At 27.1% G+C, this 172,476-nt stretch carries 147 protein-coding genes, 6 tRNA genes and 4 pseudogenes; 110 read left to right on the forward strand and 47 right to left on the reverse strand.

The annotated features are described in order from the left end of the window. Nucleotides 1-197 precede the first annotated feature (197 nt). Entirely contained in the window at nucleotides 198-617 is a 420-nt protein-coding gene (locus T324_RS0101450; protein ID WP_028328659.1) for a DUF2513 domain-containing protein, read from the forward strand. 7 nt (nucleotides 618-624) lie between these two features. On the opposite strand, the gene T324_RS0101455 is transcribed toward T324_RS0101450, so the two are convergent. Beyond that, nucleotides 625-1,644, reverse strand: a complete 1,020-nt coding sequence (locus tag T324_RS0101455) for a DUF2806 domain-containing protein (RefSeq protein ID WP_028328660.1) — start codon at nucleotides 1,642-1,644, stop codon at nucleotides 625-627. 146 nt (nucleotides 1,645-1,790) lie between these two features. On the opposite strand from T324_RS0101455, the pseudogene T324_RS18925 reads away from it, so the two are divergent. From T324_RS18925 to T324_RS16445, 17 genes and pseudogenes are all read left to right on the forward strand, one after another. Then, nucleotides 1,791-2,413 (forward strand): annotated as a pseudogene (locus T324_RS18925) (glycoside hydrolase family 19 protein). Continuing rightward, complete coding sequence (locus T324_RS0101465) at nucleotides 2,406-3,239, forward strand: hypothetical protein (RefSeq protein ID WP_028328661.1); 834 nt, start codon at nucleotides 2,406-2,408, stop codon at nucleotides 3,237-3,239. Before T324_RS18925 ends, T324_RS0101465 begins: the two are co-directional and overlap by 8 nt. A 111-nt stretch (nucleotides 3,240-3,350) precedes the next feature. After that, nucleotides 3,351-3,626 (forward strand): hypothetical protein, encoded by a 276-nt coding sequence (locus tag T324_RS0101475; protein ID WP_028328662.1) that lies wholly within the window; start codon nucleotides 3,351-3,353, stop codon nucleotides 3,624-3,626. A gap of 121 nt (nucleotides 3,627-3,747) precedes the next feature. Beyond that, complete coding sequence (locus tag T324_RS0101480; protein WP_239649034.1) at nucleotides 3,748-4,002, forward strand: hypothetical protein; 255 nt, start codon at nucleotides 3,748-3,750, stop codon at nucleotides 4,000-4,002. A 7-nt stretch (nucleotides 4,003-4,009) separates the two neighbouring features. Further along, nucleotides 4,010-4,252 carry a hypothetical protein gene (locus T324_RS16425; protein ID WP_028328664.1) on the forward strand — a complete coding sequence of 81 codons (243 nt, stop codon included), beginning with the start codon at nucleotides 4,010-4,012 and terminating at the stop codon, nucleotides 4,250-4,252. After that, complete coding sequence (locus T324_RS18675) at nucleotides 4,242-4,415, forward strand: DUF3486 family protein (RefSeq protein ID WP_245580743.1); 174 nt, start codon at nucleotides 4,242-4,244, stop codon at nucleotides 4,413-4,415. The genes T324_RS16425 and T324_RS18675 overlap by 11 nt, the downstream gene beginning before the upstream one ends. Before the next feature lie 7 nt (nucleotides 4,416-4,422). Then, nucleotides 4,423-4,716, forward strand: coding sequence for a DUF3486 family protein (locus T324_RS18680; RefSeq protein WP_245580742.1), 294 nt, complete (start codon nucleotides 4,423-4,425; stop codon nucleotides 4,714-4,716). A gap of 101 nt (nucleotides 4,717-4,817) precedes the next feature. Next, nucleotides 4,818-6,284, forward strand: a complete 1,467-nt coding sequence (locus T324_RS0101495; RefSeq protein ID WP_028328665.1) for a terminase large subunit domain-containing protein — start codon at nucleotides 4,818-4,820, stop codon at nucleotides 6,282-6,284. A 124-nt stretch (nucleotides 6,285-6,408) separates the two neighbouring features. Further along, nucleotides 6,409-8,397 (forward strand): phage tail tape measure protein, encoded by a 1,989-nt coding sequence (locus T324_RS0101500; RefSeq protein ID WP_028328666.1) that lies wholly within the window; start codon nucleotides 6,409-6,411, stop codon nucleotides 8,395-8,397. 40 nt (nucleotides 8,398-8,437) lie between these two features. Further along, nucleotides 8,438-9,751, forward strand: coding sequence for a methyl-accepting chemotaxis protein (locus T324_RS0101505; protein WP_028328667.1), 1,314 nt, complete (start codon nucleotides 8,438-8,440; stop codon nucleotides 9,749-9,751). A 17-nt stretch (nucleotides 9,752-9,768) separates the two neighbouring features. Further along, a complete protein-coding gene (locus tag T324_RS0101510) occupies nucleotides 9,769-10,779 on the forward strand; it encodes a hypothetical protein (protein WP_028328668.1) in 1,011 nt (336 codons plus the stop codon). A 3-nt stretch (nucleotides 10,780-10,782) separates the two neighbouring features. After that, a complete protein-coding gene (locus T324_RS0101515) occupies nucleotides 10,783-11,349 on the forward strand; it encodes a hypothetical protein (RefSeq protein ID WP_028328669.1) in 567 nt (188 codons plus the stop codon). Nucleotide 11,350: 1 nt separating this feature from the next. Then, nucleotides 11,351-11,674 carry a phage GP46 family protein gene (locus T324_RS0101520; RefSeq protein ID WP_028328670.1) on the forward strand — a complete coding sequence of 108 codons (324 nt, stop codon included), beginning with the start codon at nucleotides 11,351-11,353 and terminating at the stop codon, nucleotides 11,672-11,674. Beyond that, a complete protein-coding gene (locus T324_RS0101525; protein WP_028328671.1) occupies nucleotides 11,667-12,713 on the forward strand; it encodes a baseplate J/gp47 family protein in 1,047 nt (348 codons plus the stop codon). Before T324_RS0101520 ends, T324_RS0101525 begins: the two co-directional genes overlap by 8 nt. Then, on the forward strand, nucleotides 12,704-13,270 hold the full coding sequence (locus T324_RS16435) for a hypothetical protein (protein ID WP_038374941.1): 567 nt from the start codon (nucleotides 12,704-12,706) through the stop codon (nucleotides 13,268-13,270). The genes T324_RS0101525 and T324_RS16435 overlap by 10 nt, the downstream gene beginning before the upstream one ends. A 14-nt stretch (nucleotides 13,271-13,284) precedes the next feature. Further along, nucleotides 13,285-14,724: a hypothetical protein gene (locus tag T324_RS17615; RefSeq protein WP_051436760.1), complete on the forward strand. Its 1,440-nt coding sequence runs from the start codon at nucleotides 13,285-13,287 to the stop codon at nucleotides 14,722-14,724. Between the two features lie 467 nt (nucleotides 14,725-15,191). Then, the gene (locus T324_RS16445) at nucleotides 15,192-15,788 is read left to right on the forward strand and encodes a DUF4145 domain-containing protein (protein WP_051436761.1); all 597 of its coding nucleotides are present in this window, start codon (nucleotides 15,192-15,194) and stop codon (nucleotides 15,786-15,788) included. Nucleotides 15,789-15,810: 22 nt separating this feature from the next. Here the strand turns inward: T324_RS16445 and T324_RS16450 are convergent, their stop codons facing one another. Then, complete coding sequence (locus tag T324_RS16450) at nucleotides 15,811-16,044, reverse strand: hypothetical protein (RefSeq protein WP_245580604.1); 234 nt, start codon at nucleotides 16,042-16,044, stop codon at nucleotides 15,811-15,813. A 228-nt stretch (nucleotides 16,045-16,272) separates the two neighbouring features. On the opposite strand from T324_RS16450, the gene T324_RS0101550 reads away from it, so the two are divergent. From T324_RS0101550 to T324_RS18685, 6 genes are all read left to right on the forward strand, one after another. Next, nucleotides 16,273-16,977, forward strand: a complete 705-nt coding sequence (locus T324_RS0101550) for a hypothetical protein (protein ID WP_028328673.1) — start codon at nucleotides 16,273-16,275, stop codon at nucleotides 16,975-16,977. Nucleotides 16,978-17,063: 86 nt separating this feature from the next. Beyond that, on the forward strand, nucleotides 17,064-18,227 hold the full coding sequence (locus T324_RS0101555) for a hypothetical protein (RefSeq protein ID WP_028328674.1): 1,164 nt from the start codon (nucleotides 17,064-17,066) through the stop codon (nucleotides 18,225-18,227). A gap of 680 nt (nucleotides 18,228-18,907) precedes the next feature. Next, the gene (locus tag T324_RS0101565; protein WP_028328676.1) at nucleotides 18,908-19,267 is read left to right on the forward strand and encodes a Smr/MutS family protein; all 360 of its coding nucleotides are present in this window, start codon (nucleotides 18,908-18,910) and stop codon (nucleotides 19,265-19,267) included. Between the two features lie 37 nt (nucleotides 19,268-19,304). Beyond that, nucleotides 19,305-20,012: a helix-turn-helix domain-containing protein gene (locus T324_RS0101570; RefSeq protein ID WP_028328677.1), complete on the forward strand. Its 708-nt coding sequence runs from the start codon at nucleotides 19,305-19,307 to the stop codon at nucleotides 20,010-20,012. Nucleotides 20,013-20,136: 124 nt separating this feature from the next. Then, the gene (locus T324_RS17840) at nucleotides 20,137-20,832 is read left to right on the forward strand and encodes a MerR family transcriptional regulator (RefSeq protein WP_245580605.1); all 696 of its coding nucleotides are present in this window, start codon (nucleotides 20,137-20,139) and stop codon (nucleotides 20,830-20,832) included. A 14-nt stretch (nucleotides 20,833-20,846) separates the two neighbouring features. Then, nucleotides 20,847-20,975 carry a hypothetical protein gene (locus T324_RS18685; RefSeq protein WP_281171789.1) on the forward strand — a complete coding sequence of 43 codons (129 nt, stop codon included), beginning with the start codon at nucleotides 20,847-20,849 and terminating at the stop codon, nucleotides 20,973-20,975. A 207-nt stretch (nucleotides 20,976-21,182) separates the two neighbouring features. On the opposite strand, the gene T324_RS0101585 is transcribed toward T324_RS18685, so the two are convergent. Then, on the reverse strand, nucleotides 21,183-21,683 hold the full coding sequence (locus T324_RS0101585; RefSeq protein WP_028328679.1) for a type 1 glutamine amidotransferase domain-containing protein: 501 nt from the start codon (nucleotides 21,681-21,683) through the stop codon (nucleotides 21,183-21,185). 141 nt (nucleotides 21,684-21,824) lie between these two features. Between T324_RS0101585 and T324_RS0101590 the strand changes: the two genes are divergently transcribed. Beyond that, nucleotides 21,825-22,202, forward strand: coding sequence for a hypothetical protein (locus T324_RS0101590; protein ID WP_028328680.1), 378 nt, complete (start codon nucleotides 21,825-21,827; stop codon nucleotides 22,200-22,202). A 23-nt stretch (nucleotides 22,203-22,225) separates the two neighbouring features. Here T324_RS0101590 and T324_RS0101595 read toward each other — a convergent pair whose 3' ends face one another. Both T324_RS0101595 and T324_RS0101600 read right to left on the reverse strand, forming a co-directional pair. Beyond that, entirely contained in the window at nucleotides 22,226-23,026 is an 801-nt protein-coding gene (locus T324_RS0101595; protein WP_028328681.1) for a hypothetical protein, read from the reverse strand. 127 nt (nucleotides 23,027-23,153) lie between these two features. Next, nucleotides 23,154-24,335 (reverse strand): AGE family epimerase/isomerase, encoded by a 1,182-nt coding sequence (locus tag T324_RS0101600; RefSeq protein WP_028328682.1) that lies wholly within the window; start codon nucleotides 24,333-24,335, stop codon nucleotides 23,154-23,156. A 158-nt stretch (nucleotides 24,336-24,493) separates the two neighbouring features. Here T324_RS0101600 and T324_RS0101605 point away from each other — a divergent pair, with 158 nt between their 5' ends. The 4 genes from T324_RS0101605 (at nucleotide 24,494) to T324_RS0101620 (ending at nucleotide 26,773) form a co-directional block, all read left to right on the forward strand. Beyond that, nucleotides 24,494-25,351, forward strand: a complete 858-nt coding sequence (locus tag T324_RS0101605) for a DUF438 domain-containing protein (RefSeq protein ID WP_028328683.1) — start codon at nucleotides 24,494-24,496, stop codon at nucleotides 25,349-25,351. A 144-nt stretch (nucleotides 25,352-25,495) separates the two neighbouring features. Next, nucleotides 25,496-25,879: a DUF1232 domain-containing protein gene (locus T324_RS0101610; protein WP_028328684.1), complete on the forward strand. Its 384-nt coding sequence runs from the start codon at nucleotides 25,496-25,498 to the stop codon at nucleotides 25,877-25,879. 9 nt (nucleotides 25,880-25,888) lie between these two features. Continuing rightward, the gene (locus T324_RS0101615) at nucleotides 25,889-26,296 is read left to right on the forward strand and encodes an A1S_2505 family phage non-structural protein (RefSeq protein WP_028328685.1); all 408 of its coding nucleotides are present in this window, start codon (nucleotides 25,889-25,891) and stop codon (nucleotides 26,294-26,296) included. 75 nt (nucleotides 26,297-26,371) lie between these two features. Then, nucleotides 26,372-26,773, forward strand: coding sequence for a hypothetical protein (locus T324_RS0101620; protein ID WP_028328686.1), 402 nt, complete (start codon nucleotides 26,372-26,374; stop codon nucleotides 26,771-26,773). A 906-nt stretch (nucleotides 26,774-27,679) separates the two neighbouring features. Here the strand turns inward: T324_RS0101620 and T324_RS0101630 are convergent. Both T324_RS0101630 and T324_RS0101635 read right to left on the reverse strand, forming a co-directional pair. Continuing rightward, nucleotides 27,680-28,477 carry a flagellar hook assembly protein FlgD gene (locus T324_RS0101630; protein WP_028328687.1) on the reverse strand — a complete coding sequence of 266 codons (798 nt, stop codon included), beginning with the start codon at nucleotides 28,475-28,477 and terminating at the stop codon, nucleotides 27,680-27,682. 17 nt (nucleotides 28,478-28,494) lie between these two features. Beyond that, nucleotides 28,495-30,054 (reverse strand): flagellar hook-length control protein FliK, encoded by a 1,560-nt coding sequence (locus T324_RS0101635; RefSeq protein ID WP_028328688.1) that lies wholly within the window; start codon nucleotides 30,052-30,054, stop codon nucleotides 28,495-28,497. Nucleotides 30,055-30,421: 367 nt separating this feature from the next. Between T324_RS0101635 and T324_RS0101640 the strand changes: the two genes are divergently transcribed. Together T324_RS0101640 and T324_RS0101645 are read left to right on the forward strand one after the other, a co-directional pair. After that, a tRNA-Gly gene (locus T324_RS0101640) sits at nucleotides 30,422-30,493 on the forward strand. Nucleotides 30,494-30,588: 95 nt separating this feature from the next. After that, nucleotides 30,589-32,385 carry a methyl-accepting chemotaxis protein gene (locus tag T324_RS0101645; protein WP_028328689.1) on the forward strand — a complete coding sequence of 599 codons (1,797 nt, stop codon included), beginning with the start codon at nucleotides 30,589-30,591 and terminating at the stop codon, nucleotides 32,383-32,385. Between the two features lie 48 nt (nucleotides 32,386-32,433). On the opposite strand, the gene T324_RS0101650 is transcribed toward T324_RS0101645, so the two are convergent. After that, nucleotides 32,434-32,961, reverse strand: coding sequence for a hypothetical protein (locus tag T324_RS0101650; protein WP_028328690.1), 528 nt, complete (start codon nucleotides 32,959-32,961; stop codon nucleotides 32,434-32,436). After that, nucleotides 32,958-33,974 carry an AAA family ATPase gene (locus T324_RS0101655; protein WP_028328691.1) on the reverse strand — a complete coding sequence of 339 codons (1,017 nt, stop codon included), beginning with the start codon at nucleotides 33,972-33,974 and terminating at the stop codon, nucleotides 32,958-32,960. The genes T324_RS0101650 and T324_RS0101655 overlap by 4 nt, the downstream gene beginning before the upstream one ends. Nucleotides 33,975-34,324: 350 nt before the next feature. On the opposite strand from T324_RS0101655, the gene T324_RS0101660 reads away from it, so the two are divergent. Together T324_RS0101660 and T324_RS0101665 are read left to right on the forward strand one after the other, a co-directional pair. Continuing rightward, on the forward strand, nucleotides 34,325-35,131 hold the full coding sequence (locus tag T324_RS0101660) for a M55 family metallopeptidase (protein ID WP_028328692.1): 807 nt from the start codon (nucleotides 34,325-34,327) through the stop codon (nucleotides 35,129-35,131). A 103-nt stretch (nucleotides 35,132-35,234) separates the two neighbouring features. Continuing rightward, complete coding sequence (locus T324_RS0101665) at nucleotides 35,235-35,735, forward strand: NUDIX hydrolase (protein ID WP_028328693.1); 501 nt, start codon at nucleotides 35,235-35,237, stop codon at nucleotides 35,733-35,735. On the opposite strand, the gene T324_RS0101670 is transcribed toward T324_RS0101665, so the two are convergent. Next, nucleotides 35,727-36,314, reverse strand: a complete 588-nt coding sequence (locus T324_RS0101670; protein WP_051436762.1) for a LysE family transporter — start codon at nucleotides 36,312-36,314, stop codon at nucleotides 35,727-35,729. The genes T324_RS0101665 and T324_RS0101670 overlap by 9 nt on opposite strands. Before the next feature lie 109 nt (nucleotides 36,315-36,423). Here T324_RS0101670 and T324_RS0101675 point away from each other — a divergent pair, with 109 nt between their 5' ends. From T324_RS0101675 to T324_RS0101685, 3 genes are all read left to right on the forward strand, one after another. Continuing rightward, nucleotides 36,424-37,323: a LysR family transcriptional regulator gene (locus tag T324_RS0101675; protein WP_028328695.1), complete on the forward strand. Its 900-nt coding sequence runs from the start codon at nucleotides 36,424-36,426 to the stop codon at nucleotides 37,321-37,323. Between the two features lie 63 nt (nucleotides 37,324-37,386). After that, nucleotides 37,387-39,675: an RNA ligase gene (locus T324_RS0101680; protein ID WP_028328696.1), complete on the forward strand. Its 2,289-nt coding sequence runs from the start codon at nucleotides 37,387-37,389 to the stop codon at nucleotides 39,673-39,675. Nucleotides 39,676-40,023: 348 nt separating this feature from the next. Beyond that, the gene (locus T324_RS0101685; protein ID WP_028328697.1) at nucleotides 40,024-40,980 is read left to right on the forward strand and encodes a D-2-hydroxyacid dehydrogenase; all 957 of its coding nucleotides are present in this window, start codon (nucleotides 40,024-40,026) and stop codon (nucleotides 40,978-40,980) included. 492 nt (nucleotides 40,981-41,472) lie between these two features. Here the strand turns inward: T324_RS0101685 and T324_RS17625 are convergent, their stop codons facing one another. Continuing rightward, on the reverse strand, nucleotides 41,473-42,480 hold the full coding sequence (locus T324_RS17625; RefSeq protein ID WP_051436763.1) for an FkbM family methyltransferase: 1,008 nt from the start codon (nucleotides 42,478-42,480) through the stop codon (nucleotides 41,473-41,475). Between the two features lie 579 nt (nucleotides 42,481-43,059). Continuing rightward, nucleotides 43,060-44,439 (reverse strand): MATE family efflux transporter, encoded by a 1,380-nt coding sequence (locus tag T324_RS0101695; protein ID WP_028328698.1) that lies wholly within the window; start codon nucleotides 44,437-44,439, stop codon nucleotides 43,060-43,062. A gap of 361 nt (nucleotides 44,440-44,800) precedes the next feature. On the opposite strand from T324_RS0101695, the gene T324_RS0101700 reads away from it, so the two are divergent. Continuing rightward, a complete protein-coding gene (locus T324_RS0101700; protein ID WP_028328699.1) occupies nucleotides 44,801-47,281 on the forward strand; it encodes a DUF5682 family protein in 2,481 nt (826 codons plus the stop codon). 50 nt (nucleotides 47,282-47,331) lie between these two features. Continuing rightward, the gene (locus tag T324_RS0101705; protein WP_028328700.1) at nucleotides 47,332-48,501 is read left to right on the forward strand and encodes a tetratricopeptide repeat protein; all 1,170 of its coding nucleotides are present in this window, start codon (nucleotides 47,332-47,334) and stop codon (nucleotides 48,499-48,501) included. A gap of 69 nt (nucleotides 48,502-48,570) precedes the next feature. Here T324_RS0101705 and T324_RS0101710 read toward each other — a convergent pair whose 3' ends face one another. Then, entirely contained in the window at nucleotides 48,571-48,984 is a 414-nt protein-coding gene (locus tag T324_RS0101710) for a PepSY-like domain-containing protein (protein WP_028328701.1), read from the reverse strand. A 90-nt stretch (nucleotides 48,985-49,074) separates the two neighbouring features. Continuing rightward, nucleotides 49,075-50,178, reverse strand: coding sequence for a hypothetical protein (locus T324_RS0101715; RefSeq protein ID WP_028328702.1), 1,104 nt, complete (start codon nucleotides 50,176-50,178; stop codon nucleotides 49,075-49,077). 645 nt (nucleotides 50,179-50,823) lie between these two features. Here T324_RS0101715 and T324_RS0101720 point away from each other — a divergent pair. The 7 genes from T324_RS0101720 (at nucleotide 50,824) to T324_RS18690 (ending at nucleotide 59,571) form a co-directional block, all read left to right on the forward strand. Beyond that, nucleotides 50,824-51,855 carry a 2-oxoacid:acceptor oxidoreductase family protein gene (locus T324_RS0101720; protein WP_028328703.1) on the forward strand — a complete coding sequence of 344 codons (1,032 nt, stop codon included), beginning with the start codon at nucleotides 50,824-50,826 and terminating at the stop codon, nucleotides 51,853-51,855. A 13-nt stretch (nucleotides 51,856-51,868) separates the two neighbouring features. Then, nucleotides 51,869-54,133 (forward strand): thiamine pyrophosphate-dependent enzyme, encoded by a 2,265-nt coding sequence (locus T324_RS0101725; protein ID WP_028328704.1) that lies wholly within the window; start codon nucleotides 51,869-51,871, stop codon nucleotides 54,131-54,133. Between the two features lie 367 nt (nucleotides 54,134-54,500). Continuing rightward, the gene (locus T324_RS0101730; RefSeq protein ID WP_028328705.1) at nucleotides 54,501-55,136 is read left to right on the forward strand and encodes an NAD(P)-dependent oxidoreductase; all 636 of its coding nucleotides are present in this window, start codon (nucleotides 54,501-54,503) and stop codon (nucleotides 55,134-55,136) included. Nucleotides 55,137-55,471: 335 nt separating this feature from the next. Then, nucleotides 55,472-56,698: a peptidase T gene (gene pepT / locus T324_RS0101735; protein ID WP_028328706.1), complete on the forward strand. Its 1,227-nt coding sequence runs from the start codon at nucleotides 55,472-55,474 to the stop codon at nucleotides 56,696-56,698. Nucleotides 56,699-57,073: 375 nt separating this feature from the next. Next, entirely contained in the window at nucleotides 57,074-58,480 is a 1,407-nt protein-coding gene (locus tag T324_RS0101740) for an L-cystine transporter (RefSeq protein WP_028328707.1), read from the forward strand. Between the two features lie 542 nt (nucleotides 58,481-59,022). After that, on the forward strand, nucleotides 59,023-59,427 hold the full coding sequence (locus T324_RS18365) for a hypothetical protein (protein WP_245580606.1): 405 nt from the start codon (nucleotides 59,023-59,025) through the stop codon (nucleotides 59,425-59,427). A gap of 18 nt (nucleotides 59,428-59,445) precedes the next feature. After that, nucleotides 59,446-59,571, forward strand: coding sequence for a hypothetical protein (locus tag T324_RS18690; protein WP_281171790.1), 126 nt, complete (start codon nucleotides 59,446-59,448; stop codon nucleotides 59,569-59,571). Between the two features lie 526 nt (nucleotides 59,572-60,097). Here T324_RS18690 and T324_RS18930 read toward each other — a convergent pair. From T324_RS18930 to T324_RS0101770, 5 genes and pseudogenes are all read right to left on the reverse strand, one after another. Then, nucleotides 60,098-60,154 (reverse strand): annotated as a pseudogene (locus T324_RS18930) (hypothetical protein); the annotation flags it as partial. A gap of 292 nt (nucleotides 60,155-60,446) precedes the next feature. Next, nucleotides 60,447-61,628 carry a cell surface protein gene (locus T324_RS0101755; RefSeq protein ID WP_051436764.1) on the reverse strand — a complete coding sequence of 394 codons (1,182 nt, stop codon included), beginning with the start codon at nucleotides 61,626-61,628 and terminating at the stop codon, nucleotides 60,447-60,449. Nucleotides 61,629-62,476: 848 nt separating this feature from the next. Then, nucleotides 62,477-64,327 carry a tRNA uridine-5-carboxymethylaminomethyl(34) synthesis enzyme MnmG gene (mnmG, locus tag T324_RS0101760; protein ID WP_028328709.1) on the reverse strand — a complete coding sequence of 617 codons (1,851 nt, stop codon included), beginning with the start codon at nucleotides 64,325-64,327 and terminating at the stop codon, nucleotides 62,477-62,479. A 364-nt stretch (nucleotides 64,328-64,691) separates the two neighbouring features. Continuing rightward, nucleotides 64,692-65,465, reverse strand: a complete 774-nt coding sequence (locus T324_RS0101765) for a transporter substrate-binding domain-containing protein (RefSeq protein ID WP_028328710.1) — start codon at nucleotides 65,463-65,465, stop codon at nucleotides 64,692-64,694. Between the two features lie 263 nt (nucleotides 65,466-65,728). Then, nucleotides 65,729-67,672 carry a fructose-bisphosphatase class III gene (locus T324_RS0101770; RefSeq protein WP_028328711.1) on the reverse strand — a complete coding sequence of 648 codons (1,944 nt, stop codon included), beginning with the start codon at nucleotides 67,670-67,672 and terminating at the stop codon, nucleotides 65,729-65,731. Between the two features lie 165 nt (nucleotides 67,673-67,837). Between T324_RS0101770 and T324_RS0101775 the strand changes: the two genes are divergently transcribed. The 5 genes from T324_RS0101775 to T324_RS0101800 all read left to right on the forward strand — a co-directional run bounded on the left by T324_RS0101775 (nucleotide 67,838) and on the right by T324_RS0101800 (nucleotide 70,081). After that, a tRNA-Pro gene (locus T324_RS0101775) sits at nucleotides 67,838-67,911 on the forward strand. 3 nt (nucleotides 67,912-67,914) lie between these two features. Beyond that, nucleotides 67,915-67,988 (forward strand) — tRNA-Arg (locus tag T324_RS0101780). A gap of 30 nt (nucleotides 67,989-68,018) precedes the next feature. Then, nucleotides 68,019-68,094: transfer RNA gene (locus tag T324_RS0101785), tRNA-His, on the forward strand. A 644-nt stretch (nucleotides 68,095-68,738) separates the two neighbouring features. Continuing rightward, nucleotides 68,739-68,812, forward strand: a tRNA-Arg gene (locus T324_RS0101795). A gap of 93 nt (nucleotides 68,813-68,905) precedes the next feature. Further along, entirely contained in the window at nucleotides 68,906-70,081 is a 1,176-nt protein-coding gene (locus T324_RS0101800; RefSeq protein WP_028328712.1) for a tetratricopeptide repeat protein, read from the forward strand. Here the strand turns inward: T324_RS0101800 and T324_RS0101805 are convergent, their stop codons facing one another. Beyond that, the gene (locus T324_RS0101805) at nucleotides 70,082-71,305 is read right to left on the reverse strand and encodes an AAA family ATPase (protein ID WP_028328713.1); all 1,224 of its coding nucleotides are present in this window, start codon (nucleotides 71,303-71,305) and stop codon (nucleotides 70,082-70,084) included. A gap of 118 nt (nucleotides 71,306-71,423) precedes the next feature. Between T324_RS0101805 and T324_RS0101810 the strand changes: the two genes are divergently transcribed. Both T324_RS0101810 and T324_RS16465 read left to right on the forward strand, forming a co-directional pair. After that, nucleotides 71,424-72,566: a VWA domain-containing protein gene (locus T324_RS0101810; RefSeq protein ID WP_028328714.1), complete on the forward strand. Its 1,143-nt coding sequence runs from the start codon at nucleotides 71,424-71,426 to the stop codon at nucleotides 72,564-72,566. 42 nt (nucleotides 72,567-72,608) lie between these two features. Then, nucleotides 72,609-73,247: a tetratricopeptide repeat protein gene (locus tag T324_RS16465; RefSeq protein ID WP_051436765.1), complete on the forward strand. Its 639-nt coding sequence runs from the start codon at nucleotides 72,609-72,611 to the stop codon at nucleotides 73,245-73,247. 4 nt (nucleotides 73,248-73,251) lie between these two features. Here the strand turns inward: T324_RS16465 and hisC are convergent, their stop codons facing one another. Then, a complete protein-coding gene (gene hisC, locus T324_RS0101820) occupies nucleotides 73,252-74,313 on the reverse strand; it encodes a histidinol-phosphate transaminase (RefSeq protein ID WP_028328715.1) in 1,062 nt (353 codons plus the stop codon). Nucleotides 74,314-74,517: 204 nt separating this feature from the next. Here hisC and T324_RS0101825 point away from each other — a divergent pair, with 204 nt between their 5' ends. The 7 genes and pseudogenes from T324_RS0101825 to metX all read left to right on the forward strand — a co-directional run bounded on the left by T324_RS0101825 (nucleotide 74,518) and on the right by metX (nucleotide 87,984). Then, a complete protein-coding gene (locus T324_RS0101825) occupies nucleotides 74,518-76,362 on the forward strand; it encodes a methyl-accepting chemotaxis protein (RefSeq protein WP_028328716.1) in 1,845 nt (614 codons plus the stop codon). A 339-nt stretch (nucleotides 76,363-76,701) separates the two neighbouring features. Beyond that, nucleotides 76,702-78,532: pseudogene (locus T324_RS16470) on the forward strand (methyl-accepting chemotaxis protein). A gap of 210 nt (nucleotides 78,533-78,742) precedes the next feature. Continuing rightward, entirely contained in the window at nucleotides 78,743-80,656 is a 1,914-nt protein-coding gene (gene flgK / locus T324_RS0101835; RefSeq protein WP_028328717.1) for a flagellar hook-associated protein FlgK, read from the forward strand. A 266-nt stretch (nucleotides 80,657-80,922) separates the two neighbouring features. Continuing rightward, a complete protein-coding gene (locus T324_RS0101840) occupies nucleotides 80,923-83,754 on the forward strand; it encodes a methyl-accepting chemotaxis protein (protein ID WP_028328718.1) in 2,832 nt (943 codons plus the stop codon). 120 nt (nucleotides 83,755-83,874) lie between these two features. Beyond that, on the forward strand, nucleotides 83,875-85,254 hold the full coding sequence (gene creD, locus T324_RS0101845; protein WP_028328719.1) for a cell envelope integrity protein CreD: 1,380 nt from the start codon (nucleotides 83,875-83,877) through the stop codon (nucleotides 85,252-85,254). A 265-nt stretch (nucleotides 85,255-85,519) separates the two neighbouring features. Next, on the forward strand, nucleotides 85,520-86,815 hold the full coding sequence (locus T324_RS0101850) for an O-acetylhomoserine aminocarboxypropyltransferase/cysteine synthase family protein (protein WP_028328720.1): 1,296 nt from the start codon (nucleotides 85,520-85,522) through the stop codon (nucleotides 86,813-86,815). A 65-nt stretch (nucleotides 86,816-86,880) separates the two neighbouring features. Next, nucleotides 86,881-87,984: a homoserine O-acetyltransferase MetX gene (gene metX / locus T324_RS0101855; RefSeq protein ID WP_051436766.1), complete on the forward strand. Its 1,104-nt coding sequence runs from the start codon at nucleotides 86,881-86,883 to the stop codon at nucleotides 87,982-87,984. Between the two features lie 8 nt (nucleotides 87,985-87,992). Here metX and yidC read toward each other — a convergent pair whose 3' ends face one another. Then, a complete protein-coding gene (gene yidC, locus T324_RS0101860) occupies nucleotides 87,993-90,701 on the reverse strand; it encodes a membrane protein insertase YidC (RefSeq protein ID WP_028328722.1) in 2,709 nt (902 codons plus the stop codon). Between the two features lie 144 nt (nucleotides 90,702-90,845). Here yidC and T324_RS0101865 point away from each other — a divergent pair, with 144 nt between their 5' ends. Next, a complete protein-coding gene (locus T324_RS0101865) occupies nucleotides 90,846-91,514 on the forward strand; it encodes a hypothetical protein (RefSeq protein ID WP_028328723.1) in 669 nt (222 codons plus the stop codon). A 27-nt stretch (nucleotides 91,515-91,541) separates the two neighbouring features. Further along, the gene (gene rsmD, locus T324_RS0101870; RefSeq protein WP_028328724.1) at nucleotides 91,542-92,105 is read left to right on the forward strand and encodes a 16S rRNA (guanine(966)-N(2))-methyltransferase RsmD; all 564 of its coding nucleotides are present in this window, start codon (nucleotides 91,542-91,544) and stop codon (nucleotides 92,103-92,105) included. 9 nt (nucleotides 92,106-92,114) lie between these two features. Here rsmD and T324_RS0101875 read toward each other — a convergent pair whose 3' ends face one another. The 4 genes from T324_RS0101875 to T324_RS16475 all read right to left on the reverse strand — a co-directional run bounded on the left by T324_RS0101875 (nucleotide 92,115) and on the right by T324_RS16475 (nucleotide 95,816). Then, nucleotides 92,115-92,789, reverse strand: a complete 675-nt coding sequence (locus T324_RS0101875) for an SAM-dependent methyltransferase (protein ID WP_028328725.1) — start codon at nucleotides 92,787-92,789, stop codon at nucleotides 92,115-92,117. 13 nt (nucleotides 92,790-92,802) lie between these two features. Then, nucleotides 92,803-93,834, reverse strand: a complete 1,032-nt coding sequence (locus tag T324_RS0101880) for an N-acetylmuramoyl-L-alanine amidase (RefSeq protein ID WP_425387416.1) — start codon at nucleotides 93,832-93,834, stop codon at nucleotides 92,803-92,805. Between the two features lie 4 nt (nucleotides 93,835-93,838). Continuing rightward, nucleotides 93,839-95,167 carry a CHAT domain-containing protein gene (locus T324_RS0101885; protein WP_028328727.1) on the reverse strand — a complete coding sequence of 443 codons (1,329 nt, stop codon included), beginning with the start codon at nucleotides 95,165-95,167 and terminating at the stop codon, nucleotides 93,839-93,841. An 85-nt stretch (nucleotides 95,168-95,252) separates the two neighbouring features. Beyond that, nucleotides 95,253-95,816, reverse strand: coding sequence for a hypothetical protein (locus tag T324_RS16475; RefSeq protein ID WP_038374931.1), 564 nt, complete (start codon nucleotides 95,814-95,816; stop codon nucleotides 95,253-95,255). A 473-nt stretch (nucleotides 95,817-96,289) separates the two neighbouring features. Between T324_RS16475 and rseP the strand changes: the two genes are divergently transcribed. Continuing rightward, a complete protein-coding gene (rseP, locus tag T324_RS0101900) occupies nucleotides 96,290-97,654 on the forward strand; it encodes an RIP metalloprotease RseP (RefSeq protein WP_028328728.1) in 1,365 nt (454 codons plus the stop codon). 79 nt (nucleotides 97,655-97,733) lie between these two features. Here rseP and T324_RS0101905 read toward each other — a convergent pair whose 3' ends face one another. Genes T324_RS0101905 through T324_RS0101920 form a run of 4 tightly spaced genes read right to left on the reverse strand, consistent with a single transcriptional unit; the run spans nucleotide 97,734 to nucleotide 100,553 of the window. Next, the gene (locus T324_RS0101905) at nucleotides 97,734-98,588 is read right to left on the reverse strand and encodes a protein phosphatase 2C domain-containing protein (RefSeq protein ID WP_028328729.1); all 855 of its coding nucleotides are present in this window, start codon (nucleotides 98,586-98,588) and stop codon (nucleotides 97,734-97,736) included. Further along, nucleotides 98,578-98,931 (reverse strand): protein phosphatase 2C domain-containing protein, encoded by a 354-nt coding sequence (locus T324_RS18695; RefSeq protein ID WP_028328730.1) that lies wholly within the window; start codon nucleotides 98,929-98,931, stop codon nucleotides 98,578-98,580. Before T324_RS18695 ends, T324_RS0101905 begins: the two co-directional genes overlap by 11 nt. Nucleotides 98,932-98,957: 26 nt before the next feature. Continuing rightward, complete coding sequence (locus T324_RS0101915; protein ID WP_051436767.1) at nucleotides 98,958-99,641, reverse strand: vWA domain-containing protein; 684 nt, start codon at nucleotides 99,639-99,641, stop codon at nucleotides 98,958-98,960. Nucleotides 99,642-99,689: 48 nt separating this feature from the next. Continuing rightward, the gene (locus tag T324_RS0101920; protein WP_028328732.1) at nucleotides 99,690-100,553 is read right to left on the reverse strand and encodes a protein kinase domain-containing protein; all 864 of its coding nucleotides are present in this window, start codon (nucleotides 100,551-100,553) and stop codon (nucleotides 99,690-99,692) included. Between the two features lie 336 nt (nucleotides 100,554-100,889). On the opposite strand from T324_RS0101920, the gene T324_RS0101925 reads away from it, so the two are divergent. The 3 genes from T324_RS0101925 to T324_RS0101935 are packed head-to-tail and all read left to right on the forward strand — an operon-like array spanning nucleotide 100,890 to nucleotide 104,563. Next, on the forward strand, nucleotides 100,890-103,301 hold the full coding sequence (locus T324_RS0101925; protein ID WP_028328733.1) for a TIGR03960 family B12-binding radical SAM protein: 2,412 nt from the start codon (nucleotides 100,890-100,892) through the stop codon (nucleotides 103,299-103,301). Between the two features lie 11 nt (nucleotides 103,302-103,312). Beyond that, nucleotides 103,313-103,609 carry a DUF2314 domain-containing protein gene (locus T324_RS0101930; protein ID WP_028328734.1) on the forward strand — a complete coding sequence of 99 codons (297 nt, stop codon included), beginning with the start codon at nucleotides 103,313-103,315 and terminating at the stop codon, nucleotides 103,607-103,609. 21 nt (nucleotides 103,610-103,630) lie between these two features. Beyond that, on the forward strand, nucleotides 103,631-104,563 hold the full coding sequence (locus tag T324_RS0101935) for a DUF7638 domain-containing protein (RefSeq protein ID WP_028328735.1): 933 nt from the start codon (nucleotides 103,631-103,633) through the stop codon (nucleotides 104,561-104,563). A 54-nt stretch (nucleotides 104,564-104,617) separates the two neighbouring features. Here T324_RS0101935 and T324_RS0101940 read toward each other — a convergent pair whose 3' ends face one another. Further along, nucleotides 104,618-106,459: a methyl-accepting chemotaxis protein gene (locus tag T324_RS0101940; RefSeq protein WP_028328736.1), complete on the reverse strand. Its 1,842-nt coding sequence runs from the start codon at nucleotides 106,457-106,459 to the stop codon at nucleotides 104,618-104,620. Nucleotides 106,460-107,007: 548 nt separating this feature from the next. Between T324_RS0101940 and T324_RS0101950 the strand changes: the two genes are divergently transcribed. From T324_RS0101950 to T324_RS0101960, 3 genes are read left to right on the forward strand one after another with little or no spacing between them, the layout of a single operon-like run. Continuing rightward, nucleotides 107,008-108,465: a type I restriction-modification system subunit M gene (locus T324_RS0101950; protein ID WP_028328737.1), complete on the forward strand. Its 1,458-nt coding sequence runs from the start codon at nucleotides 107,008-107,010 to the stop codon at nucleotides 108,463-108,465. A 49-nt stretch (nucleotides 108,466-108,514) separates the two neighbouring features. Further along, the gene (locus T324_RS0101955) at nucleotides 108,515-110,041 is read left to right on the forward strand and encodes a PIN domain-containing protein (RefSeq protein ID WP_028328738.1); all 1,527 of its coding nucleotides are present in this window, start codon (nucleotides 108,515-108,517) and stop codon (nucleotides 110,039-110,041) included. Next, nucleotides 110,019-110,387 carry an ASCH domain-containing protein gene (locus tag T324_RS0101960; protein ID WP_028328739.1) on the forward strand — a complete coding sequence of 123 codons (369 nt, stop codon included), beginning with the start codon at nucleotides 110,019-110,021 and terminating at the stop codon, nucleotides 110,385-110,387. The genes T324_RS0101955 and T324_RS0101960 overlap by 23 nt, the downstream gene beginning before the upstream one ends. Nucleotides 110,388-110,495: 108 nt before the next feature. Here the strand turns inward: T324_RS0101960 and T324_RS0101965 are convergent, their stop codons facing one another. Next, nucleotides 110,496-112,445: a methyl-accepting chemotaxis protein gene (locus tag T324_RS0101965; RefSeq protein WP_028328740.1), complete on the reverse strand. Its 1,950-nt coding sequence runs from the start codon at nucleotides 112,443-112,445 to the stop codon at nucleotides 110,496-110,498. Between the two features lie 166 nt (nucleotides 112,446-112,611). Here T324_RS0101965 and ruvB point away from each other — a divergent pair, with 166 nt between their 5' ends. The 3 genes from ruvB to lon all read left to right on the forward strand — a co-directional run bounded on the left by ruvB (nucleotide 112,612) and on the right by lon (nucleotide 117,926). Next, the gene (ruvB, locus tag T324_RS0101970) at nucleotides 112,612-113,658 is read left to right on the forward strand and encodes a Holliday junction branch migration DNA helicase RuvB (protein WP_028328741.1); all 1,047 of its coding nucleotides are present in this window, start codon (nucleotides 112,612-112,614) and stop codon (nucleotides 113,656-113,658) included. 8 nt (nucleotides 113,659-113,666) lie between these two features. Then, the gene (locus tag T324_RS0101975) at nucleotides 113,667-114,848 is read left to right on the forward strand and encodes a M23 family metallopeptidase (protein WP_038374933.1); all 1,182 of its coding nucleotides are present in this window, start codon (nucleotides 113,667-113,669) and stop codon (nucleotides 114,846-114,848) included. Nucleotides 114,849-115,421: 573 nt separating this feature from the next. Beyond that, nucleotides 115,422-117,926: an endopeptidase La gene (gene lon / locus T324_RS0101980; protein WP_028328743.1), complete on the forward strand. Its 2,505-nt coding sequence runs from the start codon at nucleotides 115,422-115,424 to the stop codon at nucleotides 117,924-117,926. 55 nt (nucleotides 117,927-117,981) lie between these two features. Here the strand turns inward: lon and dnaX are convergent, their stop codons facing one another. The 3 genes from dnaX to T324_RS0102000 form a co-directional block, all read right to left on the reverse strand. Next, nucleotides 117,982-119,538, reverse strand: a complete 1,557-nt coding sequence (gene dnaX / locus T324_RS0101990) for a DNA polymerase III subunit gamma/tau (RefSeq protein WP_028328744.1) — start codon at nucleotides 119,536-119,538, stop codon at nucleotides 117,982-117,984. Between the two features lie 68 nt (nucleotides 119,539-119,606). Beyond that, the gene (locus T324_RS0101995) at nucleotides 119,607-120,200 is read right to left on the reverse strand and encodes a DUF1349 domain-containing protein (RefSeq protein ID WP_028328745.1); all 594 of its coding nucleotides are present in this window, start codon (nucleotides 120,198-120,200) and stop codon (nucleotides 119,607-119,609) included. 32 nt (nucleotides 120,201-120,232) lie between these two features. Next, on the reverse strand, nucleotides 120,233-121,090 hold the full coding sequence (locus tag T324_RS0102000; RefSeq protein ID WP_038374935.1) for an aldo/keto reductase: 858 nt from the start codon (nucleotides 121,088-121,090) through the stop codon (nucleotides 120,233-120,235). Between the two features lie 149 nt (nucleotides 121,091-121,239). Here T324_RS0102000 and murA point away from each other — a divergent pair, with 149 nt between their 5' ends. The 6 genes from murA (at nucleotide 121,240) to T324_RS0102030 (ending at nucleotide 130,054) form a co-directional block, all read left to right on the forward strand. Then, nucleotides 121,240-122,517, forward strand: a complete 1,278-nt coding sequence (gene murA / locus T324_RS0102005; protein ID WP_028328747.1) for a UDP-N-acetylglucosamine 1-carboxyvinyltransferase — start codon at nucleotides 121,240-121,242, stop codon at nucleotides 122,515-122,517. A gap of 44 nt (nucleotides 122,518-122,561) precedes the next feature. Next, nucleotides 122,562-123,410, forward strand: a complete 849-nt coding sequence (gene flgF / locus T324_RS0102010; RefSeq protein ID WP_028328748.1) for a flagellar basal-body rod protein FlgF — start codon at nucleotides 122,562-122,564, stop codon at nucleotides 123,408-123,410. A 108-nt stretch (nucleotides 123,411-123,518) separates the two neighbouring features. Next, complete coding sequence (locus T324_RS0102015; RefSeq protein ID WP_028328749.1) at nucleotides 123,519-126,398, forward strand: methyl-accepting chemotaxis protein; 2,880 nt, start codon at nucleotides 123,519-123,521, stop codon at nucleotides 126,396-126,398. A gap of 193 nt (nucleotides 126,399-126,591) precedes the next feature. Next, on the forward strand, nucleotides 126,592-127,695 hold the full coding sequence (gene alr / locus T324_RS0102020) for an alanine racemase (RefSeq protein WP_028328750.1): 1,104 nt from the start codon (nucleotides 126,592-126,594) through the stop codon (nucleotides 127,693-127,695). A gap of 26 nt (nucleotides 127,696-127,721) precedes the next feature. Beyond that, nucleotides 127,722-129,095 (forward strand): alanine/glycine:cation symporter family protein, encoded by a 1,374-nt coding sequence (locus T324_RS0102025; RefSeq protein ID WP_028328751.1) that lies wholly within the window; start codon nucleotides 127,722-127,724, stop codon nucleotides 129,093-129,095. A gap of 302 nt (nucleotides 129,096-129,397) precedes the next feature. Continuing rightward, nucleotides 129,398-130,054, forward strand: coding sequence for a flavin reductase (locus T324_RS0102030; protein ID WP_028328752.1), 657 nt, complete (start codon nucleotides 129,398-129,400; stop codon nucleotides 130,052-130,054). Nucleotides 130,055-130,233: 179 nt separating this feature from the next. Here the strand turns inward: T324_RS0102030 and T324_RS0102040 are convergent, their stop codons facing one another. Further along, on the reverse strand, nucleotides 130,234-131,850 hold the full coding sequence (locus tag T324_RS0102040; protein ID WP_028328753.1) for a hypothetical protein: 1,617 nt from the start codon (nucleotides 131,848-131,850) through the stop codon (nucleotides 130,234-130,236). Between the two features lie 156 nt (nucleotides 131,851-132,006). Next, nucleotides 132,007-133,347, reverse strand: a complete 1,341-nt coding sequence (locus tag T324_RS0102045; RefSeq protein ID WP_028328754.1) for a CoA-disulfide reductase — start codon at nucleotides 133,345-133,347, stop codon at nucleotides 132,007-132,009. 236 nt (nucleotides 133,348-133,583) lie between these two features. Here T324_RS0102045 and T324_RS0102050 point away from each other — a divergent pair, with 236 nt between their 5' ends. Continuing rightward, nucleotides 133,584-134,573 carry a tetratricopeptide repeat protein gene (locus tag T324_RS0102050; RefSeq protein ID WP_028328755.1) on the forward strand — a complete coding sequence of 330 codons (990 nt, stop codon included), beginning with the start codon at nucleotides 133,584-133,586 and terminating at the stop codon, nucleotides 134,571-134,573. Between the two features lie 5 nt (nucleotides 134,574-134,578). Here the strand turns inward: T324_RS0102050 and T324_RS0102055 are convergent, their stop codons facing one another. From T324_RS0102055 to T324_RS0102080, 6 genes are all read right to left on the reverse strand, one after another. Then, complete coding sequence (locus T324_RS0102055) at nucleotides 134,579-135,040, reverse strand: PepSY-like domain-containing protein (RefSeq protein WP_038374937.1); 462 nt, start codon at nucleotides 135,038-135,040, stop codon at nucleotides 134,579-134,581. A 44-nt stretch (nucleotides 135,041-135,084) separates the two neighbouring features. Then, complete coding sequence (locus tag T324_RS0102060; protein ID WP_051436768.1) at nucleotides 135,085-135,519, reverse strand: PepSY-like domain-containing protein; 435 nt, start codon at nucleotides 135,517-135,519, stop codon at nucleotides 135,085-135,087. Nucleotides 135,520-135,615: 96 nt separating this feature from the next. Beyond that, the gene (locus T324_RS18700) at nucleotides 135,616-135,744 is read right to left on the reverse strand and encodes a hypothetical protein (RefSeq protein WP_281171791.1); all 129 of its coding nucleotides are present in this window, start codon (nucleotides 135,742-135,744) and stop codon (nucleotides 135,616-135,618) included. Nucleotides 135,745-135,951: 207 nt separating this feature from the next. Beyond that, on the reverse strand, nucleotides 135,952-136,215 hold the full coding sequence (rpsT, locus tag T324_RS0102070; protein WP_028328758.1) for a 30S ribosomal protein S20: 264 nt from the start codon (nucleotides 136,213-136,215) through the stop codon (nucleotides 135,952-135,954). A gap of 31 nt (nucleotides 136,216-136,246) precedes the next feature. After that, a tRNA-Asp gene (locus tag T324_RS0102075) sits at nucleotides 136,247-136,321 on the reverse strand. Nucleotides 136,322-136,397: 76 nt separating this feature from the next. Continuing rightward, nucleotides 136,398-136,784, reverse strand: a complete 387-nt coding sequence (locus T324_RS0102080) for a hypothetical protein (protein ID WP_028328759.1) — start codon at nucleotides 136,782-136,784, stop codon at nucleotides 136,398-136,400. 160 nt (nucleotides 136,785-136,944) lie between these two features. On the opposite strand from T324_RS0102080, the gene T324_RS0102085 reads away from it, so the two are divergent. The 6 genes from T324_RS0102085 to T324_RS0102110 all read left to right on the forward strand — a co-directional run bounded on the left by T324_RS0102085 (nucleotide 136,945) and on the right by T324_RS0102110 (nucleotide 145,086). Next, complete coding sequence (locus T324_RS0102085; RefSeq protein WP_028328760.1) at nucleotides 136,945-138,054, forward strand: ATP-binding protein; 1,110 nt, start codon at nucleotides 136,945-136,947, stop codon at nucleotides 138,052-138,054. A gap of 89 nt (nucleotides 138,055-138,143) precedes the next feature. Continuing rightward, on the forward strand, nucleotides 138,144-139,058 hold the full coding sequence (locus tag T324_RS0102090; protein ID WP_028328761.1) for an Rpn family recombination-promoting nuclease/putative transposase: 915 nt from the start codon (nucleotides 138,144-138,146) through the stop codon (nucleotides 139,056-139,058). Between the two features lie 635 nt (nucleotides 139,059-139,693). After that, on the forward strand, nucleotides 139,694-140,872 hold the full coding sequence (locus tag T324_RS0102095) for a cell surface protein (RefSeq protein WP_028328762.1): 1,179 nt from the start codon (nucleotides 139,694-139,696) through the stop codon (nucleotides 140,870-140,872). A 206-nt stretch (nucleotides 140,873-141,078) separates the two neighbouring features. After that, complete coding sequence (locus T324_RS0102100) at nucleotides 141,079-142,272, forward strand: cell surface protein (protein ID WP_028328763.1); 1,194 nt, start codon at nucleotides 141,079-141,081, stop codon at nucleotides 142,270-142,272. A gap of 449 nt (nucleotides 142,273-142,721) precedes the next feature. Then, complete coding sequence (locus tag T324_RS0102105; RefSeq protein WP_028328764.1) at nucleotides 142,722-143,840, forward strand: cell surface protein; 1,119 nt, start codon at nucleotides 142,722-142,724, stop codon at nucleotides 143,838-143,840. A 166-nt stretch (nucleotides 143,841-144,006) separates the two neighbouring features. Next, nucleotides 144,007-145,086 carry a cell surface protein gene (locus tag T324_RS0102110; RefSeq protein ID WP_028328765.1) on the forward strand — a complete coding sequence of 360 codons (1,080 nt, stop codon included), beginning with the start codon at nucleotides 144,007-144,009 and terminating at the stop codon, nucleotides 145,084-145,086. On the opposite strand, the gene T324_RS0102115 is transcribed toward T324_RS0102110, so the two are convergent. Next, the gene (locus T324_RS0102115) at nucleotides 145,087-145,350 is read right to left on the reverse strand and encodes a hypothetical protein (protein ID WP_028328766.1); all 264 of its coding nucleotides are present in this window, start codon (nucleotides 145,348-145,350) and stop codon (nucleotides 145,087-145,089) included. Nucleotides 145,351-145,572: 222 nt separating this feature from the next. Between T324_RS0102115 and T324_RS0102120 the strand changes: the two genes are divergently transcribed. The 7 genes from T324_RS0102120 to T324_RS0102150 are packed head-to-tail and all read left to right on the forward strand — an operon-like array spanning nucleotide 145,573 to nucleotide 152,427. Next, nucleotides 145,573-146,070, forward strand: a complete 498-nt coding sequence (locus tag T324_RS0102120; RefSeq protein ID WP_028328767.1) for a rubrerythrin family protein — start codon at nucleotides 145,573-145,575, stop codon at nucleotides 146,068-146,070. Between the two features lie 41 nt (nucleotides 146,071-146,111). Continuing rightward, a complete protein-coding gene (locus T324_RS0102125) occupies nucleotides 146,112-146,855 on the forward strand; it encodes an MIP/aquaporin family protein (RefSeq protein WP_028328768.1) in 744 nt (247 codons plus the stop codon). 24 nt (nucleotides 146,856-146,879) lie between these two features. Continuing rightward, nucleotides 146,880-148,364: a glycerol kinase GlpK gene (gene glpK, locus T324_RS0102130; protein WP_028328769.1), complete on the forward strand. Its 1,485-nt coding sequence runs from the start codon at nucleotides 146,880-146,882 to the stop codon at nucleotides 148,362-148,364. 18 nt (nucleotides 148,365-148,382) lie between these two features. After that, nucleotides 148,383-149,822 carry an NAD(P)/FAD-dependent oxidoreductase gene (locus T324_RS0102135; protein ID WP_028328770.1) on the forward strand — a complete coding sequence of 480 codons (1,440 nt, stop codon included), beginning with the start codon at nucleotides 148,383-148,385 and terminating at the stop codon, nucleotides 149,820-149,822. A gap of 60 nt (nucleotides 149,823-149,882) precedes the next feature. Further along, on the forward strand, nucleotides 149,883-151,157 hold the full coding sequence (locus T324_RS0102140) for an NAD(P)/FAD-dependent oxidoreductase (protein WP_028328771.1): 1,275 nt from the start codon (nucleotides 149,883-149,885) through the stop codon (nucleotides 151,155-151,157). Continuing rightward, nucleotides 151,157-152,029: an arginase family protein gene (locus tag T324_RS0102145; protein WP_028328772.1), complete on the forward strand. Its 873-nt coding sequence runs from the start codon at nucleotides 151,157-151,159 to the stop codon at nucleotides 152,027-152,029. Before T324_RS0102140 ends, T324_RS0102145 begins: the two co-directional genes overlap by 1 nt. Before the next feature lie 38 nt (nucleotides 152,030-152,067). Then, a complete protein-coding gene (locus tag T324_RS0102150; protein WP_028328773.1) occupies nucleotides 152,068-152,427 on the forward strand; it encodes a DUF1667 domain-containing protein in 360 nt (119 codons plus the stop codon). Nucleotides 152,428-152,431: 4 nt separating this feature from the next. Here the strand turns inward: T324_RS0102150 and T324_RS0102155 are convergent, their stop codons facing one another. Continuing rightward, on the reverse strand, nucleotides 152,432-153,634 hold the full coding sequence (locus T324_RS0102155) for an MFS transporter (RefSeq protein WP_028328774.1): 1,203 nt from the start codon (nucleotides 153,632-153,634) through the stop codon (nucleotides 152,432-152,434). A gap of 232 nt (nucleotides 153,635-153,866) precedes the next feature. Between T324_RS0102155 and recJ the strand changes: the two genes are divergently transcribed. Beyond that, the gene (recJ, locus tag T324_RS0102160) at nucleotides 153,867-156,032 is read left to right on the forward strand and encodes a single-stranded-DNA-specific exonuclease RecJ (RefSeq protein ID WP_028328775.1); all 2,166 of its coding nucleotides are present in this window, start codon (nucleotides 153,867-153,869) and stop codon (nucleotides 156,030-156,032) included. A 24-nt stretch (nucleotides 156,033-156,056) separates the two neighbouring features. Here recJ and T324_RS0102165 read toward each other — a convergent pair whose 3' ends face one another. Continuing rightward, nucleotides 156,057-156,530, reverse strand: a complete 474-nt coding sequence (locus T324_RS0102165; RefSeq protein WP_028328776.1) for a rubrerythrin family protein — start codon at nucleotides 156,528-156,530, stop codon at nucleotides 156,057-156,059. Nucleotides 156,531-156,808: 278 nt separating this feature from the next. On the opposite strand from T324_RS0102165, the gene T324_RS0102170 reads away from it, so the two are divergent. After that, the gene (locus tag T324_RS0102170; RefSeq protein ID WP_028328659.1) at nucleotides 156,809-157,228 is read left to right on the forward strand and encodes a DUF2513 domain-containing protein; all 420 of its coding nucleotides are present in this window, start codon (nucleotides 156,809-156,811) and stop codon (nucleotides 157,226-157,228) included. Between the two features lie 7 nt (nucleotides 157,229-157,235). Here T324_RS0102170 and T324_RS0102175 read toward each other — a convergent pair whose 3' ends face one another. Further along, nucleotides 157,236-158,255 carry a DUF2806 domain-containing protein gene (locus tag T324_RS0102175; protein WP_028328660.1) on the reverse strand — a complete coding sequence of 340 codons (1,020 nt, stop codon included), beginning with the start codon at nucleotides 158,253-158,255 and terminating at the stop codon, nucleotides 157,236-157,238. 146 nt (nucleotides 158,256-158,401) lie between these two features. On the opposite strand from T324_RS0102175, the pseudogene T324_RS18935 reads away from it, so the two are divergent. The 17 genes and pseudogenes from T324_RS18935 (at nucleotide 158,402) to T324_RS16505 (ending at nucleotide 172,399) form a co-directional block, all read left to right on the forward strand. After that, nucleotides 158,402-159,024 (forward strand): annotated as a pseudogene (locus T324_RS18935) (glycoside hydrolase family 19 protein). Continuing rightward, nucleotides 159,017-159,850, forward strand: coding sequence for a hypothetical protein (locus T324_RS0102185; protein ID WP_028328661.1), 834 nt, complete (start codon nucleotides 159,017-159,019; stop codon nucleotides 159,848-159,850). The pseudogene T324_RS18935 and the gene T324_RS0102185 overlap by 8 nt, the downstream one beginning before the upstream one ends. A gap of 111 nt (nucleotides 159,851-159,961) precedes the next feature. Next, nucleotides 159,962-160,237 (forward strand): hypothetical protein, encoded by a 276-nt coding sequence (locus T324_RS0102195; protein ID WP_028328662.1) that lies wholly within the window; start codon nucleotides 159,962-159,964, stop codon nucleotides 160,235-160,237. A 121-nt stretch (nucleotides 160,238-160,358) separates the two neighbouring features. Then, a complete protein-coding gene (locus T324_RS0102200) occupies nucleotides 160,359-160,613 on the forward strand; it encodes a hypothetical protein (RefSeq protein WP_239649034.1) in 255 nt (84 codons plus the stop codon). Between the two features lie 7 nt (nucleotides 160,614-160,620). After that, on the forward strand, nucleotides 160,621-160,863 hold the full coding sequence (locus T324_RS16485) for a hypothetical protein (protein WP_028328664.1): 243 nt from the start codon (nucleotides 160,621-160,623) through the stop codon (nucleotides 160,861-160,863). Next, complete coding sequence (locus T324_RS18705) at nucleotides 160,853-161,026, forward strand: DUF3486 family protein (RefSeq protein ID WP_245580743.1); 174 nt, start codon at nucleotides 160,853-160,855, stop codon at nucleotides 161,024-161,026. The genes T324_RS16485 and T324_RS18705 overlap by 11 nt, the downstream gene beginning before the upstream one ends. A gap of 7 nt (nucleotides 161,027-161,033) precedes the next feature. Further along, nucleotides 161,034-161,327 carry a DUF3486 family protein gene (locus T324_RS18710; RefSeq protein ID WP_245580742.1) on the forward strand — a complete coding sequence of 98 codons (294 nt, stop codon included), beginning with the start codon at nucleotides 161,034-161,036 and terminating at the stop codon, nucleotides 161,325-161,327. A gap of 101 nt (nucleotides 161,328-161,428) precedes the next feature. Next, nucleotides 161,429-162,895 (forward strand): terminase large subunit domain-containing protein, encoded by a 1,467-nt coding sequence (locus T324_RS0102215; protein WP_028328665.1) that lies wholly within the window; start codon nucleotides 161,429-161,431, stop codon nucleotides 162,893-162,895. 124 nt (nucleotides 162,896-163,019) lie between these two features. Beyond that, nucleotides 163,020-165,008: a phage tail tape measure protein gene (locus T324_RS0102220; protein WP_028328666.1), complete on the forward strand. Its 1,989-nt coding sequence runs from the start codon at nucleotides 163,020-163,022 to the stop codon at nucleotides 165,006-165,008. A 40-nt stretch (nucleotides 165,009-165,048) separates the two neighbouring features. Continuing rightward, nucleotides 165,049-166,362: a methyl-accepting chemotaxis protein gene (locus T324_RS0102225; protein WP_028328667.1), complete on the forward strand. Its 1,314-nt coding sequence runs from the start codon at nucleotides 165,049-165,051 to the stop codon at nucleotides 166,360-166,362. A gap of 17 nt (nucleotides 166,363-166,379) precedes the next feature. Then, nucleotides 166,380-167,390, forward strand: a complete 1,011-nt coding sequence (locus T324_RS0102230) for a hypothetical protein (RefSeq protein WP_028328668.1) — start codon at nucleotides 166,380-166,382, stop codon at nucleotides 167,388-167,390. A 3-nt stretch (nucleotides 167,391-167,393) separates the two neighbouring features. Next, a complete protein-coding gene (locus T324_RS0102235) occupies nucleotides 167,394-167,960 on the forward strand; it encodes a hypothetical protein (RefSeq protein WP_028328669.1) in 567 nt (188 codons plus the stop codon). Nucleotide 167,961: 1 nt separating this feature from the next. Then, entirely contained in the window at nucleotides 167,962-168,285 is a 324-nt protein-coding gene (locus T324_RS0102240; protein WP_028328670.1) for a phage GP46 family protein, read from the forward strand. Beyond that, a complete protein-coding gene (locus tag T324_RS0102245; protein ID WP_028328671.1) occupies nucleotides 168,278-169,324 on the forward strand; it encodes a baseplate J/gp47 family protein in 1,047 nt (348 codons plus the stop codon). The genes T324_RS0102240 and T324_RS0102245 overlap by 8 nt, the downstream gene beginning before the upstream one ends. Further along, a complete protein-coding gene (locus T324_RS16495) occupies nucleotides 169,315-169,881 on the forward strand; it encodes a hypothetical protein (RefSeq protein ID WP_038374941.1) in 567 nt (188 codons plus the stop codon). Before T324_RS0102245 ends, T324_RS16495 begins: the two co-directional genes overlap by 10 nt. Nucleotides 169,882-169,895: 14 nt before the next feature. Then, nucleotides 169,896-171,335 (forward strand): hypothetical protein, encoded by a 1,440-nt coding sequence (locus T324_RS17630; protein WP_051436760.1) that lies wholly within the window; start codon nucleotides 169,896-169,898, stop codon nucleotides 171,333-171,335. A 467-nt stretch (nucleotides 171,336-171,802) separates the two neighbouring features. Continuing rightward, nucleotides 171,803-172,399: a DUF4145 domain-containing protein gene (locus tag T324_RS16505; protein WP_051436761.1), complete on the forward strand. Its 597-nt coding sequence runs from the start codon at nucleotides 171,803-171,805 to the stop codon at nucleotides 172,397-172,399. Nucleotides 172,400-172,476 lie beyond the last annotated feature (77 nt).

Raw genomic sequence — 172,476 nt, forward strand, 5'->3', positions numbered from 1 at the left:
TTGATAAATACAAGCAATAGACCATCACACAACAGCGAATAAGCGGGATTTAACGGGATAAAGCGGTATTTAGTGAAATGTAAAAAGAAAAAGAACCAACACATTATGCAATTAATTTAATAATTTTTATATATAAAACGATGAAAAAAACTCATTTTAATATATAATTTAATCACAAAACACTAGGAAATTATATAATGAAAATAAACTACGAATTAATTAGAAATATACTTGAAGTTATGGAAGAACATAAAAATCATGAAATACTTGGAAAAGAACTATTAGATAAATTAAACATCAAAGTACCAGAAGATGATAATAATGAAGAAGAAATTTTATTATATGATAATTTAGTAGGACATATTAAAATTTTATTTGATAATGAATGTATAGATAATGATTTCAATAATAAGGAAAATAAATATGGATTTACTTATTTGTTATCTACTAACTTTCCATTAATTAATGGAGCTTATAGAATTACAGCAAAAGGATATGATTTTCTAAGCGGTTTAAAAGAAGATAAAGTATTTTCTAAAATAAAAGATTTTTCAATTAATGTAGCTATAGAAGCTGCCAAACAATTATTAGTAAAACTAGCTTTAGGAAATTTATAAACAACAACTATATATCATTAATTAAATTTTCATTTTCATCTATAGTATAAATTATATCATTCTTAAAATCTATATACTTAATTCTTTTCACTTCATATTCACAACTATTTTTAAAATTCTCTTTTATTGACTTAATATTATCAATAAAAAAGTCATCATTACTACATTTATCGTCTATTAATTCTAATATTTCTTTTCCAGATTCAGAAAGTTTAAATACATTTACATTCATAAGGTTTATAATCAATATATTAGTATTTTTATTTTTATTTTTTGATAATTTAAATAAATAATTGTTATTAGATATAACTATTTCACTACTTATTGTTAAATTTAAGTCATTAAGACTACTTATAACACCCGAATCCATAAGTTTAGTTATGTCTGAAAGAGAAATACCATATTTTTGTAATAAAGTTAAATTTTTAAATATATATTTTTCTCTTTCTTTGCCATAAAATAATAATTTAGCAACTTTAGTAAATAATTCTGCTTCATCAGTAGTCATATTTTTTAATGTTTCTAAAGTTCTATATGAAAAACTACCAGGCTGTTTTATCTCTCCTGCTAATAATTTAGCCCATAAATCCTGAATATCTTCATTGCTTATATCTTGAACAATATTAAAATATCTAGTAAACCAATCCTTATCCACAGGTTTATCAGAAACATCCTCTTCATCTTTTAATATATCATAAGTTTTAGAAATAACATTTTGAATATTAGAAGTTCTTGATAATTCCTGATTTACTAATCTTGCTTTTGTGTTTTCTAATAATATATTAGCATTACTTATTTCTGTTCCATTATTATGATTTATATTAAGATTTGAATTTTTAGTTATAAATTCTAATATTTTTTCTATTTCATATATTTTGTCATCTGTTTCTAATTTTCTTTTATAAGATTCAGCATCAGCAATTCTTTTTATATGATACGGCTCATATATTTTCCAACCAAAACCTCTTAATAAATCAATAAGTTTTTCTATAGCTTTACCAACTCCAGCTATATCATTGATATCCATAATAACCCCTTATAAAGCACTATGTATAAATGATAAATCTTTAATATTTTTTGTCAATATATATAAAAAATCTAAAAATCTTTAGTCTATAAAAGTTCATTAAAAATCTATAATCTGAATATAATTAAATGAAGGCAGGTATATAAATGCTTACAAAAGATATTCTTAAAAAATCAGGAATAAATCAAAAATGGTATGAAGTATTAAGTAAAAGTTTTGATAAATATCATATATGCAAATCTGATAACAAAGAAGAAAATATAAATGAATTAGCTATGTTTTTGGCACAATGCGGACATGAAAGCATTAATTTCACAAAATTAGAAGAAAATCTAAATTATTCAGCAAATACATTATTAAAAATATTTCCAAAATATTTTAAGGATATTAATGAAGCCAGAGAAGTTGTAAGCAAGGGTAAAGAAGCTATAGAAACAGAATATACGGAGGAAGACTAGGAAACGGTAAAAATGAAGGATACAAATATAGAGGCAGAGGCATTATACAGCTTACAGGAAAAAATAATTATAAAAAATACGGAGAAAAATTAGGGATTAATTTGGTTGATAATCCAGATTTAGCATCATCAGAATTAATAGCATCAAATATAGCATGCTGCTATTGGATAGAAAGAGGTTTACAGCCATTTGCAAGAAAAGGCGATGTAAAAACAGTAACAAAAATGATAAATGGAGGCTATAACGGACTAGAGGACAGAGAAAAAAGATTCAAAAATATACTAAAAATATTAGAGGCTGTTAATGACTGATATACTGACCGCTTTTTCTATAATAATAGCTTGTATAACTATACTTATAATAGGCAATTGGGTAAGAGAACTTATTATAAATAATAAGCAGGCTAAAGTAAAAGCCAATCTTAAAATTGGAGAATTAGAGTTTGGAAATGATAAAATTATCTCAGAAAAACCTATAGAAAAACAAAATAATTTAGTTTCTAATGCTTTTAAATCTCCAAAAGAGCTTGATGTATTAGGAGCTAAAAATAACAGTGAAATATTAGCTTATTATCACGGAGATAATGAAAATGGAAATAGGTTTCAATATGACAATAATATTACTTCTTTGACAGTCTATAAAGAATACAGCAATATTATAAGTCAAAGTACATTGAAAGTTCAGAGTAAAATAATTAGTTATATAGCCAGAAATCATATACTTAATAAAGATAAATCTGAGTTTGAAGAGTATGTAAAAGAAAAAAGAATAGAAATTATAAATATATATAATACAGCTTTATCCAAAAGCGACATTGAAAGTATAAGAAGATTAGGATTAGAAAATATTTGCAATTTTTATTATATGATTATTTTAGATAATCTAAAAGAGATTTATAAATCAATATATAATAATCATAAAGTACAATATGATAAACGTAATAATTTTCTGAGAAATCTTAAAAATCTTCCTGCCAAAGATAGGTTAAAAAGCTATGATGTTTTTATCAATAATAATTTTACGGAAACAACAATAAAAGATAGTGAAATAGTTTTGGAAAGTTTAGAATATTTACAAAAATTTTTACTAGGAATATTTCACGACAGTATAAAATATAATGGAATTAGACAAAAATAAAAAACTTGAATGCCTGCTGAAGCAATTCAGCAGGAGGTTATAATGAAAGTTTTTTATTTTAGCAATAATAAAATATTTCACGACAGTATAAAATATAATGGAGTTAGATAAATGAGTTTTATAGACAAGCATAATGCAAATAAGAAATTATTAATTTATACAAGTATAGTCAGTTTTATTTTAGGCTGTATTTGGGTATTTGTTAATTTAATTTGGAGAGGCAGGACAGTAACTAAAGAAGAGGCAATAGCAGTTGTAATAATTCTTCTTGGGCTTAATGCTGTTAGTTTTGGAAGCGACTTGAGAGGATTTTTAAAAATATTAAAAGGAGGAAATGAAAAAGAAAAAAGATTAGAAGAAGTAAATACAATAAAAGATAATAAATAAAATGACAATAATAATCAGTATAATAATTAATTTTTTAAAGACAAAACTATTAAGTTTTTTGAAATCAAAATATTTTATATATTTTTTGATTGCAGGTATTTTACTTGGATATATAAGTTTTTTGAATTGTACAATAAAAATAAAAGACAACAAAATCAAATCTTTAGAAAAAGAAATATATACAACAAAATTAAATATTTCAAATATTATACTAGAGAAAGAAATGATTTTTGATAATGAAAGAAAAATAATGCTTGAAAGTTTCAGCAATAGTAATGAAGCTATAGAAAATATAAAAGAAAGTTATCTTAAAAGCGATGAAATAAAGGCATTAAATACTATTATAAATGATTATTATAAAAATATAAAAAATTAAGGAATATATGAAAATAAAATATTTAATTTTAATACTTATATTTTTAGTAAGCTGTACTGCTAAATATATAACCATACCATTATCACAGACGCCTAGTTTTTATGAGCCTAATAATAATATAAATACAAGTAAAGAACTTATTAAAGAATATCAAAAAAGTATTATAAAAATATCAGAATGGCAAATTTGGTATAATGTACAAACAGGAAGTAATTACTATAAAATAAGAGGCAGTAATAATGGCACCTAAAAGCAACATAGATAAACTTGATAAAAAAACAAAAGAAGAAATTATAGAACTTTTGCAAGACAGTACGGTAAGATATATTGATATTGCTAATATTATCAATGAGAAATTGGGAAAAAAAGCAGTGTCAAAATCTGGTATATCAAGATATAAGAAAAAGATTTGATAATTTATTGGATAAGAAAAAAGAAATAGAGGCAATAGCTTCAGCTTGGAAAGATAAAACAGGCGATGAATTAGGCAATATTTTAGGCAAGCAGACTATGGAAGAAATAAGAATGCTTATCTATGATTTTGTAGGTTCATTGCAGGAAATACAAAACAGCGAGGTAGCAAATATGGATATAAAAGAAATAGAGAAAATGTCTAACTCTATAGAAAAGGCAACAAAAGGAATAATCAATCTTGAAAATGCTATATCGAAAAATAATCAGCATACAGAAGAGATAAAAAATAAAGCCCTTTAAGAGGCACAAATTAAAGCCATTAATAATGCTAATTCTGCAGGAATATCTCAGGAAACAGTTAATACAATATTCAGAGATGTATTTAATATTAATAATTAAAAATGAATAACAAATTAAAAAATAAAAAGATACTTTTACCCTATCAGGAAAAATGGCTTATTAATCAGGATAAAGTAAAAGTTTGGGAGAAATCAAGAAGAATAGGAGCTTCTTATGTTGAAGCTTTAAATTGTGTATTAAAAGCATCATTATCAAAAAAAGAAAATGGTATGAGCTGTTATTATATATCTTATGCAAAAGATATGACACAGCAATTTATTAAAGATGCTGCTTTTTGGGCTAAATTACTTAATATAGCATGTGAAGATTTTGGAGAAACAGTTATAAAAGATGAAAACAAAGATATAACAATTTATAAAATAAGATTTGAATCAGGTTTTGAGATATGGGGGCTTCCTTCTGTACCTCGTTCTATAAGAAGTAAACAAGGTCATATAGTTATTGATGAAGCAGCATTCTGCGATGATTTAAAAGAATTATTAAAAGCAGCATTAGCTATGCTTATGTGGGGAGGAAGCGTTTTAATACTTTCTACTCATAACGGAGAAGATAATCAATTTAATTTGCTTGTAAAAGATATTGAATCTGGAAGGAAAGATTATTATTTACAAACAACTGATATTGATGAGGCATTAAAAGACGGTCTTTATAAAAAAATATGTGAAATATCTAAAGAAGAATACAGTAAAAGTAAAGAACAAGAATGGCTAAAATCTATAATTAAAGATTATGGAGAGGCTTATGAAGAAGAACTTTACTGCATACCTTCAAAAAATGGAGATAAATATTTTAATAGAGCATTATTAGAAACTGTAGCTGATGAAAAAATAGAAGTGTTTAGATTCTATGAAAAAGATGATTTTACTTTCAAAACAGAAAATGAAAGATATGCAAAAATGTTGGAATATTTCAATATTGTTAAGCATTTATTTACAAATATAAAAGATGAAGTAGTTTTAGGAGAAGATTTTGCAAGGAGCGGAGATTTAACAGTTTTATGGTTTGAAAAAATAAAACTTAGTAAAAATAAAATAAAAACTCTATGTGTTATAGAATTAAGAAATATTCCATTCAGTAATCAGGAACAATTTATTTTACTATGCATAAATGAACTTGGAAGAAAGTTTTTAGGAGCTGCTTTCGATGCTAGAGGCAATGGACAAATGATAGCGGAGAATCTTTCATTAGCATATAGAGGTTTAATTTTAGAAGTAATGATAACTAGAAAATGGTATGCAGAAAATATGCCTAAGCTAAAAAGTGCAGTTGAAGATAAAACTACAAATATTCCAAAAGATAATTTTATTATAGATGATTTTTTGCAGGCTGAAGTTTGGCAAGGAATACCTCTTATAAGAGAAAGGACAGGCATAAGAGGAAATAAAAGACATGGCGACAGCTTAATAGCTAAAGTTATGGCAATATATGCTATTAATGAATTAGAGTTAAATATATACCAAAAGATAACTTATGAACCTGTAAAAACTCAAAATTGTTGGAGAACATAAAAGGAGGTGAGCCGAGCCTTCACGGTAAAGAGTGAAACGAATTACCGTGCTATTATTTAGGCGACCAATGTAGGCACCCTTGCGGGTGGGCGAACATTGCCTTCGGCACGCAGGAGCGGCAACAATGAGTAATATAACAGCTGGCGTTTTAATAAAATTAAAAGATCAATTCTCTTCTGGTATTGATAAGGCTTCCAATAAAGTTAATTCTTTTCAGAGTAAAATGCAGGGAGCTTTTTCAAAAATAGATGGGATATTAAACTCTACAGCAAGTAATTTAGCTACTTTAGGAGTTTCTATAGGCGTAGGTGCTACAATTAATAAAATGATAGCATTTGAAGATAGGATAAATAAAATCGGAACTATAGCAAGAAGAAATGCTAAAGATGTAGAAACAGCAGAAAAACAATTAAATGGTTTAAGCGAAGCTATATATAAAGCAGCTATGCAGCCAGATATTAAAGTAGATGCAAATGAAATTATTGATGCTATGGACATTATAATGACTAAAACAGGCAATATGGATTTTGCTAAAGAAAATATAGAAAATATTGGAAGAGCTATGAGAGCATTTGGGGCTTCTGGTTCTGATATAGGCTCAATGATGTCTGAGTTTTCTAAATTGAATTATTCTGCTGAAGAAACTGCAAAACTAATGGATGAGCTTTATTATCAAGGAAATCAGGGTGCTTTTACGGCTTCAGAGTTTGCTAAATTTGGACCAGCTATAATAGCAGCTTATTCAAGTATTGGAACAGCTTCAGAAGATTTGAAAAATGCCAATGCTGTTATGCAGGTATTAACTGCAGGTACAGGGGATGCATCAGCTTCTGTTACTGTTCTTGAAAGTATTATGAGTGATTTAACTAATCCAGAAATACAAGAAAAATTACAAAATCTAGGAAATATTATAGGAGCAGACTTTTCTGTTAGAGATAGTGAGGGAAATTTTAAAGATTTGCATGAAATAATTATGAAAATAGTAAATGCAAAAGATAAAATGGGCGGTAATTTTGATATGCTATCAGATGTTTTTGGATCGGATTTATCAAGAGAAGCCATAAAGCATTTTGATAATTATGATGAGATATTGGAAAAAGTTTTAGATGTTTCTAATGCTCAGGGACAAGTAAATGCATCTGCAATGGAAAATGCACAAAGTTTGGCAGCTAATATACAAAACTTGCAGACAGCTTTTGATTCTTTTGCCAATAAAAATGTAGCACCATATTTAGAAAAAGTTACAGGAATATTAAATGATTTTGCTAAAAATCCTGAAAGATTTGATGCCGTATTCAAAGTTATAGCAGCTGGATTTGGAATATTTATGACAGCAAAATTGGTATCAGGGGTTGCTAATACAATTAGTTCAATAAACAGTTTGAAAAATATGGCAAAAGGCAATATATCATCTACGCTGCAAGCGGACAGTCGTCATATACAAGGAACAGGAACTCCTATTCCTGTTTTTGTTACAAATATGGGACAGTTTTTTTCAAATGGAAATAATTCTAACACATTCAATGTAGGTCAATCATCTTCAAATATACCAAATATCAATAATGGAAAAATGACTTGGAAAAGTTTAGGAAAAACAGCAGGTGCTATGGGTGCTGCTGTTACTGCTATACCAATGGCTATAAGCGGATTTATGGCTGCTAATGATCCTTCACTTTCAAAAAAAGAACAAAATAAAATGAAAGGTGAGGCTGTTGGAGGAGCCGTTGGAAGTATTGCGGGTACAGCTATAGGAACTAGTGCTGGAGCTGCTACTTCCGCTGCTATAGGTTCAGTTGTTCCTGGACTTGGCACAGCTATAGGGGCTTTAGTAGGTGCTGGTGTTGGTATTGCGGGAGGATATTTAGGAAGCAAACTTGGCGGAAAAATTGGAGAAAGTTTGACTAAAGAAGATACTTTAGAAAAAACTATTACTGCTAATAATATACAAAATAACAATGCTCAGGTTGAAATGAAAGGAGCTGCTAATATTGGAGTAGATATAAAATTGACAGATGAAAGAACTTATTATAAAGCTACTCCATACAATAATAACATACCAAATATAAATATACAAACAGGAAATATTGAAGAAATAAGAAATTATTCTTCTTAAATAACTAAAACATAAAAAATCCACTGTTAATAGGATAAAAATGGGTAATAGTAGTAATTTTCAATATCCTAGCTCTTCATCTTGGAGAGAGGCTTATGATATACAAAGCCTTGTAAAATATGAAGCTCCTAATATGGAAGCTGTTTATTTCTTATATGATAATATAAATATTTCAGGCGGACAGTCTTTAGATAATTCAAGTTATCCTAATTTTGGGTATTGGAGTAATACTTCAATTAATGAATCTGTTAATAAAATAAGAGTATCTGGCTTTTTAAGAGATGAAGAATATTTAAATAAAAAAATAGATTTAATAAATGCTTTTAAGATAAAAACAGATGATGAAAATCCAGCTTTTATTTTTTTACCTCTTTATCCCAGATTAAAAGTAACTTTAGAAAACTGGTCTATAGATGAAAAAGCAAATGAAAATGGTCAATGTAAAATAGAACTTAATTTTAATCTATGTGCTGATAGAAAAAATGATGAAAATTATAATTTTCTTAATATAGAAGATGCTAAAAACAATGTTCAGGAAATAGCTAATAAAAATCTTGAAAAGAAATTAGAGAATAATTTTAATTATGATACTTTTTTATCAGGTATAAATAATGTATCAAGTAAACTTTCAAATGTTATTGGAATGATACAAGGAAAAGCAGATTATATTAATGATATGGCAAGGGCTATAAATACAATATCTTCTACAATCGCTCAAGGAATTAGAACTCCTTCAGTTTTCGCTGATGCTTTACAGAATGTTGTATCTTCAATAGTTAATGGAATAATAGATATAAAACAGTCTGTAAATGAAACTGCTGAAAGCTCAAAATCATTCGCCGCAGGCGGCACGCAAGGTGGGCAGACGCCACAGTCGTCAATTAACAGCATACTTCCAATAGAAAATGCAAAAAATAATGAAAAAAAAGTTTTACTTCAGTTTCTTAATTTTTATAATTATGATACTACAAAAGATACAATTTCTTTTAATGAAATGAATACTGCAAAAGAAAGTGATAATTTTATTAAAATAATTGCAGTTACTGCTGTTGCTAGTATTATAATTCAAATAGATGATAGTAAGGAAAAAATAAAAAATTATTTAGAACTATATGACAAATTAAATGATTCTATAAATAAAGATGATTATGAACTTAATAATGCTTTAATAGACTTAAAAATATCTGTTATAGAAGAATTGAAAATAAAAGAATTAAAGAAATTAAGAAAAATTAAGTTCAATAAGAATATGACATTATTAAATGCAGAGCATTTTTTGAACTCATACAATTTGAGAGATTTTAATTTTATAGAAGATAGTTTTGTACTTCCTAAAGAAATATTTTATGTTTAAATAGGAGTATTATTAAAATGCATATTAAAGTTTATGCTGGAAAAAGCAAGAGATTAATTAATTATAATTCAATTATTATAAAAAAGAGTATTGATGAAATATGTAATACTGCTGATATAGTATGTCCTTTAAGCGAATTAAAAAAAGTAGAAAAGCATGACAGGATAATAATAAAGGCTCTTATGTGGAATAATGAGGAGAGAAATGTAACAACTACTTTAGTTGATGATATTAGTGCAGTATTAAATAATAATCAAAAGCAGATGACTATACATTCACGTTCTTATGCAAGAGATATAATAGATTCTACAGATTCAGGAAGAATTGAAGGCGGTACATTAGTAGAGGTAGTAAGAAAAATAGCACAAAAATATAATTCTAATATAGTAGTATCACATTACCCTACAAACAAAGATAATTCACCTCCTATAGCATCTTTTACATGGGAAAATGAAAGTGTTTGGCAGAAACTGCTTACTATAGCAGAAAATAATGGCTATGCAATAGCTTCAAATCAAGCGTCTAATCTATATGTATGGGCTAGAAATACATATTTGGCAAATAATGCAAATCATAAAATCATAGAAGGAAAAAATATAAAATCAGCATCTTTAAATAAGAGAGGATATGAGCAGTTTAATTGCTATAGAATAAAAGGAAATTATGGAATAGGAGAAAAGTTTGATTATAAATGCGATACAAAAAGGGTATTTACACTATTTTTTACAGATGAAAATATATCTCAAAAAGAACTTTTAAATAGAGCTGAATCAGAATTAAAAAGAAGAAAATCAGATGAATTAAATATTAATATGTATGGTTGGGGATTATCATATGAGGAAATAGAAAATAAAAAAATAAAAAATAATGATAAGATAGAAGTATTTTATGAGCCTAAGCAAAAAATAAAAGTTAATATTCCTTCTTTTGGAATAGATGACTATAAAGTAATTAAAAGTGTTGAGCTTGTTCTTAATAATGAAGAGTTTTCATCTAATATAATTTTAGTAGATGAAGGAGCTGTATAAAATATGTCTTTGCCTAATCTTATTTCATCTATATCTTCTAAAATAGCAAATATGATAACTATTTCAAAATTTATAAAAAGAAATAATGATGATACTATTCAAGTAAAATCTTCTTATGATAAAACAATAGAAAAAAAAGAATTATTTCCTTATGGATTTATTGCAAAAGCTAAAGAAGGAGAAGTAATTATTTTATCTAAAGGCGGTAATTTTGACAGCTCTCAAATATTGCCTATTTTATCTAGTGATAAAGCTCCTGAAATTAAAGAAGGAGATACATGTATATATAATGAAAAAATATCAATAATTATAAATGAGGATATGATAAAAATAGGAGGAGATGATTTCGGCGGACTTATAAAAATAGAAGAATTAAAAAAAGAATTGGAAAAAAATAATCAAATACTTCAAGCTATATTAAATATATGTTTAGGAGCTCCTATACCAGAAGCTGGAAATGGAGCAAACTCTGCTTTTCAGCTTGCTTTAAGTACTGCTTTAGCTGGAAAGACAATTGCTAATTTTAGTAGTATAGAAAATACAAAAATAGTGCATGGAGCCAATAATTGAAATGTTAGAAATAGATCTAAACAAATATAATAATATAGAATATCTTGTTTCTATGAGCATTTATTCAAATAAAAATAAATGGTGGGCAGACAATGATTTTGGCAGCGATTTATTTGCAAAAAAAAATAAATTAAGCAAAGAAACTCAAAATGAAGTAAAAAGAATAATAACTGATTCTCTTGAATGGATAGTTGAAGACGGACTTGCAAAAGATATAGAAGTTGATACTGAAATAGAAAATAAAAGCAGATTAAATTATTCTGTTTTAGTCAGAAAGCCTGATAATAATACAGAAATTATAAAAGGAGTGTGGGATAATGAATGAATCTTTAGAGCAATTAAAATTAAAAATATTAAATCAATATTACAGTGAATTAAATCCTCTTGAAAATACTCCTAAATATAATTTAGTAAAAGTAATAGCAAATGTAGAAGCTGGTATTCAATATTCCCTTTTAGGTGATATAGAGTTTTTAAAAAAACAAATATTTCCTGATACAGCAGAAAAGGATTTTTTAAGAGCTCATTGGGCTGACAGAGTACCGCCTCTATATGCTGAGGTGGCGAGCGGAAGTATTTTGGTAAAAGGTATTGCTGGTGTTTCAATTCCTTCAGGCTCAGTATTTAGATCTGAACAAGGTAATAATTATTTTATGACAAAAACGTACATCATAGCAGAAAATGGAAGTGTAGAAATAGAAGTTCAGGCTGAAAATGCAGGTACCAGCTACAATTTAAAATCAGAATCTAAATTAAAATTAGCTTCTAATTTAATAGCAAATGTAGAAAGTGAAGCTGTTGTTCAAAGAGATATAGCAGGAGGAACAGATGGAGAAACAGATGAGGCTTATTTAATTAGAGTATTAAATTATATAAAAGGAAACAGTAATGGAGGAAATGGAGATTTTGCTGATGAAGCATTGAACTCATCATCAGAAGTAAGCAAAGCATTTGAGTTTAGAAATTTTAATGTATTTGGTGCTTTGCTTGTAGTTGTAATAGGAGGAAATGCAGATACTGGCTTTATGAAAGTATCAAACATAGATAAAGTTCAAGAGCATATAGAAAAAAAATATCCATATACAATATTTACAGTAAAAACTCCAGAAATTATAACTGTAAATATAACTATAGAATTAAAAAGAGAAGAAGATACTGTAGGAATTAGAGAAATGATTACATCTACTATTAAAGAATATTTTAATAAAAGAGTAAAGCCTGATATGGAAATAAAAGAAGCATTAATCAAAAATCTTATAGTTGATGATATTAATGTTACAGAAGCTAATGTTGAAATAGAAGGAGGAGATAAATACTATAATCAATTAGAATATGCTGTTTTAGGAACTATAACATGGAACTAAATATTAAAGATGAAAAAACTTATTTTGAAGCTGTAAAAAGTCTTTATCCTGAAGGGGTATTTTTTGAAAGTCAGTTTGAAAATGAAAACTCTGATATGTCTAAATTAGCAAAACTTCAGGCTGATATGATAAAAAAAATAAAATTAGAATTAAAGAAATTATGGCTTGAAGCCAGGCTTGAAACTTGTACAGAAGATACGATAGAAGATTATGAAAGAATACACTCTAAGGAAATAAGAAATGGTTTAAGTTTAGAAAAAAGAAAATTACTTATTTTGCAAAATGATTTGCTTGTTTCTCAAAACCCAAAAGATACTATTAACAATCTTATAAAAAATGATTATCAAACAGAAATATTAAATATTAATGCTAATCATAAAATATCTGTATTCGGACATGCATCTTTTGGTCATACAAGACTTTATAATTATAGAGCATTTTGTTCAGTAATAATAAAATTAAAAAAGATAGAAGATTCAAATAAAAAAATAGAATTAGAAGAGTTTTTAATAAATTTATTTGATGCAAATAAAATAATATTTTTTGATTATGTATAAAGGAGTTAATTTTTATGTCATTATATCCTAAAGACCAAGAAATCACAGTTTTTGGAGAAAATATAAAATATCCGAATATGGGAGAAGATGGAAAGTTTACAAATGGAAGTTTTTCTGACCCTAAAATTAAGCCTTCTTTTATTCCAGCTGAAACTATAAACCTTATTTTGGATAATTTGGAAAATGTTATAAAAGAAGCTGGTATTGAAAGTAATAATCAAGATACAAATCAATTGATAAATGCTGTAAAAAAACTTGCTGGAGATAATGTCAGTAAATTTAAATATAAATTAGAAGAATTTGATACTGGTAAAATTTGGATAGATGACAGAATTATATACGGCAGAGTATTTGTAATAGAAAATTTAAATACTCAGCATTTTCCTATAGAGATTCATACATTTGATGATATAGATAAAATGATAGACTATAAAATAATAGGTGTTTATAATTATGATGTTGTAAAACAGCTATTCAAAGATTATTTAATAGGTAAAGATAAAATGCCTGCTATTTTAGCTTTATATATAGAAAACAACATTTTATATTTTCATTGTTTAACAAATCCAGATCTAATTATAAATAATAATGACAATAAATTAGAAATATATATAGAATATATAAAAAATAATAAAACTTTACTTATTATAAATCCATTATCTTTAGATTTATATGAAGATATAGACAGGATATCAGAATTGCAGGTAAATACAGATGCTGAAACTTTTGAAGCTAGAATAGAAAATCAAGAAATAGCTTCATTAATTATAGAAGAAAATAAATTAAGAGTTGTACAAAAAAAGATAGGAAGTTCAAATATAATAATAGAAGCTCATGCATCTGGAAGAGAAAAAGCAAGCGTAACTATACCAATACAGATAAAAGAAAGACCAATTACAACTTTAACTTTATCATCTCAAAGCGGTGAAGTTAAGCAAGATGAAACTATTTCAATTACTGCTGATACTAATGCTGATAGTATAGAAGCTCAAATAAATAATTCTAATGCTCAAATAAGTGTATCTGGAAAAACTATTAATATTATTGGTAAAAATGTAGGTTCTTCAATTATTACAGTAAAAGCACAGATACCAAACTCTTTGGAAGTTAGTAAAAATTATAATTTAAATATTTTAGAAAATATATATTATAATTCGTTAATATATGGCAAAATAACTTCAAATTCAGCGTCATGGGGATACAATATATTAACAATTAATTGGACAAATAATAATTGGGATTGGAATTCTGGAAGAAATAATGTAGTAATTAAAACATATAATAGTAATAATCTTTTACAAACTATAAAATGTAATTATTATATTAGCTATTTTTCTCCAAATGTACAAAGTTCTAATGCATATTTTAAAAAAGATGGCGAAAAATTATTAGCATATCAATCAAGACTTAATAATGTCGAATCTATTACTGATATAGTAATATTTTCAGCATAATAAGTACTAATAGCCACTATTTTTATGGCTAGTTTTTTTGAATACCTTTTATTTTGGGATAGCATTTTGTTTTGGGCATTATTTAGTATCGTAATATATACTTTTTTATAATTAGCTCCGTTTTCTAATTTGTATAAATCTTCTAAAACGTTGCCTTGAATAGTTTGAGGTTTATACACAGTTTTATAAACCTCTAAAAATTTCTTATTTCTTACTTCCAATGATAAGTGAGGTGTTTTATTTTCTATAATCTCTTCTTCTTTAATATATTTAATATCTGGAGCTAAAATTATATTAGAACAGCTTAAAATAAAAATAACAATAATAATAAAAATGATTTAATATACATATATGCTTATATTAGCATGATGTAAATTCAAGTCAAGGCAAAAAGGCTATATTTAACTTGATTTAAAAAATATTTATTTATTATAAATAATGTTAATAATAAAATGGAGCTATTTTTTATGGAAAACTATACAAATCTAAAATGGCAATCAATAGATGAATATAAATCTATAAGTTTTATATGTTGGAATTGTGGAGAAAATATTGCATCAGAAAAAGCATATGGAGCAACATATTATTCTACAGGTTACAAAAAAAATTTTTATATAGGATTAGTTTATATATGTCATAAATGTAATGCTCCAAACATATTTAATAGAGATGGAGATCCTATAATAAAACCTCCTTATGGTAAGAATATTGATAAATTACCAAATGAAATAAGAGAAGCGTATAATGAAGCTAGAAAATGTATGCAAGTTGGAGCATATACTGCTGCTAGTATGATTTTAAGAAAAATATTAATGAATGTAGCTGTTTCTGAAGGAAAAGAAGAAGGTGATACATTCAAAAATTATATAGATTATTTAGACAATGAAGGTATCATACATAAAAAACAAAAAGGTCTTATAAATAAAGTTAGAGAAATAGGAAATGAAGCTAATCATGAGATTAAATCTGTATCTGAAGAAGATGCTCAATATATATTTAAATTAATTGAGCATCTATTGTTAAATAATTATGAATTTATAGATAATGATAACTCCCCAAATTAAGCTCATATTTAATATTATGCAATTAATTTAATAAATATATTCGTTGGTTTTTGACTCGTTTTTTGTTGGGGTTATCATCTTTTGCCTTTCTTATCTTTTTTGCTAAACTTTTCTTATATTTTCTGCTTGATTTGTTTATATATTCTTTTAAATCATTATAGTTAATATTTAAAGTTCTGCTTAAATGCTCAAATGTAGGATTTTCTTTTTTTATTAGATTATAAATAGAATCTTCCAGCTTTTTTGTATATTTCATTATGCCGCCTATTTGATAAAAAATAATTTATAATATAATCAAAAAGTATAAGTAATTATAAGCATTTTATTGATGTCTTACACAGGTAATGAAATGAATTATAAAAAATATAGTTTATAATATAAAGACTATATTTTTTATTTGATATACTGTTATACATTTAAAGCTGTAATAGAGTTTACAGGCATAAATATAAAATAATTTTTATTAGCAATAATAGGAGCATTTATGAAAAGTATCAATATAGAAAAAAGAGAATATAAAATATTAACAGATAAATTTTCTTCTTACACAGATAAGGATAAACGTATAGAAAATAAATACATTCTAAATTCATTAAAGGATATTATAGAAAATAAAGAGAGTAAAAAGATTTATATTAAATCAAAAGCATCAGGACATCAATTAAAGAAAAGAAAAAATAAACCTTATAATGTTAATGAGGTTAATATAAGCTATAAATCAAAAAATATTTTTATTTATGATATTGAATGCTACTCAGTAAAAGAAATTGATATAACAGGCATTATAAAAAATTATAGAAATGATATATTATTTTTTGAGATAGGCGTATTTTTAGATTTGTTTGAATTTTTGTACAATATAAGCACACATAAAAGTATGATGAAAATTTTTTATGAATATAAAGATAATGATGATAATATATTTTATATGCATTATAAATTTGATTTAACTAAGAAAATAAAAAAAATACAAAATTATTATGATAAATCTATTTTGCCTGCATACAGAATTAATAGTAAATCAAACAATAAAATAAAGCTGGTTTATTCTTTGGAGCATTTGGATATTTTAAAAAAAATAGATCAGTTTGAAAGTTTAAAACTAGATGTAAAGCAGATAGAGGATATATTTTTTAATTTAAAAAGTACATATACTTACGGAGAATATGAGAAAGAAGAAAAATTATAGAAAAAAGAATAAGGCTTATAGAAGAACTTGTAGAATCTTATGAATCATCAGAATTGGAAAATAATATACGTAGGATTTTATATTCATTGGATGATAGGAATGTAAATATAGGAGATATCATAGAGCTGATACTTTCATATCCTAAAAAAAGCAGAATATCAGTAAATGAAGATAAAACTTTTTATTATTTGATTTTTAAAATTAAGTATTTATTTTTTGAAGATAGAGATACTTTTTTTAGTAAAATAACTTCTCCTTTTGCAGGCGATAAGAGCGAGGATTATGAAATTATATTAAGGCTTTATTTAGATAAATATAAAGAGATGAAAGATAGAAATAAAGAATCATTGGATAAAGAATATAATGATGAACATTGTCAAATATACGGATATGATAATTTAAATCATGATGATTATTTAATAAATGAAGAGAAGCTAAGTGAAATAAATATATTGAACAGAGGATATTGCTTTAATAAATTATTTTTAAGTTTAGATTTTTATGAAACAAGAAGCTATAGAGTGGATTTTTCAAATATTTATAAGCTTAGAAATAAATATTATGAATATATGGATTTGCTTTTTTATTTACTAGATTTAAGAATAGATCATAATATAAAAATTGTTTATGGTAATGAAGAAGTTATTAATGATATAATTTCTTCTTTAGAAGATATTAATGCTGTTCAGAAAATAGCTGAGAGATTTCATTTTTTAGATTATTTTAATACAGATAAATATCATAATTATAGTAAGACAATAATGAATAGAATAAACAGAATAAAAATAAACTTTGCTTTTAAATATATAGAAGAGATAAAAGAACATATTAATAATGAAAATAGAAAGTATAGAGAATATGATGAAGCATTTAATTATATAATAGATTTTATAGAGTTTACTAAAGATATTCAGGCGAAAAAAAAGTATATTAAAGAAGGCGAATATACAGAAGAAGAATATTACAGGTATTATAATGATGAGTATAAAAACTATAATAGAAACGAAGCAGAAATTTTTGAAGCTGATGATAATGATTTGAAGATTATAGAAAATGTTAAAAAAGATTTTTTAAAAGAAGGCATATATTTTGGAGATTATTTTTCTGGATATTTTGATGAAATAGGATATGAGGAGAGAAAAAAAATAGAAGAAGATTATAAAAAATATAGAGCAATATTTTTTGAGAACAATTATAAAATAATATACAAAAAGCTAAAGCAGATGGAATTGGGAGAAAAAATTATATAAACTTGACAGCATATAAGAACAGAAATGATATAATAAATGAAAAAGAGGATTATTTTATTTATCGATATTTTTTAAATTATATGAATTATATATATCAGAAGAAATATTATATTGATTTTTTTAAGGTGAACAAAATAGATTTGAAGAAAATATATATAGAGAAAACAAATATTTTTGAAGAGTATGATGATGATTATGAATCTGTTCCTTTTTGGTTGGATAATTAAATAATATACTAAAATTTAATTTTTATTTCATGCCATAAAAATTCTAAGTTCAAATTTTCAGTAATATATTAGTCTAATCCTATAAGTTTTATTGTATATTCGGCATTATATATATAAATATAACATAAGGTATATATGAGGGTATTTATAAAAAATAAAAAATACATAAATTAATTTTTTTCTATGTTTGTTAGAATATCTTAATTGACTTTAAGAATTATAAAATTTTTTATGATATCCTACAAAGGTTATCAAGTGTATTTTTATGTATATTTGCTATCATATATATAAAGGGCTTACTGGAGGGATATATGAGTTATAATATATGGTTCATTATAATAAAAGAAAGGCTTATTCCAATATAGATTAATATCAGTATTTTATAACCTATTATAAAGATTAAAGTCAAATTAATATATTAATATACAGTGAAATTTTTGCTGGAGGAATATTATGCCTAAAATAAAATTAGATTACTTGAATTTAGGAGGTATTATGAAAAAAGATAGAATGATTAAGCGTAAAATATACCGTGATAACGGAAATTATGTTATAGATTTGCATAACTTTACAGTAAGTGAAGCAATAGATTTTATTGATCATACAATACTTCATTATTACTATATAAATAATATTAACTCTCCGTTAGAAATAATATATGGAAGAGGACTTCATAATGGAATAGGTCATTCAGTATTAAGGGATCATGTTATAAATAGAATTTATGAATTGAAAAAGAAAGGTCATGTTCTTAAATGGAAGCAGAATAAATGCAAAAAAGGCGGAGCTATAATTGTATATGTGAATGTATGATTAGATGGATTATATAAATATTTTTAAGGAGAAAAAAATGGCTAGAAGAAATAAAGATAATGAAGTATATGACAACAGCAAAAGAGATGTTAATGAAAAAGACATTATTTATTATATAGCAGGAAAAGAATATATACTTCCAAGCAAGTCAAAAGCTGATAAAAATTCATTTTTGCAAATAGGAGATTTCTTTAATGAATTGATAAGGGATAAAATAATAAATGATGGAGATATAGATTTAAAAATTTTGAGAAAATGGGATGAGAAGGAGATACTTCCAGCATACAGAAAGGCTAAGGGTGCTATTAGAACAGAAACAAGATTTTACAGCAGAGATCATATACAGATGATTAAAGAAATACTAAGACTTAAAAAGATAGGCTTTGATATATCGGATATAGAGAGAGTTCTATTTTTTAATGAAAGAGAAGATGTTGTTCTTTTGGAGAAATCTATAAAAAATAAAGAAGATTTTTCCAAAATGAAAAAGACTATAAATAACATGGAGGATATGGAAACTAAATTAATAACCCCTTCAATAGAAACAGTAATGCATATTATTAATTTGGATAAATACAAAACAAATGGTAAATGCGGTAAATTAAAAAAAGAACATGCTTTTGTTATTGCTTTTGTAGATATAGTTAAAAAGGCTTGTTCTTCTTATGACGGATGTTCTTTTAATAAATCTTACTTTAAGGAGGAGATGATTAATATAATAGATAAGTATAAGAAATTGCTTTAATACTATTATACATGTATTAGGGGATATATATATATATAAATGTCTATGATTTTTATTTTTATACTATGTACAAAAAACTTAATATTATTTATATATAATATATGTTTTTTGTACGGGTATGAAAATGAAAAATGATAATAAAATAAATATTAATAATAATAATGCTGAATATTTTATAAATAAAGTAAGGCATACATTAACTTCAAGAGATGATATTAATAAAAATGATTTAATGTCTATAGGTGAGTTTATAGATTTTCTTAAATGCGAAGGTATAGAAGATGTTACATTAAAGAATATGAGGGACTGGGATAATAAGGGTATACTTCCTGCATATAGAGTTCCTCAGGGAAAATCAAGGGAGGATGTTAGATATTATACTAATGAGCATTTAAATATAGTGAAGGAGATATTGTATTTAAAGTCAATAGGTTTGGAAGTGCCAGATATTTATAAAATAATATTTGAAAATGAAGATATTGATATTATATTTTTGTATAAATCTGTAAAAAATTTGGAGGATTTTAAAAAAATGAAAGATATTATAAAAAATATTGATGAGATGGAAAAGGAATTAATAGTACCTATAATAAAAAATATAAAAAATGAGTTTATAAAAAATAATGATAAAATTGATGAAAGCTATATAAAGAAACTCATATTCAATTATAAAAATGCAGATTTAGACAAAGAAGATATTACTATGCTTTCTTTTATACTAATGCTTTTAAGTGCTTTTTCATCATACAATGAAGAAGATAATTCTTTTGATAAAGCAAAATTTTCTGATTTTATGCTTGATATATTAAGCAAATATTAATTAAGGAGTAAAGTATGAGTAAAAAACCTAATCATGAAGCAGATATTTCAAATGCTAATAAAGGCACATCTGGAACGAATAAAACATACGATAAGAATCAAGGCAATAGAGGAAAACAATTAAACCCTAACCAAAAAAAATAACCTAATACCTAATTTTTTTCTCCTAGTGGATTTATATATTCATTAGGAGTTTTTATTGTATACACTTTTATTTTTCATTAAAAACAGATTAGATAGGTATTAATAATTTTTTATGATAATTAATTAGAAATAATATAAACAGCAAAACTTTAAATTATACTCTTAAACTTTATTTAAGAGCATAATTTATTCACATTATAAAATATTTTATTTTAATTTTTTTATTAATTCTTTAGCAAAATAAGGCAAATCATTAGGACATCTTGAAGTAATAATATTTCCGCATACTACTACAGGTTCATTTTTATAATTTGCTTTGGCATTGATTAAATCATCTTTTATAGATATATAGCATGTAGCCTCTTTTCCTTCTAATACATTTGCAGATATTAAAGTTTGCTGTCCATGACATATTGCAGCTATAGGAAGATTATTATCAACAAAATATTTTATGATTTTTTTTACATCTTCATTTCCTCTTATAGCCTCAGGTGCTCTTCCTCCTGGTATTATAAGAGCTTTATAATTTTCAGGATTAACCTCTGAAAAATCTAATTTAGCCTCAACTTCAAAAAAATATTCCCCAGATATAGTTCCTTTTTTTAAAGCAGCAATATCAACTTCTATACCTTCTTCTATAAGTCTGAAATAAGGGTAAAATAATTCTGAATCTTCAAAGAAATTATCGCTAAGTATTAATGCTTTCATTTTTTATACTCCTTAAAATTTTATGTGCAAATATAATATTATATTATAATAATTTTTCAATTATAAATTTATCAACATACTTGTTATAAATAATAATTACTATATAATAAAAGTTATAATTATATAAGAGGTTAAAGTATTATGAGTAAAAAAATAACAATAATTCTATCAATTTTATTTTCTTTTTTTGTATTAAGCTGCGGCAATTCCAGCGATGCTTATACATCTGCAAGCCAAAAAACTAAGGAGGTAAATCCAAGCAAAGGAATTACTAATTATATAGGGGATTGGAATGCTTCATTTGCTAATAATAACAGTTTTGATATTAATATAAAATCAGAATCCGATATGATGTATAATAATTTAAAAGTTTCATCTGTAGAAGATTTAGGAAATGACAAATATAAAATGAATATAGAATCTGATAAGCCTTTTTCCGTTTCTATAAAATTTCAATCCGATACAGAAGGAACTATTGAAGATGATTCTCATGGTATAGGAACCATATTAAAAAAATAATATATTAATAATTAGAGATTTTTTTAATTGTTCTCTTCTTCATTATTATCTTCTTCTTCATCTTCTTCAAGCTGGGCACTATTAACAAAATCTCTATTTAAAAAGAATAAAGCTATTATTATTTTGAAATAAGTGTCAAATATATATAAAGATATTGAAGAGATAAAATAGTATAACAAACCTTCTTTTGTGTCTATAGGAGCAGAAGGGAAAGTTATTAAGAAAACTGTTTTGAATATGAATATAAAAGATATTATAAAGAAAGCTTTGAAGAAATTAGATTTGATTAATTTATAAGAATATTTTAAAGCATCTATTCCCCAAGTATGCCTAAGAGCACAAATATTTTGAACGAACATAAATAATACTATTAATATTATTCCAGGTATTATAAAGAATGTTAATCCCATAAATACTATAATGGCAAATATAAATAAAGTAACTAATGTAGGAATGAGAAGTGTAAAACTTTTTAAAATAGCCCAAGAAGCTGTTTTTCTTTTTCTATAAATTAATCCTTCTACAAGAAGCGATATGGCTATAATAGATATAGTATCTAAAATAAGAGATAAAATAGTATTTATATAAAAACCTATATTAACTTCATTTTTAAACCAATTTATTAATTGTGCTAAAGTGGATATTTTTTCCGGGTCAAATATAGTAGGAGGAAAATATACCGTAGTTAATATTAAAGGCATACCGCATATAAATCCTACTATAATAAAGTTAATAAAATTTACTCTGAACATAGAAAAAGAAATCGTAAATAAATCTAATGTTTCTAAATCATTCTTTTCAAGCTTCCTTCTTAATGAAAACATAAAATTCCTTTGAATATAGTCGATTTTTATTTTAACCTATAGCAGTTAAAATTACAAATTAAAATTTTAAGCAAAAAAGCTGAACTTTTTAAATAAAGTTCAGCTTTATTTATTATATTTTTATTTTTTATTTTGCATTAATAGCGTCAATTATTTCTACACATTTCATATACATTCTAGGAATATGGAAAGGTCCTTTATACATATTTCCTTTTAAGTCAGTTGATATTGTTCCATCTCTGTGAAGATATCCGAACCATTCACCGTATTCTGTATCAATGAATTTTTTAGTATACTCTTTAACCATATCATGCTTTTCTAAATATTTATCATCTTTAGTGAAATAGTAGCAGTATAAAGCAGCAATAGCAGCTTCAGTTTGAGGCCACCAGAATTTCATGTCATGGTGATATTCGCTTTTAGCTTTTCCAAGTACATCCATATATTGAATAATACCGCCGTACTCTTTATCCCAACCCCATTCCCACATCCAGTCAAATATTTTAATACCTAGGGCTTTTAATTTTTCATCATGATTTCTTTCTATAGCTTCTCTTAATATGAACCAAGAAGATTCTATAGCATGACCAGGATTTAATAATCTTCCTTCAAAGTGATCTTGCAAAGTACCGTCAGGATTGCATTGTTCAAGTACTGCTTTTTTCTCTTCATATAAAAATAACTGTATATTAGAAAGAAGATTATCAATGTATTTATTATAATAATCTTTATTTTCCGGATCAGCTTTTCTTAATTCCTGAACAGTTGCAAGCATTATCATAGGAGGGCCGAAAGCTATAGTAGGTCTGTTTACTGCATCAAATTTTGGTACTAAAAGTCCTTCTTTTTGATAGCGGTCTATATTATCAAGTATTTCTCTAGCCTTTTTAACATAGCTTTTATCTCCGCTAGCTCTTGAGTATGCAGCCATAGCAACTAAACAAAATGTTTCTGAAAAGTAATATCTTAATCTTTTTATTATAGGCTTTCCGTCTTCTGTAACTCTGAAATACATTCTTCCGTCACCTGCTTTATCAAAACAATATTTTTCTAAAAAGTCTATTCCTAATTTAGCAGCTTCTAAATACTCTGGTTTTTTCTCAAAATCAGCATAAAGAGTAGACAATACCCAAGCAAATCTTCCTTGAAACCATACGGATTTATCTGTTTCTATAAGCGTGCCTTTTCTATCTAATGCAGTGTAATATCCGCCATGTTTTTTATCAAGTCCGTTTTTAAGCCAAAATGGTATAATATTTTCTTTTAACATCTGAAGATATTCATTTTTTACTTCATTTAAATTACTCATATTAAAATTCCTTAATATTTTATTAATATACTATCTTCATATTAACAGATTGATATTATAAAAGCAATAATAAAAAAAAATTTATGTTGTTTTATTTGACTATTTTTTAGAAAGCATATAAAATATGTTAGAATAATCAAACAAATAAAGGAAGTTATATGATATCTTTTGAATTAATTGATATAAATGATACAGTATACAATATATGCAGCAGATACCCAAAACTTAAAGAAGCTTTATATGAATTAGGTTTTAATAATATAAAAAATCCAATAATGTTTAATACAGCAGCAAAGGTAATCACTTTAAAAGGAGCTCTTAAATTTAAGAAAATTAATTTTAATAAATTAAAACATAAATTTAATGAGTATGGTTTTGATTTAAAAAAATATAGCATTTCAAATTCAGATGAAAGAAATGATATATTAAAATCTCTTATAGTAAAGCTGCATAATGGAGGGGATATTGATTTAATAAAAAGAGAGTTTGAAGGTAAATTGATTAAGGTATCAGCTGAAGAAGTTCATAATGCCATGCATGAATTGGTTAATGATGGTATGAGTATTGATGAGGCTAAGCATTTTTTCTATATTAGAACATTGATTTTAAAAGATGCTATGGATAATTCTAATATTGAATATGATTATGAAGCTGTAGTATTATTTAAAAATGAAAACAGATATATAGAAGATTTATTGAATAATAAAATTTTATCTTCTGAACTTTATGATAAACTTCATGAACATTATTCTAAGAAAGAGAGCCTATTTTTTACAGCTTTAAAAAAATATGGAAATGATGAGCCTTCAAAAGTTATGTCCAAAGTAGATAGAGATATTTTAAATGAATTAAATTTAATAATCAAAAACAATGATTTTGAAGGTATGAAAGATTTCAAAAATAATATTTATGATATGATATTTAAAGAAGAAAATATTTTGCTTCCTCTTTGTGCTTCTGTGTTTTCAAAAGAAGATTTTGATAATATAGCTGAATATTATAAAGCAAATAATTAATTACCCTAAAATATAATTTTTTAGAATAGTTAGTATTTATAATAATATTAACTATTCTTTTTTTATGAATAATGTCTTTAATTAATTAATTGACTAAAAAGATATATGCTATATAATTTGCTTATAATAAACAGAGATTAATTTATGAAATATGATAAAAATAAAGAAGATTATACAGAAATAGAAGAAGACGATGTAGAGATACTTGGAGAAGATGGAGTATATAGAAAATATAAAGTTTATAAAGATTATCAGAGAAAAAAAGAAAAGAAGTTTATATATTGGGTACCTTTTATTTTAGCAGTTATTTATACTTTATCTCCTATTGATTTAATTCCAGATAGAATACCTATAGGAAAATTAGATGATATATTACTTCTAGGTATAACATTTTATTATGCTTTAAAAAGGGCAAATTTTTCTTACAATCCTATAATCAATGTAATTATTAGAAATATAATATTATCTATAAGTATTACAGGATTTGTTATGATGATTATAATATACTTTTTGGCAGTATTTTTATAAGGGGGAATTATGAACAAAATATCATCAAATAATATAAGTAAATTAGAAGATAATGAAATATTTGTATTTGGAAGCAATACTCAAGGAGCACATGGAGGCGGGGCTGCTAGGGCTGCTATGAATTGGGGAGCTGTTTATGGTCAGGCATTCGGACTTCAGGGTAAAACATTTGCCATACCTACAGTTGATTATACAAAAAGTGGTAAAATGGCAGTATCAGAAATAAAAAAATATGTTGATAAGTTTTTAGCTTTCACTTTGGAACATAAAGAATTAAAATTTTTAGTAACGGAAATAGGATGCGGTATAGCGGGCTTTAAAATAGAAGAAATGGCAGAACTTTTTAGAGAGGCTTTAAAAGATGAATATGATAATGTTTATTTGCCTCAGAGATTTGCAGATTATTTAAAAAAATAATTTTTATAAAAAAGTAATCTTTTTTTTTCATAATTTGCTTATATTTTAATATATACAAAACATAAGGAATAAAAAATGAAAACAAAAATATTTTTATTATTAACTTTTTTGATATTAGCAGTTTCATGCTCTAAAAATAGTACTTTAGACCCTTCCGGAATTACAATTGCCAATTATGAAGGAACATATACAGGAAAAGGAAAATTGAAGTCAGCTTCTTCAACTGAAGAAAAAGATATTACTGTAATAGTAAATAAAGATGCTACAGTAGTATTTAAAGCGGATGCTAATCATTTTACTTTTAATAATATTACAAAGATAGATGATAAAAATTATAGTTCTATGAAAATGGAAAGCGGTTCTTTATTGATATTCTCTTTAATATTTGACGGAAATGGTAATTTGAATATCTCTTTACTTATGCAAAGTACATCTGAAGAATATACAGCTGATAAATTGACAAAGACAGCTTCTTAATATACAAGAAAAATTTTTTATTGTAATAACTTCTGAAAAAGCCCTTGTTTAGATGACATAGGGCTTTTATTTTTTATTAATAGGGCTGCTTCCTCATAGTTTAAATCTTTTATCATATACTAATTTTAATAGTTAATCTAATTTTCGTATAAAATCGTCCCCTAAGTCAATTTGTATTTTGACAATGGGGAATGAGTTTAAAAACTATATATAAAATAAGGAGTATAAAATGAAAAACAATAATTGTTTTCGTCCCCTTTCAGCTCCGTACCGGAGTGCTTCGCAGGGAATGAGTTTAAAAACGATCCAGAAATTTTTCAAATTCAAAAAAAATTATGGTATGGTTTTCGTCCCCTTTCGGGGAATGAGTTTAAAAACAAGGACATACTATTTTATGGTTTGAAAGATTTGGTCCCGACTGTTTTCGTCCCCCACAAGCGCAGCGCAGTGCCTACTTGGTCACGGGGAATGAGTTTAAAAACAAGCTTATATAATAATAAAGAAGTACTAATACGTTTATCTAGATAGTTTTCGTCCCCTCACGGGGAATGAGTTTAAAAACCCGTAATTTTTTCTTAAATTTTTTGTAAAAATTTAGTAACATTTCTTTACGATACGGGGTTTTTAAACGGGTTTCTTCCTATATATGTTTTTAAACTCATTATGTAATTATCTAATATGATTGTAAAATTATATTTACTTACACATAGATATGTAATTATCAAGCCCTTTTCTATATAATTTACAAAAATTTTACTTTTATGTGTAAATAGGGATGTCAAAGAGCTTTTACTAAAAGTATAGTATATTTTACATAATTTTGCAAATAATATATTAAAAAAAGCTCATAGAAGATAATTCCATGAGCTTTTATTTATCAACAATTTTATTTCTTTTATAAAATGATTATCTCTTTACTGGTTTATTTCCATTTTCTTTAGAGTTCATTAATGCTTCTTCTGCTTTCATCATGCCTACAGTTTTTTCTGTTTTATTCAAATTAGCATTATCAACTTCAGAAACCTTACTTTGAGTAGCTGTATTAATTTCTGATTCATAAGCAGCCTTCAATTCACCGAATTCATTATTAGAATTATCTCCATTTTCATCTTCAGCAGAAGGTCTTGTTATTATTCTAGCTTTATCTGCCAAAGAAGATTCAAACATTTTAGCAGCTTCATCTTCACTTTGTGCCTCTCTTACTTGAGAAACAGCAGCAGCTTCTGAAGCCATTAAATCTCCGTTTGAATGTACTATCATTACATCTTCCGGACGTACTGTTATAAGTCCGTTATCTGTTCTAACAGCAAGTGCAACTCCAGTATCATTTTCCATAACCATTTCTACCGGTCCCAAGAATCTATTTCCTGCCTCATCCATAACTTCTACACTTTTGCCTAACATAGAATATCCTGTTTGGCTGGAATAAAAAGTTTTCATAGATTCCAAGTTTTTATTTACTTCAGTCATTTGCTCAACAGAAGAGAACTGTGCAAGCTGTGCTATCATATCTCTGTTATCCATTGGAGACAATGGGTCTTGGTGACTCATTTGAACTGTAAGAAGTTTCAAAAATGCATCTTTTCCTAAAGAGTTTTGAGTAGGGTCTCTTTGGAAATTATGCTGCAAATTGAAAGCACCAACTTCCTGTTTTAATATTTTTATTTCCTTATCTGACATTTTTAAAGCGTCTGCTGATATCATCTTTTGCTCTCCTTATATTAAATAAGTAAATTCAATTTTCTTTCCGGAACTATGTAATTCTTTATATCGGCATTTACTTCTTCTGCATTATCATTGTTTTCAAAATTAAGTCTAGTTCCGTTATTGTTTAACTCTTCTCCAAACTCTCCATTATTAGGCATATCCTGTCTTAACATTACATCAAAACCTTCTATATTTATACCTATTTCATTTAATGAAGATATAACAGTATCTAAGTTCTTAGTAAATATGTCTTTAACTTCGGCATTATCTACAAATATTTTGCCTACCAAGTTATCGCCGTCCATATTAATTTTTAATCTTACTTTGCCCAAATGCTCTGGGTTTAGAGTCATTAAAACTTCACTTTTTCCATTAGCTAATGCAACCTGTGCTTTTTCAACAAGTTTACCCATTAAATCTTGGAATTTTATTATGCTGTCAGATAGGTTAGGGCTGTTATGTGTTTTAGATACATTATTATAATGATTATATCCTTTTAAATTAGCACCTTCTGCAGAATCCTTCATATTAATGATAGTAAGCTCTGCACCTTTATCATCTGATATAGTATTGTTTACAGAACTTACAGTATTATTTTCTGCATTATCTTTATTGTATCTGTCAGCATATTTATTTTCTGTATTCATATCAATAGATGCTTCAGCCATTTGGGTATTATCATTTTGAATCATTACATCAGCATTATTGATTTCTTCTTTACTGTCATCTTTATTCAAAGCTATTTTTGCTTCTTTATTAAGAGAATCTTTATCTATATCTTTAACTTTTACATCATCTTTTATATCATCAGTGAGTTTTTTATCTTTTTCTTCATCTTTGGCATCTATCATATTTTTTAGATTTTCCAATGATTCTATTAAATCAGCTAATTCTTTTTTATCTTCTTCATCTAATTCTTCAGCATTGATAGATTCTATTTCTTTTTTAATATTTTCAATTTCTTCGTTTTTGATATTTTCTTTTTTGTCTGCTTTATCAGCCTTAGATACTAGATTTTCTCTGCTTATATTTTCTTTTTTATCAACCTTTTTATCTGCATTGGCAATATTAGCATTTTGCAAAGCTGCTTTAGCTTTTTCTTTGGCTTCTGCTAATTTGCTTTTTTTAGAACTATTTTCTTTTACTTCTTTATTTTCTTCTTCATTATTATTGCTTTTATTAACTGCTTCATTTTCTTCAGATGAAGAGGCTTTTTTACTATCTTCTGTATTTTCTGCTTTGCTTTCTTTTACTTCAGAATTTTCTGATTTTTCTTTGATATTATTGTTATCAGAAGATTTTTCAGTATTGATATTATCATTTTCAGAGTATTGCTCTTCTGCTGAAGCAGGCGAATAATTATTATAATCATTGTATTCTTGATAAGAATTTTCTGTATGATTATTAACTACTTTATTTGAAACGCTTGAAGAATAAAGTTCTTCGCTTTGAGTTTTATTTAGCATTTTAGCAAAAGAATCATCATAACTATAATTATTTAAGCTGTAAGTATTGTTATTAGATAAAACATTGTTATCAGCAAAAGATAATAAATTGCCTAATCCGTTTATCATAATTTACTTCCTAATTATTAATTTACTACTATATTAATATTCGGAAGTATAAAAATTTACTTTATCAAAAAACTGTATTATGTTTACAAAAAAATATATGTATTTGATATATTTCTACATAATTATTTGAAAATATTTTATCCTTTTCATCTAGTATAATAAATAACAATATTTAGGGTTTATATTTTTATTTCGATTTATTGGCTTATTTTTCAAAAATGCTTGTTTAACTAAAGGGTGGGAGGGCGGGGTAATATTTAAACTTTACAACACATATAAAACAAAATAGAGTGAAAAAAATTAAATTATTATATTGATTTTTTTTATCGGTATGCTATAATTTTAGCACTTAAAAGTTCTTTTAAATGCGGGCGTCGTATAATGGTTATTACCTCAGACTTCCAATCTGAAGATGACGGTTCGATTCCGTTCGCCCGCTCATTAGTATTTTCTACTTTATTATTTTCAAATATTTTTGGTTTTATTTTTTAGATTGCTTTATTTCATAATTAAATCATGGAGTTTTTCCCTAATATGAAAAATAGTTTGATGTTTAAATTTCTAAGTATATTTTCCGTATTTTTGCTTGCAGCTTTTTTATTATTTTATTTCATATATAAGCCTATATACAAATCCAAATTTTTAAATGAAAAATATTTCCAAACTTTAAACTCAAAGAATGAAGCAGAAGGGTCTATAAGAGAAATAAAAAATACTGTTAATTTAATAGTAAATAACCTTGAAACAAATCCAAGTCTTGAAAATTTTGGTAATTTTATAACTAATATACAAAAAGCAAGTTCAGGATATTTAAATATGTATTTCGGAGATACTGTTCCATATTCACAGGGCGGAATATATATAAATACATTGGAAGAATATCCGCGTACATATAATCAAACAGCAAGACCATGGTATATAGATGCTTTAAAGACAAGCGATATAATGATAAGTGATCCGTATATAGATTTTGCAGTTAACGAATTAACAGTAACTTTCAGTAAGGCGATATATACAAATGGAAAGTTAAAAGGGGTATTTGCAATAGATTTCATTGATATGAACAGAATAATGCAAGAGATAAAAGATACTTTCAAAGAGGAATTCTATATTGTATCGTCAAATGGAATATATATGACGCATGAAAATACCAATTATATATTAAATGAAAATAATAATTTATTTAATGATCCTCTTTTTGCTGGTTTTAAAGGCGATATTGCTTCTCATATAGGAGAGGTTAAAATATCAGGCAATCAATGGTATGCTATTCAAAAAACATCAAATGCACCTTGGTTTTTGGTATTCAAAGGAGATGCTAGAGAAATTAATAATCAGTTTAGAATTTTGATGCTTGTTGTATTTATAATTATGATTCTTATATTATTGATTGAAGGAATACTTGTTTATAAAATAGTTAAACCTTTAAGAAATACTATAAAAATTATAGATCTTATGAAAGAAGGAAATTTTAACAGCGTATTTAATAAAGAAGATTTAGCTTTAAAAGATGAATCAGGACATTTAGTTAATTCTGTTAATGACATGCAAAACAAAATATCTTCAATAGTAGCTGAAATAAAAAATAATATATCTTCAATAAATAATTCAAGCACTCAAATATCAAAAGGTATAGATAATTTATCAGACAGAACATCATCTCAGGCATCTGCTATAGAGGAAGTAAGCAGTGCTATAGAAAATCTATTTTCTTCTATATCTGAAACTTCAAATCATACAAACGGTGTAAGAGATATGAGCAATAAAGTGGCTGAAGCTACAAAAAAAGGTGTAGATGCTGTTACGCAGATTTCAAATAATATGGCTGATATATCTCAGTCAAGCAAGGAAATATCAGATATAATAAAACTTATACAAACTATAGCATTTCAAACTAACATACTAGCTTTAAATGCTGCTGTTGAGGCTGCCCGTGCTGGGGAACAGGGTAAAGGTTTTGCAGTTGTTGCTTCTGAGATAAGGTCTCTTGCTCAAAATGTTAATGATGCTGCCGGAAAGATTACAGACATAATAGAAAACACTGTTTCTAAAATAGAAATCGGGGATGAATCTGTAAGGCATTCTATTGATATGCTTTTGAATATAGAAAATTCTGCAAAAGAGGTATCCGATGTACTTATGGATTTATGCAATTCTGTTTCTCAGGAGGAAGGAAGCGTTAGAGAAATTGCTCTTGCCATTAATGAGTTAAACCGCATAACGCAGGAAAATGCTGATTTAGCAAGCAATAGTGCTGTTTTGGGAAGAGAAGTTGCTAACGGTACAGAAAATGTTTATTCAGAGCTTGAGTATTTTAAATTGATTGTTTAATACTACTATGTTTATAAGGCTTGATATTAATCTTAAAAAGCTCATTATTTACTTTATATATTGAAGTTTATTTTTAGCTGTTTCATAATCTAAAACTTGTACTTCTTTAATATTCCAAAGTTTGCCTAATGGACATATAAGACTTCTTTTTATGATATTTTCTATTTCTTTTACAATATCAGAAATTATCGTCTTATCTTTAGCATTAAATTGTTTGAAAATAATATAAACCCTTAGTTCTATATTTATATTATAATTTTTATTTAGGTTATTTAATGTTTTTATAATATCATTATTTCCATCATACAAAGCTGTTTTTAATAAGGCAGAAGAATGTAAAGCTTTTAGTCTTAAATCATCTTTCAAATTTGATTTATCCATATTGTTTACTTCTTTACACTCTATTAAATCAATATGAGCATCATTACAATAACAAAAATCCATTTCTTTCATACCATTATCATTTTGACTGCATACTTCATAATTTTTTTGATTTTGTATATAGAATTGATTTTTAGAGAGTCTGAAATATGAATTATCTTTAAACTCTATAAGCCATTCTTGATTATTACTCAATTTTTACTCTCCACAAACATATCATAAGCCTCATCAGATATTGAATTATCAGGAAACTCTTTTGATAAATCATAAGCTCCATCTATTTTTGTATAATTATCTTCTTTTAAAAAGAAATATACATTTATAGGATAATTATCTTTTATGGCAATATTGCTAAGCTGATTTAAAACAAATGAATTATGACTAGCCATAAATATTTGCACGCCTTCTTTTGAAATATCAACTAAAAATCTCATAAGCTCACGAATCATTTTAGGATGCAAACTATTTTCAGGCTCATCAATAAATAAAATGCTTTTCTTTGTTAAATTACCTGTATTATGAAGCACTTCAAATATTCCTAACTTTTTTATTCCTTCAGCAGTAATATTGATGTTATAAATATTACCGTCATTTTTATAATAATTAATGGCATTAGTATTTTTATCTATTTGTATATTGCCTTTATAAAAATCATATTTATTTTTGAATACATTTAACAATTCTCTTTCATCAATATTTTTTCTTGCAAGTATTTCATAAATTATATCAGTATAAGAATCATCGAATCCGCTTTCTATATTTTGATTTTTAAGATAAATAACAGCATTCATAATAGATAAAATTTCTTTAGCAGGTATGAATAAAGGTTTATAGTCATAATTGTAATTATTTATAATTTGTTTTGAATTAATAGTTTCACTATTACTATTAACTAAAATGCATGTAAAATCTGTTTTGTCATTATTACTTAATAGATTAAGTCTTACAATTTTTGAATTTCTAAAATCATTATCAAATATATTTTCTGAACCTTTACCATAAATTGTATAAAGGGCTTCATCTATACTTATATCATATGTCTTTCTATCAGTAAGATATTTTAGCTTATGACAATTAGCATACAAAAATTTTAATATAGTAGTTTTTCCTGTATCATTTTCACCTATGAATAAATTTACATTAGCAAAATTATCAAACTTAGCGTTTTGGAATTGTCTGTAATCATGAATTTCAAAATTCTTTATCATAAAATATAACCTAATTATAATATTATGATATTCTATAATATATTTTTATTATTTCAAATATTTACTTCTTTATCATTCATAATTATTCCTAAACACTAAACAGTATATTTTATAGTAAAAATAATTTGTTTTTTTGCAACTTTTTTAACGAAAAAAGTTGATGAAAATAAAAAACTATAATTAGTTTACAAATATTTTATTATGTAAAAATAAAAATGAAACCTTATATAGTTTAATATATTTTCTACAAAGGAAGATATCAAAAACAATAAAAAATATATTGAATTAAATCAAAAATATAATATAGTTTTTAATCATCAAAATAATTTTTAAATATTAAAGGAATTATCATGAAAGTTTTTATTAGTGCGGATATAGAAGGAATTACTACAACTACCCAATGGCCTGATACCGATGCTGGAAGTTTAACTTATAAAGAGCATACTTTACAAATGACTAAAGAAGTTAATGCTGCATGCGAGGGTGCTATTGAAGCTGGTGCTAAAGAAATATTTGTAAAAGATGCCCATGATAGTGCTATGAATATAGATCAAACAGCTTTGCCTGAATGCGTAAAAATACATAGAAGATGGAGCGGAGATCCTTATTCTATGGTAGAAGGTATTGATGAAAGTTTTGATGCTGTAATGTTTATAGGATATCATAATGCAGCTTCTATTGGAAATAATCCGCTTTCGCATACTATGAATACTAGAAATGTTTATGTGAAGCTTAATGAAGTGCTTGCCAGTGAATTTATGTTTTTTAGTTATGCGGCAGCTTATAGAAAAGTACCTACTGTATTTTTATCCGGAGATAAGGGATTATGTGAAATTGCCCAGAATATGCAGCCTAATTATCCGAATTTAATAACTCTTCCGGTTAAAGAGGGTATAGGTTATTCCACTATAAATTATTCTCCTAATTTAATGGTTAAAATGATTAAGGAGAAGACTAAAGAGGCTTTAAGTCAGGATTTTAAAGGTAAAATATTAAAATTGCCTAATCATTTTAAATTAGAGATTTGTTATAAAGAACATGGCTATGCTCACAAGGTGTCGTTTTATCCTAATGCCAAAAAAATTAATGATACTACGGTAATTTTTGAAAATAATGACTATTATGAGATATTAAGAGCCTTGAAATTTATATTATAAAATTTTATAATATAAAAGTCCGATAACTTATGAAAGCCCCCTTAAAAACAGCAGTATTTAAGCGGGCTTTTTTATTCTAATTATTTTTTTATATGGAATTATTATGTCAGAAATTTGGGATATTTATGATAGAAATAAAAATAAAACGGGAAGATTTCATAAAAGAGGAATTCCTCTGAATAAAGATGATTATCATATAATAATACATGCTTGGATAGTTAATAGCAATGATGAAGTTATAATAACAAAAAGGCACAGCAGCAAAAAAATATGCCCTGATATGTGGGAATGCACAGAAGGCTCTATACTTGCTGGAGAAGACAGTATTGACGGAGCTTTAAGAGAACTTAAAGAAGAAATAGGACTGTCATTTAAAAAAGAAGATGCTTTGTTTTTAACTTCTTTTATACTTGAGTTTTCAAATACAATAATAGATTCCTATATGTTTAAAAGAGATGTACAAATAGAAGATTTAATTTTACAGGATAATGAAGTAGGCGAAGCAATGATAGTAAATAGAGAAAAATATTTAAAAATGTGCCGAAACGGAGATATAATTTCTTCTATACAATACTTCTATGATATTTATGATAAACTAAAATAACAATGATACTGCGCACAATACCAAAATAACCGCCATAACAATATTAAATTGATGATAGTATTTTTTTAAAAATCTCTGTAATATACCTCCAGCCAAAGCCCAAGTTAAAATACCAGCCATTCCTATAACGCTTATTACTATGGAATGAACAAGTAAACTTTTAAGACTTTTACTATGAGGAAGTACATAAGCAGTATAAACTGTAATTGCATAAAGTATAATCTTGACATTTACAAATTGAAGCAAAAGCCCTTTCATAAATGACATATTTTTATTTGTATTGTCCAAAGGCTTGCTCATTAAAATATGTACTGCAAGATATACTATATATGCTGCCCCTATATATTTTAATATATTAGCTATAAATGGTACATATTTTGCTAACTCATAACAAAATAATGCACATATAATCATAACAGATAAAAAACCTATTATAATTCCAAAAACTATATTTTTACCATTGCTCCATCCATTTTGACTAATAGAATGCAATGCAATTACATTATTAGGTCCTGGTGTGAAAGCAGTTATTACTGCATAAGGAAGATATGAAATTATAATTGAAAATAACATTTGCATTTATGCTCCTTTTGATTATAATACTTTTATAATACTTTGCTATAATACTTTAGTCAAATTAAAATGTTTAAATATATAATTCAAAATTATTGAATAATAAGGAAATATTATGGATTTAAAATATTTAATTACTTTCCGTACAATCATTGAAGAAGACGGATTTAATAAAGCAGCAGAAAGACTCAATTATACTCAATCTACAATTACTTTTCAAATCGATCAATTAGAGAGAGAGCTTTCAACAAAACTTTTTGAGAGGATAGGAAGAAAAATGGTATTAACAAAATCTGGAAAGCATCTTATACCTTATGTAGATGAAGTTTTATCTTCTGTAAATAAACTTTGCAACTTTGAAAAGGAACTGAGAGATTTTAAGGGAGATTTGTATATCGGTGTTGCAGAAACATTGCTATGCTGGTATATGCCAAGTATTTTAAGAAAAGTTAACAAAAAAGCACCAAATGCAAGACTTTTTATTAAATCTATGAACTGTTATGACATAAGAGATGAGCTCATAAGGGGCAATTTAGATATAGGGGTATTCTATGAAGATGTAAACAGATTGGGAAGCAATATAATAACATACCCTTTAGGAATATATGAACTTGTGCTTGTATCATCTCCTAAATTAAAAAAACAATACCCTGACTTCATAACACCAGATAGAAATATGCCTATTACATTTATTATAAAAGAACCTAATTGCATGTTCAGACGGATATTTGAAAATTATCTTAGACAAAAATCTATAATAATAGATCATGTAATAGAACTTTGGAGTATACCTACTATTAAAAATCTTGTAAAAAATGATGTAGGAATATCTTATCTGCCGAAATTTAGTGTAGAAGATGATTTAAAAAAAGGCAGTTTAGTAGAAATAGAAACAGAATTAAATAATACAACTATATCTGCTGTATGTGCTCATCATAAAAACAAATGCTTAACACCTTTAATGAAGTTGTTTATTGATTTATGTAATGATTATTTTAATAATATTCAAAAATAAAAACTGTATGTTTATAAAAAATATAGTATAATTTATATCATTGTTTTATAATCAAGGATAATTATGAAAGTATTAATAATAACAGTAGGGGCTCAAGGAAGCGGAAAAAGTTATTCTATAAAACAAGCTAATCTTGAACATTATAGTGTAAGTTTTGATAATTTAAGAATATTATATTCAGGACTTTTCCCAGACGGACATAATGGTCTTTCTATATGTGAAAAGGATAATTCATATATTTGGAATAATTTGATATTAAACATACTAGAAAACAGATTTAAATTAGGACAATTCACAATACTTGACAGTACAGGACTTTTTAATCTTAACAGCATTACAGAACTTGCTAAAAAATACGGATACAGAATAACTGCTGTCTTATTTGATAATTTATCATTAAAAGAATGTATTGATAATGTTAGAAAAAGAGAAATAGGAAATAATATTGATGAAGAAGTTATAAAAGACTTTTTTATGCGTATGAAAGATTTTAAATTAAGCGGTGCTAATATTTACAGGGCATCTGATTATAACAGCTCAATTGATGCATTACTTGAAGCAAGCAAATGGGATAGTTTTTATTTAAATGAAACAGAGTTTGAAAAGTATGATAATATAAAAGTTATACCTGATTTGCATGGCGAATATGATGTATTTAAAATATTTTTAGAAAAAGAGAATTATTTTCAGAATAAAAAAACAGCTTATATATTTGTAGGCGATTTAATAGACAGAGGAGCAAAATCTAAAGAATTGATTGATTATTTTCTTAATAATGATATACCAAATAATGTTTATTTTACAGAAGGTAATCATGATGTAAGTTTGAATTTCTTTGCCAATGATATAAAAATTACGAATCAGGAATTTTATCAAACAACATACAAAGAAATAAAAAAAGCATTTTCTGTAAATAAACAATCAGAAGAATATAATTTTGAAGAAAAAATATTAAATGAATTGAATAATTATAAAAAGAAAATAAGAAATTTTTATAAGAAGTTCAGACTTTATTATTTTTTCACTTTTAATGGAAAGAAATTTTTTATTAATCATTCTGGCATAGATAGGATGTATGAGCATATTCCTGCCTCTCTTTTGAATGGCATTGTAACTTACGGATATAAAGAAGATGAAGACGATTATAAATCTTATATAGAAGTTGGAAAACAATTTCAAAAAAATCATCCTGATATTATACAGATATTCGGACATAGAAATGTGTTTCAGGAAGAATTGGAAGATAATTTATGCAAAATTAATGATAATGCTTATTGTATAGAAAACTCTGTTGAATACGGGGAAGATTTGATTATTCTCAATTTAAAAGATTTGTCTATTGAGAGTTATAAGAATAATAAAGAAATAAAAAATTTATTCAATAAAGAAAATGAAGAAAGCGAACTTGTGCGTTATAAACATTATGATACAGTTTATTCTACTAATTTTTCAGATAGGGTATTCTATAAAAGATTATGGAATGAACAGACGATAAAGGCTAGAGGATTGTACAGATACAATGGAACAAATGAAATTGCAGGAAGAAGCTATGATAAATTCTTTAATTATGATGAGGTTAAAGAAACAAAATTAAAAAGTTTGCAGAAAAATATAAAGTTTCCTGTAAGTGTATGCAAAAAATATAATGGGTATTTGTTTTTAGTGTTTTTAGATAAAACAAGAGATGAGTTAATATTTGCAACTAAAAGCTCAATTAATACTAAAATGACTGCTTGGGCAGAGGAATTATTAACGGATGAAAATAAAAAATTTATAAAAGAATACTGCAGAAAAAATAATACTACATTTGTATTTGAATGCATACATTTAAAAGATTCAGCACATCCTATTGTATATGATAAATCATTTTTAATTTTGCTTGATATAATTTATAATGAAGAGAATTTTAGAAAACTCTCTTATGAAGAATTATCAAGTAAGGAAATAACAGAACAATTTAAAGTGAAAGAAAGAATAGAAATATTTGAAAAGCCTAATGATAATATTTCAAAGGATGATTACGATAAGTATGTAGAAAAAATGCTTCATAAATATGTTGATGATTTTTCGATAGACTATGAAGGAGTAGTATTTGAAGATGATGCCGGATTTATGGTAAAGGTAAAATGTCCTTTTTATATTATTAAAAAAGCATTAAGGGCACAATCAATGCGTTTAAATAGATTAAGCCATTTTTTAAATATTCATTATCCTAATCAATATGTTCATTTTGTAGGTAATAAAATATTTAATAGATATAAAAGAGAAAATAAATTAAAAGAATGGAGAAACCTTACAGCTGATGATGTATTAAAAGTATATAATGAAGTTTTAAATGATCTTGTAAATTAATTATTTTAGTTTATAAATGAGTAAGTTTTTTATAATAGAAGTTGGCCGCGTGTAAATAGATTTATTTTGCAATTTTTATTAGCAATAAAAAGCAAGCCTAAGCTATCCCTAAAGGGCACATACGTGCAAATAAATTTATTTATTTGCTGATTATAGCGTAGGCGAACTTAACAATAAACAGTGAGCCGTAGCTAGCAAATAAATTTATTTATTTGCTGATTATAAGCGTAGGCGAACTTAACAATAATAAGTAATATTAGTAAGCTAAAAATTGCGAGTACCAAATATTCGTAAGAATATCTGGGCTTATGAACGAGCAATTTTTGTTAACAATAATAGGAGTAAAGAATGAACAAACCAAAAATAGTAGTACTTGACGGATTTATATTAAATCCCGGAGATATATCTTGGGGTGAAATAGAGAGTATATCCGATTTAAAAGTTTATGACAGAGTTGATTATGACAATGTAAAAGACGTTGCTTATGATGCTTGGGGTATATTAAACAGCAAAGTAAAGTTCGATAAAAAATTAATGCAGTCTCTTCCAAACTTAAAATATATAGGAATGCTTGCAACAGGATATAATATGATAGATATTGAAGCTGCAAAGGAATTAGGTATTACGGTTACTAATGTAAGAGGATATGGTCCTCAGTCTGTAGCACAGCTTGTAATGGCTTTTGTATTATCTTTATCTTTCAGGGTAGTTGAGCATAATAATCAAGTTCATAATGGAGATTGGGTAAAGTGCAAAGATTATTCATTCAGCAGTTATCCTTTAATTGAACTTGAGAATAAAACTATGGGCATATTTGGTTTTGGAGATATAGGAAGAGAAGTTGCTAAAATGGCTATGGGAATGGGTATGAAGGTGTTAGTTTATTCAAGAAGTAAAAAAGAAGGTTTTGAAAATGTTTCAAGCCTAGAAGAACTTTTTGAGAGATCCGATTTTCTTTCTCTCAATGCTCCGCTTAATAAAGAAACAGAAAATATAGTCAATAAAAACTTGCTTTCAAAAATGAAAAAAACCGCATTTTTAATTAATACTTCAAGGGGAGGTGTTATAGTAGAAAAAGATTTAGCGGATGCTTTAAATAATGGAATTATAGCAGGTGCTGGTTTAGATGTGCTTTCAAAAGAGCCTCCAACTGCTGACAATCCTCTTCTTACTGCTAAAAACTGCTACATTACTCCTCATTTTGCGGGAAATACTTTTGAGGCTAGGACTAGGCTTATGCATAAAGTTTATGAGAATATAAAGGCTTTTTTAGATGGAAATCCTACAAATGTTTTAACTAAATAAAGTTTTTACTTATCGATAAAAGTGCTTGTAATAAACAGGCACTTTTTTTATTTAACGTACGGTTAGCTTAATCTTATATGTGATTTAAATTATAATTATTAATCTTATCTATAATAAAAATAAATTCTTCGTGCGGGAATAATAGTTAACAATCTAAAAAACACTAGGACGGGTGCAGAAATATCTATTTAAACATCAAAGAAATTTAAAACAAAAATGATTAATTAAAATTATAAAAAAATAATGGGCGGGGTATGTAAATAAATTTTTAGTACAGATATATAATTGTATATTAATAATCTGATAGATAATCTCTAATTTTATCTCTTATTGATTTTATTGGAATAAGCCATAATATCAAACTAATAACCTTATCAATTTTTCTCTCTAAACAATTTCTATCATATTGATTAAATATAGCTTAAAGTAGATTATTCATATAGTTTCATATTATTTATATACACATTTAAAAAATAATTATTTAAATCATAACTAATAAATTTCTGCTATTAATTTTGTTTCTAATATAAGATTAAAATCATTAGATTTTATTATTTTAAATTTATATCCTAAATTTAAATCTTCTATCATAGGTTTTATATCAAAAAAATCTTCATAATTATGATATATACTTATTATTAAAGTAGGTTTTTGAGTTTTTATTGTATTGATAGAACCTCTTAAAAATGGTTGCTCAAATCCTTCTAAATCAGTTTTTATTAACCCAACTTTAATATTATTTTTTTCTACAAAACTATCCAAAGTTACCATCCCTACTTTTTTTTCATCTGTATTAGAAAACCATTTTAAATTATTACCAGAGCTAACAACATCATTATCAGATATAGAAATCTCTTTGTTTTCATCACCCAAAGCCATGTAAACAGGTATGATATTATTTTTATTATTTAACTTTATATTTTTCTTCATAGATTCAAAATTTGCTAAAAAAGGTTCAAATGAATAAACTTTATCTTCTGTATAATCAGAAAGTATTAAAGCTGTATCCCCTATGAAACCTCCCGCATCAATTATTGCCTTATTTTTTATATAATCAATGTTATTGATATCATTAAGTCCTATTTTATCATAAAAGTTTGCAAATTCAAAAAAACATCTATCTAAAATATATTTATTATCATATATATAGCACTCATCATTAATTTTTATTATTTTACTTTTATGTTTCTTTTGCAAAGATAATATATCTTTTGCTTCATCTGGTAAAAAATATATATTATCCTCTAACATAGAAAAATTAGAAACTATTTTATTAACTACATCTGCACTTTCAGAATCTAAACCATACATTAATTTTTTATATCTATCTAAAAGATTACTATCCTTATTATTTTTTAAATACTTATTCATCTCTGATATAAACCAATAATCTTCTATTGGATAAAGATTTGAAATTTGGGTAAGATATTCTCTAACATCATTTCTAAGCTGTTTAAAAGGTATCCACCATGATATTCTATCTATAGTTTTTAAATCCATATTTTTCACCTAGTTATAAAAAATGCAAAATGTGTAATCCCTATTAAAGAAAATAGGTGAATGTAAAAAGTCTTTTTGAGAATTAGACTTGACTTGACTTGACTTGACTTGACTTGACTTGACTTGACTTGACTTGACTTGACTTGACTTGAGAATTAAGTCCAAATTAATAAAATTGTAAGTTTTCATCTTTAATATTATATTATATTTTTAATATAATGCAAATAAATAAAATAGATATGGTAGTAAAAATGATATTTATTATGAACATTTTTAATTAACATATAATAAAATTAGTTAAACATACATGAATAATAGTTAACAATCTAAAAAACACTAGGACGGGGGCAGAAATATCTATTTAAACATCAAAGAAATTTAAAACAAAAATGATTAATTAAAATTATAAAAGCAGGGTATGTAAATAAGTTTTTGTACTTAAATTACATACCCCGCCATTAAAATATATTGCTTTAAATATAACTTAATAATATTAATTCTATTTTTAATTTAATTGTAAAAAACACTCCCAAAAGCTATAATTAAATAATTGTATTATTAATTATCATTTTTAATTATTTATACAGAAGCTGCTTGATTATTCTCTAAAGCATGTTTCTTTTTCATGGTTTTATAAATATATATGTACATTATACCGGCTAATATTATCGATACTATATCCGCTATAGGCTGTGCCCATATTATACCATTAATACCGAAAAATTTAGTACCTATCACTATAGCCGGAACAAATGCTATACCCTGTCTGCTTAATGAAAGTACTAAAGAAGGCAAAGCTTTTCCTAATGCCTGAAATGTAGACATGAATACAAATTGAAAACCTATTATAGGAGCAACAGAATAACTAGCCATTAAAAACTTAACTCCGTATTCTACAACTTCGTCATTATCTATAAATATTCTTATAGAATGACTTGCAAATAAAAATGCAGAGGATAAAAATATTGAACCTAATATAAAACTTACTAAGCATGAAAGCTTTATTGCCGCATTCATTCTTTTATAATTTTTAGCTGCAAAATTATAACCGATGAAAGGCTGTATACCCTGAGCAAGTCCTATAAATACTAAAATAACAAGCATAAATATTCTTTGAGATACTCCAAGCCCAGCTACTACATTATCATTGTATCCTGAAGCAAAGTTATTTATTAATATATTTGCACAGCTTATAAGCACATTATTTATAAATACTGGAAGTCCTATAGCAAAAACATTTTTTAATATATCATCATGCATAGAAAAATCTTTTAATTTTACAGATAGAAATGTGCTTTTTTTTGCTATATGCCAAATATAGTAAAATGTAGAGCATGCATTTCCTATTATTGTAGCCCAAGCAGCACCTGCAACCCCCATCTTCATATAAAGTATCATTATAGGATCTAATATTATATTGATAACTGTACCCAATATCATTCCTATCATAGCCTCTTTTGAAGATCCTTCTGAACGTACTATCTGTCCCATAGACATTTGGCAAATAACAAAAATAGCTCCGAAAGCAACTATCATTAAATAATCCTTGGCAAATTGGTATGTATTAATACTAGCTCCGGATAATTTAAGTATCTGCTTCATAAATATTAAAAATACAGTCATACATACTAATCCTGTAGCTACGCTTGCAAAAAATGCAAATGAAGAAGTTTGCTTAGCCTTATCATAATTTTTAGCTCCTAAACTTCTTGAAATATATGAAGCTCCTCCTATGCCATATATAGCACCAAAAGCCATAAGCAGTAAATATATTGGCATAGTTAATGAAACTGCCGCAACTTGATTGGGATCATTAGTTTTACCAACAAAAAAAGTGTCAACCATATTATAAAATACATTTACCATCATACCAAAAATAGTTGGAAGTGCTAATGTTATTAATGCCTTATATACAGGATAATTCTCAAATACTTCTATTTTTTTATCACTATCATTCATAATTTAATTTCCATATCGAATTTAATCAAAAGCAATATATTATATTACATATATTTTATATTTCAAGTACATTAAATAAAAGATTAAAAATTATTCGGTATAATTATGCACACATAATTATATATTTTATGTATCCCACCCGCCCCCTTTAGTTAAACAAGCATTTTTGAAAAATAAGCCAAGAAATTGAAATAAAATATATAATTTGGTAAAAATAAAGAAAGGTAAACCCTAAATATTGTTTGCTGTCTTTTTTATTTAAATGTACTCATTGTATTATTTGCATTATAATATTTTGTATTGTACAATTATAAAAATTATATATGTTTTTTTTGTCAGTAAAAGAGTTTATATAAAAGATATGAAAAAAAATAATAAAGATAATAATAATTTTGAATTAGATTTTTCACAAGTTATAGAAGAAAATATAATGTTTTTTCCTATAAGGCACCATTCTCCTGCATGCTCTTATCATTTGAAGAATATAATTGAAGATTTTAAACCTGACGCAATTCTTATAGAAGGTCCAAGTGATTGTAATAATCTAATGAAATATATGGTTGAAGATGATACTAAAGCCCCTTTCTGTATTTATTCAAGTTATATTGATAATGATAATGAAAAATACAGATGCTATTATCCTTTTTTAGATTATTCCCCTGAGTTTGCTGCTATAAAAGATGCTTATAATAGAAATATTCACTGTGCTTTTATTGATATGCCTTATGCATCAATGATAGAAAATGCATATCTTGAAACAGAGGATAAAAATAATAATGAAGAAAATGATAATGAAGACTTGGAAGATGCAAAAAATAATCAGGATATAAAAAGGAAGAAATTAATATCTGTATACGATGATGATGATAATAAATTTAATGTTAATACCTATACAGTTGAACTTACCAAAAAGGCAGGACTTAGAAGTTTTGCGGAACTTTGGGAGAGAGATTTTGAAATAAACGGAATATTAAAGAGCAGTATTGATTTTATTAGAAGTGTCTATGCTCTTGGTTATTATATGCGTTTGATAGAAGATGAGGATTTAGAGACTCGAAACAGAGAATATGTAATGGCTAAAAATATTTATGAGGCATTAGAGAAATATAATAAAGTTTTAGTAATTACAGGAAGTTTTCACACAAAAGGCATAATAGATAAGTTAAAAGATTGTAAAACTATAGATAAAGAATGTAAATCATTAAAAAAGCATATAGTTTCAAATTCAGCTAATTATTTAATACCTTATTCATTTGAAGAAGCAGACAGCCGAAGAGGATACAGGGCAGGTATAGAGTTTCCAGCATTTTATGATTTTGTGTATAAACAATTAGAAAACTCTAAAGATAATTTGAATGAGGCATTTTTGAATGTAGTGCAGTCATTTATTATAAAGGCTGCAGGAATAGACAGACATAATCATAATGTTACAATTCCTGACTGTATAAATGCTTATTATATGGCTGTTAATCTTGCCAAATTAAGAGGAAAAGAATCTGCTGGTGTTTATGAACTTATAGATGCAGCTAAAAGTGCTTTTGTAAAAGGTGAGATATCATTAGCAAATACAAGCAATATTGATTTGATGTTAAAACTTCTTTCGGGTATTTCTAATGGGCAGGTATCTTCTAAAAGTATTATTCCGCCTGTTGTAATTGATTTTAGAAATCTATGCAAAAAGTATAAAATAAAAATTGATAAATCGGAGGAATCAGAGGCTATACTTGAAATTCTAAAAAATAAAGATCATTTTGAAAAAAGTAAATTCTTTCATCAGATGCATTTTTTGAATGTTGATTTTTGTAAATTCATAAGAGGGCCTGATTACGTTAATAAAGTTAATAAAAACTTAGCACGTGAGACTTGGAAATATGAATATAAAACATCAGTTGAAGCATTATTAATAGATAAATCAGTATACGGAGTAACAATAGAGGAATTAGCATCAAATATTATAATAGAAAAACTTAATTCTAATTTAGATGCTAGAGAAGTTTCTAAACTTATGATAGAAGCTAATGTTATGGGGCTTTACGGATTTTTAATAAATAATTATTCAGCAATAGAAAAAATAATATTTAATGACAGTAATTTTATAAGTCTTTGCAGCTGTTTAAATAATTTATCATATTTAGCGAATATGGAAATTATTAATGATAATTTATCGAAAGATAGGGAATCTTTATTTGGTAATTATGATATACTTCCGTTAATAGAAAATATAGCAAAACAGGTATTTGTACTTTCTGTAGTTAATATGGATTCTATGAAAAATTTACAAGAAGAAGAGGCATTAAAAAATTCTCATTATATAAAGAATTTATATTCATTTACTCTAGAACATCCAAACTGGTGCGATGCTGATATATTTAATGATAAAATAGATTCTATGCTTAACAATACTTTTGGAAGCTCACATATATATGCTGTTTGCTTAGCGGTTAAATATAAATCAGGAAGATTTACTATAGAAGAGTTTTCCATCATAATTTCTAATTTTTTAGAGTCATCTTCTGTTGATGTTTTAGCTTATTTTTTAGCTGGTATATTCTTAGTTGCTAGAGATATACTATTTATAAATAATGTTATTATAGACAGTATAGATAATACTGTAAAAAAATTGGATGAGGATAAGTTTATAGAAATTGTACCTAATTTAAGATATGCTTTTACAAATTTAAGTCCTTTAGAAATAGATCGTTTGTCTGAAATTATTGCTTATATGTATGGTACTAAGGTAAGTAATATTATGAATAATGCTGATATTTCTGTTGAAGAAATGCAGAAAGCTATGAAGATAGACGAAAAAGTTTTTCAATTATTGATTGATACTTTAAAATAATAATGATAAAATACGGTATTATTAATATATTTTGATATTTAGGTTTTTTTATGAGTGATAAAGACATTAATAGTTTTTTTAAGGAAGCATACAGTGCTTTCAATTTAAAGGATTATAAATTAGCTATAGAATATTTTACAGAAGTAATTAAACTTGATTCTAATATTTCTGAGGCTTATTATAATAGAGCTACTGCCAAAGCCAATTTGGATGATCATAAAGGTGCTATTGAAGATTATACTTGGGCTATTAATATTAATGACAAGTTTGCAGCTGCCTATTATAACAGAGGTATATTAAATAGAAGTGCAGGTAATGCAGAAGAAGCCATTAAAGATTTTGATAAAGCAATAGAGCTTAATTATAATTTGGAAGAAGTTTATTATGTAAGGGCAAATACAAAGGCAAGTATAGGTGATTATAAAGGTTCTATAGAAGATTATAAAAAAGCTATTGAAGTTTATCCACATTTTGCAGATGCATATTATAATATGGCTTTATCAAAAAATGCTATAGGTGAATATAAGGATGCTATAAGAGATTATGATAAAGCAATAGAGTATAATTTACGTTTTGCTGATGCTTATAATAATAGAGGGAATGTTAAAGAGCGATTAGGAAATTTCAATGAGGCTATAGACGATTATACAAATGCTATACATCTAAACAGAGAATTTGTAGAGGCATATTTTAATAGAGCTAATGCCAGATTTAATGTTAAAGATTATAAAGGTTCTATTGAAGACTTTGATGAAATTATAAAAATTAATCCTAAATATTCCAGAGCATATTATAACAGGGGTCTTGTAGAAATGTCTATGGAGGATTATAAAACAGCAATATCTGATTTTGAAAAGGTTATAGAGTTAGAGCCTAATTTTGCGGATGCTTATTATAATAAAGCTGTGGCTATTAATCATTTAGGAATATATGATGAAGCTATTGAGTTTTATGATAAGGCAATAGATATCAATCCTAATTATTCTGAAAGTTATTGCAATAGAGGAATATCCAAATCCAAAATGGCTTTTATTAGAAATGGTAAGGTTAGTGATGAAGAATATAAAAAATTGGTAGAAGAAGCTGAAAAAGATTTTGATACAGCTTATAAACTTGCTAATGATAATATGAAAGCAATAATAAAAGACGGCCTTATTAAATTATCACATTTGAATATGGAGGCTGCGACTAATTTTTGTAAAAAGAATAATTTTAATTAAATAAAAAAACTCATTATGCTTACTGCATTTTTGCAGCAATTATAATGAGTTTTATTTATTCTATAATAATTATCTTTTAGTTACATTTCCTTCAAAATCTACATAGAACTTTTTTCCGTTCATTAATTCAAATTTATAGTCTTTTTTCCTCTTTTGAACATAAACAATTTTTTTATCATCAAATTCTTTCTTTACAGTATTTTTTATTTTGCTATCTAAATAATCTATAGAAATTGCACTTCCGGAACCGCTTATGGTATTCCATTCTCCTTTGCTGTCTACAAATATTTTTAAACCGCCTTTAAATATTAAAGTATATGAACCTCCCATTTCCATAGCTCTGAAAAGATAATTATCAGGGAAATATTTTTCTGCAAAAGCAACAGCATTACGAGGTAATTCACTTAATGCAATAGAACCTGCAAATAGATAAGCTGAAGTTATAGATAATACTAATATAATGTAAAAAATATTTTTTTTCATAATTTGCTTAACCTCCAAAATTATATTTATTAGGTTTTTATTTATTATATAATCAAACTAAAATAACACAATATAAATTTATTATTGATGTTATAGTTTAACATATCCTGCTATATAATATCTTCCGTCTGTTGCTCCTTGGAAACCCACATTAAATTCTGCAGGCCCCGCTTTGAATTTTCCGAATATAGCATACTCTAAATAAGCCTTAGCCTGTTTATCTTTTATATGAACCATCTCTCTCAAAGCAATATTAAGCATATACCATTCAAATCCCTGTTCCAAACGTACATAATGTGCATCGCCTTCTCTCCAAGTATATTCTGCTATAGCATTAAGCCAAATGGTTTCATTCATCAAAGGAAATCTAAATGTAGCAGAAGCCTGAACTAAAGACTCAAATAAATCTATATGATAATTCTGAGGCCCCATTCTATTTTCATGTTCATATAAAACTCTAAATTCCATATTAGGAATATTAAATCTGAATAAAAATGCCTTAGGAATACTATGTCTGAAATCTCCTTGAGAATAAGCAATTTCATAATGATTTCCTATAAATCCTACTCTTATACCAGGACCATTTAATACCTGAGGTATATAATAATCAGGAGTATCAATATTTGCAGGGTTTAATGTAGTGTCATAATAATGCGGCATAAGCATGAAAGTAGTTGTATTTATGTCGAATGTTGCTCTTCCTCTTGCTGATACTAATATTCTATCAACGAATACGGCCTGTACTCCTCCGTCATAAAGCCCTGCATTTCCTTTTATATATGGATATTTTATATCTGGATTATGAGTATCGAAATAACCAAATGCTGTTATGAAGCCTGTAAACTGTATATAATCATTATGAAATGTTTGACCTAAAGTTGCAAATGTATCTCTTAAATTAAATGTATTAGTATGTGCTGCATATGAAAATGTTGTAGTTAAATGAAATTCTAATGGGTACTTTTGAAAAAATCCTAAATTGGTGTTATCTAAATTAGGTAAAGTTCTTTTATAATCATCTCTAAAATAATCTGGTTTTATATATTGCGGAAGTTCATTGTTTCCTTCTCTTCCTATAAACATATCAAATGCATTAGGAAGCTGAGGCATTATGGCATTTGTATATTTAGATTGCGCATTCAATATGCATTGCATAGATATTGCAAAGAACATTAAAAAAAATATATTTTTCATAATATAATCCTAACTTTTGTTAAAATAAAAAAGAATATCAATCTTTATCTAATAAAGATTAATGTTCTTTTCTATTTATTGAAAGCAAAATTATATTATAAATATAATTAATGTCAATTTTATATTATTCTATTTTAAAGAATGTTGGTTTTGTATTTATTACAATATCATTTTATGAACAAATTGTTTCATCAGATGTAATAAGTTATACCATTTATTTGTAGTATTATTTACATATAATTTTATTGCTTCAAAAAATCTATTATATGGTTATCTATAACATTTTTAATAATAGTATATATAAATACAAAAAATAAATATTGTAATAATATTTACTGTAATTATTTTGTGTATAATAACTTATTGATAAGTTAATTTAATGATTATAATATAAGTATCACATGTCAAATTATTTATAAATATTTTTTAGATATGTAAATTAATATAGTAATTTATATATCTAAAGTATAATTTTTTTATTAAAATATACTTTAATATATTATTAAAATAATGATAAATTAATTTGACTTTTATATTTTTTGTAGTACAATATAGCAACATTGATAGTATATTATGTTTATTAGCATTCTATACTTTAATGTTATTCCCAAAATCTCATTTTAATTAAATAAAGGAGAAAAAATCGTGAAACTCCCAAAAGTCAATGATTTAGGCTTTTTCGAGATACGTCTCGAAAGTATAGGCGGAATGGGTGCTAATAGTGCTGGTAAAATGCTTGCAGAAGTAGGTGTTTTATCACAAGGTTTTTATGGTGCTGCATTCTCTAGTTATGGTTCAGAAAAAAAAGGTTCTCCAGTTAAGTCTTTTGTAAGATTTTCTGAAGAAGAAGTAAGAGTTAACTCTACTGTAGAAGAGCCTCATGTTGTGGCTGTGTTCCATATGAATCTTCTTAAAAACCCTATGACATTAATGGGTGTTAAAGAAGATGCTATAGTTATTTTTAACACTAATAAAACTCCTGATGAAGCAAGAGACTTTGCTAAACTTCATGGTGGTAAAGTAGTTTGTGTTGATGCTATTAAAATTGCTAATGATTTAAAACTTCCTTCACAGGCAGCTAATACTATTATAATGGGTGCTATGGTTAATCAGCTTGATTTCATAGACTCTGCTAAATTTGAAGAGCAAATTAGAAAACAATTCGGCGGAAGAAAAGCTGAATTAGTAGAACCTAATATTGAAGCTTTCAGAAGAGGCGGAAGTGACTCTGTTGTTAAAGAGTTTAAAGATGATGGCAAATATCCTTATATACCTTACAAAAAACCAGAACCTGTTTATGGTAAAAATAACCAATTAACAGGCGGTTATATTAATGCAGCTGGTAACTCTACATTAAAAGATTTACAAGTTACACGTACTGGTAATATTCCAGTATTCAATCCTGCTAATTGTATTGATTGTGCTAACTGTGAAGTTGTTTGTCCAGACCTTTGTATTGTTTGGGAAAAAGGACCAGACAGAAAAGATCCTAATAAAACAGCTATGAACATGATGGGTATCGATTATCAGTATTGTAAAGGCTGCTTAAAATGTGTTAGAGCTTGTCCTAAAGGACCTTATTCAGGCAAATTTGAAAAAGATCAGCAGGCTTTAAGAATAGAAGTAGAAGCAAATTGTGATGTTAGTAAACTCACATATAGTCGTTACAAAAAATAAAAGGAGCGTATAAATGGCTAATAAATATAATCTTGCTGAACAAGAAAACATACTTGAAAGTGGTAATGAATTAGCAGCCATTGCAGCCGCTCAAATCAATTATCACGTTATGGGTTATTACCCAATCACTCCTTCTACTCAAATTGCTGAGTATTTGGATGAAATGAAAGCTAATGGAAGACACACTGTTTGCATGATCCCTGGTGATGGTGAGCATGGTGCTGCTGGTATCTGTTATGGTGCTACTACTGCCGGCGGTAGAGTATTCAATGCTACTTCTGCTAACGGTCTTCTTTTTGCTATGGAACAGTTACCAGTTCAAGCTGGAACAAGATTCCCTATGGTATTAAACGTTGTAAACAGAACTGTTTCTGGTCCATTAGATATTAAATGTGACCAATCTGATATAATGATGGCTCTTAACACTGGTTGGATTATCATTATGGCTCATACAACTCAGATGGTTTATGACTTCAATATCTTTGCTTTGAAGATCGCTGAAAGAGCTAAACTTCCTATCATAGTTTCTTCTGACGGATTCTTCACTTCTCACCAAAAGAAAAAAATTCACTTATTCAAAAATGATAAGGATGTTCAAGACTTCTTAGGTAAATATACTCCTGAAGTTACTTCTGTTGAACCAGGAAAAAATCCTGTTACAATTGGACCTTACATGAATGAAGATGAATTAACAGGAAGTAAATTACAGCTTTCTCAGGCTTTAGAAGATGCTCGTTCTATTATTACTGAAGTATTTGAAGAGTTTGCTTCTCTTTCTGGAAGACAATATCATCCAATAGAAACTCATAAAATGGAAGATGCTGAAGTTGCTTTAATGCTTTGCGGTTCTTCTTATGAAACTGGTACTTTGGCTGTTGATGAAATGAGAAAAGCTAATCCTAATCTTAAAATAGGTGCATTTGCTATTACTCAGATTCGTCCTTTCCCAGAAAAAGAATTACAAAAATTACTTGCTAATGTTAAAGTAGTTGTAGTAGGTGACAGACAGGATACTTACTCTGGTATGGGTGGTAATATGTCTACTGAAATCAGAGCTGCTCTTAAAAATGATCCTAACAACAAATCTGCTGTTATAAGTAGAGTTTATGGTCTTGGCGGTACTGAATTTACTCTTGAAAAAGCTAAAGAATTATTTGAATTAGGCTTAAAAGAATTAGCTTCTGCTGGTTCTGTTGAAAAACATTCTTATTTAGAACAATATATGGGTGATCCTAATGTAACAATGAAACCTATACATGAGCCTCTTACTTTAGAGAGCCAAAAATCAGGTATTACTGTTACTATGAATGAACAAACTCATAAACTTGAAGTTAAAGTTCCACCTCTTAGAGAGTTAACAGGTAAAGCTTATCGTTATGCTCAAGGTCATGGTGCTTGTAACGGTTGTGGTATCTTCTCTGGTATCAATACTTTCATGAAAGGTATAGAAGGAGAGGTTGTTCTTTTAGTACATACTGGTTGTTCTATGGTTGTTACTACAGGTTATCCTTTCAGTTCTTATAGAACTACTTATGTTCACAACTTGTTCCAAAATGGTGCTGCTACACTTTCTGGTATTGTAGAAATGTATCATGAAAGAAAACGCAGAGGTGAAATACAAGGACCAGAAGATCCTACTTTCATAATGGTTACTGGTGACGGTGGACATGATATAGGTATGGGACCTTCTATCGGTGCTGCTATCAGAAATCACAAAATGATTATATTAGAATATGATAATGAAGGATACATGAACACTGGTAACCAATTATCATTCTCTACTCCATTAGGACATAGAACTTCTACTTCTAACGTTGGTAAAGCTGAAGTTGGTAAGCAGTTCAACCACAAAGATGTTGCTCAAATCTTTGCTGGATGTCATGTACCTTATGTAGCTACTGGTTGTGAGGCTTATCCTTTAGATTTAGTTAAAAAGGCTGCTAAAGCTCAATGGTATGCTAATCATCATGGTACTGCTTTTGTTAAGCTTCTTATCACTTGTCCATTAAACTGGAAAACTCCAGATGATATGGGTAAAGATATTATCAAAGCTGCTGTTGATTGCTGCTTCTTCCCATTATATGAAATTGAACATGGTGTAACTACTATCACTAATATGATAGCTGATGATAAAAAACAACCTGTAACTGAATGGTTGAAAATGATGGGTAAAACTAAACACCTTCTTAAACATCAAGATATACTTGATGCATTCCAAAAAGAAGTTGACAGAAGATGGACTCGCTTAAAAGCTATGCATGAAAGTCCTGTTCTATAATTAGTTAAAGCTAATAATTAGAATATAAATAAAAACGGCTGCTTGCTCTTTTGGTAGGCGGCCGTTATTTTTTGAATTCGGAAATTATTATGCTTTAATATCATTTCAATAGCTATAATACTATTTGGTTTTTTCATTTTTATATTTGTTTTAATATTAAATACTATACTAGCTTTTTGTTATATATTATATTGTTTTATTGGTGTTACTTTTTATTTATTTGCAAGAATTTAAATTATAAAATATCTGCTGTTTTTAATAAAAAATAATATCTATATCTCTTAAACAAATCTTCATAAAATAATATTGATTTTTTTATTTTGCTATATTATAATAACGCGAATTATTTGATTATTGAGGTAATAAAATGAAAGTTATTATATTTGGGGCATCTGGTGCTATAGGAAAATTGGCTTTAAAATATGCCTTATTAAAAGGATACGATGTTACTGCTTATGTACGTAATTCAAATAAAATAAATATTCAAAATGATAAACTTCATATAATAGAGGGGGAAATATCTGATTATGATGCTGTGGAAAAAGCAGTAAGAGGTAATGATGCTGTTGTATGGTGTGTGGGCGTTAAGATGAAAAATAAATATCCTGTTATGGAATCTTTAGAAGGGCATAAAATTTTATTGAAGGCTATGAATTCTTGTGGTGTTAAGAGGTTAATTGATTGGGCAACTCCAAGTGTAACATTTCATAAAGATAAAAAGTCGTTTATTACAGTTGTTCCTAGTATTATTGCGGGAATAGCATTGAAACAGTCCAAAAAAGAAATGATTGCTATAGGAGAATTGATAAGACTTTCATCATTAGAGTGGACTTTGGTAAGATTTATAGCTCCTACTAATTCAAACTTTACAGGAAAAATTAAGGTGAGCTTTGGAGATGTAAAAATAAAATTTTCTATTTCAAGAGATGATATAGCATATTTTATGATAGAGCAAATAGAAAGTAAAGAATATATAAATTCAATGCCTATAATTGGAAGTTAAAATTTACAGCTTTATAATATTAGTTTTTCGCATCTTTAATTATGTAATAAAATATTTTTCATAAACTTAACTATATTAAAATACAAATGCAATTTATATTTAATAGTGTTGAATGGTAAATATAGATATAAATAAGTAGCTATTTCTAGTATATATAATAATTTTAGTAAATATTATGATGAATTAATATATCATTCAATATTCAAAGATAAAGAATAAATATTAAGGAGATAGTTGTAGAAAAATAAAATGTTAGATTATATAAATTCAAAAATCATTATTGAATTATTAAATAATTTTGTTAACATATAGACATTGTTTTTAAGGATTTTTATATGAAAGCTTATGAGAGATTTATAAAGTACACATCTTTTAATACTGCTTCAAACAGCAAAAATGAGAATCAAACACCAAGTACAGAAGGACAAAGGGTATTTGCTGAATATTTAGTCAATGAATTAAAAATAATGGGTATTGATAATGCTTATGTTGATGATAAATCTTTTGTATATGCTTCTATACCTGCATCCAAAGGAAAAGAGGATAAGCCTAAATTAGGATTCATTGCTCATTTAGATACTAATGAAGAGGCACCTGGAGAAAATATAAAGACTAATATTATCAAAAATTATGACGGTAAAGACATTGTTTTAAATAAAGAAAAAAATATTATTTTAAGCAGCAGGGAATTTGATAATTTAAATAAATATATAGGCAATGATTTAATAGTAACAGATGGAACAACACTTTTAGGTGCTGATGACAAAGCTGGTATTGCAGAAATTATGACTATGGCTGAAATTTTAATGAATGATAAAAGTATAGAGCATGGAGAAATAAAAATAGCTTTTACTCCAGATGAGGAAATAGGAGAGGGTATTGAATATTTTGATATTGAAAAGTTTAATGTAGATTTTGCTTATACTATAGACGGCGGAGAGATTGGAGAAATAGAGTATGAGAATTTTAATGCTGCTTCTTGTAAAATAACAGTTAATGGTTTTAATGTTCACCCTGGATATTCTAAAAATAAAATGAGGAATGCTATTTTATTTGCAATGGAATTTAACACTATGCTTCCAGCAGAACAAAAACCTCAATATACAGAAAAGTATGAAGGTTTTTATCATTTATCACATATAGAAGGTACTGAAGAAAAATCAGAGCTTCAATATATTATAAGAGATCATGATTTAGAGAAGTTCAATAATAAAAAAGAATTCATAAAAGATATTTGCAGTTTTTTAAATAAGAAATATGGTGACAATACATTTATTTGTGATATAAAAGATAGTTACTTTAATATGAAAGAGAAAATACTTCCTCATATGCATTTAATAGATAATGCTAAAAAGGCTTTTAATGAATGCGGTATAAAAGATAAGATTAAACCTATTAGAGGAGGTACGGATGGGGCTAGATTATCTTTTAGAGGATTGCCTTGTCCGAATTTATCAGCTGGAGGAGAAAATTTTCACAGCAGATTTGAGTACATTCCTATTCAGTCTTTAGAGAAAATGATAGATGTAATATTAAAAATAATTAATATATATTCTAATTAAATTAAAAATCTAATGATAACTTTTTATATTATTCGATAAAAAATAATGAGGTGTGTATTAAGTTTTAAAATTTACTTACATTTGCCCACCCTTTAGACTTTTTAATTTATTCTGTAATTTTTGAATTATTTTTCTTTTTTTATTTCAAACATTCATTTTAGCTGCCCGCCCAAGATTTATTTAAATTTTAGGCGTATACATCCGCACGGATAATGAATATAAAAAATATATACTTAAATAAAAATTATAGTGCAGCTTATATTGAAAATTTAATTTACTGTGCGTTAAAGAGCCTTTATTTATAATACTATCAATTTTTTCAAAACTATATTATATTAGAATGCATTAAAATATTTTAAAGGAAGTTAATAATATATGGGATTTTATGTTGTAATTAATATCATTGTACTTATTGCTTTAATTGCAGTATTGTACGTAATGCAGAAAAAGCACATTAATTTTACTTATAGAGTATTAGGTGCTTTGATTCTAGGTTTGGTTTTAGGCTTCATACTTAGAACAGTTTATGCTGATAATATGGAAATAGTAAATCAAACTATAATTTGGTATAATGTTGTTGGAAATGGTTATGTAAGATTATTGCAGATGCTGGTTATGCCTTTAATATTTGTTTCTATAACTATGGCGCTTCTTAATATAAAAGGTGAAAGCAATGTTGGTAAGATGACTATTATAATTATTGCTGTACTTATGATTACAACTGCAATATCAGCATTGGTTGGATTTTTAATTGCTAAAGGATTTGGTTTAGATGCATCAAAACTTCAGTCTATAGTAGGGGATATATCTCAAGGGGCATCTAATTATGAGGGAAGATTAGAAGAGTTTTCATCAAGACCTGTTCCTCAGCAATTATTAGAAATTATACCTACAAATCCATTTGCTGCTTTAGCAGGTATGGGAGATTCTCCTACACTTTCGGTTGTATTTTTTGCTGCTGTGGTTGGTTCTTGTGCTTTAGGTTTAAGAAAGAAAAAGGCAGATGTTTTTGAGTTTTTTGTAAAAATTATGCAGACTATACATGATGTTGTAATGAAGATAGTTGCTTTTGTTATGAGATTAACTCCTTTTGGTGTATTGGCTTTAATGGCTAAATTTATGGCTTCAAGTGATTTGAATGCATTTGCCCAATTAGGACAATTTTTGATAGCTTCTTATATTGCTATTTTAATAATGCTTATAGTTCATAGTATTATACTTATAATATTTGGCTACAATCCCATAAAATATTATTCAAAAGCATTTGCTACCTTGATATTTGCATTTTCTTCAAGAACAAGTGTAGGAACTTTGCCATTAACTGTATCTACATTAAAGGATAAAATGGGTATATCTGAAGGTGTTTCAAATCTATCTGCTTCGCTTGCTGTTACAATAGGACAGAATGGATGTGCAGGTATTTATCCTGCTATGGTTATAGCTATGATTGCACCTACTTTAGGAATAAATCCTATTGAGCCTGCATTTTTAATAAAGGCTATAGTTATAATTGCTATAGGAAGTTTCGGTATTGCCGGAGTGGGCGGAGGTGCTACTAATGCAGCTTTAATAACTCTCTCTGCTTTAGGTTTTCCTGTGGGATTGGTTGCTGTGCTTCTTGGAATAGAGCCTCTTATTGATATGGGAAGAACTATGCTTAATGTTAATGACGGTATGGTTACCGCTGCCGTTACTGGTAAGATTTGCAAAGAAACAGATATGGATAAATTTAATTCCGACTATATAGACGATTCATCTGATAAAAATAAAGAAAGTATTTAATAAGTTATAATTACTTGCTGTGTAGTTATATTATGCAGCAAGTATATTTAATCTCTTAATAAATAATATTGACAAGCTATCTTTTATAAAATCATAATATTTTTTTATATCTTCAAGCATAAAAAATCCTAATTACTTTTTATAAAATAAACTGAGTTAAGACCTCTTTATGAAGATGATTTTCAATTTGAAGTTATTAAAAATAGAGAGGAGCTAGAAGATCATATATATGATTTAGATGATGATGAAAAAATTAGAATAAGAAATGCTGTAGAAAATGAATTAAGAGATTCTAAAAGCATTATATTTTATACTTCCGAGAGTGCAGGCGATGTTTATTCAAGCACAGAAGATTTTTTAGTTTATTTGCTTAATGAGATATTATATCAAAAATTATTAGCAAATAGTGAAAGAAAAAGATTATCATCGCATTTTATGGAGCTTGAAATAAGTATAAAAAAATGCTTATATTAATTTGGACTAAATAAATTTATTTGCTATACATTTTAAGATAATAATTTTTACGGGGGTTTTTGAAAATTATGAAAAAGGTTTATATTTTATTATTTTTAAGTTTTATTTTTATATCATGTTACAGACCTAATAAGTCATATTTTGATATTGTATCATCTAATAAAGAAAATAATAATATAAAAGTTGTTGTTGAAGCTAAAAAGTCGGGAAGAGAATCTGAGAATATATTTTTAGTTACTCAATTTTTGAATAATGATGATGTTATAGTTAATACTTCTATGTCGCAGATTGGTCCTATGATGTTTGATGCGGGTAAATATGAATTTAATGTTCCATTTCCTACTAATTCATTTACGAAATATACAAACTTTATAGAAGAGATTGAACAGGAAAGAGCTCAGAGGGTTGCTAATAGCGGCGGATTTGGAAGCAGCTTCTTTTACTTATATGATGCTTATGAATTTGATGGATAACAGAAGACCTGTATAATTATGATGATTACGGCAGCAGAAGAACAATTAATAGAGATTACTATGATGATAGATATACAACCAGAAGACGTACAGAAGGCGGTTTATTCAGCGGATTTGGAAACTCTTCTAATAAAACAACTTTAGGTGATAAAATACATCAACTAAAAGACGTACATTATTCAAACAAAGCTCAGGAAGTTCTACAAGAAAAAAATCAACTTTCAGACGCTCTTCAACTAGAAGAAGAAGATAATTAGATTTTAAATCTAATAAGCATTAGGGCGGGTATGCTTTTTTTATTAAGTTAAAAATAAATATGAAGTTATAATTTTTTATTACGGCATAAAATTTTGATGGGCGGGGTATGTAATTAAGTCATCGAGTTTATTTATATTTTTCCATTCCATTATTTTTATTGTTTCAAATTTTTTAAATTTGCAACACATTAAAGAAAATTAAAAATATAGTTTTTTATCAACTTTTCCCATGGCAAAAGTTGCAAAAACATGTATTTATAAATCAAAGCTGTATATTAAATTCATACTTTAGCTAATTTACTAAAATTAAAATAATAAGTTTAAAGTGAAATTTATTTTTAAACAGAAACTTCAGCACCAATACCAGTACTTTTTAAATTTGAGGTATACACAAGCCGCACGTTTAACCAAATTCAAAATATAAGTAAATTAATAGTTATAATTTGTATAATAAATAAAGTACCGTTTGGTGTGCGTTAAAGAGGTTTTAAATCTAATAGGCACGGGCTGGTACGGTTTTACTTATTGAATTTAAAAGAAAAATTTATTTACACTTTCCCACCCATTTTTCTTATTGCTTTTATCAGTCATTTCTGTTTCTAACTTTTTTAATGTTTTGAAATTTATATTTTATAAACCGCATTTAAACAAAAATATATAACAATTTTTAAAATGTTATTTATATAAAATAATAGGGTTCATTTAATTTTAAGAGTAAATGAACCCATATTATTTTTTAATTAATAATTATTGAGCGGTATTTCAATTTAATGAAGGTAAGTACCAAGTTATACCAGTAGTAGTTTCAAATAATACTGGAGATAAGTCAGTATTAGCTAATTTATTATCTCTTCCAGTAACATTACCATTAACATCCATCTCAAAGTACCATTCTAAGTCTTGAACTGGAGTTACATACATTTCAGCATAAGCTCCCCAGTTTAATGCATGAGTTGTTTCTTGACCTTGATCTTTACGTTTAGAAGATGCTACAGCATAACCTAATGAAGGTTCAAAATAGAAAGAAATTATATCGCTTGAAGCTGCTAAAGATAATACAGGTTTAACAAATACGCGGAATGGGCTTACATCATATATATCTGATTGTTTTTGATTAACTCCTACAGCTACACCATCAAGATTATTATATGAATTTGCTACTGTTATGAAGCTTCTTGATAATTCGCCTTTTAGAGCTTGGTTATAATCTATTCTAATAAAAGGATTAACAGTAACGTTTCCTATTTGTGTTCTTAAGAAGTATAATCTTAACTGTAAACCGAATTCTTCAGAAACCACTTTTGAGTTTGTTACATTTTCCCAAGTATTATTTTTGTAAGAAGCATATACTCTGATTTGATTGAAAGCATCTATGCCTGTATAATATCTCAATTCTATATTGTTGAAGCCTACACCTGTATATTTTACACCATCAGAAACTGAACCATTGTTGTAATTACCTTTATCGCTTACAGCAACTTGTATAGGAACTGCTAATCTTAAATTGTTATTTAAGGCATTAAGAACTAATGTAGGAGTATGTACTTGTATAAATCTGTTTATATAAGTGAAGTTGTAACCAACACCAACACCGATCATGTCAGAAGTATAAGCTATACCAGCAGATACTGTAGGGTTGAAAGAACTAGCTTCATTATTTACAGGGCTATTACCACCAGTAGTAGCATTAGCCTGATTATAACTAAAGATATTACCCATCCAGCCATTATCAGCCATAACACCGAAAGTACCCTTGATTGTGCCGTTGCCTAAAACGAAGCCTAATTGATCCATTCTCGCTCTGAATTGATTGCCATGTGTAAGAAAATCAATCCAGTCATCACCGTCTACACCGTACATACCAAATGCTGAAACTGATGTTATTAATAAAGAACCTATTACAGCAGCTAGGAACTTTACTTTTTTGCTAACTTTTTCTATCATAAAGTTATCTCCTAAATATTTTTTATACTATTACTCATTTCTGAGTATCAGCATCAAATAATAGTACCGGACAAGATTGCTTTGTCCGGCATTGAAAAAAGTTTTATTAACTACAAGTATTGTAAAAAAAAAAAAAAAAAAACAATATGAAAATATCATTTTTTGCTGCAAAATATATAAATTTTTACTAATTTTATCTATATCAAAAATCACTGTTTTTATTTAGTGTGTATCTTTATATATATTTAAGGTTATTTTATAATTTTTATATTTAATTACAGCTTGGGTGGGTGTGCTTTTTTTATTGAGTTAAAAATGAATATTAAGTTATAATTTTTATTATGACAGAAAATTTTGATGGGCGGGGTATGTAATTAAATCATTGAGTTTATTTAAGTTTTCCCTCCCATTATTTTTTATTGTTTCAATAAGTTATTTTTGTTTTAAATTTTTTTCTGTTTAAATAGATATTTTTGTACAATCATAGATTTTTTAAATTTGAGGTATAACACATTAAAAATATAGTTTTTTTATCAACTTTTCCCGTGGCAAAAGTTGCAAAAGCACATATTTATAAATTAAATCTAATAATTTGTATTGAATAAAATTTTAATATGCGGGATATGTAATTTAAGTTTTGATTTATTTAGATTTTCCCTCCCATTATTTTTTATTGTTTCAATAAGCCATTTTTGTTTTAAATTTATTTGCTGTTTGAATAGATATTTCAGTACCCACCCTAAATTTTTAAATTTAAAGCTTATATACCGCACGCAGAATTAATTTTTTATATATATGATGTTAATAATTATAATTTGAATTATATATAAAAATGTGTTTACCGTGCGTTATTTCTTTTTATTAGTAAGGGCAAGTATTAGAATATGCACAACTGATTTATCAACTTCCGGTATTCTCAAAGCCTGTGATATATTATAAGGCTTATACTGTTTCAATTTATTAACTGCATCAATTTTTACACTTTTTAAAGTAGAGTAGTCAAAATCTTCAGGTATAAGCATGTTTTCGTATTTTTCTATATCTCTTATTTCATTTAAATATCTTGCAATATATCCTTCATATTTAATAGCGATTTCTGCATTCTCCAAAACATTTTGATTGTAATCACCGTCTATTAAATGCTTTAACATATCAATACCGCATTCCGGACGCTTTATTATAGAAGCTAAGCTCATAGTACGATATTCCTGAGCCTCTTTTGTAAATCCTAAATCTTCTGTTTCTTTTTGTGTGAGTGTGCGTTTATTTAAAAACTCAACAAGTATTTGAGTTTTTTGTTTTTTATCTCTTACCTTATCAAGTCTTTCTTTGCTTGCAAGCCCTATATTATAGGAAAACTCTGTCAATCTTTCATCAGCATTATCTTGCCTTAAAAGCATTCTATGTTCTGCCTGAGAAGTAAACATTCTATGAGGCTCTTTAGTCCCTTTAGTTGTTAAGTCATCGATTAAAACGCCGATATATCCGTCGCTTCTTTTTAATATTAATGGAGATTCTTTTTTTATTTTTAAGCTTGCATTTATTCCAGCCATAAGTCCCTGACATGCAGCTTCTTCGTATCCGCTTGTTCCGTTAATTTGTCCTGCTAGAAATAAGCCTTCTATTTTTTTAGTTTCAAGTGTAGGCTTTAATTCTATAGGGTTCACATAATCATATTCTACCGCATAAGCTGGTTTCAATATTTTTACTTCCTCTAAACCTTTTAATGCCCTTATCATTTTTATTTGTACTTCTTCCGGTAAACTTGAAGAAAATCCGTTTATATAAACTTCATTAGTTCTGTAGCTTTCTCTCTCTAAATGTAATTGATGTCTTGGTTTATCTGCAAATCTTACAACTTTATCTTCTATGCTTGGGCAGTATCTTGGTCCTATGCCTGTTATAACTCCGCTGTACATTGGAGATAAATGTATATTATCCTGAATTATTTTATGAATATTAGCGTCTGTATAAGTTATATAGCAAGGCTCTTGAACTATATCAATTTTTTCATCTAAAAAAGAGAATGGTGTTATTTCATCATCACCTTTTTGCATCTCTAATATATCAAAGTTAATAGAATAATAATCTACTCTTGCCGGTGTTCCTGTTTTTAATCTTCCAACCTCAAGTCCTAAACTTCTTAAACTATCAGATAGTCCTATTGCTGGTAATTCTCCAATCCTTCCCGCCTGTTTTTGATACTTACCTATATGAATGAGTCCATTTAAAAATGTTCCTGTTGTGAGTATAACTGCTTGGCATTCGTACTCTCTGCCTCTTTCTGTTCTGATTCCTTTAAGTACATTATTTTCTACAATTATTTCTGTTACTATATCCTGATGAAGTGATAGATTATTTTGTGCATACAATGTTTTAGCAGCTTCATCTTTATATGCATATTTATCTGCTTGAGCTCTTGGTGCCCATACAGCTTTTCCTTTACTTCTGTTAAGCATTCTAAACTGCATCATAGTTTTATCTATTAATATTCCCATCTCACCGCCAAGTGCATCAATCTCTTTTACAATAGTACCTTTAGCTACTCCTCCTATGGAAGGATTGCATGACATTTGTCCTATGGTATCCAAATTAATAGATATTATTAAAGTTTTCATTCCTAGTCTGGCACATGAAAGCGAAGCCTCTATTCCTGCATGTCCTGCACCTACTACTATTACATCGTATTTATTATTCATATAGTATTATTCTCTTTATTAAGTTAAAAATTTTTTAATACAAAAATGATATAATAAAAATACTATATTGTCAAAGGTAATTTATTATATAAAATTCTAAATAGGGTAGAATATATAATTTAAGTAAAAAAATTAATCACATATACCGCACGGTTAGTAAAATTTAAAATATAAAATAGTTTTGAATTATAATGTTAATAATAAATTAAACTTTGCTTACCGTGCGTTAAATAGAGTTTAAATTTAAATAACACTTGGGTGGGTGTTAACAATTCTAATAATGCTATAAAGATAATTAATATTAAAATTCAAAAAATTGTAATAAAGCCTAAAGGGTGGGCAAGTGTAAGTAAAATTTTAAATATTATAAATGCTTATCAGTTAATTGTTGATAAACACCATTAGTCATTATTTCTTGAAGTCCACTGTTAATTTTATCCAATAAGATATGATCTCCTTTTCTTACAGCTATAGCATAGCCTATTTCAGGATATTCTATAGTTTGAACTATTTTTAAATCTTTATCATATTGAATATAATTAATGCAAGTAAGTTTATCAATCATAATAGCATCTATTTTATCTCTTTTTAAAGAAAGCAAAGCACTGCCTGCTATATCAAATCTTTTTACATTATAAATATCTTCGGATTTTGATATTATAATATCTGAAACAGTATCTCTTATCACTCCAACAGTTTTTCCTATTAAATCATTAGTTGTTTTTATATTTGTATTTTGTTTATTTACTACGAAACTTTGACCGGCAGATAAATAGCTATCCGAAAAAGTTACAAGTTTTTTTCTTTCTTCTGTTATACCCATAGCTGCTATAATAATATCTATATTATTTTTGTGAAGCTCTGGAATAAGTTTAGAAAATCGCATAGGAACAAATTGTATTTCAAAATCTGATGCTTCAGCTATTTCATTCATTAAATCGTAATCGAATCCGCCAATATTATCATTACTTGAATTCTGTATAGGATAATCATAAGTATATATACCCACTCTTAGTGTTTCATTAGAATAGTTATTAGTTTGTATTTCATCTTCTTCTAAGTCATTTGTATTGGAATAATTACCACAGGCGGTAAAAATTATAAAAGTGAACAATATAAAAACAATAATTTTTTTCATTTCTATAAAATATGTTTTTTAATGTATGTAAAAATAATATATGTATCTAAGAAAAAGTCAAGCAATTATTTTTTATAATTATATCTCTATAAACTTTAAATACTTCAAAAATCAATAGTAAATTTATTTTTTATATTTTTTGTTTGCCATGCAGTTATAGTATTACTTAAAAGTTCATTATATTTAAAATATTTTTAACGTGTGTTTGACTATAATAAAAAGCTGACATCATAAATTATGATATCAGCTTTAATTTTTTATTATTAATTAATTTTTTCTTTAACAATACCGCTTCTGTATGCTTCCAGAAGTTCTAACAAATCATTTATACGTTTATATAATTCTTTTCCTGTATCTGTTTCTCCAACAGTAATTCTTTTTATAAAACGTTCTACTATTATAGATCTAGGCTGTAATTTAAATCCTGATTCTACAACTTCAGCAAAAGGTCTGTGTTCTGCTATTACCATTCTGTTAGAATTAGATATTAAAGTGTAGCCTCCTATTCCTGTGTTCTTATGGTATGCTTTAGATAATCCTCCGTCTATAACAAGAAGTATTCCTCCTCCTTTTATAGGACTTTCTCCTTTATGAGTTTTTACAGGAACATGTCCATTAACTATATGAGAAGTTTCTATATCCAAATCGAATTCTTTCAATATTTTTTGGCAGTATTCCTTACTGTCTATATGATAATAGTATGGATTATAAAGTTCTTTATGAGTTTCTTTATCTTCTATAAAATATCTCTCAAATGTGGTCATTTTGTTTTTGCCAAATAGAGGCGATTTAGGACCTGACCATAAATACCAGCAGTAATCTAATGCATTTAATTGTTCTTCGCTTCCAACCTCGCAGTAGAATGCTTTGCGTACTTTATCTTCTACTTGTTTGATGTATCTTTTTCCTGATAAGTACTGACCATCAATATAAACATCATCAAAAGATCCATCTTCTCTAGTAGGTATGCACCCATGATAAAGAAGATTGCCATTAAATATTCTATATATTCCGCCTTTAGCATATATGTAATTAGTATGCCTTTGAAGAGTAGGGCTGTTTATAAATGAAAATGCCAATGTTTGTATTAATGTATTTTCTCCTTCTGTAAGTTCAAAAGGATTATTCTTATCTATTGTAGGGAAATTTTTATCTCTAAGTTCGTAAGTTTTTCCTTCTATTGTAATAGTGCCTGCATCATAATCTATTTTATCAAGCAGTATTCTTTCGTCCATTCCATAATTAGGATGTCTTTTTATAAGCTGGCATTCTAATTTGAATTGTATAATAGATATGGCTTTATGCATTTTAGCAGCTAAATCTTTATCAACCTCATCATATATGTTTTTATCTAATGTATTAGGCTTAAATACTTCGCAAGGATCATCTTTATAAACATCATTTGCAAAAGATGATAATGATCTTAAATTAATACCATAACTATATTCAAGCAAGTCGAAATTATTATATCTTACAGCCAAACGAACAGCATTAGCTACGCATATTAAACTTCCTTTAGCTGCACCAAGCCAATGTATATCATGATTTCCCCAAGCTATATCAACCTCATTGAAAGTCATAATACTTTCCATAACTTTATCAGGATGAGGTCCTCTGTCATAAATATCTCCCACTATATGGAGCCTATCTACACTGCATTGACGTATAAGCTGACAAAGAGCTATTATAAACTTATCTGCAGCTGATATTTCTATAATAGAGTTTATAATAGAGAAGTAGTAATTTTCTTTATTTTCTTCAGCATCAGTTTGCAGTAATTCATCTAATATATATGCAAAGTTTTGAGGCATTTTTTTTCTAATTTTTGATCTAGTATATTTGCTTGTTACAAGTTTGCATATTCTAATAAGCCTGTATATTGTGATTCTGCACCAATCATCAAAATCTTCCATATTAGCTTTATTATTTATAGTATTTTTAGTATCTACGATTAATATTTGAAGCTCAACTCTGTCATGTTCAGGTATTGTATTTTTAAATAATGTTTCAATTTTATCCTTGATAACCCCAGAAGAAGTTCCTAGCAAATATTCAAACCCTTCAGATTCTCCATGTATATCGCTTAAGAAATATTCAGTACCTTTAGGAAGTTTGGAAATAGCTTTAAGATTAATAATTTCTACGGAAGCATCATCTATTGTAGGGTATTTTTTGGATAATAATTCTAAATAATCTTTATCTCTCATGATTTAACCCCCAAATATAATTGATACTAACAATTATATACAAAAAAATTGGTTAATCTATATAAATTGTAAAATATTCTCAAATTAATTTATAAAAAAATCATAATTAAAGATATTGACAAAAAAAATAATTAGTATATAATTGTTTTAACTTGAAAACGATTGCGGGATGTAGCGCAATTGGTTAGCGTACCTGCTTTGGGAGCAGGGGGTTGTGAGTTCGAGTCTCACCATCCCGATACGCGCTAGTAGCTCAATTGGATAGAGCAACTGCCTTCTAAGCAGTAGGTTACAGGTTCGATTCCTGTCTGGCGCACATATATTTTGATTTTATTCCAAAATACATGGCGAATGTAGCTCAGTTGGTTAGAGCGCCAGATTGTGGATCTGGATGTCGCGGGTTCAAGTCCCGTCTTTCGCCCATATTCTAAAACACATTAAATATTAATTAGATAGTTTCTTAAATAAAAAAATATACATTTTTTTACACTTTAGATAATTTAAATAATTTTATTAATTAAATTACAAATATTTTTTTCAAAGCTGTTTCAATGCTATATTTAATGATGCAAATATAAACTATAGTAACTGGTACCAAAAATTAAATATATAAGTTGTATTTGACTTTAGTATAATATATCAATTATTTATATGTTTAGTTTTGAAAATTTTGTATAAAATATTTTGGTATATGTAGTTACAATAGCAATTAATTTTCAGTATCTTATAGTTTTTGCATTTGAAATGACTGAGTTTTTAAAGTATATATTAATTAAGTTTATGTAATTTTTTTATTTAAGAAATTAGGAGTAGTTAAAATTGCTTCTGTTAGAATATACATGTTAAGCAATAAAAATAATTTTATAAATACTACTATATGGTTTAGTTTTAATACAGGATTTCAATTAAGATTAATATTTTCATTTTTATTTAATTAAGGTTTGTGATAAAAAATATATGCTGTTATGCCTTTAAAAGCAGAATATTTTTGTATTTGCGATTTTACAGTCGATTTTAAATTATGTTTAATTCATTGCCGATAATTATTGCAGTATAATTATTGAATGCGTCTGTGGCTCAATTGGATAGAGCAGCGGATTTCGGTTCCGTCGGTTGGGGGTTCAAGTCCTCTCAGACGCGTATACTATATAAAATTGATTGATATTTAAAACAAATATGTTAAAATGTAATACATATATTTTTTTCTATGAGAAATAAGGTACTTTAGATTATATGGAAGAAAAAAATTTTAGAAAATTGAATTTTATAGTATTAATATTATTCCCAATAATTCTGCTTATATTTTCAATAACATATAATATATATAATATTGGTACAACTAATAAAATCAAAAGTGAATTAGAAAGCTTCACAAATTCTCTTTCTCTAAGATTAGAAAGTAAATATATGGATATGATGAGTTTGTATTTTAAAGATGAACTAAATAATTATACAATAGCAAATGAATTTACAAATTTAGTTAAAGAACAGGTAAGATTGGGAGTCACCCCTCATTTTAATTCTCTTAAATTTTCTATAGATTACACAATTAAAAAAAGTATAAGAAATACAACATATTCCATATTATTCATAGCAGTTTTAATGTTTATATTAACTTTAGTACTAAATTTCACTAATAATAGTTTTAGCTCAGCATCTGCCAATACTCAAAAAGCAATTAAACAGGATAATGCCTCTGATTCAAAAGAAAAGTCTAAGTCAATAAATAATGTAGTAGATAACTCATATACTGATAATATAAAAGCTGAAATAGAGGATATGTATAAAAATCTTGTTAATGAAATAAAAAATTCAAGAGATGAAAAAGCTTTAGAAATATTGGAAAAAATGTTTCAAATTGACGATAGAAATTATTTAGCTTTAAATGGTGCTGGCATATTGCATACAAAAATGTATAGCCGTGATAATAAGGAAGAGCAATTTAAAAAAGCAGATCAATATTTTGAATATGCCTTATCATTATTCGGCAATAATGATAATATACAAAATAATAAAGGTATTCTATATTCTATAAGATATGAAATAAAAAAAATGGAAGATGATTATGAAAAGGGATTAATGATGTTTAATGATATATTGTCTTCTAATTATTTAGATTCGGAGTTATTAAATAATAGAGCAACTTTGTATTCTGTTAAATATAAGATAAAAGGTGATGATAATTTATTTCAAAAGGCTTTAAAAGATTATAATGATTTAATAGAAATGGATTTTAATAATATATATGCTCTAAATAATAGAAGTGCTCTTTTTTTCAATAAATATAAATATTCAGGCGATAAAAAATATTTTGATAAATCTATTGAGGATTGCAATACAGCATTTAAAATTAATTTTTCTGAATCATTATATGATAATACAGGAACTCTATATATTTATAAATTCTAATTAATTATGTTTGATGCTTTTAGGAATTTCTATATTTTTTCGTTTTATTCCTAAATTATTTTTTCTATATTCAAATTCAAGATCATTCATATTTAATGCTCTGTTATATTTTTTTATCTCATCAGTACTGTATAATATACTCATATTATTTTCTTTATTTATAAAAAAATAATTATGAAGCTGCATATCATCCATACTCATCAAAGTTATGTCATGTGTGGAAAGTATTAATTGAGAAGTTTCCTTTTCAATATCATCAAATGCATAGTTTTTAAATAAACTTACAGTAAATTTTAATAATTCAGATTGAATTGCATTGAATTCATCCAATATTGATAATGTACCATTCATAATAGAATATAATATATATATAAGATTAATAGCATATACTTTATTTCCTTCCGATTCTACTTCATCAAAATCATTGCTGTAAGTATCATGTTTAGAAAGCAATTTTTTATTGTCAAAAACAAATGAAAAATCATTATTATTTTCAGCATCAACAATATTTAAATCATCAATATCCGCCATATTAAGAAGTTTTTTATATGTACCCCAAACTTTATGTTCATTGAAATAGTTAAAAGCGTGCATTATAGCGTATGATGAAAAATCAGCCTCATTTGTAAAAGGAAATAGAAAACAAAGATTTGTAAACAATGATATATAATAGTTAGATTCTTCTCTATATTTGTCTATTTTGTTATTGATATGATTATTTTGAATATCATTAAAAAAGCTTAATACTGTATTTTTATCTGGTATGCTGTCGCTGTATTTGAATATGCCGTTTACTATATTAGATTTAAGTCTTTCAAATATTATATCATTATCTTTAATTAAAATTTCTGAATATATTGTTTTATTTTCATTATCTAATATTAATTCATATTTACATAAACTATACTCATCATAAGAATAGAATTCTATATAGAATCTGCTTTTTTTATATTTCCCATAAATCATATTAGGATCTAATAATCTGTTTATGCTGTCATTACTTGATGATATATATCCATTATTAGCATAGAATATGTATTTTAGAGCATTTATCAAATTACTTTTTCCGCATCCATTATGACCATATAGAAAACATACTTTAGATATATATTCATTATTTATTTTTTTTATATACGGATTATTATTTGTTTCGGGTACTCTAAAATTAATTGATGCTTCATTATAAAATGATCTATAATTTGATAAGCTAAATTTTAACAGCATATTGGTTTAAATCTCTTTTCAAATGTTTTCTACTACAAATTAATATAACAAAATATTTTATAATATGTAAATTATTAATTATATTGATTTTTTGGTATTTTATTTATATTATATAGTAATGGATAATAATAATATAGATTATAAAAGTTTAAATAGATGGCGTTTAATACTCGGAAGTTTCGCTGAAGATAATATAGAGCTTAACAGTAAATACTTTGAGATGGATAATGCATTGAGTTTTTTGTATGATAGAGAATATAGTGAAGAATCGGGGTATGCTGATTTTGAAAATAATGATAAATCCAATGGCGGTAAGGAAAAAAGTTCATTAACTGTTCCTATTTGGGTTGCAAAGGTAAAAAAATTATTTCCTAAAAATACTGTTGAAATCATGCAAAATCAGGCATTGGAAAAATATAATATGACTGAAATGCTTACTGATGAGAATATTTTAAAAGAGATGGAGCCTAGTATGGAGCTTTTAAAAAATATTCTCACTTTTAAAGATATGATGAATGGTAATGTAAAAAAATTAGCCTATGATATTGTGAGAAAAGTTGTAGATGATTTGAAAAAAAAGCTTGAAAGTGATATTAAAAAAGTATTCTATGGTAAAAAACTTCCAAACTCTACAACTTCAAATAAAATATTTAAAAACCTTGATGTTAAAAAGACTATAAGAAATAATTTGAAAAACTACAATATTGAAGATAAAACTATATTTGTAGATAAATTGTATTTTAATCAAAATATAAAAAAATATAATCCTTGGCATATAATAATCCTCATAGATGAAAGCGGATCTATGATGGATTCTGTCATATATTCATCGATAATGGCATCTATATTTGCTAATCTTCCATATTTATCTATAAAACTTGTTATATTTGACACTTCAATAGTTGATTTAAGCGATTATGTAAAAGACCCTATAGATGTATTATTTAAAGTTCAATTGGGCGGAGGTACAGATATAGTTAAGGCTTTAGAATATGCCAAAAAGATAACAACAATACCTGAAAAAACTATTGTTCTTCTTATAAGTGATTTATATGATAGTAATGATTACAAATATATGTATAAAAGTGCAAAAGATATAATTGAAGCTAGATCAAAACTTTTTGTTCTGCCTGCTTTAGATTACAATGCTGATGCTTCTTATGATAAAAATGCAGCGAAGCAATTAGCAAGGATTGGTGCTAAGGTTGCAGCTATTACTCCTAATGAACTTTCCAAATGGATTAGCAATGTTATATCTTAAATGTCTTATATATGATATAATAAAATGAATTAGGACAATTTTATGGAAAATTATTCAAACAATGATAGCTCATTTGAAAAATATTATGAAGATGGTATTAATTGTTATAAGAGTAAACAATATGAAGAGGCTTTGGAAACATTTAACAAAGCTGTAAAATTAAACCCTAATCATGCAAAAATCTATTTATATATGGGGGTTTCAAGATTGTTACTTGATAGAAAAGAAGAAGCCATATTAGATTTTAGTAAAGCTATAGAATTAGACCCTGGATATGCAAAATTCTATTTTTACAGAGGGGTTTGCGAGATGATATTAAAGATGAAAGAAGAAACTATGTCTGATTTTGATAAAGCTATAGAATTAGATTCAAATTATGCAAAGGCATATTTTTATAGAGGTATTTTTAAGTCATCATTGAATATGAGAGAAGAAGCTATATCAGATTTTACTAAAGCTATAGAGATTGACTCAAATTATGCTGAAGTATATTATCATAGAGGATTTTCTAAACTTAAATTGGATAAAAAAGATGAGAGTATAGAAGATTTCAATAAAATTCTTGAGTTAAATCCTGACGATGCTTTTGCTTATTTTATAAGAGGAAATATTAAAAAAAATCTCAATCAAAATGATGAAGCCGAAAAGGATTTTGAGAAATATGAAGAATTAAAAAAATAAATATTTATTTTCCTATTATCTTTTTTATTATCTTTATAAATGTATTCATTTCATCATCGGTTCCTATACTTACTCTTATATAATTATCTATTAATTTAGATTTAAAATATCTTACCAATATTCCATTTTCTCTTAATTTTAAATAAATATCTTCGGCAAACATTTTTTTATATGATATGAATAAGAAATTTGATTTTGAATCAAGTACATCAAATTCCAACTCTTTTAATTGTTTTTTTATTCTTTCTCTTGTGTTAATAATCTTAGAAACAGTATCTTCAAAATATTTTTTATCTTTTATTGATTCAATTCCTGCTAGTATTGAGAGACGATTTATAGTGTATGAATTAAAAGAATATTTTATATTTTTAAGTCCCTGTATAAGATTTTCATTTCCTATTGCAAAACCCAAACGCATTCCCGCTAAACATCTTGATTTTGAAAAAGTTTGCACAACTAATAAATTATCATATTTACTTGTAAGTTTAGCTGCACTTTCTCCGCCAAAATCTATATAAGCTTCATCAATTATTATTATATTATCTTTATTATTTTTAACTATATCTTCTATCTGAGAAATAGTTAAAAGTATACCTGTTGGGGCATTAGGGTTTGCTATAAATATTCCTGAGTCTAAATTTTTATAATCATCTATGTTTATGGTAAAATCATCTTTTAAAGGTATTTTTATCTCATCTAAATCAAAAAGACTTGAATATACGGAGTAGAAACTGTATGTTATATTAGGATAGTATACTTTATCTCCTTTATTAAAAAAAGCCATAAAAGAAAAAGCGAGTATTTCATCAGAACCATTTCCTATAAATATATTATTTTCATGAATATTATAAAATTCAGCAATTTCTTTTTTTAAATCGCTTACGCTTGGATCTGGATATAATCTCAAATCATCGAAACTGCTTTCTGTTATTATTTTTTTTACATTTGGTGATGGAGGATATGGAGATTCATTTGTATTTAATTTGACATATTTCTTATCTTTAGGCTGCTCTCCTGGAGTATATGGTTCTATTGAATTTGCTTTATTACTTAAAAATTTGCTCATAAAGTAATTAAATCCTCTTAAAAATTTTATTAGTAATAAATTATATACTATTATTAAATATAAATAAAGATTTTAATTATTAAAAATTATTAGAAATAATAATAAATTTATTATAAATTTAGTTTGACTTTGAAAATTTAATTGTTATATTAACACTATATTTTCACATTTCTATTAAAAATAATTTTATAGAGGTTTTTCACAATGAAAAAAATGCACAGTTTATCTTTTAAAGTGCCTGTAATAATAAGTTCAATTATTTTTATCACAATAGTTACATTGGCTTCTATTTCTATTTGGTCATCCTCAAGAGCTATAAGAAAAGCAGCATTGGAAGGTTTTTCTGCTACAGTTTCAGGTTATTCATCTATGATAGATATGATGCTTCATGAGCAGAAATTAGCAATAGCAACTTATGCCCAATCAGGTACATTAGCTAATGGGATATTAAGAATAGACGATCCTGCAGTACAAAATGAAGCTTTAAATAGATTAAAGGCTTTTGCTTCAGTAAATACTTATGCTATAAACATAGGATTAGCAGATATGGATGGAAATGTTTTACTTGATAGTGCAAATCCTAAACTTGTAGGAGCATCTATAGCAGAAATTCATAAAAACTTATTTGAGTTTATGAAGGCTAATAATTATAATTTTTCTTTTGATAATGCTACAAGCATATCATCTACAACAGGAGGACAGGCTTTATTGCTTTGCGGAGGAGTAAAAAATTCTCAAGGTAATTTTGTAGGTTTGGTTTATATAAACTTGGATTTAGGAAAAGTAAATAAAGACTTTATAGGAAATTTAAATATTAATGGGCGTATAACAGTTGCTAATAGAAATGGAAACGTTATATTATCATCAGATAGTGAACGTATAGGGGGAACTTTACCCGATGTTTATAGTATAATCAAAACAACAGATGAAGGAATAATAGAATCATATAATTATCAAGGAGATGATGGCAAACGTTCAGCTGCTTATAAAAATGTGTCTTTAATGCCTTGGACTGTTATATTTGCAAAATCAGATAGTGAAATATATAAAGAAATAAAATATACAATATTACGTACTGTTATAATAGGACCTCTTTTTATAATATTATGTACTATAATAATAGCTATGTATATAAAAACTATCACTAGACCTTTAGATGAATTAGTTTTAATATCAAAAGAAATTTCCAATGGTGATTTAACATCCGTTCATAGAAATATTAAGCGTAAAGATGAATTAGGAATATTGGCAAATTCTTTCTTTGATATGAGAGACAGGCTTTCAGATATCATTATTAAAGTACGAACTTCCGCAGATGAAATAAGAATGAATGCCGAAGAACTTTCAAAAGGAAGTATAGATTTGTCACGCCGTACAGAATCTCAGGCTGCAAGTTTGGAGGAAACAGCTTCTTCAATGGAAGAGATGGCTTCTACAATAAAATCATCTACAAATCAGTCAGTAGAAGGAAATAAAATGATGATAGATTCCAGAGAGTCTATTCAAAATGCCGGAGATATAATTTTAGAAACTACCAAAAATATAGAAGAAGTTTATGATGCAAGTACAAAGATTAAAGACATTACAAAAATAATAGAAGATATTGCTTTTCAAACGAATATACTTGCTTTGAATGCAGCAGTAGAGGCAGCTCGTGCAGGCGATATGGGTAAAGGTTTTGCTGTCGTAGCTTCTGAGGTTAGAAACTTAGCTCAAACAACTCAAACATCAGTTAAGGATATTACTACTTTAGTTGATAATGCTTATGATAAAATTAATAAAGCTACAGAATCTGCTAGAGAGTCTCAGGAAATATTTGATGATTTGCAGGTAAAAATAGAAAATACAGCTAGAATAATGCAAGATATAAGTTCAACTGCAGTAGAACAGCAGGCAGGAGTTGATCAGGTTAATAAAGCGGTTGCTGATATGGATACTGTAACTCAGCAGAATGCTGCTTTAGTAGAGGAAGCGTCAGCATCATCTACAGCTTTATTAAATCAGGCAGTGGAACTTGTAAATGCTATGAGCTTCTTTAAAGTTAAATAATTTATATATTTTTTGATTATATAAAAAGGATATTTCTTAATTGAAGTATCCTTTTTTATTTAAATAATTTCAGTTAATTATATATGCAATTATCAATAAGCATAAAAAACGGGTTATAAAACAAATATATTAATTTAATAATATATATTTATTAATGTTGATATACATTTTATTTTTTATCTTTTTTAGCTAAATGATGTATTTTTTATTATAAATATTAAATTTATTTCAATTTTTTTAAAAAAAGTATAATTTTTTTTATTTTGATATTTAAATTATTTTAATTAAATGTATATTAAAATTTCAATATGTAAATAAAATTTAGTTAAGGTTATTATTATGAAGAAAATAAACAGTTTATCTTTTAAAGTTCCTTTTATTATAAGTATGATTATTTTTGCTACAGTTGGGATATTAGGTACTCTTTCTGTATTATCATCTACAAGAGCAGTTAAAAGATCTTCATTAAATGGTTTTAAGTCTACGGTTTCTGGGTACGCTTCTATGATAGATATGGTATTGCATGAATAGCTATTAGCAATCAATACATATGCCAAATCATCAACAGTGTTTAATATTCTTTTAGATACAAATGATGAGGCAGCAAAAATTAGAAGTATAAACAGATTAAAAGATTTTGCTTCTGTAAATAGATATGCTATTAATATGGGCTTGTCAGATGTCAATGGTATAATAATAGTTGATAGCGATAAACCAGAGCTTGAAGGCACATCTATATCCGATATGGATCCTGAATTATTTTCAAGATTAAAATCAAATAATTATAATAGTACTTATGGTAATACTACATCAATAGAGACACAATCTATTCTTTATATGTAAAGGTTTATTTAATTCAGCAGGGACATTAATAGGTATCGTTTATATAAATATAGATTTAGGAAAAGTTAATAGTGATTTTATTTCCAATATTGCTTTTGATGGAGATATAACGATAGCAAACAATGAAGGTATCATAATGTTATCGTCTGATATAAATAGAATAGGTACATCTTTGCCAAATGTTTATGATATAACTAAAACGACATCAGAAGGTGTTATAGAATCTTATACTTATGGCGGAAGTAAAGCAAAACGTTCAGCAGCTTATAAAAATATTAATATAATGCCTTGGTCTGTTATATTTGCAAATTATAATAGCCATATATATAAAGATATAGTAGGTATAATTTTTAGAACATCTACAATAGGTCCTTTTTTTATAATATTGGCTAGTATTATTGTTGCTATGTATATAAAAAGTATAACAAAACCTTTAAATGATTTGGTATTAATTGCAAGTGAAATATCCAATGGAAATTTAAGTTCTCAATACAGAAATATTAATAGAAAAGATGAATTGGGTGTGCTTTCAAATTCATTTTTTAATATGAAAAATAAGTTATCAGAAATTATTATTAAAGTACGAACTTCCGCAGATGAAATAAGAATGAATGCCGAAGAACTTTCAAAAGGAAGTATAGATTTGTCACGCCGTACAGAATCCCAAGCAGCAAGTTTGGAAGAAACAGCTTCTTCAATGGAAGAGATGGCTTCTACAATAAAATCATCTACAGATCAGTCTGTAGAAGGAAATAAAATGATGATAGATTCTAGAGAGTCAATTCAAAATGCCGGAGATATAATTTTAGAAACTACCAAAAATATAGAAGAAGTTTATGATGCAAGTACAAAGATTAAAGATATTACAAAAATAATAGAAGATATTGCTTTCCAAACAAATATACTTGCTTTGAATGCGGCAGTAGAGGCAGCAAGAGCAGGTGATATGGGTAAGGGTTTTGCTGTTGTAGCTTCTGAGGTTAGAAACTTAGCCCAAACAACTCAAACATCAGTTAAGGATATTACTACTTTAGTTGATAATGCCTATGATAAAATTAATAAAGCTACAGAATCAGCTAGAGAGTCTCAGGAAATATTTAATGATTTGCAGGTGAAAATAGAGAATACAGCTAGAATAATGCAGGATATAAGTTCAACTGCAGTAGAACAGCAGGCAGGAGTTGAACAGGTTAATAGAGCTGTTTCTAATATGGATACTGTAACTCAGCAGAATGCAGCTTTGGTTGCTGAGGTATCTTCATCTTCTAATTCATTACTTAATCAGGCAGTAGAACTTGTTGAGGCTATGAAATTTTTTAAAGTATAAAAAATAAAATAATTAAATAGGCTGTCTTTTAAAAAGGCAGCCTATTATTTTTTTAAATTCAAAATAACTATTAACTTCAAATAAGTTTTTATATTTTTATTTAATTATGTTACCTAACGTTACAATAATAATAAAAAAATCTAATAATTTTTTTTATAAATACGATAATTATAATAATTAGAAGTAAACTATTTTTTAAGGAGCATAATAATGTCAACAAGCTCATTTTTTGGTATAGAATTAGGAAAAAGATCTCTTCAAAACTTTAAAACAGCTTTGGAGGTTACAGGTCATAATATAAATAATGTTTCAACTAAAGGATACAGCAGACAGCGTGTTGTAATGCGTACTTTTGATAAGCCTTTGGAAGCACCAAGTTTAAATAGAGCAGAAAGAGCAGGACAAATAGGTCAGGGTGCTGAAATAACTACTATTGAAAGAATAAGAGATGAGTTTATAGACGCTAAAATTATGGCTGAACTTGGAACAGATGGTTATTGGAAAACTAAATCTGATTATCTTAAACAATTAGAGTCTATTTATAATGAGCCTGGCAATTCAAATTTAAGAAGCGATTTGGATGCTTTCTGGGATGCTTGGCAGGAAATGGCTACTAATCCTACCGAAAGAGGAACAAGAATGGTTTTGGTAGAGAGAGCTGATAGAATAAATAATTCATTAAATCAGATGTTTGGTCAAATGAACGGAATGCGCAATAACTTGAATAATCTTGTTGAAAATAAAGTAAATAGAATAAATAATATTGCAAGTTCCATAAAGGATTTGAATACTGAAATAGTTAAACAGCAAGCATTGGGACAAAGCCCTAATGATTTATTGGATAGAAGAGATTTATTAGTAGATGAACTTTCTTCTCTTGCTAATGTTGATATAAAATCAATAGACCCTGATGAAACTATGATCTATATAGGCGGAAGAGCTTTAATTCAAGGTAATGTTGTTAGTGAATTAAGCATAGAGAGAAATATCAACAATGAAGGAATGTATGATATTTATTGGAAAAAAGATCATGTTCAGGTTCAATTTGAGGGCGGAGAATTAAAAGCTTTAGTAGAACTTAGAGATGTTGATACTGTTGATGCTATTAATGATTTAGATACTTTTGCTATGAATTTAGCAGACAGTGTAAACGAAGTACATAGAAGCGGTTTCGGACTTAATCAGGAAACAGGTGTTGATTTCTTTACTATGACAAAGGCTACTCCTTCTGTGATAGGTAATTATGATATTAATAATGACGGACAGGAAGATTCTACTATAATGTTTAAAGTAAGCGGTATTAATTCAGTAGAAGCTACAGACAGTGTGGGAAGCAGCGGAACTTTAATATTTGGAAATAGAACTAGAGAAGGTGCTGATGTTGCTATTGATTATACTGCTCAAATGAAAGTAGGTGATTTAATAGATAAAATTAACTCAAGCCAAGCTAATGTATCAGCTTATTTAGATGATAATAACAGACTTGTACTTAAAGCTAGAGGTTTTGATGATTATATGAAGCCTTCATATTTCATTAAGCATATAGAAGATTCAGGGGATTTCTTAGTAGGTATTACAGGAGTTCTTAATCAATCAGGTGCAGCAGGTGCTTATAATTGGCAGACTACAGATCAGGTTAATCAGCTTGCTGGTGATTTTAGAAACTTTACTACTACTCCTTACAGACATCCTTCAGCAGCAATTGCAGTTAATGATATTATCAGAAATGATGTAAATTACATAGCAGCTTCAAAAGGTATAGATACTACAGGTAATGGATTTAATGATAAATGGAATGGAATAGGAGATGGTTCTAATGCATTAGCTATTGCCAACTTAAAAAATAAAGAAATAATGGTAGACAGTAAATCTACATTTAATGATTTTTATACAGGAAGTATAGCAAGAATAGCATCAAGAACAGAAACAGCTAATGCCGAAACAGAAAAACAAACAGTTGTTATGGAATATCTTGAAAAATTAAGACAGTCTGTATCAGGTGTTAACTTAGATGAAGAAGTAGCACAGATGGCTATGTATCAGCATGGTTATAATGCTTCTGCTAGAGTTGTTAGCGTAATGGATCAATTACTTGATGTTGTAATAAACAGAATGGGTGTGTAAGTTTATATAAATTTTTTGTGCGGCGGTATCTATTATTAGATATCGCCTTTTTTGTAATTGTAATATAGTTTAATTTTTTTATTAAAAAATAAATGATGAAAAAGTATATATTATGTAAATATTGTTTAATATATTATTAAAATAATGATACTTTTTTTATAATATCTATTTACAGTTATTGTTTTTAAGTATATATTATTATAGAACAAATTTTTTAAAAAATACGCTTATAATGCCGATACTAAAGTTCATAGGAGCATTTTGCAATGGGTATAAAAATTCGTATAATTTTAATGATAGTTGGTGTAATGGCTCTAGTAGCATTAAGCACAAACTTTCTAAGTAATACTTTAAATACAGAAACTTTTTTTACTATCACAGAAAGAAGTCTTGATAATAAATTTAGGCTTATAGAAAAAGAGTTTGAGTACAATATTGTATCAGCAAGGGAAGAAATTTTAAAAATATCATCTTCTATTTCTATAGGTTATAATAATATTAGAAATGCCGATTCTGAGTATATTAATAACTATTTTAAAGATTTCCTTTCAGCATCGATAAGCGAATCTCAGCTTTATTTTAATAGAGTAATTGATATATTAATTCATCCTTCTGCTATAACTAATGCTAATGCTGCCTATACTATGTATAGATATTCAACTATTGATAATCAATATTCTTATATAAATATTGATACAAATGAAACTATATATAATTATTTAATGACTAATTATAATGTTGAAAGCAGAAGAATATTGTCACATAGGTTATTAAATCCATTCATTAATAATGAGAATAATAATATAAAATTGAATATCCCTTCTACTATATCTGATATAAATAATAATAGAATAATAGGTATAGCAAATGTTGGCATAATATTTAATTATTCTATTGATTATATAAAAGATATTTTTAATATAGAAGGCTCTGAACTTTTAGTTATAGATAAATCTAATTTAACTATAATTAATTCTAAAAATGGAGAATTAAATAATGTAAAATTAGATATATTATACCCAGATTATTATGATGTTTTAAATGCTAATTTAGCTGCTGGTAATGTAAAAGTTGAAGATATTACGATAAATGGAGTGGTTTATAAATCATATATATCAACTATATCTAATATTATTAACGTTGTAATGCTTATACCTGAATCTTATTATAGTTCTCAAATTAATGGTATGAATAATTCTATATTCTATACTATAATCATAGCATTTTTGATGGCAATAGTAGCTATTATATTCTTTATAAAAATGTTATTTAGCTCTATTACGAAAATATCTGATGCTATAGGAGATTCTGTAAATAATAAAGATTTAACTATTAATATACCGGAAATTTCAGGAAGTGATGAAATAGGAGAGATGACAAAGTGGGTAGTACTTTTAAATAATTCTCTTCAATCTGTACTTTCAAGTGTTAAAAGAACCATTTTAACTTCTAAAAAACAAAGTGATACTTTATCTGAAAAATTAGGTGAAAATTTAGAAGTAATATATGGAATCAACAGTAGTATCGAAACTATTAGAAATAATGTAAATGATGAATTAAATCAAGTAGAAATTGTAGAAAGCAACAATCAAAATATGCAGGAATATATATCTTCAAATACAAGCAATATTGATGAGATAGAAAAAGATACTAGAGAGCTTCAAAATAAAATTATAGAAGAAGGTGAAAGTATTGAACAAATAGCTACTGCAGTAGAAGAGATGAGCAAAACTATTGAAAATATAGATTCTATTATTTCTAAAGCAAGTAATAAAGCTAAAGATTTATCAGCTGCTTCTATTAAAAGTAAAGAAAAAATGCAGGCTACATCTATGGCTACAGGGGATTTAAGAAATGCTTTAGGATTCATTTCTAATTTCGTAAGTTCTATTAGAAATATAGCACATCAAACAAACCTCTTGGCTATGAATGCTGCTATTGAGGCTGCTCATGCTGGTAAATATAGTTCCGGTTTTGCTGTTGTTGCTGAAGAGATACGTAAATTATCAGAAGTATCCAATGAACAGGCGGATAATGCTAATAAAGTTCTTCAAAATATAGAAGATAAAATTATAACTACAACAAATGATTTAACAGAATCAACAGAACAATTTGATATACTTACTAAAGATGTTCAAGAAGTTACTGAGATTATGGGAACTGTTCATTTATCTTCTATTGAACAATTAAAGGCTATAAATGAGATAGTAAATTCTATTACTAATATATCTCAGTCTAGCGAACATATTAAGACACAGTATATTGATGTTGCTGATAAACTTACAACTATAAAAGAAAATCTTGAGTCTTTGAATAATATATCTATTAATGCTTCTAAAACTATGAATAAACTTAAAAATATATCTGAGTCTATTCATAATAGTGTAGAAAATATTTCTGAAAGCTCTAATAATCTTTCAGCTTCTGCAAATACAATGAATAAATTTGCTTCTGATAATAATAGATTGTTATCAGAACTTGAATTTGAAATATCAAAATATAAGATTAAAGATGTTAAAGGTAAAAAAGATGTTATAACTCAAAAAGTAAGAGGTATTACTTTAATTATATTAAAAGAGTTTGTTAAAACTAAATTTGGTGAGGAAGGATATCAAAAATGGCTTTCATCAATGGAGCCTTCATCTGCTTTAATATTTAAAAATGATATATCAAGTAAAGAATGGTATCCGTATATGACTTCTTTCCATAAAACATATAAATTGCTATGCGACTTGTTCTATGCCGGAACTAATACAGGTATTAAAGAGGTATCAGAATATCACTTCGGACAAATAGTACCGAAATATGTAAGACCTTTATTATTCTTAGTTCCTAAACATATAGCATTAACTTATGCTGCAGAACATATATTTCCTAACTTGTTCTCGCCTGCCAAAATAGAGCTTATTAAGGCTAGAAAAAAGTTGTTAGTTGTGCATCTTACTAATTTTAATGAGAACCCTGAAGTGATTGAGCTTGCAGTACTTGCTTGGGCTAGTCTTTTACTTGAGTCTATTACTCATATTAGGGCTACTATGGAAATAAGTAAATCTACTAAAGATGGTGAGATTTATACGGAATTTGTACTTAAATGGTAATATGAATTATTAAGGAGTTTGATTTATTGTCAAGCTCCTTTTTATTTAGTCAAAAAATTATATTTTACATTTTTATATATTTTTATATTTTATTTATATATACAAATTAAGAGGTTTATGATGATTAAAAATATTAATGAGATTACAAAAACTTTAGGATTTAAAATACTTATAATAGTGATATTAGGGCTTTTGCTTTTAATTCCTATGGCATTTATAAACAGTGTTGTAAGAGATAGGATTAACTATCAAAGGGAAGCTGTATCTTCTATAATAGAGCCTGTAGGAGATAGTGCTAATATACAAGGTATAGTTGTTGCCATACCATATTTAACTAGGGTTATTGATAGCGAAACTAAAGAAATAAGCTATGTAAGAAAATATATTTTTTATATGCCTAATGAATATAATATTACTGGGGATGTTGAAGTTTCTAGTTTAAGCAGAGGTATATTTAAAGCTCCTATTTTCAATTCTAAATTAAATATCACAGGAAGATTTGATAAATATAATGCGGAAATATATAATTTAGATGAAAATAATAATACTATACTTTATGATGAGGCTATGGTTATATTAGGTATAGGAAACAAAAAGAATCTTATGAAACTTCCTAATATATTGGTTAATGAAAATGAAGAGCTTAAATATTATGAGAAAAATATTAATATATCTTTGAATATGTTTAATAATAAGTTTTTATATACTATTTCAAGAGATAATATATTGAATGGATTTAATTTTAATATTACAATGGATATTCAAGGCGGAAATTCTCTTATTATCACTCCTTTAGCTTCTGAAAATACTTTTAAAATATCTTCAAAATGGAAAGATCCTAGTTTTACAGGTGGATTTTTACCTACAAAAAGAGAAGTTAATAATGATGGATTCAATGCCGAGTGGCAAATAGCTAGTTTTAATACGGCATTCACTAAATATTGGACTAGCGAAGAAAATGCCAATAGAGCAAGTAGTACAGACAATAATCAATTTTGGACTGAGGAGCAAAATGTTAATAGATCAAATAATAATGTTTTAATATCTTTTTTACTTCTTAATGATAATTATCAAAAAACATCAAGAAGTGTAAAGTATGCTATATTATTTATATTCATTCCGTTTTTTCTACTATTTTTATGCGAGGTGCTTTCAAAGAAAAGAATTCACCCAGTTCAATATATATTAATAGGTATAGCTAATGCAATATTCTACTTACTCCTTTTAGCTATATCAGAGCATATTAACTTTAATATTAGTTATTTCATAAGTGCATTAATGGTAACGGCTTTAACTTCTATTTATATAGGCTACATAATTAAATCTCCTAAATATACTGTTTCAATGGCAATAGTAGAGGCTTTAATTTATGTATTCTTATTTGGAATATTACAATTAACAGACTATGCATTATTAATGGGTACATTAGGATTATTTGCTGTTATTGCTCTTGCTATGTACTTTACACGTAATGTGGATTGGTATGGAGAAAATAATTAAATTTAAGAATTGATTATAAAAAATATAATTACTATTGAAAATATTTTTATATTAATATATAATTTATTATCATATAATTATACATATAGGAAATTTTGATGAAACCATTTGTTATTATAAATAAACTCCTTTGCCTCATGCAAATGCGTATCTTTATAATGATGGCTGTATAGTATAATTTATATTTTATTTTGTAATTTCAGCCGTCAAAGTTTTGACGGCTTTTTTGTTTTAAATTATGAATTTATTAAAAGGAGAATGAACAATGTCAAGAGAATTAAAATTTGAAACATTAGCTGCTCATGCAGGGCAGGATTATAATGATACATTTGCAAGCAGAGGAGTACCTGTTTATAGGACAAGTTCTTATTTGTTTAGAGATTCTAAACATGCAGCTGATTTATTTGATTTGAAAGAATTAGGTTATATTTATACAAGACTAGGAGATCCTACAGCAGATGTTCTTGAAAAAAGAATAACAGCTTTAGAGGGAGGTAAGGCTTCGATAGCTGTTTCATCCGGAACAAATGCTATATTTTATACAATAATTACTATATGCGAGGCTGGAGATGAAATAGTTTCTTCGTATAGTTTATACGGCGGTACATATTCTCAATTTGCTGCTATACTTCCTAAATTGGGCATTAATACTACTTTTGTAGATGCTAAAAATCCTGAAAATTTTGCTAAGGCTATTACTGATAATACTAAGGCAATATATATAGAAACAATTTCAAATCCTTCATTAGATTTTACAGATATAGAGGAAGTTTCTAAAATAGCACATAATGCCGGCATACCTTTAATAGTTGATGCTACATTTACAACTCCTTATCTGCTTCAAACTATTAAGCATGGTGCAGATATAGTAATTAATTCTCTTACTAAATGGATAGGAGGACATGGCAATGCTATAGGAGGTATTATAACTGATTCCGGTAATTTTAATTGGCAAAGCGACAAGTTTCCATTATTTTCAAAACCTGATTCTAATTATCATGGTCTTCGCTGGGCTTATGATTTACCTGATGAACTTAAAAGCATAGCATTTGCTTTAAGAGTTAGAACTGTTCCTCTTAGAAATTTAGGTGCTTGTCTTTCTCCTGATAATTCTTGGATATTCATTCAAGGGATAGAATCTTTAGCTTTGAGAATGGAGAGACATTCATATAATGCTTTAAAGGTTGCTGAGTTTTTGGAGAAAGATAATAGAGTTGAATGGGTTAGATATCCTGGACTTAAAAATGACCCTTCATATAAAACAGCTAGTAAATATTTAAAAGATAAATTCGGAGGAATGGTTGTATTCGGTATTAAAGGCGGATATGAGGCTGCTGTTAAATTTATAGACAATATAAAATTATTTTCTCATTTGGTTAATGTTGGAGATGTTAAGAGTTTGGTAGCCCATCCTGCTTCTACTACACATTCTCAATTATCTGAAGAAGAGCTTATAAAGGGCGGAATAAGTAAAAACTTTATAAGACTTTCTATTGGCATAGAGCATATAGACGATATACTTTATTATTTGGATGAGGCTTTAACTATAGCAAGTAAATAATTGAAACTATAAAAAACATATGTATAAAAATAATTACTTCTGTTTTTAATAAAGAGGGTTATTTTATGAGAAGTATAAGAAAAAATAAAAAAGAACAAAAAATTAATGAGCAGGAAAAAACTGAAATTAAATATTTAAATTATGAGAAATCTTTCAAATTTGAAAATGGAGTTTCTATAAATGAATTAACTATAGCTTATACAACAAACGGACATTTAAATGTTCATATGGATAATGCTATTTTGGTATGTCATGCTTTTACAGGTGATGCTGATGTACTTTCTTGGTGGAGTAATTTTGTAGGCAAGAAGAAAGCCATAGATACAGATAAATATTTTGTAATATGTTCCAATGTTTTAGGAGGATGCTCAGGTACTACAGGTCCTTCATCTAAAAAGCCTAACAGTAATTTATATTATGGAACAGATTTTCCTACTTTTACAATTAAAGATATAGTTAATGTTCAAAAGATACTAATTGATTCTCTTGGAATAAAAAAGCTTTATTGTGTTGTAGGCGGGTCTATGGGAGGCATGCAGGTTTTACAATGGACAGCATCTTATCCTCAAATGATGGAAAAAGCTATAATAATAGCGAGCTCAATGAGTCATTCTCCTATGCAGATAGCATTAAATGAAATAGCAAGACAGGCTATAACAGAAGATACAGAATGGTATGGCGGAAAATATTATGGAATGTCATCTCCAGACAGAGGGCTTGCTTTGGCTAGAATGCTTGGACATATTACTTACATGAGTGAAGAATATATGAGAAAGAAGTTCGGAAGAAAGAGAAAAGAGGCCGTTAAATATTTTACACCTTCATTTGAAGTCGAAAATTATCTTCATTATAATGGAGAAAAATTTACAACAAGATTTGATGCAAATAGTTTTTTATATCTTACTAAGGCTATGGATTTTTTTGATGTTAAAGATGAAATAAAGAAAATAAAAAATAAGAAGAAAGTATCTCTTAAAAATGTTTTAGTAATATCTTTTATATCTGATTGGCTTTATCCTAGTTCTCAGTCAGCTGATATTGCTATTACATACAGATATGCCAATATAGATACATCATTTTGCGAAATAGAATCGAATTATGGACATGATGCTTTTTTGATAAAGAATCCTGAGCAGACAAAGTATATTAAAGACTTCTTAAATGGATAATATTTATTTTATTGCTTAAAACCAAGGGAGAGATCTGTCTCTTTACTGTAATTACTTTGATAGTACCATTCATAAAATTTCCAATTATTTGTATCAAATATATTATTTTTTACATGGTAATAGGTATCAAAGTCATAGGAATTCTTTCCTTGATTTTCCGGTTTCCAGCTTTTAATACGTACTACATTTGCTCCATTTGTTTTATAATCATTTGTGATTAACTTATTATTAAATGGATTTTTTATGTTTTTTATATGTTTTACAGCCATATAAGGCATATCGGCTACTGTCATAAAGTTAGTATTAAGTTTTACTGTTCCGCTGGAATTAAAATCTTTATACATTAATAATGAATTATATAAACTTATAAATTTCATGTTTTTATTTTTGAAATGAGGAGAATTTACTCTGTAGCCATGATCTGAAATTATTATTATTTTTGTATTATCATAAACATTATTCTTTTTCAAAAATTGTATTATTTCAGAAATACAATTCATTGCAGCAATATTTGCATAAAAATGTTTTACGCTGTTAGTATCTTCATATATTTTTAAATCATTATAATTTATATAATTAGATGAAACTGTTGGTATATAATCAGGTATGAAATAGTATGGTTCATGTGTAACATTATTATGAAGTATATTATAATTGTTTCCATATTGTTTTATATCTATTAAATCTTTAATAGAACTAAGCATAGCATAAGTACTTAAACTTGTATTTATGGTATTATTTTTATTTATGAACCACTCTTTATCGCTGTATAATGTCTTTCTAAGCCATACAGGTATCATTTTAAATATTGAAAAACGTATCATTTTATCATTATCTAAATTATATACAGAAATATTATTTTTATTTATATATTTATTTACACTGTAATCATAAATATAATCTTTACTGTATGCTTTTATATTACTGTAATTTGAGAATATGCTTAAATCTCCTTTGTAAGACATATTTGCATATACCGGATCAAGCATATATGATTTATATCCGTATTTTTCTAATGCTAAAGGCAATGTTAATATTGACTGATTATGCATGTTGGTTATATTATAGTTGCCGTTTGTTGTTATTTCATAAGGCAAATAATCGTATCCTCCGTAAAGAGATGCTATTGTTATTGTATTATAGTTGTATGAAACGGTATTCGGATAGAATTCAAAACCATCAAATTCTTTTTTATATTTGCCGTATCTTTCAAAAGCATCTGACCAATAAGATGATATTGCTCTGTCTAATATTATAACAAATATATTCTCTCCTTCTTTTGAAATATTAAATATTTTGTCATCTTCATTTATAATATTAGAGGCATTCTTATTTGAAATATTGTATGAGAATATTTTACTCATATAAAAAATTGACATGCTTATTAAAGCTAAAATTATTATAGAATAAATATTAATTAAAATATTGTATTTAATTTTCTTTATAATTAAAAATATAGAAACTATGCTCATTGTTATTAATAATATATTTATCATTATATCTTTATTGGTTGCTATAATAGAGTTAGGATTATCGAATACAAAGTCGGATGTTATATTTGAGTAGTTTCCTGTTACTATAAATGTTTCTAATATAAATATTATTGCAAGAAGCGGTATAAATAGGCTTAAATAATTTTTTACCCTATTTGAAAATAGAGTATATATAAACATTGGATAAAATAAAAAAATTCCTAAACTGATTGCAAAATTATTTATTATTAAGCTAAAATGATTTTTAAAATCTGATGCTGAGGTGCTTATAAGAGAGCTCGGAATAAATATGCCTGACAGTATTACTACTACTAATGAAGATATTATAATAATTTTTGTTCTGTTTTTTATGAACATATAATATATTTTTTTATCATTAAATATTAATTTTTGTATATAGTTAAAGTTTAAAGTTAATACTATTAAAATAGAAAATGTCAGTATATTTTTTATATCTATTTTATTTATATATGATACTATGATTAATATAATTAGTATTGGTATGCATACAATATTTAATATTTTTGATACTGGCTTTTCATGCATTAATTTATATTCTAAAATTATATTTTTAATTAATGAAAATAAACAATTTATATTCCAATAGAATAATAGTCCCGATGGAGAGTCATAAAGTAAAATTAGAAATATTAAAGATGTTATATATATTGGTATACTTTCTTTAAAATTTAATTTTTTACTGTATACATTTGCTGATAGTAAACTTAATGCTGTCATTGTAATAGGCAGCATATTTATATGTATATTTGATATGCTTATTAAATTATCAGGCATTGAAAAGTCTTTTATAAATAAAAAATGCCCTTCGGATAAATTGGTTAAATTGTAAATAAAATTGTATGCTGCTATAAAAAAAGGTATTTGTATAAGCAATCCTAAAATGCCTATAAATGCATATACAGTTTTATATTTGTTTATTCTATGACAAGTTTTTATTAATAAATATCTTTGATCTCCTTTATATACATTTTTTATATTGTCTATAATAGGCTGCATTTTGTTTCTTAGATTTCTTTCTTTTGACTGCCAGCTTTCTGCTATATTATAAAGAGGAAGTGATATTAAATTTATGGATAAATTTAAAAATAATATGCTTATACTGAAAGAAAAGTTAAATATTCTGTGAAATAGAAAAAATAGAGTTTCTATAATGAACTCTATAGGGTAGATAGTGATATTATAAAGTATATCAAGTATAATCATATATTTAAATTGTATTTATTTTTTATAATTTATAAAACATATTATTTACTAAAAAGTTAACTTTGTCAATAATTTTTATAAAAGTCTTGTTTTTTTATCAATATTAGTTACTATATATAAATATATATTTTAAGGTTTTGATTTATGAAATTTATATTTTCAAGATTTTTAATAGGCACTATAATAATAATAATAGGGGCATATATATTATTACAATATGTTTTTCATATTTATATACCAGCATTGGCATATACTCCTGTATTTACAATAGTTGTTGCTCTTTTAATAATTGCATGGGGATTTGCCATTGTCTTAGGAAGAGGATTTTATGCATCCAAAATTCTTTTAGGGTTGTTTGTAATATGTGTAGGAATATATGTTCTTATTAGATATTGTTTTAATATTAATATGCCTTTCATATTGTATACTCCTATATTCAGAATGATTATAGGAATGATAATAATATTTTTAGGCGTTTATATATTGGTTGGAAAGCATTATGTGGGTGACAGCATTCCCAAAAACGGAAAGTATGATATTTATTTTAAAACTACTACTATAGATTTATATGATTTGGAAATAGACAGAAATAAAAGTATATATGTTAATACTGTTTTTTCTGATACAGTTATATTTATTAATGATTCTGTGCAGGTACATATAAAAGCATCTTCTGCTTTTGGAAGCGTTTCTATTCCTACTGGAGATAGTGTAAGTTTTGGTGAGACTAATTTTGTTATAGGCAGTTCTGATAAGATATTATATTTAAATGTTGATGCTGCTTTTGCACAAATTAGAATTATGTATAAATAATTTATTATATAATTGGCAGTTTTATTTATGTATGTAATATCTGGAAATAAAAAAGGAAGAAAAATATTAACACCTAAAAGAGATTTCAGACCTACTCAGGCAAAGGTTAGGGAGGCTTTTTTTAATATAGTTAATATTGAAAATAAAACATTTTTGGATCTTTGTTCTGGAAGCGGTGCTATGGGATTTGAGGCATTGAGCAGGAATGCAAAATATGCTGCATTTATAGAGATAGATAGAGAAGCTGTTAAAACTATATTCTCTAATGCCAAAGCTATATTTGAAAATTATAATGATATATGCAAGATAAAAAGGGTATCTGCAGATGATTATGTAAAAAAAACTAATGATAAATTTGATGTTATATTTTTTGATCCTCCGTATCATTCAAAAATTTATTTAGATGTTATAAGTATGATAATAGAAAGAAATATTTTAAATGATAATGGTATATTTGCTGCCGAGTTTGGTGCGGAGTATTATAAAAAGTTTTTAGAAGATGAAGCTTTTAATAATATTATAAAAGATAAGATGAAGTATGATATAAAAAGCTATGGCGAGAGTATACTCATTATTTTTTCTTACTGCTGATAAAAATTATTAACTTATAACCAATACAAATTCACGTTTTTTATTATCCTGATATTTACTGCATAAATTATTTATTTTATCAATAGTTATTTCTTCATTATCTGTTGTAATGTCTAAACATAAAGCCGCTTCTTTATCTTTTGAATAAACTTTTTTCACAGCATTAAGCACCTTTGAGAGTCTATATGGAGTGTCTAAAATAATAACGGGCACATTTAATTTTTTTAAATAAGATAGTTTTTTTTCTCTTTCTTTGTCATCTCTAGGCAAAAGTCCTGCATAATAAAACTCTTTAAAATTAAAAGGCAGACACATAATAGCTGCTGTAACGCTGCTTACACCTGCTATAGGCTTTACTTTTATATTGTGGGAATAGCAGTATTCTAAAAGTAATCTTCCAGGATCTTCTAATACAGGAGTACCGCAGTCGCTTATAAGTGAAACGGTTTTGCAGTTTATAATCTTTGTTATTATATCGTCAATATCTTTTGATTTTTTTGTATGCTCACTAAACTCTATCAAACATTCTTTATCTTTTTTGATATTTAATGCCTTAAAAAGTGTGCTTGCTTCCCTAAAACTTTCAACTAGTATTATGTCGCTTTCTATAAGCACTTCTTTAAGTCTTTCTGTATTATCTTTGTAATTACCAATATCTCTGGCAGCAATATAAACTGTAACCATAAAATAAACTTTCTTAGTTTCTTTTTAATGAACCATTAGTATATATATAATTTAAATTTGTACTTACTATATTTCTTTTTATAAAAATGTTTGTAAAGAATGTATTTGTTAGGAAGTTATTAGCTTTAGAACGCTCTTCTCTTTCATTGATTTTTTTTACTTTAGCATTTAAAGCTCTTATTATAGCATAAGTTTCATTATCAATATTTCCATCCATTTCTTCCGGTCTGAAATGGCATTGAAATGCATATAATACCTTTCTTGAATTAAAATCCCAAACATTATTTGTAGGCATGCTTGTATAACCGTATTTTATAAACTCATCTTTTATTTGTTTTACAGTAGCTCTTTTATATTTATCATCATTTAAAAAATTGCTGTAATCATATTCATCATACCATATTCCAAGATTATACTCTTCATAAAGTCTTTTCCATGGGAATTTAGGTCCTGGATCTTTTTTTCTAAATGGTGCTACATCAGAGTGTCCTAATATGTTATAAGGTTTGATATCATATTTTTCTACTAAGTTTTGCAAAAGGTATGCTATTTTTTCTATTTGGCTTTCCTCATATTCTATATATTCATCATAAGGTATAAAAAATAAGTCCTCTCTTTGTGTTTTAGTCATTCTTCTTAATTGTTCTCTTGTATTTGTAACTTTCTGTAAAAAACCTAAATTTACTACTTCTATTCCAATAGAACTATCATTCATACTGTATCTATTATTATACATTGTTATTCCAGCATGCCAAGCTCTGTTGCTGTCATCCACAAGTTTATATATAGGATCATCTTCTCTTGTAGTTACTAAATAATGAGATGAAACTCCTGGTCCTATTAAAATTTTTAATGATAAATCGTCATCTAATGCTGTATAATGCATTATAATATAATTAATTCTTAAGTTATATGCTTCTGCTTTATATATGCTTGAAACTTTAGGGGCTAATTTTCTTTTGTTTATAGGGGTCATTTCTTCAGCATTATTGCATGAAAACAATATTGTTGATAATATTATTAATATAAAAAATCTTCTAATCATCACATTAAACATAAATAGGAACTCCATTAAATCTATAACGCATAAACCCTTTATAAAAATCTTTTATTTCAGTATAAGCAAAATAATATGCTTGAGCTGTATTTATTCTAGCATCTTTATGAAATAAATTACTGTAAAAGCTATATATAAAATTAATATATAATCCGTCAGCTAAAGAACCTACACCAGATATAACCGTTCCAATACCAGAAGATAATAATGATTTTATTAATTTATTATTTGTTTCTTCCATATTGCAGGCATTGATAAAAACAAGCGAAGGAGGATTTTCTAATGCTCCTACAGAGTTTATTGTGTAATCATCGCTTAATTTAATACCATCTTCATATCCATGTGTTATTATATGAACTATATCATAGCTTTCCAATACTTTTATAAACTCAAAATAATTATGTTCTTTTTTATATAAATCTATTTCTATATTTTTAGTGTTATTTATTATTTGATGTATTATTTCCATTTCTTTTTTATCTTCTGTTATATCATCATTAGGTATAGATATTACAGCCATTTTTATTTTTTTATTTGCAATTCTATTATTGTTTTTATAAAGTACATTTGAAGCATTAGAGTAAGAAAAAATTATATTCTCTGATATAAATTTTCCATTATATGACAGTATATCCCAAGGTATATTATAAGTGCTGTCATCAAGATGCAAATAAACTATTCTAAATCCTTCTAAAATATGCTTTCTAAAATCTTTTTCCGGAATTAGCATATTCATTAAATAGTTGCCGATTTCTATATATTTATATGCATTATCGTTTTCACTGTTTGAATGCTTTATCAAACGCAGATATTCTTTATATATACTTTCATAAGCCTTATAATCAAAATGTTTCTCATATTCTGCTACATAAAGCGAGGGATATGTTTCTATGGCTCTGTACTTAAAGATATTATTTTCTATTGAGCATGAAAAAAATGTCTGAGATATATTATCGTTTAGAATTATTAATCTGTCTCTTAGTTTTGAGAAGGTTTTATAATCTATTTCATATATAGAAAAATCTGAGTATTTATCTTCTAATTTATAATATATTCCTCTTCTTCTTTTATAATTATCTGTTATGTAGATATTAGTATAATCTTTATTTGATTGAGTTTGATTATTTAAATCTATTTCATAGTATCCGTATAATTTATTTTTATCATTGTCATATAGAAATATATTTATTGAATGATTATCTTTTTTTATTGTTTTTAGAATCTTTTTTAAATAAGAATTTTTTAAAGAAATACATTCTATATTACGAGATAAAAAATATTCTCTATTTTGAGTTACAATATACGATTTACTTTCATCCATTATATTAAAAATTATTTTACCTTAATGAATTATTAATTTGATTATTATATAATAATTTTTTATATAATCAAATTAAAATATTTAATTATTTATTTTCAAAACCGTCAAATGAGCATTTATATGTATTATTATCAGGATATAAAACTATTGATACTAAAGCTATATTATTATTTTTAGATTCATCAAAATCTTTTAAAGATATAGTGCATGAAAAATCATTTCTAAAAAATAAAGTCCCTGAATTTCCAATCCAAATATATCCTTTAAATGTTATTTCGCTATCTTTATCGCTGTATAATGTTTGTAATTTAGAATCTCCAGCATAAAAAGGAATGCTCATGCTATTTCCCATTTTATCATCACAGAATAAATAATTTACAACATATCCAGGATCTCCCCAGTTTCCTGTATGAGTGAAAGTAGAACCATTGCCGTAGTTTTTTATGCTCAATTCTTTAGGAAAAATATTATTTTTATTGAAAACCATTTTAGAAGATTTTCCTGATACTTTAAACTTAAAATACATAGTTTTTGATTTATTTATATTATTATTTCCTGAATTTCCAGTATTAGGGTTTAATATACTGTAACTGCAGCTAACAGTAAATAAAAAGCATATTGATAAAAGTATAATTTGTAATTTTTTCATAGTAATTACACCATAACAAATTTGTCAGTTTATGTCAATATATTATTATTTATATATAAATAATAATATTTTATGACTTTATTTTTTATATGTTAAATTTATAAATTTGTTAAAACTTTTTTATGGAAATGCATGATTTTTTGACTTTACATACATAATTTTTGATGAAGTTTCTTCGTTTGGGTTTAATGTATTAAAACTGTATCCGCATAAAAATAATGAATAAAATTATTAATAGTTTTTTTATATGCAAAATGTATAAAATTTTATTATTTTTTTCAATAAAATTATTTTTGTAAAATTTTTATATATTTGTTATATTTAAACAACAATGGGTACATAAAGCTATTGTAAATTTTTTTAAAAAATATATATTATGTTAATACAAAAATGTATTGAAATAAATTTATATTGAATATATACTTATTAGTAATTATTCTTAATAAGAGGTATGAATTTTTAGGAGGTTCAATTTGAGTTGGATAGGAGCTATTATATTACTAAGCGTATTAGTATTTGTTCATGAGATGGGGCATTTACTTGCAGGCTTAGCAGTTGGAATAAAGGCAGAAGCTTTCTCTATTGGTTTCGGCCCTATAATTTTTAAGAAAGAAATAAAAGGCATAGATTTTAGATTATCAATTATACCTTTTGGCGGATATTGTAAATTCAAAGGAGAGATTTCAGAGGATGGTAAAACAGAGGAAGGAGATTTTTTAAATATGTCTCCTCTAAAGAGAATAATAGTTTATTTTGCTGGTCCTTTCTTTAATTATTTATTTGCTTTTTTACTTCTTGCTGTATTGGTATCATTGCCTTCAAAGATAGAATTATATTCACCTACTGTATCAGTATTCAAAGATGGAAGATACATGCATTCAAAGTTTGGCATGACATTAGCATATGAATACGGTATACAAAGCGGAGATACTATAACTGCTGTAAATGGAAGAAAAGTAGAATCTGACAATGATATATTAAAAACAATAAATGATGAGGCTATACAGAAAGCTGCTGATAAGATAGTATTCACATTAGACCGTAATGGAGAAACACTTAATGTAACAATACCTTCTGTAGAGATGCTTAAGGCATTGAGCGGAGAGAGAGCATTGGGTTTATATTTTGGAGATGATCTTATAATAAAAAATGTACTTCCTGATTCTGCTGCTTCTGAGGCAGGTCTTATGAACGGAGATAAAATAGTATCAATTAATGGAATGAATGCTAGAAACATAGCTGATTTCAGACCTATAGTTATGGATAATGCTTCTCAAAAGATTACTATAACTGTTCTAAGAAATGGAGAAGAGGTTACAAGAGAGGCTATACCAAGACCTGTAGAGTCAAAAACAATAGGAACTTACGGAAGTTTAGGTGTAGAGTTTGAAAGCACTTCTATGAGAGTTGAAAGAGTTCCGGGTGTTCCTTTTCCTCAGTCTATACCTGAAGCGTTTAAAGAAACAGGAAATTATTTAGTATCATATATTAATGGTTTAAAACTATTATTTACAGGAAAGTTATCAGTCCGTGAGAATCTTGGAGGACCTGTAAGAATAATACAGCTTTCTTCTCAGGTAATATCTGTTGATATAGAATACAGATTAAGAACTATACTTTCATTTACTGCTACTATAAGTTTGATACTTTTCATAATGAATCTTCTTCCTCTTCCAGTTGTAGACGGAGGCATGATAGTATTTTCATTTATAGAGCTTGTAATGAGACGTCCTATAGACAGAAAAGTTTTAACAAAAATACAGACTATAGGTGCGGCATTCTTAATAACTTTAGCTATATTCATAACTATAAATGATATAACGCAGTTGTTCAGATAAACATAAAAATCATATTTATATAATTAATAAAGCTGCAAATATTTGCAGCTTTATTTTTGTTAATATTATTATAAATAAGTTATTTGTTTAATAATAAAAACGTTAATATGATAATTTGCCCAATATACATTGGTATCATAAGAAAATATATGTTATTTTTTTTATTGACTTTATCTAATTTATTATTAGAATTAAATTCATTTAATATATTCTCTAAAGAGCTTATAGAATCATTTTGACTTTCTAGCTTCTTCTCTAAATAGCTGATAGAATTATTTTGAGTTTCTAGTTTCTTCTCTAAAGAACTTATAGAACTATTCTGGATTTCTAATTTCTTCTCTAAATAGCTGATAGAATTATTTTGAGTTTCTAGTTTCTTCTCTAAATAGCTGATAGAATTATTTTGAGTTTCTAGTTTCTTCTCTAAAGAACTTATAGAACTATTCTGGATTTCTAATTTCTTCTTAAAATCATCATTTATTGGATCTATTACATATTCTTTATATTCTCTTATTTTATCATTTTTATCTGAATTGATATTCATAATGATTAAACTTAAATCATCATCTATAGCATAATTTGAAGAAGCAATATAATTTAAGTCATCTGTTATTTCTTCTTCATAAGTTTTGCTTTCATATTTGTAGTATATCCATGAAGAATAAGTCTGAAGTTTTGGAGCTAAAATATCTTCTTTGAATGAAATTAATACGGGTTCTAATCCATCAGAAAAACAGAAAAAACTGAGTATATCTTTATTAGGTATAACTCTTAATTTTAAATAGTCTTTTTTTATGTTTTTTCTAAAGAAAACAGTTTCGTTTTTAAATTCTCCGTTTTCTCCTCTGTCTAAAACTATAAGCTCGTTTTTTAAATCACATGCTATTACACCATCTCCTATATGCCCATACATAGCTCTATTTTTATATGACAAAACAAAAAGCAATGTTGCTGATAATTGTTTTTCTTCTATTTTTTTCTAAAGCAGTGTGTTCTATTTTTTTGGATAAATAGGATATAATTAATGATTTTATTTCATCTTCATTTTTATCCATTATAGTTTCATAATTATTTTTTAAGAATTCTATTATAGAATCTACCAAAGTTTTTGAACCTATTTGAGAAAATTTACATGATCCAGCACCGTCAGAAAGAGCAATAATAGAGAAATCTTTTCCTGAAAAATAATTACAATAATCCTGACAAGGAGTATTATTTTTAATATGACTTTTGCCTTGTGCCAAATATTTATAACAAGAAAAACTATTATTACCCATATTAATTATATCCTTTTAATGAATTATTAATTTTCTATAGTTCCCCAATCAATTTTAGGTAAAACTACCTCAGCATCAGTAGTGGCTGATTGAGAAACAGCCTGTACACTTTTTGATAACCATTCAAAGAAATCCTTAAAATTTATACCTCTCAACTTTAAAGCAGGTTTTGTAGAAAATTTTGATAATACTTGCATATCAGCATCTTGTACTCCTAAAGGTAAACATACCAACTTTCTGTTTTGAGACATCTGATATGTAATTTGATATGCTTTAGATGGTTCATAATCAGGATATCCGTCTGACATTATTACCATCCAAGGCTGATAGTAAGGTACACCTCTAGTTTTATAATCATTTTTTCTCTTTTCTAACAATTCTATTCCTTTCATTACTCCTTCTTCCATAGGAGTTCCACCATCAGCATAGAATCTTTTGAAGTTTATTCTATCAACACCTTGGAAATCTGAGCATACATTAACAACACCTCCAAAAGATATTATAGCTATTTCAGCTGCCCATCTAGCTTTTTCGTCACTTTTTATAGCATCTAAAAATAATTCTACACCGTCATTAAGTTCTTCAATAGGATCTCCGGACATAGATCCGCTTGTATCTAGTATAAGACATACAGGAACTCTTGGATTCGGATTATTTATCAAATATGTAGTTCTATTATCATTGCGTCTATTAAAAATATTATCTGACATAAAATACTCCTAAATTATATTATTTTTTTCTTTTATATTTTGTTGGTTTTAAATCATCTGAAGCATTACCTTTTTAATATCATGCTTATATCGTTTAAACACATCATAAAGTTCTTCTATAGTTAATCTTTTATTTTTAGCAAAACAATCAGAAAACATTTGTTTTATATAATATGTAGTATTACTCCAAATAAATCTCCATATACCATCAGGAACATAATTACCATTCTCTCCTTCAAACCTATATGGAAAGAATGACTTTTTTATATTATCAACTATTGAAGTTCCTCCTTTATATGAATAAGGATGCTGCCACAAAAAAAGTATTTTAAACATCAAAACTGTAACAGCGAACATATCCTGATCTTTACTTCTCAAAGTATATTTAAATTGTTTTCCTATTAATTCTTTAGGTGTAAACTCATCTGTACCTACAGGACATGGATACTGTCCTATTTGAAAACTGTCGCAGTCTATAAAATAAACATCATTGTAATTTCTTACTAGTATATTTCCGCCGTTTATATCTCCTAATATAACATTACATTTATGAAGTTCTTTTATAACTCCCAAAATAGATAAACATAATTCAACTAATTCCAATCTAGTCCAATTAGGAATTTTTTCAGAAATACCCATAAAATGTATTGCACTTTCCAAAGTGTATCCATATCCTTCATTCATTAAATAGCCTACAAAATATTTTTTACTGCTGTATTTGTCTTCTAAATAAAGTAGTTCTTCAGGCCAGCATAGCCCATTATAAACTATTTTATTTAATTGCATATGTCCTAATTTAGTAGCTCTAAAATTTGTTACTTTATCTGAATGATATATTTTGCATATTTTTCCTATATTAGATTTATATGCTGTACCTTCTCCTTTTCCGCCTATAGCTTTTCCTAATACCACTTCTCCAACTTTTGATTGTTTATTTGTATTTTTATCTATAACATATCTAAGAAGAGGAGTTCCAGAATTTATAGTATAATTTCCATTATTAATTAAAGTTTCATCATATATAATGGAGTATTGAAATTTGGTGCTGGAAATTTGGGATTAGACATTTATATTCCTAATTAATAATATTGATTTCAGTATAATACACTATAATAAAAAAATCAATATGTATAGTGTATATATTATGTATATATATATATTAAATAAATTATAATTATATAATTTGTATTATACTAAACTTTACTATATAATGATAATTCAAAACAATAATTGGGACTATACAAAATAATGAGTGAAAATTTAAAAAATGAAATACTAGAACTTGTTAAAAGTGAAGATATAATAAAGCCTACAAGATATTTAGGCGGTGAAATAAATGCTATAATAAAACCTGATATGCCTTTTAAATTCATTATGTGCTTTGCAGATATGTATGAGGTAGCAATCAGCAATTTAGGACTTTCTATACTTTATGAGGTTATTAACTCTATTGAATACGCTTCATGCGAGAGAGTGTATGCCGTTGCTGAAGATTTTGAAAAACTTTTAAAAGAAAGAAATATACCTCTTTATACTTTAGAAACTTTCAGCAGAGTAAAAGACGCCGATGTTTTGGGATTTACTTTGCAGTATGAGCTTATATATACAAATATACTACAAGTACTCGAATTAAGCCAAATACCTATACATAGAGATGAAAGAGGAGAAGATGTACCTATAATAGCAGCAGGAGGACCAAGCGTATATAATCCATTCCCTTTAGTTAATTTTATTGATGTATTTTTATTCGGCGAATTTGATTTTGAGATGAAAAATTTTGTTGATATAATTTATAATCTCAAAAAAAACGGAGCTAAAAGAGATGATATATTAAAAGAACTTTCCAAACTTGAATATGCTTATGTTCCTAAATATCCTAGAGAGCATGTAAAAAGAATATTCGTTGAAAATATTAATGAAATGCCTTATGTGAAGAAACCTTTAGTACCACTTGTAGAAGGCATTCAAAACAGAATATCAGTTGAAATAGCTAGAGGCTGTACTCATAGCTGCAGATTCTGTTTGGCAGGAATTACTTATAGACCAGTAAGAAATCGTACTATAGAAAAAATTGTTGATATAGCAATGGAGTCATTAGAAGCCACTGGAGCTAATACTTTAAATTTATTTTCACTTTCCGCTGATGATTATCCTCATATTGGAGAATTAATAGAATATTTGCAGACACTTGGAGAACATAAAGGATTTTCTCTTTCTCTGCCTTCATTAAGAATAGACTCATTCGATAAAGATACAGCAGATAGAATAGCACAGTTTAGAAAAACAGGATTAACATTCGCATTGGAAGTGGGAAGCCATGAATTAAGAGAAAAAATCAATAAAGAAATGGACGAAGATGCCATATACAATATACTTGCAGATGTTCAGAAAATGGGCTGGAAGATAGTAAAAATTTATTTTATGATAGGATTCACTGATAATCCGGACAAAGAAGCTGATGAAATAATAGAAGCCCTTGAAAAAATGATAAAAGTATCAAAAAATAAAGTAAAAATAAATGCCGCTATCAATGTATTTATTCCAAAGCCTCATACACCTTTAGAAAACAATAATCAGCTTACAGATGAAGAAGCTATTATTCATATAGGAAAAGTAAGAGATCATTTTAGAGGAACTAAAGTAGCTATAAAATATCATCCTCCTAGAATGGCAGAAATTGAAGGTATAATTTCAAGAGGCGATGAAAAAATGGGTGATATAATTTATAAAGCATATAAGAAAGGAGCAAAATTTGATGCTTGGGTAGAATATTTCAAATATGATGTTTGGAAAGAAGTAATAGAAGAAAGCGGATACACTATAAAAGAATTATTAAGCAAAAAAATAAATACTCCTTGGAAATGCATTGATACTCTTGTAAGTCAGAAATTTTTTGATAAAGAATACGAAAGATTTCAAAACGGTAAATTCACAGATTACTGCTTTACTGGAAATTGTCAGAACTGCGGTATAGATTATAAAAAATACTGCCATAAATATAAAAAAGAAGTTTTAAATACAAACTTCACTCAAATGGTTGAAGAATTAAAGACTCTAAAGAAAAGAGATATATTTGCTGTAAACTATAAAATATTAATGAAATTCAAAAAAGAAGGAATATCATCACTTTTAGGAATGCATGATTTATCAAGGGTTATGATTTGTGCTTTAAAAATAGCAGGTGCAAGCATAGCATTAAGCAAAGGTTTTCATCCATTAGAAAAAGTTGTATTTACTCCTCCTACTCCTTTTGCATGCGAAAGTGAAGCAGAGTATATGGAAGTAAGTTTAACTGATACCATAGACATAGAATTATTAAAAAACAAAATTAATAATTTACTTTCTCATATAGGCATTGAAATAATTAGTGCTGTATCTACTCCTTTAAATGTTAAAAATATTCAATCTCTGCCCAAAAATACAGTTTATAAAATTATTACAAATGATGATAAAAAAGCTTTTGATATATTATCAAACAAGGAAGAATTAAATACAAGTGAAGAGAGAAAAGGCGATTATTTACTCATAAACAAAGATGATAATTTACTCATAACACTTTTAGAAAGCAAGGAGAAAGCTATAAGGGTACGAGATATAAAAAGCTATCTTTCAAAAAACAATATCAATATAAAAAATATTAGAAAGCTGGAGCTTATATAGGAATTTTTATTATGAGTAAATATTATTTAGAAAATGCATTTGAATTAAACAAAGAATATCCTGATACTTTTGAAATACCTTCCAAAAAAGAAATTGATTCCTTAAAAGTTAATGATTTAGTTAAATTAATTTTTGTTGAGAAAAATGACTCTCCTGAAACAATACCTGAGAGAATGTGGGTAAAAATCATAGAAATAAATGAAGACAATTTTGTTGGTATATTAGACAATAAGCCTTACTATATTGAAAGTGTAAAATATGGTGATGAAATAGTTTTTAAAATAGAAAATATTATAGATATATATTAATAAATTAAAAAGTGATATTTTATGAAAAGAAATAATGTATATAGAAATGAAAAAATTGAGGGAAGAACTTTTTTCGGTATTATTAAAAATGGTTCTTATTTCCTTTCAAATTTAGCTATCTATGAAGACGGTATAATTAGTGCTTGGGAGAAATTTGATATTTATCAGTTTGAAAAAGCATTGGAAAGAAAATGGGTTGTATCATTTATAGAAGATAATGAAGAATTGGATATTCATGGAATAGGGGATTTTAAAATTTTAGAATCGAAATGGTTTCATAAAGATGATTATTATCAATACATTAAAAGCATATTAAAAGAAATGAATCCTGAAATGCAAAATATTTATAAAACTACTCAAAGAGAAATAGAAAAATGGGAAAGTTTAAAAGTGTCATTTATGGCAAATCCTATTGATTTTAAAATGAACTCCAAATTCGGATATGATTTATCGGATGGAAAAAGTTATTTTATATTTAGAAAATCTGATAATTATTCATCCAGCAAAGAAGTATTTTTAACTTGCTACACCATTTATGATGATGAAACAATATCTTTTAATAATGATGATAATATATATAATTTTGATAAAGTGAAAAATATGTTTAATAAAAATGAACTTCTTTTATATCCTAAAGAAGATGATATTATTGTAATAGAAAATCTTGCAAAGCTTAAATTAAAGCCAGATGTAAAATATACAAATAAAAAAGAAAAATTAAAAGAGATAGAAGAGAATATAAAAAATATTTCTGGAAAAGAGAATGCATTTGATTATGCAATAAGATGCTATCATAATTATCTTGTATATCCTTCAGATGATAACAGAGAATTATTAAAAGAGGCTTATGAGAAAGTACCTGAACATGAGAGAATGTTTTTAGGAGATATGGATGATAAAGACAGCGATTTTAGAAGAATAATTTATACTCCTAATATAAAAAGAGAAGTATAATTATTATAAAATAGTAATATATTTTATAATAATTATACTTTATACTACAAACTATTATTTCTTTAATTTAAAGAAACGCATTGCCTGTTCAAGTTCTTTAGCTTCATTTAATAGAGAGTCAGCAGCAGCAGATGCCTCTTCAACTAATGCGGCATTTTGCTGTGTTACGGTGTCCATTTGAGAAACTGCTGTATTTACTTGATCTACTCCTACCTGCTGTTCAACTGCTGTCTCGCTTATATCACGCATTATATTTGAAGTCTCTTCTATTTTTTTCTCTAAATCTTCAAATATTTGCTGAGATTCTTTTGCTTTTTCAGCAGATTTATTTATTTTTTCATATATAACATTAATTAAATTAGTTATGTCTTTTGCAGAAGTTTGAGAGTTCTGAGCCAAGTTTCTAACCTCACTGGCTACAACAGCAAAACCTTTACCTTGTTCTCCTGCACGTGCAGCTTCAACAGCAGCATTAAGAGCAAGTATATTAGTTTGAAATGCTATGTCTTCAATAACTTTTGTAATATTTTTTATTTTTTCACTGTCTTCATTAACTTCTTCTATGCTTTTTGTAGTTTCTACTATTATAGCACCTGCATTTCTAATAGAGTCCATAGAATCTTTCATCATGTTATTTCCTTCTACAGAATGAGATGTTGAGGACTTTATTGTTGAAGCCATCTCTTCCATAGAACTTGCTGTTTCTTCAAGACTTGCAGCTTGCGCCTCAGTTCTTCTTGATAAATCAGCATTTCCATTTGATAATTCCTGTGCAGCATAAGTAATTTTTTGTGAAGAATCATTAACTTTAGATATAATCTCTGTTAGTTTTTCACGCATTCCTTTAAAAGATTCAAATAATATTCCAAGTTCATCTTTTCTTGCATGTTCATTAGCAACATATGTTAAATTTCCCATCTCTATTTCTTTTGCTTCTTTTATGATGCTGTTTAAATGTCCCATTAATCTCTTTATAAATAGATATATGAATATAGTTAATAATACAATAGCTATTATACCTACAATAGAGCTAATAATTATTAAATCTCTATTTGTAGAATATATCTCGCTGTCAAACATAGTCATAGCTACAATCCAATTCATAGTTTTCATTCTGTAGTATGAACCTGTTCTATTTTGTCCCATATAAACATATGATAATCTTCCTTGCGATAAATTATTGTCAAATACTGTTTTATAATTATTAACAGCTTTTGATCCTATTTGATCATATAAATTATCCATCATATCTGTTAAATTAGAATCTATTGCTAATATTCTTCCTGTTTTACCTAAAGATATATCTGTGAAATAATTATCATGAATAAGTTTCCAATCTATTATAACGAAAGCAACACCTATTAAATTACCTGTAAAATCTTTTATTCCTCCGCCTATAGCTATAGAATGAACTCCTGTATCTTTTGATTGTACTAAATCATTATCATAGGTAAATTCATAATTATTTGATTTTAATTTATTCCATAAAGTAGGTCTTAGTTTAGTTATATCCCCTGAAGTATTTCCAACAGCATCCATTATAACATTTCCATTTAAGTCTGTAACAACTGAATTTATTGAATATTCATTTGCCTCATTAAATTGTTTTAAAGCACTTGATAATTCTCTTAATGAAGTTTCATCTCTATTTATTAATGCCTCAATAACAGCAGGTGCTACAGAGTATGTTTTTGCTAATGATATTTGATTTATTAATATTGAATCAAATAGTTTGGCATAAGCCTGAGCTGTATTTTGAAAACCTTCAAATCTGCTTTTACTTATTCCTATATTAGCGAAATTTACGGCTATAGATAATATAATTACTATAAGTATAATGGAAATCAATGTTATAATTGCCGGTATTTTAAAAGATAAACTATGTATTTTTTTCATAAAAAAACTCCAAAAAAACAATTGCTATTAAAATTAATGAAAAATCTTTAACAGATAGATTATACAATAAAATTAAATAAAGTATATATTTTTTTAATCATAATCGGATTACATAAAACCAAAATTTTATGAAAAAAATAAAAAAATAACGTTTTTTTTTAACACTTTTTTAAAAACTTTTATATATTTATGGTATATCAGAATTGATTTGTATCTAATTTTATAAATTTTTTTCTTCATAATTTACCTTAATAGCGGATATAATTTAGATTATATCCGCCTTTTTTTAAAAATTCATGTTCAATTATGTAATATTTGTAGTATTAAATACAATATATAAGTTTTTTTGTATAAAGTATTATGGTATTACGCGTTTAATAAATAATATATGTTTTATATAGAAAAATTAATACAAAAATATATATATTCTACAAATAATACAAAAAATGCTATTGTAATAAAAACTTTGATAATATAATTATTAGTTTTAATTAAATATTTTTTTATATATCATAATATAAAGAATTTGTATTCTTGGGACAAAAAATATGAAAACTACAAAAGAAACAATTGAAAATATAGTATGGAAGGCATGTGATACTTTTAGAGGATCAATAGATTCTTCTGTTTATAAAGATTATATATTAAGTATGTTATTTGTTAAATATTTATCAGATTTTGTCAAAGAGAAATCTAATAAAAATATTTTATCAAAAATAGATTACAAAATAAGCGATGTATCAAGTTTTGATTATTTGTATTCTATGCGTGAAGAATATAATATAGGAGAGATAATTAATAGAGCTTTACATGAAATAGAAAAACAGAACCCTGACAAATTTGAAGGTATTTTTAATAATATAGATTTTAATGATTCAAGTAAATTTGGAAATATCAAGAACACTATATTAAAAAATTTATTAGAAGATTTTAATGATCCTGCTTTAGATTTAAGACCAAGTGTATTGTACAATAATGATGTTATGGGAGATGTTTATGAATATTTGATAAAAAATTTTGCAGGTGATGCTGGTAAAAGGGGAGGAGAATTTTTTACGCCTCCAGAAGTATCTATACTTATGGCTAAAATAGTGAGTTATAAAAGAAAAGGTATATTAAAAGTATATGATCCTACATGCGGAAGCGGTTCATTATTGCTAAAAATATATAAAGAGCTTGGCGGTAATAATTGCAGTATATATGGTCAGGAGAAAAACAGTCAAACATATTCTTTATGCAAAATGAATATGTATTTGAATGAGATGATGGATAAGGCTGTAATAAAATGGGGAGATACTATTAAAGAACCTAAATTCATAGATAGTAATGGTAATTTAGAAAAGTTTGATATAGTAATAGCAAATCCTCCTTTTAGTTTGGATAAATGGGGAGAAGAAATTGCTGAACATGATAAATATAAAAGATTTGAATACGGAATACCTCCTAAGAGCAAGGGCGATTATGCTTTTATACTTCATATGATAAATAGTATGTCTGAAAATGGCATCACTGCAGTTGTAATGCCTCATGGTGTATTGTTTAGAGGAGCTAGCGAAGGAATAATACGTAAAAGAATAATTGAGGATAATTTACTTGATGCTGTTATAGGGTTACCAAATAATTTATTTTACAGCACTTCAATACCATCATGCATACTTATATTGAAAAAGAACAGAAAAGAAAAAGATATTTTATTTATAGATGCTGGATTAGAATATGAGAAATGCAAGAATCAAAACCGATTGCGTGATGAGGATATAGAAAAAATATATAATACTTATAAAAATAGAAAAGATATAGAAAAATACTCTAAGAAAGCATCAATAGAAGAGATAAAGGAAAACGAGTATAATCTAAATATATCCAGATATATAGATTCATTTGAAGAGGAGGAGCGTATTAATTTGAAAAGAATAATCAAAGAAATAGATGCACTAGAAAAAGAAAATGCAGAATTAAATAATAAATTAGAAAATATTTTGAAAGATATAAAATTTATAATATAATTGAAAAACTTAGTAAATTAGTTATAATTTTAATTTGTGGAGATATTTTATGAAAGCACTTTTAGATACAAATATTATTATTCATAGAGAAAGTAATAATAAAGTAATTAATAGAGAAATAGGTAGTTTATTTAAATGGCTAGAAAAGACTAAATATGAAAAATGTATACATAAAATTAATCTTGAAGAATTAAATAAAAACTCAAATTCTGATACTGTAGATGTTATGAATATAAAATCTAAAAATTATACAGTACTTATGACTCAAGCCCAATTAAATAAAAAACTACTTGAAATATATGAAAAAATTGACAAAACAGAAAATGATAAAAATGATACTTTATTATTAAATGAACTTGTAAATGATAGAGTTGATATATTTATTACAGAAGATAAAAAAATACATCAAAAAGCTAAATTAGTAAATATAGATAATAAAGTATTTACCATAGACTCTTTTCTAGAAAAAGTTATTGCAGAAAATCCTGAACTCATTGATTATGAAGTTTTATCTGTAGAAAAAGAATATTTTGGAAATATAGATTTAGAAGATAAATTCTTTGATTCTTTAAAAGAAGATTATGTTGGGTTTGATAAATGGTTTAATAAAAAATCTAATGAAATAGCCTATGTTACTTACAAAGATAAAAAATTATTATCTTTTTTATATTTAAAAGTCGAAGATAAAGATGAAAATTATACTGATATAATTCCTGCATTTTCTCCTAAAAAAAGATTAAAAATAGGTACTTTTAAAGTAGAACATAATGGAGTTAAATTAGGTGAGAGATTTATAAAAATAATATTTGATAATGCGATAGCTAATAAAGTTGATGAAATATATGTTACAATTTTTGATAAAAGAGATGGACAAAAGAGGTTAATTAATTTATTTGAAGAATATGGTTTTATTAAATGGGGAAAAAAAGGAGAGAATGGAGAATTAGTTTATATCAGGGATTTTTCAAAAAAGTTTAATATAGAGGAGCCAAAATACACTTATCCATTTTTTTCTATAAATACAAATATATTTTTAGTTCCAATATATCCAGATTATCATACAGATTTATTACCTGATTCTTATTTAAAAACAGAATCTGCAAAAGATTTTAAAGATGATTTACCACATAGAAATGCAATAAGTAAAGTTTATGTATCTCGTTCATTAAATAGAAATATAAAAAGAGGCGATATTATAATATTTTATAGAACTGCAGAAAAAGAAAAATCAGCAAGATATACATCAGTAATAACTACTATAGGAATAGTTGAAGAAAAAATTGATAACATCAAAAATGAAAAAGAATTTATAATAAATTCTAGGAAAAGAAGTATTTTTACAGATAAAGAATTATCTAATTTTTGGTATTTTAGTAGTACTAAACCATTTTTAATTAATTTTCTATATGTGTATTCATTTCAAATTGGTGATAGAATGAATAGAGATAAATTATTAAAATTAGGAATTTTAACAGGAGCTGATAATGAAATTAGAGGATTAAAACAAATAACAAAAGAACAATTCTTATTAATATTAAGAGAGTGTAAAGTAAATGAAAGTTTTATTGTCTATTAAACCTGAATATGTTGAAAAAATATTCAATGGTAGTAAAAAATATGAAATTAGAAAATCTATTTTTAAAAGGAAGAATATAAAAAAAATTATAATATATTCTTCATCTCCTATTTCTAAAGTAGTAGGTGAATTTGAAATAGAAGATATAATATCTGATGATTTAGATAATGTATGGAACATAATAAAATATGAGTCTGGTGTTTCTGTAGATTTTTTTTATAAATATCTTGAAAATAAAGAAATAGCATATGCTATAAAAATAGGTAAAATAAAAAAATATCGTAAACCTAAAAAATTGGAAGATTTTAATATCCATTATGCACCGCAATCATTTGTATATTTATGAATATTATATTTTATTAATTTGTATAAATATATAAAAACTAAATTTATGATATTTTTATCATTCACTATTCTTAATATTTGATGAATAGTAATTTTTCAGATTAACTTATTATCTTAATTTAAAAAAGTCAATTAATTTAGTTAAATTCTGAGATTCATTAAGTAAAAGCTGAGATGATGAACTAGCTTCTTCAACTAATGCAGCGTTTTGCTGAACAGAAGAATCCATACTAGTAATAGCTGTATTGATTTGTTCTATTCCTCTTTCTTGTTCCTTAGAAGACATATCTATTTTCTGCATCAAATCTGAAGCTTTATCCATTCTCTCTGATATCTCTATAAACATTTCTTTAGATTCATTAACACTTGCAGCAGCCAAATTTATTTTATCATTACTGTCAATTATTAAAGAAGTAATATTTTTTACAGATTCTTGAGTATTTTGTGCCAAGTTTCTTACCTCGCTAGCAACTACAGCAAATCCGCGTCCTTGCTCTCCTGCACGTGCTGCCTCTACAGAAGCATTAAGAGCAAGTATATTAGTTTGAAAAGCAATAGATTCTATTAATTTAGTAATGTCCATAATTTTTGAACTTGCCTCATAAACATCATCCATTTTATTAACACTGTCTTCTATTATTTCTCCTGCTTTGCTTACATACTCTTTTGCCTCTACAACTATTACAGTAGTATCTGATATATCTTTAGTAACATATTTAACATTGGATGCCATTTGACTCATAGTAGAAGCAGTTTCCTCTAAACTTGAAGCCTGCATCTCTGTTCTATTTGATAAATCCTGATTACCTGAAAGAACTTCATTAGCAGCATTTTCAACTTGAGCGGATGATTGTTTAACGGTTTCCATTACATTATTTAAATTATCTAAAATACCTTGAACAGCTCTTGCTATAGTTCCCCATTCATCTTTTAATGCAACAAATCCTGGAGGAGTGCTCCAAGATATATCTCCATTAGATAATCTTGTTAAATCCTGAGCTAACAATTTTATGATTATTACAACTTTATTTTTAATAATTAAAGGAGTTATTGTAAATACAGTTAATAACATTACAATAGATACTATTATCATAATATTTCTTATGTTAGTGCTGTCTTTAAGTATTATATGATTAGGTACTAATATTTTCATTCCCCAATTCTGACCAGTCTGCAATTTTATAGGTACAAATATATAAGTGGATTTAGTTTTTAAAGTTGCACTGTATTCTTCAAATATTATAGTTTCTCCAGACTTAATTTTGTCTAATAGATTATTGTCTCTATAATAAGGATAAGCATCATAAACATTTTGTCCAATATAACTTTCATTTTCTACATTGTAGAGAAGAGAACCGTTATGATCAAATAATGAAGTGAGAGTATTTTCAAAAGGTTTTATATTATCCATTATAGGAGCTAAAGAATCTATAAATATATCTACTCCTGCAACACCTATAACCTTATTATTATTTTTTATAGGTATTGACCAAGTATTCATCTTTACCATTTTTCCGCCTACTTCAAAATCATATATAGATGTGATATAAGTATTTCCTGTGCTTATAGGTGCAGTATAATAATCACTTTTTAATTCTTCTTTTGTCATACCTCTGCTGCTTATAGAACCATTGTTTCTATAGGCATATTCAGAGAACATTCCGCCTGCCTCAGAATAATTTACATCATTTATATAGTCAGCATCATTCCCCATCATATTAGGTTCAAATACTAAAAATAAAGCTCCTGTACCTTCTGGTAAAGTACTAAAAAATTCTTCAACATTCTCTTTATAAATATCTCTATTTCTCTCTCCGGAACTGTATAAATCATTAACTATATATTCAAATGTTTTTAAACTATCAAGAGCTTCCTGAACAAGATTTTCTACTTTAGCTGCTTCTCCTTTAGCACTTTCTTCCAACACCTTATATGATAATTTTCTTGTAACATTTCTTACAGATAAAATATTAAATGCTCCAGATATCATAAGCATAATAAAAAATGGTACCAGTATTATCATGCTTATTTTAAATTGTAGGCTATTAAATTTACTCATTAATATTCTCCAAATACTATTATCTTTAGACATTATATTATAAAACTAATTATATACAACTATTTTTAATTATTATTTTTTGAAATTTAAAAGATAAATAAATTTGTTATTTAACATAATATATTATATAATAGCACTCTAAATTTGGGATTATAAAATAAATACTATGGATAAAGAAAGTATAACGAATGCTGAAGAAAACTCTTATGATAAACAAGATAACAGTAATTCTATAAGACCAAAAGGATTTGATGATTTTTTAGGACAGAATAATATTAAATCAAAATTAAAGGTTTTTATAGACAGTGCTAAAAAGAGAGATGTTTCTTTAGATCATATACTATTTTACGGTCCTCCAGGACTTGGAAAAACAACGCTTGCTCAGATAATAGCAAATGAAATGGGCAGTAATATAAAAGCTACTTCTGCACCTATAATAGAACGTCCTGGAGATTTGGCTTCTATACTTACTACTTTGGGTGAAAAAGATATACTATTTATAGATGAAATTCATAGATTAAGAACAGTTGTAGAAGAAGTGCTTTACTCTGCTATGGAAGATTTTTTTGTTGATATAAAAGTAGGTGAGGGAACAAGTGCCAAGAGCTTTAGAGTAAAACTTCCTCATTTCACTTTAATAGGAGCTACAACTAGAAGCGGGCTTTTAAGTACTCCTCTTTATGATAGATTCGGTATAGTGGAAAGGCTTGAATTCTATACTAATGAAGATTTGGCTGATATTGTAAAAAGAAGCTCTGTATTTCTTAATGTAGATGTAACAGATGGAGCAGCAATTTCTATAGCATCAAGATCTAGGGGAACTCCAAGAATAGTTAATAGACTTTTAAGAAGAGTATTTGACTTTGCCACTGTTAATGATGTTTTAAAAATAGACGAAGAGTTTGCTTGTGATTCTTTAGAAAAATTGGGTGTGGATAAAAATGGATTTGAAGCACTTGACAAACTTTATTTAAATACTATTATTAAACATTATAACGGAGGTCCTGTAGGAGTTGATACCATTTCGGTGTCTTTGTCAGAACAGATAGAAACTATTGAAGATGTTATAGAGCCTTATTTAATACAATGCGGTTTTATAAAGAGAACACCTAAGGGAAGAGTAGCTACGAATAAGGCATATTCATATTTAAATCTTTCTTCAAGATATGACGATAATCATAATAATGAAGAAAAGGGACTATTTGATTTTTAAGGGGGCTTATTATTTTATTTACTAATGACACAAGCACAAAAAATGAAAGAAAATCTAATGCTCAGTTAGATAAATATTATTTAGAAGAAACTTCGAAAGATGTTAGAGGGCTTGCTGATAAATTTGTAGGTAATTTTAAAAGTAATAATAAGAAACCTACAATAGATTCCTATTCTCATTTTGATATTAATTATAAAAAAAATGTCAAAATTAATAACGGCAGATATAAGCCGCCTAAAATAAGAAAAATAAAGTTCATTAAAACAAGAAAAGTATTTAAATCTATATATAATTCTACATATGGTATAAGGCATTTTTTCTCTGGAATAATAAATGCTATTAAAAGAAAAGGAAATCATGAAAGAAGTATATTAATATTCTATGATGATGAAGAGCATGGAGTAAGACTTCCTATTAATAACTTTATGATAACATTCTTACTTTTGGTGTTCTCGGCATTAGTTTATACTGGTTTTGATGCATATAATAAGCAGAAAGAAGCAAGGGAATTTTATAATACTCTTTCCGCAAGAGAGGCAAAAACTTATACTTTAATAGAAGAGTATAAACAAGCATTAAACAGATTTTCAACAGCTTTAGTCAATTATAATAATTCAATGAAGAATATATCACATACAATAGATTATAATAATACAAGCACATTCAATAATAATCAAAATTCTTTAAACTATGATGATATGACAAATATTAATAAGATATTAAATGAAGTAGATACTTATCAAAAAAATGTTTTATCATTTATGAATATTTCTCCAAGAATACATGAACAAATACCTTTAGGTTGGCCTGTTTCTGGAGGTGGAAGAATATCAAGCGGTTTTGGAGCAAGACTTTCACCATTCAATCAGGAAAAAAGCTACCATTATGGAGTTGATATAGCAGGTTCTTATGGTACTCCTATAATAGCTGTAGCGGATGGTGTTGTAACTTTTGCCGGATGGAGAAGCGGATACGGATGGTTTGTAATTGTTTCTCATGCTAATGGATATCAGACAGCTTATGGGCATAATTCAAAATTATTAGTAAATTCCGGTCAAAGAGTTAAACGCGGAGAAAAAATAGCTCTTATAGGAAATACAGGACGTACTACAGGTATACACTGCCATTTTGAAGTGAGAGTAGGCGGAGATCATAAGAACCCTATGCCTTATTTGGGAGCAAGATTTTAATCTCATATAATTTTACTGTAATTTTTAAACATTCATATTTACGAACGGTGAACTCAATTTTATATGTAGCAAAAATGCACTAATAATCTATTTTATATTTTTAGTTTCGTTCTTCGTGCGTATAATGAACTATAAATTTAAAAACCGTTTGGGTGGCTGTTGTAATTACAGTGAAAAATTATCAATAAAAATAAAACAAAAATAACAAAAATAAAATTACAAACTTAGAGGGCGGGCAGATGTAATTAAACTTCTAAAAAATATGATAAAATAAGATGTGAATTTTATTTATATGATATTTGTATGAATTTAAATATTAGATTTAAAATATTTTTGCAGTATGTAAAAATGGATAATCTGTATACAAAAAAGAATTTTTAATGTTTAATTATAATACATTTTTTATAATTGATACCTATAATTTTTCAAAAAACATTATAATATGTGCTATTTATATATAAAAATTAGATAAATAATTGGCATAATTATTGCATATATTACTTAATAAACTATAAATTTGACTTATGCATTTATTTTTATATGATATAATTAATAATAATTAGGAGATTTTTAATGAGTGATGAATTAAATAAAGATATAGATAAAAATAGCGATAATAAAGAAAATAAAAACAATGATAATACGGTTTCAATAGTGGAAGATAAACTGCCTTCAAGGCTTATTATAATACCAGTAATGGGAAAGCCGCTTTTCCCAGGACTTTATGCACCATTCCCAATACCTCCTATGCATGCTGATGCTGTTAATAAAGCTATAGCTGAAAATGACGGTTTTTTAGGTCTGAATTTATATATATCTGATAATCCTCCTGATAGGAAAAATCCCTCAGTTAATGATATTTATAAAGTAGGCGTTGTTGTAAAGGTATTTAAAAAACTTAATCTTCCGGACGGAGGGCTTAATCTTCTCATAAACTCTATAAGAAGATATAAAGTTATGAGATTCACAACTACAGAACCTGTAATAAGAGCAGAACCTCTTTATATACAGGATATAGATCCTTTTCATAATGAAAAAGAAGCTAAAGAAATCAAAGCATATACTAGAGCATTGCTTTCAGAAGTAAAATCTTTAAGTGAGAATAATCCTCTTTTTACAGAAGAGATGCGTCTTACTATGGTTAATGTTGATGATCCGGGAAAGTTGGCTGATTTTGTTACTTCTATGATTAATGTTGAAAGAGCAAGCCAGCAGGAAATTTTGGAAACTTTTGATATTCAGGAGAGATTAGAAAAAGTTCTTCTTCTTTTGCAAAAGGAAAGAGAAATAACAAAGATACAGCAGAAAATACAGGGCAGTATAAATTCAAAAGTACAAAAACAGCAAAGAGAATATTTCCTTAAAGAACAATTAAAAGAAATAAAAAAAGAATTAGGATATGATACGGATCCTAAACAGAGAGATATAGAAAAGTATAAAAAAACTCTTGAAGAACTTAATGTGATAGAAGAAGTTAAAGAGAGAATGGAGCAGGAGATTGAAAAGATTTCAACAATAGATACTCATTCTCCGGAATATACTGTTTCAAAAAATTATTTGGATACTCTATTTGCTTTGCCTTGGAATAAGGAAAACAAAGAAAGAGAAGATATAGCAAAAAGTAAAAAGATATTGGATAGAGATCATTACGGACTTGAAGACGTTAAAGAAAGAATATACGAATTTTTAGCTGTAAGAAAATTAAATCCTGAAAAAAAATCTTCTATACTATGTTTTGTAGGCCCTCCGGGAGTTGGTAAAACTTCTATAGGAAAAAGCATTGCTGAAGCATTAGACAGGCCTTTCTTTAGATTTTCTTTAGGCGGTATGAGAGATGAGGCAGAGATTAAAGGACATAGAAGAACATATATAGGTGCTATGCCTGGTAAAATTATAGAGGCTTTAAAAATAGTAAAAGTAAAAAATCCGGTACTTATGCTTGATGAAATTGATAAATTAGGTGCAAGTTTTCAAGGAGATCCTTCAAGTGCATTGCTTGAGGTATTAGATCCAGAGCAAAATTCATCATTTAGGGATCATTATCTTGATTTGCCTTTTGATTTGTCTAATGTGCTTTTTATAACTACTGCTAATACTCTTGATACTATACCAAGACCTTTACTTGACAGAATGGAAGTAATAAGACTTTCAGGCTATATTTTGGAAGAGAAATTGAAAATAGCTTCTAAATATATTATTCCAAGACAGGTTAAAGCTCATGGACTTGAAATTAAAAATATAAAGTTTACTAATAAAGCTATTACATCAATAATAGATGGTTATGCAAGAGAGGCAGGTGTACGTAATTTTGAAAGAAGAATTGAGAGAATATGCAGAAAAATTGCAGCTGATATAGTAGAACATAATAAGAAAACTTATAATATAACTATTGATGATAAAGATTTAGAAAAATATTTAAAAAAGCCAATATTCACAGAAGATTTTACAGAGAAAGATTTAAAACCTGGTAATGCTATAGGTTTGGCATGGACTTCTATGGGTGGAGCAACTTTAACTATAGAGTCAATAAAAGTTCAAGAGAAAAAGGATGCCGGCACTATAAATATGACAGGACAATTAGGCGATGTTATGACTGAAAGTGTAGAAATAGCTTACAGTTATGTAAGAAGCGTTGCTAAAAATTACGGTGTTGATGATGATTATTTTAATAGTGCTGTTATACATCTTCATATACCTGAAGGAGCTACACCTAAAGACGGACCTTCTGCCGGTATTACTATGGCAACTGCTTTGCTTTCTCTTGGTATGAATAAGGTTATAAGAAATGATACCGCTATGACAGGAGAGCTTTCTTTAAATGGAAAAGTTTTACCTATAGGCGGATTAAAAGAAAAAACAATAGCAGCAAAAAGGCTTGGATTTATTAAGCATGTTATAATACCGCATGAAAACATTAGGGATTTGGATGAGATTCCTGATAATGTTAAAAAGGGACTTACTTTCCATCCTGTTAAAGATGTTAAAGAAGTATTTGATTTTATGTTTAAGTTAAATAAATCTAATAATACAAAAAAGGATAATAAAAACAATAAAAAGTCTTCAAAAAATAAAAAATAATTTAATATTATAAAATAAAGGTGCAGAAGTTTTTATTTTCTGCACCTTTTTTATTTTATAAAGAACTTTCATCTACTTCAGTTGCCTGCAGACGGCTTTTTAATTTATCTATCATATTGCCTTCAACAGCTCTTTGAAACTGTATAGCAACATCTTTATTCTTTGTAAATTTAGGTATAGCCTTTGATATCAAGTCATTTATTCTTTTATCAGACTGAGTCATTTCGTATATATGATCCGGCAATGCAACTATTAATGTAGCTCCTTTGCTTTCTATGGGGTTTCCTTGAGATAATAAAGAATATATTGTAGGGCTTTCTGTTTCTATGTATGAAAGTATTTTATTGTAGAATATGCGTCTTTTATCTGTAGGATTCAAAGGCACATCATAATGCGGTTTATTTTCATTTGACGGCATGTTGATATTGTTTTGAATATTATTATTATCAAGTCCGTAATCTTCAGTTTGAGGCTGCATATTTGAAGATATTATATCAACAGGACGAATCAAATTGTCAGTATTGAGAAGTAAAAGCATACGCATTTCAAATATAGTTCTAGGATTTGACGCAGTTCTTATGCGGTCTTCAGCTGATAATATATAATCAAGTATTCTTTCTATTTCATCATCGCTGTAATGATTAGAAAATACTTTTAAATCATCTCTTTCATTTTCTGTTATTTCTAATAATTTAGTGTCATCAATACCGCTTTTTATCATAAGAACAACACGCATATATTCTATTATGCTGTTTATAAAAGTTCTTGGATCTATTGCTTCTTCAAAGAGCTTTTTTACAAATTCAAAATAAGTTTTTTTATTTCCTGACATTATTATATCAAAAAATTCTTTAACAAAAGAAAAATTATTTCCTCCAACAACAGCATTAACATCCGCACTTGTTATATACTTTTTATCAGTAGTATAGGCTATCATCTTTTCAAGTATAGTTTCACTGTCGCGTACAGAACCTCTTGCCTGTTTAGCTATTAAGAAAATTGCTTCTTCATCATATTTAATATTTTCTTTATCAAGTATGCCTTTAAGTATCTTTTCCAAATCTTCTATACCAAGAGATTTAAAAGTATACTGCTGACAACGGCTTCTTATAGTAGGAAGCACTCTGTCAGCTTCAGTGGTAGCAAGTATAAAAACAACATGTGCAGGAGGCTCTTCTAAAGTTTTAAGTAATGCATTAAAAGCCTCATTAGTTATCTGATGTACCTCATCTATGATATAAACTTTATATTTTCCGGCAACTGGAGATATACGCACATTTTCAATAATAGTTCTTATATTCTCTATACCTCTGTTGCTGGCACCGTCAATTTCTATAACATCAAGAGGAGTACCGTTTTCTATTTGAGTACATGAAGGACAAATTCCGCAAGGCTTATCAGTAGGGCCATTAACACAGTTTAGGGCTTTGGCTATAATTCTAGCAAGAGAAGTTTTACCTACACCATGAGCACCGGAAAAAAGATATGCATGTGCTATTTTTTTCTGAGCTATACTTTTTGATATTGTCTTTGTTATATGTTCCTGACCTATAACTTCTTCAAAAGTTTGAGGACGGTATTTTCTTGCTATTACTTTATAATTTTCTGCCATATTTATAGTATTCCATTAGTGAATTTTATATTGAGTAATTTTAACAAACAATTATTATTTGTCAATTTTTATTTATGCTCCTGCCATTTGCATTCTGTTATATGCATACCAGTAAATACAGCTTTAAAAGATGAGTTTTCCGGACTGCATGCATATATTCCAAAACTTATTTCATCATCAGCTTTAAATAAATGAAATATTCTCATTTGTTTAAAATTTTCTCCGTCTTCACTGCATTCAATTAAAAAATCGCTTTCTCTTCTGCTTAATCTGTAATACATCTCTTTTATAGAAGCGGATATATCTTGAGTAGCCCAATCAGAATAACCATTATTGGTAACAACACTTCCTAAACGCTGATAATCTTCATTCTCATATTCTACAGATGCCTTAAACCAATTTTCACTGTCTATATAAATAGCTACTCCGCATTGATCAAAACGATATCCGCTTTCAAATTTTGTTTTTACTATAAATGAAAAATATTTTTCTTTTGTTTTGGTTTGAAGAACAGGTGCATTATCATTTTGAAAACCATAGTATGTTCTCTGCCAAAGATCTGTATTAGGTTCTGTGTATATTTCTATTTTTTCATCATCAATTATTGTTTTTTTAGGTTCTCTTATCCAAAATAATTTTTCATCTAAAAATTTTTTATTCATTTTATTTTCCTGAATATTATATTATTGTATAATTAAAAACTTACTTTATCCGGATGATGTCCTGAACCTCCGCAGTATTCCATAGAATTTATAATTTTCATGTCTTCATCGCTTATATTAAAGTCAAAAATTTCTGTATTTTCTTTTATGCGTGAATAAGTTACAGATTTTGGAAGAGGCAATGTATTATTTTGCAAACACCATCTTATACAAAGCTGAGCTGCAGATTTATTATATTTAGAAGCTATTTCTTTTAATGTGCTGTTATCAAGCATTTTTCCTGTACCGAGAGGACTCCATGCTTCTACTAATATATTATTATCATTGCAGTATTTAACAGTTTCTTCCTGCATAAAACCAGGATGGAATTCTATTTGATTGACCATAGGCTTAACTTCAGTTTCCATTAATGATTTTAAATGATGTGGCATGAAATTTGATACGCCTATAGACTTTATTTTACCATCTTTATAAAGTTCAGTCATAGCTTTCCAAGTTTCTAAATTGATATTATCCCAGTCTTTGAACTGATTTTGTGAAGCAGGCCAATGTATAAGATATAAATCGAGATAATCAAGCTGCAAGTCATTTAGAGTTTTATCAAAAGCAGCTAATGTTGTTTTATATCCTCTCTCCTTATTCCAAACTTTACTTGTAATAAATAATTCATTTCTATTAATACTACTTTCTTTAATGGCTTTTCCAATGCTAACTTCATTTCCGTATATTGCTGCTGTATCAATATGTTTATATCCTAATTTAACAGCATCTTTTACTGCATTTACAGCTGTATCTCCGTCAGGTGTCTGCCAAGTACCGAATCCTATGCATGGTATTTTATATCCGTTATTTAGGGTAAAAGTATCATTCAAACTAGAAAAATCTTTCATATATTGTTCCTTTTATTGATATTGTCATTTATATAATATATTAAAAACTAAAAAATATATGTATATAATTAAAATTTATTAAGCATTTTTTTATAATACCGAAACTATTGGAAGCAGAATTTTTATTCTTTAAGAAAAGGCGGAAATATATGTATAAATATATGATAGAGGGTTCAAACAATATCGGGGGAGTATTGAGGGTATCAGGTTCTAAAAATGCATCTTTGCCTCTGCTTGTGGCATCCATTTTAACAGATGAGCCTGTTATACTTCATAATGTTCCGGATTTGGTTGATGTTCATGTTCTTATAGATATATTAGAGCCTTTGGGAAAGAAAGTTGATTTTAAAAACAATACTACTGTAATAATATCTCATAATGGTAAAAGTGAGGAAGCTCCTTATAAATTAGTAAAAAAGATGAGGGGTTCTATTATAGTATTAGGACCGTTGCTTGCAAAGCGTAAGCATTGTAAAGTATCATATCCAGGAGGATGTGCTTTCGGTCCTAGGCCTATAGATTTGCATTTAAAAGGAATGGAAGCATTAGGTGCTAAAATAGATATAACAGCAGGATATATTGATGCTAGAGTAGAAGACAATTTGATTGGTGCTGATATGGATTTATCTGGCAAATTCGGACCTACAGTATTAGGTACTGATAATGTTATGATGGCTGCTACTTTAGCTAAAGGAACTACTATTATAAGGAATGCTGCAAAAGAACCTGAATGTGTTAATTTAGTTGATTTGCTTAATGTTATGGGAGCAAAAATTACAGGCGGCGGTACTGATACCATTACTATAGAAGGTGTTGATGAACTTCATGGTGCAGAATTTACTGTTATACCGGATAGAATAGAGACAGGTACTTTCTTAGCAATAGCAGCTGCTGGAAGAGGAAAATTAAAATTAGAGAATGCAGAACCTAAACATTTAACTTGCGTTCTTGATTTACTTTCAGATATAGGCTGTGATATCAAAACTACAGAAACTACTATAGAAATAGATGCTTCCAATAGAGAATTGAAGCCATTTAAAGTAGAAACTTTGCCTTATCCTGGATTTCCAACAGATTTACAAGCTATTTATACAACATTAGCATGTACGATTAAGGGTAAAAGCGAGCTTATAGAAGGTATTTATCCGGATAGATTTAGCCATGTACCAGAGCTTATTCGTATGGGGGCTGACATTCAGTTAAATACTTCTGATATAGTTGTAAATGGAGGCAATGAATTATCAGGAGCGGATGTACAGGCAAGTGATTTACGTGCCGGAGCTGCTTTAGTTGCTGCCGGTGCTGTTGCTAAAGGAATTACAAATGTTCATAGAATATATCATATAGAAAGAGGCTATGAAGATTTGGAAAATAAATTAAAAAGCATTAATATAAATACTAAAAAAATTGAAGATGATATCTTATAAAATATCTATATTAGAAGATAATATTTAATCAGGGGGTATTAATAATGGTAAGAGGCGTATATACAGGTGCTAGCGGAATGATGGCTGAACAGGCTAGACTTGATGTTGTAGCTAACAATTTGGCAAATGTAGATAAACCAGGATTTAAAAGAGATACAGTAAGTTTCAAAGCTTTTCCAGAGATGATGGCTGCAAGAACTGAAGATGATGGAGTTGTAATATTTCCGCTTGGTTCTACAGATGTAAGACCTTATGTAGGAAGAATGGGAACAGGTGTTGAAGTTAATGAAGTTTTCACAGAATGGGAGCAGGGTTCATTAAGAGAAACAGGTAATCAGCTTGATATAGCTTTAGCAGATAAAGGCTTTTTTGCCATTGAAACTCCTAATGGTGAGAGATATACTAGAAATGGAAGTTTTTTAATAGATAAAGATCATTATCTTGTGACTAAACATGGATATAAAGTTCTTGGAGAGAATGGTTATATACAAATTAAAACAAATAACTTCAATATAGATGAAGAGGGAAGAGTAAGTATCAATAGAAGATATCAAGATGGCAATACATTTGTACAGTTTAATGATAATGAATGGGAAGATGAAGAGATACTTGATACTTTAAAGATAGTAAGATTTGATAATGAAAGATACTTGAAAAAAGAGGGTGAATCTTTCTGGGTAGATACAGATATCAGCGGTCCTGCTTATATAGCACAAAAAGGTGTAGACAGACCTAAAGTATTATCAAGATTTTTAGAGATGAGTAATGTTAATCCTGTAAATGAAATGGTTAGAATGATTGAGGTTCAAAGAGCCTATGAATTAAACTCTAAAACTATATCTACTCATGATACACTTATAGGCAGAGTAATAAATGAGGTAGGCAGAGTATAATAAACTTATACTTTTATTATAAATAAATTTTGATAAAAAACATACGATAATATATAATAGTATATCATATACTTTGCATATTATTTATTATTCAATATAGAGGATATTATGGTTTTAGATAAATTGAAACAACATGTTATTAGTAGATTAAGACTTTTTATCATTCCTATATACTTATTAATCGATATAGTATTTTGGAATATATTTATGTTTATTATATATAGGGATATTCCTCCAATATATGGTATAAAAATTGTCTTGGCTGTAGTTTCCTTTATTTTCCTATTTAAATATTCCAGAAGATGGAAAGCAAATTTAGAAGTAAAATTTGCAAGTAAAACAATATTTGTATTTTTTGTACTTTCGCTTGTAGGAAGTATTTTAGAATTGATAATATATTCAGTAGTTAATGATTCATTTTTATATACTATATTAATAGCTTTATTTGCAGCAACTATAAATGCATGTCTATTATCTTTTGTAATTTCATTATTATTTAAGATGTTTTCTAAAGATTTTGAATTAGAAGAAAATGTAGTAACATTTTATATACCATTGACTGCTAAATTAGGTCTTACAGTTTATTTGTTTTTTTCTTCTATAGTATTTGCTTTCCTTTTAAACTACTGCAGAGTTGAAGAAAATACTTATATTAATTTGGTTAGTAATGAAACTTTAAATGAAGTTCTTAATGTAGCTGGAAATATTAGTGATTTTAATAACAAAGTAAGATCAGATATGATTTCTTATAATAACTTTGTCTTGAGTATGTATGCAGGAAGAAATACTATAACAAGAAATATGATTCAGGAAGAATTTGTTAATAAACTTCCATATTATAATAATACATTAAATAACAATTATAATAGTATTTCTGTTAATATATACGATAAATATTTGGATACAGATTTACCTTATTCTATATCTATAACTAAAGATGATACATCTGGAAAATATTTAACGAGATCTTCTGATTCATTAAGTATGCATACATTCTTAGAAAATGATATAAAGATTAATAATATAGCTTTTAACGTTAATGTATATGATAGAAACAGTATATATATATCTTCTTATTCAAAGTTAAATTTATTTGGTAATGATTTGGGGTATATAATAACAGAGGCTGATATTAGCGATATAGGAAAAATGATAAAAAATAATGATATACTATCTAAATGGTCATATGTTTATTATAGGGTTAATGATAGAGATATAGTTTTAAGTTCTGACAGCAGATATATATCAGAAAGAATTTCAGAAGTAATACAATCTTCTGTAGAATTAAGTTCATATATTGAAAAATTTGAAAATAATGTAGAAAATAACATTTTTGATTCAGTAGTAAATATACCTATAGCTAATAGTAATTCCATAGTAATAGTTTCTTATTTGAAAGAATTAAAATTAATAGCTTTATATTATAAAGATATTAATTCTATTATAAGAGAATCCAATATGGATAGTAGAATATTCTTATATGTTTCTTTACATATAGCAGTATTTGTTTTAGCTTTTGTAATATATATAGTAATTCTTAAATTCTTATTATTATCAATTAAAAAAGCCAACATATCTACAGAAGCTCTTATTGGAGTAAATGGTGATTTAAGAAAAAGAATTTCATCCAAAAACAATGATGAAATAGGAGTTTTGATATACAATTTTAATTTATTCTTATCCAGACTTGATACTTTGATAGGAGAGTTAAAGTTAGAAAGTTATAAGGTTTTTGATGAAATAAAAATTATAGAAAAGGTTATTGATGAGAATACAAATAGAATTAATGACCAAAGCTCAAGTATTACAGAAAGTGTTGCAAGTGTTAATAATATAATTAATTCAATACAGAATGTTACAAACTCTACAGATCAGCAAAGACATGCATTTTCATCAGCTTCTATTGCTGTAGAAGAATTATTACAGACAATTTATAAAATTAATGATAATATGGAGCGTCAGTCATCCGCTGTAGAACAGACTTCAGCTTCTATTGAAGAGATGATATCCAATATTACATCTGTGGCAAAAAGTGTTAATAAGGCAGATAGTTTCTCTAAAAAATTACTTGTAGATGCCCATGACGGAGGTGATACAGTAGATGAGGTTATTGAAGCTGTTAGAGGTATTGAAGAAAGTTCTGACCAGATTAAAGAGATAGTTAACGTTATTCAAGGTATTGCTGAGCAGACTAACCTTTTGGCTATGAACGCAGCTATTGAGGCAGCACATGCTGGTGAACAAGGTAGAGGTTTCTCTGTTGTTGCAGACGAAATTAGATCTTTGGCTGAGCACACAGCTGATAATACCAAATCTATTACTAACATTATTAAAGCTATTACTAAAAGAATAGAAGAAACAGTGGAACTTGCTAGTAATAGTGGTAAATCCCTTGATAACATACTTGATATGTCTGAAAATACAGCAAGAGTTGTTTCTGAAATTAATACAGCCAATAGCGAATTAGAAGTTGGAGGAAGAGATATTCTTGAAACTATCAGACACTTAAATAACATTACAACAGGTGTTAAAGAGAGTGTTAAAGAGCAGATGAATAGCGGTGATGTGGTGGATAGCCAAATTACATTACTTGACCAAATAACTAGAGAGGTATCCGATATTATTGAGGCAAATAGTCAGGGAGCCAAAGAGGTTGTACATGCTATGTCATTCCTTAATGAATTATCTGTTAAAACGGTTGAAGGAAATAAGGAGTTCTATGAGGCTACTGCTAAATTGAATGAGATATTTAATAAATTCAATGAGCTTATGACTAAATTTGTTACTAATGCTGATAAAATTGAGGAAAAAGATAATATTGAAATTGATGCATCTTCTAATAACTATTATGTAGATAAGAGGATGGATATAGAGCTTAAGAATCTTGAAGAAGAGTTTAAACAAGATAATGAGGGATTTAAAAACAATGAAGAGGTTTTAGAAATGCTTAAAGAGGATTTCCAAAATCCAGAAATGTTTGAAAAATAATTATATAATATTGATATTTTTTAAATAAGTGAAGTGTTATATGTAGAATATAAATGCTTCGCTTATTTTTTTATTTGAAATATAAAGATATTTTTTATCACAACAAATATGATTTTAAATAAAAAAAATGAATTTTATTGACAAACATAAAAAAATAGTTATACTAAAATTTATAATATGTTTTGGATTGGATATGTCGCATTATACTATAGCTGAAATCAACTTGTGTAATTTAAAAAATAACATGCAGAATATACGTAGATTATTAAATGGAGTAAAATTACTTAATATAGTTAAAGCAGATGCTTATGGACATGGCATCATTCCTATATCTAATGCTTCAGAAAAATTTGGGGCGGATGCTTTGGGAGTTGCCACAGTTGAGGAGGGTATAATTATTAGAGAAAGCGGAGTAATGCTTCCAATAATAGTTTTATTTCAGCATTTTAAAGATGAGTCGGAATTAGTTTGCCGATATAATCTTACTCCAATAATTAGTAATGATGAATGCCTTCCGTATTATGACAATTATTTAAAAAAATACGGCGGAAAGTTAAGTTTGTATATAAAGGTTGATACTGGATTAAATAGGACTGGTGCTAAGCCGGAAGATGTATTGGATTTAGCAAGAAAAGTTTTATCATATGATACTTTAAGCATAGAGGGGATTAATACTCATTATGCTGGGGCTGATATGATGGAAGATTATGCAAAGGAGTTTACCAAAAAGCAAATTAATATTTTTAACGAAGTTTTATCTATTTTAAATGCCAATAATATAAAAATAAATAACTCTCATACAGCAAATTCAGCAGCATTAATTTCATATAGAGATACTTATTTTGATATGGTTCGTGCTGGTATAATATTATATGGGTATAGTTACTCTAACAAAGCTGATATAGAAGTAAAACCGCTGCTTAATTTTAAATCAAGGGTTGCTTTAGTAAGGAGGGTAAAAAAAGGAGAAACAGTTTCATACGGTATGACTTGGACAGCAAATAATGATACTAAAGTTGCTGTTATACCTGTTGGTTATGCTAACGGAATATCAAGAAAACTATCTAATGATTGGGAAGTAAAAATTAATGGTAAATACTATCCTTTACGCGGAAAAGTGTGTATGGATACAATTATTGTAGATATAGGAAGTGATAATATCAAATCAGAAGATGAGGTTTTAATATTTGGGGATGATGAAAAATTAAATGCTAAAACAATGGCAGAAAGAATTGGAACTATAAGCCATGAGGTGCTAGTAAATATAGGATATAGAGTTAAAAGACTTTATATATAAATAAATTAATTTTAGGGAGAGAAAAAATGGTTGAAATGATATCTCAAATTAATGGCGTCATCAACAGTTTTGTATGGGGTCCTGTTATGTTGACCTTATTGGTTGGTACAGGTATATTCTTAAGTGTGAGGACTGGATTTATTCAAATTACAAAAATACCTTTATGGGTTAAACACACTATTGGTTCTTTGGCTAAAAGACAGGATGCTGATGACAATATTACGCCTTTTCAGGCGGTTAGTACTGCATTAGCCAGTACGGTAGGAACAGGTAATATAGCGGGTGTAACAACTGCCATAGTTGCGGGAGGCCCGGGAGCATTATTTTGGATGTGGTTTGCTGCTTTTTTTGGAATGGTTACTAAATATTCCGAAATCATTTTAGCAGTTCATTACAGAGTAAAAGACAGCGAAGGACATAACCACGGCGGTCCTATGTACTATATATCTAAAGGTGCTAATATGCCTTGGCTTGGAAGTATATTTGCTGCATTTGCTGCTTTAGCTTGTTTCGGTGCTGGTAATATGACTCAAACTAATGCAATGGCTGCCGTTATGAATCAAAATTTTGGAGTACCTCATATAGTTACTGGTATTGTTGTAATTGCTTTAACAGCTGTTATTATCATAGGCGGTATTAAAAGAATAGCTACTGTTACAGAAAAATTAGTTCCTGTTATGTGCGTTATATATCTAGTTGCTGGTATAATAATATTAGGTATGAATTTAGACAAAATTCCGGGTGCTTTCCAAAGAATATTTGAAGAAGCATTTTCTTTAAAACAAGTTGGTGCTGGTTTTATGGGATATGCAATAATGATGGGAATTAGATACGGTTTTGCACGCGGTATATTTTCAAATGAAGCTGGTTTAGGAACTGCTCCTATGGCTCATGCTTCTAGTAACTCTAAAAACCCTATAGAACAAGGATTATGGGGAATATTTGAAGTATTAGTTGATACTTTCTTCGTTTGTACTTTAACTGGTCTTATGGCTATAATTTTTTTAGAATTAAATCAAGGTACTAAATTAAACGGTGCTGAATTAATATCTGCTGCTTATGGTGCTAATTTGGGAAGAGCAGGTTCAATAATACTTACAGTTTCATTGGTGCTATTTGCTTTCTCTACTTTTGTAGGATGGTCTCACTATGGTGTAGTTGCTTTAGGTTATCTTACAAAAAGAAATAAAATAGCCTCTTATACTTACAGAATAGTATTCTTAATAATTGGTTTAATTGGTGCTGTAAGCCAATTAGAATTAATATGGGCAATATGCGATACATTAAATGGTTTAATGGCTTTGCCTAACTTGATAGGACTTTTAATATTATCTCCTAAAGTTGCCCAGCTTACTAGAGATTATATGAAAGATCCTAATTCTACAAGAATGAAAGATTAATATTAAAAATTACAGCAGGGATTGGATTATTAAATGATTTTTGTTTGCGGATGCTAGAATATATAACTTAATTTAATCATGAAGCATAGCTGATATTTTTATTGCTATTGCTAATTTAAATAAAGTCTTTTAATTCAACTTAAGCTCACTAAATATTTAATTAGATGTCCGCATAAAATTGACATATTATGCCCTGTCTATTAATTTAGGCAGGGTTTTTTTATATAAAAATATTATATGGTATTGACTTTTTATTAACATAAATATATAATTAGTAATTATTACTAATAAGAGGCTATTTTATGGATACTTTTGCTTTAACTAAACTTTCTTATGGAATGTATATTTTAACTGCTATGGATGGAGATAAGCCTGTAGGATGTACTATAAACACATCTACTCAAATTACAGCAACTCCTACAACTATAATGATTAGTGTTAATAAAAATAATTATACTAATGAATGTATAAAGAAAAGCGGTCAATTTGCTCTTTCTATATTATCAGAAAAAAGTGATGCTACATTGATAGGGGGTTTTGGATTTAGAAGTTCTAGGGATAATAATAAATTTGAAAATGTCAATTATGAAATGAAAAATGGACTTCCTATAATAAAAGCAGCTAATGCTTATTTGATTTGTAAGGTAATTGATAGTCTTGATGTACATACACATACTATATTTATAGGTGAACTTTTAGATGCAGATATATTTGATAATGATACTCCTTCTATGACTTATGCTTATTATCATAATGTAATAAAAGGTAATACTCCAGCAAATGCTTCTACTGCTAATGCTTATAAAAAAGAAGAAGAAACTACTACAGCAAAAGCAGTTTATAAATGTAAGACTTGTGGATTTGAATATAAAGGTTCTGTTCCTTTTGAGGATTTACCTAAAGATTGGGTATGTCCTATATGCGGAGAGCCTAAAAGTAATTTTGAAAAAGTCTCATAATAATAAATCAAACTAATTTTTACCCCAATTTTTATAACAGTGCATATATATATCATAATATATGCACTGTATAAAATTATAAAGGAAACATTGATTATGATAAAAATTATAAATAATTTCTTCTTTAATGAAGAAGATTACAAATTATTGATAGAAGAATATAAATCTATAGCTAATATTTAAGAAATAAAATTATCTGTTTTTTCTAATATTTTATTTTTAAGATTTTCTCTTTTCTCTTTCAATCTTTTTAATATATCAGTTGCTAATTTTGAATTTTGTAAAGACTTTCTTATCTGCCAAAATCCAGTATCCCATAAAGATATTTTAAATTTTTCTCTATCAATTTTTTCTATATTTGAATAAAAAAACTTATAAAGCTCTTTTCCTATTTCAATTAATTCAAAACTTTCTTTTGAAACATATTTTTTATTTTCTTCTAAATATTGATACGCATATCTTTTTTCATTATTATATTCAAATAATTTACAGTTAGAATATACTTCTTTATAATCAAATGGATAAAATTGATTAATTATATTGTAATATTTATCTTTATAAAAAATATTGTTCATAGAAGAACTTTGATTTGAAGTAGAGAATAAACTCCATACAACGCAGTCAAGAATGAAATTTTTATCCGGATTTTTTTTAGGAATACAAAACTGATCACTTCCATTAAGCCAAGTAACCTTTACAACTCTTCTAACTGCATGTATAATCATAGCCTTTTCAAAATTTTCACTAGTTATTGATAATGATCCAGCCGATGCCTGAGGTGCTGAGAATATTGCTGTTAGATTTTGCTTTTGTAAATCACTTCCGCAGCTCATAAGAGAACCTATAAATCCTTCACATACTTTATCCCTTATATCATGTCCGCTTGTTTTTACTTTGATTGCAGAGGATAAAGGTACGAATGTATGGGAAGTTCTTACTCTTTTTATCCATTTATTAAGCAGATTATTTTTATCAACTACACTATAATTTTTTTTATCTATAATATTGCCTTTATCATCTAAAACATCTAATATTATATTTTCATTTCTTATATTATATTTGTTATTTATCTTCCATATTATAAAACTTACTGGAAATGGAGTTGTTTTTGATGTATTGTCAAAATTTGAAGACGAGAATATGAAGCCTGATATAAATTTATAATTGCATACTTTATTTCTAAATTTTTCATTATTATTGTATTTTATATAGTTAGTCTTAGAAAATATTGCAAGAATAACATTATCATTATTTATAAACTCTTGATTTATTCTAAACATAAACTGAGCATATAACTCTCTTGACGCTTCTCCTAATTTTTCATCATGCATAATATCTCTTATCTTACTTAAACTAACATTCCTTTTACTTTTTGAGTTTGTACCTGCAACCTGACTTGTAGCATAAGGCGGATTAATGAATATTAACCATTTTATATTTTTATTATTTAAATCTTTTTGTAATTTTTTAGGCAGTTTATTATAATTAAAAGACTTGTTATCTATATCATCATTTAAATAATCATATTGAAATAGGCATGCATCTTTAAAATTTTTCCTGCAGTATTCTATATCATCATCATTTATAGTGGACATATATAAATATTTATGATATTTTTTATCTATATAATATTCTAAATTTCCTGTTCCGCATGACATATCCCATATTCTATAATTACCATTTTCCAATTCTTTTTTATCAATTGTATTGTATATATATTCTAAGGATTTTTCAGCGAATATTAATGGGGTATAAAATTCGCCTAAATATCTTTTTTTAGAGTTGTATTCTTTCATAATTTTTATTTTACAATTAATAAATATTTTTTTCAATTTTTTAAAAATTAGGCTTTTTAAAATAAATTTTGCTAGCAGCTTTATAATTAAAATTAACAAAAACTATAAAGAAGCAAGTATAAAGCATTAAATAAACTTCATACTTGCTTAAATTAATTATTTTGCTGCATTTCCAGCAACATTTAAAGAATCCCAAGTTCTTGCAAAAGGAGGAGCATAGCATAAATCAAGCATACCCAATTCATCAACTGTTAATCCGGCATGTATGCATGCTGCTATTACATCCGCTCTTAATACAGCACCTCTTTTTCCTAATATTTGTCCGCCTATGATTTTTCTGCTGTCTGATAAATATATTAATTTTATATGCAAATCCTGATAATCCGGATAATAATGCGTATGATCAATGTCTTTTATAGTAACTGATTTATAGCTGATATTTCTTTTTTTAGCTTCTTCTTCAGTTATTCCTGTGCGTGCTGCTTCAAGTTCAAATGCAAGTATACAAGCACTAGTTAAGCTTCCTATAAACTTTTCATGTCCTCCTACTAAATTACTAGCAACCATTCTTCCTAATTTATTAGCACCAGTTGCAAGAGCAGCATAATTTTGAGAATCTAAAACTTTGTCATATATACTAGCACAATCACCAGCAGCATATATAGAATCAATACTTGTTTTTCCTTCTCTGTCTACAAGTATGGCTCCATTTTCCATAAGTTCTATTCCTGCATCTTTTGCCAAATCATTATTAGGCTTAACTCCTATTGCTACAACAACATAATCAGCATCATATTTTCCTTTATCTGTTACAACTGCTTTTACATTATTCTTATTATCAGCTTCCAAAGACATTACTTTTTCATTAAGATGCAAATCAACATGTTCTTTTATATGCTCTATTACCATATCAGAGAACTCTTTATCAAATTTGTTTCCAAATACTCTGTCAGAACGCTGTATTATAGTAACATTTTTACCTATATGTTTTAAAGCATGGGCGGCCTCTATAGCTATGAAACCAACTCCAAGCACTATAACATTTTTTATATTAGAATCTTTCATCTTTTCTTTCATATTTATAGCATCTTGATAATCTTTTAAAGTAGATACATTTCCTATATTAATATTTGGTATATTAGGTATTATGGATTTTGCTCCTGTGGCTATTAATAAAGAATCATAATTATCTTCAAACTCTTTATTATTAATAATATCTTTAACCAACACTTTTTTATTTTTAGCATCTATTTTTAAAACTTCATGATTAATTTTCAAATCTATTCCTGATTTTATAGTTGCCTCTGCAGTTCTTGCTATCATTGTATTAGGATCATCATAAAATCCTCCAACATAATAAGGCATTCCGCAAGCTCCCCAAGATACAATATCAGTTTTTTCATAAACGGTAATAACTGCTTCTTTATCTAATCTTCTTGCTTTAGCTGCAGCACTCATTCCTGCAGCAACGCCTCCTATTATTATTATTTTTTTCATGTAAGAAACTCCTTTTATATACCTATATATGGTATATTATAATAATTGCTTAATAATTTGTCAATTAATTTATTTTAATAATATAAATTTGCAATTAAAAATCAATAGTGTTATAAAAAATAGTACTGTTATAATACAATTTTTAATTTGCTCATTAATAAATTAATAACTTGAAAAAATATTAACTTTTAATATATTAAAAATATAAATTAATTAAAAAGGAAGAAATAAAGTATATGGAAAATCCTGATGATAATTTAGAAAGTAAAGTTAATAATATGATACTTTATTATAAGGATATATGCGAAAAAGAACCTAATAATGTTAAAGCTATGGTAGATTTCGGTATTTTTTATACGCAGCTTGGAAAACATAGAGATGCTGTTGAAATTTTTAAAAAGGCTCTTCTTATTAACAGCAATGATTATTCTATATGGAGACTTGTGGGTATATCATATACAAAAATAAAAAGTTATTATAATGCTATAGTTCATTTGGAGCATGCTTATGAACTTGAGAACAATGATTATATTAGTTTAAATTGGCTTGGAAATTGTTATATAGAGGTTGGAAGATATGAAGAGGCTGTTAATGTGTTAAATAAATCTTTTATGATAGCACCTAGAGAATATCTTAATTGGCGTACTTTAGGTATAGCATTATATAATTTAAATAGATTAGATGAAGCTATAGAATCCTTTGAAAGATCTGTTGAACTTAATAAATATGATTATGACAGTATTAATTGGCTTGGGCTTTCATATAAGGAAAAAGGTGATTATCAAAAGGCTATTGAGTTTTTTAATAAGGTATTGGAGATTGAAAATAATAATTATTCTGCTTATTTAAATATTGCTGTTTGTTATTTTTTATCCGATGATTTTGATAATTCTTTGATTTTTCTTAATAAAGCATTAGAAATAAATGATTCTGATTATTTAATTTATCATTATTTAGGGGCTTTATCCTATAAGTCTAAAGATTATATTAATGCAATTGAATATTTGAGTAAGTCTATAAGTATTAATGACAAATATGTAGCTTCTTATCATTTTTTGGGATTATCATATTATTTTGCTGGACTTTATGATAATGCTCTTTATATTCTTGAAAAATGTATAAATATTGATGATTCTAATAAGGAAGTTTATGCTTCATTATCAGATGTTTATATGGCTTTAGGAGATATTGATAAATCCACGGAAGCTCTTAATAAGTCCAAATAATAATTTTAATTCGTATTGTTATTATTATTTTCTTCTAAATTTTCTTTACTTATAATAATACCATATCCGCTGATTTCTATTTTATATTTATTGTCTAATACTATTATGAAATTTTTATCTTTTCTTTCTATATCTGTTATTTTTGAAGCAGGGTATTCATTATCTATAACATTAACCATAGACTTATGTAGGCAGCTCCTTGGAATTCCATTTTTTGTATTTTCATCATTTTCACTTATAATGCTTATTTTTTTCCAAAGGCCTGTTTCATAGAAAATAAATTTATAACCTAAATCTATATTTACTTCATATCCTCCGCTTCCCTGATATAAAGTTACAGTTTCAATATTATTACCTGGAAAATTCATATTAATGAAATTTCTAGCTTTTAGCGGAAGAGAATTTTCAGTCATGGATTGAGAATACAATAATGAACTTATTAACAATATTATAATAATTTTTTTCATAAACAATATTTAAATGTTATAATAAAATAAAAAATATATCATTATTAATATTCGTATTTTCTTCCTATTAATTTACCATTTTTTTCTATGTACAAGTTCATATTATTATCTAATTGAATATCATATCTATTATCATTTACAGATGTATTTAATATTGCACTTTGAGGATATAATCTGATTATAGTATCTATTACCTTTTTTGGAAGTACATTATGAGTGATTTTATTATTATTTCCATTTATGTATAGCCAGTCTCCTGTCCATTTGAATTTTATTTCTATTCCATTGCTTAGACTTACTATATAATCTCCTGTTTTCTCTCTTTCTGCTAAAAATATTTCATTTCCATAAAAATAATAAGCAATAAACTCTTTAACATCTTTAGGAAGTTTATCAATATCTATTATCTTTTTTTCTGCAAATACTAATTGAAATAATGATAAAATCATAATGGTACAAAATAAAAGAATATTTTTCATAAATGCTCCTTTTTATATCACTATATATTAAGGAGTATAATAGAAATAATTAATTTTGTCAAATTTTATTTACATAATTTTACAAAAAATATATATTTATTTTTCTATTTCATTTTCTGATTCATGAACTTTTTTAACATCATTGTATTCGTCAATTAAAGATTTGTATTCTTCTTCATTGTTTAGTAATATATTATAGGTTTTGCTTAGTAATTTGATACTCATTACAACCTCCTTTAATATACCATTATATTCTAATAATAGTTTTTAATCATAGTTTTATATTGTATAATGTAATAAAACTAGTAATAAATTCAATTAAATTTTTATATGTTGTACTTTATTATTGTAAAATGGTATAAAAAAAACCCCATATACTCTTTATATATCGAATATATGGGGTTAAAATTCTATACTAAAATAAAATATTTTTTAATTCATAGCATTAATTTTTTTCATAATATCAGATTTTTTAGCACTGGCTCTGTTAGAATGTATAACAGATTTTCTAGCAGCTTTATCTAAAGCACTTGCATATTTTTTATATTCTTCCATAGCTGATGATTTATCATTATTCTCTATAGATTTAATAACTTTCTTTTTTTGAGTATTTAAAAAACTTTTAATTTTTCTATTATATAAATTTCTTACAGAATTCTGTCTTAATCTTTTAGATGCGGAAGCTATATTAGGCATTAATGTACTCCATTATTTTAAAATAAAAAAGCGGAGTTGACGGGGCTCGAACCCGCGGCCTCCTGCGTGACAGGCAGGCGCTCTAACCAAACTGAGCTACAACTCCAAACTAGTTAAGGATGGTTTATATTATATACTAATTTATTTTTTTGTCAATACTTAAAATAAAAAAAATCAATTTATTAATACTCATCATCATAATCTTTATAATAATTATAAAGGCTTGATATACAACTTTCACATATATTAGCGTTTAAAAGTAGAACTAATATCTTTAAACAGTCTATATTGTCTATATAGTAAATATTGTTATTGTTTTTATAATACTGATATGTGTTAATTTTTATATAGTCATCAGAATTTATATTTATGCTGTATTGAGAGAAATCAAAGAATTGATCCTCTATTTCATTTAAATTACCGCATAATGAGTTATTAACATCATTGTAATCTTTAATTTTTATATATAAAGTTTTATCTTTTTTATTTGTATGTATTGTAGATTCAAATATATGATAATCATTTTCTGCTTTGTTTATATATTCAGGAGGAAGTATAGCATATCCCATTATAATTAATCCTAAAATTATTTTGTTTATATATTAAATTGATTTTTTGAAAGTAAAACAATATATAGTTCTTTTTTGATATTTATTATAATTCTATATTTGCAAGCATGAGGTATATAATATATAATTGCACAAAATATAAAATCTCAAAGGTAAAAAAATGTCTAAAATTAATAAAGAAGAAAATTTACATCAAAAACCATTAATGGAAGAGCTTTATAAAGAAGAATTAGAAGCCTTGAAAAAAGAAGATAAAAACAGCAAACCCAAAAATTGGCAGCTTTCTCCTCAGGCTGTAAGAGATTTTATTTTAGGTAAAAAACTTAAAGATGGCACAATTATAAAAAGAAAATTTTACGGGGATGATGCCCTTGTAGAGCGTGCCATAATAACAATAGCAGGAAACAGAGGGTTAATGCTTGTAGGAGAACCGGGTACAGCAAAAACTATGCTAAGCGAATTATTATCAGCAGCTATAAGCGGAAACAGTACCGTTACCATACAAGGAACAGCTGGTACTAATGAAGATAATATCAAATACTCTTGGAATTATGCTATGCTTTTTGCAAAAGGACCTGTAGAAGAAGCATTAATACCATCACCGGTTTATACAGGTATGAATAATGGTATTATTACAAGATTTGAAGAGATTACAAGATGTCCGCTTGAAATACAGGACTCTTTAATAAGTATATTAAGCGATAAGATTTTAAACATACCCGAACAGAATAAAGTATTATTTGCTAAGGCTGGTTTTAATATAATAGCTACTGCCAATACAAGAGATAAGGGTATAAATGAAATGAGCAGTGCCTTAAAAAGAAGATTTAATTTTGAGACTGTAGAGCCTATAAAAAATCCTAAACTTGAAGGTGAAATAATAACAAATCAATGCAAAACACTTTTTGAACTTGCCGACATTGATATAAATGTAGAAGATGATGTAGTTGATGTTCTTGCTACTACTTTTAATGAATTGAGAAGTGGGGCGAGTTTTGAAAATGCAAAGATACAGGAATTAAATTCTATTATGAGTACCGCTGAAGCTGTTTCTGTTTATTATCAGTCTGCACTTCACTCTTATTATTATGGGGATAAGAAAATTAAGATGGATACTTTGGTTGAAAATTTAATAGGAAGTGTTGCCAAAGAAAACAAAGATGATTTGCCTAAATTGAAAAACTATTTTAATAATTCTGTAAAAATAAAAGCAGAGAAATTAGGCAAACGTTGGAAAGAATATTATGAAAGCAGGAATTTAATAAAGTAATAATGAATAAGGATTCATGAGTCCTATTAATTAAATTTAATTATTATAATGATTTTGACAATTTATGTTATTTTTAATATAATGTTTATATGGATAATGGCTTTAAAGATATAAAATATTTCAATACATTGAATGACTATTTTGTAAGATACCTTTTCTCTGATAAAGGCAGTGAGGCAATATTGCTGGATTTTATTAATTCAATAATGATTGATTCTAATATGAAAACCTTTAGGTTTGTAGAGATTCTAAATCCTTTTAATTACAAAGAAAATTATGAAGATAAAGAAACTATAGTTGATGTAAAGTGTATTACTCAAAATGGTTCAGTTGTTATAATAGAGATTCAGCTTCAAGGCAACTCAAGATTTCCGGAACGCATATTATATTATTGGGCTTCTAATTACAATAAGCTTTTAAAACAGGGTGAAAAGTATGATGCTTTAACTCCTGTTATTAGTATAAATTTGCTTAATTTTAATTTAGATGATTCAGATAATATTCATTCATGCTACATGATTTATGATACTATTAGTCAAAGATTATTAACAGATCACCTTCAAATTCATATAATAGAGCTTAGAAAATTTCAATATAATTCATTAAAACCAGATTTAAATTGCTGGCTTAAGTTTTTTACAATGAAATACAACAAGGAGGCTATTATGTCTGATATAGTAAAAGAAAAACCTATAATGGAAGAAGTTCAGAGAAGATATAATAATTTTATAAAAGACAGACTCATGATGAATGAATATGACAAAAGACAGGCTTATTTGTACGGCAATCAGATAATGCTTGAAGAAGAGAGAAGATTAGGTGTTGAAGAAGGTTTTAAAATAGGTATAGAAAAAGGTATAGAAAAAGGCATAGAAAAAGGTATAGAAGAGGGTAAAAAAGAACAGCAAATATATATAGCTAGGAATTTAAAAAAATCCGGTATAGATATAAAAATAATCAGCGAAAATACAGGTTTGGATATAGAAGAAATTGAGCAGTTATAATTGTATTTATAAGAGAAACAGAAATTGCTAATGAGGTAAATGAAAACTAATAACTGATGATAGTTAGAGAAATACAAATAAAAAACTTATGAGTTCCTGGCATTCGTAAGAATGTTGGAAATGTCTAATAATTTATATTAAGAAAATTATTGTTATTAGTTATTTTAATATATGTAAATATAAAAATTATTATTAAAATAGATTTTTACATAGTTAATTATTAAATGTGCTTATTATTTTATATAGTATAATGTAATTTTTTTTATTTACTATGTTGACTTTTTTATATAAATTTATTAAAATAAAAACAGACGGTAAAACTAATGCTTAAACATTATGAAAGATTGCTGATAATGTTTGTTTTACCATCTGTTAGGAAAGATAAAGATCCTCTAAATCCTTATTATTCCAACAGTACATATTGGCAAAGTTATGTGTAACTTTGCAGAGAATAAAGATCCTCTAAATCTTATTATTCTCACTGATTTTTATAGTCCGTTAGGATCAAGCTTAAAGGTTCTAACGAAATACTGGAAACAATGGGAATCCTATGTTTTCATTGTTTCCTATAAATGTTTTTAGAAGTTATAACCAATTAATGGTATAACATATAAAAAAAATTTAGGAGAAAAAAAATGAAAAAAGTTTTATTGACAGCTATGGCTATTCTAACCTTAGCTGGTACATCAGTTTTTGGTATGTATGGTGTAGACGGTAATGACTGGATTGGCTTCCTTATTCATGGAAACCAGTTAAGAGCTAGAATGGATCAATTAGGATTCACTTTAGGCAACGGTACAATCAAAGGTACTTTCGGTTTCAGAGCTGATACTGGCTGGATGGGTTCTATATTAGGTGGTGGACAACTTGGACTTATGGATTCTCTTGCTTTGAACGCTACTGTATCTGCTGGTATAGGATACACTTCTGATATGATAGGTGTTGGTGTTGGATATAACTTTACTTATGTTGATAGATATATACAAGTACATACTCCAACATTAGTACTTAATGCTTTAAATAATAATTTAAGATTAGCAGTACCTATACAAGTAGCTGTAGCAGAAGCAAATGATTATCCTGGATATATTGATACTAAATTGAAATTCACAGGTGTAGGTTTCAACCAAATGGAATTAAGATACTATACTGGAATAGATGCTTTCAATCTTATAAGATTAGATGTTTCTTACAGAAATTTAACTCAGGAAACTCAATTTGCTAATAACCCAGCTTCAAAAGGTGTATATGAAGATTTAGCTTTACAATTAAGATTATACTTCTTAAATACTACAGTTGGAAATGTTACTGTTAATCCATTCTTAAGAATAGATTACATTACAATGTTAAAAGGTAATGCTCTAGCTAGTCAAATGGGTAAATACAGCACAATAGCAAACTCTTATAATTCTATTGTATATGAATATGATGCAGGAAGCGTTTACTCAGTTAAACCTTATACTATCAAAATAAAACCAGTATTGTCTTTAGCAGCTTCAAGCGATATAGTTTCTTTATACTTCGAACCTTCTATAGGTTATGCTTATTCATATTCTAAATATACAACAGAAGGTGCTATTCTAGCATCAAGTAGTAAGTTAGAAAATATCAGCCATGCTCTAACATGGGGTGCTTATGCTGAAATGTATGTAAGACCAGTTCAAGACTTAGAATGGTACTTTGAGATGGATGTTAACGGTAATGTTAATGGAAATAATACTGTTGCTAATGCTCAATTACCTCCAGTATTATTTGAAACTACTACTGGTATAACTTGGTACTTACCTTCATTAGGCGGAGATACTGCTCAGTAATTAGAGATTTAACTTAGAATATATATAACTAGGGGGCTTTTATAAGCCTCCTTTTTTATTTTTTTAGGCATTTTAGTATTGATTTTTTATGTATTATTTATTAAAATATATAAAGGTCTTAGATGTTGAAATATATATTTCAGCTTAATGCATTGCAAAGTTACTGCTATTAAGGTATTAACTATATAAAATTTTAGTAGAAAAAAATGAAAAAGGTTTTATTAATAGCTATGGCAATATTAACCGTAGCTAGTGCATCTATATTTGGTATGTACGGTATGGATGGAGATGACTGGATTGGATTTCTCACAGATGGAAACCAATTAAGAGCTAGAATGGATCAATTAGGATTCACTTTAGGAAACGGTACAATTAAAGGTACTTTCGGTTTTAGAGCTGATACAGGTTATATTAGTTCTATAATAGCTAATGGCGGTACATATAATAATGAATCAGTTTCTTTCAATCCTACAGTATCTGCTGGTATAGGATATACTTCTGATATGTTCGGTATAGGAGTAGGTTATAATTTTACTTATGTAGATAGATTTTTGCAAATACATACTCCTGTATTAATGGTTAATGCTTTGAATAATAACTTAAAATTGGTAGTTCCTATAGAAATAGCTATGAGTGATAATGTAAATTCATTGACTGCACCAGATGGTACACCAATAACTTTACCTGCAGATACTAAAGTTAAATTTACAGGTATAGGATTTAACAATCTTGAATTAAGATATTCTACTGGAATAGATGCTTTCAATGAAGTAAGATTCTATGCTTCTTATAGAAACACTAGTCATGAATCAACTTTTAATGGAACAACTACAAAAATGGTTTCAGAAGCATTAGCTTTACAGTTAAGATTATATTTCTTGAAAACTACTATAGGAGATGTAACTGTTAATCCATTCATCAAAGTTCAGTACTCTACAGCTTTAAAAGGTGATAGACTTGATGATTTCTATATGTTTGATAGTTATCAAAATGTTTCTAGTTTACCTTCTGATAGAAAACAATCAGATATTTATGCTGCTAACCCTTATGCATTAACTATTACTCCTGTATTATCTTTAGCAGCTTCAAGCGATATAGTTTCTTTATACTTTGAACCTTCTTTAGGATACACAGTAAGCGGAGATGCTCCTATGAAAAATCCTAATGGAAATAGTCCAAAACAAACTTTAACTCATGCTTTAACATGGGGTGCTTATGCTGAAATGTACGTAACTCCTGTTAAAGACTTAGAATGGTATTTCGAGATGGATGTTAACGGTAATGTTACAGGACAAAATGGTGCTGTTGCTAATGTTAACTTACCTCCAGTATTATTTGAAACTACTACTGGTATAACTTGGTACTTGCCTTCATTAGGCGGAGATGCTGCTGCTCAGTAATTAGAAATTTAATTTAATAATATAAATAGGGGGCTTTTATAGGCCTCTTTTTTTATATATTTGCAAATATTTTATGGTATTTAAAAATAATATTCATTTATAAATTATTCTTTTTTATGTGAAAATACTAACTTATTTGTTGTTTTTTATCTTTTTATAATACACTAATATTAAATTATTGCTGCTTCATATAACTACAACTAATTATTATTAACTGTAAAAAAATTAACATTCTTTATATAATTTGAAATATTTATAAACTTATCAAATGTAAATATGTAATTATAATATTTATTTAAATATTTTATATTCAATATATTTATATAATATTGACTTTTAATTTATTATTTTCTATAATTATTACTAGAGGATCTTTATTGGTGTCTATTGGGTTTTAAGCAATCTCTCAATAGGCACTGTAAAAGACTATAAAAAATTAGGAGAAAAACATGAAAAAAGTTTTATTGACAGCTATGGCTATATTGACCGTAGCTAGTGCATCAGTGTTTGGTATGTATGGTGTAGATGGTAATGACTGGATAGGATTTCTAGTACACGGCAACCAATTAAGAGCTAGAATGGATCAAATAGGATTCACTTTGGGTAATGGTACAATTAAAGGTACTTTAGGGTTCAAAGCTGATACTGGCTGGATGGGCTCTATATTAGGAACAAGCGGTAATAGTACTACTCTTAATGCTACTTTATCTGCAGGTTTAGCATATACTTCTGAGATGTTTGGTATAGGTTTAGGTTATAACTTTACATATATTGATAAAGATATACAAGTGCATACTCCTACATTGCTTTTCAATGCTTTAAATAATAATTTAAGATTAGCAGTACCTATACAGGTGTATGTTGGAGATTCAGATAATTTTGCCGATACTCTTGGTACAACTAAATTCACAGGTGTAGGCTTTAATCAAATAGAATTAAGATATTATACTGGAATAGATGCTTTCAATCTTATAAGAATAGATGCTTCTTATAAAAATTTAACAGAAGAGTTCGGCAATCGAAAAGGTGTATATGAAGATTTACACTTACAATTAAGATTATACTTCTTGAATACTCAGATTGGAAATGTTACTGTTAATCCATTCTTAAGAATAGATTATGCTACACTTTTAAAAGGTAACAGCAAAACTGGTTTTGATAGTTTCATGACAATAGGAAACTATGCAAAATCTGTTGCTTATGAATATGATGCTGGAAATATTTACTCAGTTAATCCTTATTACATCAGCATCAAACCAGTATTATCTTTAGCAGCTAGTAGCGATATAGTTTCTTTATACTTTGAACCTTCTTTAGGTTATAAATATGCTTATTCAAAAGAAACTATAGGTACTGAAAGTATTGACCATGCTTTAACATGGGGTGCTTATGCTGAGATGTACATAACTCCTGTTAAAGACTTAGAATGGTACTTCGAGATGGATGTTAATGGCAATGTTACTGGAAAAGATAAAGTAGCTAATGTTGATTTAGCTCCAGTATATTTTGAAACTACTACTGGTATAACTTGGTACTTGCCTTCACTTGGCGGAGATACTGCTCAGTAATTAAATAATTAATATTAAAAATTAGGGAGGATGTAAAAGTCCTCCTTTTTTATTTGCATAAAAATATTTCAATTTATTAAAAAAAATCAAATAAATATATTTAATAAAAATTTTTTCCTGATATAATATTAAAGCGATATATTTTTGTTGTTAGGTATAAACAAAAATGAAGAATTTTTTATTATCATTAATTAGTTTATTATTCATATTTAATTCTTATATATTTGGTATGTACGGCAATGGAGATGATTGGATAGATTTTCTTACAGATGCTAATCAATTCAGAGCTAGAATGGATCAATTAGGTTTTGTTTTGGGTGATGAAACTATTAAAGGTACTTTTGGTTTTAGAACAGACAGCGGAAATTTATCTTCTATATTATATTCTTCGTCTTTTTTAAATAATTTACAATTAGATTCTACAATATCTGCAGGTTTGGGATATACTTCTTCGATATTTGGTATAGGCTTAGGGTATAATTTTACATATATAAATAATAATTTACAAGTGCATACCCCTGTATTGACAATTAATGCTTTGAATAATAATTTAAGAATAGCAATACCTTTGCAGATAGCTGTTTCTGATACTATTGTTAATGCAGATCTATTCGGAACTTATACAGGTATAAGCACATCAACGCAAATAAGATATTATACAGGAATAGACTCTATTAATGCTTTGAGATTGTATATTAATTATGGAAGAAATTCGTATGAAAATATGTTTTTAGCACAGTCTTTGGGTTTTGAATTTAGAATGTATTTCTTAAATAGTTATATCAATGATGTTAATATTAATCCTTTTATCAAAGTTCAATATAATACAGCATTAGGCAGCGAGGGAAAACCTATTAGTTCATCTCATGTTTTATCAAGCAGTGTTATGGATTATAAAGATCTTTCATTAAGATATGATTATAATATGTATGATATAGAAGTAACAGCTGTTTTATCTTTAGCGGCTAATAGCGATATAGTTTCTTTATATGTAGAACCATCTCTAGGGTATAAAATAGTAGGTACAGGTTTCAAAACTGAATTGCCTGAATATTATTTAACATGGGGTGCTTATACTGAAATGTATATAACGCCTGTTGAAGATTTGGAATGGTACTTTGAAATGGATGTTAATGGCAATGTTACTGGAAAAGATAAAGTAGCTAATGTTGATTTAATTCCGGTATATTTTGAAACTACTACAGGTATAACTTGGTACTTGCCTTCATTTAGTAATGCAGAATAATTAATCTTCATCCATATTGATAAAATGATTTAATGCATTGAGTATGTCTGCTGATTTATTGTCTATTTTATCGTCGTCATCTGTATTTTCCATTTCAAGCATTGATATATAGGATTTCATTAGATTAAAACCGAAATATGCTTCTATATTGCTGTCATCTTCTTCTATAGATTTTTTATAATATTCCAATGCTTCTTCATATAATCCTAGTTCTTCTTTTTCTTTTGCTGTATTAAAATAGCTTTTTGATTTATTATTATTCATATAAAAATCCGATAAAATTTAATAGGATAATATTATACTATAATGAAATTTTTTTCAAAAATTATATATTTACTGTATTATTTTTAATTGTAATAATTGCAGTTATTAACTAATATTATTTGAGTATATGTTTTTTTAATTTGAAAAAGATTTTTAATATTATATATTATATATTATATATGTGTAGCAAAGTTTTTTATAATTTATTATGAAGGAGAAAATATGGATTTAAAGAAATCACAAACTAATGAAAATTTGAAAACTGCTTTTATAGGTGAGGCTATAGCTAGATGTAAATATGCTTATTATGCTGAGAAGGCAAGAGAAGACGGAATGGAGAATTTGGCATTAGCATTTGAGAAGGCTGCAAGGAACGAACAGGAACATGGTAAATTATGGTTTGAACGCTATCATGGCATATTCTCAAAAGATGAGAATTTAAAAGATGCCATAGCTAGTGAAACATACGAAGCTACTGATATGTATTTAAATTTTGCAAAAACAGCTAGAGAAGAAGGCTTTAATGATATAGCAATTCTTTTTGAGCATGTTGCCAAAATAGAAGAAGAGCATAAAAAAATGTTTGAAAAATATTTAGGTAACAATATAGAAAGTTTAAACAGATGGCAATGCGGTAAATGCGGATATGTACATAATGAAGCTAAAGCTCCTAAGAAATGCCCTGTTTGTGAGCAGTATAGAGTTGGAGGAATAAATTAATAAACACATATATTAAAAAATTATTATTTATGGAGGTATCAATGTATAGAAAAAGAGCCGAGTTTTTAGCAGAACTAATGGGATCAATGTTTTTAATAATGTTCGGATGCGGAGTAGTTGCATCAGTTAATATTGGAAATACTGGTGCACCTGTTGATATACATATAGCTTGGGGACTTGCTGTTACTTTTGGTATATATGTATCCGGAAAAATAAGCGGTGCACATTTGAATCCTGCCGTTACATTAGGTTTAGCTGTTACAAGCAGATTTCCATGGTCAAAAGTATGGTATTATATATTGGCACAAATGATAGGATGTTTTATAGGTGCTGCTGTAGTATTTGCCGTTTATTATGGTAAATGGATGGAAGTTGATCCTACACTTTCTAGTACAACTGGAGTATTTGCTACATTTCCATCTGTTCCAGGCTTTTGGTATGGATTTATAGACCAAGTTGTAGGAACATTTATTCTAGTATTTTTAATTCTTGCTACAGGAGATTCAAATAATACTCCTGCTGGTGCAAATTTAGGACCTATAATAGTAGGACTTATAATAGTTGCTATAGGAGCATCTTTTGGATTCATGCATGGATATGCTGTTAATCCTGCTCGTGATTTAGGACCTAGACTTTTTGCAGTTGCTGTAGGATTTCAAAATAACGGACTTACAGATGGTTCTAATGTATGGTTAGTTCCTGTTATAGGACCTATAGTCGGAGGTGTTTTAGGTGCTATTGTTTATGATTTTACTATAGGTAAAGCATTAGCAGTTAAAAATTAGTATATAAATTAAGGAGTTTTAATTATGGCAAAATATGTAGTTGCAATAGATCAAGGTACAACAAGCAGCAGAGCTATAGTATTTGATTATGATCAGAATATGGTGTCTGTTGCTCAGAAAGAATTTACTCAAATTTATCCTAATGAAGGATGGGTTGAGCATAATGCTGCAGAGATTTGGGCTACTCAATTCGGGGTTTTACAAGAGGCTATACAAATTGCCGGAGTTAAACCGGAAGAGATAGCCGCTATTGGGATTACAAATCAAAGGGAAACTACTGTTGTTTGGGATAAGAATACAGGAGAGCCTATTTATAATGCCATAGTTTGGCAATGCCGAAGAACAGCTCCTATATGCGATGAACTTAAGAAAAAAGGACTTGATACATATATAAGAGAAAATACAGGTTTGGTAGTTGATGCTTATTTTTCTGGTACTAAAATAAAATGGATACTTGATAATGTTCCTGGTGCCAGAGAGAAAGCTAATAAAGGCGAATTACTTTTCGGTACAATAGATACTTGGCTTGTATGGAAACTTACAGGCGGAAAGGTGCATGTTACAGATTATACTAATGCATCAAGGACTATGATTTATAATATTAAAGAATTAAAATGGGATGAAAATATTTTAAAAGAATTAGATATACCTATGAGTATGCTTCCTGAGGTAAAAGATTCTTCATGTGTTTACGGATATGCTAATATTAATGGAAAAGAAGTTCCTATATCAGGCATAGCAGGAGATCAGCAGTCTGCATTATTCGGACAAGCTGGATTTAATAAGGGAGATACAAAAAATACTTATGGTACAGGAAGTTTCATTCTTATGAATGTAGGAGAAAATTTTATATTAAGTAAGAACGGACTTATAACTACTATAGGTATTGGATATAAAGGTAAAATAGAATATGCTTTGGAAGGTTCTGTATTCATAGCAGGTGCTGTTATACAATGGGTACGCGATGAATTGAGACTTCTTCATGATGCAAAGGATACAGAATATTTTGCTACTAAAGTAAAAGATACTAACGGAGTTTATTTAGTACCTGCATTCGTTGGGCTTGGTGCTCCTTATTGGGATATGTATGCAAGGGGATGTTTAGTAGGTATTACCAGAGGTGTTAATAGAAGCCATATAATAAGAGCTGCAGAAGAGGCTATAGCTTATCAAAGTAAAGATGTTATTGATGCTATGGTTGCAGACAGCGGAGTTAAACTTGCTTCATTAAAAGTTGACGGTGGAGCATGCAGAGATAATTTTTTAATGCAGTTCCAATCTGATATTATTAATACAAAAGTTCTTCGTCCTCAAATTACAGAAACTACTGCTTTAGGTGCTGCTTATTTGGCAGGACTTGCTGTAGGTTTTTGGAAAGATAAAGATGAGATTGCAAACAGATGGAAATTAGAGAGAGAGTTTACTCCTTCCATTTCTGAGGATGAGAGAAATAAAAAATATATGGGCTGGAAAAAAGCTGTTGAAAGATCAAGAGGATGGGCTATATAATTTAAATAAGGAATATATATGTATGATATATTGATTATAGGAGCAGGAGTATCAGGTACTTCATCAGCACGCGAGCTTTCAAGATATAAAGCTAGTATATGTGTTGTTGAGAGAGGGGAAGATGTTTGTTCCGGTACTTCAAAATCCAATAGCGGAATAGTTCATGCCGGTTTTGATGCTGCCAACGGTTCTCTTATGGCTAAGTTAAATGTTTTAGGTAATAAAATGATGCCTAAAATAGCAGAAGACCTTGATGTGCCTTTCAGACAAAATGGTTCTTTGGTAGTTTGTACTAATGAAGAGGATATGCCTAATTTGCAGGCTATATATGAAAGAGGAATTAAAAATGGAGTTGATGGGCTTCAAATATTGAACAGAGAAGAAGTTCATAAAAGAGAGCCTAATTTAAATGACAATGTATGTGCTGCTTTGTATGCATCTACCGGAGGAATAGTTGATCCTTTTATATTAAATATTGCCTATGCTGAAAATGCCCATGCTAATGGAGTTGAGTTTAAATTCTATACTGAAGTAATAAATATAAAAAAACTCTCTGACGGAACTTTTGAAGCAGAAACTAATAACGGAATTATAAAAGCTAAATATATAGTTAATGCTGCCGGAGTTTATGCTGATAAGTTTCATAATATGATGAGCAAAAATAAAATACATATTACCCCAAGAAGAGGAGATTATATTCTGCTTGATAATGAGGTTGATAATTTAGTAACTTCAACAATATTTGCACTTCCTACAAAATTGGGTAAAGGTATATTAGTTACACCTACAGCTCATGGAAACATAATGCTTGGACCTACTGCCATTGATATAGAAGATAAAGAGGGACTAAATACAACTGCTGAAGGACTTGCTCAGATTATAGAAAAATCCAAAATGACAGTTAAAAATATTCCTTATAATAAAGTTATTACTTCATTCTGCGGGCTTCGTCCTCATGAGGATAATCATGAATTTATTATTAAAGAGCTTGAAGACTGCGAAGGATTTTTTGACTGTGCCGGAATAGAATCTCCGGGGCTTGCATCCTCTCCTGCTGTTGGTTTAATGGTTGCTGATATTGTAAGTAAAAAAGGAAATTTTGAGAAAAAAGAAAACTTTATAGAAAAAAGAAAAGGAATAACGCATTTTAATAAACTTTCTAATGAAGAGAAAAATAAATTTATAAAAGAAAATCCTTTATACGGGCATATAATTTGTAGATGCGAAAAGGTAACAGAAGGCGAAATATTAGAGGCTATAAAAAGTCCCATAGGAGCTAAATCTATTGATGGAATAAAAAGAAGGGTAAGGGCAGGACTTGGAAGATGTCAGGGAGGATTCTGTTCTCCTAAAATTATAGAGATTTTAGCCCGTGAATTAAATGTTTCTCCTTTAACTATTACTAAATGCGGAAAAGGTTCTGAAATAGTTATCGGGTATGATAAAGAAATTTTGTAATTTACAAGTTTATTAAATTAAAAACAATATAAATTATTTGTTTTGATTTAAGGAGTAAAAATGCAATGTTATGATGTTGTTGTTATAGGCGGAGGACCTGCCGGACTTGCAGCTTCCGTTTCTGCCAAAGAAAATGGAATAGATAATTTACTTATGATTGAACGGGATAATGTGCTTGGAGGCATACTCAATCAATGCATACATAATGGTTTCGGGCTTCATAGATTCGGAGAAGAGCTTACAGGTCCTGAATATGCTTATAGATTCATAGAGAAAGTTATTGATTTAAATATAAATTATAAACTTAATACTATGGTTTTGGATATTGAGCTTAATAATGACAAGACAAAAAAAATTACTTATATAAATAAAGAAGAGGGTGTTATTCAAATTAATGCCAAAGCTGTAATACTTGCTATGGGATGCCGTGAACGTTCAAGAGGGGCTTTGAATATACCGGGATTTAGACCTGCAGGTATATTTTCTGCTGGTGCTGCTCAGCATTTAGTTAATATTGAAGGATATATGCCTGGTAAAGAAGTTGTTATACTTGGTTCCGGCGATATAGGGCTTATTATGGCTAGGAGAATGACTTTTGAAGGAGCTAAAGTAAAAGTAGTAGCTGAGATACTTCCTTTCTCCGGAGGGCTTAAAAGAAATATAGTTCAATGTTTGGACGATTTCGGTATTCCTCTTAAACTTAGCCATACAGTAATAGATATTAAAGGAAAAGACAGACTTGAAGGCGTTACAATAGCTAAAGTTGATGAGAATATGAAGCCTATTAAAGGTACTGAAGAATATTATTCCTGCGATACTTTGCTTTTATCTGTGGGGCTTATTCCTGAAAATGAGCTTTCAAAAGAGATTGGTGTTGAGATTAATCCCATCACTTCCGGTGCCATAGTTAATGAAAGTTTGGAGACTAATATTGACGGAGTATTCTCCTGCGGCAATGTTCTTCATGTTCATGATTTAGTTGACTTTGTATCTGAAGAGGCTGAAACTGCAGGAAAGAGTGCTGCTTCTTATGTTCTTAAAAACAAAAGAAGAGATGATAAAAACTCTATTTTCTTAAAAGGCTCTAATGGAGTTAGATATACTGTACCTTCTATGATTAATGCTCAAAATGTAGATGATCATGTAATGGTAAGGTTCAGAGTAAGCAATATATTCCAAAATAAATTTTTGAATGTTTATTTTGACAGTGAGAGAGTTATACATAAAAAGCATTTAATATTTGCTCCAGGTGAAATGGAGACTGTTAAGCTTGATAAGGCAATGCTTTCAAAAGAAGGCTTAAAAAATATTGAGTTTAAGATAGAGGATAATTAATGAGTAAAACTATAAGATTGATTTATCCGCAGTGGCAGGGTGGAATTATATCTGATTGGATAAAGGAATTAAAGCCTGAAGATTCTTCAAGAGGTTATTATCTTGGGGCAAAATTACTAAACATACTTGCACCTCAAAATGATAATCATGAAACTTTAGAAGTTCCTATTTCTTTAGATATAAAAAACAGAGAAATAAAAAATGGAATTATGGATTATGATTTTATAGTATCTCAAACTAAAAATGCTTTAGATATTTTAAATAAAAGTAATCCTGATAAAATAATCACTTTCGGAGGAGAATGTTCTGTAAGTGTAGTGCCTTTCACATATTTAAATAAAAAATATGATAATGATGCTGCTTTAATTTGGATAGATGCTCATCCTGATATTACTTTGCCCGAAGATAATACTTATGCCGGATATCATGCTATGGCTGTAAGTGCTTGTATGGGTAATGTTGATAAAGATATAAGCTCCATACTTCCAAGCAGAATTTCCGCTGATAGAATATTATTTGTGGGGCTTAGAGATTGGGAAAGAGATGAAATAAAAAATAGACAGAAGGAATATAACATACCTCATTTTGCTCCTGATGAAACTTCTTCTTCAAGTGAAGGCATAATAAATTGGCTTAAGAAATGCAATGCTTCTAAAGTTTTAATACATTTTGATTTGGATGTGCTTGATCCTAATGAGATAATAGCTGCTGCCGGTGTTTCTGATAATGGAATGAAAATAAAAGAAGCTGTTAGAGTGATTAATGATATTTCAAAAGAAAAAGAGATTGTAGGTTTTACTATAGCTGAGCATATTCCAAGAATTGAAATAATGCTTAAAAATATGATGTCTGATTTGAGCTTATTTAATTAACTTAATATAAAAACAAAAAAAATAAGGAAGTAATCAATATGGAAAAAAAAGAATTAACTTGTATATGCTGTCCTATGGGCTGTGCTTTGTCTGTAGAATTAGAAGGCAGTAATGTTTTAAGTGTAAACGGCAATACATGTAAAAGGGGCGACACTTATGCAAGAGATGAAGTTGTTCGTCCTGTTAGAATGGTTACTTCCATAGTAAAAGTAAAAAATGGAAATTTAAAAATGCTTCCTGTTAAAACTAAAGAACCTATAGACAAATCAAAAATACATGAATGTTTAGAGGCTTTAAAAAATGTAGAAGTTAATGCTCCTATCCATATAGGAGACATTATACTTCATAATATTGCCGGTGTTGATATTATAGCTACTAGAAATATTGAAGCAATTTAATATTTCAATTTTGCTGTGTATTTTCGTATTTTTCATCTGCTTTTTTCATTAATGCTTTAAATTTCTCTTTTATTAAAGCTGTTCTCTTTTTCTGAAGCATTATGTTAACAGCTATAGAATAACATATAAGAGAAACTATCATCATAAATAAGAAAGCTATAAAATAAGAAAATTTAGAAGCCAAATAACCTACAATAAAAGGTACTATTAAAGCAGCAATACCCGTTAAAGTTTCATTAACAGCAACATTATTTGAAGCATTTTCTTGGTCAGCTAATGCATAATAAAGCCCGAAGAAATATCCGAATCCGCTTACAAATCCCAAAAACATAAATGAAAGTAAAAACAGCCAAAAATTTTTAGTAATAAGAATTAAAGTAAGAGCAGCAGGTGTAAATAATCCTACAATAGTAAATACTCTTTTTGTTTCCAAAAATCTCAAATAAAAAGCACTGATTAAAGAACCTATAGCCATAAATCCTGATAAACTTCCTACTAATATTCCGGCAATAGATTCTGATAATCCTACTTGCTTTATACCATAGTCTAAGAACATAAATCTTAATGTATGTAAAACGGCAGCACCTACAAATATTATAAGCCATCCTATATATACTTTATATCTAGGAGCTCTCATAAAAGGTTCTTCCCATTTATGACGTTTGGATTTGAAATGTAAATGCCTTGACATATAGAAAAAAACGAATATTAATATACTCATTGCTATAACTATAAAAAATCCTATATTTGGATTTAATTTATATATGAATCCTGTTATAATAGGTCCTACAGCAAGTCCCAATGTCCATGAGAATATAAAAAGTCCGCTGCTTATTCTTATAGGTAAATCTTTAGAAACGCTGTCCAATAATGATTGAAAGCATACAAAAAATACTGTAGTGTTTGCTCCGAATAAAAAAGAATATAATAATGCCATTTCATTAGGAAGATACAGTAAAGAAAAAATAGATATTACTACTTGCGTGCATGCTTGAATATATAATAATCTTGGATATATTGATTTTGGAATTTTAAATTTAGAAAAAGTTCCGGCAGATACCATCATGCCTGTGCCGTATGAGACACCTAGTAATGATATAAAAAATGGATTAGCACCTGATATAGAGGCATTTATAACTAAAACGGTACTAAATATGCTTGAACATAAGTAAATTAAAAACGGCATTGAATAAACTAAAATAGTCATAATCTTTTTTTACCTTCTAAACAAACAAATTTCTGTAAAAAAAAGGGACACTAATTAAAGCGTCCCTTTAGTTAAATAATATATTATTATAAAAAAAATGATATATGGATATTTTATTTTTTTAAATTTTTTTAAATTTTTATGTTTTAACTTAATATTAATGGCACTTGAAAGAATATCATAAATAAAATATACTGTTTGGGATTAAATACTATTAATATAAGTGAAAAATATGATTAAAGATATAGATAATTTGCATCCTGTTATAAAGGAATTATTAAAATTAAGAGGCATTACATCAAAAAATGATATTTTCAATTTTTTCTTTCAGGATATATATTCTCTTTCAAATCCATTTGATATAAAAGATGTAAATGTGTTTGTTGATAGAATAAAAGAAGCTATAAATAATGATGAAAAAATACTTATATATGGGGATAAAGATGCTGACGGAATTACAGCTGCTTCCATAATTTATAATACATTAAAAGTAGTTACAAAAAATGTTGAAGCTTTTGTACCTAATCATGAAACAGGATACGGGCTTTCCAAAACTGTTATAGAAGAATATGCTAATTCTGGAGTAAGTCTTATAATAACTGTAGACTGCGGTATATCAAATGTTGATGAAGTAGAGTTTGCTCGTGATTTATCTATTGATATTATCATAACAGATCATCATGATATTCCGGAAATACTTCCTAATGCTTATGCTATATTTAATCCTAAACTTTATAATACAGGATTTTCATCTAAAAATTTTTCAGGATGTGCTGTAGCATTCAAACTTATGCAAGCCTTTGTTTTTTCATATACCAAACTTTATAATAAAGATATAATAGTATTGGATTATGAAATAGATAAAGCAAAAAATACTTTAAAAAGAATCAGAGCTTTAAAATCTGTAAATTTTGTTGCAAGCGATGATGTATTTGGTTTTGAGCTTGTTAATGATAATAATTGTTACAAGTCTATTTATATAGATTATTATGATGAACTTATGAGCGAAGATGAGGTATTGGAAGAGCTAGCAAGTTATATGTTTGAGGGAGAGGGTACTGTACTTGTATTGACTGGAGGAGAAGACAGATTAAAAAGGCTTTTATCATTGTATGAGAAATATGATATATATCTGCCTGAATATGATGGTGTTTATGATCTTCTACAGCTTGGTTCTAAATATGGAAATGTTAATATAAAAACTACAAAGACTTTAAATGATTTTGCTTTGGCTCTTAATGTTAATATTTATAAATATGATGATATTGAATATAGAGATTTAATAATAAAGATGGAAATATTTAGAAGAATGTTTTATATAAGTCAGAGCAATCTTCAAAATTATATACGTAAAAAATCAATACTTGTACTATTTGGAACTGTTGCTGATGTTGTGCCTCTTACAGAAGAAAACAGAACTTATGTGAAATGTGCTTTAAAAGAATTGGAAAATCCAACTCATATTAGATATACTGCTATGTTGGAAAGAATAAATTTATTAAATACTAAAATAGATACTCAAGCTATAAGCTGGAAATTAGCACCGTTTATTAATGCAGCCGGCAGAATGGGAAGTCCTGAGACTGCACTGAAACTTCTTACTTCAGAATTGAGGGAGGAGGCAGTGTCATTATCTCAGGAAGTTTATAATATGAATGAAACTAGAAAGTCTTTAACAGAATCTAATTTCAGTATAGTTAATGAATATATAAAAATAAATAAATGTCTTTCTCTTCCTGTTATTATAGTAAAAAGCGATAAAATAGAGCAGGGTTTGACGGGATTAATAGCGGGAAAGGTTTTAAGTGAATATGGAAAAACTGCTGTGATAATGTATGAAAATGAATCTGGAATTTGTGTAGGAAGTATAAGAAGCAGGGGAGACGATAATGCTAGAGATATGCTTGAAGCATCAAAAGTTTATTTGATAAAATTCGGCGGACATAAAAATGCTGCTGGATTTACTTTGGAAAGTGAAAATTTTGATAAGTTTTCAAGTAAAATAATAAAATATGCATCGTCTCAAAATTTCCAAACAGAAAAAGAAGAAGATGCTTTTGATATGGAATTAAGTTTTAATGATATTGATATGAAACTAGCAGGCATGCTTGAATTATTTGAGCCTTATGGAAGCGGAAATGAAGAGCCTGTATTTATGTCTAAAAAAGTGAAAATTAATGAAATAAAAAAAATGCCTAAAAATAATAAACTTCATTTAAGATTGGAATTAAGTCAGAATAATAAAAATGTAAGTGCAGTTATTTGGAATAGCAGCGAAGAAGAAGTGAATAAATTAGAAAATGCCAATTATATCGATATTATATATAAATTAAAAGTTAATCGTTTTGCTAATAGTTCCGATGCCAGAATATATATAGATAAATATAAAATATTTTGATTTAAGTTAGCGTATAAAATTATATTATCCGCATATAGGACATTTTGAAGGCTTATTAATATCATCATGCATATATCCACATTTTGTGCATTGCCATTTGTTTATTTGTTCATTATCATTTGTTAAATATTTTTCAAACATTCTTTTATGACCTTCTTCTATCTTAGCTACATGTTCAAATAAAGCAGCTATATCATTAAAGCCCTCATTTTTAGCAGTTTCAGCAAAATTTAAATACATTATTTTAGATTCATAAGATTCATTAATAATTGCATCTTTCAAATTTTCATCTTTTGAGAATATGCCATGATAGCGTTCAAACCATAATCTTCCATGTTCCTGTTCATTCCTAGCAGCTTGTTCATAAGCTGATGCTAATACTTCCATTCCTTCTTCTCTGGCTTTTTTGGCATAATACATATACTTGCATCTTATTATACTTTTTATAATAAAAGCTGTTTTTAAATTTTCTTTTGTTTTTGAATTTAATAATTCCATATTTGTATCCATGTATATCTATATCTTTTATTGTTTTTATATTGAAGAGTAACAACACAAATGAAAGCAATATAGCCATAATTGATAAATACAAGCAATAGACCATCACACAACAGCGAATAAGCGGGATTTAACGGGATAAAGCGGTATTTAGTGAAATGTAAAAAGAAAAAGAACCAACACATTATGCAATTAATTTAATAATTTTTATATATAAAACGATGAAAAAAACTCATTTTAATATATAATTTAATCACAAAACACTAGGAAATTATATAATGAAAATAAACTACGAATTAATTAGAAATATACTTGAAGTTATGGAAGAACATAAAAATCATGAAATACTTGGAAAAGAACTATTAGATAAATTAAACATCAAAGTACCAGAAGATGATAATAATGAAGAAGAAATTTTATTATATGATAATTTAGTAGGACATATTAAAATTTTATTTGATAATGAATGTATAGATAATGATTTCAATAATAAGGAAAATAAATATGGATTTACTTATTTGTTATCTACTAACTTTCCATTAATTAATGGAGCTTATAGAATTACAGCAAAAGGATATGATTTTCTAAGCGGTTTAAAAGAAGATAAAGTATTTTCTAAAATAAAAGATTTTTCAATTAATGTAGCTATAGAAGCTGCCAAACAATTATTAGTAAAACTAGCTTTAGGAAATTTATAAACAACAACTATATATCATTAATTAAATTTTCATTTTCATCTATAGTATAAATTATATCATTCTTAAAATCTATATACTTAATTCTTTTCACTTCATATTCACAACTATTTTTAAAATTCTCTTTTATTGACTTAATATTATCAATAAAAAAGTCATCATTACTACATTTATCGTCTATTAATTCTAATATTTCTTTTCCAGATTCAGAAAGTTTAAATACATTTACATTCATAAGGTTTATAATCAATATATTAGTATTTTTATTTTTATTTTTTGATAATTTAAATAAATAATTGTTATTAGATATAACTATTTCACTACTTATTGTTAAATTTAAGTCATTAAGACTACTTATAACACCCGAATCCATAAGTTTAGTTATGTCTGAAAGAGAAATACCATATTTTTGTAATAAAGTTAAATTTTTAAATATATATTTTTCTCTTTCTTTGCCATAAAATAATAATTTAGCAACTTTAGTAAATAATTCTGCTTCATCAGTAGTCATATTTTTTAATGTTTCTAAAGTTCTATATGAAAAACTACCAGGCTGTTTTATCTCTCCTGCTAATAATTTAGCCCATAAATCCTGAATATCTTCATTGCTTATATCTTGAACAATATTAAAATATCTAGTAAACCAATCCTTATCCACAGGTTTATCAGAAACATCCTCTTCATCTTTTAATATATCATAAGTTTTAGAAATAACATTTTGAATATTAGAAGTTCTTGATAATTCCTGATTTACTAATCTTGCTTTTGTGTTTTCTAATAATATATTAGCATTACTTATTTCTGTTCCATTATTATGATTTATATTAAGATTTGAATTTTTAGTTATAAATTCTAATATTTTTTCTATTTCATATATTTTGTCATCTGTTTCTAATTTTCTTTTATAAGATTCAGCATCAGCAATTCTTTTTATATGATACGGCTCATATATTTTCCAACCAAAACCTCTTAATAAATCAATAAGTTTTTCTATAGCTTTACCAACTCCAGCTATATCATTGATATCCATAATAACCCCTTATAAAGCACTATGTATAAATGATAAATCTTTAATATTTTTTGTCAATATATATAAAAAATCTAAAAATCTTTAGTCTATAAAAGTTCATTAAAAATCTATAATCTGAATATAATTAAATGAAGGCAGGTATATAAATGCTTACAAAAGATATTCTTAAAAAATCAGGAATAAATCAAAAATGGTATGAAGTATTAAGTAAAAGTTTTGATAAATATCATATATGCAAATCTGATAACAAAGAAGAAAATATAAATGAATTAGCTATGTTTTTGGCACAATGCGGACATGAAAGCATTAATTTCACAAAATTAGAAGAAAATCTAAATTATTCAGCAAATACATTATTAAAAATATTTCCAAAATATTTTAAGGATATTAATGAAGCCAGAGAAGTTGTAAGCAAGGGTAAAGAAGCTATAGAAACAGAATATACGGAGGAAGACTAGGAAACGGTAAAAATGAAGGATACAAATATAGAGGCAGAGGCATTATACAGCTTACAGGAAAAAATAATTATAAAAAATACGGAGAAAAATTAGGGATTAATTTGGTTGATAATCCAGATTTAGCATCATCAGAATTAATAGCATCAAATATAGCATGCTGCTATTGGATAGAAAGAGGTTTACAGCCATTTGCAAGAAAAGGCGATGTAAAAACAGTAACAAAAATGATAAATGGAGGCTATAACGGACTAGAGGACAGAGAAAAAAGATTCAAAAATATACTAAAAATATTAGAGGCTGTTAATGACTGATATACTGACCGCTTTTTCTATAATAATAGCTTGTATAACTATACTTATAATAGGCAATTGGGTAAGAGAACTTATTATAAATAATAAGCAGGCTAAAGTAAAAGCCAATCTTAAAATTGGAGAATTAGAGTTTGGAAATGATAAAATTATCTCAGAAAAACCTATAGAAAAACAAAATAATTTAGTTTCTAATGCTTTTAAATCTCCAAAAGAGCTTGATGTATTAGGAGCTAAAAATAACAGTGAAATATTAGCTTATTATCACGGAGATAATGAAAATGGAAATAGGTTTCAATATGACAATAATATTACTTCTTTGACAGTCTATAAAGAATACAGCAATATTATAAGTCAAAGTACATTGAAAGTTCAGAGTAAAATAATTAGTTATATAGCCAGAAATCATATACTTAATAAAGATAAATCTGAGTTTGAAGAGTATGTAAAAGAAAAAAGAATAGAAATTATAAATATATATAATACAGCTTTATCCAAAAGCGACATTGAAAGTATAAGAAGATTAGGATTAGAAAATATTTGCAATTTTTATTATATGATTATTTTAGATAATCTAAAAGAGATTTATAAATCAATATATAATAATCATAAAGTACAATATGATAAACGTAATAATTTTCTGAGAAATCTTAAAAATCTTCCTGCCAAAGATAGGTTAAAAAGCTATGATGTTTTTATCAATAATAATTTTACGGAAACAACAATAAAAGATAGTGAAATAGTTTTGGAAAGTTTAGAATATTTACAAAAATTTTTACTAGGAATATTTCACGACAGTATAAAATATAATGGAATTAGACAAAAATAAAAAACTTGAATGCCTGCTGAAGCAATTCAGCAGGAGGTTATAATGAAAGTTTTTTATTTTAGCAATAATAAAATATTTCACGACAGTATAAAATATAATGGAGTTAGATAAATGAGTTTTATAGACAAGCATAATGCAAATAAGAAATTATTAATTTATACAAGTATAGTCAGTTTTATTTTAGGCTGTATTTGGGTATTTGTTAATTTAATTTGGAGAGGCAGGACAGTAACTAAAGAAGAGGCAATAGCAGTTGTAATAATTCTTCTTGGGCTTAATGCTGTTAGTTTTGGAAGCGACTTGAGAGGATTTTTAAAAATATTAAAAGGAGGAAATGAAAAAGAAAAAAGATTAGAAGAAGTAAATACAATAAAAGATAATAAATAAAATGACAATAATAATCAGTATAATAATTAATTTTTTAAAGACAAAACTATTAAGTTTTTTGAAATCAAAATATTTTATATATTTTTTGATTGCAGGTATTTTACTTGGATATATAAGTTTTTTGAATTGTACAATAAAAATAAAAGACAACAAAATCAAATCTTTAGAAAAAGAAATATATACAACAAAATTAAATATTTCAAATATTATACTAGAGAAAGAAATGATTTTTGATAATGAAAGAAAAATAATGCTTGAAAGTTTCAGCAATAGTAATGAAGCTATAGAAAATATAAAAGAAAGTTATCTTAAAAGCGATGAAATAAAGGCATTAAATACTATTATAAATGATTATTATAAAAATATAAAAAATTAAGGAATATATGAAAATAAAATATTTAATTTTAATACTTATATTTTTAGTAAGCTGTACTGCTAAATATATAACCATACCATTATCACAGACGCCTAGTTTTTATGAGCCTAATAATAATATAAATACAAGTAAAGAACTTATTAAAGAATATCAAAAAAGTATTATAAAAATATCAGAATGGCAAATTTGGTATAATGTACAAACAGGAAGTAATTACTATAAAATAAGAGGCAGTAATAATGGCACCTAAAAGCAACATAGATAAACTTGATAAAAAAACAAAAGAAGAAATTATAGAACTTTTGCAAGACAGTACGGTAAGATATATTGATATTGCTAATATTATCAATGAGAAATTGGGAAAAAAAGCAGTGTCAAAATCTGGTATATCAAGATATAAGAAAAAGATTTGATAATTTATTGGATAAGAAAAAAGAAATAGAGGCAATAGCTTCAGCTTGGAAAGATAAAACAGGCGATGAATTAGGCAATATTTTAGGCAAGCAGACTATGGAAGAAATAAGAATGCTTATCTATGATTTTGTAGGTTCATTGCAGGAAATACAAAACAGCGAGGTAGCAAATATGGATATAAAAGAAATAGAGAAAATGTCTAACTCTATAGAAAAGGCAACAAAAGGAATAATCAATCTTGAAAATGCTATATCGAAAAATAATCAGCATACAGAAGAGATAAAAAATAAAGCCCTTTAAGAGGCACAAATTAAAGCCATTAATAATGCTAATTCTGCAGGAATATCTCAGGAAACAGTTAATACAATATTCAGAGATGTATTTAATATTAATAATTAAAAATGAATAACAAATTAAAAAATAAAAAGATACTTTTACCCTATCAGGAAAAATGGCTTATTAATCAGGATAAAGTAAAAGTTTGGGAGAAATCAAGAAGAATAGGAGCTTCTTATGTTGAAGCTTTAAATTGTGTATTAAAAGCATCATTATCAAAAAAAGAAAATGGTATGAGCTGTTATTATATATCTTATGCAAAAGATATGACACAGCAATTTATTAAAGATGCTGCTTTTTGGGCTAAATTACTTAATATAGCATGTGAAGATTTTGGAGAAACAGTTATAAAAGATGAAAACAAAGATATAACAATTTATAAAATAAGATTTGAATCAGGTTTTGAGATATGGGGGCTTCCTTCTGTACCTCGTTCTATAAGAAGTAAACAAGGTCATATAGTTATTGATGAAGCAGCATTCTGCGATGATTTAAAAGAATTATTAAAAGCAGCATTAGCTATGCTTATGTGGGGAGGAAGCGTTTTAATACTTTCTACTCATAACGGAGAAGATAATCAATTTAATTTGCTTGTAAAAGATATTGAATCTGGAAGGAAAGATTATTATTTACAAACAACTGATATTGATGAGGCATTAAAAGACGGTCTTTATAAAAAAATATGTGAAATATCTAAAGAAGAATACAGTAAAAGTAAAGAACAAGAATGGCTAAAATCTATAATTAAAGATTATGGAGAGGCTTATGAAGAAGAACTTTACTGCATACCTTCAAAAAATGGAGATAAATATTTTAATAGAGCATTATTAGAAACTGTAGCTGATGAAAAAATAGAAGTGTTTAGATTCTATGAAAAAGATGATTTTACTTTCAAAACAGAAAATGAAAGATATGCAAAAATGTTGGAATATTTCAATATTGTTAAGCATTTATTTACAAATATAAAAGATGAAGTAGTTTTAGGAGAAGATTTTGCAAGGAGCGGAGATTTAACAGTTTTATGGTTTGAAAAAATAAAACTTAGTAAAAATAAAATAAAAACTCTATGTGTTATAGAATTAAGAAATATTCCATTCAGTAATCAGGAACAATTTATTTTACTATGCATAAATGAACTTGGAAGAAAGTTTTTAGGAGCTGCTTTCGATGCTAGAGGCAATGGACAAATGATAGCGGAGAATCTTTCATTAGCATATAGAGGTTTAATTTTAGAAGTAATGATAACTAGAAAATGGTATGCAGAAAATATGCCTAAGCTAAAAAGTGCAGTTGAAGATAAAACTACAAATATTCCAAAAGATAATTTTATTATAGATGATTTTTTGCAGGCTGAAGTTTGGCAAGGAATACCTCTTATAAGAGAAAGGACAGGCATAAGAGGAAATAAAAGACATGGCGACAGCTTAATAGCTAAAGTTATGGCAATATATGCTATTAATGAATTAGAGTTAAATATATACCAAAAGATAACTTATGAACCTGTAAAAACTCAAAATTGTTGGAGAACATAAAAGGAGGTGAGCCGAGCCTTCACGGTAAAGAGTGAAACGAATTACCGTGCTATTATTTAGGCGACCAATGTAGGCACCCTTGCGGGTGGGCGAACATTGCCTTCGGCACGCAGGAGCGGCAACAATGAGTAATATAACAGCTGGCGTTTTAATAAAATTAAAAGATCAATTCTCTTCTGGTATTGATAAGGCTTCCAATAAAGTTAATTCTTTTCAGAGTAAAATGCAGGGAGCTTTTTCAAAAATAGATGGGATATTAAACTCTACAGCAAGTAATTTAGCTACTTTAGGAGTTTCTATAGGCGTAGGTGCTACAATTAATAAAATGATAGCATTTGAAGATAGGATAAATAAAATCGGAACTATAGCAAGAAGAAATGCTAAAGATGTAGAAACAGCAGAAAAACAATTAAATGGTTTAAGCGAAGCTATATATAAAGCAGCTATGCAGCCAGATATTAAAGTAGATGCAAATGAAATTATTGATGCTATGGACATTATAATGACTAAAACAGGCAATATGGATTTTGCTAAAGAAAATATAGAAAATATTGGAAGAGCTATGAGAGCATTTGGGGCTTCTGGTTCTGATATAGGCTCAATGATGTCTGAGTTTTCTAAATTGAATTATTCTGCTGAAGAAACTGCAAAACTAATGGATGAGCTTTATTATCAAGGAAATCAGGGTGCTTTTACGGCTTCAGAGTTTGCTAAATTTGGACCAGCTATAATAGCAGCTTATTCAAGTATTGGAACAGCTTCAGAAGATTTGAAAAATGCCAATGCTGTTATGCAGGTATTAACTGCAGGTACAGGGGATGCATCAGCTTCTGTTACTGTTCTTGAAAGTATTATGAGTGATTTAACTAATCCAGAAATACAAGAAAAATTACAAAATCTAGGAAATATTATAGGAGCAGACTTTTCTGTTAGAGATAGTGAGGGAAATTTTAAAGATTTGCATGAAATAATTATGAAAATAGTAAATGCAAAAGATAAAATGGGCGGTAATTTTGATATGCTATCAGATGTTTTTGGATCGGATTTATCAAGAGAAGCCATAAAGCATTTTGATAATTATGATGAGATATTGGAAAAAGTTTTAGATGTTTCTAATGCTCAGGGACAAGTAAATGCATCTGCAATGGAAAATGCACAAAGTTTGGCAGCTAATATACAAAACTTGCAGACAGCTTTTGATTCTTTTGCCAATAAAAATGTAGCACCATATTTAGAAAAAGTTACAGGAATATTAAATGATTTTGCTAAAAATCCTGAAAGATTTGATGCCGTATTCAAAGTTATAGCAGCTGGATTTGGAATATTTATGACAGCAAAATTGGTATCAGGGGTTGCTAATACAATTAGTTCAATAAACAGTTTGAAAAATATGGCAAAAGGCAATATATCATCTACGCTGCAAGCGGACAGTCGTCATATACAAGGAACAGGAACTCCTATTCCTGTTTTTGTTACAAATATGGGACAGTTTTTTTCAAATGGAAATAATTCTAACACATTCAATGTAGGTCAATCATCTTCAAATATACCAAATATCAATAATGGAAAAATGACTTGGAAAAGTTTAGGAAAAACAGCAGGTGCTATGGGTGCTGCTGTTACTGCTATACCAATGGCTATAAGCGGATTTATGGCTGCTAATGATCCTTCACTTTCAAAAAAAGAACAAAATAAAATGAAAGGTGAGGCTGTTGGAGGAGCCGTTGGAAGTATTGCGGGTACAGCTATAGGAACTAGTGCTGGAGCTGCTACTTCCGCTGCTATAGGTTCAGTTGTTCCTGGACTTGGCACAGCTATAGGGGCTTTAGTAGGTGCTGGTGTTGGTATTGCGGGAGGATATTTAGGAAGCAAACTTGGCGGAAAAATTGGAGAAAGTTTGACTAAAGAAGATACTTTAGAAAAAACTATTACTGCTAATAATATACAAAATAACAATGCTCAGGTTGAAATGAAAGGAGCTGCTAATATTGGAGTAGATATAAAATTGACAGATGAAAGAACTTATTATAAAGCTACTCCATACAATAATAACATACCAAATATAAATATACAAACAGGAAATATTGAAGAAATAAGAAATTATTCTTCTTAAATAACTAAAACATAAAAAATCCACTGTTAATAGGATAAAAATGGGTAATAGTAGTAATTTTCAATATCCTAGCTCTTCATCTTGGAGAGAGGCTTATGATATACAAAGCCTTGTAAAATATGAAGCTCCTAATATGGAAGCTGTTTATTTCTTATATGATAATATAAATATTTCAGGCGGACAGTCTTTAGATAATTCAAGTTATCCTAATTTTGGGTATTGGAGTAATACTTCAATTAATGAATCTGTTAATAAAATAAGAGTATCTGGCTTTTTAAGAGATGAAGAATATTTAAATAAAAAAATAGATTTAATAAATGCTTTTAAGATAAAAACAGATGATGAAAATCCAGCTTTTATTTTTTTACCTCTTTATCCCAGATTAAAAGTAACTTTAGAAAACTGGTCTATAGATGAAAAAGCAAATGAAAATGGTCAATGTAAAATAGAACTTAATTTTAATCTATGTGCTGATAGAAAAAATGATGAAAATTATAATTTTCTTAATATAGAAGATGCTAAAAACAATGTTCAGGAAATAGCTAATAAAAATCTTGAAAAGAAATTAGAGAATAATTTTAATTATGATACTTTTTTATCAGGTATAAATAATGTATCAAGTAAACTTTCAAATGTTATTGGAATGATACAAGGAAAAGCAGATTATATTAATGATATGGCAAGGGCTATAAATACAATATCTTCTACAATCGCTCAAGGAATTAGAACTCCTTCAGTTTTCGCTGATGCTTTACAGAATGTTGTATCTTCAATAGTTAATGGAATAATAGATATAAAACAGTCTGTAAATGAAACTGCTGAAAGCTCAAAATCATTCGCCGCAGGCGGCACGCAAGGTGGGCAGACGCCACAGTCGTCAATTAACAGCATACTTCCAATAGAAAATGCAAAAAATAATGAAAAAAAAGTTTTACTTCAGTTTCTTAATTTTTATAATTATGATACTACAAAAGATACAATTTCTTTTAATGAAATGAATACTGCAAAAGAAAGTGATAATTTTATTAAAATAATTGCAGTTACTGCTGTTGCTAGTATTATAATTCAAATAGATGATAGTAAGGAAAAAATAAAAAATTATTTAGAACTATATGACAAATTAAATGATTCTATAAATAAAGATGATTATGAACTTAATAATGCTTTAATAGACTTAAAAATATCTGTTATAGAAGAATTGAAAATAAAAGAATTAAAGAAATTAAGAAAAATTAAGTTCAATAAGAATATGACATTATTAAATGCAGAGCATTTTTTGAACTCATACAATTTGAGAGATTTTAATTTTATAGAAGATAGTTTTGTACTTCCTAAAGAAATATTTTATGTTTAAATAGGAGTATTATTAAAATGCATATTAAAGTTTATGCTGGAAAAAGCAAGAGATTAATTAATTATAATTCAATTATTATAAAAAAGAGTATTGATGAAATATGTAATACTGCTGATATAGTATGTCCTTTAAGCGAATTAAAAAAAGTAGAAAAGCATGACAGGATAATAATAAAGGCTCTTATGTGGAATAATGAGGAGAGAAATGTAACAACTACTTTAGTTGATGATATTAGTGCAGTATTAAATAATAATCAAAAGCAGATGACTATACATTCACGTTCTTATGCAAGAGATATAATAGATTCTACAGATTCAGGAAGAATTGAAGGCGGTACATTAGTAGAGGTAGTAAGAAAAATAGCACAAAAATATAATTCTAATATAGTAGTATCACATTACCCTACAAACAAAGATAATTCACCTCCTATAGCATCTTTTACATGGGAAAATGAAAGTGTTTGGCAGAAACTGCTTACTATAGCAGAAAATAATGGCTATGCAATAGCTTCAAATCAAGCGTCTAATCTATATGTATGGGCTAGAAATACATATTTGGCAAATAATGCAAATCATAAAATCATAGAAGGAAAAAATATAAAATCAGCATCTTTAAATAAGAGAGGATATGAGCAGTTTAATTGCTATAGAATAAAAGGAAATTATGGAATAGGAGAAAAGTTTGATTATAAATGCGATACAAAAAGGGTATTTACACTATTTTTTACAGATGAAAATATATCTCAAAAAGAACTTTTAAATAGAGCTGAATCAGAATTAAAAAGAAGAAAATCAGATGAATTAAATATTAATATGTATGGTTGGGGATTATCATATGAGGAAATAGAAAATAAAAAAATAAAAAATAATGATAAGATAGAAGTATTTTATGAGCCTAAGCAAAAAATAAAAGTTAATATTCCTTCTTTTGGAATAGATGACTATAAAGTAATTAAAAGTGTTGAGCTTGTTCTTAATAATGAAGAGTTTTCATCTAATATAATTTTAGTAGATGAAGGAGCTGTATAAAATATGTCTTTGCCTAATCTTATTTCATCTATATCTTCTAAAATAGCAAATATGATAACTATTTCAAAATTTATAAAAAGAAATAATGATGATACTATTCAAGTAAAATCTTCTTATGATAAAACAATAGAAAAAAAAGAATTATTTCCTTATGGATTTATTGCAAAAGCTAAAGAAGGAGAAGTAATTATTTTATCTAAAGGCGGTAATTTTGACAGCTCTCAAATATTGCCTATTTTATCTAGTGATAAAGCTCCTGAAATTAAAGAAGGAGATACATGTATATATAATGAAAAAATATCAATAATTATAAATGAGGATATGATAAAAATAGGAGGAGATGATTTCGGCGGACTTATAAAAATAGAAGAATTAAAAAAAGAATTGGAAAAAAATAATCAAATACTTCAAGCTATATTAAATATATGTTTAGGAGCTCCTATACCAGAAGCTGGAAATGGAGCAAACTCTGCTTTTCAGCTTGCTTTAAGTACTGCTTTAGCTGGAAAGACAATTGCTAATTTTAGTAGTATAGAAAATACAAAAATAGTGCATGGAGCCAATAATTGAAATGTTAGAAATAGATCTAAACAAATATAATAATATAGAATATCTTGTTTCTATGAGCATTTATTCAAATAAAAATAAATGGTGGGCAGACAATGATTTTGGCAGCGATTTATTTGCAAAAAAAAATAAATTAAGCAAAGAAACTCAAAATGAAGTAAAAAGAATAATAACTGATTCTCTTGAATGGATAGTTGAAGACGGACTTGCAAAAGATATAGAAGTTGATACTGAAATAGAAAATAAAAGCAGATTAAATTATTCTGTTTTAGTCAGAAAGCCTGATAATAATACAGAAATTATAAAAGGAGTGTGGGATAATGAATGAATCTTTAGAGCAATTAAAATTAAAAATATTAAATCAATATTACAGTGAATTAAATCCTCTTGAAAATACTCCTAAATATAATTTAGTAAAAGTAATAGCAAATGTAGAAGCTGGTATTCAATATTCCCTTTTAGGTGATATAGAGTTTTTAAAAAAACAAATATTTCCTGATACAGCAGAAAAGGATTTTTTAAGAGCTCATTGGGCTGACAGAGTACCGCCTCTATATGCTGAGGTGGCGAGCGGAAGTATTTTGGTAAAAGGTATTGCTGGTGTTTCAATTCCTTCAGGCTCAGTATTTAGATCTGAACAAGGTAATAATTATTTTATGACAAAAACGTACATCATAGCAGAAAATGGAAGTGTAGAAATAGAAGTTCAGGCTGAAAATGCAGGTACCAGCTACAATTTAAAATCAGAATCTAAATTAAAATTAGCTTCTAATTTAATAGCAAATGTAGAAAGTGAAGCTGTTGTTCAAAGAGATATAGCAGGAGGAACAGATGGAGAAACAGATGAGGCTTATTTAATTAGAGTATTAAATTATATAAAAGGAAACAGTAATGGAGGAAATGGAGATTTTGCTGATGAAGCATTGAACTCATCATCAGAAGTAAGCAAAGCATTTGAGTTTAGAAATTTTAATGTATTTGGTGCTTTGCTTGTAGTTGTAATAGGAGGAAATGCAGATACTGGCTTTATGAAAGTATCAAACATAGATAAAGTTCAAGAGCATATAGAAAAAAAATATCCATATACAATATTTACAGTAAAAACTCCAGAAATTATAACTGTAAATATAACTATAGAATTAAAAAGAGAAGAAGATACTGTAGGAATTAGAGAAATGATTACATCTACTATTAAAGAATATTTTAATAAAAGAGTAAAGCCTGATATGGAAATAAAAGAAGCATTAATCAAAAATCTTATAGTTGATGATATTAATGTTACAGAAGCTAATGTTGAAATAGAAGGAGGAGATAAATACTATAATCAATTAGAATATGCTGTTTTAGGAACTATAACATGGAACTAAATATTAAAGATGAAAAAACTTATTTTGAAGCTGTAAAAAGTCTTTATCCTGAAGGGGTATTTTTTGAAAGTCAGTTTGAAAATGAAAACTCTGATATGTCTAAATTAGCAAAACTTCAGGCTGATATGATAAAAAAAATAAAATTAGAATTAAAGAAATTATGGCTTGAAGCCAGGCTTGAAACTTGTACAGAAGATACGATAGAAGATTATGAAAGAATACACTCTAAGGAAATAAGAAATGGTTTAAGTTTAGAAAAAAGAAAATTACTTATTTTGCAAAATGATTTGCTTGTTTCTCAAAACCCAAAAGATACTATTAACAATCTTATAAAAAATGATTATCAAACAGAAATATTAAATATTAATGCTAATCATAAAATATCTGTATTCGGACATGCATCTTTTGGTCATACAAGACTTTATAATTATAGAGCATTTTGTTCAGTAATAATAAAATTAAAAAAGATAGAAGATTCAAATAAAAAAATAGAATTAGAAGAGTTTTTAATAAATTTATTTGATGCAAATAAAATAATATTTTTTGATTATGTATAAAGGAGTTAATTTTTATGTCATTATATCCTAAAGACCAAGAAATCACAGTTTTTGGAGAAAATATAAAATATCCGAATATGGGAGAAGATGGAAAGTTTACAAATGGAAGTTTTTCTGACCCTAAAATTAAGCCTTCTTTTATTCCAGCTGAAACTATAAACCTTATTTTGGATAATTTGGAAAATGTTATAAAAGAAGCTGGTATTGAAAGTAATAATCAAGATACAAATCAATTGATAAATGCTGTAAAAAAACTTGCTGGAGATAATGTCAGTAAATTTAAATATAAATTAGAAGAATTTGATACTGGTAAAATTTGGATAGATGACAGAATTATATACGGCAGAGTATTTGTAATAGAAAATTTAAATACTCAGCATTTTCCTATAGAGATTCATACATTTGATGATATAGATAAAATGATAGACTATAAAATAATAGGTGTTTATAATTATGATGTTGTAAAACAGCTATTCAAAGATTATTTAATAGGTAAAGATAAAATGCCTGCTATTTTAGCTTTATATATAGAAAACAACATTTTATATTTTCATTGTTTAACAAATCCAGATCTAATTATAAATAATAATGACAATAAATTAGAAATATATATAGAATATATAAAAAATAATAAAACTTTACTTATTATAAATCCATTATCTTTAGATTTATATGAAGATATAGACAGGATATCAGAATTGCAGGTAAATACAGATGCTGAAACTTTTGAAGCTAGAATAGAAAATCAAGAAATAGCTTCATTAATTATAGAAGAAAATAAATTAAGAGTTGTACAAAAAAAGATAGGAAGTTCAAATATAATAATAGAAGCTCATGCATCTGGAAGAGAAAAAGCAAGCGTAACTATACCAATACAGATAAAAGAAAGACCAATTACAACTTTAACTTTATCATCTCAAAGCGGTGAAGTTAAGCAAGATGAAACTATTTCAATTACTGCTGATACTAATGCTGATAGTATAGAAGCTCAAATAAATAATTCTAATGCTCAAATAAGTGTATCTGGAAAAACTATTAATATTATTGGTAAAAATGTAGGTTCTTCAATTATTACAGTAAAAGCACAGATACCAAACTCTTTGGAAGTTAGTAAAAATTATAATTTAAATATTTTAGAAAATATATATTATAATTCGTTAATATATGGCAAAATAACTTCAAATTCAGCGTCATGGGGATACAATATATTAACAATTAATTGGACAAATAATAATTGGGATTGGAATTCTGGAAGAAATAATGTAGTAATTAAAACATATAATAGTAATAATCTTTTACAAACTATAAAATGTAATTATTATATTAGCTATTTTTCTCCAAATGTACAAAGTTCTAATGCATATTTTAAAAAAGATGGCGAAAAATTATTAGCATATCAATCAAGACTTAATAATGTCGAATCTATTACTGATATAGTAATATTTTCAGCATAATAAGTACTAATAGCCACTATTTTTATGGCTAGTTTTTTTGAATACCTTTTATTTTGGGATAGCATTTTGTTTTGGGCATTATTTAGTATCGTAATATATACTTTTTTATAATTAGCTCCGTTTTCTAATTTGTATAAATCTTCTAAAACGTTGCCTTGAATAGTTTGAGGTTTATACACAGTTTTATAAACCTCTAAAAATTTCTTATTTCTTACTTCCAATGATAAGTGAGGTGTTTTATTTTCTATAATCTCTTCTTCTTTAATATATTTAATATCTGGAGCTAAAATTATATTAGAACAGCTTAAAATAAAAATAACAATAATAATAAAAATGATTTAATATACATATATGCTTATATTAGCATGATGTAAATTCAAGTCAAGGCAAAAAGGCTATATTTAACTTGATTTAAAAAATATTTATTTATTATAAATAATGTTAATAATAAAATGGAGCTATTTTTTATGGAAAACTATACAAATCTAAAATGGCAATCAATAGATGAATATAAATCTATAAGTTTTATATGTTGGAATTGTGGAGAAAATATTGCATCAGAAAAAGCATATGGAGCAACATATTATTCTACAGGTTACAAAAAAAATTTTTATATAGGATTAGTTTATATATGTCATAAATGTAATGCTCCAAACATATTTAATAGAGATGGAGATCCTATAATAAAACCTCCTTATGGTAAGAATATTGATAAATTACCAAATGAAATAAGAGAAGCGTATAATGAAGCTAGAAAATGTATGCAAGTTGGAGCATATACTGCTGCTAGTATGATTTTAAGAAAAATATTAATGAATGTAGCTGTTTCTGAAGGAAAAGAAGAAGGTGATACATTCAAAAATTATATAGATTATTTAGACAATGAAGGTATCATACATAAAAAACAAAAAGGTCTTATAAATAAAGTTAGAGAAATAGGAAATGAAGCTAATCATGAGATTAAATCTGTATCTGAAGAAGATGCTCAATATATATTTAAATTAATTGAGCATCTATTGTTAAATAATTATGAATTTATAGATAATGATAACTCCCCAAATTAAGCTCATATTTAATATTATGCAATTAATTTAATAAATATATTCGTTGGTTTTTGACTCGTTTTTTGTTGGGGTTATCA

This window comes from Brachyspira alvinipulli ATCC 51933, from assembly GCF_000518245.1.
GTDB lineage: Bacteria > Spirochaetota > Brachyspiria > Brachyspirales > Brachyspiraceae > Brachyspira > Brachyspira alvinipulli.

Coding starts and splice junctions, on each gene's coding strand:
- T324_RS0101935 (WP_028328735.1), top strand. CDS start 103,631: ATGAAAAGAAATAATGTATATAGAAATGAAAAAATTGAGGGAAGAACT.
- T324_RS0102110 (WP_028328765.1), top strand. CDS start 144,007: ATGAAGAATTTTTTATTATCATTAATTAGTTTATTATTCATATTTAAT.
- T324_RS0102050 (WP_028328755.1), top strand. CDS start 133,584: ATGGAAAATCCTGATGATAATTTAGAAAGTAAAGTTAATAATATGATA.
- T324_RS0102125 (WP_028328768.1), top strand. CDS start 146,112: ATGTATAGAAAAAGAGCCGAGTTTTTAGCAGAACTAATGGGATCAATG.
- T324_RS0102135 (WP_028328770.1), top strand. CDS start 148,383: ATGTATGATATATTGATTATAGGAGCAGGAGTATCAGGTACTTCATCA.
- T324_RS0102115 (WP_028328766.1), bottom strand. CDS start 145,350: ATGAATAATAATAAATCAAAAAGCTATTTTAATACAGCAAAAGAAAAA.
- T324_RS0101740 (WP_028328707.1), top strand. CDS start 57,074: ATGGGATTTTATGTTGTAATTAATATCATTGTACTTATTGCTTTAATT.
- T324_RS0101515 (WP_028328669.1), top strand. CDS start 10,783: ATGTCTTTGCCTAATCTTATTTCATCTATATCTTCTAAAATAGCAAAT.
- T324_RS18705 (WP_245580743.1), top strand. CDS start 160,853: ATGGCACCTAAAAGCAACATAGATAAACTTGATAAAAAAACAAAAGAA.
- T324_RS0101605 (WP_028328683.1), top strand. CDS start 24,494: ATGATATCTTTTGAATTAATTGATATAAATGATACAGTATACAATATA.
- T324_RS0101525 (WP_028328671.1), top strand. CDS start 11,667: ATGAATGAATCTTTAGAGCAATTAAAATTAAAAATATTAAATCAATAT.
- T324_RS0102040 (WP_028328753.1), bottom strand. CDS start 131,850: ATGAAAGAATACAACTCTAAAAAAAGATATTTAGGCGAATTTTATACC.
- T324_RS17615 (WP_051436760.1), top strand. CDS start 13,285: ATGTCATTATATCCTAAAGACCAAGAAATCACAGTTTTTGGAGAAAAT.
- T324_RS0101955 (WP_028328738.1), top strand. CDS start 108,515: ATGAAAGCACTTTTAGATACAAATATTATTATTCATAGAGAAAGTAAT.
- T324_RS17625 (WP_051436763.1), bottom strand. CDS start 42,480: ATGGATTTAAAAACTATAGATAGAATATCATGGTGGATACCTTTTAAA.
- T324_RS0101465 (WP_028328661.1), top strand. CDS start 2,406: ATGACTGATATACTGACCGCTTTTTCTATAATAATAGCTTGTATAACT.
- T324_RS0101550 (WP_028328673.1), top strand. CDS start 16,273: ATGAAAAGTATCAATATAGAAAAAAGAGAATATAAAATATTAACAGAT.
- T324_RS0101725 (WP_028328704.1), top strand. CDS start 51,869: ATGGCTAATAAATATAATCTTGCTGAACAAGAAAACATACTTGAAAGT.
- T324_RS16425 (WP_028328664.1), top strand. CDS start 4,010: ATGAAAATAAAATATTTAATTTTAATACTTATATTTTTAGTAAGCTGT.
- T324_RS0101700 (WP_028328699.1), top strand. CDS start 44,801: ATGAAAAAAAATAATAAAGATAATAATAATTTTGAATTAGATTTTTCA.
- T324_RS0102230 (WP_028328668.1), top strand. CDS start 166,380: ATGCATATTAAAGTTTATGCTGGAAAAAGCAAGAGATTAATTAATTAT.
- T324_RS0101960 (WP_028328739.1), top strand. CDS start 110,019: ATGAAAGTTTTATTGTCTATTAAACCTGAATATGTTGAAAAAATATTC.
- T324_RS0102055 (WP_038374937.1), bottom strand. CDS start 135,040: ATGAAAAAAATTATTATAATATTGTTAATAAGTTCATTATTGTATTCT.
- T324_RS0102195 (WP_028328662.1), top strand. CDS start 159,962: ATGAGTTTTATAGACAAGCATAATGCAAATAAGAAATTATTAATTTAT.
- glpK (WP_028328769.1), top strand. CDS start 146,880: ATGGCAAAATATGTAGTTGCAATAGATCAAGGTACAACAAGCAGCAGA.
- T324_RS0101615 (WP_028328685.1), top strand. CDS start 25,889: ATGAACAAAATATCATCAAATAATATAAGTAAATTAGAAGATAATGAA.
- T324_RS0102060 (WP_051436768.1), bottom strand. CDS start 135,519: ATGAAAAATATTCTTTTATTTTGTACCATTATGATTTTATCATTATTT.
- T324_RS0101995 (WP_028328745.1), bottom strand. CDS start 120,200: ATGAATAAAAAATTTTTAGATGAAAAATTATTTTGGATAAGAGAACCT.
- T324_RS0101500 (WP_028328666.1), top strand. CDS start 6,409: ATGAGTAATATAACAGCTGGCGTTTTAATAAAATTAAAAGATCAATTC.
- T324_RS0101565 (WP_028328676.1), top strand. CDS start 18,908: ATGCCTAAAATAAAATTAGATTACTTGAATTTAGGAGGTATTATGAAA.
- T324_RS0101705 (WP_028328700.1), top strand. CDS start 47,332: ATGAGTGATAAAGACATTAATAGTTTTTTTAAGGAAGCATACAGTGCT.
- metX (WP_051436766.1), top strand. CDS start 86,881: ATGAGAAGTATAAGAAAAAATAAAAAAGAACAAAAAATTAATGAGCAG.
- yidC (WP_028328722.1), bottom strand. CDS start 90,701: ATGATTATACTTGATATACTTTATAATATCACTATCTACCCTATAGAG.
- T324_RS0102100 (WP_028328763.1), top strand. CDS start 141,079: ATGAAAAAGGTTTTATTAATAGCTATGGCAATATTAACCGTAGCTAGT.
- T324_RS0102000 (WP_038374935.1), bottom strand. CDS start 121,090: ATGAAAGATTTTTCTAGTTTGAATGATACTTTTACCCTAAATAACGGA.
- T324_RS0101770 (WP_028328711.1), bottom strand. CDS start 67,672: ATGAGAGATAAAGATTATTTAGAATTATTATCCAAAAAATACCCTACA.
- T324_RS0101800 (WP_028328712.1), top strand. CDS start 68,906: ATGGAAGAAAAAAATTTTAGAAAATTGAATTTTATAGTATTAATATTA.
- T324_RS16485 (WP_028328664.1), top strand. CDS start 160,621: ATGAAAATAAAATATTTAATTTTAATACTTATATTTTTAGTAAGCTGT.
- T324_RS0102220 (WP_028328666.1), top strand. CDS start 163,020: ATGAGTAATATAACAGCTGGCGTTTTAATAAAATTAAAAGATCAATTC.
- creD (WP_028328719.1), top strand. CDS start 83,875: ATGATTAAAAATATTAATGAGATTACAAAAACTTTAGGATTTAAAATA.
- T324_RS0101670 (WP_051436762.1), bottom strand. CDS start 36,314: ATGCAAATGTTATTTTCAATTATAATTTCATATCTTCCTTATGCAGTA.
- T324_RS18365 (WP_245580606.1), top strand. CDS start 59,023: ATGAAAAAGGTTTATATTTTATTATTTTTAAGTTTTATTTTTATATCA.
- T324_RS0102215 (WP_028328665.1), top strand. CDS start 161,429: ATGAATAACAAATTAAAAAATAAAAAGATACTTTTACCCTATCAGGAA.
- T324_RS16445 (WP_051436761.1), top strand. CDS start 15,192: ATGGAAAACTATACAAATCTAAAATGGCAATCAATAGATGAATATAAA.
- T324_RS0101730 (WP_028328705.1), top strand. CDS start 54,501: ATGAAAGTTATTATATTTGGGGCATCTGGTGCTATAGGAAAATTGGCT.
- T324_RS0102175 (WP_028328660.1), bottom strand. CDS start 158,255: ATGGATATCAATGATATAGCTGGAGTTGGTAAAGCTATAGAAAAACTT.
- T324_RS0101825 (WP_028328716.1), top strand. CDS start 74,518: ATGAAAAAAATGCACAGTTTATCTTTTAAAGTGCCTGTAATAATAAGT.
- T324_RS0102145 (WP_028328772.1), top strand. CDS start 151,157: ATGAGTAAAACTATAAGATTGATTTATCCGCAGTGGCAGGGTGGAATT.
- T324_RS0102150 (WP_028328773.1), top strand. CDS start 152,068: ATGGAAAAAAAAGAATTAACTTGTATATGCTGTCCTATGGGCTGTGCT.
- T324_RS0101840 (WP_028328718.1), top strand. CDS start 80,923: ATGGGTATAAAAATTCGTATAATTTTAATGATAGTTGGTGTAATGGCT.
- T324_RS0101940 (WP_028328736.1), bottom strand. CDS start 106,459: ATGAAAAAAATACATAGTTTATCTTTTAAAATACCGGCAATTATAACA.
- T324_RS0101620 (WP_028328686.1), top strand. CDS start 26,372: ATGAAAACAAAAATATTTTTATTATTAACTTTTTTGATATTAGCAGTT.
- T324_RS0102120 (WP_028328767.1), top strand. CDS start 145,573: ATGGATTTAAAGAAATCACAAACTAATGAAAATTTGAAAACTGCTTTT.
- T324_RS0101570 (WP_028328677.1), top strand. CDS start 19,305: ATGGCTAGAAGAAATAAAGATAATGAAGTATATGACAACAGCAAAAGA.
- T324_RS0101715 (WP_028328702.1), bottom strand. CDS start 50,178: ATGAAAAATATATTTTTTTTAATGTTCTTTGCAATATCTATGCAATGC.
- T324_RS0101660 (WP_028328692.1), top strand. CDS start 34,325: ATGAAAGTTTTTATTAGTGCGGATATAGAAGGAATTACTACAACTACC.
- T324_RS0101885 (WP_028328727.1), bottom strand. CDS start 95,167: ATGGATGAAAGTAAATCGTATATTGTAACTCAAAATAGAGAATATTTT.
- T324_RS0101590 (WP_028328680.1), top strand. CDS start 21,825: ATGAGTAAAAAAATAACAATAATTCTATCAATTTTATTTTCTTTTTTT.
- T324_RS0102085 (WP_028328760.1), top strand. CDS start 136,945: ATGTCTAAAATTAATAAAGAAGAAAATTTACATCAAAAACCATTAATG.
- hisC (WP_028328715.1), bottom strand. CDS start 74,313: ATGAGCAAATTTTTAAGTAATAAAGCAAATTCAATAGAACCATATACT.
- T324_RS0102095 (WP_028328762.1), top strand. CDS start 139,694: ATGAAAAAAGTTTTATTGACAGCTATGGCTATTCTAACCTTAGCTGGT.
- T324_RS16475 (WP_038374931.1), bottom strand. CDS start 95,816: ATGAAAAAATTACAAATTATACTTTTATCAATATGCTTTTTATTTACT.
- T324_RS0101695 (WP_028328698.1), bottom strand. CDS start 44,439: ATGAATGATAGTGATAAAAAAATAGAAGTATTTGAGAATTATCCTGTA.
- T324_RS17630 (WP_051436760.1), top strand. CDS start 169,896: ATGTCATTATATCCTAAAGACCAAGAAATCACAGTTTTTGGAGAAAAT.
- T324_RS0102105 (WP_028328764.1), top strand. CDS start 142,722: ATGAAAAAAGTTTTATTGACAGCTATGGCTATATTGACCGTAGCTAGT.
- T324_RS0102240 (WP_028328670.1), top strand. CDS start 167,962: ATGTTAGAAATAGATCTAAACAAATATAATAATATAGAATATCTTGTT.
- dnaX (WP_028328744.1), bottom strand. CDS start 119,538: ATGGCAGAAAATTATAAAGTAATAGCAAGAAAATACCGTCCTCAAACT.
- T324_RS0102080 (WP_028328759.1), bottom strand. CDS start 136,784: ATGGGATATGCTATACTTCCTCCTGAATATATAAACAAAGCAGAAAAT.
- T324_RS0101455 (WP_028328660.1), bottom strand. CDS start 1,644: ATGGATATCAATGATATAGCTGGAGTTGGTAAAGCTATAGAAAAACTT.
- T324_RS0102245 (WP_028328671.1), top strand. CDS start 168,278: ATGAATGAATCTTTAGAGCAATTAAAATTAAAAATATTAAATCAATAT.
- rpsT (WP_028328758.1), bottom strand. CDS start 136,215: ATGCCTAATATAGCTTCCGCATCTAAAAGATTAAGACAGAATTCTGTA.
- alr (WP_028328750.1), top strand. CDS start 126,592: ATGTCGCATTATACTATAGCTGAAATCAACTTGTGTAATTTAAAAAAT.
- T324_RS0102155 (WP_028328774.1), bottom strand. CDS start 153,634: ATGACTATTTTAGTTTATTCAATGCCGTTTTTAATTTACTTATGTTCA.
- T324_RS0102030 (WP_028328752.1), top strand. CDS start 129,398: ATGGATACTTTTGCTTTAACTAAACTTTCTTATGGAATGTATATTTTA.
- T324_RS0101680 (WP_028328696.1), top strand. CDS start 37,387: ATGAAAGTATTAATAATAACAGTAGGGGCTCAAGGAAGCGGAAAAAGT.
- flgF (WP_028328748.1), top strand. CDS start 122,562: ATGGTAAGAGGCGTATATACAGGTGCTAGCGGAATGATGGCTGAACAG.
- T324_RS0101675 (WP_028328695.1), top strand. CDS start 36,424: ATGGATTTAAAATATTTAATTACTTTCCGTACAATCATTGAAGAAGAC.
- T324_RS0101765 (WP_028328710.1), bottom strand. CDS start 65,465: ATGAAAAAAATTATTGTTTTTATATTGTTCACTTTTATAATTTTTACC.
- T324_RS18700 (WP_281171791.1), bottom strand. CDS start 135,744: ATGAGTATCAAATTACTAAGCAAAACCTATAATATATTACTAAACAAT.
- T324_RS0101630 (WP_028328687.1), bottom strand. CDS start 28,477: ATGATATCAGCAGACGCTTTAAAAATGTCAGATAAGGAAATAAAAATA.
- T324_RS0101520 (WP_028328670.1), top strand. CDS start 11,351: ATGTTAGAAATAGATCTAAACAAATATAATAATATAGAATATCTTGTT.
- T324_RS0102045 (WP_028328754.1), bottom strand. CDS start 133,347: ATGAAAAAAATAATAATAATAGGAGGCGTTGCTGCAGGAATGAGTGCT.
- T324_RS0102140 (WP_028328771.1), top strand. CDS start 149,883: ATGCAATGTTATGATGTTGTTGTTATAGGCGGAGGACCTGCCGGACTT.
- rsmD (WP_028328724.1), top strand. CDS start 91,542: ATGTATGTAATATCTGGAAATAAAAAAGGAAGAAAAATATTAACACCT.
- T324_RS0101510 (WP_028328668.1), top strand. CDS start 9,769: ATGCATATTAAAGTTTATGCTGGAAAAAGCAAGAGATTAATTAATTAT.
- T324_RS16450 (WP_245580604.1), bottom strand. CDS start 16,044: ATGAAATATACAAAAAAGCTGGAAGATTCTATTTATAATCTAATAAAA.
- T324_RS0102090 (WP_028328761.1), top strand. CDS start 138,144: ATGGATAATGGCTTTAAAGATATAAAATATTTCAATACATTGAATGAC.
- mnmG (WP_028328709.1), bottom strand. CDS start 64,327: ATGAATAATAAATACGATGTAATAGTAGTAGGTGCAGGACATGCAGGA.
- T324_RS0101865 (WP_028328723.1), top strand. CDS start 90,846: ATGAAATTTATATTTTCAAGATTTTTAATAGGCACTATAATAATAATA.
- flgK (WP_028328717.1), top strand. CDS start 78,743: ATGTCAACAAGCTCATTTTTTGGTATAGAATTAGGAAAAAGATCTCTT.
- T324_RS0101635 (WP_028328688.1), bottom strand. CDS start 30,054: ATGATAAACGGATTAGGCAATTTATTATCTTTTGCTGATAACAATGTT.
- T324_RS0101450 (WP_028328659.1), top strand. CDS start 198: ATGAAAATAAACTACGAATTAATTAGAAATATACTTGAAGTTATGGAA.
- T324_RS0101950 (WP_028328737.1), top strand. CDS start 107,008: ATGAAAACTACAAAAGAAACAATTGAAAATATAGTATGGAAGGCATGT.
- T324_RS0101810 (WP_028328714.1), top strand. CDS start 71,424: ATGGATAATAATAATATAGATTATAAAAGTTTAAATAGATGGCGTTTA.
- T324_RS16435 (WP_038374941.1), top strand. CDS start 12,704: ATGGAACTAAATATTAAAGATGAAAAAACTTATTTTGAAGCTGTAAAA.
- T324_RS0101655 (WP_028328691.1), bottom strand. CDS start 33,974: ATGATAAAGAATTTTGAAATTCATGATTACAGACAATTCCAAAACGCT.
- T324_RS0101645 (WP_028328689.1), top strand. CDS start 30,589: ATGAAAAATAGTTTGATGTTTAAATTTCTAAGTATATTTTCCGTATTT.
- T324_RS0101965 (WP_028328740.1), bottom strand. CDS start 112,445: ATGAGTAAATTTAATAGCCTACAATTTAAAATAAGCATGATAATACTG.
- T324_RS0102235 (WP_028328669.1), top strand. CDS start 167,394: ATGTCTTTGCCTAATCTTATTTCATCTATATCTTCTAAAATAGCAAAT.
- T324_RS0102225 (WP_028328667.1), top strand. CDS start 165,049: ATGGGTAATAGTAGTAATTTTCAATATCCTAGCTCTTCATCTTGGAGA.
- murA (WP_028328747.1), top strand. CDS start 121,240: ATGTATAAATATATGATAGAGGGTTCAAACAATATCGGGGGAGTATTG.
- T324_RS0101880 (WP_425387416.1), bottom strand. CDS start 93,834: ATGATTAGAAGATTTTTTATATTAATAATATTATCAACAATATTGTTT.
- T324_RS0101475 (WP_028328662.1), top strand. CDS start 3,351: ATGAGTTTTATAGACAAGCATAATGCAAATAAGAAATTATTAATTTAT.
- T324_RS0101665 (WP_028328693.1), top strand. CDS start 35,235: ATGTCAGAAATTTGGGATATTTATGATAGAAATAAAAATAAAACGGGA.
- T324_RS18695 (WP_028328730.1), bottom strand. CDS start 98,931: ATGGGTAATAATAGTTTTTCTTGTTATAAATATTTGGCACAAGGCAAA.
- ruvB (WP_028328741.1), top strand. CDS start 112,612: ATGGATAAAGAAAGTATAACGAATGCTGAAGAAAACTCTTATGATAAA.
- T324_RS0102015 (WP_028328749.1), top strand. CDS start 123,519: ATGGTTTTAGATAAATTGAAACAACATGTTATTAGTAGATTAAGACTT.
- T324_RS0101755 (WP_051436764.1), bottom strand. CDS start 61,628: ATGATAGAAAAAGTTAGCAAAAAAGTAAAGTTCCTAGCTGCTGTAATA.
- T324_RS0101685 (WP_028328697.1), top strand. CDS start 40,024: ATGAACAAACCAAAAATAGTAGTACTTGACGGATTTATATTAAATCCC.
- T324_RS0102025 (WP_028328751.1), top strand. CDS start 127,722: ATGGTTGAAATGATATCTCAAATTAATGGCGTCATCAACAGTTTTGTA.
- T324_RS0101850 (WP_028328720.1), top strand. CDS start 85,520: ATGTCAAGAGAATTAAAATTTGAAACATTAGCTGCTCATGCAGGGCAG.
- T324_RS16465 (WP_051436765.1), top strand. CDS start 72,609: ATGGAAAATTATTCAAACAATGATAGCTCATTTGAAAAATATTATGAA.
- T324_RS0101505 (WP_028328667.1), top strand. CDS start 8,438: ATGGGTAATAGTAGTAATTTTCAATATCCTAGCTCTTCATCTTGGAGA.
- T324_RS0101915 (WP_051436767.1), bottom strand. CDS start 99,641: ATGTCAGATAATATTTTTAATAGACGCAATGATAATAGAACTACATAT.
- T324_RS0102165 (WP_028328776.1), bottom strand. CDS start 156,530: ATGGAATTATTAAATTCAAAAACAAAAGAAAATTTAAAAACAGCTTTT.
- T324_RS0101710 (WP_028328701.1), bottom strand. CDS start 48,984: ATGAAAAAAAATATTTTTTACATTATATTAGTATTATCTATAACTTCA.
- T324_RS18690 (WP_281171790.1), top strand. CDS start 59,446: ATGATGATTACGGCAGCAGAAGAACAATTAATAGAGATTACTATGATG.
- T324_RS0101585 (WP_028328679.1), bottom strand. CDS start 21,683: ATGAAAGCATTAATACTTAGCGATAATTTCTTTGAAGATTCAGAATTA.
- T324_RS16495 (WP_038374941.1), top strand. CDS start 169,315: ATGGAACTAAATATTAAAGATGAAAAAACTTATTTTGAAGCTGTAAAA.
- T324_RS0101595 (WP_028328681.1), bottom strand. CDS start 23,026: ATGTTTTCATTAAGAAGGAAGCTTGAAAAGAATGATTTAGAAACATTA.
- T324_RS0102185 (WP_028328661.1), top strand. CDS start 159,017: ATGACTGATATACTGACCGCTTTTTCTATAATAATAGCTTGTATAACT.
- lon (WP_028328743.1), top strand. CDS start 115,422: ATGAGTGATGAATTAAATAAAGATATAGATAAAAATAGCGATAATAAA.
- T324_RS18675 (WP_245580743.1), top strand. CDS start 4,242: ATGGCACCTAAAAGCAACATAGATAAACTTGATAAAAAAACAAAAGAA.
- T324_RS17840 (WP_245580605.1), top strand. CDS start 20,137: ATGAAAAATGATAATAAAATAAATATTAATAATAATAATGCTGAATAT.
- T324_RS0101930 (WP_028328734.1), top strand. CDS start 103,313: ATGAGTAAATATTATTTAGAAAATGCATTTGAATTAAACAAAGAATAT.
- T324_RS0101600 (WP_028328682.1), bottom strand. CDS start 24,335: ATGAGTAATTTAAATGAAGTAAAAAATGAATATCTTCAGATGTTAAAA.
- T324_RS0101875 (WP_028328725.1), bottom strand. CDS start 92,789: ATGGTTACAGTTTATATTGCTGCCAGAGATATTGGTAATTACAAAGAT.
- T324_RS0101925 (WP_028328733.1), top strand. CDS start 100,890: ATGAGTGAAAATTTAAAAAATGAAATACTAGAACTTGTTAAAAGTGAA.
- T324_RS16505 (WP_051436761.1), top strand. CDS start 171,803: ATGGAAAACTATACAAATCTAAAATGGCAATCAATAGATGAATATAAA.
- T324_RS18685 (WP_281171789.1), top strand. CDS start 20,847: ATGAGTAAAAAACCTAATCATGAAGCAGATATTTCAAATGCTAATAAA.
- T324_RS0101610 (WP_028328684.1), top strand. CDS start 25,496: ATGAAATATGATAAAAATAAAGAAGATTATACAGAAATAGAAGAAGAC.
- T324_RS0102170 (WP_028328659.1), top strand. CDS start 156,809: ATGAAAATAAACTACGAATTAATTAGAAATATACTTGAAGTTATGGAA.
- pepT (WP_028328706.1), top strand. CDS start 55,472: ATGAAAGCTTATGAGAGATTTATAAAGTACACATCTTTTAATACTGCT.
- T324_RS0101805 (WP_028328713.1), bottom strand. CDS start 71,305: ATGCTGTTAAAATTTAGCTTATCAAATTATAGATCATTTTATAATGAA.
- recJ (WP_028328775.1), top strand. CDS start 153,867: ATGATTAAAGATATAGATAATTTGCATCCTGTTATAAAGGAATTATTA.
- T324_RS0101495 (WP_028328665.1), top strand. CDS start 4,818: ATGAATAACAAATTAAAAAATAAAAAGATACTTTTACCCTATCAGGAA.